Below are 211,823 nucleotides of genomic sequence, written 5' to 3'. Positions count from 1 at the left end.
CCCTTGCGGATGCCGGGCAGCTCGTCCTCCGAAGGAATGCGGACCTTGAGCACCAGGTCGGCGCCCAGGGCGCCTGCCGCATCGACGATCTCGGCGCCCGCTGCCTCGTACAAGGCATCGGGCACGCTGGCCGCCACTCCCGCCCCCGCCTGCACGCGCAGCACATGGCCTTGCGCACGCAGCTTCTTGACGGTCTCGGGGGTCGCAGCCACCCGGGTTTCTCCTGCCATGGTCTCGGCAGGCACGCCAATCAACATACCGGTTCTCCCTCGCGTGATGCCGGTACCCGCCCTGCATTGCGCAGGTGGCGGCCCGGCCCATCCTCGAAAAAATCCTTGCGTGCCTGCATCGGGGGCAGGCTGGCTTGGCGGCACGGCTAGCTTGTAACACGGCGGCGTTGCCGCAGCCACGGGGTCTGCCCGCGAGGCTGTCTCCTGTCCGTCACAGGACCCTGCATTGCCAGGAGATGACAGCCACATTAAATGATCGCCATCCACGGCTCGGCGCACCGCTGCCGTGTCCCAATGCACCTTTGGATGACTGCAGCGGCGCAGCCGCGCAGTGCGAAGGAACGCACCATGGGACTCTTGCAAAGACTGTTCGGAAATCATTCGCGCGGCGGCCACCACGGCGGCGGCGCATACCGTGCCGCAGCCGTGGCGGCGGTCTGCCCCGGCTGCCGTGCATCCATTGCCGCCAGCTCGCGCTTTTGCCCGCAGTGCGGGGGCGCAGTGCTGCCGCAGGCCTGCAGGCGCTGCAACGCCAGCCATCCGGCCGGCGCGCGGTTCTGCGGTCAATGCGGCCAGCCGACCACCTGAGGGCGCAAGCGGTGCGGCCCTGCGCAGCCGGCAGCGCAAGGACCGGGAATAATGGGCGCTTTCGCCAGAAGAACCCCACGCCGCCCATGCTCCAGTACCACACCATTCCCGTCACCGCCTTCCAGCAGAACTGCTCGCTGGTCTGGTGCGACCAGACCATGGAAGCCGCCGTCATCGACCCGGGCGGCGACCTGGAGCAGATCGGCTGGGAGATCGAGCGCCTGGGCCTGGCGCTCAAGGCCATCTGGCTCACGCATGCCCACATAGACCACGCGGGCGGCACGCGCGAGCTGGCCGATGCACAGCAGTTGCCCATCATCGGCCCCCATCCCGGCGACCAGTTCTGGATCGATGCGCTGCCCCAGCAGGGCGCCATGTTCGGCTTCCCGCATTCGGACCCCTTCACGCCCACGCGCTGGCTGCACGATGGCGACACGGTGAGCATCGGCAAGGAAACGCTGCAGGTGCGCCACTGCCCCGGCCATACGCCCGGCCACGTGGTGTTCCATGCGCCGCAGATCGACCGCGCCTTCGTGGGCGACGTGCTGTTCGCGGGCAGCATAGGCCGCACCGACTTTCCCCAGGGCAACCACCAGCAGCTGATCGACAGCATCGTCCAGCGCCTGTGGCCCATGGGCGACCAGACCGTGTTCATCCCGGGCCACGGCCCCGAAAGCAGCTTCGGCCGCGAGCGCAAGAGCAACCCCTACGTGGGCGGGACCTGAGCCTGCAGCTGTCTCAGCCCAGCACCTCGATCCACCGATAGCCCAGACGCACGCTGCCGCCCGCCTGCAGCTTGCGCAGCTCCTCGTTCACGCGCTGGCGCGAGGCGCCCACCACATGCGACAGATCGCCCTGCGATATGCGCAGCAGGGTGCGGCCGCCGGGCAGGGGCTGGCCGTTCTCTGCCGCCAGAACCTGCAAGGTGGCCCGGACCCGGGCATGCAGCGTGTCCTCCGAACTGATGAAGATGGTGTCCAGCAGCCCGTTCACGCGCAGGCTCAGCAGGCGCGCCACAGCCAGGCATGCGGGCGCATCGCGCTCCAGGAAGTCCAGCAGCGGCTGGCGCGGCAGCACCAGCACCTCGACATCGCCATCGGCCACCAGGTCCACGGGCACGGGCGCATTGCCCAGCACCGAGCTGATGCCGGTGATCTCCCCGGCCTCCAGCCAGCGCGTCATGCGCTCGGTGCCGCCCACGGTGAAGGCCACGACACGAAAGCGCCCTGACAGCAGCACCAGCGCATGGTCGGCCGCATCGCCGCGCTTTTGCACGAACTGTCCATCGCGGTAGCGGCGCCTGGAGCCTATGGCCCGCAGCCCGCGTGCCGATGCGGCCGGCAATTCGGCCAGCAGGTCCACGCGATAGCGCTCGCTGCGCGCCTGCGCCAAAGAGGTGTTGGGGGAACCGAGCTTGGTGTTCACCCGCCCATTGTCCCTTTCGCGGCAATTGGCGCATAGCACCATCCTTGTAATCGGCCCCATACCCACACGTATGGAGCCCGCCCCATGATCCGCACCACGCTCGCCCTGGTATCCGCCTTCGTGTTCGCCCTGCTCTCGACCCAGGCAGCCCTGGCACAGACGCCCACGCTGCGTATCCAGGACTACCCCGGCATCGGCAATTTCCTGGTGCGCGTGGCCAACGCGCGGGGACTGTGCGAGAAGCACGGCATACGCTGCGAACTGCGCCCCATCCCGCAGGCGCCGCTGGCGCTGCAGACCTTGCTGGCCGGTGACCTCGAAGTGGCGTTTACGCCCCCCGAGGTGCTGCTTCAGGCTGTCAACAAGGGCGCCGACCTCAAGGTGATCGGCAGCGGCGCCAGCGCGCCGACGTTCTTCCTCATGGCCTCGGCGGCCCTGCCCACGCCGCATGCCGGCCAGGGCTATCCCGCCGTGATGCAGGACTTCAAGGGCCGACGCATCGGCGTGACGGCGCGCGGCAGCGCAGCCGAATTCCAGCTCGTGAGTCTGCTCCAGGGTGCAGGCATGAAGGCGGACGACGTCACCATCGTCGCCGTGGGCTCGCCCAACACGGCCTTTCCGGCGATTGCGCAAAAGCAGGTCGATGGCCTGATGCTGTTCTCGCCCATGGACGGCTTTTGCGAGGTCAGCCAGGCCTGCCGCATCGTCATCGATCCGCGCAGGGGCCAGGGTCCCGCCGATGTGGTGGACACCAACGGCGCCGGCGTGCTGCAGGTGGTGCGCGCAGACTTCCTGCGCAAGAACGCCCAGGCCGTGGAAGGCCTGCGGCGCGCCCTGAACGAGGCGGCCGACTATGCCCGCGAACCGGCCCATTTCGATGCCTTGCTCAAGGTCGCGCAGGACAGCTTCAGGATCAACACGCCCGGCGGCGACCGGATCCTGGAGGTGGCGCTGCGCAATGCCATTCCTTCCATGCAGTTCGCAGTGGACCCCAAGGCCCTGCAGCATGCCGCACGCTACCTGCAGCGCACGGGGCAGATCGGCCGGCTGATCGACACCGCGCCCCTGCTGGCGCAGTGAAGGGGGAGTGCACCATGACTCCCAATGGATCGCAGCTGCCGCCGCCGCAGGCCATTGCCGCCGACGGCCTGCACCTGAGCTTCGACGGCCGCACGCAGGTGCTGGACAACATTGCGCTGCAGGTGGCCGAGGGCGAATTCGTCTCGCTGGTCGGGCCCAGCGGCTGCGGCAAGACCAGCCTGCTCAACCTCTGCGCAGGCCTGGTGGCCCACACGGGCGCCGGCACGCTGCGCGTGCTGGGCGAGGCACCGCGCCTGGGCAGTTCCCGCGTGGGCTACATGCTGGCGCGCGACAGCCTGCTGCCCTGGTGCACGGCGCTGGAGAACGCCGCCTTCGGCGCGCGCGTGCGCGGCGTCGGCACGGCCGACAGCACGGAGCGCGCACTGCGCATGCTGCAGGAGGTGGGCCTGGCCGACCATGCGCAGGCCCTGCCCAAGGCCTTGTCCCACGGCATGCGCCAGCGCACGGCGCTTGCGCGCACCTTTGCGCTGGACGCGCAGCTGCTGCTGATGGACGAGCCCTTCGGCGCCCTGGACGCGCAGACCAAGCTGCAGCTGCAGGACCTGCTGCTGCGCCTGTGCCAGCAGCACCGCCACAGCGTGCTGTTCGTGACCCACGACCTGGCCGAGGCCGTGGCCGTCTCCGACCGCGTGGTGGTGATGTCCTCGCGCCCGGGCCGCATCATCGCCGACCTGCCCATAGACCTGCCGCGCCCGCGCTCCATCCGCGACCTGCAGAAGTCGCCGCGTTTCCATGAACTCTATGCGGCCCTGTGGTCGCAGCTCGAATCGGGATGGGTGCACCATGAAGGCTGACCGTCTGCAATGGCTGGCGCTGCATGCGCTGTTCATCTGTCTCGTGCTGGGACTGGCCGAATGGGCCGCCGCGCGCCGCTGGCTGGACCCCACCTTCTTCGGCCAGCCCAGCGGCGTGGCCGCCTATCTCTGGAACCATGCGGGCACGGCCCGGTTCTGGTCCGACCTGGGCTGGACGCTGGCGGCCGTGGCCTGCTCCTTCGTGCTGGGCAGCGTGGCCGCCTTCGCCACGGGGCTGGCCTTCGTGCGCTGGCCGGCCATCGAACGCTTTGCAGAGCCCTACTTCAACGCGCTGAACGTGATGCCGCGCATCGCGCTGGCGCCGCTGTTCATCCTGTGGTTCGGGCTGGGGCTGGGCAGCAAGATCGCCGTGGGCTGCTCGCTGACCTTCTTCATCGTGCTGTCGGCCACGGTGGCAGGCATGCGGGGCGTCAGCCAGGACCATGTGACGCTGTGCCGCACCCTGGGCGCCAGCGCCGCCACCACCTTCTTCGAGGTCACGCTGCCCGGCGCCGTCCCGGTGATCTTCTCGGGCCTGCGCCTGGGATTGATCTATGCCCTGCTGGGCGTGGTGGGCACCGAGATCATCGCCAGCGAAAAGGGCCTGGGCCAGACCCTGGCCTACCTGGGCTCCACCTTCGACATCAATGGCGTCATGGCGCTGCTGCTGGTGCTGGCCCTGCTGGGCGTGGGCATGGTGCGCTTCATGTCCTGGGCCGAGAGGCGGCTGCTGCACTGGCAGTGAGACAGCCAGCCCTCTCTCCCCCCTTCCTCTCCTCCCATCCCCTTCCGTCCGTCCCTTCAAGGAGTACCCCATGGCCAATGCCGCCCCCATGCAGCTGATCGACATCGGCGCCCGCTACCGCCACATCCGCCCCGTGCCGCGCATGCCCAACTTCGCGGCCTGGATCGAGGGCGTGGACCTGACCCGGCCCCTGTCCCCCGAGGTGCAGGCAGAACTGCGGCAGGCCCTGTACGACTTCGAGGTCATCTTCTTCCGGCCCCAGGCCATCACGGCCGAGCAGCATGTGGCGCTGGCGCAGGTGTTCGGCCCGCTGTCCAAGGGCTCGTACTTCGAGCGCAAGAGCGGCATGCCCGACGTGGAGATGATCATCTCCGACAAGGACCGCCCGCCCGCCATAGACAACTGGCACACCGACATCAGCTGGAAGCAGCAGCCGCCGCTGGGCACCGTGATCCAGATCGTGACCACGCCGCCGGCCGGCGGCAACACCTGCTGGACCAGCACCAGCAAGGCCTATGACTGGCTCTCGCCCGGCATGCAGCAGTACCTGGAAGGCCTGCAGGCGGTCCATACCTGGGAGGAATCGGGCTTCCGGGAGTACCTGGGCCGCAAGGGCGAGGAGGCGCTGTTCGAGGCGCTGCGCCAGTTCAAGCCGGTGACCCATCCCGTGGTGCGCACCAACCCCGATTCAGGCCGCAAATGCATCTTCGTCAATGCCGATTTCACGCGCCACATCACGGGCGTGGACCGGCACGAGGCGCGCGGCGTGCTCGCCTTCCTGCTGGACTGGCTGAAGAAGCCGGAGTTCATGGTGCATCATCAATGGGACGCGGGCGGCATCGCCATCTGGGACAACCGCAGCACGCAGCACTATGCTGTGGCCGACTACTGGCCCCACTACCGCGTGAACCAGCGCGTCACCTTCGACACCCCTTCCACCCAATGACAACGAGACACGGAGACAGCTTCATGAGCACGCAAGAGCACCTGCAGTTCTATATCGACGGCCAATGGGTTCCCCCGGCCGTGCCGCGCACGCTGGATGTGATCAATCCGTCCACCGAGGAGGTGGCGGCCCGCATCAGCATGGGCTCGGCCGCCGATGTCGATGCAGCCGTGGCCGCCGCACGCCGCGCGTTCGACGGCTTCTCGCAGACCACGCGCGACGAGCGGCTGGCCCTGCTGGACAAGGTGCTGGCGGTCTACATGCGCCGCATCGACGAGGTGGCGCAGACCATCTCGCTGGAGATGGGCGCGCCGCTGTGGCTGTCGCGCGCGGCCCAGGCCACGGTGGGCGCAGGGCACCTGAAGCAGACCCTGCAGGTGCTCAGGGAATTCGAGTTCGAGAGCGTGCGCGGCACCACCGGCATCGTGCATGAGCCCGTGGGCGTGGTGGGCATGATCACGCCCTGGAACTGGCCCATCAACCAGATCATGTGCAAGGTGGCACCGGCCCTGGCGGCGGGCTGCACCATGGTGCTCAAGCCCTCGGAGATCGCGCCGCTCAACGCCATCCTGGTGGCCGAGATCCTGCACGAAGCGGGCGTGCCGGCCGGCGTGTTCAACCTGGTCAACGGCGACGGCCCCTCGGTGGGCGAGGCCATGTCCGTGCACCCCGGCATCGACATGATGACCTTCACGGGCTCCACGCGCGCGGGCATCGCCGTGGCCAAGGCCTCGGCCGATACCGTCAAGCGCGTGACGCAGGAGCTGGGCGGCAAGTCGGCCAACATCGTGCTGGACGATGCCGACATCGAAAAGGCCGTGGCCCAGGGCGTGAACGCCTGCTTCACCAACTCCGGCCAGAGCTGCAACGCACCCACGCGCATGTTCGTGCCGCGCGCCCTGCATGCGCGCGCCGTGGCCGCCGCCAAGGCCGCTGCCGAGGGCATGAAGGTGGGCGATGCATTGGCCGACACGGGCGCCATGCACATGGGCCCCGTGGTCAGCGAGGCGCAGTTCCGCAAGATCCAGGGCCTGATCGAGGCCGGCATCGCCGAAGGCGCCACCCTGGTGGCCGGCGGCACGGGCCGCCCCGAGGGCCTTGCGCGCGGCTACTTCGTGCGGCCCACGGTGTTCGCCGACGTGCGCAACGACATGACCATTGCGCGCGAGGAGATCTTCGGCCCCGTGCTGGTCATCCTTCCCTACGACACGGAGGAGGAGGCCATCGCCCAGGCCAACGACACGCCCTACGGCCTGTCGGGCTATGTGCAGTCAGGCAGCCTGGAGCGCGCACGCCGCGTGGCCTCGCGCCTGCGCACCGGCATGGTCCACCTCAACGGCGCGGGGCCGGACTTCGGCGCGCCGTTCGGTGGCTACAAGCAGTCAGGCACGGGCCGGGAATGGGGCGAGCACGGCTTCAAGGAGTACCTTGAAGTCAAGGCCGTCATGGGCTACCAACCCAAGCAAAAAATCACCACCCCCTGAGTCGCTACGCGCCTTCCCCCCGTGGCACGTCGCCTCTCTACTCGCTACGCGAGGGAGGGGGACGACACCCTCGGTGCGGGGCGGCGCGGCCGGCTTAGGCCCTTCCTCGGTGTCCCTGATCTTTGGCCGCGCCAGTTTCAAACACTGCACCCAAAAAGCTGCCCGGGTCGTAGCTTGCTGGCACGCCTACCCGCGCCGTGCGGCCTCGTAGAGGCCTTCCACGCGCGGGATGTTGCGCTCCAGTTCGCGGATGCGCTCGGGCCCTGCGGGGTGGGTGGACAGGAATTCCAGGCCACCACGGTCGCCCGTGGCCTGGCCCATCTTGCGCCACAGCGAGACCGAGGCCTGGGGGTTGTAGCCGGCGCGCGCGGCCAGTTCCAGGCCCACCAGATCGGCCTCGCTTTCGTCGCCCCGGCTGAATTTCAGCGACAGCAACTGGCCACCCAGGCGGGCCGCCGCATTGCCCAGGTCGCCCAGGCCCAGCAATTGGGCGCCCAGCGAGATGCCGATGCTGGTGGCCTGGTTCTTGGCCAGCTGTTCACGCGAGTGCTCGCGCAGCGCATGGGCCATTTCGTGGCCCATGATCATGGCGATCTCGTCGTCGGTGAGCTGCAGCTGGTCGATGATGCCGGTGTAGAAGGCGATCTTGCCGCCCGGCATGCAAAAGGCATTGATCTCCTTGCTGCCGATCAGGTTGACCTCCCAGCGCCAGGAATTGGCGCGGGGATTCCATTGCGCGGTGTACGGGATCAGCCTCCTGGCGATGGAGCGCAACCGCTGCAGTTGCGGGTTGCTGTCGCCAGCCAGCGCGCCCTGGGCGCGGGCCTTGGCCAGCAGCTGCTGGTACTGGTCGGTGGCGGCACCTTCCAGCGTCTCGGCCGGCACCAGCTTGCGCAGGCCCGAGGCACCGCCCACCTGCACCTGTGCCGCCACCGGTGCCGTGGCCAGGCCCATGGCCGCCGCACTGCCGGCCAGCAGAAAACCGCGACGCGCGCGCCAGGGCGCGCAGGCACAGCCCCAGGCGGATGGGGCACAGGATTCGGAGGAGAGATGGGATGGCTGCTGCATGCCGCCAAGTCTAGCGGCCATGCATGCCCGAAACATGCGGAGAACAGCGCATCGTGAAGAGCGGCGCCGGCCTACAAAGAGTCACGCCATCTGCGCGGCCAGCACGGCCCGCTGCGCCCGCATCTCGGCGCCGATCACCAGCATCAGCCCGGCCAGCACGGCCAGCAGCCCCAGCCACGATTGCAGCGGCTGCCGCTCGCCCACGACCCACACCGCCAGCACGAAGGCCGCCACGGGCTCGATCAGGCTCAGCGTCACGCCCGTGGGGCCGGAGATGCTGCGCAGGCCGATGGAAAACAGCATGTGCGCCAGGCCCGACACCACCACGCCCAGGTAGACCACCACCAGCACGGCCGCCAGGCTCCACTGTGGCAGGCCGCTTTGCACCAGCGCAATCGGCACCGCCATGCAGGCCGCCCCGGTGAAGACATAGAAATTCACCACGCGCGGCGACATGTGAGTGACCAGGCGCTTGTTGATCAGCGCATAGCCCGCGTACGACAGCCCCGCCAGCAGGCACAGGGCCAGGCCGCTCCAGGACAGCGTGGCGCCGCCCCGTGCCATCACCATGGCCGCACCTCCCGCCACGCTCACCAGCGTGCCGGCCCACCACAGGGCAGACAGGGGCGCACGCAGCACCAGCGCCTGCATCAGCCCGGCCCAGATGGGGCCGCTGCCAATGGCCACGGCCGTGCCCACGGCCACGCCCGTGAGCGTCACGCCCTCGTAGAAAAAGATGCTGTAGCCCCCGATTCCCATGGAAGCCAGCAGGAACCAGGCCGGGCGCAGTCCCAGGTGCACGGGGTTGGGCAGCAGCGGCTGCTCGGGCGCCCCGCCCTGCCCGGCCCGCCCGCGCAGCCTCCAATGGGAGACCGCCAGCAGCGCCCCCAGGAACAGGCTGGAAACCGCCAGTTGCGCGGCGCCCACCCAGAACGGCGACAGCCCGCCTGCGCCCAGGCTTTGCGCCGTGCCCGTCGTGCCCCAGAGCACGGCGGCCACCGAAACGAAGGCGATGCCGACGGCGGAGGAAGAAGCGGAAGAATTGCGAACCATGGCGCCATGTTGCGCCTGGCGCGGCCGGGCATTTGTCGAGAAACGCTCGTAGTCCGGAGGACTGTGAACGGGCTAGCCGCGCAGTTGCCGCGCCGTCACGCCCCGATCGCGCCGCAGCGCATAGGCCAGGGCGCTGGCCGAGGCATAGCCGCAGCGCAGCGCCGTGGCCTCCAGGGGCAGGCCCCGTGCCAGCCCGCGCTCGGCCGCATCCAGGCGCAGGCCGCGCAGCCAGGCCTGGGGCGGCTGGCCCGCCAGTTCCACGAAGCGCGCGTGAAAGCGCTGGGCGCTCATATGGCACAGGGCGGCCAGCCGGGCCGTGGGCCAGTCCTCGTGCAATGCGGCCTGTACGCTCGTGGTCAGTTGCTGCAGGTCCAGCCCCCGGCGTGCCAGCAGGCCGGGCGCCTGCAGCACCTGGGCCAGTTGCTCTGTGGCCGGGCCTTCCGACTCCCGGCCGCGCAGGGCGGGCGGCACGGAAAAGCGCCGCATCCGGTCCAGCCCCGGGCCGCTGGGCGCATCGATGACGAACACGCGCGAGCGCGGCGCCGCCAGGTAGCCGTGGCCCACGCCGGCGGGGATGAGCATGCCGCTGACGGCGTCCACAAAGGCGCTGCGCCCGCCCACCTCCAGCTCCATGCGGCCCTGCAGCGCATAGAGGATCTGCGCATGGCCGTGGGCATGGGCCTGGTGCTCGCCGCTGTAGCTGCGCACCGAGCTGTGCGGCGCGAAGGCGGTATCGGTGGCATCGGCCGCGCCGTCTTGCGCGGCGGCATCGCTGTGGAGGGAAGAGAGGGTGTAGGCCATGGCGGCATCCTGTGCCCGCGATGGTAGCGCGCGCCAGTCCGCGCCACCATGGGCCCGATAATGGCCGCAGCCTGCCGCAGCCCAACATGACCGAGCCGTCCACCACCACCTCCTCCGCCCCCTCCACCGCCACCGAAGCGCCCCGCCGCAGCTGGGCCCAGACCCTGCGCGTCTATGCCGAGCCGGCCAGCCTGCGCATGCTGGCCCTGGGTTTTTCGGCAGGCCTGCCGCTGCTGCTGGTGCTGGGCACGCTGTCGTTCTGGCTGCGCGAGGCCGGCGTGGACCGCACCACCATCGGCTACCTGAGCTGGGTGGGCCTGGCCTATGCCTTCAAGTGGGTCTGGTCGCCGCTGGTGGACCGCATGCCGCTGCCGCTGCTCACGCGCTGGCTGGGGCGGCGGCGCGGCTGGCTGCTGTTCGCGCAGATGCTCATCGTCGCCGGGCTGTGCGGCATGGCGTTCAACGATCCGCGTGTCTCGCTCACGCCGCTGGTGTGGTGCGCGCTGGCCGTGGCCTTCGGCTCGGCCACGCAGGACATTGCGCTGGATGCCTACCGCATCGAATCGGCCGACACCGAGCGCCAGGCCGCGCTGGCCGCCACCTACCAGACGGGCTACCGGCTGGCCATGATCTGGGCCGGCGCCGGCGTGCTGTGGCTGGCCGCCCGCGCCGAAGTCGCTGGCACGGCGGGCTACCAGAGCGGCGCCTGGCAGGTGGCCTACCTGGCCATGGCCGCCTCCATGGCCGTGGGCATGCTGACCGTGCTGCTCTCGCCGGAACCGGTGCCGCGCCCGCTGGCGCCTGCCCGCAACGCGGCAGAGTGGCTGCACAGCGCGCTGGTCGAGCCCTTTGCCGACTTCCTGGGCCGCTACCGCTGGCAGGCCCTGCTGGTGCTGGGCCTGATCGCCATCTACCGCATCAGCGACGTGGTCATGGGCATCATGGCCAACCCCTTCTATGTGGACATGGGCTTCACCAAGGACGAGGTGGCCGCCGTGACCAAGGTCTACGGCGTGATCATGACGCTGGCGGGCGCCTTCCTGGGCGGGGCGCTGGCCATGCGCTGGGGCGTGATGCGCGTGCTGATGCTGGGCGCCGCGCTGTCGGCCGCCACCAACTTGCTGTTCGCCTGGCTGGCCACGCGCGGCCATGACGTGAATGCGCTGGTCTGGGTGGTGAGCGCGGACAACCTGGCCGGCGGCATCGCCTCGGCGGCCTTCATCGCCTACCTGTCGGGGCTGACCAATGTGCAGTACTCGGCCACGCAGTACGCGCTGTTCAGCTCCATGATGCTGCTGGCGCCCAAATGGCTGGCCGGCTTCTCGGGCGCCTTTGTCGATGCGCATGGCTACGTGAGCTTCTTCCAGGCCACGGCCCTGCTGGGCCTGCCCGTGCTGGTGCTGATCGCGCTGGCCTCGCGCGTGCATGCGGTACAGCCCGCGCAACGCGGCAGTTGAGTGGCGGGCCGCAGGCTGCGCTGTTTTACCGAACTTTACGCAAGCGACAAGCACGGCTGACGGGGCGCTGCGAGCATCGTCGCAATACGACGCCAGGCCCCAGCATGAATACACTGCCCTCCATGAGTACGCACCATCTTCTGATGATCGAAGACGACACCCGCCTCGCGCAGATGGTGGGTGACTACCTGGGCAACAACGGCCTGCAGGTCACGCACATGGGCGACGCCCGCAGCGGCCTGGAGCAGCTGCAGCCCGCCGACGGCGTGGCCGGCGCCGACCTGCCCGACCTCGTCATCCTCGACCTCATGCTGCCCGACATGGACGGCCTGGAGGTCTGCCGGCGCATCCGCGCCCTGCCCGGCCCGGCAGCCCAGGTGCCGGTGCTGATGCTCACGGCCAAGGGCGACCCCATGGACCGCATCATCGGCCTGGAGATCGGCGCCGACGACTACCTGCCCAAGCCCTTCGAGCCGCGCGAGCTGCTGGCGCGCATCCGCGCCATCCTGCGCCGGCGCGGCGGCGGCGAGGGCACGGCCGCCGGCCAGCCGGCCACGGCGCTGCGCTTCGGCAGCCTGGAGATCGACCGCGACGCGCGCAGCGTCACCGTGGCGGGCCAGCCCTGCGAGCTGACCTCCTACCAGTTCGACCTGCTGGTCACGCTGGCCGAGCGCGCAGGCCGCGTGCTCACGCGCGACCAGATCATGGAGGCCGTGCGCGGCCGCGAGCTGGAGGCCTTCGACCGCTCCATCGACGTGCACATGGGCCGCATCCGCGCCGCCATCGAGGCCGACCCCAAGGCGCCAAAGCGCATCCTCACCGTCCGCGGCGTAGGCTACGTGTTCGCAAAACAGCAAGACTGACCGCTGCATGAAGCTGCTGTCCCTCTTCTCCCAGCGCCTGTACCTGCGCATCTGGCTGGCCGTGGTCGGCGGCGTGGCCGTGCTCACGCTGACGGTGGCCTGGGCCTGGCAGATCGCGGCCGAGCAGAACGCGCAGAGCGTGCAAAGCGCCAGCTCGCCACCCTCGCGCGACGTGGCCATGCGCGATGCGGACGGCAAGGTCATCGCCCAGGGCCGCGCCCGGCGCCTGCCCGGCCCGCCCGAGGAGGGGCTGCGCTTCGAGATCGAAGGCACGGATGGCCAGACCTACATGCTGCACATGGCGCCGCGCCCGCCACGCGGCGACCGTCCCCCGCACGACGGCGCCGCCGCCTTCTGGCTGCGCCCACCCTTCGGCTTTCTGTGGCTGCTGGGCCTGGTGGGCGTGGCCGTGGCCGTGGGCGTGTTCCCCATCATCCGCCGCCTGCTCAAGCGGCTGGAGAACCTGCAGCGCGGCGTCAAGCGCTTTGGCGAGGGCGACCTGTCGGTGCGCGTGCCCGAGCACGGCAGCGACGAGGTGGCCGACCTGGCCCACCAGTTCAACGCCGCCGCCGCGCGCATCGAGACCCTGGTGACCTCGCACAAATCGCTGCTGGCCAATGCCTCGCACGAGCTGCGCTCGCCGCTGACGCGCATCCGCATGGGCCTGGAATTCATGGGCGACGACCCGGCCAGCGCCCGCGCGCGCGCCGAGATCCAGCGCAACATCAGCGAGCTGGACCAGCTGGTGGACGAGATCCTGCTGGCCAGCCGGCTGGAGACCTATGAAGGCGACGTGGGCACGGTCGAGCCCGTGGACCTGATCGGCCTGGCCGCCGAGGAATGCGCACGCGTGGATGCCGACCTGGACCTGCGGTCCACCGACGCACTGGAAGTGCCCGGCATCTCCAAGCTGCTGCGCCGCGCCGTGCGCAACCTGCTGGAGAACGCGCGTCGCTACAGCCAGGGCGCCATCACGCTGGAGCTTTCGCGCCAGGACGCCATGGCCGAGATCCGCGTCTGCGACCACGGCCCCGGCGTGGCGCCGGCCCACCGCGAGCGCATCTTCGAGAAGTTCTTTCGCCTGCCCGGCGCCAGCGAGCGCTCGGGCGGCGTGGGCCTGGGCCTGGCCCTGGTGCGCTCCATCGCCCAGCGCCACGGCGGCAGCGTGCACTGCGAGGGCCGCGCCGACGGCCAGCCGGGCGCCTGCTTCGTGCTGCGGCTGCCGCTGGCCTGAACTGCCGCCTGCGGCTCAGCCCCGCAGGTAGCGGTCGGCGATGCTGCCGGGCACGTAGAGGCCGCGCTCCAGGTAGAAGTCCAGCTTCTTGCGGTCGGGGGCGCGCAGCTTGATCAGCGGCACGGGCGCCTGTTCGGCGCGCGAGAACATCAGGCGGACCTTGAGCGGGGTGCGGCCCCAGCGGCCAAGTACGTGCAGGAAGAAGGGGCCGTCCTCGGCCTTGGCCAGCCGCAGCCGGTAGCTGCCACCGGCGCGCAGCACGCGCTGCATGGCCAGGTGCATGCTCAGGTAGGCGGGCATGTCTATGCCCTGGCGCAGCTGCTCGTACTCGCCGGCCTGCTGGAGCTGGGCGATGTAGGCCTCGCCCGTCTGCGGCAGGACCTGCTCCACATATTCCTTGTGCAGGGCCGCGATGAAGGCGCTGCCCGGGGGCGCGGCCATGAGCCAGTTCTCGACCACGGGCACCTGCGGGTCGCGGGTGTAGCGCTCCAGGTAGTAGGCGACCAGGTCGGCGCCGCTGCGCTGCTGCTGCTCCAGCAGCCAGTCCAGCGGCTCGGTGAGGATGGTGCTGGCGTCCAGCCAGATGCCGCCATGGCGGTGCAGCAGTTCCAGGCGCAGCCAGTCCGAACGCTTGGCCACGGGCAGCTGCTGCAGGTTGCCGGGCAGTTGCGGCACGTATTGCGGCAGCTGCGCGTCGTTGAGGATGCGCAGGCTGTAGCCGGGGTTCAGGCGGGCCCAGTTGTCGAAGCAGCGCTGTATGAGCAGCGGCACCGAGTCGCCATTCCAGTAGGCCCAGATGATGCGGGGAATGGGCGTGGAGACCGGCACGGGCGCTGCAGGCCCGATGTCATGGCTGCGGAAGTCGGGCGCGGGGCCCTGCTCCAGGCGGCGTGCGAAGGTGGCGTAGAAGCGGCGCATGCCGGCCGCCAGCCACAGCTCGCCACGGGTCTTCAGTTTCAGGCCGCTCATGCGTGGGCTCCCGGTGTTCCCAGCTGCTGCGCACGGCGCTCCCAGCTGCGCAGCTTCCATGCGCGCAGCCACCAGCCACGCCGCAGATAGGCCTGGCGCAGGGCCGGCAGGGACAGCGGGGAGATGCGGCCGAAGTCCGCCAGGAACTGCTGCGCCAGCGCCTGCCGCTGCGCTGGCGGCATGCCCTGCTGCCTGTCCAGAAAGCGCAGGGCGCCGATGAGGTTGCGCGCGGCCTGGTGCGCGAAGGCGAAGTGCAGGCGCCCGTCGTTGCGCAGCGCGTCGTCCTGCAGGCCTTGCACGGCCTGCGCCAGGGGCCACAGGGCCGCCGACTGGTCCGCCGCCTTGGCCGGCGTCATGGACGAGAGGATGGAGTCGGCACGCTGCCGGTAGGCCACCCAGGGCTGGGGGCAGTAATAGAAGCTGGCGCAGCGCAGCGCCATCTGCGGCATCGTCATCATGTCTTCGAAGTAGCGGCCTGCGGGAAAGCGCAGGCCAGCATCCCACAGGCTGCGCCGCGAGATCTTGGACCAGGCATGCAGCTGGCCCGTGCGCAGCAGGCCCGCCAGCAGGGCGCCCCGGTCCTGCGAGCGCTGCAGCGTGGGGCCCTGGAAGCTGTGCCGGTGCGCCTCGCCACGCAGGCGGTGCTTGAGGCGCGGGGCCTCGCGCCAGACGGAGAAGTCGCAGAGCACGGTATCGGGCGCATGTTGTTTCACGATGGCCGACAGCCCGGCAATGGCGCCGGGCAGCAGCTTGTCGTCAGAGTCCAGAAACCACAGGTAGTCGCCCGTGGCCGCATCGATCATGGTGTTGCGCGCCGCGCTCAGGCCGGCGTTGCGCTCATGCTGCATGAGCTGCAGGCGGCCGGGCCAGCGCTGGTCCAGCTGCTGCATCAGGGCCCAGGAGCCATCGGTGGAGCAGTCGTCCAGCACCAGCACCTGCACGCCGGCATCGGCCTGGTCCATGACGGACTGCAGGCATTCCTCCAGGTAGGGCAGCACGTTGTAGACGGGCACCAGGATGCTGAGCCAGGTCACGGACGCTCCCCCTGCAGCAGGCGGGCGAACAGGTCTTCGTACTGGCCGGTCATGCGCTGCAGGCTGTAGTGCGACAGGGCTTCCTGCCGCGCGGTGGCGGCCATGCGCACGGCGGCCTCGTCATCCTGCAGCGCCTGCTGCAGGGCGTCGGCCAGCGATTCAGGGTCGGCGTGCGCGGCCAGCAGGCCGTTGTCGCCGGGCCGCACCACTTCCTGCACGCCCACGACGCGGCTGCCCACCACCACGCAGCCCGCCGCCATGCCTTCCAGCAGGGACAGGGGCATGCCCTCGTAGTGGGTGGACAGCACGCAGACGCGGTGCGCGCGCAGCAGGCCGGGCACGTCGTTGCACATGCCGATGAATTGCACCTGGTCCTGCAGGCCCAGTTCGGCGCTGAGGCGCTGCGCCGCCTGCTGGGCGCGCGCCTTGCCGCTGCCGGCCAGGGTCAGCGTGGGCTTGAGGCCGCGCTGTCGCAGCACGGCCAGCGCGCGCAGCAAGGTGGCATGGTCCTTTTGCCGCGCAAAGCGCGCGGCCATGACGATGTCCGGCCGGCGCTGCAGCAAGGGGGGTGGCTCCTGCAGATAGGGCTCGGGCCGGATGCCGTTGCTGATGGCCATGAGCTTGGCCGCAGGAAAGCCGCGGTTCTGCAGGCTCTGGCGCACGCCTTCGGAGCAGCCGACGATGGCGGCCGTGCGCTCGGTCAGCCACAGGGCCTGCGCCAGCCGCCAGCGCGTGTAGCGCTCGCGCGAGTTGTGTTCCACATGCACCAGGCAGGGCACGCCGGCCCACAGCGCGGCAAAGCGGCCCCAGAGGTGGTCGCTGAAACCATGGGCGACGACGATGTCCGGCCGGAAGTCCAGGCAGATGCGGCGCAGCTGCCAGACCGTGGCGGCATGGGACCAGCCGGCCACCACATCGACATCGATGCCGCCGTCGCGCAGTTTTTGCACGCGTTCATCGGAGGTATTGCGCTTGCGCCGCAGCACCAGCCGGGCGTCGAAGCGACCCGACGTGCGGTGCGCGGACACCAGGTCCACCGCCACCTGGGTGGCACCCGAGAAGCCGCCCGTCACGAAGTGCAGCACCCGGGGCCGGGCCGTGGTGGCGCGCTCCGTCACCGCACGGCTCCGCTGGCCCTCTCCAGGCCGTGCAGCGATGACCACAGGGCCACCACGAGGAAGACGAAGAAGACGATGCCGCTGTTGTGCACGAAAAACTGCTGTGACATGCCGAACGCCAGGTACATGGCTGGCATCAGGCTGCCCAGGATACGCAGCAGCAGGGCCTCGCGCCAGGGGGTGCTGTCCGCAGGCCACAGCGCCATGCGCCGCCGCGAGGGCCAGAACAGCCACAGCAGCGAGATGAACAGCGCCGCCTGCAGCAGCACGCCCGGCACGCCGAGCTTGACCCAGATGTCCAGGAAGTCGTTGTGGATGAAGTTGTATTCGCGGATGGACTGTCCATAGTCACCGGCGTCCACGCGCCGGTGCATCTCGTTCACATAGCCCTGCATGCCCCAGCCCAGCAGGGGCTTTTCGCCGATCATCTGCACGGCCAGCCGGTACTGCTCCAGCCGGGTGCCCAGCGAGGTGTTGGAGTTGCCGGACTGGAAGTAGGTGCTCACGTCCAGATAAACCTCATCCACGCGCTCGCTGACGCGCGGGATGAAGGCCATCACGGTAGCCAGCGCAACCAGCAATGCGGCGCAGCCCAGCAACAGCCGCCCGAAGTACTGCGGACGGTACATGCGCACCAGCACCATCAGCATGAAGAACATCGGCAACAGCGCCAGCCACCCGCCGCGCGAGCCCGACAACAGCGAAGCCAGCGCCCCCAGCGCGGCGGCCGCCAGCACCAGCAAACGCCAGAACACGGATCGCTGGTGCCAGAAGGACATGGCATAGATGCAGGAGAAGCAGCCCAGCAGCAAGGCCATGTTGCCCCACTGGATGGCATTGGTGTAGCCTGTGGCCCGCTCCATGCCCAGCACGCAGACCTGCCACAGGGCCATGAAGCCCGCCCCCGCGCTGCCCAGCGGGATACCCCACAGGAAGATCCGCGCCGTGGGCGGATAGCACATGGCGAACAGCAGGCTGACCGCGCCCAGGATGAATTTCACGGGCCGGTCGAACTGCCCGGTGCCCCCGTCCAGCACGGACAGGAAGTACCACATCACCGCCATGCCCAGGAACAGCGCGACCAGCAGCCAGGTGCCGGCGGACTGCCGGTACCTGACCCAGCGGGGCAGAAAACACAGGGCGCCCAGGACCATGAGGCCGGCGCCATAGGAATAGCCCGAGCGCAGCCACAAGGCCAGCCCGGGCACCAAAATGGCAGCCAGGGTCGTGAGGAGCCCTGGCAGCTTCGACTTGTCAAATCTCATCAAGACCGCAACTTTCTGCCCCAAAATGCGGGCATTCCGCTTTCCATCCGCTCATGAAAAAAATTCCTGCGGTCTTATTCAGGCTGCTCCATCGCTGGGCGGCGCCTTCCAAAATCGGCGCAGATTACACCATGCCTGCGCCCTTGCAACTGCCGCCATCGCCCCCGGCAGCCGATGGTCTTGCAGCGGAAATCCCGAAGACGATCTGGACGTACTGGAATCACCCGGAGCCCGATGCCTTCGTGCTGTCCTGCATCCAGAGCTGGCGTGTGAACTGCCCCGGATATGCAGTCCATCTGGTACATCCGGGGAACCGGGGTCAGCACGTTCCAGAAGAGGCGCTGCCCGAAAATTTCGCGCGATTATCCCCCACCAAGCAAGCTGACTGGATCCGCTTGTATCTGGTTGCACGCCATGGAGGCTTCTGGCTGGACGCCAGCATTTTGCTGACCCGCTCGCTGGACTGGATGCTGCCTGCCCGAGGCCCGGCCGAGTTCGTTGGCTTTTATCTGGAAGGCTTCACCCAGGACCCTGAATACCCAGTGATTGAAAACTGGCTGTTTGGCGCGCCAGCAGGTTCGTCCTTCGTGACAGCCTGGCAGCAGGAGTTCCACCAAGCGCTGGTCATTGAGGGCACGCAGAAGTACCTGGAACGTGCCCAGGCAGACCCGAGTTGGGAAGCCACTCGACAGGGGATCCCCGACCCAGACTACTTGCTGTGCCATATCGCGGCCCAGCAGGTGCTGCGCCGTCAGACCCATGGCCAACTGGTGCTGTACAAGGCCGAAGACACGGCCTTCATCTACCACCGAGCCCTCCGCTGGAAATGGTATTTGCTCTACCCGCAACTGTGCCTGGTGCCAACGGCTGCCAGCGTCGCCCCTCTGGTCAAGCTGCGTGGAGGCGAACGCCGCCACTTTGCCGAGATGCAGGCACTGCACGGCGGTGCCGTTCCGGGCAGTCTTTGGGACCAGGCTTTGCAATTGCGGCCGGCAGCATCCTGAAACAAAAAAGGCGGGCCGAGGCCCGCTTTGTTCAATGCCCGCCTGCGAAGACTTCGCCGGCTTTCAGGCGGTACAGCGTGCCGCAGTAGGGGCACTTGGCTTCGCCGGTGTGGGCCACGTCCAGGTAGACCTTGGGATGGCTGTTCCACAGCTTCATGTCGGCCTTGGGGCTGGGGCAGAACACGCCGCCCTGGGCGTTGAGGTCCTTGGCCGCCAGTTCGACGGTGGCATTCGTTGTCATGCTTGCTTATCTCTTTCGTGGGTCTCTAGGGATGTTCAGACCCGAGTCAGCCAATGGGCGTACTTGGGGTTGCGGCCGTTGACGATGTCAAAGAAGGCCTGCTGGATCTTCTCGGTGAGGGGGCCGCGGCTGCCCGCGCCGATCTCGATGCGGTCCACCTCGCGGATGGGCGTGACTTCGGCGGCCGTGCCGGTGAAGAAGACTTCATCGGCGATGTACAGCTCGTCGCGCGTGATGCGCTTTTGCACCACTTCCAGGCCCAGGTCCTTGCAGATGTGCATCACGGTGTTGCGCGTGATGCCGTTGAGCGCGCCGGCCGACAGGTCGGGCGTGTAGACCACGCCGTCCTTGATGACGAAGATGTTCTCGCCCGAGCCTTCGGAGACGAAGCCCGAGGCGTCCAGCAGGATGGCCTCGTCGTAGCCGTCGTCCAGCGCCTCGGTGTTGGCCAGGATGGAGTTGGTGTAGTTGCTCACCGCCTTGGCCTGGCTCATGGTGATGTTCACATGGTGGCGCGTGAAGCTGGAGATCTTCACGCGGATGCCGCGCTGCATGCCTTCCTCGCCCAGGTAGGCGCCCCAGGCCCAGGCCGCCACCATCAGGTGGATGGTGTTGCCCTTGGGGGAGACGCCCAGCTTGCGGTCGCCGATCCAGGTCAGCGGGCGCAGGTAGCAGGACTCCAGCTGGTTGGCGCGCACGACCTCGACCTGGGCCTGGTTCACCGCTTCCTGGGTGAACGGGATCTGCATGCGCAGGATCTTGGCGCTGTTGAACAGGCGCTTGGTGTGGTCTTCCAGGCGGAAGATGGCCGTGCCCTGTTCGGACTTGTAGGCCCGGACGCCCTCGAATGCGCCACAGCCGTAGTGCAGCGTGTGGGTCAGCACATGGATCTTGGCATCGCGCCAGTCCACCAGCTGGCCATCCATCCAGATCTTGCCGTCACGGTCGGCCATCGAGGGAACAACGGGGCTCATAGGAACATCCTTGGGGTATTGAACAGAACACCAACCCGGCATTTTAGGGCGCAGGCGCTGCCTCGGGGGCCGCAGGTGCCGGCTCGGGCTCGGGCGTGGGGCGCACCAGGCTCCACTTCACGAGCCGGCCATGCATGAACTCGCAGGTCACGTGGGATTGCGTGCCGTCGGTCCAGCGGTAGATCTCGGGGTGCTGGCCTTCTTCGGACAGGCGCTCGCCCAGGGAGCGCGTCATGGCCACCACGTGCATCAGCGAGACCTTGGGCTTGAGCTTGACGTTGAGCATGACGGCGCTGCCCACATAGCCCATGGGCCGGCTGGAGGCCTTTTTCATGATGGACATCAGCCGCGTGAAATGCAGCAGCAGCCACATCATGATGCCGCCGCCCACGGCGACCACACCCATCCAGCCATAGGATTGGTGCGCAGCCACCAGCAGTACGAGCAGGCCCAGGGGAATCAGGATATTGCGCAAATTCATGGCGCCGATTGTCTTATGGAGGCGCCGCAGGGCCGCTGCGGACAGTGCGTATGCCCCCGCAATGCGCTCGGCAAGCCATCGATGAGGGATGCCGAAGGCTGGGGCGCCTGCACCAGCGCGCGGCCGTACGCCAGGAACGCCACGCAAGGGCTGCCCCTCAGCGAGTAGACAGGGGGAAGCGCCAAAGCCGCTCAGGAGGGTCAGCCTATTTCTCGAACGATGTTCATGGCCTCGTCCACGCGTTCGACGGCATGGACCGTCAGACCGGCAATCGCCTTCTTGGGCGCATTGGCCTTGGGCACCACGGCCATGGTGAAGCCCAGCTTGGCGGCTTCCTTCAGGCGCTCCTGGCCGCGCGGCGCGGGGCGCACTTCGCCGGCCAGGCCCACTTCGCCAAAGGCGAGGAATCCCTTGGGCAGGGCGCGGCCACGCAGGCTGGAGGTGATGGACAGCATGACGGCCAGGTCGGCCGCAGGCTCGCTGATGCGCACACCGCCCACGGCGTTGACGAACACATCCTGGTCCGCGCAGGCCACACCCGCGTGGCGGCTGAGCACGGCCAGCAGCATGGCCAGCCGGTCGCGGTCCAGGCCCACGGACAGGCGACGCGGCGCGGGGCCGCCCTGGTCGACCAGGGCCTGTATCTCCACCAGCATGGGGCGCGTGCCCTCCAGCGTGACCAGCACGCAGGAGCCGGGCACGGGCTCGCTGTGCTGGGACAGGAAGATGGCGCTGGGGTTGGTCACGCCCTTGAGGCCCTTCTCCGTCATGGCGAAGACGCCGATCTCGTTGACGGCGCCAAAGCGGTTCTTGATGGCGCGCACCAGGCGGAAGTTGCTGTGCGTGTCGCCCTCGAAGTAGAGCACCGTGTCCACCATGTGCTCGAGCACGCGCGGGCCGGCCAGTGCACCCTCCTTGGTCACGTGGCCGACCAGGATCACGGTGATGCCCGTGGTCTTGGCCGCGCGCGTGAGGTGGGCCGCGCATTCGCGCACCTGGGCCACCGAGCCCGGCGCCGAGGACAGCTGGTCCGAGTACACGGTCTGTATGGAGTCGATGACGACCACGGCCGGCTGGGTGGCCTCCATGGTGGCGAGGATCTTCTCCAGCTGGATCTCGGCCAGCACGTTGACCTGGCTGGCCTCCAGCCCCAGGCGGCGCGAGCGCAGCGCGACCTGGGCGCCGCTTTCCTCGCCCGTGACATACAGCGTGGGCAGGCCGACGCGGTGCAGCGCGTCCATGGCCTGCAGCAGCAGGGTGGACTTGCCGATGCCGGGATCGCCACCAATCAGCACCACGCCGCCTTCGACAATGCCGCCGCCCAGCACGCGGTCCAGCTCCTCGATGCCGCTGGGCGTGCGCGCCACGTCCTGGGCCTCGATGGCCGACAGCGGCATCACGGCCTGGACATTGGCCAGGCCCGCATAGCCCTGGGGCTGGCTGAGCCGGTTCTTGCCCGCGCTCGCAGGCTCGGCAACGGCCTCGATCAGCGAGTTCCAGGCCCCGCAGGCCGGGCATTTGCCCAGCCAGCGCGGGCTGGTGCCTCCGCAGGCATTGCAGATGAACGTGGTTTTGTCTTTGGCCATGGGGTGAGCACTATACCGAGCGGTGGCTGCCGCCCTGGCACGCATGTTTCGCGCCTATCGCAGTTGCGTGACGGAAAGATATCGGTTATAGTTCACTTCTTCGCTGCAGAAAATGCAGTGAAAACGAAATTACTGCGGATTACCGCGCGATGGAGCAGTCTGGTAGCTCGTTGGGCTCATAACCCAAAGGTCGGAGGTTCAAATCCTTCTCGCGCAACCACCACGAAAAAAAGCCCACTTCGGTGGGCTTTTTTTCGTCTGTGCTTCCGTTCTTTTCTCCAGGCAGGTCAGCTGGGATCGTTCAGGTCTTCATGGTGGTCGGCCGTGCCCTGCTTCCAGTAGGAAGCCACGCGCATGCGCTTGGGCGATGCGCCCTTGGCCAGCAGCAGGCGACGCAGCTCGGCCATGGCGCTGTGCTCGCCCGCCGCCCAGATATAGCCGTCGTCCTGGGGCAGCTCCAGCGCCTGCACGGCATCGGCCAGCGATTCGACCCAGTCGCAGTCCAGCCGGGCCGTGCTGCTCCACTGGCGGCGGTCGGCCGGGTTGCGCAGCTGCACGCGCACCACGGCGCGGCTGCCGGCGGGCAGCTCGGCCAGGCGCCGCTCGATGGCGGGCATGGCGGTCTCGTCGCCGAACAGCCAATGCCATGGCAGGTTGGCCGAGATCACCAGGCTGCCGCGCGGCCCGGCCAGGCCCACCCACTGGCCCAGCGGGGCGGTCAGCGCCCATTCGGTGGCGGGGCCGGCATCGTGCAGCGCGAAATCCATGATGAGGTTCTGGCGCGCGGCGTCGTAGCGCAGCGGCGTGTAGTCGCGCAAGGTGGGGCGCTCGTCCTCCACGAAGGTCGGGCGGCCATCGAGCAGCACGGGAAGCGCGGGCAGTTCGCGCCCGGCCTGCGGCAGGATGAGCTTGACATGGTCATCGAAGCCGGCGCTCACGAAGTCCTCCAGATCGGGGCCGCCCAGGGTCAGGCGGACAAAGCCGGGGCTGGGCTGCTCGCGCGAGAGCAATTGCACATGGCGGGCGCGGAAGGGATGGCGGACACGCTGGACGACAGGGGCCGGTGTCACGGCAGAGGTGGCTGGATTGGGCAAGTTCATTGGCGAAATGGCCTGTGACGGCCTAGAATGTTGATTTAGTCCACCAATTCTCTGCAATCCGTTGACTTTGTCAACGTATTTCCACACGACCCCTGCCATGAATGCCTCCCTGCCCGCCGATATCTTCGAGGCCATGCACGAGCTGCTGCACCTGTTCCGCTCGCGCATGCGCGAGGACATGGAGTCCATGGAGCCCGGGCTGACGCCCAACGAGGTGCGCGTGCTGATGTACGTGGGCCGGCACCCGGGCCGCACGCAAAGGGATCTGGTCGACCACAGCCACATGGACAAGGCCCAGCTCGCGCGCATGCTGGCGCAGCTGCAGGAGCAGGGATGGCTGGACCGCGAACCGGACGCCCGCGACCGCCGCGTGCGCTGCCTGAGCCTCAGCCCCCAGGGGCAGGCCCTGTTCGACCGGCTGCGCCAATCGCGCCAGGCGCTGGCGGCGCGGCTGCTCAAGGATTGGGAGCCCGCCGCGCAACGGCAGTTGATGGCGCTGCTGGAGCGGGCCAGGGACAGCGTGGAAGCCGCGCCCTGATCAATCGACGGTCTTGTTCACGCGCGGCGCGACGGCGCACATGAGTTCATAGCCCAGCGTGCCTGCGGCCTCGGCCACCTCGTCGATGGGCAGCACGGCGCCGTTGCCGGCGCGGCCCCACAGCGTGACCTCGCTGCCCATGCCGGCATCGGGCACGGGTGTCAGGTCCACGGCCAGCATGTCCATGCTCACGCGGCCCAGGGTGCGGGTGCGCACGCCGTTCACCAGCACGGGCGTGCCCGTGCCGCAGTGGCGTGGATAGCCGTCGGCATAGCCGCAGGCCACGGTGCCCAGGCGCAGGGGGCCGTCGGCCGTGAAGCGCGATCCATAGCCCACGCTCTGCCCCTCGGCCAGCTGCTGCACGCCGATGATGCGCGAGCTCAGCGTCTGCGTGGGCTGCAGGCCCCAGTGGGCCGCCGTGTGCTGCGGATAGTCGGGCGAGCTGCCGTACAGCACGATGCCGGGCCGCACCCAGTCGCAGCGCACCTGGGCATCGACGCCCTGGCGCAGCGTGGCGGCACTGTTGCCCACGCTGCGTTCGCCGGGCAGGTCGCGCGTGGCGTCGTGAAACCGCTGCAGTTGCGCGGAGATTCCCGTCTGACCAGCGCCTGCGTCGGCATCGCTGAAATGGGTCATGAACGAGATTTCCTCCACCTGGGGCAAGGCGTTCAGCCGGGCCCAGGCCGCGCGAAAACGCTCGGGCGTGAAGCCCAGGCGGTTCATGCCGGAGTTCATCTTGAGGAAGACGCGGTGGCCGTTCTGCGTCTTGTGCGCGGCCAGCCAGTCGATCTGGGCGTCGCAATGCACGGCGTGCCAGATGGACAGGCGCGAGCACAGCTCCAGGTCGCGCGGCTCGAACACGCCCTCCAGCAGCAGGATGGGGCCGCGCCAGCCCAGCTGGCGCACGCGCTCGGCCTCGGCCAGGTCCAGCATGGCGAAGCCGTCGGCGCCGCGCAGGGCCTCGAACACGTTTTCGATACCGTGGCCATAGGCGTTGGCTTTGACCACGGCCCACAATTTGGCATCGGGGACCGCCTGCCGCACCCGCTCCAGGTTGTGGCGAAGCGCGGCGGAATGGATGGTGGCAAGAATGGGACGCGGCATGGTTTTCACTCAGTCAGAAGCTTGGGATTCTGGCACTGCCGGCCGAAGGCCGCGTGATATAACCGCCAGTCACTTGCCACGGGGTCCTTATTTAACCGGTCAGCAGCCCTGCAGCTGGCCCCATCTGCCTATCCATGAAGCGCGGTTTCTACACCATCATGTCAGCGCAGTTCTTCAGCTCGCTGGCAGACAACGCCCTGTTCGTGACCGCCGTGGAACTGCTGCGCACCAATGGCGCCCCCGAGTGGCAGCGCGCCGCCCTGGTGCCCATGTTTGCGCTGTTCTACGTGATCCTGGCCCCCTTCGTCGGCGCCTTTGCCGACGCCCTGCCCAAGGGGCGGGTGATGTTCATCAGCAATGCGATCAAGATCGTGGGCTGCCTGATGATGCTGTTCGGCAACCACCCGCTGCTGGCCTACGCCGTGGTGGGCCTGGGCGCTGCCGCGTACTCGCCGGCCAAGTACGGCATCCTCACCGAGTTGCTGCCCGCCTCCCAGCTGGTCAAGGCCAATGGCTGGATCGAGGGGCTGACCATCACCTCCATCATCCTGGGCGTGCTCGTGGGCGGGCAGTTGCTGAGCCCGGGCATCTCGGCCCATCTGCTGGACTTTGACCTGCCCCTGCTGGACACGGGCGTGGACACGGCCGCCGAAGCGGCGATCGCCGTGCTGGTCGGCGTCTATGCACTGGCCGCCTGGTTCAACCTGCGCATTCCGCTGACCGACACCGTCCTGCGCCCGCTGCGCCAGGACCCCAGCAAGAGCCTGCTGGCCAATACCCTGGCCCTGCTGCCCGACTTCTGGACCTGCAGCCAGCGGCTGTGGGGGGACAAGCTGGGCCAGATCTCGCTGTCCACGACCACGCTGTTCTGGGGCGTATCGGGCAACCTGCGCTACATCGTGCTGGCCTGGGGCGCAGCGGCCCTGGGCTACGGCACCTCCCAGGCATCGGCCCTGGTGGGCGTGGTGGCCATCGGCACGGCGGCGGGGGCCATCCTCGCGTCCATGCGCATGCGGCTGGACAACGCCACGCGCGTGATTCCGCTGGGCATCACCATGGGCCTGCTGGTGATCGCCATGATCTTCATCAAGAGCGTGTGGGTGGCCATTCCCTTCCTGATCCTGCTGGGCGGACTGGGCGGCTTCCTGGTCGTGCCCATGAATGCGCTGCTGCAGCACCGCGGCCACAACCTCATGGGCGCGGGCCGCTCGATTGCCGTGCAGAACTTCAACGAGCAGGCCTGTATCCTGGCGCTGGGCGCCTTCTATGCGCTGTCCACCAAGTTCGGGCTGTCGGCTTTCGGCGCCATCACGGTGTTCGGTCTGGTGGTGGCCGGCATCATGTGGCTGATCGGCCGCTGGCACGTCAGCAATGTGCGCAACCATCCCGAGGAAGTCGAGCGCCTGCTGGCGATTGCTCGCAAGGATTGTCATTGAGACTGCCCCCTGAGGCGTTTCGCGCCTTCCCCCAGGGGGGGCGACACCCTCGCGGCGGGGCGGCGCGGCCGGCTCGGGCCCTGGCTCGGTGTCTCTCGCTTTGGGCCGTGCCAGTTTCATAGGGCGCTATCGATTGATAGGCCTGGTCCAAATGGTCTTCTCGTATTGTGTTCGGTGCGGGCTTTGCCTGGCCGGGCGCTTTTTCGTGGTTTTATGCATAGCCCCCTGCCCGTTCTCGCCCTGCTGTTCAACACCCTGGTCTGGGGCCTGGCCTGGTGGCCGTTCCGCGCCATGCACGATGCCGGCCTGCATCCGCTGTGGGCCACGGCGCTGATGTATGCCCTGGTGCTGGCAGGGCTGGTGGCGCTGCGCCCGGCCAGCCTGCGCCAGGCGCTGCAGTACCCGGCGCTGATCCTGCTGGGCGCCTGCGCGGGCAGCAACAACATCGCCTTCAACTGGGCCGTGACCATCGGCGATGTAGTGCGCGTGGTGCTGCTGTTCTATCTGATGCCGGCGTGGTCCGTGCTGCTGGCCTGGAAGATCCTGGGCGAGCGGCCCACGCCGGCCGCGCTGACGCGGCTGCTGCTGGCCTTTGGCGGGGTGGCGCTGGTGCTGGTGCCCGAGGGCACATTCAGCGGCGGCTCGCCCGGGCTGCTGCGCGGTCTGTCGCTGGCCGATGGCCTGGCACTGTTTGGCGGCTTCACCTTTGCACTGACCAATGTGCTGCTGCGCCGCCTGCAGGCCGTGCCGGCGCAGGCGCGCATGCTGGCCATGTTCAGCGGCTGCATGGCCATGGGGCTGGCCAGCGCCTTCGCGGGCAGCAGCGTGGGGCTGGTGCCACCCATGCCTGCGCCGCAGGCCGGCTGGATGCTGATTGCCGTCGGACTGGCCGTGCTGCTGATGCTGGGCAACTGGGCGCTGCAGTTCGGCGCCGCGCGCCTGCCCGCCGGCGTGACCGCCGTGGTCATGCTGGCCGAGGTGGTGTTCGCCAGCGCCTCCTCGGTGTTGATTGCAGGCGAGGTGCTGACGCCGCGCACGCTGCTGGGCGGCGCCTGCATCATCGCGGCCGCGCTGCTGTCTGCACTGGCGCATGCACGGCGGCGTGGGGCTTGACGCCCTTCCCGTACTCACGCTGCGCAATCAGCCCGTGAGCTGCCCCGCCAGCAGCAGATAGCCCGGCAGCCAGCCCGTGAGCACGCCCTGCGCAATGCACAGCGCGCCCGTCACGCGGCCGATGTTGCGGCCCAGGGCCAGCAGCACGAAGAACATGGCCCACAGCACGGCCCAGGCCGCCCAGTTGGCCGCCATCCACCAGTCGATGGCGGTGCGCGCGCCCAGCAGGGTGTCGATGGCCACGGGCACGGCCGTGATGGCCACGAACAGGCTGAACCAGCCCAGACCCCGGCCATCGGCGCCCGTGAAGCGGTTGATGGCCACCCACAGGTAGGTGAAGGCGAACAGCAGGGTCAGCGCGCCGGTCTTGACCGAAGCCGCATCGGGCTCGGGCCCGAAGGCGGAGGCCAGGCCGATGATCAGCGAGACCAGGCCCGCGAACACGTTGATGACCCAGATCTCCCGGTCGGCAATGCGCCCCAGCATCCACAGGCCGTTCAGGCACAGCACGGCGCCCACGTAGAACAACGACAAACCCAGCCACATCGCAAGTCTCCTTTTGCTTTTTGCTTTGAAGTGCCTTGCGCGCCGTGTTCATTTCCCGGAACGAGCGCGCACGGCAAGGCGCCGCCGCCCCGTGGCCGGGTGCGGCGGCGTCCGTGAAACAGTTCATCCCCGGGCCCGCCCCTGGTGGGCATCTGCGTGCTGGCGGAAGGGTCCGCTGCAGAGATGCCGCCTGTGATCCAGGGCAGGTGCACCGGCGCGGCCCTTGCCGGGCACGCGGCGGTGGAGTGTGCCGGTAGGCGGTGCTGCCGGTCTTTGGTGCCTCAGGCCGCCTGCGTCTGCAGGCGGCGGCGGGCGCGTTCCAGCTGCTGCGCCACCTGGCGCGGGTTCATGCCGTACATGTCGGCAAAGCCGGCTTCGGTGGTCTGGCCGCTGGCCTCGAAGGCGCGCAGCAGCGCCTCGTCGCGTGCGGTGCGCGCATCGGCCTCGGCCAGTGCCTCGGCCACCAGGGTGTTGGTGGCCTCGTCACGGCCTTGCACGCGCGCCGCGTAGTCGTCGCGCGACAGGCCCGATGCCTCGTAGGCCGCGATGATGCGGTTGCGCAGCTTGGGCGCCAGGTCCTCGGGCGAGCGGTGCTGGCGGCGACGGAAGACTTCGATCAGCGCATGGTGCACATGCTCGGGCGCCATGGCCTCGACCGACTGGCCCTGCAGGTCATGCCGGGCCTGGCCGCTGGCCACCACGGTGAGGTAGCGGCTCGAGCGCGTGTGCTGGGACAGGGCCAGCTTGAGCTGGTCGCGGTCAATGGCTTCAGGATGGGCGGCCAGAAGGTCTTCGAAGATGCCGCGCTTGAGCGGCAGCGGCTGCTCGCCGAACAGGTTCGGATGCCATTCGGCCAGTTGCGCCAGCAGCGGGTGCTGGGTGCGCACGGGCCTGGAAGCGTTTGCCTCTGCGCTGGCGGCCGTGCCGGATGCGGCGTCGGCGGCAGGCCCGGTGGCCTTGCCCTTGTTGCGGCCACGTCCGCCACGGCGCGAGCGCTTGCGGCCCTGGCCATCGGCGCTGGCTGCAGCCTGCGGCTCGGTGCCGGCAGCGGCGTCCGCCGGCAGCGCGGCGCTCTGTTCTTGCGGTTCAGACACGGATTCAGTCATGGCGGAGCACGTGGGCTTGGAGAAAACGAAACCCCGCATCATGCCAGCATTGCAAAGGCTTGCGCGGGCATAGGCCCCACGGCGTCGCGCTGGAGGCACAGATGCGCAGTTGGCATGCGGGCGGACTCAGGCCAGCAGGGCCTCGTCCAGCACCTCGATCCAGTGGCGCACGGGCAGGTCCGTGCCGTTTTGCAGGTGGACGATGCAGCCCATGTTGGCCGAGAGGATGGCGGCGGGCCGCCGGGCATCGAAGCCTTCGGTCAGCGCACCGATCTTGCGGTCGCGCAACTGGTGCGAGAGTTCGGGTTGCAGCACCGAGTAGGTTCCCGCCGAGCCGCAGCACAGGTGCGACTCGGTGCGCGCCACGCGCAGCTCGAAGCCCAGCCTGGCCAGATGGGTTTCCACGCCGCCGCGCAGCTTTTGCCCGTGCTGCAGCGTGCAGGGCGGGTGGTAGGCCATGGGTGCGGCCGGCGCGCGCACCCTGCCCTGCAGGCGCTCGGCCAGCTCGGGCAGAAGCTCAGGCAGCAGCTCGCTCAGGTCGCGCGTGAGGGCGCTGATGCGGGCTGCCTTGTCCGCGTACTGCGTATCGTCCTTGAGCAGATGGCCGTATTCCTTGACGGTGACGCCGCAGCCCGAGGCATTCATGACAATGGCCTCCACCGTGCCGCTGTCCACCTGCGGCCACCAGGCGTCGATATTGGCGCGCATCTGCGCCTTGCCGCCTTCCTGGTCGTTGAGGTGGAATTTCACGGCGCCACAGCAACCGGCCTTGGGCGCGACCACGGTCTGTATGCCGGCCGCATCCAGCACGCGCGCGGTGGCGAAGTTGATGCGCGGCATCATGGCCGGCTGCACGCAACCGGCCAGCAGCAGCACCTTGCGCGCATGCTCGCGCACGGGCCAGGCGCCCGCATCCTGGGGCTGGGGCACTTTCTCGGCCAGGACTTCGGGCAGCAGGCCGCGCACGGCCTGGCCCAGCTTCAGGGCCGGGGCGAACAGCGGCGAGTCCAGCCCCTCCTTGAGCGCCCAGCGCTTGGCGCGCTCGCCGAAGGGGCGCGGCACCTGTTCCTCGACGATCTTGCGGCCTATGTCCACCAGGTGGCCGTACTGCACGCCGCTGGGGCAGGTGCTTTCGCAGTTGCGGCAGGTCAGGCAGCGGTCCAGGTGCTGCTGGGTGGCGCGCGTGGGCGTCTCGCCCTCCAGCACCTGCTTGATCAGGTAGATGCGGCCACGCGGCCCGTCCAGTTCATCGCCCAGCAATTGGTAGGTCGGGCAGGTGGCCGTGCAAAAGCCGCAGTGCACGCACTTGCGCAGAATGGCTTCGGCCTCCTGGCCCTCGGGCGTGGCGCGGTACTGGGGTGCGAGTTGGGTCTGCATGGTGGGGCTCTTGTTGTATGGGTATCGAGAAACGGTCAGGCACGGCAGCCGGACACGGCGGTCATGCGCGAGGCGCGGCTCGCCGGCCCAGCAGCAGCGGCAGCCGCGCACGGTCGGCCCACAGCGGCGGCAGGGACAGCAGGCACAGCACCACGGCCAGCGGCACGACGAACACAAAGCCCAGGTGCCGGAAACCCAGCGCACCCGCAATGCCGCCCAGCAGGAACATGGACAGCAGCCCTGCGAACAACCGCAGCCGCACATGGTTGGCGTGGACGCGATGCTCGGGCGGGCTGCCATGGCGGTTCCAGTAGAGGGCTCGCCCCAGCTCCATGCCCAGGTCGGTGATCACGCCCGTCATGTGCGTGGTGCGGATCTGCGAGGACGACATCTTGGTCACCGTGGCGTTCTGCAATCCCATGATGAAGGACAGCAGCAGCACGGCCAGCGGCACGGCAAACGGCGTGGGCCAGGCCAGCATGGCCGCGCCCAGCAGGCCGAAGAGCAGCATCAGCGCGGCTTCCAGCAGCAGCGGCAGCGCATAGCTGCTGCGCAGCCGGTGGTGGCGCGCCCAGTTGACCAGCAGCGATGTCGCGGCCGCGCCGCACAGAAAGGCCAGCAGCGCGCCGCAGGCACTGAGCACCAGCGCCGTATTGCCCAGCACGAGGTTGTCGGCCAGCAGCGAGACAAATCCCGTCATGTGCGAGGTATAGGAGTGCACCAGCAAAAAGCCGCCCGCATTCACCGCCCCCGCGTTAAAGGCCAGCAGCAGGCCCAGTGTGCGGTTGCTGGCCACCGTGCGGTGCCGGTCCGTGAGCAGGTGCAGGTGGTGGCGCATGCGCATGGGCGGAGCCAGGCGTTGGCCCGGCCTACCAGGCGGCGGCCAGCCGGCCGCGGTTGAAGATGCCCGCAGGATCGAAGGCCCGCTTGAGCCGCGCATGCAGCGCGGCCGTGGCATCGGCCGCCTGGGCCTCGAAATCGGGCTCGGCGCCGGGCTGGCCTGCGGCCTCGGAGCGGAACACGGTGGCCGATCCGCCCGCTGCTTTTGCCAGCGCGCGCAGCACATTGCCCAGCGCACGCGGCGCCTGTACCCAGCGCAGTGCGCCGTGCCATTCGATCAGCGGCCCCGTGCAGCCGTCTGGCAGCGCCAGGGCCGGAGCCGTCTGCGGCACGGACAGGCGCCAAAGCGCATGGCCCGGTGCGCGTGCAGAGAACCAGGGCAGCTGCTGCTCGCGGCAGGCCTGCCAGTCGGCAGCGGCATGCACATGGTCCATGCGCTGCACACGCTCGCCACCCAGGCGCTCGCAGGCCGCCTGCACGGCGGCACGCGCGCCGCGCAGGCGCAGGTACAGCACGCCCTGGGCTGCGCCCTCTTCCTGCAGCCAGCAACTGGCATTGAGCGGCAGCGGCTGCCCGCCCCAGGCATTGAGCCAGTCCAGCGCCTTCTGCTGGCTGCACGCGAAGCGCAGCGTGGCCTCGGCTGGCGCCACGGGCAGCACCTTGAGGCTGATTTCGGTGATCAGGCCCAGCGTGCCCCAGGAGCCCGCCATCAGCCGCGAGACGTCGTAACCCGCCACGTTCTTCATGACCTGCCCGCCGTAGCGCAGCAGCTCGCCCTGGCCGTTGATCATCTCCAGCCCCAGCACGAAGTCGCGCACGGCCCCCACGCTGGCGCGCGCCGGCCCGGACAGGCCGCAGGCCACCATGCCGCCCACGGTGGCATTGCGGCTGTCTCCATCGAAATGCGGAGGCTCGAAGGCCAGGCACTGGCCCTGTGCTGCGAGCAGGGCCTCGACCTCGGCCAGCGGCGTGCCGGCACGCACGGTCACGACCAGCTCGCTGGGCTCATAGCTGACCACGCCGGCCAGCGCCCGCGTGTCCAGCAGTTCGCCCTGCAGGGCCAGGCCGTGAAAATCCTTGGTGCCGCCGCCGCGTATGCGCAGCGGCGTGGCGTCGGCCGCCGCGGTGCGCACGCGCTCGGCGATCTGGATGAGTTGGCTTTGGGCTGAATCCATGGCCTGCATGGTAGCGGCTGGACCCTTTTTCGCCTCGGTGCACACCCGTGAATTTTTTGAACGCTGCGCTTGAAGTTCTGCGGGCGGTGCAAAACAGCAGGGACGAAAAGGCAAAGGCGCCATCTCTGCAGCGGCTCCAAAGCAAAAAAGGCCCCGGTGCAAGCACCGAGGCCAATCCGCAATGGAAATCCCTGGAAACCGGTCAGCGGTAGTACGCCACCTCGCCGTGCGTGGTGATGTCCAGGCCCTGGCGTTCGGACTCTTCGCTGACGCGCAGGCCGACGACCAGGTCGCAGATCTTGTAGGAGATGCCAGCCACCACGCCGGACCAGACGATGGTCAGCAGCACGCTCTTGACCTGGACCCACACTTGATGGCCCATGTTGAAGTCTGCGGGCTCGATGCCGCCCAGGCTGGAGGCGCAGAACACGCCGGTCAGGATGGCACCCAGGATGCCGCCTACGCCGTGCACGCCGAACACGTCGCAGACGTCATCGACCTTGAGCAGCTTCTTGAGGCCGGACACACCCCACAGGCAGACGGGACCGGCGATCAGGCCCATGACGATGGCACCCATGGGGCCGACGAAGCCGGCCGCCGGGGTGATGACCACCAGGCCGCCCACGGCGCCCGAGGCGGCACCCAGCATGGAGGCCTTGCCCTTGTGCAGGGCTTCGGCGGCCAGCCAGGAGATGGTGGCGGCGCCCGTGGCGACGATGGTGTTGATGAAGGCCAGGCCGGCAATGCCGTTGGCGGCACCTGCCGAGCCGGCATTGAAGCCGAACCAGCCCACCCACAGCAGCGAGGCACCGACCATGGTCAGCGTCAGGCTGTGCGGGGGCAGTGCTTCGCGGCCGAAGCCGATGCGCTTGCCCAGCATGTAGGAGCCCACCAGGCCGGCGATACCGGCGTTGATGTGCACCACGGTGCCGCCGGCGAAGTCCAGCGCGCCGTCCTTGCCCAGCAGGCCACCACCCCAGACCATGTGGGCCATGGGGATGTAGCTGAAGGTGAACCACAGCACCGAGAACAGGATCACGGCCGAGAACTTGATGCGCTCGGCGAAGGCGCCGACGATCAGGGCCACGGTGATGGCGGCGAACGTGGACTGGAAGGCCACGAACACGTACTCGGGAATGGTCGGCAGCGCGCCGGCCAGCGTGTCGGGCGCGATGCCCTTGAGGAAGATCTTGCCGAAGCCGCCGAAGAAGTTGCCTTCGCCCGCAAAGGTCAGCGAGTAGCCGTACACGGCCCACAGCAGCGTGATCAGCGAGAAGATCACGAACACTTGGCAGAGCACGGACAGCATGTTCTTCGTGCGCACCAGGCCGCCGTAGAACAGTGCCAGGCCCGGGATCACCATCAGGATCACCAGCATGGTCGAGGTCAGCATCCAGGCCGTGTCACCGGCGCTGAGTGCGGAGGCCGGTGCCTCGGCTGCGGCCGCGGCGGCGGGAGCTGCTGCAGCGGCCGCATCGGCAACGGCTGCAGCGGCGGCGGGCTCCTGTGCCAGGGCAGCGGCGCCTGCGGCCAGCAGGCCCAGCCCCAGGCCCATGGAAAGAAGTCGTTTGGTCATGGCAGTCTTTCGGGAAACGAGGGGTTGAAACTCACAGTGCGCTGTCGCCGGTCTCGCCGGTACGGATGCGGACGGCCTGCTCGATGGGCAGCACGAAGATCTTGCCGTCACCGATCTTGCCGGTGCGCGCAGCGGCCTCGATGGCATCGATCACCTGGTCCACCAGTGCATCGGGCACGGCGGCCTCCAGGCGCAGCTTGGGCAGGAAATCGACCACGTATTCCGCGCCGCGATACAGCTCGGTATGGCCCTTTTGTCGGCCGAAGCCCTTGACTTCGGTCACGGTGATGCCCTGCACGCCGATGTCGGAGAGCGCCTCGCGCACCTCGTCCAGCTTGAAGGGCTTGATGATGGCGGTCACCAGTTTCATGATGCTTTGCTCCTCAGGTCCGGTTACAGGGTCTTGGTCAGCGTCACGATCAGGCGCGCCTTGTTGACGTCGCCAAAGTACGACTTCTTGTTCGCACCCGTCACGGCCGCGCCCAGCGACACGCCGTCGCCGAAATCGTAGGCACCGCCCACGCTGTAGTCCATGTAGTTGGGCACGCCCAAGCCCTTGATGTCGCTGGCAAAGCGGGTGAAGCCCAGCGATGCCTTGACCGTCACCTTGGGCATCACTTCCTGGGTGAAGCCCAGCCACAGGTAGCCGGTGTTGCGACCCGACAGTCCCGAGCCGGCCTTCTCGCCGGCCCAGCCGAAGTAGTCCTTGGACACGGTGTGCGAGTACTTGGCCGTGAACGGTCCATAGGTGGCCGCGCCATACAGCTCGGTGGTGTTGCCACTGGAATTGCCCGAGTACAGGTACTGCAGCGCGCCGAAGTCCAGGTCCACCTCGCCGGCCTTGAACTTGTAGCCGCCGTAGAAATCGGTTTCCAGCGAATTGCGGGGGAGCCAGTCCACGCTGGAGTTCCAGTTGCCGATGTACCAGCCGCTGTCACCGAAGGTGTAGTCGAAACCGCCCTGCAGGGCCGGCTTGACGGCCTTGTTGCGTCCCGAATCCTGGTCCTGGCCACGGAACTTGTAGTTCGTGGTCAGCGACACATTGGCCGTGAGCTGGGCATGGGCCCAGAGCGGAGCGATGGCGACACAGGCGATGGCGAGCGACTTGAGGCTGGCACGGGACATGGGATCCTCCGGTTTGAAAAATTTCGTGACAACCGGGTTAAGCACGGACCGTGCCAGTCCCTTGATGTCGGGGCGTGCGCCTTTTCGGCTCCCAATGCGGCACTGCAACACACAACGATGCACCGGCTTTGTGCAAAAAATGTGCACCGATGCAGCGATAGCGGGCACTCACATGGCGCATCACTGAAAATGCACCAAAACAGTGCAAATGCATGCGAACCAAGTCCTGCTATCGCGGGTAGGCCAGCCTCGGCTCATGATCAGATGGATCCGGATTGCCAGCTTTTGGAGCAAGCTCTATTGAATAGCTTTCCATTCAAATACAGGCCTGTATCCAAGATAGGCAATTGCTTACATTTACAGGATGCATCTGGCCCTGCATTTGATTGCCCTATGGCCATCGGCTTGTCCATGATCCCCGCTCACCAAGAGCAGGGAGGCCGCCCCCAGGGCTGCGCGCACTATGACACGCCGAGTCACCATACACACGCCATTGGGCGAGCAGCTGCATTTCCGTGAATTGCGCGGCCAGGAAAACATCAGCCAGCTCTTCAGCCTCGATGTGGAAATGCTCAGCGAAAGCGAAAGCATCGATCCCAAGGCCCTATTGGGCAAAAACGCCACCATAGAAATAGAAACCCAGGGCGGCGGCAGGCGCTTCATCGACGGCATCGTCACCCGCTTTGGCATGCAGGGCCAGGACCACCGCCACTACGCCTACAAGGCGCGCCTGAGCCCCTGGCTGTGGCTGGCCACGCGCAAGAGCGACTTTCGCATCTTCCAGAACCAGACCGTGCCCGACATCATCGAGCAGGTATTGGGCGTCTATGGCCATCCCCTGCAAAAGAAACTCACGCGTGCGTATCGCAGCTGGGATTACTGCGTTCAATACAACGAAAGCGATTGCGACTTTGTCTCGCGATTGATGGAGCACGAAGGCATTTACTACTTCTTCGAGCATGCCTCGGGCCAGCACACCCTGGTGCTGTGCGACGACATCATTGCTTCGCACAGCGTATTGCCCGGGGGCGCCTCCATTCCCTTTTATCCCCCGGAAAAAGCCGCCGCAGGCGATCAGGAAAACATCCACGCCTGGCAGCTGGAGCAGGAAATCAAACCGGGCCGCCATTACAGCGACGACTACGACTTCAAGAAACCCCGGGCCGACCTCACCCACCTGCGGCGCGACCCACCGGGCCACGCCCATGACGGCCACGAAATCTACGAATGGCCGGGCGGCTACACCCAGCTGAGCGACGGCGAGGACTACATCCGCGTGCGCCTGAAGGAAAGCCTCACGGGCCAAAGCCGGGTGCGGGGCCATTCCTGCCACCGGGCGCTGGCCACGGGCTACACATTCAGCCTCTACAACTACCCGCGCGGGCGACGTGCTGCTGCACAAGATCGCCACCGACTTCCTGATCAGCGGAGCGGCACGGCCCGTATCAGCTGGGGCCAGTAGCTGGGCAGCAGAAGTCACCATCAAGAGCCATAGCGCAACCCGCAAGCAAACCATGTTTCTGCATGGCGAGCGGCATTGGCAGTGGAGCATGCTCAAAGGCTGGCACCTGAGTGCACGGCCAAAGCGGCCCCGCGCAAATAAAAGGGCATCCATGGCTGACAAACACATAGCCAATCGCGAGTCCCAATGGGTTGCCATCAACAGCGAGCCCGACTGGTGCGAAGTGGGAGACGACGTCATCCCCTTCGACATCAGCCGTACGCTCGACCACGAACTGGCTCTCTACGCCAAGACAGTCTTTGCCAGGGGGGAGCCGATACTGATGCTGGACAGCATCGTTCAAGGCGTGGAGGGCGATGCTGGCAGCGGCGTGAGCTCCAGTGTTTCCGAAGGCGCGGGACATGTCTGGGTGAAGGAAGGCAGCCCCACGGTGTTTGCGGAAGGGCGTCCCGTCTCGCGGCATCTGGACCGGGTGTTCATGAACTGCAAGCGGTGAGGGGCGGACATGGACAAAGAAAAGCCCTCCGAACAGGTTTTGGCATCACCAACCCTGAATCCCAACTCAGGCAAGCCCACAGCCAGCCCGCACGAGACAACCGCAGTGAGCCTGACCCCGAATGTGACCAACGCGCGGGTCTATACGCGGTACGTGCCTGGCACCTCGGCAAGGATCAGGGTTGCTGGAGATGAAGTTGCCGCGCTGCTTCAAAAGCCCAAAGGGCATGTGAGTAAAGAAGAAATCACGGGACAGTTGGAAAAGCTGTCGCGCATGGATGCAGGAGGCGAGCCCCTACAAGGAGCGGAGTTCCTGAACAGGCAGAGTCTGTTCATGGCGGTTTTGACTCGGGGCGTGTCCGAAGGGTTGCTCACGCCGCAGGAAGTGACTTCGTATCGCGTGTTCAATCAGGCGGCCGTTGGGGCTATGGCGATGAGTGGAGGTGGGGCGCGAACTGGCGCAGTCGGCCTTGGCAAGGCGCAACAATTGCCAGCCACAACATCTCGTCATATCCCTCGCTCAGGGATTGTAGTGATGCGTCGCTCCAAGTGGAGTGTTCCAGAAAATGTAAGAGATAGAATCCCAAAATCATGGGGCGATAGCAAGCCTAACAAGAAAGGTGTTGGGGAGCGTTGGCAGGATCCAAATGATAAAGGCAATGGGGTGAAAGTGGATCAAGGAAATCCAATGAACTCGCAACCGGTGCAGCAAGTAGATCATGTGCTAGTCAGGAGCGGGGGAAAGGTTATAGGTCGGGATGGGAATCCGATAGCTGGATCAATCGAAAGTAATTTTGAAAAAGCGCATATACCATTGACTGACTATGTAAAGTAGAAAAAATGGAACCCTCCTAATTGAAATATCCAAACATGAGAGATGATTTATTGAATTATCTGTGCTCTCTTTCGGATAGAGAATATCAAATTAATTCCTGGGTCAATAAGATCCATCCGTCAGGAATTGAGTATGACTGCCTTAATTCTTCAATTCATTTCATATTCAATGACACCGATTTGGCGACGCGCCAGAAAACTCAATAGGAGATATTATTTTAAATAAAGAAGAGGCTGATTCCATTGCCAAATTGGTTGCTTCAATAAATTATGTTTTTGAAAAATATGGAACCAATATGACGGATGATTTCTACATCGGAACACCAGAATGGGATGATGTCTTATCTTCTGCCAGCACTGCCTACAAATTGATAAATATTAACAACGGGATATACTAACCGATGCAATGAAGCAGCAGGGATTTGTTGCGGCCGATTTCAGGGGATTAAAAACATAGACACCAAGAGATGCATATACTGGATATCAACTGCAGTGGTGAATTGGTGATTAATTATATTGGTGCTGGTTGCCAGCGGTTGAATTAGGCGGCGGCTTCTTGAACATTGGAATGTCATCGACCGTCCCCGGTGGAAATAAGACCCATTGTGAAACTGGGTTAATCAAGTTACGGAGAATTCAGCTAAAAAACACGTGATCATCTATACTCTCCCGCGAATGCGCATAATAGTATCCAGCCAAACATTTATTGAGCCTGAATACTTCATCCATGGATAGAGTTTAGGCCTCTACAGTGTGTTTTTGCATGCAATGAAGGTCTTGTTGATTTCTGAATTGTTTTGCCAATGGATAAATTCATTGTTATGGATCGGGTAATGATTGAGTGCAATATTATCTACCTCTGGGATGCATTGCATTGATGATGCATAAATAAATAGCGAATTCATGAATAGCCGAATCCTTGACTTACCAATATCTCTCACCGAGCAGCTTGGCACCCAGAGTCGCCTGGAATGGCTGCTCCTCTTGCCTGAGCTGGAAAATGCTTCTTCAGACGCTATTTTCAAGCGAATGAACGAAGGAATTTATCATTTCAGTTCTGCAGCAAATGGATTGACACTTGCGCTGCAATGTCTGAATCCATCAGCTGCTGAAGATGATTTGAAATGGGGGGGGTGCAGAGTTTTACTTTGGATGCATATTCCTGGCAAGGCCCTTGGTTTCAAAACACCACGCCTAGAGACATTGAACCAGAGAGCTTGATGCAGTTGTTGAGTCCTTCTTCCGACGAAGTGATGCATATGCACCCCATGCTGTGTTTCCCCGTCGAAGGAAAGGGAGGGCAGACATGGGGCGTCGTGGCCACCTTCGATCAACAAAACAGACTGAGTACATTCAGCCTGGTGCATTCTGGAGACTGGCGCGAAGCGGCGCCGATTCCACAACCTGAGCAAGCCAGTGCAGTACCCGTTGAAACACCTGCGCGCAGATCATTGACTTGCCGTTCTGGAGCAAGAACACCCGAATCAGGTATCTGGGAAGGGCGGCTACCGGCTGGCCATCCCCAGGCTCAAATGCTGGCAGCGGCACCGCACAGGTTCATATTTAAACGTGCTGGTGATGAAATGGGTATCTTGGGTCTTGCCCCGTTTGATGAGGCAACTGTGGTTTGGACTTGGCTGAGAGACTAGTAACACTGATAACAGCGCAGTCAGGACCCGCTGCACAGCCGTTGCCACCTCAATCCCCTGCGGCACCGGCATGTCTTCAAAGCTAGACCCCTGGGGCAGGGTGCTGCAGGAGTACTACCCGCAAGGCATTCACCGGGCGATCCGGCTGCCGGGGCAGTACCATGACAGGGAAACGGGGCTGTATTACAACCTGCATCGGTATTACGATCCGGTGGATTGCTAGGCGAAGACAGTAACGAAGTAATGCTTTTTGATGAAGGCAACAACGACTTTCACAGTTACAACACGAGGAATTCTTGTAAAAAGAGTACAAGTGGCCGCACTCTTAAAAACGTACCCGAAGGACTAATGCGTTATCCAGCTCCAGGTGCAAAAGGGGAGCCCATACAAAACGGCCGGCGCAGTTTCGCAATTCCTGTTGGCTCAATGAGCAATGTAGTTAATTCAGGTCGTACAATGGTCGTTAACGTTACGGAAAATTCGCACCTACCCTACCCAGGAATAGTACGCCGTTGGGTCTCGGAAAGTGCAGCTGAGGTGACAGTGCATACGTTCGGGGAAGGTGTTGGCCCTATGGATGGGATAAACAGTGCACTTGCAGACACACTTTGGGGCCAAGTTGATAAAAATTTCTTCGAATATGCGAAAAGCTGCAAATGATTAAGTTAATACAGCCAAGCATCGTTTCATCTGTAGTCATTGGATTTCTCTTTACGAAATTAATGACGGATAAAGACTATGAATCGATTTATGTTTATTTCTTCTTATTCGTCTTTTTAACTTCATTGCCTATTAATATTTTGTTTCAATTATTTCTTGTGCATTTAAAAAACAAATACGGTATATTTTTCTACTTCTGTATCTCCGCAACTATTGGGGCACTTGCAGCCATCACAATTAAGAAATTATTTTTCAATTTATCTCTAGAAATTGATCTTCTTGATTTTTATTATCTTATATTTGGTTTTTTCGCCGGCATCATTTCGTCCATGATTTTTGTCATATTTGAAATAAGAAATAAACCAATTTGATGTGCCAGATGGAGCGATCCTATGCTCAGCGCCATCCACCACTACCACTGCGACCACCTGGCACGTCCCTGGTGCTAGCAACAGTCAATGTCGCCGGCAACCCACCAACATTGAAAGAAGCGCGATGTCTCTATAGATTGTTCTGCCATTGCACATGACCAGCCCGTTTTGCTGCCGCCTCGTGCCAGGATTTTGATAGATGTGTAATGCAGTGATAAACTTTAATTATAGAAAAATAAAAACCACATTTCATTTTGGATATGTGGTTTTGTTGACGGTATTTTTTATTTTTGGATGTACTGAATCAGCTGAAGGTGATTTGAAGATCAGTCATATTCATGAACACTCCATTGTTGATATCAATGACGGAAAAGTCTATATCCCAGATTTTTGTAAGCTGAGTTACTTGAACTACGACGATGATTTGGGCTTTGCAACGGTTATTTGTACCCGGGAATCAGCAGATCACCCAAGCGATTTAACTCTTCTTGATTTGAGAAGAAATAAAGAGAAAGAATCGATTGTCAAGCAGACCATGGGGCAGAGAAAAATGATAGACGCCCATGAATGTGGATATATTCTTTATCCAAATATGTCCTGCTATTTTAATGAGATGGGAATCTTGGCAAGTTCAGATGATATTGTTGTTTTGGAGCACTTTGTTAAATACCAAGCGGTAGCTGAAAGATTGAGGCGAGAAGCCAAAAAGTAGAATGATCGAATAAACAACGGAGCTTACGAAAATGATTGGCGCATTAATAGAAGGGTCCTCGATGAATCTTTTGAGAAATTGAGATCCGCTTGGGTAAAGACAGAGTAGAACAAGTGCTGGTTTCACCCAATTCAGAAATGTTGCTCTGGATTTTTTTAAGGCACATGGAAAAAAACGCCAAGTGCCACTCTTGAGGTTGTCGTCATCTGGGGAAATAAGCTTGTATGAAGAAATATGCATATGCACTTGTGACGGTGTTTTTGTCAATCTATGCAGGTTATTGGCTTGGCATCTATAAAAACAATCAGTACACCATGGAGTATATGAACTCTTTGAATAATCAATATATTGCCATCAGGGCGGCCAATGGAATTCATGGGATCTCAAATATGAAAAAACACATGACAGATGAAAGTCTGTTAATTTGCGACATGAAGAACGAGGTTTTGCGACTTTCGGAAGATTGGACGAACTGTAAATCTGATAAGGCTTGCTCAATTGAGGTGGATGGTGGGTTCTTTTTAAAGATTGACGGAATCATATCTGATTTTAAAAATGAGACATGTGAGGCAGTGCAATCTGAAGTTCTCAATTAATCATTAGATGTTTTTGCGTTCCTGATAATTGACTGGTTATGGGGAACATTTTTTGCAATACAGGATGAAATACATATTCTGTGTATTTTCCATATTGATGGGCCTTTCTGCTTCGCATGCCAAAGAGGGCTCAGCCGAAAAGCCAGAGTGTCTGGCTGGTGTAGACTCGGGGAAATTCTTCTAAAAGGCAGCGGAACTATTTATATCAACGCCAAAGACAAGTTGGTTAGAAGAGAAATTTCCGAGAATTTGGAAAATATCCAGATTCATCTGCTGCTGACTCAAAAAGAAATAGTCCTCTACTCCAGAAGCTTGCAGGGGAAAGATGTTCTTTTTGCGAACCAACCCACGCATGCCAGGATGACCATGCGCACTCCGTATGAATCGCAGTCGTACAGTTGCCTTGCGGAAATTTATTATCAGCAACATGTTCAATGAATTTCTGAATAGCCGGCCCTGCGAAATTCCATCTGCCGCGCTGGTGATCCCGGCGGCGCGCATCTGGGGACGCGCAGCTGCCGATTCGAGGGCCATCGCAAGCACTGCCAGGAGCCCGATCAGGCGCAAGTAAAGCCTTTGAGGCCCATGCGCGCCATGGCACGCAGCAGGCACCGGAAGTTGAAGCGCGCTGCGCACAGCACCGCTTGCAGCGCATCGCCCGTCTGCCCCTTGGGCCAGCACCGGACCTTCCCGATGGCAGGCTCGGCTTGCCTGCGCTTGAGCCAGCGTCGCTGCTGATCGGTCAGGCTCTTGAACCTGCCCCGATCGATCATCTGGATGCCCGGATTGGCCGCACCCCAGCTCCACCACCGCCTGCTTCGGGCTGCCCCCGGTGTCCTCGGTCGCCTCGATCTGTGTCCAGGGCAGCCGGCTGGCCAGCACCGCCAGCGGATGGCGCAGATCGATCATCTCGGCCAGGCGTGGGCGAAAGAAATCGACAGTGTCGGCAGGCTCGGGCATCAACAGAACTCCCGGAAATCAGCGTCTGATACAACGATTCTCGGGGGATCGCCAGCCTATGCGAACCAGCGAAAAACCAGTGTTCATGCGGGTTGCCGGGGATTTGCAGGGCCGACTTATTGCAACCGGTATCGGCATTACGATCCGATGGGGGGAGTTATGTGAATCAGGATACTATTGGTATCAGAGGGGGTGGCAATTGGTATGTTTATCCAGAGCCCAATGATTGGAACTGATCCGCTCGGGTTGGAGTATGTGGATGGCCCCTTGGGGATGGCAGATAGAGTCGCCGGTATCCCTTCTGGGGGATTATCAAGCACTGCCAATATGGCAGTCGGTGCGGGTGGAGGCTTTCAGGCACCTTTCGGATTTGGCATGGGTGCCGATTCCAGTATAGTGGTCGATTTCAGGTTAAATTCATGCTGGCATTCCAATATCTGCCATGCCCGTGGATTCGGATTATCCGGGCCAATCACGCACATTCTCAACTATATGCGCAAGGAATTAATTGTGAGAAAAATATACAACAATGAATACGGAATTTTATTCATGATGATAGGACTTTTAATGGCAATCGTCGGTGGGGTTTTGGCTTTTTTATGGTTGCCGCGTGGTGGTGCATTTATGGTAATAATTGGGTGGATCATAGGGGCAGCCGGATTGGTTGTTCATTTCGCGACTAATGCAAATGATATATTTGGTGGAAAATAGGCAAAGCGTGCAATCAATGGATCTCTAGAAATCCGTGACCTTCCAATCTTTGCATCTTAATTTATTGATTTATATGAATCCAATATTTCAAAGCAACAATTTTTGACGATGCCTTGAAGTTTGGCCTACCAAGAGCAATGGGGCATGTGGTTTGCAGCGATGATAATCATCGCCCGACCCACCCGACCTCAACGATAAAAACAGGGCTTTCTTCGCTCTACCTGATCTGATTAATCAGCACCAGCCACAGCGTGAACGTCATACTCTGAATGAGTGTCAACCGCTTCCGCTACCCCTACCCGCAGAAAGCCTCTATCACCTGCGACAGCTCCATCCGTATCGAAGACACGCCCACTGGCGCCACACCGACGTCAACCTCATTGGGGTATGGATGTGGACCCATCAAGGAAACAGCTGTCAGAAGTTTGTTCACTCCCCGGCAGAACACTGCTCTGGATGTATTGCAAGGAACGACTGCTGCGCAAAGTATGATGAACTCCGGGGCGTCCATTTGCAAAAGATAGAAATCCATGAAAATAGATCATAAATCATCTTTAGTGCATTTTGAAAAAAATTCAGATATATACGCCGGACTTGCATCTATCCTGATGAATTTAATGCTGGTTATTAATTTATTCGAGAATGGCGTAAGTTTGTTATTTGGTTTCCTGTTTTATATTTTCTGTGGGCTATATATATTTGGCGCGGGCTCAAAGGAACTAAGAAAGAAGAATAATAGAGGTTATTTTATTTTCTTTTCATCCTATCTTATTCCATATATCTCCTCTGGTGTCTTTTTCTTATATTTTGCATTATTTAACAATACTTAAAACCCGCGAAGAATTCAAAATATAAATAAGCACGCAATGATAATTCTATTCAAGTAGTAGCAAAATATGCCTGCACCGCACGCTGGACGGTAGCTGCCGACACCTTGGCCCTGCTGTGGCTAGCAGCCCCAATGCGCCACGCATATGCATGCAATATATGCAGGTGCAGCTGCAGAGGAAAGGAAAATAACAGCAATAGCGCATCGCCATCCACCACTGCGGACACCTTGGCACGCCAATGCCCTGCCGAACCAGACCGGTCAGGTGGCCTGGGCCGCAAAGCTGGATCCCTGGCGCAATATGCTGCAGGAGTACAACCCGCAGGGCATCCACCAGGGGATCCGGCTGCCGGGGCAGCACCATGACAGGGAAATGGGGCTGTACCACAACCGGCATCGGCATTACGATCCGGTGGTGGGGACATGTCTTCAAAAGACTTGAATCTGCTTTCCGAAATTCTCCAAGGATCGCAAACACTTCAATACGGTTCAGAGGCCGAAAAATGAGAATGATTGCAATTATATTTTACATGGCTTTATCAATGTTTGTTGCTTACAATTTATGCAGCCAGAAATACAAGATCATTGGCAATATATTTCAAATTGCAATGGTCCTGTCATTTACTTATGAGCATGGGTACAAGATATTCTTCAAGAACAACGAGAAAATGATATTTTATACGGCATATCTACTCCCATTGATAACAATTATTCTCCTGCAAATACATACCGCATTTGATTTGAAAAATATTCTCAATTAATCATAAATTACTTCAATACTCAATTTAAATGAGAATTACATCGAACCATTAGATTTCGAAGAGAGACATGATCACCCAAGCCTTGACGGGCATCCTGCCCGCCACCCTGTCTCTCTCCGCAGCCACTGCCACCTGCGCCGCACAGTGCCCGCTGATTCCCGATGGCAATGCCACTCTGGAAGAGTCCGAGAGGGTCGCACTGCTCAGCGAGTTCAAGTTCGAGGCCCTGGACAAGGAACTGGCCCGGAGGCACAAGAAGAATCTTTCCTCCGCAGGCGGGGACCAGTTGACCATGCGGGATCTGCTGGGACGGCAGCAACTGAGCCTGCAGGAGGAGAATGTGATGCATCAGAAAACAAGGCAGGCCCCAAGGCCTGCCTTGTTTTCTCGCCCGCAAACGGCGGGCACACAAAACCTCAAAACGTCGCCGAAGGCAGATCCTGCCGGCTGAACACCAGCGACACCTTGGCTTCTTCCGGGATGGGAGGCAATGACGCATCCCATTGCTGCCAGGCCGCGCGCAGTTCAGCCAGGCGCTGAGGCTCGCGGTCACGCAGGTTGGCGCGTTCGCGCGGGTCCTGGGCCACGTTGAAAAGGTATTCCACGCCTTCGATCTGCAGGTATTTCCAGTCGCCGCGCACCAGGGCGCGCTGGGCGCGGTGCTTCATGCGCCAGCACAGGTCGCGCTCGGGGTTCCAGGCGCCATCGTCCATGAGGGGCAGCAGGCTGATGCCGTCCAGCGGGTAGTCGGCGTGGCCGTCCACGCCGGCGGCGGCCAGGAAGGTGGCCGACCAGTCCATGGTGAGGTTGGGCGTGTCGCTGACGGCGCCTGCCGGCATGCGTCCAGGCCAGCGCGCCACCAGGGGCACGCGGATGCCGCCTTCGAGCAGGTCCATCTTCTGACCGATGAAGGGCCAGTTGTTGGAGAAGCGTTCGCCGCCGTTGTCGCTGGTGAAGACGATGAGCGTGTTCTCGGCCATGCCCTTTTTCTCGAGCGCGTCCAGCACCCAGCCGATGCCTTCGTCCATGTGGTGGATCATGCGCTGGTAGGTCTCGATGGTGCCGCCGTCGGTGTGCTTGCCGAAGCCGCCGATGCGCCGCGACTCCTCCAGGTCGTCGCGCGTGAGCCAGGGCCAGTGGGGGGCGCTGTAGTGCAGGGACAGGTAGAAGGGTTTGTCGGCGCTCTGGCGCTCGACAAAGTCCACGGCGCGGCGGCTCAGCAGGTCGGTGAGGTAGCCCTCTTCCTCGTGCGGCTCCTCGTTGATCCAGAAATCGGGGCGGCCGCGCGGGTCGCAGTGGGCAAAGTAGTCGGCACCGCCTGCATGGAAGCCGTAGAACTCCTCGTAGCCCGACATGCGCGGGCCGAAATGCGGCGGGTAGCCCAGGTGCCATTTGCCGACCAGGGCGGTGGCGTAGCCGGCATCGCGCAGCAGCGAGGCCACGGTGGGATGGTCGGGCGGCAGGCCCAGCACCTTGTCGCCGTGGACGCTGGCGATCGGCTCCTCGGCCGCGCCGCGCAGGCGGTACTGCCAGCGGCCCGTGGCCAGGGCAAAGCGCGTGGGCGAGCACACGGCCGAGTTGGAATAGCCGCGCGTGAAGCGCATGCCCTGCGCGGCCATGGCGTCCAGGCGGGGCGAGACGTCGGTGGCGCGGCTGTGCGCGTCGCGCGCACCCGTGCAGCCGAGGTCGGCATAGCCGAGGTCATCGGCCAGGATGAAGATCAGATTGGGGCGCTGGGTTGCCATGGGAGCCAGGAGACAGTGGATGCGTTGGACAGGGAGTATCGCCAAAACGGCGATGCCTTCGGGGCTGATTCAGTCATTGGTCAGGTGGATGCGCTTGACCAGGGCGGCCCACTGCGCGGACTGTCCCTTGGCGCGCGCCTGGGCCTCAGCCACGGTGGAGCCGACCATCTCGATGTCCAGGGCCTTGGCGCGTTCCTTTTGCTCGGGCGCGCGGATGGCCTCGTTCATGGCATCCACAAAGCGCTTTTGCACCGCCGGCGGCACGCCCTTGGGTGCGGCCAGCAGGATCCAGAAGGTGCCGTCGAACTCGGGGAAGCCCGACTCGGCAATGGTGGGCAGCTCGGGCGCCAGCGCCGAGCGCGTCTTGCCCGAGGTGGCCAGGGCGACCAGCTTGCCGCTCTGGACCTGGGGGAAGACCGTGGGGCCGGCCAGAAAGCCGCAGTCCACCTGGCCGCCCAGCAGGTCCTGCATGGCCGGCGCCGGTCCCTTGTAGGGCACATGGACCATCTTGGCGCCCGAGGTGGCCAGCAGCGATTCCATGACCAGGTGGCCCGGCGAGCCCGCGCCGCCCGAGGCATAGGTCAGCTCGCGCGTCTTGCTGGCGGCCACCATGTCCTTGACGGACTTGAATCCCGTACCCGGCCCGCAGACCAAGGTCTGCGAGAAGCGCGCGGCCACGACCAGGGTTTCCAGCGCATCGGCCTTGTAGCCCATGTTCTTGTAGACATGGGGGTTGACGGTGAGCACGGGGTCCATGGCCCACAGCCAGGTGTAGCCATCGGCGGCGGAGCGTGCGACCTCGGCCGCGCCGATGTTGCCGTTGGCGCCGGGCTTGTTGTCCACGACCACGGCCTGGCCCAGCGCGGCCTGCATGGCGGCGGCCACTGGGCGCAGAGAGATGTCGGAGGGGCCGGCCGGCGGATTGGGCACGACGATGCGCAGGGGCCTGGCCTTGGGCCATTCCTGGGCCAGGGCGGGCGCCGCGCACAGGCCGGCGGCGACCAAACTCAGGGCGGCACGTGCCAGGGCTGCGAGGGGGCTGGGCATACTTGTCTCCTTGTCGTTGTCTTGCGGCCAATGTACGCAGGCCGCAGACAATGCATCTAATCCATCATCCCTAGCGTAAACCCGAAACCGGCCCGCGAGTCCATGACCGACCTCCACCGCTGGCGCCACCCCGCCGTGCTCGACGACATGTTCCTCTACCACCTGGCGCGGCTGCAGGCGGCGGCCGGCAGCCGCGTGGTACGCCTGTGCGAGGGCGGCTACGGCATCACGCGGCGCGAGTGGCGCATGGTCTGCCTGCTGGCCGAGGCCGGGCAGCTGCAGCCCTCGCAGCTGGCCGAGCAGGCGCAGCTGGACCGCACGCGCACCTCGCGCGCGGTCACGGCTCTGCTGGCCAAGGGGCTGTTGTGGAAAGAAAGCCAGGTGGGCGATGCGCGCCGCGCGCTGCTGCGCCTGAGCGACACGGGCCGCGCCCTGCATGCCGAGCTGTTCCCGCAGGTGCAGGCCATCAACCGCGAGCTCATGGACGCCGTGCCCGAGCCCGAGCTGCAGGCCATGGCCAGCGCCTTTGCCCGCATCCGCACCCGGGCGCGGGAGCTGGAGGCCAGCAGCCCGCCGCCCAAGGCGCCGCGCAACCGCAGGAAACCGGCAGCGCCCTGACGCCAAGGTCCAGAAGGTCAATCACCCCTGCAGGTACACCACATGCGTGTGCGTGTACTCGTACAGGCCGTGCTTGCCATCAGCCCCGCCCACGCCGGACTTGCGCACGCCTGCATGGAAGCCCTGCATGGCCTCGAAGTTCTCGCGGTTGATGTAGGTCTCGCCGAAGTCGATCTCGCGCATGGCCTGCATGGCCTTGGACAGGTCGCGCGTGTACAGCGACGAGGTCAGGCCGTATTCGCAGTCGTTGGCCAGGGCGATGGCCTCGTCCAGGTCCTCCACCACCTGGATGGGCAGCACGGGGCCGAAGATTTCCTTGCGCATGATCTCCATGCCGGCATGGCAGCCGGCCAGCACCGTGGGCTGGAAGTGAAAGCCCGCGCCCAGGTCTGCGGCCTGCCCGCCCGTGACCAGTTGCGCGCCGTCGGCGATGGCCTGGCGCACCTTGGCCTGCACGCTGTCCAGGCCCTTTTGGTTGATCAGCGGGCCCATTTCCACGTCGGGCCGCGCAATCGGGTCGCCGTAGCGCGTGGCGGCCATGGCCTGGGCGATGCGGGCTGTGAACTCGTCGGCCACCTGGCGCTGCACGTAGACGCGTTCGGCGCAGTTGCAGACCTGGCCGGTGTTGATGATGCGCGAGTCGCGGATGGCGCGCACGGCCAGGTCCAGGTCGGCATCGGCCAGCACGATGGCCGGGGCCTTGCCGCCCAGCTCCAGATTGAGCTTGGTGATGTGGGGCGCGGCGGCAGCGGCGATGCGCTCGCCCGTGGCCACGCTGCCCGTGAAGCTGACCATGTCCACGCCCGCATGGCCGGCCAGCGCAGCGCCCGTGCCGCCCTGGCCATAGACCACGTTGAACACGCCGGCCGGCAGCTCGCACTGGGCCAGCAGCTCGGTGAAGGCATGGCAGTTGATGGGCGTTTCCTCGCTGGGCTTGATGACGATGGTGTTGCCCGTGAGCAGGGCCGGCGCCATCTTGCGGGCGATCAGGAAGAAGGGAAAGTTCCAGGGCAGGATGCCCGCGACCACGCCCAGCGGCTTGCGCAGCAAAAAGATCTGCTCGTTGGTCCGGTCGCTGGTGATGACCTCGCCCTCGATGCGGCGCGCCCATTCGGCCATGTAGTCCAGATAGTCGGCGGTGAAGTTCACCTCGACCTCGGCCAGGCCCAGGACCTTGCCCTGCTCCTCGGTGATGGTGCGCGCAATGCGCGCGGCGTTGTCGCGGATGCGGACCGCCACGCGGCGCAGGTACTGCGCGCGCTCCACGGCAGGGCGGCGCGCCCAGGCCTTGTGGGCGCCGCGCGCAGCGGCGATGGCGCGGTCCACATCGGCCTGGCTGGACAGGGGCGAGCGCGCCAGCACCGCGCCCGTGGCGGGGTTGGTCACCTCATGCAGTTCGGCGCTGTCGGTGAAGCTGCCGGCGATGAAATTGCGCAGCACGGTAGGGGATGCCATGGAGTTCTCCTTGGGTTCAGTAGGTGCGGGATGCAGGGGCCGCCTGGTCCGTGGCTTGCGTGGCTCGATAGCGACCCAGGTTGGCCAGCGCGGCCTGGCGCAGCAGGCTGATGTCGATGCCCACGGCGATGAAGCGGCAGCCCCAGTCCGCATAGCGGCGCGCATCTTCCTCGCGCGGCGCGAGGATGCCGCAGGCCTTGCCGGCAGCCAGCGTGGCCTCGACGGTGCGGCGTATGGCCTCCTGCACCTCGCCCTGGCTGGCGTCGCCCGCATGGCCCATGCCCGTGGACAGGTCGGCCGGGCCGATGAAGACGGCGTCCACACCCTCGACGGCCGCAATCTCGGCCGCATGGGCCACGCCCCGGGGCGACTCGATCTGCACGATCAGGCACAGCTGTTCATGCGCCGTGCGGATGTAGTCGGGCACGGCATCCCAGCGCGTGGCCCGCGTCAGGCCGCCGCCCACGCCGCGCACGCCGTGGGGCGGGTAGCGCATGGCACGCACCAGTTCGCGCGCCTGTTCGGCCGTCTCCACCATGGGCACCATCAGCGTCTGCACGCCCACGTCCAGCAGCTGCTTGATGAGCACGGTGTCGCCCTGCACGGCGCGCACCACCGGGTGCGTGGCGTAGGGCGCCACGGCCTGCAGCTGGGCCAGCAGCGTGGGCACGGTGTTGGGGGCATGCTCGCCGTCGATCAGCATCCAGTCGTAGCCCGTGGTGGCGATGATCTCGGCCGCATAGGGCGTGGCAAAGCCGGCCCAGATGCCGTACAGCGGCTCGGCGCGCCGCAGCGCGGCCTTGAAGGGGTTGGCAGGCAGTTGCATGGCGGGCTCCTTCAGTGCGTGTACGGGCGGTGCAGGGCGCACTCGGGATTGAGCTCCACGCCGAAGCCAGGCCTGTCCAGCGCCGACAGGCGCATGCGGCCGTTGACGGGCACGGGCTCCCCCAGCAGTTGCGGATGGAACATGGGCACGACCTCGTCGGCCTTGGGGGCCATCATCAGGAACTCGGCAAACGGGCTGTTGTGGCGCGTGGCCACGAAGTGATAGCTGTAGACGCTGGAGCCATGCGGAATGACCAGGGCCTGGTGGGCATCGGCCAGGGCCGAGATCTTGAGCAGCTCGGTGATGCCGCCGCACCAGCCCACGTCAGGCTGGATGATGTCGCAGCAGCCCATCTCCAGCAGCTGGCGAAAGCCCCAGCGCGTGGCCTCGTGCTCGCCCGTGGTCACCAGCATGCCGGTGGGCACGTTCTTGCGCAGGGCCGCGTAGCCCCAGTAGTCGTCGGGCGGCAGGGCCTCCTCGATCCACTTGAGGCCATGGGCCTGCGCACCCTGGGCCAGGCGCGTGGCGTAGTTCACATCCAGGCTCATCCAGCAGTCCAGCATGAGCCAGAAGTCCGGGCCCACGCGCTCGCGCATGGTGGCCAGCTCCTGCAGGTTGCGGCGCAGCCCTTCCTCGCCCTCGGCCGGGCCGTGGTGCAGCGGCATCTTGCCGCCGATGAAGCCCATCTTCTGCGCCAGGTCGGGCCGCGCGCCCGTGGCGTAGAACTGCAGCTCGTCGCGCACGGCGCCGCCCAGCAGCTGGTGCACGGGCTCGCCGCGCACCTTGCCCAGCAGGTCCCACAGCGCCAGGTCCACGCCGGAGATGGTGTTGATGACGATGCCCTTGCGGCCGTAGTACAGCGTGGACAGATACATCTGGTCCCAGATGCGCTCGATGTCGGTCACCCGGGCGCCTTCGAGGAAACGCGCCAGGTGCTTTTCGACGATGTAGGCCGCAGGCTCGCCGCCCGTGGTCACGGCAAAGCCCACGCGTCCGGCGCTGTCCTCGATCTCCACCACCAGCGTGCCCAGCACGTTGATGCCGAAGCTGCGGCGGCTTTGCCGGTACTCGGGGTACTTGGCCATGGGCGTGGCGATGTGGTCGTCGATCCAGTGGCCGTCGGACTGGTCGTGGTAGTCGGCGCCGCCGCCCTTGAGCGTGAAGGCGCGCACCTGCTTGATGGTGGGGATCTGTGTCATGGGATGGTTCTGCTCCGTGTGCAAGGGGTTCAGGCGGCGGACGGTGCGGCCAAGGCCGGCGCCAGGCGTGCGCGCACGCCCAGCACCAGGGCCGCAGCCAGCAGCGTGGTGCCGGCCAGCAGGTACAGGCCGGCCGCCGGGGAGTGGAAAAAGCCCTCGGCCCAGTTCTTGACGATGGGGGCGATGAAGCCGCCCACGGCGCCGAGGGAGTTGATGAAGGCGATGCCGCCAGCGGCCGCAGCGCCGGCCAGCGTGTTGGCAGGAAAGGTCCAGAACACGGGCTGCACGGCGATGAAGCCGGCCGCCGCCAGGCACAGCGCGGCCACACCCAGCAGGGGGCTGGAGAAACTCACCGATGCAGCCATGCCCACGGCAGCCATCACCAGCGTCAGGCTGGCGATGCCGCGCGGCTGGCCTGTTCGCTCGGCATGGCCCGGAATCCACCAGGCGGCCAGCAGCGCGCACAGCCAGGGAATGGCCGAGACCACGCCCACCAGCAGGCCCACCTTGGTGCCCAGCAGGCCCGCCACCTGGCTGGGCAGGTAGAACACCACGCCATAGACGCTGGCCTGGATCAGCAGGTAGATCAGCGCCAGGTAGAGCACGCGCGGCTGGCACAGCGCGGCCAGCAGGCTGTGGCCGTGGCTGCCCTTGGCGCGCTCTTCGCTGTCGAGAATGTCCTGCAGCAGCGCCTTGTCCTCGCGGCTGAGCCAGGTGGCGTCGGCGGGGCGGTTGTCCAGGTGGAAATACGCCCAGATGCCCACGGCCACCGCCATCAGCCCCTCCACCGCGAACAGCCACTGCCAGCCGTGCCAGCCACCCATGCCGTCCAGCTCCAGCAGCAGGCCCGACAGCGGGCTGCCGAAGATGAAGGCCAGCGGCGCGCCGAAGTAGAAAAAGCCCATGGCCTGCGCGCGGTGCGCAGCCGGGAACCAGTAGGTCAGGTACAGGATGACGCCGGGGAAGAACCCCGCCTCAGCCACGCCCAGCAAAAAGCGCAGCACGTAGAACGTGGTCTGGTCGTGGGCGAACATCATGGCTGCCGACACCAGGCCCCAGGTGACCATGATCCGGCACATCCACATGCGTGCGCCCACGCGGTGCATGATCAGGTTGCTGGGCACTTCCAGCAGCGCATAGCCTGCGAAGAACACGCCCGCGCCAAAGGCGAAGGCCGCATCGCTGATGCCGGTATCGGCCTGGAAGGCCACCTTGGCAAAGCCCACGTTGGCCCGGTCCAGGAAGGCCATGATGTACATGAGCAGCAAAAAGGGCAGCAGGCGCCAGGAGATCCTGGCGAGCAGGGGAGCGGGGAGTTTTTTCATGACTTTCCTTGCAGGCAATGAGAGGCCATCACGCCCGGTCGTCCGGAGCGCTGAAGGCGTGCTTTGTGAAGGTGCGAGCGCGGCCGCGGCGTTGGTGCCGGCCGCGTCAGCGCGTCATGAAACGGGCGATGGGCTGTGCATGTCTTGTCTCCTGGATTGGGTCTGTTTTTTCTTGTCGCAGGGCCAATGTACGGCGCATGATCGATGCTCAACAAATCGAATTTCGGTCACATCCGATACCTTGCGCTTATGCCTGCGAACACGCCCGAATCCGCCCCGCCCGTGCTGCACCGCAGCCTGCTCAACCGCCTGCGCTACAAGCACCTGCACATGCTGGTGGCGCTGGGATCGAGCCTGAACCTGCACCGCGCATCGCTGAGCCTGGCCATGTCCCAGCCTGCGGCCACGCGCATGCTGCGCGAGATCGAGGACATGTTCGGCTGCCAGCTCTTCGAGCGCCTGCCGCGCGGCATGCGGCCCACGGCGCTGGGCGCGCAGCTGGTGCGCTTTGCCGAGGCCTCGCTCAACAGCCTGGACCGCTGCGCCGAGGACCTGGCCGCGCGCCGCCAGGGCGGCTACGGCTACCTGTCCATCGGCACCATCATGGGCGCCGCACCCGACCTGGTGATGACGGCCGTGGCGCGCATGAAGGCGCAAAGCCCGCAGCTGCGGTTGCGCATCATGGGCGACACCAGCGACCAGATCCTGCGCCTGCTGGACCAGCGGCGCATCGACATGGCCATTGCGCGGCGCAGCCCTGCGGCCCACAGCAGCAGCTACAGCTTCGAGGAACTGGGCAACGAGCGGCTGCTGGTCGTCGTGCGCAGCGGCCATCCGCTGACACGCCGGCGCAAGCTGGGCTGGCAAGAGCTTGTCGGAGACTGGCCCTGGATACTGCAGCCGGCCACCAGCCCCGCGCGCATCGCGCTCGACCAGCTGCTGCAGCGCCTGGAACTGCCCGCGCCCGCCGACATCATCGAATGCAGCTCGGTGTACTCCATGCAGCAGCTGGTGCAGCTGACCGACGCCGTGATGCTGCTGTCCGAATCCGCGCTCAAGGACTATCTGCGCATGGGCCTGGTCAGGGCGCTGCCGGTCTGCATCGACGTGCCCATGGCGCCCTTCGGCATCCTCACCCGCACCGACGACGCGCCCACGCAGGAGCAGCAGCGCTTCATCGCGCTGCTGCGCGCGCAGGCCCGGGGGCTGGTTCAGGCGGGTTGAGCCAGCACCTGCCCCATCGCGGCCTGGAACCTCGGATCGAGCATGGCGCTGACGTTGCAGCGCGACCAGCGCGAGACGGCCGAGGGATCGACATGGAAGACACGGCCCGGCGCCATGCTGAGCTTGCGCGGCACCAGTTGCTCGGCCAGGCGCAGCGAGTCCTGCACACCTGGGAAAGCCACCCACAGGTACAGGCTTTGCGGGCTGCGCGCAAAGACCTCGCAGCCGTGGGCATCGAGCCAGCCCAGCGCCTGGGCCGTGGCCTGGCCCAGCTTGTGGCGCAGGCGCACCAGGTGGCGCTCGTAGTGGCCCTCGCGCAGCATCACGTCCACCATGCGCTCGCAGTACTCGGAGCCGCTGACGTGGATCAGCGCCTTGAGGTCGGCCAGGTCGCTGGCCAGCGCGTCGTTGCAGGCGATGAAGCCCACGCGCAGCGCAGCCGAGAAGGACTTGGAGAAGCTGCCGATGTAGATGGTGCGCTCCAGCTGGTCCAGCGTGGACAGGCGCACGGCCGAGGTGGGCTTGAAGTCGGCCAGCGGATCGTCTTCGACGATGAGCAGGTTGTGGCGCTCGGCCAGCTGCAGCACCTTGTAGGCGTTGGCGGCCGAGATGTCCGAGCCCGTGGGATTGTGGGCCAGCGACTGCGTGAAGAACAGGCGCGGCCGGTGCTGGGCCAGCAGTGATTCGAGCGCGGCCACGTCGGGCCCGTCGGCCAGACGCGGCACGCCGACCACATGGGCGCCGGCCAGCCTGAGCTTGCCGAACAGCGGGTAGTAGCCGGGCTCGTCCACGAGCACGGTGGCCCCCGGCGGCACGAAGTAGCGGATGACCAGGTCCATGGCCTCGTTGGCGCCATGGGTCAGCACCAGTTGGCCCGGCGTGGCCTGCAGGCCGAAGTCACCCAGCTTGCGCACCAGGCTGTCGCGCAGCGGCGCATAGCCGTAGCGGCTGCCGTAGCGGAACAGCGACCCCAGCCCCGTGCGCACCACCTTCTGGTGGTAGCGGTCCAGCCGCATGTCGGCCAGCCATTCCACGGGCGGAAAGCCGTCGCCCACGCCCACGCAGTCGGGCTGGGTCTTGAGCTGCTCGCGCATCAGCCAGACGATGTCCATGGCCCGACCCAGCTGGCCCGCGTCCTCATCGGTGCGCTGGGCACCGCGCCCCGAGCCCAGCACGTAAAAGCCCGAGCCCCGGCGCGGCTCCACGATGCCGCGCGAGACCAGCAGGTCGAAGGCCGAGACCACAGTGTTCTTGGCATAGCGGTGCAGCTGCGCCAGCTCGCGCAGCGAGGGCAGCTTGTCGCCAGGGCGGTACACGCCGTCGGCGATCTGCTGGCCGATCAGGTCGGCCAGCTTCTCGGCAATGGGGGCCGAGCGCCCTCTGGTGTCTGCCATGCGCCCTCCGTTCATGTTGCAGTGCGATGGTACTGTTCCCCGAAACTGTACCTTTTGAAAGCGGTACAGTTTTCCTACAGTCCGGCGACCAGAGTTTTGATCCGAGGAGATGTCTTCCATGGTTGCCGATTCGCGCCTGCCCAATTTCCGTGCCCTCACACCGGCCCAGCGCCGGGATTTCCTGGCCGATGCCTGCGGCCTGTCCGATGCCGAGCGCGCCCTGCTCGCTGCCCCCGGTGCCCTGCCCCTGGCGCTGGCCGACGGCATGATCGAGAACGTGTTCGGCAGCTTCGAGCTGCCGCTGGGCGTGGCCGGCAACTTCCGCGTCAACGGCCGCGACGTGCTGGTGCCCATGGCGGTGGAGGAGCCCTCGGTGGTGGCCGCCGCCTCGTACATGGCCAAGCTGGCGCGCGAGGACGGGGGCTTTCAGACCTCCAGCACGCTGCCGCTGATGCGCGCCCAGGTCCAGGTGCTGGGCGTGACCGATCCGCATGGCGCGCGCCTGGCCGTGCTGCAGGCGCGTGCGCAGATCATCGAGCGCGCCAACAGCCGCGACAAGGTGCTGATCGGCCTGGGCGGCGGCTGCAAGGACATCGAGGTCCACGTCTTCCCCGACACGCCGCGCGGCCCCATGCTGGTGGTCCACCTGATCGTGGACGTGCGCGACGCCATGGGCGCCAACACTGTCAACACCATGGCCGAATCGGTGGCGCCCCTGGTCGAGAAGATCACGGGCGGCAGCGTGCGGCTGCGCATCCTGTCCAACCTGGCCGACCTGCGGCTGGCCCGCGCCCGCGTGCGGCTCACGCCGCAGACCCTGGCCACGCAGGAGCGCAGCGGCGAGGAGATCATCGAAGGCGTGCTGGACGCCTATACCTTCGCGGCCATCGACCCCTACCGCGCGGCCACGCACAACAAGGGAATCATGAACGGCATCGACCCCGTCATCGTCGCCACGGGCAACGACTGGCGCGCGGTCGAGGCCGGCGCCCATGCCTATGCCAGCCGCAGCGGCAGCTACACCTCGCTCACGCGCTGGGAAAAGGATGCCGGCGGCGCACTGGTCGGCAGCATCGAGCTGCCCATGCCGGTCGGCCTGGTCGGCGGCGCCACCAAGACCCATCCGCTGGCACGCCTGGCGCTGAAGATCATGGACCTGCAGTCCGCCCAGCAGCTGGGCGAGATCGCCGCCGCCGTGGGCCTGGCGCAGAACCTGGGCGCCCTGCGCGCCCTGGCCACCGAAGGCATTCAGCGCGGCCACATGGCCCTGCACGCCCGCAACATCGCCCTGGTGGCCGGCGCCACGGGCGACGAGGTCGATGCCGTGGCGCGCCAGCTGGCCGCCGAGCACGACGTGCGCACCGACCGCGCACTGGAAGTGCTGGCCGCGCTGCGCGCCAGGGCCTGACCAGCGCGCGGCCACACAAACAAAAACCCAAGGAGACACACATGACAAGCAAGGATCCCGCCGACTGGCGGCTGGCCGAGGTCTGGGGCGACACCGTGGACCTGCGCCACCTGGCCTGGGCGATTGCCATCGGCACCGGCATCAGCGTGCTGGGCTTCTACCTGGCCAGCCGCTGGCTGGCCACGGTGGTCGAGTCGCGCCAGCTGGCCCACGCCTACGCCATGCTCGCGGGCCTGGCCGGCTGCGTGATCGCCGGCGTGATCTGCGCACGCGCCTTTGCGCCCAAGCGGGAAGTGACCGAGCTGGACACCTCGAACGACCCCGAATGGCGCCGCGAAGTGCTGGAGGAACTGGCGCGCCAGCCCGGAGGCCTGGGCACGGTGCAGGACCTGCCGCCCGCCGTGGTGCAGGAACTCAAGGAGCTCAAGCTCTACGAGCTGTTCGCCGACAAGGCCGGGAGGGCATGAGATGGAAGCCCTGCTGACCAATGACATCGCCGTCGCGGCCGCGATGGGACTGATAGGCGCCGTGGTGTTCGCCGCCATCGGCCTGGTCTCCGGAACGGACGAGACCACCACGCTGGCCCCGCTCACCCTGCTGGTGGTGCTGCTGGGCGTGCCGCCTGCGGGCGTATTCACCTTCTTCCTGGCCGGCGCCGTGGCCAAGCACATGACGCATGCCGTGCCCACGGCGCTGCTGGGCATTCCCGGCGACACGCTGGCCACGCCGCTGCTGCAGGACGCCAACATGCTGCGCAAGCTGGGCGTGCCCCATATCGCGCTGCGCAAGATGGTCTCGGGCGGCATCGTCGCGGCCTTTGTCGCCGTGCCGCTGGCCGTGCTGTTCGCGGTGATGCTGGCGCCTTTCGGCAGCATGATCACCAAGACGGCGCCCTGGATCTTCCTGGCCGCCGCCCTCCTCATCGCCTACTTCTCGGCGGGGCGCTGGGCCTCGGTCATGCTGCTGATTCCGTTCGTGGTGGTCATCATTGCGCTGCAAAGCCTCACCGCCAAATACGAGGTCAAGCTCAGCATCAGCTACTTCCTGGGCATTGCCATCGGGCCGCTGATCGCCGACCTGTTCACCGTGATCTCGCCAGCCGGCCGCCAGCGCATGCTGCGCGACAAGGTGCGCCAGTTCAACCTGGCGCCCGACGTGAAAGGCTGGTCAGGCTACTTCCCCAACCCGCTCAAGGTGCTGGACCGCGTGCAGACGCGCTGGACCCTGGCCACGGCCACCATCTCCAGCGCCACCTTCGTCTTCAGCCCCGTGGCCATGACCGTGGTGCTGGGCGAGCTGGTGGGCTCGCGCATCAAGCATGCCTACCACCGCCTGACCACGGTGCTGAGCGCGCGCAACGGCGTGACCGAGGCCACCTACATCGCCGAGGCGCTGATCCCTCTGATCGCCTTCGGCCTGCCGCTGAGCCCGGTGGCCGCCGGCCCCGCCGCGCCGCTGTTCAACGCGCCGCCGCGCTTCACCGTCGATGCCGCCACGGGCCAGGTGAACAACCTGCACAACCTGCTCAGCCACTGGGAGTTCCTGGGCTACGGCATGCTGGCCGTGCTGCTGGCGGCCCTCGTGTCCTACCCCTTCGCCATGAACTTCGCGCGCAGCGCGGCGCTGTTCGTCTCGCGCCGGGTCAGCCACGAAGCCATCATCGCCACCTTCGTGGGCCTGATCATCGTCATCAGCGTCTGGGAAGGCCAGTTGCTGGGCCTGCTCGTGATCCTGACCATGGGCCTGCTCGGCGGCCTGCTGTCACGCGGCTTCGGCTTCAACACCGGCGTGCAGTTCATGGGCTACTACACGGCCGTGCTGAGCGTTCCGGCGCTGGTGAAGCTGTTCTGATTTTTGCGCCGCAAGGGTCAGAACATTCTGAGATTTGGGGGCAGCGCCGCACCCGCCGCCCACAAGGTCCAAGGCCGTTGCCATACTGGGTCACCGAGGCCGCCGCACCGCTGGCGGCCTCTTCCTTTGTGTCTGGCTTTGTGTCTGTCGTTTCTGCGAGGTGCCCATGGGTCTGGCCCTGGTTCAAAGTCGTGCGCTGCTGGGGCTGGCCGCCCCGCGTGTCACCGTGGAAGTGCATCTGGCCAACGGCCTGCCGTCGTTCACGCTGGTGGGTCTGGCCGATGTCGAGGTCAAGGAAGCGCGTGAACGCGTGCGCTCGGCACTGCTGAACTCCGGGCTGGAGTTCCCGAGCAACAAACGCATCATCGTCAACTTGGCGCCCGCCGACCTGCCCAAGGATTCGGGGCGCTTCGACCTGCCCATTGCGCTGGGCATTCTCGCGGCCAGCGGCCAGATCAATGGCGATGCGCTGGCCGAGTATGAATTCGCGGGCGAGCTGTCGCTGTCGGGCGCCCTGCGGCCCGTGCGCGGCGCGCTGGCCACGGCCCTGGCCTTGCACCGCCAGCAGGACGGCGCCCGCCTGGTCCTGCCGCCGGGCAGCGCGCAGGAGGCGGCCTTCGTGCCATCGGCCCAGGTGTTCTGCGCGCACCACCTGCTGGACGTGGTGCGCCGCTTCATCACACGCTCGGCCAATGCCCTGGTGCAGACGGAGCAGGACACGGACGGTGCCGACGCCACTGACAACGGCGAGGATGCCGATGGCGCCCATGACATCGACAGCACCGACAGCACCGACAGCACCGACGATCTGCCGGCAGCCAGCGATGCCCGGCCCTGCCCCGGCCCGGGCTGGCATGCGGTGCAGCCGCAGCCCGCCGCCCCAGTGCGCAGCAGCCTGTGCCTGGCCGAGGTGCGCGGCCAGGCCCAGGCGCGGCGCGCGCTGGAAATCGCTGCGGCCGGAGGCCACGGCCTGCTGCTGGTGGGGCCGCCGGGCTCGGGCAAGTCCATGCTGGCCCAGCGCTTTGCCGACCTGCTGCCGCCCATGAGCGACGACGAGGCACTGGAGGCCGCCGCCATCGCCAGCCTGGCCGGCCGCTTCACGCCCGAGCGCTGGCGCCAGCGCCCCACGGCCAGCCCGCATCACACGGCCAGTGCCGTGGCCCTGGTCGGAGGAGGTTCGCCGCCGCGTCCTGGCGAGATTTCGCAGTCCCACCACGGCGTGCTCTTCCTCGATGAATTTCCCGAGTTCGCGCGCAGTGCGCTGGAGGCGCTGCGCGAGCCGCTGGAGACCGGCCAGATCACCATCGCCAGAGCCGCCCAGCGCTGCGAATTCCCCGCGCGCTTTCAGCTCGTCGCGGCCATGAATCCCTGCCCCTGCGGCCATTGGGGATCGACGGTGCAGCGCTGCCGCTGCACGCCCGACAAGGTGGCGCGCTACCAGGCGCGCATCAGCGGCCCGCTGCTGGATCGCATCGACCTGCATGTGGAAGTCGGCGCCCTGCCCCCGCAGGAGCTGCTGGCCGCGCGCTCGGGCGAAACCAGCGAGGCCGTGCGCGAGCGCGTGGTCCAGGCCCGCGCGCTGGCCGTGCAGCGCCAGGGCAGTGCCAACCACCAGCTCCAGGGCCAGGCCCTGGACGATCACCTGGGCCTGTCGCCCGAGGCCCTGGCCTTCGCCCACAAGGCCGCCGCACGCCTGGGCTGGTCGGCCCGCAGCACCCACCGCGCGCTCAAGGTGGCGCGCACCATTGCCGACTTGGCCGGCAGCGCGGCAGTGGAGACCGGGCATGTGGCGGAGGCCATGCAGTATCGGAGGGTGTTGCGGTTGCCGTCATGAGCCGGCAGGCACCAGGCCTTGCGCATCGACAGCCGCAACCTCCTGGTCGATCCCCAGCACCTCCACGCACGCACGCAGCGCAGGCGACCAGCCCTGGCGCGCGGGCACGACGAACCAGGTTTCCACGCGGGCGACTTCCTGGGCGAGTGCGCCGGGCAGGGCCGTGATGTGCACGCCGAAGCGGTGCTGCTGGGCCTGGACCACGCTGCGCGGCAGCAGGCCGTAGCCCATGCCGGCGGCCACGCAGCCGAGGATGGCGTCCAGCGATCCCATTTCCATGATGCGTGCGGCCACGCCGCGCGCGGCCAGCAGCAGCTCGATGCGCTGGCGGTAGCTGCAGCCCTGGCGGAAGGCCAGGAAGGGCACGGCGCTGAGCTGGGCGGCATCGGGAAAGCGCGGCAGCGCGAAGGCGGTGACCAGGACCAGTTCCTCCTCGAAGACGCGCCAGCCCTGCAGGCGGGACTGGGGCGGCATGCCCGAGACGAAGGCGCAGTCCAGCCGCCCGGCAAGCAGGTCGGCCAGCAGCTCGGCCGTGGTGGCCGTGCGCAGCTCCAGGTCCAGGCCGGGCTGGGCCTGGTGCAGGCGCGCCAGCAGCGGCGGCAGGCGCAGCGCGGCCGTGGTTTCCATGGAGCCTATGCGCAGCGCGCCTGCGGCCCGGGCGCTGCCCTGCAGCAGGGCCAGCGCCTCGTCATGGTCGGCCAGCATGCGCCGCGCGTATTGCTCCAGCAGGCGGCCGGCAGGCGTGGCGTGCACGGGCGCGCTGCGCTCCAGCAGTTGCACGCCGGCCTCGTCCTCGAGCTTTTTCACATGGGCCGTCACGTTGGACTGCACGGTGTGCAGTTGCTGCGCGGCGGCGCCGAAGCTGCCGCTGTCGCAGACGGCCAGGAACATGCGCAGGGACTTCAGTTGCATCGCGGCTCCAGTGACATCCATCTTCAATCGAGATCGACGCCATCATTTTGAATCATTGGACATGATGGGCGGCAGCGCCTAATGTATGCCCATCCTCCCCGCATGGCGCCCACTCCCGTGATCCAACGCAACGAAACTTCCCTGCTGCTGACCGGCTTCATGGCCACGCTCAGCGGCGTCGGCCTGGCGCGCTTTGCCTACACGGCGCTGATGCCGCAGATGGTGCATGCCGGCTGGTTCAGCGGCGAGCAGGTGGCCTACCTGGGCGCGGCCAACCTGCTCGGCTATCTGATCGGGGCGCTGGCCGCCGCGCCGCTGGCCGAACGCCTGGGCGCGCTGCGCGTGCTGCTGTGGTGCTGGGTGGCCCTGGCGCTGAGCTTTGCGGCCTGCGCCTGGCCGCTGCCCATGCCCTGGTTTTTTGCCTGGCGCTGCATCTCGGGCATTGGCGGCGCCATCCTGATGGTGCTGGGCCCCTCGGTGGCCCTGGCGGCCACGCCCGTGCAGCGGCGCGCGGCGCTGGGGCCGCTGATGTTCTGCGGCATAGGTGCCGGCGCCCTGCTGTCGGCCACGCTGATACCGCTGCTGGCGCGCCAGAGCCTGGGCGCCGTCTGGTGGGCGCTGGCGGCGGTCTGCGCCTGGGCCGGCTGGCTGGGCTGGCGCCATGTGCGGCGGCTGCCGGTGCCTGCGCCCATCGCCATCACGCCCCATGCCCCACCTGCCCGTGCCGCCCCCCTGTGGACGCTGCCCGTGGTGCTGGTGATGCTGGCCTATATGACGGACGCCTTCGGCTTTGTGCCGCACACGGTGTTCTGGGTGGACTACCTGGCGCGCGAGCTGCAGTTGGGCGATGCCTACGCCTCCACGCAGTGGGCCGTGTTCGGCCTGGGCGCCATTGCCGGGCCGCTGGTGGCCTCGCTGTGCGCCACGCGCTTTGGCTGGTGGGGCACGACCACGGGCGCCTATGCGGTCAAGACCCTGGCCATTGCCATGCCGCTGTTCTGGGTGGGATTTGCGGGTCATGCGACCTCGTCCTTTCTGGTGGGCGCGCTGTCGCCGGGCATGGCGGCCATTACCTCGGGCTACCTGATGCAGCTGATCGGCCCCGTGCAGCACAAGCGCATGTGGGGCTATGCCACGGCGGCCTTTGCGCTGATGCAGGCCGTGTCGGGATATTTCATGGCCTGGAGCTATGCGGGCCTGGGCTCGTACCAGCGCCTGTTCGTCATCGGCAGCGTGTCGCTGCTGCTGGGCACGCTCATGATCGCCGCCAGCCGCGCCAGCGCGCGCCGGCAGGCCGCCGCATGAGTGCGTGGATTCGAGACAGGAAACAAGGAGTCGTATGAGCACCGCAAAGACCGCGTGGATGGCCCGACTGGGCATGCGCCATCCCATCATCCAGGCCCCCATGGCCGGCACATCCACGCCCGCGCTGGCGGCTGCCGTCACCGATGCGGGCGGCCTGGGCTCGCTGGGCATTGGCGCCAGCGGCACGGAGCAGGCGCGCCAGCAGATCGTGCAGACGCGCGCGCTGACCTCGGGCGCCTTCAACGTGAACCTGTTCTGCCACCGGCCGGCCCGGGCCGATGCGCAGCGCGAGGCCGCCTGGCTGACCCATCTGGCGCCCGAGTTCGCGCGCTTCGGCGCCAAGCCGCCCGCCACGCTCAACGAGATCTACGCCACCGCCGTCGGCAACGCGGCGCTGCAGGCCATGCTGCTGCAGGAGCGGCCTGCCGTGGTGAGCTTTCATTTCGGGCTGCCTGAGCAGGGCTTCATCGACGCGCTGCGCGCGGCCGGCATCGTGACCCTGGCCAGCGCCACGTCGCTGGACGAGGCGCGCCAGGTGGAGCAGGCCGGCGTCGATGCCATCGTGGCCCAGGGCGTGGAGGCCGGGGGGCACCGCGGCACGTTCGATCCCGCGCAGGACCGCATGATGGGCACCTTCGCCCTGGTGCGCGTGCTGGCGCGCAACACGACCCTGCCGGTGATCGCGGCCGGCGGCATCATGGACGGCGAAGGCATTGCGGCCGCGCTGGGCCTGGGCGCCTGTGCGGCGCAGCTGGGCACGGCCTTCATCCTCTGCCCTGAATCGTCCGCCAGCCCGGCCTACCGTGCCGAGCTGCGCAGCGAACGCGCCCACCACACAGGCATCACCGCCGCCATCTCGGGCCGGCCGGCGCGCGGCATGGTCAACCGGCTGCATGCGCTGGGCGCCAGCCATGGCCAGTCCCTGCCCGACTACCCGCGCGTCTACGACGCGGGCAAGGCGCTGCACCAGGCGGCGTCCGCCCAAGGCAGCTCCGACTACGCAGCCCACTGGGCCGGCCAGGGTGCGCCGCTGGCGCGCGAGATGCCGGCCGCCGCGCTGGTGCAGACGCTGGCCGGCGAACTGGCGCGCGCTCAGAGGGCCTGATCGCTCAGGCAGGCATGTCCAGCGCCGCCAGCCCCTGCTCCAGGTCGGCAATGAGGTCGCGCGGCGACTCCAGGCCGATGTGCAGGCGCACCACGGGCCCGCGCGCACTCCAGTCGGTGACGCTGCGCGCCTGCGCCATGTGCGCGGCCGTCGCCAGGCTCTCGTAGCCGCCCCAGGAGGCGCCGATGCCGAAGAGGCGCAGGCCGTCGATGAAGCGGTCCACGGCGGCCTCGGCGGTGCCGGGCTGCAGCTCCAGCGACACCAGGCCGTTGGTGCCCTGGCAGTCGCGCAGCCACAGCGCATGGCCGGGATGCGTGGGCAGCGCGGGGCAGAACACGGTGGCCACGGCCGGGTGCTGCTGCAGCCAGTGCGCCACCTCCAGCGCATGCGCCTCGTGCATCTGCAGCCGCGCGGCCAGCGAGCGCATGCCGCGCAGCACCAGCCAGGCATCGTCGGGGCTGACCGCCATGCCGAAGGCGTCGCAGCGCGCGGCCAGCGGCTCCCAGGCGGCCTCGGTGGTGGCCACGGTGCCCATCATCACGTCGGAGTGGCCCGACAGGTACTTGGTGGCCGCCATCACCGAGACATCGGCCCCCAGCGCCAGCGGCCGGTACTGGCAGCCCGACCCCCAGGTGTTGTCGGCCACGACCAGGGCGCCGCGCGCATGGGCCATGGCCGCCAGCGCGGGCAGGTCGCACATCTCGTAGACCAGGGAGCCCGGGCATTCGGCATAGACCATGCGGGTGTTGGGGCGCATGCGCGCCTGGGCGTCGCTGCCATCGGCCGCGAAGAAGTCGTACTCGATGCCGTAGGGCCGCAGCCATTGCACGGCCAGGTGGCACACGGGCTGGTAGGCGCTGTCGGTCAGCAGCACATGGTCGCCGGGGCGCAGGTAGCTGAGCAGGGCCATGCCGATGGCCGCCAGGCCCGTGGGCAGCAGCCGCGTGCGGTGGGCGCCTTCCAGCTCGCTGACGGCGTCTTCCAGCGCAAAGCCGGTGGGCGTGCCGCGCGCGCCGTAGCTGAAGATGCGCTCGCCTGCGCGGCGCTCGCGCATCTCGCGCTGCTGTGCCGTGCTCTCGAACAGCACGGTGCTGGCGCGCACCAGGGGCGGGTTGACGGCCGTGCCGCCCGCATAGGCCGGGCGCTTGCCCGCATGCAGCAGCCGGGTCTGCAGGTCCAGCGCGGGGGCGCCAGAGGCCGATGATCCAGGCACGGGGGCGTGTTCGGCAGCCATCAGTCGATCTTCGCGCCCGAGAGCTTGACCACGCGCGACCAGCGCTCCATGTCCTGGCGCAGCTGGGCGGCAAAGGCCTCGGGCGTATTGGCCACGACTTCGCTGCCGCCATCGACGACGAGTTTGGTCACTTCCGGCAGTTGCAGGGTGCGCACGATGGCGTCGTGCAGATAGGCCACGCGCTCGGGCGGCGTGCCGGCGGGGGCGAAGAAGCCGTACCAGTCCTCGAAGCGCGCATTGCGCAGGCCCAGTTCCTCCAGCGTGGGCACCTTGCCGAACACGCCGATGCGGCGCGGGCTGGTGACGGCCAGCGCGCGCACCTGGCCCGCCTGGATCATGCCGGCCACGGACGAGGTGGAGGTGATCAGCACATCGACCTGCTGGCCCAGCAGATCGTTGATGGCCGGCCCCGCGCCCTTGTAGGGCACATGGGTCATGGGCACGCCGTTTTCCTTGGACAGCACCACGCCCACCAGGTGCGACAGCGTGCCGTTGCCGGGCGTGGCATAGGTGACGCGGCCCGGCTCGCCCTTGCTGCGCGCCACCAGGTCGGCAAAGCTCTTGAGGGGCGAGGCCGAGGCCACCACGATGGCCAGCGGCGCCGCGTTGATCTGCGTGATGGGCACGAAGTTCTTGAGCGGATCGAAGCCCGGCGCGCTGTAGAGCGCGGGGTTCACCGCCATCAGCGAGACCTGGCCCGTGAGCACGGTGTAGCCATCGGGCTTGGCCTCGGCCACGGCCTTGGCGCCGATGTTGCCGCCTGCACCACCCCGGTTTTCCACCACGGAGGGCTGGCCCGTGGCCTCGGTCAGCCGCGTGGTGACCCAGCGTGTGCTGGCGTCGTTGCCGCCGCCCGGCGGGAAGGGCGAGATGAAGCGGATCGGCTGGGCCGGATAGCCGTTGCGCGCAGCCAGCGGCTCGGCCGTGGCCTGCGAGAGCATGGCCAGGGCCGCGAGGCCGGCGGCCAGCATCCTGGCCAGGTTGAGAGTTGCGAACATGTCTTGTCTCCTGTCGTTATGTGGTGTTGGGCTGTTCGGATGCTCTTTGCGTGGATCAGGACATTGCCGGCTCCGGCAGGCGGAAGGCGGCCAGTTCCTGCGCGTCCAGTTGGGGCACCAGGCCCGTCTCCCAGGCCAGGTAGCGGCGTGCCGCTTCCTTGTTGCCGTCGTGGCGGTCGTGCACGAAGAACAGGTAGTCGATGCACTCGGCGTCGGTGGGGCTGTCGGGCGTGGCCTCGACCGGCAGGCCGGCCTGCTGCCATGCGGCCAGGCCGCCTTCCAGCAGCAGCGGCGCGGCGCCTTGCAGCTCCAGTGCGGCCCATTGCGCCATGCCGGGCTCGTCGGCCACCAGCACGATCTGGCGCGTCTCGCCGGCAAGGTCTCTGGCAAGGCACGGGCGGATGGACCAGCGGGCCCCGGCGATGTGGCCTGCGCGGTACTTCATGCCCGCGCGCAGATCGACCACGGCCACCTCGCCCTGGCGCATGCGCTCGTGCAGGGCCTGCGCCGTGATGCCTGCCAGTTCGGGGACCTGGGGCGGCTGGGCCGGCGACAGGTCCAGGCCGCTTTGCAGGCCGCCCCGCAGCACGCAGGCGTCATGGCCGAGCTGGCGCAGCCAGCTGGCCACCACGGGGGCGCGCACGCCATCGCTGTCGAACAGCACCAGGCGCGCACCGCGCACGCCCACGTACTGGTCGCCGGCCTGCATGAGCTGGCCGCCGGGCGTGTGCTGGGCGCCGGGCAGCGAGCCGGCCTTGAATTCCTCGGGCGTGCGCACATCGCACAGGAACAGCGTGCGCTCCGCGTCACGGCTCCAGGCGCGCACGGTGTCGGCATCGACCTCGGGCACATCGAAGCGTTCGGCCAGGGCGCGGGCCTGGGCTTGCAGCGCGCTGCTGGCCGAGTCGTCGCCATAGCGCTGCGTGCCGCCGTGCTCCAGCGGCAGGTCGGCCAGGTACCAGCCCTGGGTGCCGTTCTCCAGCGCGTAGACGGGGTTGGGAATACCCAGGTTGATCAGCGTCTGCGCGCCGATGATGGAGCGCGTGCGGCCCGCGCAATTGACCACGATGGGCGTGGCCGCATCGGGCACCAGGCGGCTCACGCGCAGCGCCAGCTCGCCATTGGGGCAGCAGATGGCGCCGGGGATGTTCATCTTGTGGAACTCGGAGACGGGCCGGCCGTCCAGCACCACCAGGGGCAGGCCCGCCGCCTGGCGCGCCGCCAGCTGCTGTGCCGTGATGCGCGGCGTGCCATAGGCGTGTTCGGCCAGTTCGCCAAAGGTCTTGGAGGGCAGGTTCACGCCGGCGAACAGCGTGTAGCCCGCAGCGCTCCAGGCCTTGGCACCGCCTTCGAGCACGGCGACCTGGGTATAGCCCAGGGCTTGGAGGCGGCGCGCGGCACGCTCGGCCATGCCCGCGCTGGCATCGCCCTCGCCACCGTCGTAGGTGACGACGCGCACCTGCCTGCGCGGCACCAGGCGGGGCACATCCAGCTCCAACCGGCTGTAGGGCAGGGGCGTGGCGTAGAACAGGTGCGACTCGCCGTACTGGCCGTGCTCGCGCACGTCGAGCAGCGCGATCTCCTGGCCGTCGTGCAGCCAGGATTTGAGGGTGTGGGCGTCAATGGATGCGGTCATTGCATGCGGTCCGGGAAAAAGATCGGCAAGGAATTTCGGGCAAAGCCCTGCCACGCGCGCCCCGTGGGGCGCGCTGCGGCATGGACAGTGAAAAGGCAGGAAGCGGGAGGTAGCGGCCGGAAGGCCGGGGCTCAGCGGCGCGTCTGCACGCCGATGGCCATGGTCTGGCAGGTACCGGTGGCCAGGTCGTAGCTGGTGCGCTCGTTGAGCGTCTCCAGCGCGCGGCCGTACATGTGCAGGTGGCGGATGACCTGCTCGCCCTGGATCTCCACGGAGTGGATGTCCTCGGGCATGAGGGCGATGCCCTGGCCTGGTGCGACCACCACGAGTTCCGTCTCGCGCAGCGTGCCCTTGCCGGGGACGGAGCCGTCGTCGGTGCGCTCGTAGACGCGGTTGTGCTCCGTGCCTTCCACGGCGGCAATGCAGGCCCAGGTCGTGTGGTTGTGCGGCACGATGCGCTTGCCCGGGCGCATGACGTTGAGGTACAGCGCATAGCTCTGGTCGGCGTCCTCGGCGATCAGGTAGCGCGCCTGGTGCTCGCCCTCTTCGGGCGCGGCGTAGTCGGCCTGCTGCCAGAAGTCTCGGCGCGCGGCCAGGCCCAGCAGTTGCTGGAGCACGGCGTCCAGGCTGGCGCGCGTGGCCGCGTCCTCGCCAATGGCCTGCTTCATGTGGTCGATGGCTGCTGTCACGGCGGCGCTGCGCTGTTCGGTGATGGTGTTGGTGATGGTGTTCAAAGGGGGCTCCTTGTCGTCGTCGAAGTCCACTGTAGTGAGGCGCCAGGCCCGCAACAATCCACGCATGCCCAATAAATACTTCAATAAAATTGAAGTATGGAGACGCTTGACCTGGACCTGCTGCGCACCCTGGCCGCCATTGCCAGCCACGACAGCTTTGCCGCCGCCGCCGTGCAGATGGGGCGCACGCAATCGGCCATCACCCAGCAGATGCAGCGGCTGGAGGAGAAGATCGGCCACGCGCTGTTCGAGAAGCAGGGCCGGCAAAAACGCCTCACCGATCATGGCCAGCGCCTGCTGGGCTATGCGCGCCACATGCTGGCCATCCACGACGAGGCCCTGCGCAACCTGCAGCACCGCCAGGTGCAGGGCCTGGTGCGCATCGGCGCACCCCACGACGCGGCCGACAACATGCTGCCGCCCGTGCTGCAGGAGATCGCGCTGAACTTTCCCGGCATGCAGATCGACATCCATGTGGGGCGCAGCCCGTTCCTGATGGAGTCGCTCAGGCAGGGCGAGCTGGATCTGGCCATCTCCAACCGGGAGGATGAGGGCTTCGAGGGCTTTGCGCTGCGCTCCACGCCCACGGTGTGGCTGTGTGGCGCGGGCTACGCCCATGACCCGGGCAAGCCCGTGCCCCTGGTCATGGCCGACGGGCCCAGCATCTTCCGCCGCCTGGGCTGCGACGCGCTGGATGCGGCCGGCATCGCCTGGACACCGCGCCACACCTGCACCAGCCTGGTGGGCATACGCGCGGCGCTGCGCGCCGGCCTGGGCGTGACGGCGCGCGGCGTGGAGCAGCTCGACCCGGGCCTGCGCGTGCTGGGCGCGGGCGACGGCATGCCGCCATTGCCGGACCTGGTCTATCGCCTGTACATCCGCAGCCACGTGATCAGCCCCGTCACGCGCCAGATCTTCGAGAACCTGCAGGCACGCATGCGGCTGCCGGCCGGCTGAGGGACGGCTGGGGACGGCAGGCGTGCGGCTTGCCAGCGCTGCTTGTAATGGGACTTATTCTCAAATAACATCCGCGCCACCGCCGCCCCCTCTGTCGGCGTTTTTCGAGCCTTTCCAGGCCCCGTGCCATGCCATCTCCCACTCTTGCCCGCACCCATGACTGGTTCCGTGACTGGTTCCGTGACTACTGGCCGCTGATCTCCCGCATCCTCGCCGCGCTGTTTGGCGGCTACGCCGTGGCGGCGCTGGCCAGCGTGGCCGTGCTGGCCCTGCCCGCAGACCGCACGCAGGCGGCGATCTCGGGCACCTTGCTGAGCTTTGCCGTCTATGCGGGCGCGGTGATCTGGGTGTTTGCCGTGCGCAGCGCCTGGCGCGCCTGGGCCGGCCTGCTGGTCGCCGCCCTGGTGCTGGCGCCCGTCGCATGGTGGACCTGGGGCAAGGGGCTGGGCGCATGAACACGAACACCACGGACACCACGAACACGGCCGGCAAGCCCGCCAAGGCCGCGAAAGCCGCCAAGGCGCCCGGCATACGCCAGACCATGTCCGACCTGCACACCTGGGTCGGCCTGCTGCTGGGCTGGTTCCTCTACGCCATGTTCCTCACGGGCACGGTGAGCTATTTCAGGAACGAGATCACGCAGTGGATGCAGCCCGAGCAGCCGCACCAGAGCCAGGCGAGCGAGCCCGCGCTCGTGGCCCAGCGGATCGGCGACGCCATGGCGCATGTGGCGCCGCAAAGCCCGCAATGGCTGATCAACCTGCCCGATGCGCGCAGCACGGTGGCCACGGTGTTCTGGAGCCCGCCGCAGACCGAAAAGGGCGCCAGGCGCCGCTTCGAGAACGGCCGCTTCGACCCGGCCACCGGCACGCGCCTCGAAGGCCCGGTGCGCGAGACGCGCGGCGGCGAGTTCTTCTACCGCTTCCACTTCCAGTTCCACTACATGCCCGTGCTCTGGGGCCGCTATCTGGCGGGGCTGTGCGCCATGTTCATGCTGGTGGCCATCGTCAGCGGGGTGATCACGCACAAGAAGATCTTTGCCGACTTCTTCACCTTCCGCTGGGGCAAGGGCCAGCGCTCCTGGCTGGACGCGCACAACGCGCTGTCGGTGCTGGGCCTGCCCTTTCACCTGATGATCACGTACACCGGGCTGGTGACGCTGGCCTTGATGTACATGCCCTGGGCCAGCCTGGCTACCACCATGACGCCGGAGCAGCGCGTGGTGGCCGGCCAGCAGCTCAGTGCCTTTGTTCCCGCAGGCAAGCCCTCGGGCCAGGCCGCGCCCCTGGCACCGCTGGCCGACATGGTTCGCCAGGCCGAGCAGCGCTGGGGCGCGGGCCAGGTGGAACGCCTGAACGTCAACCTGCCCGGCGATGCCAATGCGCGCGTGACCGCCATCCGCGGCGAGAACGGCCGCGTCTCCATCAGCCCGCAGTTCATGATGTTCGACGGCGTCAGCGGCCAGCTGCTGCAGGCACAGGACAGCGTGGGCGCCGCCGCCGAGACGCGCGGCGTGCTCTATGCGCTGCACATGGGCCGCTTCGGCGACCTGCCCACGCGCTGGCTGTACTTCATCGTCAGCCTTGCGGGCACGGCCATGGTGGGAACGGGGCTGGTGCTGTGGAACGTGAAGCGGCGCAGCAAGCTGCCCGATCCGGAAAGGCCGCATTTCGGCTTCCGGCTCGTGGAACGGCTGAACATCGCCACCATCGCCGGCCTGTCCATCGGCATGGCCGGCATGCTCTGGGCCAACCGCCTGCTGCCGGTGGAGATGGCCCAGCGCGCCGAGTGGGAGGTGCACACCATGTTCATCGCCTGGGGCGCCACCCTGTTCTGGGCGCTGGGCCGGCCCGCCAAGCGGGCCTGGATCGAGTTGCTGTGGGCCGGCGCCGCCGCCCTGGCCCTGCTGCCCGTGCTCAACGCGCTGACCACGGATCGCGGCCTCTTGGCCAGCCTGCGCGCGGGCGACTGGGTGTTCGCCGGCATGGACCTCATGCTGCTGGCCCTGGCCGCACTGCATGCCCATCTGGCCCTGCGCACCCAGCGCCACCAGCCCAAGGCCAAACCGGTGCGCGCCGCCCGGCCCGCGCCCAAGGCAGCCGCCACGGCAGCGGCCGCCGCAGCGGAGACCAGCGCATGAGCATGGCCCACCTGTTCTGTCAGCTGCTGGCCCTGGGCGCCTTCGCCTGCCTGGCCCTGGCCATGGACCGCCACCAGAGCGACCTGTTCGGCAAGGAACTGCCACCCGCCCGCACCCGGCGCCTGCGCGCGGCCGGCTGGGTGCTGCTGGCGCTGTCGCTGTGGGCGGCGCTGCAGGTGGAGCCCTGGTCGCTGGGGCTGGTGTCCTGGTTCGGCCACATCGCCGCCGCAGCGGCCATCGTGCTGCTGTCCATGGTGGCGCGCGAGCGCCTGCGCTGACGGCCCTCCCGGCGCCTTCAGAGGAACATGCCGCCCGAGGCCTCGATGCGCTGGCCCTGCACCCAGCCCATGCCGGGCTGCAGCAGGGCGGCCATCACGGGGCCGATGTCGTCGGGCTGGCCCACGCGGCCCAGTGCCGTCTGGCTGGCCAGGGCGGCGCCGACCTGTGCATCGTCGCGCACGCGGCCGCCGCCGAAGTCCGTGGCGATCGCGCCCGGCGCCACCGTGTTGACGCGGATGCCGCGCGCCCCCAGCTCGCGCGCCAGGTAGCGCGTCAGCACCTCCACCCCGCCCTTCATGGATGCATAGGCCGCATAGCCGGGCTGGGTGAAGCGCGTGAGGCCGCTGGACAGGTGGATGATGCTGCCGCCGTCGCGCAGCAGGGGCAGCAGGTGCTGGCTCAGGAAGAAAGGCGCCTTCAGGTGGATGGCGACCAGCTCGTCGAACTGCGCCTCGGTGGTGGTGGCGAATGGCGCGTTGATGCCGATGCCGGCGTTGTGCACCAGCGCATCGAGGCGGTCGGCCTGCCAGGTATCGGCCAGCGCCTGGCGCACGCGGGCCGCAAAGTCCGCAAAGCCCGCGCTGCGCGCCACGTCCAGCTGCAGCGCGGCGGCACGGCCGCCCAGCGCCTCGATGGCGGCCACGGCGGCCTGGGCCTCGTCGGCACGCTCGCGGTAGGTCAGCACCACGTCCAAGCCCTGGCGCGCCAGGTGCTCGGCCGTATTGCGGCCCAGGCCGCGGCTGCCGCCCGTGACGAGGACGATGCGGCGGGCGGCAGGGGAAGAAGCGGTCGAAGGAGAAGCTGTCATGGCGGACCTCGTTAGGTGGTTTGCAATGACAGCGACTGTATTGAAGGTGGATTTTTGGATAAATTGTCTGTTTCTGATTTATTTGTTCGCCCCATGCAAACAATCAAGCTTCTGGAGCAGATGCAGATCTTCAGCCGCGTGGCCGAGATGGCCAGCTTCACGCGCGCGGCCGACAGCATGGGCCTGCCCAAGGCCAGCGTCTCCCAGGCCGTGCAGCAGCTGGAGGCGCGGCTGGGCACGCGGCTGCTGCACCGGACCACGCGGCGCGTGCAGCTCACCCAGGACGGCCAGGCCTGCTACGAACGCTGCCAGGACCTGCTGGCCGACGTGGACGAGTTCCAGGGCCAGTTCCAGCAGGCCGGCGATGCGCCGCTGCAGGGCAAGGTCCGGCTGGACATGACCACGGGCCTGGCGCGCCATGTGGTCATGCCGCTGCTGCCCCGATTGCTGCAAAGTCATCCCGCACTGCAGCTGGAACTGAGCTGCACCGAGCGCCGCGTGGACCTGGTGCGCGAAGGCTTCGACTGCGTGCTGCGCCTGGGCCCCGTGGACGAGCCCGGCCTGGTGGCACGCCCGCTGGGCCTGCTGGCGCTGGCCACCTGCGCCAGCCCCGGCTATGTGCAGGCCCACGGGCTGCCCGCCACGCTGCAGGATCTGGGCGGTCACCGGCTGGTGCACTACCAGCGCACGCTGGGCACGCGGCCGCTGGGCTTCGAATACGAGGAGGATGGCCAGCCCCGGTACCTGCCGATGACGGGCGCGCTCACCGTGAACAATGCCGAGGCCTATCTCGCGGCCTGCCAGGCCGGCCTGGGGCTGATCCAGGTTCCGCGCCTGGCCGTGCAGCCGCTGCTGGAGACGGGTGCGCTGATCGAGGTGCTGCCCCGCCACCCGCCGCCGCCCATGCCGCTGTACCTGATCTACGCCCAGCGCCGCCAATTGCCGCGCCGCGTGCGCGTGCTCATGGATTGGCTGGCCGAAGCGGTCCTGCCCTGGACGCTTGGCGCTGGCCCGGCCGCAAAGCCCTAGCGAGAGCTGCAGGGATTCAGCCAGCTTCATTTTGCTTATCACTAATCCGTATCAAGACAAAGGTTCGTGCCTGCCCCTTTTGACGCCATTTACCGGACAATAGCGAGCTTGCCCCGGTCACCGGCCGCCACGAAGCAGCGGCAACGCGCCCAGCGCGTCTGCCCCCTGTGCTTCCCGCCACCGCGTGCCTGCATGGCACTGACCTCTCATTGCAACGTCCCGGCGGGCACTGCCTGCCCCGAATTCACCGTATTGCCAACATGAGTGCTTTTCTTGAAGAACGCGTGCTGTCCGTCCACCACTGGACCGACCGCCTTTTCTCCTTCACCACCACCCGTGATACCGCGCTGCGCTTTTCCAACGGCCATTTCACGATGATCGGGCTGAAGGTCGATGGCAAGAACCTGCTGCGTGCCTACTCCATCGCCAGCCCCAACTACGAGGAGCACCTCGAGTTCCTGTCGATCAAGGTGCCCGACGGTCCGCTGACCTCGCGCCTGCAGAACATCCAGGTCGGCGACACCATCCTCGTCGGCAAGAAGCCCACGGGCACGCTGCTGATCGACTACCTGCTGCCCGGCAAGAACCTGTACCTGATCGGCACCGGCACGGGCCTGGCCCCCTGGCTGGCCGTGGCCCGCGATCCCGAGACCTACGAGCGCTACGAGAAGGTCGTCGTCGTGCATGGCGTGCGCCATGCCAGCGAGCTGGCCTACCAGGAGCTGTTCGAGAAGGAACTGCCCGAGCATGAATTCCTCGGCGAGATCGTCAAGGACAAGCTGGTCTACTACCCCACCGTGACGCGCGAGCCCTTCCGCAACCAGGGCCGCATCTCCAACCAGATCACGGACGGCACCTTCCCGCAGAACATCGGCCTGCCCGAGCTCAATCCCGAGACCGATCGCGTCATGCTGTGCGGCAGCCCCGCCATGCTGAACGAACTCAAGGAGCTGCTGGAGCACCGAGGCTTCAAGGAAGGCAACACCACCACGCCCGGCGACTTCGTGGTCGAGCGCGCCTTCGTCGAGAAGTAAAGCCCACGACACCCCGTGGCGGGGCGGCTGCCGATAATCGGCGCATGCCGCCCTCCCGCACCCCGCCGCCCCAGCCCGGCGACGATGACCGCAACTTCATCGTCGCCCTGGCGCGCGGCCTTGATGTCCTGTCCTGCTTTCGCTCCGGCGAAAAGCTGCTGGGCAACCAGGACATCGCCAGGCGCTGCGCACTGCCCAGGTCCACGGTCTCGCGCCTCACGCACACGCTGACCACGCTGGGCTACCTCATCCATGTGCCCGAAGAGGGCAAATACCGCCTGGGCACAGCCACGCTGGCCCTGGGCAGCGCCATGCTCTCGCGCCTGGACGTGCGCCAGATCGCACGCCCGCTGATGCAAAAGCTGGCCGCCACCACCGATGCCGAGGTGGCCCTGGCTGCACGCGACCGGCACAACATGGTCTATATCGAGCACTGCCCCAGCGCGCTCTTCATGCACCGCGACCTGGACATGGGCTCGCGCATCCCCCTGGCAACCACGGCCGTGGGCCGTGCCTGGCTGGCCGCCAGTCCCGCATCCGAGCGTCAGCGCGCGCTGGACTACCTGCAATCGCACGCCCCGGAGCAATGGGCCGCCGCCCAGGCCCAGCTGCCGCTGTGGCCGGAGGCAGGCAGCCAGCCCCAGCCCTGGCTGTCGTGCTCGTTCGGCGACTGGCAGCCCGAGGTCAACGCCATTGCGCTGGCCTTCTCGCCGGGGCGCGGCCTGCCGCTGATGGCCGTCAGCCTGGGCGGACCCTCGCGCTTCGTCACGGCCGATGCGCTGCGCCAGGACGGTGTGCCCGCGCTGCAGCGCATGGTGCGGCGGCTGCAGCAGGACATAGACAGGGCCTGAACGCCTGTCCCGCAGGTGCCCGCGCGGTACCGCGCAGTAGCCAAGACGACAGCGTGCACGGTGCAGGCGCCCTAGCATGCAGGTGTTGCTCAACCACCAAAGACCCAAGCCAGGAGACACACAGCATGAGCGTGAAAGCATTGTTCGACCTCACGGGCAAGACCGCCCTGATCACCGGAGGCTCGCGCGGCCTGGGCCTGCAGATGGCCGAGGCGCTGGGCGAGATGGGCGCCCGCCTCGCCATCACGGCGCGCAAGTCCGACGAGCTTGCCGAGGCCAAGGCCCACCTGCAGGGCCTGGGCTACCAGGTCGAGACCTTCGCCAACGACCTGCAGAAGTTCGACACCATCCCCGCCCTGGTCGATGACGTGCTGGCGCGCTGCGGCGACATCGACATCCTCGTCAACAACGCCGGCGCCACCTGGGGCGCCAAGGCCGAGGAATACCCGGACGAGGCCTGGAACAAGGTCATGAACCTCAACGTCTCCGCACCCTTCTTCCTCACCCGCGAAGTGGCCAGGCGCGTGATGATCCCCAAGGGCCGGGGCAACGTGATCATCACCGCCTCGGTCGCGGCCTTCAAGGGCACGCCGCCCGGCATGAACACCGTGGCCTACAACACCTCCAAGGCGGCCGCCGTGCACCTGGCGCGCACCCTGGCCTCGGAATGGGGCCACTACGGCATCCGCGTCAACTCCATCTGCCCGGGCTTTTTCCCCAGCAAGCTGGCCAACGGCCTCATCGACAAGCTCGGCGACCAGCTCATCGCCCGCGCCCCGCTGCGCCGCATCGGCGGCGAGGAGGACCTCAAGGGCGCCGTGGTCTACCTGGCGTCCGATGCGTCTCGGCACATGACGGGGCAGGCGTTGGTGCTGGATGGTGGAGCGAGCTTGTTGTAAACAACGCAGCCCTGCAATGAGAAAGGCCCCTGTACCGCGGTGCAGGGGCCTTTCTTACTTGAGCCGCTGCGCAGCGACTCAGCATGTCTTCTTCAAGCCTGCAGGGCAAAGGGCTCGATGGACTCCAGGTCGTCGCCTATGGCCTCGCGCGCGATATCGGCGTCGTACTGGCTTTGCAGATTCATCCAGAACTCCACGGACGTGCCAAAGAAGCGCGCCAGGCGCAGCGCCGTATCCGCGGTGATGGAGCGGCCGTTCTTGACGATGGCCGCGATGCGTGTCTGCGGGACATGGATGGCCTGGGCCAGGCGGTATTGCGTCAAGCCCATGGGCTCCAGGAATTCAGTGGCCAGGATTTCGCCTGGCGTGGGGAGGTTCAAAGGTTTGTTCATGGTCAGCACTCCTGCGCCAGATCCAGGATCAACGCTTTCGCTTCAGTGGTAATCGACGATCTCCAGCTCACTCGGGCCTTCATGGGTCCACACAAAGCACACGCGCCACTGATCATTGATGCGGATGCTGTGCTGCCCCTTGCGATCTCCGTGCAGCGCCTCCAGCCGGTTTCCGGGCGGGACCCTCAAGTCCTGAAGCACATGAGCGGCATGCAGCATCCGAAGCTTGCGCAGCGCGACCACTTCAATGCTGCTCCACCGACGCACCCGCCTCTGCTGGAACAGTTGCTCGGTGTCGGGGCACTTGAATGACTGGATCGTCATGGAAGCAAATAATAACGCGTCGCGTCAGTAACGTCAAGCGTGAGTACCAGGCAACTGAGTCCACAAGAAAGCGCCTGGGCCAGATCAAGCTGGCACCAGGCGCTTTCGGTCGAAAAACTGAGCGGCGCTCTACTTGTTCGCCACCGTCATCACCGCCTCAATCTTGCCGTCGCGCACAGCGGCGCCTCGTTCCGTGGTCAACGTGCCGCCGCGCTCATCCACCCCCTTGACGCCGCCGGGGTTCACGTCGGGGCGCAGGGATTTGTAGGCTTCGTCCAGCTTGGCGTGGATGGCCTTGGTGTCCGAGGCCGAGCCGGCCAGCTGCATGGCCTTGACGGTGGCGTGCACGGCCGTGTAGTTCCACTGCGCCTCCGAGCCCGGGATGCGGCCCGGGTAGACCTTGCCGAAGCGTTCGACGAAGGCCTTGTTCTCGGGCTTGGTGTCCTCGGAGACGGGCATGACGCCGATGGCGCCTTCCAGCGGCGCATAGCCGCCGACCACGCGCGCCATTTCGTCGAGCTTGGCCTGGTCCATGACCACGAAGCCGCCCTTGAAGCCCAGCTCGCGCGCCTGCTTGACGACCAGTGCCGTGGGCTCGGAGGCTCCGCCCACGAAGAGCACGTCGGGCTTCTCGGCCAGGGCCTTGCTCACGCCGCTGTAGAAATCGGTGGCGCGGTTGTAGCTCATGGCGTTCTCGGCCACAACGGTGCCGCCCAGCTTTTCCCAGCCGGGCTTGAAGGCGGCGACCCAGGCCTTGGCGTAGTCGTGGTCGGCGCCCACCAGGGCCACCTTCTTGCCGAAGCGGCCCATCACGTACTTGGAGAACGGGTCGATGTACGAGGTGAACTCGGGCGGGATGCGCAGGGTCAGCTTGTTGCCCCGGTTGGTGATCTGCGGCACCGAGCTGTAGGCCAGCACGATGAAGTTGCTGCGCTCGTTGGTGGTCTGCAGCGCGAAGATGCCGCCCGAATGCGGCACCAGGATGGCCGCCGTCTTGTGCTGCTGCACCAGGCGCTGGGCATTGATCGCGGTCTCGGACGGGTTGTACTTGTCGTCCAGCGGAACGATCTCGATCCTGACCTTCTTGCCGCCGATCTCGGGCGCTGCGGCATTGATCTCGGAAACGGCCATCTGCATGCCGTCGAGCACGTTCTTGCCGTACTGGGCAGCGCCGCCCGACAGCGGGCCCGAGTAGCCGATCTTGACCACCTCCTGCGCCAGCGCGGGGCCGGCAGCGGCCACGGCGGCGCAGGCCAGGGCCAGCGTGCCCACCCTGCGGCGGGTCAATGGTGCGAATGCTGTCATGTCTGTCTCCTTGGATAGTGAAGAACGAATCGCTGCTGACGCAACGCATAAATCCGGCGCAGCCCAGACCAGGGACGCCGAGCAAGGGCCGCCCCGCAGCGAGGGCGTCGTCCCCCTCCCTCGCGAAGCGAGAGAGAGGGGGAAGCCGCGCAGCGGCTCAGGGGGTGCAGTGTCATGTCATGCACCGATGTAGGCTTTTCGGATGGAGTCGTCAGCCAGCAGCTCGGCCGGCCTGCCCTCGCGCACGATGCGGCCGCTTTCCATCACATAGGCGCGGTGCGCGATCTTCAGCGCCGCATAGGCGTTCTGCTCGGCCAGCAGCACGGTGGTGCCGGCGGCGTTGATGCGCTGTATGGCCTCGAACATCTGCTTGATGACCAGGGGCGCCAGGCCCAGCGAGGGCTCGTCCAGCAGCAGGGCCTGGGGCCGGCCCATCATGGCGCGGCCGATGGCCACCATCTGCTGCTGGCCGCCCGACAGCGAGCCGGCCGGGTCGTGCTGCTTCTCGCGCAGGATGGGAAACAGCTCCATCACCTCCTGCAGCGTCTTCTGGCTGGGGCCGGGGTCGCGGCGGTGCACGTAGGCGCCCAGCTGCAGGTTGCGCAGCACCGACATCTGGGGGAACAGCTTGCGCCCTTCGGGGCACTGCACCACGCCGGACTGCACGATGGCCGAGGGCTTGCTGCCGGCCAGCTCCCTGCCATTCCAGACGATGGAGCCGCCAGCGGCCTTGTGGATGCCGCTGGCCGTGAGGAACAGCGAACTCTTGCCCGCGCCGTTGGCGCCCAGCAGCACCACCAGCTCGCCGCGGTCGGCATGCAGGCTGACCCCGTCCAGCGCCAGGAAGCTGCCGTAGCGCAGCGACACGTTCTCAAACTTCAGCATGCTCGCTCCCCAGGTAGGCATCGATGACGGCGGGGTTGCGGCGTATTTCCTCGGGCGTGCCCTCGGCGATCTTCTCGCCGTAGCTGAGCACCAGGATCTTGTCGGCCAGGCTCATGATCATGCCCATCTTGTGCTCGATCAGCGCCACCGTGATGCCGTGGCGCACCAGCTTGCGGATCAGCTCGGCCAGGCCCTCGGTCTCCTCGGGGTTGACGCCGCCGGCAGGCTCGTCGAGCAGCATGAGCTTCGGGTCGGTGGCCAGGGCCAGCGCGAAGGCCACGCGCTTGCGCTCCTCCTGCGTGATGTCGCCAGCAATGCGGCCGGCCACATGCGACAGGCCCACGAAGTCCAGCGCATCACGCGCCTTTTCGCGGCACACGCGCTCTTCCTCGCGCAGCCGGCTGGAGCCGCGCAGCACGTCCCATAGCCCTGAGCGCGTGCGCAGCCGGTGGCCCACGATGAGGTTGTCCAGCACCGTGGCGCGGTCGAACAGCGCCGTGGTCTGGAAGGTGCGCGCCACGCCCAGCTTCGCCACCTGGTCGGTGCGCAGCGAGGTCACGTCCTGGCCGTTGAAGGTGATGGTGCCCGAGGTGGGCTTGTGCACGCAGCTGATCAGGTTGAAGAACGTGGTCTTGCCCGCGCCGTTGGGACCGATGATGGCGTTGATGCGGCCTTCCTCGATCACGGTGCTGACATCGTTGACGGCGGCCAGCCCGCCGAACGTCTTGGTCAGGTGGTCAATCTTGAGCATGCGGCTTGCCCTCCTTGGCATTGCGGCGCGCGCGCCATGCAGTGAAGCTGCCCACCACGCCGTAGGGCATGAAGATCACCAGCATCACGAGAATCGGGCCGAAGACGATGAAGCGGTACTCCTGCAGGAACTGCAGGTACTGCGTGATCCAGGGCATGCCGATGGCGCCCAGCAGCGGGCCCAGCACGGTGCCCATGCCGCCGACCATGGCGAAGATCATCATGTCGAAGGTGTGGTGCACGCCGGCCATGTCGGGACCGATGAAGCGCACGAAGCCCGCATACAGGCCGCCCGCCACGCCCGCGTAGACCACGCTCAGCATGAAGGCCAGCACCTTGTTGCGCATGAGGTTGATGCCCAGGGCCTCGGCCAGCTCGTCGCTGTTGCGGATGGCCATGAAGGTGCGGCCCAGCAGCGACCGGACGATGCGCCGCATCACCCAGGCCGAGGCCACGAGGAAGGCCAGCACCAGGTAGTACAGCGCCAGCGGCGACTCGAAGCTCAGCGCGCCCAGGGCCTCGGGCGCGGGGATGCCCATGATGCCCACCGTGCCGTGGGTCAGGCCCTCCCACTTCTCGATCACGAGGAACATGATGTAGCCCACGCACAGCGTGAAGATCGAGAAGTAGTGCCCCTTAAGGCGCAGCGAGACGATGCCGATCAGGTAGCCCAGCACCGCGCACACCACGCCCGACATCACCAGCCCGCCCCAGAACGGCCAGCCATGGTCCACCGTGAGGATGCCCACGGTATAGGCGCCCGCGGCCATGAAGCCCGCGTGCGCGAGGTTGAGCTGGCCCGTGTAGCCCGTGATCAGGTTCAGGCCCAGCGTGGCGATGGCGAAGATGTAGGCCGTGCTCATCACCGTGAGGTGGTAGTCGTTGCCCGCCAGCCAGGGGAAGGCGATGCCGGCGGCCAGCAGCAGGCCCCAGGCAACGCGGGAGTCGATGAATCCGTTCATTCAATGACTCCTCTTGGCGAACAGGCCCTGCGGGCGCAGCGACAGGATCACCACCAGCAGCACGAAGGCGATGATGTCCTTGTAGTCGGTGGAGATGTAGTAGGCGCCGAAGCTCTCGGCAAAGCCGATGATCAGCCCGCCCAGCACGGCGCCCGGGATGCTGCCCATGCCGCCCAGGATGATGATCACGAAGGCCTTGGTGATGACCAGGTGGCCCATGGCCGGATAGACCAGGTTGATGGGCGCATACAGCGTGGCCGCCACGGCCGCGAGCACGCCCGAGATGGCAAAGGTCAGCATGGATACGCGGTTGGCGTCGATGCCCACCATCGATGCGCCTTCGCGGTTCTGCGCCATGGCGATGATGGTCGCGCCCGTGATGGTGCGCGTCAGGAACAGGTGCAGGGCCACCATCAGCGCAAAGGCCGCGACTATGATCAGCAGGCGCTGCGCGGGCGCCGTGATGCCGCCCATCTCCACGATGGAGGTGTAGGGCGTGGGCATGCGCTGGAAGTCCGCGCCCCACAGCGCCTGGGCGCCCGCTTCCAGGAACAGCAGCAGCCCGATGGAGGCGATCTTGGGATGCAGGGGCGAGGCCTTGCGCAGCGGATGGAAGATCAGCCGCTCGCTGACGATGCCCAGCACCGCCACCGCGATGGCTGCGGTCAGCATGGCCGCCCAGTAGCCCCAGCTCCAGGCCACCATGGCCTGGAAGGCCACGAAGGCGCCGATCATGTAGAAGCCGCCGTGCGCGAAATTGGGCACGTGCAGGATGCCGTAGACCAGGGTCAGGCCCAGGGCCACCAGGCCGTAGATGCCGCCCAGGGTCAGGCCGTTGAGCACTTGCTGCAGAAAAACGTCCATTCAACGCCTCCTGCGGAAAGGCGCGGCTCGGCGCCCGGCCAGGGTCTGTGCTTGCATTGTCTTGTCTCCTTTGCATGGCCGGCCGGCGCGGCGCGACAACGCATGCGGCAGACAGGCAAGGCCAGCTTAGGAGGGGGGCGGCGCCACGATCAACCCGAAGATTCCGCACAGCGGAATTCACCTGGGAAACCCCGAGACCCTCAGGGCCCCGCCAGTAACCTAGATGACAGCCGCGCTCAGATGGACAGGGCCGGCAAGTTGGCGGGCAGGCCCTGCATGGAGCGCTGCGTGTGCTCGGCCACGAAGTCCAGGAAGCTGCGCACGCGCGCCGGCATGAACTTGCGCGTGGGCAAGGTGGCGTAGAGCGTGAAATGGCCCGTGGTCCATTCGGGCAGCACATGGCGCAGCCGGCCCGAACGCAGGTGGCGCGCGATCAGGTCCAGCGGCTGGGTGCTGATGCCCGCGCCGTCCAGCGTGGCACGCAGCAGCGTGCCGGTGTGGTTGGCCACCAGCACGGGCTGCACGGACACCTCGGCCTCGCCCGCGTTGCCATCGAGCCGGCGCAGGCGCAGCACGTCGGAGCGGCCCTGGGCGCGGCGGCGCAGCAGGCACTGGTGGCTCGCCAGATCCCCGGGCACGGCGGGCACGCCATGGGCGTCCAGGTACTCGGGCGAGGCGCAGGCCAGGCCGCAGGTGGTGACGATGGGGCGGGCCACCACGTTGCCGTCATAGCCCTCCTCGGCGTTGAGGAAGGTGATGTCGTACTCGCCCACGGCGGCCTCGCTGGCCGACTCCACGAAAACCTCGATGCAGATGCGCGGATGCAGGCGGTGGAAGTCCGCCACCAGCGGCGCCAGCACATGCTCGGCAAACACGGGCGGCGTGAGCACGCGCACGGCGCCCGACAGCTCCAGCGTGTGCGCCTGCGCCAGGCTGAAGGCATCCTCCACATCGGCCAGGATGCCGCGCACGCGCTCCAGATAGGCCTCGCCGGCCTCGGTCAGCGACACGCTGCGCGTGGTGCGCTGCAGCAGCCGCGTGCCCAGGTGCTGCTCCAGGTCGGCCACCAGGCGCGTGACCGTGGGCACGGACATGTCCAGGCGACGCGCCGCCGCCGAAAACCCGGCCTCGTCGGCCACGGTCTGAAACACCCGCATGGTCTGCAATCGGTCCATGTTGTCCTTGGCCCCGGGCCTCGGTGCCCGGGGACTTTCGCTGCATTGTTCCACTCCCAAACGCCCTGCGCCGCGGCTTTGCGGGCCGCGGCGCAGGCGTTCATCTTCGTCGAAATGCAGCCGCTCAGCCCTTGCCGTCCGAAGTGTCCCTGGCCTGCGCTGGACCGGCGGGCGGCGCCCAGCGGATGGGGTGGGTGAAGCGCACCTCGGCGTCGCTGAAAGCCTTGGCCGTGGCGGCCGACAGCAGCAGGATGGCCGACGAGAAATAGATCCACATCAACAGCACCACCAGCGAACCCGCCGCGCCATAGGCCGAGACCACGGCCGCCGTGGACAGGTACCAGGCCAGGGCCTGCTTGCCCAGCGTGAACAGCAGGGCACCGACGATGGCGCCGAAGATGAGATAGCGCAGCCGGGGCTTGGGGCCGCTGCCGATGCGCATCAGCCCCACGAAGAGCAGCACGGCAATGCCGAAGGACACGCATTCGTTGATCAGGCTGATCAGCGGCCCCAGCGGCTGAATCTGCAGCTTGGTGCCGGCCCAGTTGGTGATCAGCTGGATGGCCGTGGACAGGGCCATGGACACCAGCAGCAAGAAGCCCAGCGCCAGCACATAGGTCAGGCCGCGCAGCCGCAGCGCGGCCATGCGCCACCACACGGCCTTGGGCGGCGGTGGCTCGCCGTTCGAGGTCCAGAGCTTTTCCAGCGCGGACTGCAGCTCCACGAAGACACCCGTGGCGCCCGACATCAGCAGGATGAAGCCGAACAGCGAGGCCAGCCGCCCCTCGTCGGGCCGCTGGGCGCTTTCCAGCGCGCCGCGCACCACCTGGGCACCGCGCTCGCCGATCACGTCCTGCACCTGGTCGATCAACTGGTGTTCCACATAGCTGCGGTCCACCCACCAGCCCAGCAGGCCGACCAGCAGCAGCAGCAGCGGCGCCAGGCTCAGGATGCCGTAGAAGGACATGGCGGCGCTCATGCGCAGGCCATCGGCGTCCAGCCACAGCTGCACGGCATTCCACATGGCGCGCAGCGGGTTCAGTTCCATCAGGCGCTGCAGGCGTGCGGACCAGGACGAGGCGGGGGGAGTTTCCGGGGTATCTGAGGGCATGGCCCCCATTGTGCGCAGCGGCGCACCAGCGCCCTGTCAGCCTGTGCCGACAGGGGCCTGTGCGCGTGGCTCAGGTCACGGGCGCCGGATTGAACAGCACCAGGGCGTTGTGCAGCTTCCACTGCTCGGCCCAGGTCTTCCTGCGGCCGCTGGCCACGTCCAGCATCAGGCGGAACATCTCCCAGCCCACGTCCTCGATGCTGGCCTGGCCTTCGGCGATGCGGCCCGCGTTCACGTCCATCAGGTCATGCCAGCGCCGCGCCAGGTCGCTGCGCGTGGCCACCTTGATCACGGGCACCTGGGCGAGGCCGTAGGGCGTGCCCCGGCCCGTGGTGAACACATGCAGGTTCATGCCGGCGGCCAGCTGCAGCGTGCCGCAGATGAAGTCGCTGGCCGGCGTGGCCGCATAGACCAGGCCGCTTTGGATGCCCCGGTCGGCCAGCCGCTGGCCCGGCGACAGCACGCCGGTGATGGGCGCCGTGCCGCTCTTGATGATGGAGCCCATGGCCTTCTCGACGATGTTGGACAGGCCGCCCTTCTTGTTGCCCGGCGTGGTGTTGGCGCTGCGGTCCACGCGGCCCTTGTCCAGATAGGCGTCGTACCAGGCCATCTCCTCGATCATGGCCTGGGCCACCTCGGGGCTGGAGGCGCGCGAGGTGAGCTGGTCGATGCCGTCGCGCACCTCGGTCACCTCGCTGAACATTACGGTGGCGCCTGCGCGCACCAGCAAATCGGTGCAAAAGCCGACGGCCGGATTGGCCGTGACGCCGCTGAACGCATCGCTGCCGCCGCACTGCACGCCCACCACCAGGGCGCTGGCCGGCACGGTCTCGCGCCGGCGCGCGTTCAGGCGCTCCAGATGCACCGTGGCACTGCCCATGATGGAGTCCACCATGGACATGAAGCCCACATGCGCCTCGTCCTGCAGGCAAACCACGTCCAGCGCGGGTTCTCGCTCATCGACGATGGGAAACGACCCCGGCGGCAGCAGCCGCTCGGGCTGCAGCTTCTCGCAGCCCAGGCTCACCACCATCACCTCGCCGCCAAAATTCGGGTTGCGGCTGATGTTGCGCAGCGTGCGCTGCGGAATCTCGGCGCCCACGGCATCGATGGCCACGCCGCAGCCATAGCTGTGCTCCAGGCCCACCACATCGTCCACATTCGGATAGCGCGGCAGCAGCTCGGCCTTGATGCGGCCCACCGCGAAATCCAGCACCCCGGCCACGCACTGCACCGTCGTGGTGATGGCCAGGATATTGCGCGTGCCCACCGTGCCATCGGCATTGCGGTAGCCCTCGAAGGTGTAGCCCGTCAGCGGCGGCAGCTCGGGCGGCTGCACCGTGGCGATCGGCAACCCCTCAAGAGACAGCGCCCCCGGCATGCGCAGCAGCCGCTCATGCACCCAGCTGCCCGCGGCAATGGCCTGCAGCGCATAGCCGATCACCACGTTGTAGCGGCGCACCTCTCCGCCCTCGGCAATGTCCACCAGCGCCACCTTGTGCGCCTGCGGCACCTTGTCGACCAGCACCAGCCCCCCGGGCATCACCGTGCCCGCAGGCAACCCCCCGTCATTGGCCACGATGGCCACGTTGTCGGCCGGATGCATGCGGATGGAAAGAGGAAGTGGGGTACTCATGGCAATGTCTCAATTTTCTAAAGGGCTGGCACTACAGCAGTAAAGCAGCTGGCACAGCCTGCGCAACTGGCGCGGCCCAAGGCGAGGGACACCGAGCAAGGGCCGCCCCGCAGCGAGGGTGTCGTCCCCCTCCGCGAAGCGAGAAGGGGGAAGGCGCGAAGCGCCTCAGGGGGTCACTCTGCCTTTATTCCAGCAGCCTTGATCACCTTGCCCCACTTGACCACCTCGGCCTTCTGGTACTCGCCCAGCTCGGCCGGCGTCATCTGCGAGGGCAGCATGCCGAAGTTCTTCAGGCGCGCCTGCACCTCGGGCGTGGCGACGATCTTCATGATCTCCGCATGCAGCCGGTCCACGATGGGCCCCGGCGTGCCCGCGGGCGCGAACACGGCCTGCCAGGATCCCATGTCGAAGCCCTTCTCGCCGGCCTCGGCGATGGTGGGCACATCGGGCAGCGATTCAAGGCGCCGCGAGCTGGTCACGGCGATGGGACGCAGCTTGCCGGCCTGCACATGGGGGCCGACGACCAGGGCGGTGTCGAACATCATGTCCACCTGGCCGCCGATCACGTCCTGCACGGCCGGGCCGCTGCCCTTGTAGGGCACGTGGGTGAACTTCACGCCCGTCTGGTAGCCCAGCAGCTCCAGCGCCATGTGGTTGGAGGTGCCGCTGCCCGGCGAGGCCGAGGTCAGTCCGCCCGCCGCTGCCTTGGCCTTGCTGGCGGCCAGCACGTCGGCCAGCGTCTTGTAGGGGCTGGAGGCCGGCACCACCAGCACCAGCGGGCCCGAGCCCAGCATGGCCACCGGCGTGAAGGACTTGACCGGGTCGTAGTCCAGCTTGGCGTACAGGCTCACATTGATGGCGTGCGAGCTGATGGTGCCGCCCAGGATGGTGTAGCCATCGGCCGGTGCGCGCGCCGCAATGGCCGAGCCCACGCTGCCGCCCGCGCCGCCCTTGTTCTCGATCACCACGGGCGTGCCCAGGGCCTTGCTCAGCGGCTGGGCGATCACGCGCGCCAGCGTATCGGTATTGCCGCCAGGCGGGAACGGCACCAGGTAGGTGATGGGCTTGCCGGTGGGCCAGTTGCCCTGCGCGGCGGCGGGCATGGCGGCCAGGGCCGTGCCCAGCAGCAGGGCGCTGGCGAGGGAATGTTGGATGAGTGTGCGACGTTGCATGGTGCTTGTCTCCGGGAAGGGCTTGTCGTTGGAATGGTGTGAAAGCAGGTTCAGAAGCGCGGCTGGTGGCCGGTGAACGCGGGGTCGTACTTGCGCATCTGCCCCAGGTCGTCGCGGTTGCGGATGCCGCAGCGCAGGTAGTTGTCGTGCAGGCGGGCCAGGGCCTCGCGGTCCAGCCGCACACCCAGGCCGGGCGCCGTGGGCACGCGCAGGCTGCCCTGCTCGAACTGCAGCCGGCCGCCCTCGACGACTTCCTCGTCCTGCCAGGGGTAATGCGTGTCGCAGGCATAGGTCAGCAGGGGCACGCTGGCGCACAGGTGCGTCATGGCCACCAGGCTGATGCCCAGGTGCGAGTTGCTGTGCATGGACAGGCCCAGGTCGAAGGTGCGGCACAGCGTGGACAGGCGCTGCGTGGCGCGCAGCCCGCCCCAGTAGTGGTGGTCGCTGAGCACGATCTTCACGGGGCAGCCCATCTCGGCATTGCGGCGGAACTCGGCAAAGTCCGTGACCACCATGTTGGTGGCCAGCGGCACATCGCCCTCGCGTGCCATTTCTCGCGCCACGGCCGCCATGCCGTCCAGGCCGGGCGCCGGGTCCTCGCAATACTCGAGCACGCCCTGCAGCTGCTGCACGATCTTCAGGCTGGTCTCCACCGTCCAGTTGCCATTGGGATCGATGCGCAGCGGCATGCCCGGAAAGGCATCGGCCAGCGCCAGGATGCCGGCCGCCTCCTGCTCGGGCGGCAGCGCGCCGGCCTTGAGCTTGATGCTCTGGAAGCCGTACTGCGCAATCATGCGCCGCGCCTGCTCCACCAGCTGCTGCGGCGCCAGGGCCTCGCCCCAGGCGTCGGGCGAAGAATCTGGTCCATAGGGCCCGTCGATGTGCTCGGCGTACTTGTAGAACAGGTAGGCAGAGAACGGCACGCTGTCGCGCGCGGCGCCGCCCAGCAGGTCCACGATGGGGGCGCCCGCCATCTGGCCCTGCAGGTCCAGCATGGCGACCTCGAAGGCGCTGACCACCTTGGCCACCGTCTTGGACACATGCGTGCCCGGCGCCAGCGACACCTGCTGGCCCAGGAACTCCGACGCCGTCAGCGCAGGCGGCGCCACCAGGGCCGCGACGCGGACCTCCATCTCGTTGAGCGCCCAGGGCGACAGCCCCACCAGCGCGGGCGCGGCCTTGGCCAGCGCATCGAGCATGGGCTGGTCGCCATAGCTTTCGTTGATGCCGACCAGGCCCGAGGCCGTCTCGATCTCGATGATGGAACGCAGCGCCCAGGGTTCGTGGATGCCGGCCGCATTGAGCAGCGGCGGATCGCGGAAGGCAATGGGCGTGATGCGTATGTGGCGGATCGCGTGGATCGCGTGGGTGGTGCTCATCTGGAATGCGGGTTCAGGAGGATCAAAAAAACTCGATGGCGCGGACGTCTTGTGATACGTTGTCGTACAACTTGAAGCGATTATGATCAGCACCATGGAAAGTTCGGCAAAGGGATTTCCCGCATCACCCCCAACGATCGAGCTTCCCCTGCGAGGAAAGTCCGGTCGCAGCGGCCGCAATCTGGCCGCCCTGCTGTTCGACGAGTTCGCGAGCAAGATCCGCAACGGCCTGCTGGCCGAAGGCGAGAAGCTGCCCACGGAGTCGTCGCTGGTGCAGACCTACGAAGTCAGCCGCACCGTGGTGCGCGAGGCGCTGTCGCGCCTGCAGGCCTCGGGCCTGGTGGAGACGCGCCACGGCATAGGCACCTTCGTGCGCGCCGCCCAGCCCGCATCCACGCTGATGCTCAATGCCGACGAGCTGACGGCCGCCGTGGACGTGATGGCCGTGCTGGAGCTGCGCATCAGCCTGGAGACCGAAAGCGCCGGCCTGGCCGCGCTGCGCCGCAGCCCCGAGCAACTGCAGGGCATACGCATGGCGCTGCAGGCCTTCGAGATCGCCTTTGCGCGCGGCGAGGACACGGTGGCCCATGACCTGGCCTTCCACACCCAGATCGCCGAGGCCACGGGCAACCGCTACTTCGGCGACATCCTGCGCCACTTCGGCGCCCAGCTGATTCCGCGTACGCGCATCGCCTCCATCCACCAGCCCCAGCGCGACCCCGACTACCTGCGCCGCGTCAACCGCGAGCATGAGGAAATCCTCGCCGCCATCGAGCGCCAGGATGCCGACTCGGCCCGCGCGGCCATGCGCATCCACCTGACCAACAGCCGCGAGCGCCTGCGCCTGGCGCAAAAGACCAGCGCCTCCTGAATACTCCCATGGGCCTTTCGGGGCCAATGGCCTTGCCACGGGAATTCAGACAACCAAGGGAAAACCCTTTATCACTGCTTGCAGATCTCGGTTGAAAATCGGCTTCAGTTGTACGACAACTGACAACATAAAACCCGGAGACAAGAGCATGACCCTGAGCCGAAAGCAGTTCCTGCGCGCCGCTGGCGCCACCGCCCTCGTGGCCACCGGCGCCGGTGCGCTGGCCCAGAACAACTGGCCCACGCGCCCGCTGCGCCTGGTGGTGCCCTACCCGCCGGGTGGCAGCTCGGACATCATTGCGCGCGCCATCGGCCCGCTGCTGTCGGCAGAACTCAAGCAGCCCGTGGTCATCGAGAACAAGCCCGGCGCCAACGGCAACCTGGGCGCCGACATGGTGGCCAAGGCCCAGCCCGACGGCCACACGCTGATGCTGTGCGACCTGGGTGCGCTGGCCATCTCGCCCTCGCTCTACACCAAGCTGTCCTTCGACCTGTCCCGGGACCTGCGCGGCACGGCCATGCTGGCCTACTCGCCCCACCTGCTGGTGGTCCATCCCTCGGTGCCGGCCAACAACCTGCAGGAGCTGGTGGCCCTGTCCAAGAAGGAAGACCTGAGCTTTGCCGTCACCGCCACGGGCAGCGCCCCGCACCTGGCCGGCGTGGAACTGGCGCGCGCCACGGGCGCCCGCTGGGAATACGTGCCCTACAAGGGCGGCGTGCAGTCCATCCAGGACACGGTGGCAGGCCAGACCCAGGTGCTGATGAACGGCATGCTGGCCACCTACCCCCATGTGCAAAGCGGCAAGCTCAAGCTGCTGGGCCTGTCCAAGGGCACGCGCATGCCGCTGGCCGCCAACGTGCCCACCATCGCCGAGCAGGGCGTGCCCGGCTTCGAGACCGGCACCTGGCAAGGCGTGGTCGTTCCGGCCAAGACGCCCGAGGCCGTGGTCCAGCGCCTGCATGAGGCCCTGATCACCGCCATCCGCTCGCCCGAGGTGCGCGCCCGCCTCACGGGCCAGGGCGCCGAGGTCGTGACCATGAACCCCGCCGAGACCGCGCGCTTCCTGACCACCGAGCGCCAGCGCTGGCAAAAAGTGGTTCAAACAGCCGGTTTGAAGCTCGACTGATTCCACCCTTTTTTCTTTCTTCCCCACCCTTGTTCCCGAGAGCACCATGACCCCCCAAGACCTCAAAGACGTGATGAGTTCCGGCCTGCTGTCCTTCCCCGTGACGGACTTCGACAGCAACGGCAACTTCAATGCCAAGGGCTATGCGGCCCGCCTCGAATGGCTGGCCCCCTACGGCGCCAGCGCGCTGTTCGCGGCAGGCGGCACGGGCGAGTACTTCTCGCTGTACGGCGAGGAATACGGCCAGATCATCAAGACCGCCGTGGACACCTGCCGCGGCAAGGTGCCCATCATCGCGGGCGCCGGCGGTCCCACGCGCACGGCCATTGCCCATGCCCAGGAGGCGGAGCGCCTGGGTGCCCACGGCGTCCTGCTGCTGCCCCACTACCTGACCGAAGCCGGCCAGGAAGGCCTGATCGCCCATGTGGAGCAGGTCTGCAAGAGCGTGAAGTTCGGCGTCATCGTCTACAACCGCGACCGCACCCGCTTCACGCCCGAATCGCTGGCCATCCTGGCCGAGCGCTGCCCCAACCTGGTGGGCTTCAAGGACGGCATGGGCAACATCGAGACCATGTCCGCCATCTTCATGAAGATGGGCGACCGCTTCGCCTACCTGGGCGGCCTGCCCACGGCCGAGGTCTATGCGGCCGCCTACAAGGCCCTGGGCACGCCGGTGTACTCCTCGGCCGTCTTCAACTTCATCCCCAGGACGGCGATGGCGTTCTACGAAGCCGTGCGCACCGACGACATGGCCACGCAGCACAAGCTGCTCAAGGAATTCTTCATGCCCTACCTGAAGATCCGCAACCGCGTCGAAGGCTACGGCGTGAGCATCATCAAGGCCGGCGCCAAGCTGGTCGGCCACGACGCAGGCCCCGTGCGCGCCCCGCTGACGGACCTCAAGCCCTCCGAGCTGGAAGAGCTCAAGGCCCTGATCGACAAGCTCGGCCCGCAATAAGCCACAAGACCGGACGCAGGGGCCAGTCCGGCCCTTGCGCCCCCCAGGAGACAAGAACATGAAGAAGATTCTGATCACGCTGGGTGCCGCACTGGCCCTCACGGCGCAGGCGGCCGGCAGCTTTCCGGACAAGGCCGTCAACATCATCGTGCCCTTCCCGGCCGGAGGCTCCACCGACACCGTGGCGCGCGCCATGGCCCTGAGCATGGGCGAGCAGCTGGGCAAGCCCTTCGTGGTGGAAAACCGCCCGGGCGCCACGGGCACCATCGGCGCAGGCGCCGTCAAGCGCGCACCGGCCGATGGCTACACGCTGCTGGTGGCCTCGCTGGGCCCTTTCGTGGTCACGCCGCACCTGGTCAAGAACGTGCCCTATGACGCAGGCAAGGACTTCGACTACATCACCATCCCCGTGCAGGCGCCCAACGTGCTTGTGGCCAGCCCCGCGCAGAAGGCCCGCACCGTGGCCGAGGTCATCGCCGCGCTCAAGGCCAACCCCGGCAAGATCAGTTTCGCGAGTTCGGGCAACGGCTCCTCGGACCATCTGTCGGCCGAGCTGTTCTGGCAGCAAAGCGGCACCGAAGGCATGCACGTTCCCTACAAGGGCGGCGCCCCGGCCATCACCGACCTGATCGGCGGCCAGGTGGACTTCTCGTTCCAGAACGTCAACGCCGTGCTGCCCCATCTGCGCAGCGGCAAGCTGCATGCGATCGCCGTGACCGGCAGCCAGCGCTCGCCCGTGCTGCCCGATGTGCCCACGCTGGCCGAGGCCGGTGTCAAGGGCGCCGAGGTGTACTCCTGGCAAGGCCTGGCCGCGCCCAAGGGCCTGCCCGCCGATGTGAAGGCCAAGCTGGCCAAGGCCGCCATCGCCTCCGTGCAGCAGCCCGACATCCGCAAGCGCTTCGTGGAGCAGGGCCTGGAGATCGTGGGCAACACGCCCGAGGAATTCACGCGCTACCAGGCCCAGGAGTCGGAGCGCTGGAAGCAGCTGATCCAGACCCGAAAAATCACCGCTGATTGAAATGAGGCACCCCCTGAGTCGCTTCGCGCCTTCCCCCGTGGCACGGCGCCTCTCTACTTGCTTCGCAAGGGAGGGGGACGACGCCCTCGGCTGGGCGCCCCCGCCGCGAGGCGGCTCTTGCTCGGCGTCCCTGATGTTGGAGTGCGCCAGTTTTGAACAGATTTTTCTACATTGAGCACAGGGAATAGCTGAGATAAATCCGGGTTGGCCTCTGGTCATCTCCGCAGGCCTGCCACCACGCAGGCCCTTTTCACCGGGGCTTCCAGCCCCTGCAAGTTCCAAGGATTCCAAGGCATGGCGACCTCCCGTCCACGCGTTCTCCAGTTCGGCAAGATGCCACTTCCCCAGCTCGATGCCGAGCTGGCTCAGGCCTATGAGGTAACGCTGCTGTCCGAGCAGCCTAATCGCGAGCGCTTTCTCGCCGAGCACGGCGCGCAGTTCGAATACCTGGTCACCTCGGCAGCCATGGGCGTGCCCGCGAGCGTGGTGCAGGCCCTGCCCAGGCTGCGCTTCGTGAGCAGCTTCGGCGTGGGCTTCGACGCGCTGGACCGCGAGTCCCTGCTGCGCCAGGGCGCCCGCGTGGGCTACACGCCCGGCGTGCTGGACGACTGCGTGGCCGACATGGCCTTCGCCCTGCTGCTGGATGCGGCGCGTGGCCTGAGCGAGTCCGACCGCTTCGTGCGCCGGGGCGACTGGAGCCAAGGCCGCTTCGGCATCCGCACGCGCGCCAGCGGCAAGCGCCTGGGCATCTTCGGCATGGGCCGCATCGGCTCCACCGTGGCGCGCCGCGCGGCCGGCTTCGACATGGAGGTGGCCTATCACAACCGCCGCCCGGTCGAGGGATCGCCCCACCTCTACCAGCCCTCGCTGCTCGAACTCGCACGCTGGAGCGACTTCCTCGTCATCACCGCCGCAGGCGGCGACGGCACGCAACACCTGGTCAACGCCGAGGTGCTGGACGCGCTGGGCCCGCAGGGCTTTCTGATCAACGTGGCACGCGGCAGCGTGGTCGACGAGGCCGCCCTGGTCCAGGCCCTGCAGCAGGGCCGCATCGCGGGCGCGGGCCTGGATGTGTTCGAGGACGAGCCACGCCCCCATGCCGAGCTGCTGTCGCAGGACAACGTGGTGCTTGCGCCCCACATCGCCAGCGGCACGCATGAAACCCGCCGCGCCATGGCCGACCTCGTGCTGCGCAACCTGGCGCAGTTCATCGCCACGGGCCGGCCCGAGGCCGAGGTGCCGTGGTCCGCCGCGCAGCAGGCGGCCACCGCCGCCGCATAGCCGTTTTTTCCCAGAGACCGATCCAAACGATCCAAGAGCACGCCATGTCCTCCACCCCGACCATCACCGAGATCGAAGTCATTCCCGTCGCCGGCCGCGACGGCATGCTCATGAACCTCAGCGGCGCGCATGCGCCCTACTTCACGCGCAACATCGTGCTCGTGCACGACAGCGCGGGCCACACCGGTGTGGGCGAGGTGCCTGGCGGCGAAGGCATACGCCAGGCGCTGGAGGACAGCAAGGCGCTGCTCATCGGCCAGTCCGTGGGCAACCACCTGAAGCTGCTGCAGAACCTGCAGCAGGCCCTGGCCGGGCGCGACACGGGCGGGCGCGGCCTGCAGACCTTCGATCTGCGCATCGCCGTGCATGCCGTCACCGCCGTGGAATCGGCCCTGCTGGACCTGCTGGGCCAGCACCTGGGCGTGCCCGTGGCTGCCCTGCTGGGCGAAGGCCAGCAGCGCGACCGCGTGGAGATGCTGGGCTACCTGTTCTTCACCGGCCCCACCGACAAGACCGACCTGCCCTACGTCCAGCCCGGCGAAGACCAAAGCGGCAGCGACGACTGGACGCAGGTGCGCCACATGACCGCCATGGACCCGGCCGCCATCGTGCGCCAGGCCGAGGCGGCGCATGCGCGCTACGGCTTCAACGACTTCAAGCTCAAGGGCGGCGTGCTGGCCGGCGAGCAGGAGGTGGAGGCCGTCACCGCGCTGGCCAGGCGCTTTCCGCAGGCGCGCGTCACGCTGGACCCCAACGGCGGCTGGCTGCTCAAGGACGCCATCCGCCTCATGCGCGACATGCACGGCGTGCTCGCCTATGCCGAAGACCCCTGCGGCGCCGAGAACGGCTTCTCGGGCCGCGAAGTCATGGCCGAATTCCGCCGCGCCACGGGCCTGCCCACGGCCACCAACATGATCGCCACCGACTGGCGCCAGATGGTGCACGCGCTGTCGCTGCAGTCCGTGGACATCCCGCTGGCCGACCCGCATTTCTGGACCATGGCCGGCTCCGTGCGCGTGGGCCAGACCTGCCGCGACTGGGGCCTGACCTGGGGATCGCACTCCAACAACCACTTCGACATCTCGCTGGCCATGTTCACCCACGTGGCCGCCGCCGTGCCCGGCAAGGTCACGGCCATCGACACGCACTGGATCTGGCAGGACGGCCAGTACCTCACCCAGAACCCGCTGCAGATCAAGGGCGGCTTCGTCGAGGTGCCCAAGACCCCGGGCCTGGGCGTCACCGTGGACCGCGCCGCGCTGCAGCGCGCCAACGCCCTGTACCTGGAGCACGGCCTGGGAGCGCGCAATGACGCCATGGCCATGCAATACCTGATCCCGGGCTGGACCTTCGACAACAAGCGCCCCTGCATGGTCCGCTGACCCCTTCCTTCCGTTACCCCTTTCCCGGAGCACCTCATGTCCCGCTACGACAACCTCATCAACGGCCAATGGAAGGCCGCCGACAGCTACAGCGCCAACACCAACCCCAGCGACCTGTCCGATGTGATCGGCGAGTACGCCCAGGGCAATGCCGCCGATGTGGAAGCCGCCATCGCCGCGGCGGCCGCGGCCTTTCCCGCCTGGAGCACCTCGGGCATCCAGGCCCGCCACGACGCCCTGGACAGGATCGGCAACGAAATCCTGGCCCGCAAGGAAGAGCTGGGCGACCTGCTGGCGCGCGAGGAAGGCAAGACCCGCCCCGAAGCCATTGGCGAAGTCGGCCGCGCAGGCCAGATCTTCAAGTTCTTCGCGGGTGAATGCCTGCGCCTGGCCGGCGAGACCCTGCCCTCCGTGCGCCCCGGCATCGGCGTGGAAATCACGCGCGAGCCCGTCGGCGTGGTGGGCCTGATCACGCCGTGGAACTTCCCCATCGCCATTCCCGCCTGGAAGATCGCCCCGGCCCTGGCCTTCGGCAACTGCGTGGTCCTGAAGCCCGCCGACCTCGTGCCCGGCAGTGCCTGGGCGCTGGCCGACATCATTCACCGCTCGGGCATTCCGGCTGGTGTCTTCAACCTCGTCATGGGCCCGGGCCGCGTCATCGGTGATGCCCTGGTGCGCCACAGCGACGTGGCCGCCATCAGCTTCACCGGCTCCGTCGGCGTGGGCCGCGGCATTGCCCGCGCCTGCGTGGAAAGCGGCAAGAAAGTGCAGCTGGAGATGGGCGGCAAGAACCCGCAGATCGTGCTGGACGACGCCGACCTCACCCAGGCCGTGGAGCTGTCCGCGCAAAGCGGTTTCTACTCCACCGGCCAGCGCTGCACGGCATCGAGCCGCCTCATCGTCACCGACAGGATCTACCCCGCCTTCATCGAGGCCCTGCAGGCCCGCATGGCCAGGATCAAGGTGGGCGACGCCCGCGCCGCAGGCACCGACATGGGCCCCGTGGTCAGCCAGGCCCAGCTGGAGCAGGACCTGAGCTACGTGGAAATCGCCAAGGCCGAAGGCGCCGTGCTGGCTGCGGGCGGCGCAGCCGCCGCCTGCCACACCGGCAGCGGCAACAAGGGCTACTACATGGCGCCCACCCTGTTCGTGGACACCCAGGCCGCCATGCGCATCAACCGCGAGGAAGTCTTCGGCCCCGTGGCCAGCGTCATCCGCGTCAAGGACTACGAAGAAGCCCTGGCCGTGGCCAACGACACGCCCTTCGGCCTGGCCGCAGGCATTGCCACCACCAGCCTCAAGCACGCCACCCACTTCAAGCGCCACAGCCAGGCCGGCATGGTCATGGTCAACCTGCCCACGGCCGGCGTGGACTACCACGTGCCGTTTGGCGGCCGCAAGGGCAGCAGCTACGGCCCGCGCGAGCAGGGCCGCTATGCGCAGGAGTTCTATACGACGGTGAAGACGGCGTATACGCTGGCCTGAAAAAGAGAGCAGGCCGAACCAAGCGAAGGCCCGCGACAATTGCCCGGATGAACGCACCCGCCGCGAAGCGGAGGGACTCGGGCATTCGGGCCGCCTTCTTCCGGACTCGAAAAACAGGCACCCGGCAGGATCAAAAACAAACCATCAAAAAAACAGCAGCTTCACCCAAGGCGCCAGCAAGACATTCAGAGCCCCCGCGATCATCATCACCAACGAGGCAACAACCGTCTGCACCTGCCCGAACTGCCGCGCCTTCGCCACGCCGCTTCCATGCGCCGCACCGCCCAGGATGGCCCCTGCGGCCAGCTTGCTGCGCACGCGCGGCAGCAGCCGCAGGATGGTCTCGCCCATGAGCATGCCGCTGACCCCGGTCAGCAGGACGAACAGGGCCGCCAGGTCGGTGGGGCCGCCCAGCACGCGTTCGGCCTCGATGGCGAAAGGCGTGGTCACCGAGCGCACGGCCAGGCCCTTTTGCAGGTCCACGGGCAATCCGAAGGCCTGTGCGAACCAGATGGTGGTGGCAATGGACACGCCACTGGCCACGAGCACGCCGGTGGCGATCGACATCCAGTGCTTGCGCAGCAAGTGGCGGTTTTCGTGCAGGGGCAGCGCAAAGGCCACCGTGGTGGGGCCCAGCAGCCAGACCAGCCAGTGCGTCTGGGCGATGTACTGCGGGTAGCGCACATGGGTCAGCAGCGCCAGCGCGATCAGCACCATGGGCGTGGCGACGATGGGCATGAGCAGCGGATGGGGATGGCGGCGGTACACGCGCTTGTTGGCCGCATAGCAGGCCAGCGTGGCCAGCAGCGACAGCAGGCCTACGGCTTGGTCGGACATGGCGTTCACTCCTGCTCCCTGCGCAGCCCGGCGCGCGTGGAGCGGCGCCGGGCCAGCCACAGCTCCAGCCGGTAGACGCGGTCCACGGCCAGCGCCGTGGCGGCCATCACGCAGGCCGTGCTGGCCACGATGACGCCCAGGATGCGCAGGCCCTGGTGCTGGATCAGGTCGGTGTATTCGGTGACCACCAGCATGGCGGGCACGAAGAACAGCAGCATCTCGGCCAGCAGCCAGTGGGTGCCGCCCTGCAGCCAGCGCGCCTTGACCAGCCCGCTGAACAGGCCCGTGGCCAGCAGCGCGAAGCCGATCAGCCCGGCCGGCATGCCCCAGCCGAAATGCGCGCGAACGGCCTCCATGGACACCCAGATGGCGCTGAGCAGGCCCACCTGCAGCACGCCGCGCAGCAGCGGCCAGCCGCGTTGCAGCAGCGCCTGCGGACGCAGGGCGGGCAGGACGGAAATCTTTGACATGGCGCAATCCTAGGGTTTGCACCAAGATTCGTAAAATGAATAATCTTCATTTTTCCCATGCACAAAAGGAATTCTCATGGACCTGCGCGCACTGCGGTACTTCGTCGAGGTCGTGCGCTGCAATGGCTTCACGCGCGCGGCCGAGGCCTTGCACGTGACCCAGCCCACCATCAGCAAGATGGTGCGGGCGCTGGAGGATGAACTGGGCGGCCCGCTGCTGCTGCGCGAGGGGCGCGGCGTGCAACTGACCGACGCGGGCCAGGTGGTCTATGCGCGCGGCCAGCAGGTGCTGGAGCAGTCGCGCCAGCTGCTGCAGGAGGTGGCCGAGGTCGATGGCATCGCGCGCGGCAGCCTCAGCGTGGGCATCATGCCCACGGCCGGGCACTACATGGCGCCCGTGATCGCGCGGTTCCAGCAACGGCACCCGGGCGTCCATCTGCATGTGCAGGAGCAGGGCGCGCGTGCCCAGCGCCAGCTGCTGCTGGACGGCCGGCTGGACATGGCGCTGGGCCTGCACGGCACGGGGCAGGAGGGCGGCGACCCCTCGGGCGATCCGGCCAGCGAAGGGCTGGAGTACTGCACCATCGCCCACCAGCGCACGCGCGTGGCCTTTGCCGCGCACGAGGTGACCGACCCCGAGGCCCCGGTGCGCTGGAGCGAACTGGCGCAGCGGCCCTTCGTCTTCTACACCTCGGACTTCGCGCTGCACCAGGCCGTGCTGCAGCGCTGCGCGGCAGCCGGCTTCAGCCCCCAGGTGCGGTTGGAGACGCGCTACTGGGACTTCATCGGCGACCTGGTGGCCGAAGGCGTGGGCGTGGCCGTGATGTTCGAGCATGTGATCGCGCGCTTCGACCCGCAGCGCGTGTCCAGCCGCCCGCTGATGGGGCCTGAACTGCGCTGGGACGTGGTGCAGCTGTGGCGCAGCGGCTACCTGTCGCGTGCGGCGCGGGCCTGGCTGGAGTGCGTGCGGGCAGTCTATCCCCAGCCTCCGGCCTGAAGGCCCGACAATCCCCTGGTCCATGCAACCCAGAAAACGCCCCCCCTTGCGCGCGGCTGCCGGCCCTGCCCTGCGCCCCCGCCCGGCCTTCGCCGACAGGCCCGACACCGGCCCCTCGCGCCTGCTGTGCTTCAACAAGCCTTACGGCGTGCTGAGCCAGTTCACGCCCGAGGGGCGCTGGCGCGGGCTCAAGGAGTTCATCGACGTCCCCGGCGTGCATGCGGCAGGCCGTCTCGACGCCGACAGCGAAGGACTGCTGCTGCTGACCAATGACGGGCCGCTGCAGGCGCGCATCGCCGATCCGCGCTTCAAGATGGAAAAGACCTACTGGGTACAGGTCGAGGGACTGCCCGACGAGGCCGCGCTGCAGGCGCTGCGCCAGGGCGTGCAGCTCAATGACGGAATGACGCTGCCCGCGCAGGCGCGCCGGCTGGAGCCACCACCCGTGCTGTGGCAGCGCGACCCGCCCATCCGCGTGCGCCAGAACATTCCCGACTGCTGGATCGAGCTGGTCATCCGCGAAGGCCGCAACCGCCAGGTGCGCCGCATGACGGCGGCCATTGGCCACCCCACGCTGCGGCTGGTGCGCGCAGCCATCGGGCCCTACACGCTGGACGGCCTGGAGCCCGGCCAGTGGAAGGATGTGGTGCCCGCCTAATCTTACTGTGTCAAAAGAATATCGACATCCGGCCGCAGCACGTGCATGGGCCCAATCGAAGGTTTAACAACGCTCGGCGGAATGAGGAGTCCACGCCATATCCGGCATCGGCCAGAACGCGGTGCTTCGGGGTCCCCTGCGCAAGCAAGTGCCGCAGCTGCTGCAGCGCGATCTCTGTCTTGGTTGCGAAACGCATGGCCTCAGGAACGCCTGCCTTGCGCCGGCGTTCATCGTCGTCAATCCACTCCTTGGGCAAATAGAGCTGCCACGCCACCGGCATGGCTGCCCTGACTGCACGACAGCGAGACGCTGACCGCCACTTGGCAGTTGTCTTGCTTGCCCAGGACCCCGCAATATTGACGGGCAACGCCTACCGAATGCGAATGGCGCCCCTTCTTCGGAAATCCGGTGTCGTCGATGATCCACCAGCCGCCTTCGCTGAAGTCCATCCTGGGCACGACCCACTGGCAGACGCGACGAAGCAGTTGCTCGTCGGACCACTCAGCCTTCGCCACGAAGTGATGTAGCGACTGATGTCGCGCACTGGCGTGAACCGGGTCCACACGCGCCGCCATGGGCTCAACGCTCTTGCGAGCCCGCGGCAACATCAGTCCCGTGCAATAGCCACGAAGCCCCTCGTGGCGGTCTGCGTTTCCCCAGCCCCGAAGCCAAATGCTCCAGGTACTCCTCAAAGCGGTTTGCGACCCTCATCGAGCCTCAACCAAAGAATCAAAAAGTCCGCATAATGCCTTGATTTTATTGACACAGTAAGATTAGGTATCTCAGCAAAATCATCAACGTTTGGAGGACAGGCTAACCTGCAATGGGTTTGCTTTCCCGATCGCGCGGTACACGCTTGCCCGCCCTATGCCGAGGCGACGAGCGATTTCAGCTGGACCAATGCCGTCGGCTTTGAGCTTGTGGATCTCCACCACGTCGATTGTCCGCCGACGGCCCACTGGCTGGAAGCTACTCCGTCGGCGTCGGCATCGGCGCAGACGTGTCTTTCTTCTCGAAAGCGGCCGCTGTCTCAGAAGCATCGGCGGGAAGCGTCTGCGCCAGAGCCAGACCGGCGAGGCGCGCGCTGGCTAGGAGTTGGCCAAGACCGTGCCCGCTGCGGGCCTTGGCGGAGAGTCCAGCCATTGTGGTGCCGACAAAGTCCATCACGCGACCGGCGTCTTTCGGGTGACGGGCGGCGACGTAGCAGCGAATCATTTCTTCCGCGGCAGCGTGAAAGACTCGGGCGGCCTCGCGCGCCTCCCGATCATTGCAGCGGGTTCCTTCCAGTACGAGACAGCCGTTGCTGTCGGGATCGGCAGCGTATTGGCGAGCGGCCTCCTCGAGCAACAATGCAAGAGAGTCGGCTACCGGGCGATCAGGATCCAGAAGGTCTGCAAGACGGATCGCGCCGGTGCTGGCGTACCGGTCGAGAACGCGTGCGTAGAGGCCCGCCTTGCTACCGAAGGCGGCGTAGAAACTGGGCGGGTTGATGCCGAGAGCATCGGTCAGGTCCGCGACGCTGACGGCGTCGTAGCCGTGGATGTGGAACAAGCGCTGGGCGATAGCAACCGCTTGGTCGAGATCGAAACGACGGGGGCGGCCGCGTGGACGCGAGTTATTTGTAGCGATAACTAAATAATACCTTGACGTGGGTTCGGAACTTTATGTAGTCTACCATACATATTATTTCAAGGAGAGTCTCATGGCCACATTTCAAGGAAAGTCCGTTCTGGTGCTCGGCGGCAGTCGGGGAATAGGGGCGGCGATCGTGCGGCGCTTCGTGGCCGACGGCGCAACCGTCACCTTCACCTATGCCGCATCTCGTGAGGCTGCGGAGCAGTTGGCTAGCGAAACGGGCAGCACGGCGATCATGACCGACAGCGCCGACCGGAACGCGGTCATCGCGCTGGTGCGCGAGAGCGGGCCGTTGGATGTTCTCGTGGTGAATGCCGGCATCGGTGTTTTCGGCGACCCGTTGGAACAGGACCCGGACGCGATCGACCGGCTGTTCCAGATCAATATCCACGCGCCCTATCATGCCTCAGTCGAGGCGGCGCGGCGGATGCCAAAGGGCGGGCGGATCATCGTGATCGGTTCTGTGAACGGTGAGCGCATTCCCATGGCTGGTCTGGCCTCATACGCGTTGAGCAAGTCCGCCATGCAGGGCCTGGCGCGAGGGCTGGCGCGCGATTTCGGGCCACGCGGGATCACGGTGAATGTCGTTCAACCAGGGCCAATCGATACCGACGCAACACCGGCGGACGGACCGATGCAGGAGTTGTTGTACGGCTTCATGGCCATCAAGCGGTACGGGCGGCCTGAAGAAGTGGCGGGAATGGTCGCCTGGCTGGCGGGACCGGAAGCGGACTTCGTGACAGGGGCGATGCACACGATCGACGGCGCTTTCAGCGCCTGAACCGACGCGACGCCTGCTAGTCATCTGGAACTGAAGTTAGTTACATAATAAACAAACGCTCTGAGCTATGGAAGGTCTGCAAAACCCCATTCAACAGGCCCGCCTGACGCCACAGCCGGTGTAACTTGCCCAACGACTCTGCAAGCCAGCCTTTTCGGACCCGTCAGCAACGTTAGAAGACCTTTTCAGGCCTCACGGCGCCACTTCGGCACCATTCAGACGCACCTATATCCCTGCGCACTCATGATGCGCTTGCGTGCCATCCACAGATTGCTCAGTGCAAACAGCATCGTCAGTCGCGATGTGTTCTTGTGCACGGCGCTTGCCCGGACGCATCGCCACATGCCATTGCGTCTTGCTGCCTTGCGATTCTTCGCGCTTGTCCACTCCCTGGTAACCGGCATCACCCCAGGCATGCTGCTCCTGTCCATGCAGCAAGCTTGCAGCCTGTGTCACGTCGCTGACGTTGGCGGCGGTGCCGATGACCGTATGCACCAAACCCGATTCGGCATCCACACCGATATGCGCCTTCATTCCAAAATGCCATTCGTTGCCCTTCTTGGTCTGATGCATCTCGGGATCACGTTCACCCTCCTTGTTCTTGGTCGAACTGGGCGCCGCAATGATGGTGGCATCCACGATGGTTCCGGTCTTGAGCATCAGGCCTTGCTGGGCCAGCGTGGCGTTGATGGTGGACAGCACCTGGGGCGCCAGTTGGTGCTTGTCCAGCAGATGGCGAAAGCGCAGGATGGTGGTCTCGTCGGGCATGCGCGCAGAGCCGTCCAGACCTGCAAAGCGGCGGTACAAGGGCCGTTCATGCAGTTCGTCTTCCATGGCCGGATCGCTGAGGTTCCACCACAGCTGCAGGCAGTGGATACGAAGCATGGTTTCGATGGGAAATGGTGGGCGCCCGCCCAAAGCCTGGTGCGCGCCACGAGCAAAAGGAGCAATGAGTGCCACCAGTGCAGACCAGGGTACGACCTAGTTCATCTCATCAAGCAAGACTTCCTTGCGGGTCTTCTTGGGCAGCGGGTCCAAGCCTAGGGTGAATTGGTCCATGGCGTCATTGTCCTGGATGGTCGGGCTTGGGGGCTGAGGTTTTGCAGACCTTCCCTAGCTCTTATAAGCTCTCGAGGCATACATATTTACCGTTCCAGCCTACGAGTCGCAATGCCATATGAGTCATTTCCTGGCACAACTCGTCGATCGATAGCTTGCCATTTGGCTGGTACCAGCGGTGCGTCCATTGGATCATGCCGCTAATGGCAAATGCTGTGATTTTTGCGTTGTCGGTATGAAAAACTCCAGCACTAATGCCATTGCAGATGAGCCGGGTCACTAGGGCGTCAAACTCGTGGTATTTATTGCGTATATCTGCAATTTTTTCTGGACTCAGATTCTTCTCCTCCTCGAGAAGAATGGCGGAAAAGGTGCTTAGCTCAATTTTATCGCGAGTGTATGCCCGGATGAAATATTCAAAGCGTCTAACAGGATCTTGATCCTCCAATTGTTCGCATTGGCTGACGGTTGCATACAGATCTGAAAACACCTTGTCGAACAGGCGCTCAAGCAGATCATGTTTGGACTTGAAGCGCTTGTAAATAAAGGGCTTGGTCACGCCCAGCGAAGCCGCAATGTCGTCCAGCGTCGCGCTTTTGAAGCCACGCTTGTAGAACAACTCCGCCGCAGCGTTGAGGATCAAATTGTCTTTGTATTCCAGGAGTTGGTGTTTTGCGTCGCTGACGCCGGGTTCGGTCCGCTGAGACTGCACTGCTGATTTCTCCTTGAGGGCTCCATCCTGCTGCCATGGCGCCTCCACCCAAAGCGGAGGCGACTGCAGGATTTTGCATGACAGGAAGTATCCGTGATTTCCCTGATGGTATCAATTGATACTGATTGGTATCTTTCGGTTCTAGACGGTCTTGAAGCAATGCACGCAGTTTGGCGATGCAGTGACTTAGCCGTACATACCGCAGGAGAAAAGATGCTGGACTCAACACAAAGCAAGGACCATGACGACGAGCAACTGAGCTACCAGGTGGTGGACTTTGGCAAACCGTTGCAACTGGCGCGCCGCGCCATCGCGCCGCCGCAGGGCAGTGAAGTACTGGTGCGCATCAGTGCCTGTGGCGTATGCCATAGCGATCTGCACATGGCCGAGGGGTTCTTCGATTTGGGTGAGGGCCGGCGCTTTGGCTTGGAGAAAGTCCTCAAGCCGCCTCGCACACTGGGCCACGAGATGGTCGGCACCGTGGCTGCCAAGGGGTCGGAGGCAGATTGCGCACTGGGGAGCTCCGTGATTGTCTTTCCCTGGATCGGCTGTGGCCAGTGCGCGTTGTGTGCTCGGGGTGATGAGCATCTGTGTGCCCGTCCCGAAAGCCTGGGGACCACTCGAGACGGCGGCTTCAGCACCCATGTGCGCGTACCCCACCCCAAGTATCTGCTTGACCATAGCGGCATTGGTGCGCAATTTGCTGCCACGCTGGCGTGCTCAGGCTTGACCGCATATTCAGCCCTGAAGAAAGTGCCCAATGCAACTGAAAAAGCACCGCTGGTGATCATCGGTGCGGGTGGCGTGGGGCTCGCGGCTGTAGCGCTGGCAAAAGCGTTGCATGGTCTGGGGCCGATTGTGGTGGACATCGACCCGGCCAAGCGGCAGGCAGCGCTGGACGCCGGTGCCAGCCAAGTGGTCGATCCGACGCAGACAGATGCTGCCAAAACCTTGGCGCGCTCCACCCCCGAGGGTATTGCTGCGGTGATCGACTTTGTCGGTGCCACATCCACCTTCGAATTTGCCAATGCCGTGGTGGGCAAGGGGGGCACGATCGTGATCGTGGGCCTGTTTGGCGGCAGTGCCAGCTTGCAACTGCCCTGTCTGCCGATGCGCTCCATCTCCATCGGCGGTTCCTATGTTGGCTCCCTGGGAGAGATGCGGGAGCTGGTGGAACTGGCCAAGAAAGGCGTACTTCCCCCTTTGCCGCTCAGTAGCCACCAACTGAGCGATGTCCAGTCCGTGCTCGACGCTCTGCGCTCCGGCAAGGTAACGGGCCGTGCGATTTTGCAGTATTGATTGCCTCAAGGAGCTTGATATGAATTATCAAATCCAATTGCTCATTGACGGGCAATGGCGTGATGCCGGTGATGCCCAATGGCTGGACATCGTCAATCCTGCTGATGAAGGCGTGATTGGCAAGGTGGCCAAAGCCAGCATGGCAGATCTGGATGATGCACTGGCTTCTTCGCGAAGCGGTTTTACCGCCTGGCGTAAAAGTTCGGCCATGGAGCGGTCTGCCTTCTTGCGCAAAGCAGCTGCGCTGGTCCGCAAACATGCCGAAGAGATGGCCGTAATGCTGGTGCACGAGCAGGGGAAGCGCCTGGTTGAGGCCAGGGTTGAGGTGTCTGGCGCCAGTGAGGTGCTGGAATGGTTTGCAGAAGAAGCTCGGCGTGTCTATGGCAGCGTGATCGCCCCGCGTTCGCCCGAACTGCGCCAGTATGTATTGCACGAGCCGGTCGGTCCGGTGGCGGCTTTCACGCCCTGGAACTTTCCGATCAACCAGGCGGTGCGCAAGATAGCGGCGGCCTTGGCGGCTGGTTGCTCCATCATTGTCAAGGGCTCCGAAGAGACGCCGGTGGCGCTGGCCCGCTTCGTGGCGCTGCTGACCGAAGCCGGGCTGCCGGCGGGAGTGATCAACTTGGTCTTTGGGGTGCCAGCTGAGATATCGCAGCACTTGATTGCTTCACCGGTGATCCGCAAGATTTCTTTCACCGGCTCCACGGCGGTGGGCAAGCTGCTCAGCGCCCAGGCCGGTGCAGAAATGAAGCGCGTATCGATGGAGCTGGGAGGCCATGCGCCAGCCATCATCTGCGATGACGCAGATCTGCCGCGCGCCGTCAAGTTGCTGGCGGTACAGAAATTCTGGAACGCAGGTCAGGCCTGCATTTCGCCCTCGCGTTTTCTGGTCCAGTCGGCGATCTATGACGAATCTGTGGCCGCTTTCCAGCGTCTGGCAGAGAGCTATGCCACTGGCAATGGACTGGAGAAATCCACCCGCATGGGGCCACTGGCCAACCCGCGTCGCGTGGCGGCGATGCAGGCGCTGGTCGATGATGCGCTGGCCAAGGGCGCGCGCTTGGTGACCGGTGGCGTTACGCCCCATGGTAAGGGCTATTTCTATCCGGCGACCGTATTGGCTGATGTGCCCCGGGATGCCCGCGTCTTCAACGAAGAGCCCTTTGGGCCTATTGCGGCCTTTGCACGCTTTGATACCGACGAGCAGGTGCTGGAGGAGGCCAATCGCCTGCCTTGGGGCTTGGCGGCCTATGTGTTCACCAGCTCGGCGCTGCGCGCAGAAACCTTCAAGAGCCAGGTCGAGAGTGGTCTGGTGGGCATCAACTCGATTGCGATGGGCTTTCCGGAGCAGCCCTTTGGTGGCGTCAAGGACTCGGGCTATGCCAGCGAGGGCGGGGCGGACGCGCTCGAGTTCTATTTGAGCACCAAGTTCGTCAGTCAGGCTTGCTGAGCGGGCTTGCCACAACCGGATCATGAAAGCCCCCGGGCTTTCGGCTATCTACACAAGTGAAGGATGAAGCATGCACAAGGTATTGATTGCCAACCGAGGCGAAATCGCGGTGCGCATCGCACGCACGGCGGCCGATCTGGGCATCAAGACCGTGGCAGTCTATTCCAGCGACGATGCGGCATCGATGCACCGGCAGGCGTCTGACAGCGCACGCGCGCTGGGTGTGGAAGGTGCCAAGGTCTATCTGGACATAGAGCATCTGCTGGAGATTGCGCGCCAGGAGGATTGTGATGCCATCCATCCCGGCTACGGCTTTTTAAGCGAGAACGCCACATTCGCCACAGCTTGCCACGAGGCGGGTATCTGTTTTATCGGCCCCTCCGTCCAGGCGCTGGAGACCTTTGGCGACAAGAGCCGGGCCAGGGCCTTGGCATTGCGTGAGCAAGTGCCGGTGGCCCAGGGTACGCAAGGCGCCACAACGCTCGAGCAGGCAACCGAATTCATGCAGCAGTTGGGCGGCCCCATCATGCTCAAGGCCGTGGCCGGCGGTGGTGGGCGTGGCATGCGTGCGGTGATGCGGCCAGATGAGCTGGCCAGCGCCTACCGGCGCTGCAGCTCTGAAGCCCTGACGGCCTTTGGCAAAGGCGACGTCTATGTGGAGCAGTTGATTACCGGCGCTCGCCATATCGAGGTGCAAATCGTTGGCGATGGCAGCGGCGCGGTACAGCACCTTTTCGAGCGCGACTGCACGCTGCAGCGCAGGCACCAGAAGTTGCTGGAAATAGCGCCCAGCCCCTTCATCGGCGCCGAACTGCGCGAGCGCCTGACCTCTGATGCCTGCCGCCTGGCGGCCTCGCTGAACTACCGCGGGCTCGGAACGGTGGAGTTCCTTGTGGATGGAGACAGTGGTCGCTACATCTTCATCGAATGCAATCCCAGGCTGCAGGTCGAGCATACGGTCACCGAGGCCATCACCGGCCTTGATCTGGTGGCCTTGCAATTTGCCCTAGCCCAGGGGGTGAGCCTGGGTGAACTCGGGCTGACACAGGCGCCGCGCCTGCCGCAGATGTTCGCCATACAGGCTCGCGTCAACATGGAATCCATGCAGGCGGATGCACAGGCATTTCCTACCGGCGGCACCTTGTCGGCCTTCGAGCCGCCATCGGGGCCCGGCGTGCGGGTAGACACTTTTGGCTATACCGGCTACGAGACCACCGGTAATTTCGATTCGCTACTGGCCAAGGTGATCGTGAGCGGGCCGACACGGCTGGAAGTGCTTTGTGCGAAGGCTGACCGCGCGCTGACCGAGTTTCGCATCGCGGGGGTGGAGACGAATATGGATTACCTTCGCGCGCTGTTGCAGGACCCGCAACTGTTGCGCGGGCAGGTCGATACCACCTATGTGGAGCGCTGTTCGGCCCAATTGCACGCTGCCGCCGCCAAGCTGGCTGATGAGCGCAGCCGACGCCTTGGCAGTCCGGCTGTTGCCACGGCGCAGGCTATCAGCAGTGAGCCGGAGGTGCCTGCCGGCGCATATGCCGTGCGGGCGCCGATGCGCGGCAAACTGATCTTTGTCGAGACCGATGCAGACCGGCTGCAAGCCTGCGGAGCATCCGTTGCCGTGCTGGAGGCGATGAAGCTGGAGCACAGCGTTGGCACTGCGCAAGGCGGTCGTTTTGTCGCAAGGGCCGGGCTGCTGGGCGAGGTGGTGGCCGCGGGCGCACTGCTGGGGTGGGTCCTGCCCGATGCCGCCGCCGATGCGTTGACGCAGGCTCTGGAGCAGAGCGATCCTGACCACATCCGAGCCGACCTGGCCCAGGTGCAGCACCGCAAGCAGGGTTTGCTGGATGCGGCGCGTCCCGAAGCGGTGGCCAAGCGCCGACGCCATGGCAAGAACACGGCGCGCGAGAATCTGGAGCACTTGCTCGATGCCGGCAGCTTTGTCGAATATGGCGGCTTGACGCTGGCCATGCAGCGCAGCCGGCGCAGCGAAGAAGAATTGCTTCGCCTGAGTCCGGCCGATGGCACGTTGACCGGCCTGGGCACGGTCAACGGCCAGTGGTTCGGCGCCGACCGTGCACGTTGCGCGGTCATGGCCTATGACTACACGGTATTTGCCGGAACCCAGGGTTTTATGGCGCACCGCAAAATGGATCGCATCGTCCATACCTGCGAGCGGTTGGGCGTGCCCTTCATCCTGTTTGCAGAAGGTGGTGGAGGCCGGCCGGGGGATACAGACTATGTGGGCGTCTCGGGTCTGGAGTTCACCACCTTTGCCCACATGGCTCGGCTGTCGGGGAAGGTGCCTACCATAGGCATGGTCTCGGGCCGCTGCTTCGCAGGCAATGCGGCCTTGCTCGGCTGCTGTGATGTCATCATCGCCACGCAAGACGCCAGCATTGGCATGGCGGGGCCGGCGATGATCGACGGCGGCGGCCTGGGCCAGGTCCATGCCGATGAAGTGGGGCCGGTCGAGGTGCAGACCAAGAACGGCGTCATTGATCTGGTGGCCAGGGATGAGACCGCGGCCATTGAACTGGCCAAAACCTACCTGGGCTTCGTGCAGGGTAGGGTGGAGCCGGGCCTGGCGGCGGATCAGCGCAGGCTGCGTGCCATGGTGCCGGAGAACCGCGTCAAAGGCTATGACGTGCGGCAGGTGGTTCACACGTTATTTGACGAAGCCAGTTTTCTGGAGTTGCGCGAGCATTTTGGCCGCAGCGTGGTGACCGGTTTTGCGCGTTTGCAGGGCCAGGCCGTGGGCGTGATCGCCAATGATGGCAGCCATCTTGGCGGTGCCCTTGACTCGAACAGTGCGGACAAGATCTCCCGCTTTCTGGAACTGTGCGACAGCTATGGCCTGCCGGTGGTGTCGCTATGCGATACGCCGGGCTTCATGGTAGGCCCGGAGAGCGAGAAGACGGCTGCAGTCCGCCATTTGGCGCGCATCTTTGTCACTGCCAGCCATATCAAGGTGCCGGTGCTGGCCATCATCCTGCGCAAAGCCTATGGCCTGGGGGCACAGGCCATGCTGGGAGGCAACTCGCTCGCCCCCGTGGCCACGGTGGCATGGCCCACTGGAGAGTTGGGCCCCATGGGCATAGATGGCGCGGTGCGCCTGGCCTATCGCAGGGAGTTGGAAGCGCTGGAGGATCCCGCCGAAAAAGATGCTTTCTTCAAAGCCAGAACCGATGAAATCTATGCGCAGGGCCAAGCATTGAATGTGGCCAGCTACAACGAGATTGACGATGTGATCGATCCGGCACAGACCCGCGAATGGTTGCTCGCCATGCTGGCGAGGCTGCCCCCGGCCCAGCCAGGGCGTGCTGCCTCTGGGGTGTCGCCGTGGTGAAGAACCAGTGCGCCTTTATACATCGCCCGTGATCGGTGAATTGAAAAAGCAAGTACCGGAGACAGCATGACCAGCATTGCATATCGTCAGCAAGAAAAGCCACTGCATGAGTATCTGCGCCAACATGCACGGCAGCAACCGGAAAAAGCGGCCTTCGTCTGGTATGGCACCGCCATCAGCTATGGCCAGCTCGATGCGATGAGCGACACCTTCGCCGCCCAGTTGCACAAACTGGGCGTGGTCAAAGGCGATAGGGTGGCATTGTTCATGCAGAACTGCCCGCAGTATGTGATCGCGCACATGGGCATACAGAAGCTGGGTGCGGTGGTCGGCCCTTGCAGCCCGCTGTTCAAGGGCCATGAGCTGGAATATCAACTGTCCGACTTGGGTGCCAAGGTCATTGTGGCGGCCGATGTGCTGTATGACACCGTGCAGGCCGCGCGTCCCAAGAGCGCCATCGAACACGTATTCCTGACGCACTATGCTGACCTGCTGCCGCAGCAGCCCACCATCAACGTGCCCGACGAAATACGCACGCCCAAGCGGAGGATCGCTGGCACCACCGATTTCCTGGATAGCCTGGCCGAGCCACTGCCTGCACCTGATACAGGGGCATTGGACATGGACGACGTGGTGCTGATGACCTATACGTCCGGCACGACCGGCCTGCCCAAGGGCGCGATGCTGACCTACCGCAACGCACTGTTCAAGACGCATGCTGCCGCGGACAACAACCCGGTGCGCAATGACGACACCATGCTGGCTGTAGCGCCGCTCAACCACATTGCCGGCATGTTGATTGGAATGAACGTGACGATCTACACCGGCATCAGTTGCGTGCTGCTGTATCGCTTCGATCCGGTGCAGGTGCTGCAGGCGCTGGAGGGCTACCGTGTGACCTGGTGGTACAGCGTGGCCAGCATGAACGCTGCGGTTCTGCAGGTGGACCATGCCGCTGACTACGACCTGTCCGCACTGCGCATCAATCCCTGCACCAGTTTCGGCGTCACCATCAATGAGGCTCTGGCACAGCAGTGGCGCGGTTTGGCTCCTCACTGTCAGCTTTTCGAAGTGACCTATGGTATGTCCGAAACCCATACATGGGATACCTCGATGCCGGTCGATGCCATCAAGTGGGGCGCGCACGGTATACCGGTGGCCGGGGTGGAGTGCCGGGTAATCGATGCCAGCACGGGTGACGACATGCCCACGGGCGAGGTCGGCGAAGTGATCGTGCGCAGCCAGGGAAACTTCAAGGGGTATTGGAACAAGCCGGAAGCCACGGCCAGCACGCTCAGGAACGGCTGGGTACACACCGGAGACATGGGCAAGCTGGACGTCGACGGCTACCTCACCTTCACCGGGCGCTTCAAGGAGATGATCAAGGTATCCGGCTACAGCGTTTTCCCTGAAGAGGTCGAATCGATCGTCGTCAAACACCCTGCCGTTGCACAGGTCGCGGTCATTGGCATCGACGACCCACTCAAAGGCCAAGTTGTCAAGGCCGTGGTCGTCCTGCGCAAGGGCGGCACGGCAGTCGGCGCGCAGCAGTTGATCGACTGGTGCCGTGAGCAGATGTCGGCCTATAAGGTCCCCAGGGAGATCGAGTTTCGGGAGGCGTTGCCGACCACCGGCACTGGCAAGGTGCTACGCCGGTTGCTGAAAGACACTCCCAAGGTGGTGGCGCCATGACCCAGTACAGCAACGCTTCACGGGCGGATGCCTGGGATGATCAGACCCTGCTCCATGCACTTCAGCAGGACGGTGAACTGGTGACCGAGCGGCTGGCGCATTGGGCTCGATCCAAGGGCGAGCAGCAGTTTTACTTTTATGGCGAAGACGATATTCGGCTGAGCTATGCAGAGTTTGACCGCATCACCGATGCCATCGCAGGCAATCTGGCTGCTGCAGGGGTGCGCAAGGGTATGCCAGTGTCGGTGTTCATGCGCAACCAGTTGGTGAGCGCGCTGGCGATGTTCGGGATATGGAAGGCCGGAGCCGTGTTTGCCCCCATCAACTTCGGTTTGGCGGGACGTTTACTGGCCTACCAGATTGGCGACACCCGGCCGGTGATGCTGATCGCGGAGCGGGCACTGGTGCCGGCGCTCAATTCCATTGCCGACCAGACCTCCGGCCTGGAGCACCTGGTGGTGTATGACCCGCCCGAAGGCAGCCACGACCAGGTGGAAGCCGCCGTCGCCTTTGCAGGCGCGCTGGCGGAGACCGCGTGGACCGAGCTTACCCAGCCTGCGAGCCGGCCCGAGGTGGCGTTGGCCTATGACGATGTCTGCAACATCATCTACACCTCGGGCACCACTGGCCCGTCCAAGGGCGTGGTGCAAAGCCACCGCTGGATGAACCAGTACACCTTCTTGTTCCGACAGCTGATCGATGGCGGCGACGTGGTCTACAACGACTTGCCCATGTATCACGTTGGCGGTGCAGTGTTCAACGTCGCGCGCGCCGTCTGGGCAGGCAGTGGCCTTGCTTGCTGGGATCGGTTCAGTCCGAGTGATTTTTGGCGCCGTATCACGCTCAGCAACGCCACCAGTGCGGTGCTGGTGGACACCATGATTTCCTGGCTGGCCAAGGCGGAACCCTCGGACGCCGACCGGCACAACAGCCTCAGCAAAGTCCATATGCAGCCGCTGCCCGAGCGTCACGCCGAAATTTCGCGTCGTTTTGGCTTTGATTTTGTCTCTGCTGGATTTGGTCAGACTGAATCAGGCATGTCGTGCTTCACCGTGATCGAGGAAACCGATGACGGCACCCGCTCGCCAGTACCCTATCAAAGAGGACAGTCTGCCAAGACAACTCGTGAGCGCGTCTCGGCTTACGGCGTTCATGTGATTGGCTGCGATCAAGCCGAATCCGTTGGCAAGGGATATATGGGGTGGCCCTCGAGTTTTGTCGAAGCGGCCATCCTTGACGAGCGCGACTGCGCGTGCGCGCCGGGCGAGGTGGGCCAGTTGGCTTTTCGCTCCAAGCTGCCACATTACCTGATGGTCGAGTATTTGGGCAAACCGGAAGCTACGGCCAAGGCCTTTCGCAATCTCTGGTTCCATACCGGCGATTCGGCACGTCGCAACCCCGATGGAAGCTTTTTATTCGTCGACCGCATGGGCGATCGCATACGTGTGCGTGGGGAAAATATCTCGTCTTTTCACATCGAGGACATGGTCAATCAGTGCCCGGCGGTAGAGATGAGCGCGGCATTTGCGATACCCGCTGGCGAAGGTGACGAGGATGATGTCGTGGTCTATGCAGTGGCCCGCGCCCAGCAGTCGCTGGATTCGCAGACGCTGCATGCCTGGTGCAAAGAGCACATGCCCAAATTCATGCGGCCGCGCCATATTCGGGTGGTTGCGGAGTTGCCACGCACACTGACGCAAAAGATAGAGAAGTTCAATCTGCGCGCCATGTTCCTGGCCGAACTGCAGGGGCCAGTCGACCCTGAAACAGCGGAGGCGCTATCGCCAGAGGGGGCTACATGAGCTGAATGCCGCCATCACTAGCCGGCGCGCTGCGCCATATCCATGTACAGGAAAAGAGACGAGTTCCCGACGGGAGCATCCCATGTTGACGTGCTGCGGGACATCACCAGGAGACCATTCCCATGAAATTCACTGCCAACCACTGTCTGAGTGCCATTCTTGCAAGCCTGGGATTGGCATCTACCGCCCATGCTCAAGGTGTGTCCGACAATGTCGTCAAGATCGGAGTCATTAGCGATACCTCCAGTGCTTATGCGGACATTGGCGGCAAGGGGTCGGTGGCGGCGGCCGCAATGGCGATCAAGGATTTTGGCGGCAAAGTGCTGGGCAAGCCGATAGAAATGCTCTCGGTGGATCACCAAAACAAGGCCGACATTGGCGCTACCCGCGCGCGAGAGTGGTTTGACCGCGAAAGCGTGGACATGGTAGTGGGCCTGGGCAACACGGCGGTTCACAACGCTGTAGCCACCGTCGCCAAGGAAAAAAACAAAGTGATTCTCAACACCGAAGCTGGCTCCAGCACCATCACGGGCGAGAACTGTGCGGCGAATGTGGTGCACTACACTTATGACACCTATGCCACAGCCAACAGCACGGTCAAGGCCGTAACTGAGGGCGGCGGCAAGACTTGGTACATCGTGGCGGTTGACTACGCATTCGGCCAGTCCCTATCGAACGATATCTCGGCAGCGCTCGACAAAAATGGTGGAAAGATCGTCGGTACGGTGAAACACCCGCTCAATGCATCGGATCTCTCGTCATTCCTGCTCACGGCGCAGGCGTCGAAGGCCCAGGTCATCGCATTGGCAAACGGGGTCAACGACACCATCAACTCGATCAAGAGTGCGCGCCAGTTTGGCATCACGAGCACGCAAAAAGTGGCGGCCATGATGCTATTCATTTCGGACGTGCATGCGCTGGGCCTGAACACTGCTCAAGGTATGTATGCCACCACCGCCTTTTACTGGGATCGAACACCCGAGAGCCGTGAATGGTCGCAAAAGTACTTCAAGGCTATGAACAAGATGCCAACCATGGCCCAGGCCGGCACGTATTCGGCCGTGATGCACTACCTTAAGGCGGTCGAGGCTGCAGGCACGGATGACACGGCAGCTGTCATGGCGATGATGAAGAAGATGCCAATCAATGACTTCTTTGCTAAGGATGGCAAGATCCGCGAGGATGGGCGCATGGTGCACGACATGTATTTGGTGCAAGTCAAGAAGCCCAGTGAGTCCAAGGCGCCGTGGGACTACTACAAAGTTATCGCGACCATTCCTGGCGATCAGGCATTCCGCCCTTTGCCCGAGGGTAAATGCCCACTGGTCAAATACTGAATTACAAGTTTCAGCACTGTGATTTCTGTGGGCGTAAGTGGTCCATGGCATTGGAAATCAGCGCTGTCGTTGCGAGTATGACTGCATTGTGCGTCTGGTCAAACTCGGCCGTCCGCTGCGCCCCTCTGCCGCTTGATTCATAGAGCATCCATAGAGAAATCGCAAGCGTATTGCATCGCCTATGGGGCAGTGGAGGCCATCCTAGGCCACCAAAAATGAGGCACACCAATAAATGGATGTGCTGTTTGTCGCGATCATGAAGCACCTCTGCATGAGCAATTTCATCTTGCAAACAGAAGACCTGACCAAGGAGTTCCGGGGTTTCACGGCGGTGAGCAACGTCAACCTTTCGGTGGCGCGCGGCTCCATCCATGCGCTTATCGGCCCCAATGGCGCCGGCAAGACCACCTGCTTCAACCTGCTGACCAAGTTCCTGACGCCGACCAAGGGCGTCATCCGCTTCAACGGCATCGACATCACCAAGGAGCAGCCGGCGCAGATCGCGCGGCGCGGGGTGATCCGCTCGTTCCAGATCTCGGCCGTTTTCCCGCACCTCACGCTGCTGGAGAACGTGCGCGTGGGCCTGCAGCGCGGCCTGGGCACGGCCTTCCATTTCTGGCGCAGCGAACAGTCGCTCAACCAGTTGGACGAGCGCGCCCGGGCGCTGCTCGAAGAGGTGGGCCTCGCACACATGGCCGACGAAGTTACCGTCAACCTGCCCTATGGCCAGAAGCGTGCGCTCGAGATCGCCACCACGCTGGGCATGGAGCCCGAGCTGATGCTGCTCGACGAGCCCACGCAGGGCATGGGCCACGAGGATGTGGACCGCGTCACCCAGCTCATCAAGAAGGTGTCGGCGGGCCGCACCATCCTGATGGTGGAGCACAACATGAAGGTGATCTCCACCATTGCCGACCGCATCACGGTGCTGCAGCGCGGCGCCATCCTGGCGGAAGGCGACTACCGGACGGTATCGCAGAACCCGCAGGTGATGGAAGCCTACATGGGCACGACCGACGGCCAATTGCAAGGGGCCCACTGAGCATGAACAACGCAACGACTCCCGCGCTCGAGATCAACGACCTGCAGGCCTGGTATGGCGAATCGCACGTGCTGCACGGCGTGCAGATGTGCGTGATGCCCGGCGAGGTGGTGACCCTGCTGGGCCGCAACGGCGCAGGGCGCACCTCGACCATGCGCGCCGTGATGGGGCTGATCGGTGCGCGCAAGGGCTCGATCAAGATCAACGGCGTGGAAACCATCCAGATGCCCACGCACCGCATCGCCCACCTGGGCGTGGGCTACTGCCCCGAAGAGCGCGGCATCTTCGCCAGCCTCTCGTGCGAGGAGAACCTGATGCTGCCGCCGGCGCTCAAGACCGGCACCGACGGCATGTCGGTTCATGAAATCTACGCCATGTTCCCCAACCTCGCCGAGCGCCGCCAGAGCCAGGGCACGCGCCTGTCGGGCGGCGAGCAGCAGATGCTGGCGGTGGCGCGCATTTTGCGCACTGGCGCCAAGCTGCTCTTGCTCGACGAGATCTCGGAAGGCCTGGCGCCGGTGATCGTGCAGGCGCTGGCGCGCATGATCGTGAGCCTGCGACAGAAGGGCTACACCATCGTGATGGTGGAGCAGAACTTCCGTTTTGCGGCGCCGTTGGCCGACCGCCTGTATGTGATGGAGCACGGCCAGATCGTGGAGCAGTTCGGCGCGTCCGAGCTGGAGGCGAAGATGCCTTTGCTCAGTACCTTGCTCGGCGTCTGAGCGGGACGATTACTCAAGAGAGAAGCCCATGGACATATTCGGAGTCTCCATACCCGCGATGCTGAGCCAGCTGCTGCTGGGCCTGGTCAACGGCTCGTTCTATGCCATCCTCAGTCTGGGGCTGGCGGTCATCTTCGGCCTGCTCAATGTGATCAACTTTGCGCACGGCGCGCTGTTCATGCTGGGGGCCATGGCGACGTGGATGGCCATGACCTACTTCCAGGTCGGCTACTGGTGGATGCTGCTGCTGTCGCCGCTGATCGTGGGCTCCATCGGCGCCCTGATCGAGCGCTTCCTGCTGCGCTGGATCTACAAGCTCGACCATCTCTATGGCCTGCTGCTCACGCTGGGGCTGGCGCTGATGATCGAGGGCGTGTTCCGCTCCATCTACGGCGTCTCGGGTCTGGGCTACGACACGCCCGAGCTGCTCGAAGGTGCCACCAACGTCGGCGTGATGCTGCTGCCCAACTACCGCATGTGGGTGGTCGTGGCATCGCTCGTGGTGTGCATCGCCACCTGGTTCGTGATCGAGAAGACCCGTCTGGGCGCCTACCTGCGCGCCGGCACCGAGAACCCGCGCCTGGTGGAGGCCTTCGGCGTCAACGTGCCGCTGATGATCACGCTCACCTACGCCTTCGGCGTGGGGCTGGCCGCCTTTGCCGGCGTGCTGGCGGCGCCGGTCTACCAGGTCACGCCGCTGATGGGGCAGAACCTCATCATCATCGTGTTCGCGGTGGTGGTGATCGGCGGCATGGGCTCGATCATGGGGGCCATCGTCACCGGCCTGGGGCTGGGCGTGATCGAGGGGCTGACCAAGGTGTTCTACCCTGAGGCATCGGCCACCGTGGTGTTCGTCATCATGGTGCTCGTGCTGCTGGTGCGGCCCGCCGGCCTGTTCGGCAAAGCGAAGTGAGGGCGAGGGGATGAATTCCAAGAAGTTTGCCAAATGGGGCTACGGCCTGCTGCTGCTGGGCCTGCTGCTGGCGCCATGGATGGGCGCCTACCCGGTGTTCGTGATGAAGCTCATGTGCTTCGCGTTGTTCGCCTGCGCCTTCAACCTGCTGCTGGGCTACACGGGCATGCTGTCGTTCGGCCATGCGGCCTTCTTCGGCGGCGCGGCCTACATCACCGGCCACACCATCAAGGTCTGGGGCCTCACACCCGAGCTGGGCATCCTCGCCGGCGTCGCCTTCGGCGCGGTGCTGGGCCTGGTATTCGGCTGGCTCGCCATCCGCCGCCAGGGCATCTATTTCTCGATGATCACGCTGGCGCTGGCGCAGATGCTGTTCTTCGCCTGCCTGCAACTGCCGTTCACCGGCGGCGAGGACGGGCTGCAGGCCGTGCCGCGCGGCAAGCTGTTCGGCGTGCTGAGCCTGGAGAGCGACCTGTCCATGTACTACGCGACGCTGGTGGTGGTGGCGCTGGCCTTCCTGCTGATCGTGCGCACCGTGCACTCGCCGTTCGGGCAGGTGCTCAAGGCCATCAAGGAGAACGAGCCGCGCGCGATCTCGCTGGGCTATGACGTGGACCGCTTCAAGCTGCTGGCCTTCGTGATCTCGGCCGCGCTGGCCGGCCTGGCGGGTTCGCTCAAGACCGTGGTGCTGGGCTTTGCCACGCTGACCGACGTGCACTGGACGGCCTCGGGCCAGGTGATCCTGATGACGCTGGTGGGCGGGCTGGGCACGCTGTCGGGCCCCATCGTGGGCTCGGCGGTGATCGTGGGGCTGGAGAACAAGATCGGCGACATCGGCACGGCGCTGGCGCGCGTCACCGGCGTGCAGTGGTTCAGCACGCTGGGCGAGTCGGTGACCATCGTCACCGGCCTGATCTTCGTGGTCTGCGTGCTGGCCTTCCGCCGCGGCGCCATGGGCGAGGTGATCGCTGCCATACAGCATCACGGACGTGCGCGCAGCAATGGAGGTGGACAGCGATGACAGGAGAGCACATGGCGCATCCTCGTGTGGTGGCTGATGCTGGCAGCCGCCACATGATGCGCAACCGATTGCCACTAAGGCTTTTACCCTGCCTAGATTTCACGTTGTATCTTGGTGCCGTGGTGACTCGCTATCGTCACACGAGGCGGGGTCAGCACAGATTTCACGTAAGGCACCGAGCCTGGGACGTAGATGTGGCGCCCCGCCTTACCTTTGCACCATTCACAGATCGGACGGTAGCAAAGGCCCCGCCTACGGCGGTGAGCCTGCATTGACAAGGTAGATCGGCCCAGAGGGCATGGCGCGACAACCAGGAGGTTTTCCATGCTCAATTTCGGCATCGATGTGTCCCGCGACAAACTGGACTGCGCTGTTCTTAGTAGCAATCGTCAGCGCGTCAAGCGCTCGCGTACCTTTGCCAACGACTATCAAGACGTTGTATTGACCCAGTGAATTGCTGCTCAGGTGCTATCGTGACAGGAAACACAGATGAGCACCCTGATGGAAGACGACATCAAGCGTTGGACTGCCAAGATGATGCTCGTAGCGACGTGCGCTGGCACGTGGCAATGCGTCCGGGCAAACGCAGGGCACTAGACAAGTCGCAGCTCAAAGAGCGTCTTGTCGATGAGATGCAGACGACCAACGCGCGAATCCGCGCCAAGGTCGAGCACCCGTTCCGGATCATCAAGCAGCAGTTTGGATTTGCCAAGGTGCGCTACAAGGGGTTGGCCAAGAACACGGGGCAGATCGTCACGTTGTTTGCACTGGCCAACTTGTGGATGGCTCGTAAGAAGCTGGTGGCATTGCAGGCATAAGTGCGTCCGCATGTGGCCCCAGCCCCCCGAAAGGGACGGGGCAAACGACTCTCGAGACCAACTGCGCCTCAAATTGCCACCCGCTTTTCTTCCATCCAGCGGGCTCACTGCACAGAGATTCGAAAAACGAGTTTTTCAGACTTTCCCTAAGGCTCCGGATTTTCGGAAGGTGCCACAGCCTTCCAGCCCTGCAGGCCGAGCCACGGATGAAAGCGCCGCGCCTCGCCCACCTCCACGCGCTCGACGCTGCCGGCCAGCAGCGGCCACAGGCGCTGCAATTGCGCCGAGCGCTGCTGCGTGCAGCGCCGCGCGCGGGCCAGCAGCTCGCTGCCCTGGCCCAGCAGGCGCGACAGTTCGCGCAGGCGTGGCGGCGGCAGGCATTGGGCGCTGGCCAGCATCAGCCAGGACGGTGCCTGGCCCGCCTGGGCGGGGCCGCTGGCGGCGAACTGCTCCAGCAAAGCGACATGGGCACTGAGCAGGGGCGCGGGCGGTTTCTCGGCCAGCATGATCTCCAGCAGCCTGCCATCGAAGCGCCAGCGGGCGGGCACCACGGCGTGCTCTACCGAGTTGCCGAAGCGCGTGGACTGGCGATGGCGGACGGCACGGCTGCCCTGCTCCAGCAAGGGCTGCAGCAGTTCGGCCAGGGCCTGCTCGCGCTGCGCCGTGGGCGCTTCGGCCAGCACGATGCGCAGCGGCACGGCCTCGTAGCCGCGCAGCTGGTCGCGCCAGGCCATCCAGCCCGCCGTGTCGGGGCCGCCCAGCAGCAGGGCGAGGAAGGCGCCCAGGCCGGCCAGGGCCGATCCGGTCCACCATGACACCGGCACAGGCTGCCGCCCGGCGATCAGCCAGCCCGTCAGCCAGACCAGCGCCCCCGCGCAGGTGGCCGCCAGCAGGCCCATGCCGAAGGCGAGGAAGGGCGCGCCATCGAGCCGGTCGGGCAGCAGCACCAGCATGGCCACGCAGGCCGCGCCGGCGCACAGCGCAACGGCCCACCAGCCCGCCACGGGCAGGGCGCGCGCGGTGCGGCCCGTGAGACCCGTACGGCCGGCCAGTGTCAGCAGCATGAGGGCCACCACCGCGCCCGCGGCCAGCGCAATGAACAGGGGCGCAAACACCCACAGCGCCAGCAGTCCGAGGACCGCCGATACCGCAAGCGACAGCGCCAGCATGCTCAGGCCTTCTTGAGGAACTCCGACTTGAGCAGCATGGAGCCCAGTTCGGTCTTGCAGTCCACGTTGTGGCCGTCGGCACCATCGACCAGGCGGATGCCCTTGATCTTGCTGCCCTTCTTGAGCACGGTGGACGAGCCCTTGACCTTGAGGTCCTTGACCAGGATCACCGCATCGCCATCGGCCAGCGCATTGCCGTTGGCGTCGCGCACGATGCCGTCGCCCGCGGCGGCTTCGCCGGCCTCTTCATCGGCCTGCATGGGCCATTCGAAGGCGCAGTCGGGGCAGATGTAGCTGGCGGCGTCGGGATAGGTGTTTTCAAGGCCGCACTGGGGGCAGGCGGGAGTGGTCTGGGGCATGGGATTGAACAGATTCGGTGAAGACAAAGGGGCGCGGCGGGCGCGCCGTACCTGGCGATTGTCGCCCCTGCCCCCGCAGGCATGCCCCGGCAAACCCGAGCGGCCTGCTACGCTGCGCGCTACTCTTTGCTTTTTCCCATGGATACGCTGACCCCCTTGCGCGCCTTCCGGCGCATCGTAGAACTGGGCTCCATCGCCAAGGCGGCCGACGCGCTGGACCTGTCCTCGGCCGCGCTGAGCAAGCAGCTGCGCGCGCTCGAAGCCCATCTGGGCGCCGTGCTGCTGCAGCGCACCACGCGCCGCATGAGCCTGACCGACACGGGCCAGGCCTACTACGCAGAGTGCTGCAGGCTGCTCGATGAATTCGATGCGCTGGAGCAGTCGGTGCGCGCGCAGTCGCAGCAGGTGGCCGGTCGGCTGCGCGTGAATGCGCCGCTGTCGTTTGCGCTGAGCACGCTGTCGCCGCTGCTGGCGCGCTTCATGCAGCGCCATCCGCAGCTGCAGATCGACCTGTCCATGGAAGACCGGCTGGTGGATGCCGTGGGCCAGGGCTTCGATGTGTCCATCCGCCTGAGCGCGGAGCTGGCGGACTCCTCGCTGATCGCGCGGCGCCTGGCCTCGCTGTCACAGATGCTGTGCGCGGCCCCGTCCTATCTGCAGGCGCATGGCCGCCCGGCCAGTGCCGCCGGGCTGCGCGGCCATGCGCTGCTGAACTACAGCCTGGCGCATGCGCCCCGCGAAGCGGGCGAGAGCCCCCAGGCGCCGTCCGAGGCGCGCGCCAACGTCAACAACAGCCTGATGCTGCGCGACCTGCTGGTGGCGGGCCTGGGCATTGGCGCCCTGCCCTCGTTCCTGGCGCGGCCGGCGATTGCGGCAGGCCAGCTGGTCGCACTGGACCTTGCGGACCAGGCCGCGCAGGCCCGCCATGTCTACGCGGTCTATCCCACGCAGCGCCACCTGCTGCCCAAGGTGCGCGCCTTCGTGGACTTCCTGGCCGAGGAGCTGCCTGCCGCCATGGGCGAGGATTGTTGACGCCGCGTTAAGAGTTCCTCAAGCGCGCGCCCCTTACTGGCGCGAGGCCTGCGGCCTACGCTTGCCGTCCATCACAGCCATGAAGGACACAAGCATGACGCAATGCAATGATTTTTCCTGCGCCCTGCCCGCGCAGGATGCGGCGGCCCCCTCGCCGCAGCAGGCCCTGCAGGCGGCGCCTGCTGCGGCGCCCGCCGTCGCCCCCGCCATCGACTTCTTCCATGACGTGGTCTGCGGCTGGTGCTACGTGATGTCGCCACGCCTGCGCCAGGTGGCGCGCGAGCTGGGCCTGCGCGTGCGCCACCGCAGCTTCGTGCTGCAGGCCTCGCGCGCCGAGATGGTGGCGGCCTTCGGCTCCATGGAGCGCGCCAAGCAGGTCATCCTGGAGCACTGGCAGGCCTGCGCGGAGCATGACGACGAGGACCGCATCGACATCGAGGGCATGCGCCGCGAGGCCTTCGAGTACCCCAGCGGCATGGCCGGCGCACTGGCCTGCCAGGCGGCCCAGATCCTGGGCGGCGATGACGCGCACTGGGATCTGTTCGACGCCATCCAGCACGCCCACATGAGCGAGCACCGCAACATCGGCGACGCCGAAGTGCTGCTGGACATCGCCACGCGCACGGGCTTCGAGCGCAATGCCTTCGCGGGCTGCATGGAAGGCGCCCAGGCGCTGGAGCAGGTGCGCCAGGACCGCGCGCTGGCGCAGCGCATGGGCCTGCGCTCCATTCCCACGCTGATCGCGCCGGGCCTGCCGCCGCTGCAGACCCAGTCGCTGGCTGCGCTGCGCGAACGGCTGCACTTCCTGGCGGCCTGAGCGCCCCCGTCTTTGCTTTTTTCATCGGCGTTTTTCCGCCTTCCCTCGCGCGCGGCATGCGCGCCCTTTTTCAGCAGACCAAGGACTCTTGCATGACTCTCCAACGCTTCGCTCGCCGCATGGCGCTGCACTCTCTCGTGATCGCCCTGGCCGCCGCCTTCGCGGGCACCGCCGCCCAGGCCCATGGCGGCCACGAGCCGCCGGCAGGCGCACGCCAGGACGTGGGCACCAGCGCCTGGGGGCCGGCCGACGAGATCGGCCGCCTGAACCTGATCACGCCGGCCTCGCGCGCGGCCATCCTGCAGCGCATCACAGGCGGGCAGGTCTATGACCTGGCCACCGAGTACTACGTGGGCATGCCCAGCTGGCAGGACGCGGGCGATCCGCACTACCAGTTCTGGATGACGCACACGCCGCGCGGCACCGTGGTGGACGACCCGATGAACGTGGGCAAGGACATGAACGCCACGCGCAGCTACACGGGCACGGCGTTTTCCATGTACAGCCATACGGGCACGCACATCGATGCGCTCAACCACTTCGGCATCCGCGGCAGGATCTGGAACGGCTTCAGCGCCGACCAGCATCTGGGCGACCGGGGCTGGCAGCGCACGGGCATAGAGAAATTCCCGCCGCTGGTGGCGCGCGGCGTGCTGATCGACGTGGCGGCCGCCAAGGGCCTGGAGATGCTGCCCGACCAGTACCGCATCACGCGCCAGGACCTCAAGGATGCGCTGGCACGCCAGAAGGTGACGCTGCAGGAGGGCGACATCGTGCTGGTGCGCACGGGCCGCATGAAGCTCTACGGCCAGCCCCAGGCCTACATGGCCAAGCCGCCGGGCCTGGGCCTGGATGCCGCGCGCTTCCTGGTGGAGGAAGGCGGCGCCATGATCGTGGGCGCCGACAACCTGAGCCTGGAGACGTTCCCGTCCGAGGTGGACGACGACTACGTACCGCTGCACAGCTACCTGCTGGCGCAAAAGGGAGTGCCCATCATGGAGCTGGTGGCGCTGGACGATTTGTCGCGCGACAAGGTCTACGAGTTCGCCTTCATCGGCGGCCCGCTCAAGATCCGCGGCGGCGACGCCGCGCCGCTGCGGCCCATCGCCATCCCGGTGCGCTGAGCGGGGCAAGACGAGATTTCTTGAGCTTGACCTCGAAACTCCCGCGCCCCCAAGGCGAGGGACACCGAGCAAGGGCCTACGCCGGCCGCGCCGCCCCGCAGCAAGGGTGTCGCCGGCTGCCCGTACGCCCCCCTCCGAAGAGAGGGGGAAGGCGCGAAGCGACTCAGGGGGTGATCACAGACTCGTGCCCATTTTGCTGAGGAAGCGCTCGCAGGCGTCGAGCTGGGCCAGCTCGACGAACTCGTCGGGCTTGTGCGCCTGCTCGATGGAGCCGGGGCCGCAGACCACGGTGGGAATGCCGGCGTTGTGGAACAGGCCGGCCTCGGTGCCGTAGGCCACCTTGCGCTTTTCCTGGTCGGCGGTCAGCGCGCGCACCAGCTGGGTGATGGCGGCTTCCTCCGAGGCTTCCAGCGCGGGGGCGCTGGCGCCGGTCTCGATCTCGATGCGCGCGTCGGCGAATTCGGCGCGCATGCGCGGCAGCAGTTCGTCGCGCACATAGGACTCGACCTGGGCCTGGATGCCATCCACCGACATGCCGGGCAGGTTGCGGAATTCATAGGCGAATTCGCACAGCTCGGGGATGGTGTTGACCGCGATGCCGCCCTGGATCTGGTTGGTGGTCATGGTGGTGAAGGGCACGTCGAAGAATTCGTCGTAGGGGCCGTGCGCCTTGAAGTGGTCGGCGATGTCCCGGATGCGACAGATCAGCCGCGCTGCGTATTCGATGGCATTGCTGCCGCGCGGCGTGAGCGACGAGTGCGCGGCCTTGCCGTGCACGCGGCAGCGGTAGAGGTTGATGCCCTTGTGCGCCACCACGACCTGCATGCTGGTGGGTTCGCCGACCACGCAGCCGTCGAAGCGCGCGCCCCCGGCCTTGAGCTGGTTGATCATCACGGGCGCGCCCGCGCAGCCGATTTCCTCGTCGTACGAGAAGGCCAGGTGCACGGGCCTGGCGCGCTGCGTGGCCAGGAACTCGGGCACCAGCGCCAGCGAGGCGGCGATGAAGCCCTTCATGTCGCAGCTGCCGCGCCCATAGAGGCGCCCGCCCTTTTCGGTGAGCGCAAAGGGGTTGGTGCTCCACTGCTGGCCATCGACCGGGACCACGTCGGTATGGCCGGACAGCACGATGCCGCCCTGCGTTTCGCCATTGCTGGCCGGCAAAGTGGCGAAGAGATTGGCCTTGGCGCCGTCCGGAGAGTGGAACAATCGGGCACTCACGCCCAGCGTGGCCAACTCATCGCGTACACACTCGATCAGCGCCAGGTTGGAGTTGCGGCTGGTGGTGTCGAATGCGACCAGTGTTTCCAGCCAGTCGCGGGTGTTTTTCCAGGTAGTCATGTGGTTCCATCTGCGCCATGGCCTGCGCCGCCCCTTCGCGGACGACGCAGGCCATGGCATAGGCATTGCATATGGCGAAGCAGTGTACGCCCGGGTTGTGGCCCGGGCAGGCACGCCGCCCCATGCCCCGGGCGTGACTGCCGTCTTTTCAATCCCTTTTCGGAAATGGACCCTGCTTTGACCAAGCAAACCGTCTCGACCCGCAACATCGTGGCCGCCGTCATCGGCAACGCGCTGGAGTGGTATGACTTCCTGGTGTTCGCCTTCATGACACCCATCGTCGCCAAGCTGTTCTTTCCCAGCAATCCCGACAATCCGGACGACAACATCAACCGCATCCTGATGACCACGGCCGTGTTCGGCGTGGGCTTCTTCATGCGGCCCGTGGGCGGCATCCTGCTGGGCCTGTACGGGGACCGCAAGGGCCGCAAGGCGGCCATGGTGATGGTGACCGGCCTGATGGCGGTGGCGATCGCGCTGATCACGCTGGCGCCCACCTATGCGGCCGTGGGCATCCTGGCGCCGCTGTTCATCGTGCTGGCGCGGCTGCTGCAGGGCTTTGCGGCCGGCGGCGAGTTCGGCACGTCCACGGCACTGCTGATCGAGCTGGCACCGCCCGGCAAGCGCGGCTTCTATGGCTCCTGGCAGATGGCCGGCCAGATGCTGGCCCTGCTGATCGGCGCGGCCACGGGCACGCTGATCACCGAGATCTTCACCGAGGAGGAGCTGATGGCCTGGGCCTGGCGCGTGCCCTTCGCCGTGGGCCTGCTGATCGTTCCCGTGGCGCTGTACATCCGCCGCCATGTGGAGGAGCCCGAGGTCTTCAAGGAAATGCAGGCCGCTCAGGCCAGCGGCAAGGCACGCCAGATCGGCATCATGGAGATGCTGCGCACGCATGCGCGCGAGACGCTGGTGGGCATGGGCCTGGTGGTCACGGCCACGGTGTCCATCTACATCACCTTCACCTACCTGGTGACCTATGCCACGGTGACGCTGAAGCTGCCCATGCGCGATGCCTTCATGGTGCAGATGGCCGGCGCCGCGCTGATGGTGGTGATCATGCCGTTCTTCGGCGCCCTGTCGGACCGCGTGGGCCGCCGCATGCTGACCATCGGCTCGCTGATCGGCTACCTGGTGGTGCTCTACCCGCTGTATGCCTGGCTGACCGACGGCCCCACGGTGCAGAAGCTGCTGATCACCCAGCTGGTGGTCTGCGTGTTCGTGGCCGTGTTCTTCGGCGTGTTCAGCACGGTGATGGCCGAGCTGTTCCCGCCCCAGGTGCGTTCGGCCGGCATGTCCATGGCCTACAACGTGGCGGTGATGATCTTCGGCGGCTTCGCGCAGTTCATCGTGACCTGGCTGATCCGCTCCACGGGCTCGCCCATGGCGCCGGCCTTCTATGTGATGTTCGGCGTGACGCTGGGCCTGTTCGCGGCCTTCTTCATCAAGGACCGCGCGCTGGAGCGCAACCTGCGCTGATCCCGGTGCGGTGCGCAAGGCACCGCGCCCGCGCATGCCCCGCATGCCCCGCCACGGGGCCTGCGCCCCGCCCGCGCACCCGCCTGCGCACCATGCGCGGGCATGCCGGCCACCCGCCCTGCACCACGGCGGGGAGGCCCGCCCGCATCGGCGGATTTCATGCAGAAAAAGTCAGGGCTGATGCTCTCTGGAGTGCCGCAAATCTGCAGGGAATACCCTCTGCTGGCACGCGTTTCGCTTGTCTACATTCTTGCATGCAAGTTGTAAATCCACTTGCATACAAGATTCCACAACTTGCGAAAGACGACTATGCGCCGCTTTGCCAGATCACTGTTCGGACAGGTGGTGATCGCACTCATCCTGGGTGTGCTCGCCGGAATATTGGCCCCTGAATGGGCCGTGAAGCTCAAGCCCCTGGGCGATGGCTTCATCAAGCTCATCAAGATGATCATTCCCGTGCTGGTGTTCTGCGTGGTGGTGCACGGCATCGCGGGCGCGGGCGACCTCAAGCGCGTGGGCCGGGTCGGCGTCAAGTCGCTGATCTACTTCGAGGTGCTGACCACCATCGCCCTGGTGCTGGGCCTGGTGCTGGCCTTCGTGTTCCAGCCCGGCGCGGGCATGAACGTGGACCCGAGCAAGCTCGACGCCTCGGCCATGAGCGCCTATGCCAGCAACGCCGACAAGCTGACCAGCGGCGGCACGGTGGACTTCCTGATGAAGCTCATCCCCACCACCGTGGTGCAGGCCTTTGCCACGGGCGACGTGCTGCAGGTGCTGCTGTTCGCCGTGCTGTTCGGCTGCGCGCTGACCATGCTGGGCGAGCGCGGCGCGCCCGTGCATGCGCTGATCGACACGCTGTCGAACGTGCTGTTCAAGATCATGGGCATCCTCATCAAGCTGGCCCCGCTGGGCGTGCTGGGTGCCATCGCCTTCACCGTGGGCCAGTACGGCATAGGCTCGCTCAAGCAGCTGGGCATGCTGGTGCTGCTGTTCTACGTGGCAGTGATCTTCTTCGTCTTCGTGGTGCTGGGGCTGGTGATGCGCTTTTCGGGCTTCAGCCTGATCAAGCTGCTGCGCTACCTGCGCGAGGAGTTGATGGTGGTCTTCGCCACTACCTCCTCGGACAGCGTGCTGCCCCAGATCATGGCCAAGCTGCGCAACATGGGCGTGCGCGACTCCACCGTGGGCCTGGTGATTCCCACGGGCTACTCGTTCAACCTGGACGCCTTCTCCATCTACATCACGCTGGCCGCCGTGTTCATCGCCCAGGCCACGAACACGCCCATCGGCATGGCCGACCTGCTGACCATCCTGGCGATTGCGCTGGTGACCTCCAAGGGCGCCCACGGCGTGCCGGGCTCGGCCATCGTGGTGCTGGCGGCCACGCTGCATGCGATTCCGGCCATCCCCGCCATCGGACTGGTGCTGGTGCTGTCGGTGGACTGGTTCATGGGCATTGCCCGCGCGCTGGGCAACCTGATCGGCAACTGCGTGGCCACCGTGGCCATCGCGGCCTGGGAAGGTGATATCGACCGCGAGCGCGCCCATGCCGTGCTCGACGGCCTGGCCGACAATCAGGGGCCCGACGCCGATCCCTCCGGCGCCGCCGCCGTCCCCGCAACCGTGACTCCTGCCCACCCTGCAACGCAATGACACCTGTAAGCCCCCAGCACATCGCCGAACGCGTGGTCGAAGCCATCCTGGCCCAGAAACTGGCGCCCGGCGAGCGGCTGGGGGAGCAGGAGCTGGCCGACAACTTCGCGGTCAGCCGCACCATGGTGCGCGAGGCGCTGATGCAACTGCAGGCGCGCGGCTTCGTGCAGGTGCAGCCCCGGCGCGGCTGGTACGTGGTCCAGCCCTCGGCCGAGGAGGCGCAGGACGCCTTCGCGGCGCGCCGCATCATCGAGACCGGCATCCTGGGCGAAGCCGGCCGCCCGATGCAAAGCGTGATCGGCCAGCTGCGCCGCCACATCGCCCAGGAGCAGGACGCCATTGCCGGCGCCGACGCGGCCACGCGCGCCTTCCTGCTGGCCGACTTCCACGTCTGCCTGGCCGAGCAGATGGGCCACCGCCTGCTGGCGCTCACGCTGCGCGACCTCACGGCGCGCACCACGCTGGCGGCCACATTGTTCCAGTCCACGCACAGCGCCAGCCAGTCCTGCGCCGAGCACGAACGCATCGTCGAGGCGCTGGAGCGCGGCGACACCGAGGGCGCCAAGGCCCTGCTGCTGGAGCATATCGGCACGGTGGAACGCTCGCTGGAGATCCGCCCGCCCGAGGCGCAGGGCGCCAGCGACCGCCTGCGCGCCACGCTGGCGCCCCTGTTTGGGGGATAACCCTGTGTCGGAGGGTCGGCAAAATTCCACCGACCGTCGCTAAAACGCCAATCTGGGCCATGCGGGGCGCACTGTCATGGTGCCGACATGGCGGACTGAATACCCTGCTGGACTGGCGCATTGCGCGCCGTTCATCAACCCACCACTGCTTCGGATATGACCCAACGTCCTATGTCCTTTTCCCGCACTCCCCTGCTCGCGTCCCTTTGCGCGGCTGCAGTCCTCACGGCCTGCGGCGGTGACGGCGGCTCGTTCTACCTCACGCTCGACGGAAAGCAGCCCCAGGTGATCGCCCACCGCGGCTTCTCGGGCAAGTTCCCGGAGCAGACGCGCATGGCCTACGAGGCCGCCGCCGATGCAGGCGCGGACATGCTCGAACTCGACATGCACATGACGAAGGACTGCCAGCTGGTCGCCCGCCACAACGCCTGGCTCAGCGACAGCACCAACGTGGCCGACGTGGCCAAGACCAATGCCGAAGTGGCGCGCCGCCAGCGCACTGCGGCCGGCGTGCTGGTCAACGTGAAGTACCCCGCCGTGCCTGCCAACGGCCCCTCGCAATACCTGAGCGACCAGCTGGACGCCAACGATCCCAAGTCCGTGCTCAAGGCCCTGGTGGTCGATGGCGAGGACCACCGCAACGACTGGTCCATCAGCGACTTCACGCTGCAGGAGCTGCGCAGCTGGCTGGGCGGCACCATCCTGGACAACCGCAGCGAGCGCCCCACCGAGTGGAACGGCAAGCTGCCCCTGATCAGCGCCCAGGACGTGCTGGACATCGCCGCCGCCAAGGGCAAGGCCCTGGGCCGCACCATCCCCGTCTACGCCGAGACCAAGAACCCGTACTGGAACAACCAGCAGGCGATCGCCAACGGCTGCGGCGCGCCCGGCTCGCGTCCCTTCGAGGACGCCGTGATCAAGCTGCTGGACCAGAACAAGCTCAATGCCAAGGACTCGGCCATCTACATCCAGAGCTTCGACCCGGCCAGCCTCAAGTACCTGCGCCAGGCCGGCATGAAGGCCAAGGGCGTGCAGCTGATCGACGGCAACGACTTCAGCCTGCGCGACGGCTCCATGGTCTACATCACCAACGATGAGTGGACCTTCATCAGCGGCCGCCCCTACAGCTGGACCCTGGCCGGCGATGCGCGCACCTTCGCCGCCATGCTCACGCCCGCGGGCCTTGCCGATATCAAGACCTATGCCGACGGCATCGGCCCCTGGAAGCCCCAGGTCCTGGCCCACTCCGTCGTGCCCTACAAGGACGGCGCCGGCCTCAAGGACGTGAACACCGTCAAGGACACGGGCCTGATCCGCGACGCCCACAAGGCCGGCCTGATCGTGCACAGCTTCACCTTCCGCAACGAGCCGGGCCGCCTGGCCGGCCTGTACAAGGGCGACCCGGTGCAGGAATACCTGGCCTACTACCGCCTGGGCATCGACGGCGTGTTCACCGACTTCACGGACACGGCCGTGACGGCGCGCAAGGCATACAACAAGGAAGTCGGGCTCTGAGGACCCATCCCGCCGACCCATGACAAGGCGCCTCGTGCGCCTTGTTTTTTGGGCACGGCATCGGGCATCCAACCGAACGGAGGCACACTTGTACGGCATGAACAGATACGCAATATCGGCCGCTCTCTTGGCTGGGTCCGCCTTTGCCGCCCATGCCGACCAGATAACGTTTCAGAACGATCTTTCAGCCTGCGTGTCGATCACGGCGACGAAGACTTCCACAGAGTCCAACGTGGTGTGGGCGAACACCCGTGTTCAACTGCGCAAATCGATTGGCGAGTGCGGATGCCTTTCGGCTCTGGCGACCTACACGAGCAGCGTGAACCGAGGGGGCGTCCGGCAGGAACTGCAGGAAGGCCTGATCGACCTGGGCAGCGGAGGGGAGAGAAAACTCGTCCTTGCGACCGACCCGGCCCTGGTCGCCAACAAGGAGGTGCGGGTTCGGCTGGCGTGCACCGGGCCCTTGTAGGGCGCCATTGCGCCACACAGTGGCATACCGCTAGCGCAGCAGATAGCGTTCCGCATAGATCTGCCGGGCGCGCCCCATATGGCGCAGGGCCAGGTCGCACAGCAAATTCCTGTCGCCAGCCTCCAGCGCCTCGACCATCAACGCATGCTCCTGCCGCGCCACGACCAGCGCCTCCTGGTCGGCAATCGCATAGGCGCGTGCGGGAAAGCTCAGCCAGTCGTGCAGGCGTATCGACTCTTCCAGATAAGGGTTGTCGCACAGGCCGTAGAACAATCGGTGGAAGGCCATGTTGGTGCGGTGGATGGCGATCAGGTCGCCGGACTCCACGGCCAGCGCATGTTCGTGCGCGGCATGGGCCACTGGCTCCAGGCGTTCTGGCGGCACCGGCAGTTGCATGGCCTGCACGGCCGCCGCGTGCAGCACGCTGCGCAGGTGGTAGAGGTCTTGCAGGCTTTGCGCATCGAAGCGCCGTATGCGGGCTCCCAAATGGGGCGGCTTGACCACGACGCCCAGGCGCTGCAGCTCGGTCAGCGCGGCACGCACCACGTGGCGCTTGGCCTCGTAGTCTTCCATCAGGTGGTCTTCGATCAGCCGCGTGCGGGGCAGGATGCGGCCCCGGATGATGTCCGTCTCTATGGCGGCTATCACGGCCGCCACCTGCGCCGGCAGCGCCGCATGGGGAAAGGCGGCCTCTTTTTCCCGGCCTGATCGCTGTTGCTTGCTCATGTCTCTTGGTTCTTTCAGTCGGGGTGGCAAGTGCATGCAAGCCATGCTCCAGGCCTCGCCCGCCCTGCATCTTATTGATAGTTTCATCGCCTTTTTTGGCGACAACGTGCCCGTTGAGTTTCGCGCCGCGCACTCCTAGACTGCGCCCGAAAGTCAACCCAGGAACCCTCTCATGGCCTCCACGCACGCCGCCGAAATCATCAGCACCAATCCCGCCAACGGGCAGGAGATCGCCCGCATCGCCACCACCACGCCCGAGCAACTGGACGCTGCCGTCACGCGGGCCTGGCATGCCTTCCACCATTCTGGCTGGAAGTCGCTGCTGCCCCACAAGCGCGCCCTGGTGCTGCAGGCCATCGCCGACGGCCTGGCCGCCGAGAAGGAGTCTCTGGCACGGCTGCAGATGCAGGACAACGGCAAGCCGCTGGGCGAATGCCGGGGCATGGTGGAGTCGGCCATAGGCACCTTCCGCTACTACGCAGGCGTCTGCGAGACGCTGGAGACCGATGTGACGCCGGCTCGCGGCGACTATGTGTCCTTCACCGTGCTGGAGCCCTTTGGCGTGGTGGCAGCCATCACGCCGTGGAACTCGCCCATCATGAACGACGCCACCAAGGTCGCGCCCGCGCTGGCGGCCGGCAATGCGGTGATCCTCAAGCCCTCGGAAGATTCTCCGCTGCTGGCGCCCGAGCTGGCGCGCATCGCGCTGGCGGCCGGCCTGCCGCAGGACATGCTGCAGGTGGTGCAGGGCCGCGGGGCCGATGTGGGCGCCGCCCTGGTCGCGCATCCGGGCATCCGCATGATCTCGTTCACGGGCGGGACGACCTCAGGCAGGGCCATTGCCCGCGTGGCCGGCGACCGCCTGGTGCCCGCCGCGCTGGAGTTGGGCGGCAAGTCGCCGCACGTGGTGTTTGCCGACGCCAACCGCACGCATGCCGTGGCCGCCGTGGTGGCGGGCATCTTCGGCTCGGCAGGCCAGTCCTGCGTGGCGGGCTCGCGCCTGTTCATCGAGCAGGGCATCTATGACGAGGTGCTGGAGCAGGTGGTGGCGCGCGCCAAAGGCCTGCGCCTGGCACAGCCCGACGCCGAGGGCGTGGAGATGGGCCCGCTGGCCTCGTTCCACCACCGCGAGCGCGTGGCGGCCTTCGTGGAGCGTGCGCGCGCCGAGGGTGGCCGCGTGCTGTGCGGCGGCGCGGCGCCCACGGGCACGGACTTCGACGGCGGGGCCTTCTACCTGCCCACGGTGATCGACGGCCTGCCGGCCAGCGCCGCATCCTGCCAGGAAGAAGCCTTCGGCCCCGTGCTCGTGGCCCTGCCCTTCAAGGACGAGGCGGACCTCGTCGCCCAGGCCAACGGCACGGCCTTCGGTCTGGCCTGCGGCATCTGGACCGAGAACTTCCAGCGCGCCTGGCGCATGGGTCGTGCGCTGGAGGCCGGCTCGGTCTGGATCAACACCTACAAGCAGTCGGTGACCAGCACGCCCTTCGGCGGCTTCAAGAACAGCGGCATAGGCCGCGAAAAGGGCATAGACGGGCTGCGCCTGTACGCCCAGGTCAAGAGCATGTACTTCGGCCTGCACGCCCAGCCGTTGTCCGTGGCCAAGTGAAGCCCTTTCCCAACACAGCAGAGACAAGCACCATGAACCAGAACACTCGCGTCGCCATCTACGGCCTCGGCAATATGGGCTACCCGCTGGCCGAACGCATAGGCCGCCATTTCGCCACCCAGGTCTTCGACCTCGACGCCGCGCAACGTCAGCGCGCGCAGGACAGCTTCGGCGCCGCCGCCATCACCGGGCCCGAGGATGTATCCGCCACGCAGACCGTGGTGCTGTGCCTGCCCTCGCCCGCCATCTCGCTGTCCGTGCTCGCGCAGATCGCGCCCCGGCTGCCGCGCGGCGCCGTGGTGGTGGAGACCAGCACGGTCAATCCCGAGCACATCCATGCGCAGCACAAGCTGCTGGCGCCTTATGGAGTGGACCTGATCGACGCCTCCATCATGGCTGGCGTGGGCCAGATGGTGGCCGGCACGGCCTCGCTGGCGCTGGGCGGATCGCCCGAGGCGATTGCGCGCGTGCAGCCGGTGCTGGATGCCATTGCCAGCCGCCAGACCTGGTTCGGCGCGCTGGGCGCGGGCGCGGCGGCCAAGGTGATCAACAACGCCGTCGCCCATGCGGTGATGGTGGTCGTGGCCGAGGCCGGCGCCATGGCCACGGCCGCCGGCGTGCAGTGCGACAAGCTCATCGCCCTGCTGTCCGATGCGCAGATGGGCCTGCACCGGCCGCTGACCTACCGCTATGCCGAGCGCATCGTCCAGGGCGACTACGCGGGCGGCATGCCGCTGGATGCGGCGCGCAAGGATTCGGTGCTGGCCCTGCAATTGGCCCAGACGCTGGGCGTGCCGCTGTTCGCCATACAAGGCTCGCACAGCGTCTACGACATGGCCGCCGCCGCCGGCTACGGCCGCGAAGACTATGCCGCCGTGGCCAAGCTCTGGGCCGACTGGGGCTGCCCGGCCGTGCCATCCGACGCCGCCTGAAAGCCCTGCCAAGACCGCACCCGACACCCATTCCAACAAGGAGACATATGACCATCCGCAACCACCCCAACCGTCGCCACGCGCTGGGTCTGTGCCTCGCCACGCTGGCCCTGGCGGCCGCCCCTGCCCTGGCCGCCTGGCCCGAAAAACCCATCGAACTCGTCGTGGGCTTTGCAGCCGGCGGCGGCACGGACATCACGGCACGCACGCTGGCCGTGCACCTGGGCAAGCAGTTGGGCACCCAGGTCGTGGTGTCCAACAAGCTGGGCGCCTCGGGCGAGCTGGGCCTGGCCTATGTGGCCAAGGCCGCGCCCGACGGCCATGTGATCGGTATGACCAACATGCCGGGCCTCGTGACCCTGCCCATTGAGCGGCGCACGCAGTTCAGGCCGACGGACTTCACCTATATCGCCAACCTGGTGCGCGACCCCAGCGCCTTCAGCGTGCTGGCGGACAGCAAGTACAAAAACCTGGCCGACCTGATCGCGGACGCCAAGGCCCGGCCCGGCGAGATCAGCTACGGATCGACGGGCGTGGGCACCGACGACCACCTGGCCATGGTGCTGTTCGAGCGCCTGACGGGCACCCGGCTGAACCACGTGCCCTACAACGGCGCGGGCCCGCTGCGCACGGCCGTGCTGGGCGGCCATGTGACCATTGGCGGCATGAACCTGGGCGAGGTCATGCCCTTCGAGAGCAAGGTACGCATCCTGGCCCAGGCCAGCCCCGCGCGCTCCAGCCTGGCACCCAACGTGCCCAGCTTCAACGAGCAGAACGTGAAGCTGGTGTTCAATTCGGAGCGCGGCATCGTGGCACCGGCCGGCCTTCCCGCTGCCGTGCAGCAGCGACTGACCGAGGCCCTGCGCGCCATCGCGGCCGACCCCGAGTTCCACAAGCAGATGCGCCAGCAGTTCACCGAAATGGACTATGTGGAGGGCGCGGCCTGGAAGACCCGCCTGGACAAGGCCACGGCAGACTTCACCGCGCTGTGGAAGTCCGCGCCCTGGACTGACAAGTAGGCGTTCTTGCCGCTAACCGGCGGAAGCCCGGAACTCCGCATGGGCCGAAAAGGCGGATTCCGACAGCTGGATATCGGCACTGGTGATGCCGATCCTGCGCGCAGCTGCCTGCCATCCATCGACCACCGCCGCGACCTCGCCCAGTATCTGCCGGGCCTGGTTGCGGTCAAGTCCGTAGAACGACGCCGTGCCGAGAACCGTCTCCAGGCTGGGCCGGTTGTCGATGTCGTCGATGTTCAAGACATGCTCGGCCTTGTCGATGTTCGGATTGACATCGAACGCCGGGGCGAGGCACCACCCTGTCCTGCCCAGAACGAAGCCGTGATTGCGCAGGTGATCGTCGCGATTGCCAACGGCGACGTTGAACGCCACGCGCCGGAACAGCTGCGCCAGGTCGGAATCCGCATGCCCGGCATCGCCCTGGGACCGGATGAACTGGGCCAGTTCCAGATAGCTCGTACCTTCGCTGTGCGCCTTGCGCAGCAGCGTCATCGCCGAGGCATAGAACCGCCGCGCACCATGCGCACGGTCAAACCTTTGCACACAGAAGGTGTGCAAGCCATTGTTGAACTGGATCAGCTTCGCGGGCGGCACATCCACGCCGGCCTTTCGGGCCAGTTGGTGAACGACATACTCCCAGGCCCCGATGTCGCGGTCATCGTCGCGGGCGGGAAATTTGGCAATCCACAGCGAGCCATCGGCCTGCGTGAAGTTGGCCTTCGGCCTCGCCCCACCCAGAGAGGCGCCTGGCGCGACGAGCACGGCAAGCCACTTGCGCAGCGCGTCAAGGTCGTCAATACGCCGGCTGCTGAGCTGGTAGGCCACCGCCTCCAACTCGCGCAGGGTCGTCACCGGCGGCGCCGCCATCTTCTCGTCGCCAAGAAAGGTCTCCGTGCCCGGCCGACGAAAGCGCAGTGCGCCCTGACGCGTCTGGTCCTGTACGCCAATGAGGAAGTCCCAGGCATAGAGGGTGCGGGCAGGCCGCTGTTCGTCCTTGGCCTGCAGCGCCTCACGGCGCTTCATGAGCGTCTGGCCCCAGCGGTCGGGAGACGAGTCCAGGAAGATGCCGAAGTTGCCCAACTCGGGCTTTGGGAAAAAGGGATGCTCGTCCAGGGAAAGGTCCGGATCCAGAGCGAAGACACGAGGGTCCTTGAGCCAGTCGCGGTCGTAGTGAAAGCGGATCTGCCCACGGTCATGGGCCAGGGTGCCGACCTGGCAGGCAGGGCCGAGATCGTCGTCCAGCCAGACTTCCAGGGCGTTGTCCTGCTTGCTCATGCCGAATCTTCAGGCGTTGCGACCGATGCCGCTTTGGCCTTGCGGCGCTTTGCCACCGGCACGGGTTCCAGCGCCAGATCCTGCAGCTTGCGCCCCACCCGGTCGTCCGCCGCAAGCTGGCCGAGATCGCCTTCAAGTCCGAGCACAGCCAGTACCCGGACGTAGGACCCCAGCGTGGCACCGGGATCGCCGGACTCGACCTTGTACACCGTGGTCCTCGAAAGCCCCGCGCGCTGCGCCACCACCTCGTTGCTCAGCTTGCGCCTCTTGCGTGCAAGGCGCAGTCGCTCCCCGAGTTCGGAAAGCAGGCGCTGCTCCTGCGGAAAGACGACGGGCGGTTTGCGCGGCATTTCGCTATTAAAGCCGAAGACAAACGATTTTGTCCAAAATAGCGAAATATTAAACAACTGGTTGATGTCACCAGCCAGCGATCACCCCAGATTCGGCGCCAGCAGCCTGCGCAGCTCCTCGATGTCCACGCCCCGGCGCGCGGCCATGTCGGCGAGCTGGTCCTCGCCGATCTCGCCGACGTTGAAGTAGACGGAGTCGGGGTGGCCGATGTAGAAGCCGCTGACGCTGGAGGCCGGGTTCATGGCCAGGCTCTCTGTCAGCGTCATGCCGATCTCGTCGGCCTTGAGCACGGCGAACAGGTCGGTCTTGGCGCTGTGGTCGGGGCAGGCCGGGTAGCCGGGCGCGGGGCGCACGCCCTTGTACTGTTCCTTGATCAGCGCTTCGTTGCTGAGGTCCTCGTCGGGCGCATAGCCCCACAGGTCCTTGCGCACGCGCTGGTGCAGGCATTCGGCGAAGGCCTCGGCCAGGCGATCGGCCAGGGCCTTGAACATGATGCCGGAGTAGTCGTCCAGCGCGTCCTGGAACTCCTTGTCCTTCTTCTCGGCGCCGATGCCGGCCGTGACGGCGAACAGGCCAGCGTAGTCCTGGATGCCCGATTCCTTGGTGGCCACGAAGTCGGACAGGCAGCGGCTGGGGCGCATCACGGGCCGGCCATCCGGGCCTTCCACCATCTGCTTTTCGGTCTGCTGGCGCATGCCGTACCAGGTCATCAGCACCTGGCTGCGGGACTCGTCGGCATAGAACTCGATGTCGTCGCCCACGCGGTTGGCAGGGAACAGGCCGATGGCGCCGTTGGCCTGCAGCCAGCGGCCTTTGATGATCTTCCTGAGCATGGCCTGGCCGTCGGCCAGCACCTTGCGCGCCTCGACGCCGACGATCTCGTCGTCGAGGATGGCCGGATAGGGGCCGGCCAGGTCCCAGGTCTGGAAGAACGGGCCCCAGTCGATGTACTCGGCGATCTCGGCCAGGTCGAAGTTGCGGAACACGCGCCGGCCCAGGGCGCGCGGCGCCACGGGGGCCTGGGCGAAGTCCACGGGCGTGGCGTTGGCGCGGGCCTTTGCCAGCGGCCAAAGCGGTGTCTTCTTCTTGTTGGCGTGCTGGGTGCGGACCTTGTCGTAGTCGGCCTGGATCTCGGCCAGGTAGTTGCCCTTGTTCTCGCCCAGCAGGCTCTGGGCCACGCTGACGCTGCGCGAGGCATCGGGCACGTAGACCACGGGGCCTTCGTACTTGGGCGCGATCTTGACGGCGGTGTGCACGCGCGAGCAGGTGGCGCCGCCGATCAGCAGCGGAATCTTCTTGATGCGGAAGTAGTCGTCCTTGTGCATCTCGCCGGCGACGTACTGCATCTCTTCGAGGCTGGGCGTGATCAGGCCCGACAGGCCGATGATGTCCGCGCCCTCGGCCTTGGCCCGGGCCAGGATCTCATGGCAGGGCACCATCACGCCCATGTTGATGACCTCGAAGTTGTTGCACTGCAGGACCACGGTGACGATGTTCTTGCCGATGTCGTGCACGTCGCCCTTGACGGTGGCGATGACGATCTTGCCCTTGCTGGACACATCGAGGCCCGCCGCCTCCTGCTGACGCTTTTCCTCTTCGATATAGGGCACGAGGTGGGCCACGGCCTGCTTCATCACGCGCGCCGACTTGACCACCTGGGGCAGGAACATCTTGCCGGCGCCGAACAGGTCGCCCACGATGTTCATGCCGTCCATCAGCGGGCCTTCGATCACGTGCAGCGGGCGGCCGCCGCCCTGCACCACGATCTGCTGGTAGGCCTCTTCGGTGTCGGCGACGATGAAGTCGGTGATGCCGTGCACCAGGGCGTGCGACAGGCGCTCGCCCACGGTCTTCGGGTTCTCGGGCGTGCCGCGCCATTCGAGCTTCTTGCTGTCGTCCTTGGCGGCGCCCTTGGCGGCGTCGGCAATCTCCAGCAGGCGTTCGGCGGCGTCAGGGCGGCGGTTGAGCACCACGTCTTCCACGCGCTCGCGCAGCTGGGGCTCCAGGTCGTCATAGACGCCGACCATGCCGGCGTTGACGATGCCCATGTCCATGCCTGCCGAGATGGCGTGGTACAGGAACACGGTGTGGATGGCCTCGCGCACGGGGTCGTTGCCGCGGAAGCTGAAGCTCACGTTGGAGACGCCGCCCGAGACCTTGGCGCCGGGCAGGTTGCGCTTGATCCAGCGCACGGCCTCGATGAAGTCCACGGCGTAGTTGTCGTGTTCCTCGATGCCGGTGGCCACGGCGAAGATGTTGGGGTCGAAGACGATGTCCTCGGGCGGGAAGCCCACCTCGTCCACCAGGATGCGGTAGGCGCGCTCGCAGATCTCGATCTTGCGCTGGTAGGTGTCGGCCTGGCCCTTCTCGTCGAAGGCCATGACCACGGCGGCCGCGCCGTAGCGCCTGATCAGCCGGGCCTGGCGCTTGAATTCATCCAGGCCTTCCTTCATGGAGATGGAGTTGACGATGCCCTTGCCCTGCAGGCAGCGCAGGCCGGCCTCGATGACTTCCCACTTGGAGCTGTCCACCATGACCGGCACCTTGGCGATGTCGGGCTCGGAGGCGATCAGGTTCAGGAAGCGCACCATGGCGGCCTTGCTGTCCAGCATGGCCTCGTCCATGTTCACGTCGATCACCTGGGCGCCGTTTTCCACCTGCTGGCGTGCCACGGACAGCGCTTCCTCGTACTGCTCGTTGAGGATCATGCGTGCAAAGGCCTTGGAGCCCGTGACGTTGGTGCGCTCGCCCACGTTGACGAACAGCGTGCCCTCGCCGATGGAGACAGGCTCCAGGCCCGACAGACGCATGGGAGGGGGAGTGAAAGAGGACGACATCAAGCTCACCTGCAAAAACGGCATGGCAACAGGTGAGCGTCGTTGGCACCGTGGGCGCGGTCCGGCCGGGAACCTGCACCTGGCCCAAGCCTGACGCGGCACGCGATCCGGTGTACGGATGGGCGGGTGCCGCGCTGCAACGCTCCTCGGGCCAAAGCCCGGGATTCTACGGCGGCTGGCGGCGGCCTGCAGTGCGGGTTTTACGCCCGCATTCGGGGCAGGCCTGCACAAAGCCATGCGGCACTGCACCAAAGCGCGGCAGCGCGGGCCGCCGGCGCCGCCTTCGAGGCGGATGGTCGATACCCCATCGCCCCGGATTCTTTGCAGCGCCTGAGGACAACGCTCCTTTTTTTGCATCTGGCACGCAATTCGCTATCTGCTGGTTACGTGGTCTGACCAGTCAGGCCAAAACCCTCCACCCGCGCCAGCCCATGCAAAGCATTCCGATCTCGATGGCCCAGACGCTGCAGCAGCACATCCTGAGCGGCCACTACCCCGGCGGCAGCCAGCTGCCGCCGCAGCGCGAGCTGGCCCGGCAGCTGGGCATCAGCCGCGCTTCGCTGCGCGAGGCGCTGTCCATGCTGGAGGCCCTGGGCCTGGTCGAGATCCAGCCGGGCAAGGGCGTGCGCATCAACGGCCCGCACAGCGGCCGTGCACGCATGCACCGCGCCTATGCCACCCCGGCGCTGGGCACGCTGTCGCCGCGCCAGCTGATCGAGCTGCGCCTGGTGCTGGAGCCCGGCTGGGCCGCGCTGGCCGCCACCCGCGCCGACGACAGTGGCCTGCGCCAGCTGCAATGGACCCAGTCCCAGCTGGCCCACGCACTGGACCGCAGCGACCTGCTGGCCGCCGCCGACGCCGATCTGCAGTTCCACCTGCTGCTGGCCCAGCTGTCGGGCAATCCGGGCCTGGTGGCCATGGCGCGCCAGCTGGAGCTGGCCATCAGCCACAGCCTGCGCCTGCCCTTTGCCTGGAGCGGCGCCGACGACCAGCCCGTGCGCGAGCACGACGCCATCGTGCAGGCCGTCTGCGCGGGCGATGCGCCGGGTGCCGCGGGCGCCATGCGCGCCCACCTGCTGTCGGCCGCAAGGCGCAGCGGCATCGATCTCGACGCACCGGACGACGCGACGGCGCCCGACGCAACGGCGCCCGACGCAACGGCGCCCGACGCAACGGCGCCCGATACATCTGCGCCCGACCCTGACCCGCTTTCCTTTCGCCTCATCCCCCCTCCCGAAGGAGCTTTCGCATGACTTCCCCCCTGACACCCCGCCGCGCATTCATCCGCACCGCCCTGGCGGCCGCCACCCTGGCCGCAGCCGGCCTGGGCGGCGCAGCCCATGCCGACATGCTGGCCAACATCCAGAAGGCCGGCGTGCTGCGCGTGGCGATTCCGCAGGACTTCCCGCCCTTCGGCTCGCTGGGCACCGACCTGAAGCTGCAGGGCTATGACATCGACATGGCGGCCCTGGTGGCCCAGGAGCTGGGCGTGAAGGTGGAGCTGGTGCCCGTGACCAGCACCAACCGCATTCCCTTCCTGACCACGGGCAAGGCCGACATCGTCATCTCCAGCCTGGGCAAGAACGCCGAGCGCGCCAAGGTGATCGACTTCACCCAGGCCTATGCGCCCTTCCCCAAGAGCGTCTACGGCCCCAAGGACGTGAGCATCAAGGCCCCCGCCGACCTGGCCGGCAAGACCGTGGGCGTGACGCGCGGCTCCACCGAGGACCTGGCCCTCACGCAGGTGGCGCCGGCCTCGGCCACCATCAAGCGCTACGAGGACAACAACGCCACCGCGCAAAGCTATCTGACGGGCCAGGTGCAGCTGGTGACGCTGGGCAACATCGTGGCCAACGCCGTCAACGAGCGCACCAGGCTGCGCCAGCTGGACGTGAAGTTCGCGGTCGAGGACACGCCCTGCTACATCGGCGTGGCCAAGGGCGAGCCGGCGCTGCTGCAGAAGGTGGACGCCATCATCACCAAGCTCAAGGCCGACGGCCGCCTGACCAGCCTGTCCCAGCGCTGGATGAAGATGCCGCTGCCCGCCACCCTGTAACCGCTGCGCCCCTGCTCCCGGAAATCCTTCCATGGCCTATCAATTCGACTTCGGCGCCGTGTTCGACTACAGCGGCCTGCTGGCACAGGGCGCAGGCTTCACGCTGGCGCTGACGGCAGCGGGCGCCGTGCTGGGCGGCGCCATCGGCGTGGCCGGCGGCGTCAGCCGCGCCTGGCGCATTGCGCCGCTGCACTGGCTGTTCAAGGTGTACGTGGAGGGCATACGCAACACGCCCTTCCTGGTGCAGCTGATGTTCGTGTTCTTCGGCCTGCCTTCGCTGGGCGTGCAGATCAACGAATGGCAGGCCTGCCTGCTGACCACGGTGATCAACCTGGGCGCCTACATCACCGAGATCGTGCGCGCCGGCATCCAGGAGACGCCGCGCGGCCAGCTGGAAGCCGCTGGCGCGCTGGGCATGGGCCGCTGGGCGGTCTTCCGCCATGTGGTGCTGCGCCCTGCGCTGCAGCGGGTCTGGCCCTCGCTGAGCAGCCAGATCGTGATCGTGATGCTGGGCACCTCGGTGGTCTCGCAGATCGCCGCCCAGGACCTGACGTTTGCGGCCAACTTCATCCAGTCGCGCAACTTCCGCGCGTTCGAGACCTACCTGGTGGTGACGGCCGCGTACTTCTTGCTGGCCCTGGCACTGCGCCAGCTGCTGGCCTGGATAGGCCAGCGCTTCGTGGTGGGCCGCCGCACGCCGCGTGCAGCCCGGCCCGCTGTACCTGCTGCACCCGCTGCACCTGCAACCACTGCCGGAGACGCCGCATGATTGCCGACATTCCCCTGCTGCCCATCCTGGCCAAGCTGGCCGAGGGCCTGCTGGCCACGCTGGCGCTGTCGCTGCTGGCCTTCGTGCTGGGCGGCGCCACCGGATTGCTGGTGCTGTTCGCCCGCGTGGGCCGCAGCCTGAACCTGCGCCGCCTGGCCAAGGCCTATATCCAGGCCTTCCAGAACACGCCGCTGCTGATGCAGATGTTCATCGTGTTCTTCGGCTCGTCCATGGCCGGCCTGGACCTCTCGCCCTGGACGGCGGCCGCCATCGGCCTGACGCTGTACACCAGCGCCTACCTGGCCGAGGTCTGGCGCGGCTGCGTGGAGTCCATCCCCAGCGGCCAGTGGGAAGCCTCGTCCAGCCTGGCCATGGGCTACCTGCAGCAGATGCGCCATGTGGTGCTGCCGCAGGCGCTGCGCCTGTCGATAGCGCCCACGGTCGGCTTCTCGGTGCAGATCATCAAGGGCACGGCGGTGGCCTCGATCATCGGTTTCAGCGAGCTGACCAAGCTCGGCTCCATGCTGGCCAACGCCACCTTCCAGCCCTTCCTCATCTACGGCCTGGTCGCCGCAGGCTACTTCCTGCTGTGCTGGCCCCTGTCCCTCTACGCATCCCATCTGGAGAAGAAACTCTATGCCGCTCGTTGATGTGCGCGCCGTTCACAAGCATTACGGCAACAACCATGTGCTCAAGGGCGTGGACCTGAGCGTGGACAGCGGCCAGGTGGTCGCCATCATCGGCCGCAGCGGCTCGGGCAAGAGCACGCTGCTGCGCTCCATCAACGGGCTGGAGGCCATCCAGTCCGGCCAGATCGTGGTGGACGACGCCGTGCTCAAGGGCTCGGAGGGCAGCGCACCCTCGCCCGCCCAGCTGCGCGCGCTGCGCCTGAACGTGGGCATGGTGTTCCAGCAGTTCAACCTGTTCCCGCACCTGACGGCGGGCGAGAACGTGGCCCTGTCGCCCACCGTGGTCAAGGGCGTGAAAAAGCCCGAGGCGGCGGCACTGGCGCGCCAGATGCTGGCCAAGGTCGGCCTGGGCGACAAGTACGACAGCTACCCCGACCAGCTCAGCGGCGGCCAGCAGCAGCGCGTGGCCATTGCGCGCGCGCTGGCCATGCAGCCCAAGGTGCTGCTGTGCGACGAGATCACCTCGGCCCTGGACCCGGAGCTGGTCAACGAGGTGCTGGCCGTGGTCAAGCAGCTCGCCGCCGAGGGCATGACGCTGATCATGGTCACGCACGAGATGCGCTTTGCCCGCGACGTGGGCGACCAGCTGGTGTTCATGCACCAGGGCCTGATCCACGAAAGCGGCCCGGCCAAGCAGCTGTTCGCCAGCCCGCAGACGCCGGAGCTGGCAGGCTTCATCGGCGCCGTGCACTGAGCGGTACGCCCAGGCAGGAAAAAGGCCCGCGTCGCGGGCCTTTTTGCATCGGTGCGGCGCAGGGGCCGCTGTCAGTGGCTGATCATCCAGGGCCGCTTGGTCGGGAAGGTCTTGGCGCCGTTGGGCGCCGTGACCGTGGAGCCGCGCTTGCTGGCGCCGCTGCAGCAGCCGCAGCCCGAAGGGTGGCGCATGCGCGCGTAGCTGCCCTCGGCCACATCGCGTGAGCGTCTGGGCTCGTGCCGGGCACGCTCGTTGGTGTCGTGGGCGCGGCGCTGCTCGGGGCTGGTGCAGGCCAGGCGCGGCGCGCTGACGAAGACGCGTGGCGATGCCGCCTCGCAGCTGGGGCAGGGCGCGGGCTCGTTGCGCTGCGAGAGGCTGCGCAGCGCGTCGAAGCCGCCGCATGCGGTGCAGTGGTAGTCATAGGTGGGCATGGGCGGCCTCTGGCGGATGGTGGATAGCGGGTGTCGTATGTCGGGCTTACTTGTCCTGGGCGATGGGCAGGTCCACCCCGCCCGTGATGATCTTCTGTGGACCCTCGGCCGTGGGATTGATGTCGAAGTCGAAGATCTCCGTGGGCAGCCACAGCGTGGCGCAGGCATTGGGCACGTCCACCACGCCGCTGATGTGGCCCTGCACGGGCGCCGTGCCCAGCAGCGAGTAGGCCTGGGCGCCGCTGTAGCCGAATTTCTTCAGGTACTCGATGGCGTTCAGGCAGGCCTGGCGGTAGGCCACGGTCACGTCCAGGTAGTGCTGCTTGCCCTTTTCGTCCACCGAGATGCCTTCGAAGATCAGGTAGTCCTTGTAGTTGGGCGTCATGGGGCTGGGCTTGAAGATGGGGTTCTTGATGCCGTACTTGGCCATGCCGCCCTTGATCAGCGAGACCTTCATGTGCACCCAGCCGGCCATCTCGATGGCGCCGCAGAAGGTGATCTCGCCATCGCCCTGGCTGAAGTGCAGGTCGCCCACGCTCAGGCCCGCGCCGTCCACGTAGACGGGGAAGAACACGCGCGAGCCGCGCGAGAGGTCCTTGATGTCGCAGTTGCCGCCGTGCTCGCGCGGCGGCACGGTGCGTGCGCCTTCGGCGGCGGCCTTGTCGCGCGCCTCGCCCTGCATCTGGCCCATGTGGGCGGTGCTGGCGTTGGGCGGGTTGGCCAGGCCGGGAATGCGGTCGGGGTCGGTGGCGATGAGGCCGGTCTCGCGCTCATTCCAGCTGGCCAGCATCTTGGGGTCGGGCAGGCAGCCGATCAGTCCCGGGTGGATGAGGCCCGCGAAGTTGACGCCGGGGATGTGGCGGCTCTTGGTGAACATGCCGTGGAAGTCCCAGATGGACTTCTGGGCCAGCGGGAAATGCTCGTCCAGGAAGCCGCCGCCATTCTGCTTGGAGAAAAAGCCGTTGAAGCCCCAGAGGCTGTCGTCGCGCGCGCCGATGTCCAGCAGGTCCACCACCAGCAGGTCGCCGGGCTGCGCGCCCTTGACGCCCACGGGGCCGGACAGGAAGTGGACGGTGGACAGGTCCACGTCGCGCACGTCTTCGGCGCTGTCGTCGTTCTTGATGGCGCCGCCGGTCCAGTCATAGGTCTCCAGCTTGAACTCCGCGCCCGGCTCCACCCAGACCGCCATGGGGATGTCGGGATGCCAGCGGTTGTGCACCTGCGGGTTGTCGTAGGGGGACTGGTTGAGATCGACCTTGATCAGGGTTTCGGCCATGGTGTGCTCCTTGCGATGGCAGTGGAAAAAGAGAGGAACTCGGCGCCTGCATCGACCGCGGTGAATGAAACCGGCACGGCACAACCCAGGGACACCAAGGAAGGGCCGCCCCGCACCGAGGGTGTCGTCCCCCTCCCGCGTGCGAGAGAGGGGGAAGCGGCGCAGCCGCTCAGGGGGTGCTTCATACAGAGAGGTAGGACTTGATGCGCTGCTCGTCGGTATCTGCTCTGGCCGTCTCATGGACCAGGCGCCCGCCCTCGATGACGAACAGCCGGTCGGCCACATCCATGGCGAAGGAAAGCACCTGCTCGCTGACCACGATGGTGATGCGGCGCAGCTTGCGGATCTCGTTGAGCGCCTTGGCGATGTCCTTGATGATGGAAGGCTGTATGCCCTCGGTGGGCTCGTCCAGCAGCAGCACCTTGGGGTCGGTGACCAGGGCGCGCGCAATGGCCAGCTGCTGCTGCTGCCCGCCCGAGAGGTTGCCGCCCTTGCGCCGGCGCATGTCCCAGAGCACGGGGAACAGGGCGTAGATGTCGTCGGGCACCTGGCGCGTCTTCGCGTTCTCCAGGCCCGTCTGTATGTTCTCCTCCACGGTCAGCGTGGGGAAGATCATGCGGCCCTGGGGCACGTAGGCAATGCCCTTGGCCACGCGCCGGAAGCTCTCGTCCTTCGTGACGTCCTGGCCGGCCACGGTGATCTGGCCGCTCTTGGCGGGCATGACGCCCATCAGGCTTTTGAACAGCGTGGTCTTGCCCATGCCGTTGCGGCCCATGATGGCCACGGTTTCGTTCTCGCGGCCCTCGAAGCTGATGCCGTGCAGCGCCTCGCTCTGGCCATAGGCCACGTACAGATCCTTGACTTGCAGCATGTGAATTCCTTGTGCGTGCCTCAGTGGCCGAGGTAGACGTCGATGACCTTGGGGTCGGCCTGCACCTTGTCCATGGGACCCTCGGCGAGGATCTTTCCCTGGTGCATGACGGTGACCTTGTGCGCGATGCGCGCCACGAACTCCATGTCGTGCTCGATGACGATGACGGAGCGGTTCTTGCAGATGCGCTGCAGCAGCTCGGCCGTCAGTTCGCGCTCGCGGGCGCTCATGCCGGCGATGGGCTCGTCCAGCATCAGCAGCTCGGGCTCCTGCATGAGCAGCATGCCGATCTCCAGCCACTGCTTCTGGCCATGGCTGAGCAGGCCGGCCTCGGTGTCCAGGCGCTCGTCCAGGCCGATGTCGGCGGCCACGGCCTGCACGCGATCGCGCACCGCCTCCGTGCACTTGAAGGCCAGCGCGCCGAAGACCGAGCGGCCTTGCGGGTAGGAGACCTCCAGGTTCTGGAAGACCGACAGGTTCTCGTAGATGGACGGCGTCTGGAACTTGCGCCCGATCCCCAGGCGCACGCGCTTGTGCTCGGCCATGCGGGTGAGTTCCTCGTTCTTGAACTTGATGCTGCCGGCCGTGGCGCGGGTCTTGCCGCAGATCAGGTCCAGCAGCGTGGTCTTGCCCGCGCCGTTGGGGCCGATGATGACGCGCAGCTCGTTCCTGTCGATGTACAGGTTCAGCGCGTCGATGGCCTTGAAGCCGTCGAAGGAGACCGTCAGGTCTTCCACGGCCAGCGTGAAGTCGGTATTGCTCATGGTGTGCTCCCGCTGTGGTTCAGGCGCCCTGGCGGCCCATGCCTTCGGACAGGGCGGACGTGGGCTTGGTGGCGGCCGGGGCCGGGGCAGGTGCTGCCTGGGCCACCTGCGCTGCGGCAGGCGCTGCGCCAGGTGCCGTGCCCTTGCGGCGGCTGTTCCACCACGGAACGATGCGGCTTTCCCACAGGCCGGCCAGCCCCATCGGGAAGGCCATGGTCACGCCGATGAACAGGCCTGCCATGAGGAACAGCCACAGGTCCGGGAAGCTCTCCGAGAAATAGGTCTTGCCCGCGTTGACCAGCAGCGTGCCGTACACGGCGCCCACCAGGCTCATGCGCCCGCCCACGGCGGCGTAGATGACCATCTCGATGGAGGGCACGATGCCCACGAAGCTGGGCGACATGAAGCCCACCTGCAGCGTGAACATGGCGCCGCCTATGCCCGACAGCGCAGCGGCCAGGCAGAACACGAAGACCTTGAAGTTGGCCACGTCGTAGCCGGAAAAGCGCACGCGGTCTTCCTTGTCGCGCATGGCCAGCAGCAGGGTGCCCACCTTGCCAGTCTGTATCCAGCGGCACAGCACGATGGCGCCGATCAGCAGGGCCACGCAGACGTAGTAGAGGATGTACTTGGCGCTGTCCGTGCGCGTGTCCCAGCCCCACAGCGTCTTGAGGTCGGTCATGCCGTTGACGCCGCCCGTGTAGCCCTGCTGGCCGATGATGAGCACGGTGACGATCAGCGCCACGGCCTGCGTGATGATGGCGAAGTACACCCCGCCCACGCGGCGCTTGAACATGGCGAAGCTGATGAGCCAGGCCAGCAGCGTGGGCACGGCGATGACGGCGGCCAGCGAGAACGGCAGGCTCTTGAAGGGCAGCCAGAACGAGGGCAGCTCGGTCAGCTGGTTCCAGTCCATGAAGTCGGGGATGCCGGGCGTGGACTGGATCTTGGTGCTGATGGGGTCGGACGCCTCCAGCTTCAGGAACATGGCCATGGCGTAGCCGCCCAGGCCGAAGAACACGCCCTGGCCCAGGCTGAGCACGCCGCCATAGCCCCAGACCATGACCAGGCCGATGGCGACGAAGGCATAGGTCAGGTACTTGCCGACCAGGTTGAGGCGGAAGATGTCCAGCGCCAGGGGCAGCACCACCGCCAGCAGGACGGTGAGCAGCACCAGGCTGGCGAGCTGGTAGCGCTGTATCCAGGCTTTGAGGGCTTGCATGGAATGACTCCGGTGAACTCAGGGGAAATCGGGGGAACGCGGGGAATTCGTGGACAGGGCCGGCACCGGGATCAGCGCCGCACCTTGGACGCGAACAGGCCCTGGGGACGCAGCATCAGGATGAAGACGATCAGCGACAGCGTGATCACCTTGGCCATGGAGCCCGCGAGGAAGAACTCGGTGATGGACTGCGTCTGCGCAATGCCGAAGGCCGAGACCACGGTGCCCAGCAGGCTGGCCGCGCCGCCGAAGGTGACCACCAGGAAGGCGTCCACGATGTACAGCGAGCCCGAGGTGGGGCCGGTGGAGCCGATGGTGGTGAAGGCCGCGCCCGCCACGCCTGCGATGCCGCAGCCGATGGCAAAGGTCAGGCGGTCGGTCTTCTTGGTGTCGATGCCGATGGCGTTGGCCATCACGCGGTTGCTGACCGTGGCACGCACGCGCAGGCCCCAGCGGCTCTTGTGCAGCGCGATCAGCACGCCGGCCGTGACCACCGCGGTCAGCGCCAGCACGAACAGGCCGTTGATGGGAATGTCCAGCCCCTCGGCCGGCGCCCACGAGCCCATCAGCCAGTCAGGCAGGGTGGGGCTGACTTCCTTGGGTCCGATGAAGGTGCGAAAGCACTGCTGCAGCGCCAGGCTCACGCCCCAGGTGGCCAGCAGCGTGTCCAGCGGGCGCTTGTAGAGGTGGCGGATCAGCCCCCACTCCACCAGCCAGCCGGCCGCGAAGGCGAACAGGAAGGCGGCCACGATGGCCAGCGGGAAGTAGTAGGGCATGAACTCGGGCGCGTGCTGCGCCGTGAGCGTGGAGCCCAGGTAGATGGTGTAGGCGCCAATGGTCATGAACTCGCCATGCGCCATGTTGATCACGCCCATCTGGCCAAAGATGATGGCCAGGCCCAGGCCCATCAGCAGCAGCACGGCGAACAGGCTCAGCCCCGCGAAGCCCTGCATCAGGCCGATGTTCATCATGTCGGAAAAACTCATGGTGCTGCTCCTGCGCGCAAGCCAATCGGGAAACGCAATCAATGCGACGAGCCGCCCCTGCCTGAAACTGGCAGAGCCCGACGCGGGAGACACCGAGGAAGGGCCGTCCCGCACCGAGGGTGTCGTCCCCCTCCCGCGTAGCGAGAGAGGGGGAAGCCGCGCAGCGGCTCAGGGGGTGCTTATTGATATCCCTTGGGGAAGGGATCGGGTTTGATGAGTTCAGGCGACTCCGAGACCACCTTGAACGTGCCGTCCGGCTGCCCCACGGCAATGCGCGACTTGCTCCACAGGTGGTGGTTGGCGTCCACCTTCACGTAGCCTTCGGGCGCGGTCTTGAGTTCCAGCCCCGGCGATGCGGCCACCACCTTGTCCACGTCGAAGCTCTTGGCCTTTTCCACGGCGGCCTTCCACAGCCAGGGGCCCAGGTAGCCGGCCTGGGTGACGTCGCCGATGACGGCATTGGGGCCGTACTTGGCCTTGAAGGCGGCCACGAACTTCTTGTTGTTCTCGTTGTCCAGCGTCTGGAAGTACTTCATCGAGGAGTAGAAGCCCGTGAAGTTCTCGCCGCCCACGCCGGTCATCTCGTCCTCGGTCACCGACAGCGTGACCAGCAATTGCTTGTCACCCGTGATGCCTGCGGCCTTGAGCGCCTTGTAGAAGGCCACGTTGGAGCCGCCCACCACGGCCACGAAGATGCAGTCCGGCTTTTGCAGCTTGATCTTGTTGACCAGCGAGCCGAAGTTGGTGCTGCCCAGCGGGTAGTACTCCTCGCCGACGACCTTGCCCTTCTGGAAGTTCTCGATGTGCTTGCGCGCGATCTTCATCGAGGTGCGCGGCCAGATGTAGTCCGAGCCGATGAGGAAGAAGGTCTTGGCCTTTTTCTCGGCCTTGGCCCAGTCCAGGCTGTACAGGATCTGCTGCGTGGCTTCCTGGCCCGTGTAGATCACGTTCTTGGACTGCTCCAGGCCTTCGTAGAAGGTGGGGTAGTACAGCAGGCCGTTTTCCTTCTCGAACACGGGCAGCACGGCCTTGCGCGAGGCGCTGGTCCAGCAGCCGAAGACGGCGGCGCAGCGGTCGTTGATGAGCAGTTTCTTGGACTTCTCGGCGAAGGTGGGCCAGTCGGAGGCGCCGTCTTCCTTGATCACGCGGATCTTGCGGCCCAGGATGCCGCCCATGGCGTTGATCTGGTCGATGGCCAGTTGCTCGGCCTGGATGGAGCCGGTCTCGGAGATCGCCATGGTGCCCGTGGCCGAGTGCAGCTGGCCCACGACGACTTCGGTATCGGTCACGGCCAGCTTGGTGGTGTTGACCTGGGCCGTGGGCTGGGCGAAGGACCAGGCCGGCAGCCCGGCCACCGAGGCGGCGCCAAGCGCCTGCAGGACGCGGCGGCGGCCCATTTCCGTGCCGGGGGAACCAGGTGTGCGGGGGTCGGAGGGGTGGCTCATGGTGACTCTCCTGTAAGGATCGGTTGGGTGATCTGCAAGTGGCTGAAAACTGGCGTTGCGGTTACGGCTTGTTTCCGCGCTGGGTCCAAGATTAGGAAGAACCCTTGAAGCCGCCCATACGTCAATTGACGTAGCCATCTGCGTACGCACCCCACGCACCCCTCTTGAAAGCCGCGCCAGCATTGGCCCCGCACGTTTCTTGCTAGACCTGGGAATGCACTCCGCACCCCCGCCCGACAGCCCCGCCAGCACCTCGCCCGCGCCGCAGACCATCTTCCGGTTCCGGCGCGAATACAACGCCTGGGTGGCCGACGAGACCATGGAGGACTACGCGCTGCGCTACACGCCGCGCAGCTTCCGGCGCTGGAGCGAGTTCCGCGTGGCCAACACGGCCTTCGGCTCGCTGTCCTTCCTGGCGCTGGAGGCCATCGGCGGCGCCATTGCGCTGAACTACGGCTTCGCCAACGCCATGTGGGCCATCGTCACCGTGGGGCTGGTGATCTTCCTGACGGGGCTGCCCATCGCCGTCTGCGCCGCGCGCTACGGGCTGGACATGGACCTGCTGACGCGGGGCGCGGGCTTCGGCTACCTGGGCTCGACCATCACCTCGCTGATCTACGCCGTCTTCACCTTCATCTTCTTCGCGCTGGAGGCGGCCATCATGGCGCTGGCCCTGCAGCTGGTGGTGGACTGGCCGCTGCAGTGGTGCTATGCGCTGTCGGCCCTGGTGGTGCTGCCGCTGGCCATGCGCGGCATCACGCTGATCTCGCGCCTGCAGGCCTGGACGCAGCCGCTGTGGCTGTTCCTGCTGGTGCTGCCCTTCGTGTGGATGGCGCTGTCCCAGCCCCGGCTGTACCGCGACTTCGCCAGCCTCACCGGCCTGCGCTCGGGCAGCAGCCAGTTCGATCCGCTGATGTTCGGCGCGGCGGCGGCCGTGATCTTCGCGCTGGTGGTGCAGATCGGCGAGCAGGTGGACTTCCTGCGCTTTCTGCCGCCGCGCACCCGGGCCAACCGCCTGCGCTGGTGGGGCGCGGTGCTGGTGGCCGGTCCGGGCTGGGCCGTGATGGGCATGCTCAAGATGGCGGGCGGCGCGTTTCTCGCCTTCGCGGCCATGCAGCTGGAAGGGGTGGACGCCTCGCGCGCGGCCGAGCCCACGCAGATGTTCCTGGTGGGCTTCCAGCAGGTGCTGCAGGCCCTGGGCCTGCCGGGGCTGGCCGTGGCGGTGACCGTGGTCTTCGTGGTCATCTCGCAGGTCAAGATCAACGTGACCAATGCCTACGCGGGATCGCTTGCCTGGTCCAACTTCTTCGCGCGCATCACGCGCAGCCATCCGGGGCGCGTGGTCTGGATGGTGTTCAACGTGGTCATCGCCACCTTGCTGATGACGCTGGGCGTGTTCGGCGCGCTGGAGAAGGTGCTGACCATCTACAGCAACGTGGCCATCGCCTGGGTGGGCGCGCTGGTGGCCGACCTGGTCATCAACAAGCCGCTGGGACTGAGCCCGCCGGGCATCGAGTTCCGCCGCGCCCATCTGTACGACTTCAATCCCGTGGGCCCGGGCGCCATGCTGCTGGCCGCCGCCGTGGCCTGCTGCGCCTATGCGGGCCTGCTGGGCGAGACGGCGGCCGCGTTCTCGCCCTTCATCGCGCTGGCGCTGTCCATGCTGCTGTCGCCGCTGCTGGCCTGGCTGACGGGCGGGCGCTACTACCTGGCGCGGCCCGCAGGCAACCTGTGGAAGCCCGGCGAGACCGTGCGCTGCGCCGTCTGCCAGAAGCATTTCGAGTCCGAGGACATGGCGCACTGCCCCGCCTACGGCGCGCCCATCTGCTCGCTGTGCTGCTCGCTGGAGTCGCGCTGCCATGACCGCTGCAAGACCGGCTCGCGCGCGGGCGAGCAGTTGCATGCGCTGGCCTCGGCCCTGCTGCCGCCGCGCTGGGCGACCAAGGTGAACTTCCGCGCGGGCCAGTACCTGGTGGTGATGCTGTCGCTGTGCGCGGTGACGGCCTTCATGGTGGGCGTGGTCTACATGCAGGAAAGCCTGCAGGCAGGCAGCGTCGATGGCGGCGCGCTGCGCATCCCCTTCCTCAAGGTCTTCGCGCTGCTGGCCCTGCTGTGCGCCGTGGCCGCCTGGTGGGTGGTGCTGAGCACGGACAGCCGGCGCATGGCGCAGGACGAGTCCGAGCGCCAGAACCAGCTGCTGCTGCAGGAGATCGCCGCCCACAAGCGCACCGATGCCGAGCTGCAGGCCGCCAAGGACCATGCCGAGCAGGCCAGCCAGGCCAAGACCCGCTACGTGGCCGGCATGACGCACGAGCTGCGCTCGCCGCTCAACAGCCTGCTGGGCTATACGCAGATCCTGCTCAAGAGCCCGCAGGTCGATGGCTGGGTGCGCGAGACCCTGTCCACCATGCAGCACAGCGGCCAGCACCTGCGCGCGCTGATCGACGAATCGCTGGAGCTGGCCAGCATCGAGGCCGGCCGCCTGCGCCTGGACCTCGCCCCCCTGCCCCTGCCCGCGCTGATCGACGGCATCGAGGCCATGATGCGGCCCCAGGCCCAGGCCAGGGGGCTGCAGTTCTCGGTCGAGACGCTGGGCACCATGCCGCGCTGGGTGCGGGCCGATGCCAAGCGGCTGCGCCAGATCCTGATCAACCTGCTGTCCAACGCCGTGCGCTTCACCCAGCGCGGCGAGGTGCGGCTGCGCATGGATTTCCGGCCCCATGTCTCGCGCATCGAGGTCATCGATACCGGCATCGGGATCGAGCCGCAGGACATGGAGCGCATCTTCGTGCCCTTCGAGCGCGGCAGCGCGGGGCGGCGCGTCAGCGAGGCGGGCACGGGCCTGGGGCTGACCATCACCCACTTGCTGACCGAGCTGATGGGCGGGCAGCTCACCTTGAGCAGCACGCCCGGCGAGGGCAGCTGCTTCACCGTGCGCCTGTACCTGCCCGAGATGGCGCCCGACGCGTCCTGGGTCCCTCCGGGCGCCGCCGCGACGCTGCACACCGTCATCGGCTATCTGCCGCCCCGGCGCACCCTGCTGGTGGTGGACGACCAGCCGCTGCAGCGCCAGCTGCTGGCCGGCCTGCTGCTGCCGCTGGGCTTCGAGATCCGCGAGGCCGCCAGCGGCCGCGAGTGCCTGGAGATCGTGGAGCAAAGCCCGCCCGACCTGGTGCTGCTGGACATCAGCATGGACGACCTGGACGGCTGGCAGACCGCCGCCCTGCTGCGCGCGCGCCGGGATGCGCAGCAGCTGCCCGTGGTCTTCGTCTCGGCCAACCTGTTCGACAACGACCCGCCGCGCCTGGCCGATGCGCGCTGCCAGGGCTTTGTCGCCAAGCCCGTGACCGAGTCCGAGCTGCTGCAGGTGCTCGAGCGCGTGCTGCGGCTGGAATGGGTGCATGACAACCGCCCGCTGCTGCTGCCGGCGCCGTGTGCAGAGCAGGCAGAGGCCAAGGCAGAGGAGGCGCCGGCAGCCGCCCCCTTCCCGCCCGATCTGCGTGAAGACCTGGCCCGGCTGGCGCGCTCGGGCCAGGCCACGGCCCTGCGCGAGCGCCTGCGCCAGGCTCGCCAGCAGGCGCCCGCGCATGCCGCGCTGCTCGATGCGCTGCAGGCCTGCGCGAACCGCTTCGACTTCGATGCGCTGGCGCGCATGCTGCCGCGGCCCGAGCCAGAGGATGAAGAAGACGAAGAAAGAGAGGAGACCGATGAATGAGAACCCGCAAAGGCCACAGATGACGACCGCCAACAGCAGCAGCCACCCCAGCCACCCCCCTCACAACGCCCACGTCATCCTTGTGGTGGACGACGCGCTGGACAGCCTGCGCATGCTGTGCGACGCGCTGGCCGCCGAAGGCTACGTGGTGCTCGCCGCCCGCGACGCCGACGAGGCGCTGCAGCGCTTCGCCCTCACCGTGCCCGACGGCGTGCTGCTGGACGCCGTCATGCCCGGCATGGACGGCTTCACGCTGTGCCGCACGCTCAAGGCCACGCCGGCCTGGGCCCATGTGCCCGTGGTGTTCATGACCGGCCTGTCGGACACGGACCAGATCATCCGCGGCTTTGCCAGCGGTGGCGTGGACTACGTGGTCAAGCCGCTGCGCATCCCCGAGGTGCTGGTGCGCCTGGCCACCCATGTGCGCAATGCCCGCGCCACGCGCCAGGCGCAGGAGGCCGTGGACGTGGCGGGGCTGGGCGTGGTGGTGCTCGACGGCCAGGGCCGCGTGGCCTGGCGCTCGCCCCAGGCATCGCGCTGGCTGGAGGAGGCCTTTGCGGACCAGCCCTTCCCGCTGGAGGCGGCCGGGGACTGGCTGGCCGGCGCCCGCCAGCCGGATCCGTCCGGCCAGGCGGATCAGGAGGGCCGGTCCGCTCCCCAGGATCTGGCGCTGGCCCTGGCCGATGGCCGCCAGCTGCTGGCGCGCCACATGGGCGCCAGCGGCCTGGGGGAGTCGATGGTGCTGCTCAGCCACGAGGCGCCGCAGACGCCGGCCGCGCGCCGGCTGCAGCAGGTGGCGCTCACCCCGCGCGAGACCGAGGTGCTGTCATGGCTGAGCAAGGGCAAGACCAACCGCGACATCGCCGACATCCTGGGCATGAGCCCGCGCACGGTGAACAAGCACCTGGAGCACATCTTCGAGAAACTCGGCGTGGAGACCCGCACGGCCGCCGCCGCCGTGGCCGGTCAGTTGCTGCAGGCCGGCTCGCCCTGAGCACGCGGTGCCACCGCAGCGGGCGCCGAGGCCGAGGCGGGCAGGCCGAACACATGGTCGAAGCACCAGTTGAAGACATAGGTGTAGACCAGGAAGAAGACCAGCAGGCCGGCCTCCATCACCGTGGCCTCCCACAGCGTGACGCCGAACCACCAGGCCATCAGCGGGATCAGCACCATGGCCAGACCGCCCTCGAAGCCCAGGGCGTGCACCACGCGGCGCATCACCGAGCGGCCCTTGACGCTCTGGCGCGCCTCCCACTGCTCGAACAGGTGGTTGAAGGTCAGGTTCCAGACGATGGCCAGCGTGGAGGCGGCAATCGCCATGCCGCCCGAATGCCCGGCGCTCTGGCCGATGGCCATGAACAGCAGGCTGGAGGCCGCGATGGCGATCAGTTCATACAGGGTCACGAAGACCACTTTGCGCTTGGGCCCCTGGAGGCCCTTTTGGTGTGTCTGCAAGGTCATAGGGGGCGCAGTTTATTTGTCCGCAATTGAACGTTAAAGTCAGATTCTTTCAATAAAACTGACAGATTCCCACCATGTCCTTCCCCGCCGACCAGGTGCCGCTGTTCCTTGCCGTGCTGGACCACGGCTCGTTTTCTGCCGCCGCACGCCGGCTGGGGCGCGTGCCCTCGGCCGTGAGCATGGCCATCGCCCAGCTGGAGGCCGAGCTGGACCTGCAGCTGTTCGACCGCAGCGGCCGCGAGCCCCGGCCCACGGCGGCGGCGCGCGCCCTCGAGCCCCAGGCCCGGCTGCTGGCCGCCCAGCTGCAGCAGCTCAACCACCAGGCGCTGGCCCTGCACCAGGGGCTGGAGGAGCGGCTGACCCTGGTGATCGCGCCCGAGCTGCTGTCCACGGCCTGGGCCGCGCCGCTGCAGCCGCTGGTCGAGGAATTCCCGGGGCTGGAGGTGGAAGTGCTGGTGGCCGCCCAGGTCGATGCGCTCAAGGAACTGCACTCGGGCCGCGCACATCTGGCCCTGGTCTTCGAGCGCCCGGCCATCGACGGACGCGAGGATTTCCAGGAGATGGGCCAGGAAACCATGGTCGCCGTGATGGCGGCCAGGCACCCGCTGGCCCGGCAACTGGGCGTGGACGGGCAGCAGCGCCTGGATGTGGGCCAGCTGGCCGGCGCGCGCCAGATCCTGCTGGCCAGCCGCGACCTGGCCCATACCGATCCGCGCTTCGTGTTCTCGCACCAGCTGTGGCGCACCGACAGCCATCTGGCGGCCCTGTCGCTGATCTCGGCAGGCCTGGGCTGGGGGTGGCTGCCCTTCAGCGTCGCCGAGCCGCTGCTGCAAACGGGCGCGCTGCTGCGCATTCCGCTGTGCAACATCAGCAACGGCACCCAGCTGTTCGTCGACTGGGTGTGGTCCAAGGAGCGTCCGCTGGGGCTGGCGGCGCGACGGTTCGTGGAGCAGCTGCAGATGCCGGTGCATCCGCTGCCAGACAGCGCCGCGGATCGCATCGGGTAGCATCTCACGCCATATCGGATCAAGAATCCACATCTCCAGCATCAGGTACACAAGAGGAAGGGAAAACATGTTCTTTGATCATCAGTACAGCAAGACCGCCATCGCACTGGCTCTGGGCGCCGTTCTGGCCGGTTGCGGCGGAGGAGGAGGCGGCGGCCCGTCCGGCCCGTCTACCCAGTTGACGGCCGCCTGCTCGGGCTCGGCCTGCGGCGCCGCCGATGCCACCACCTACTCGGGCCAGGGCGTGGGGGTCTGGAGCTACACCAACACCACGCAGGCCGAGCAGCAGATCCCCGTGGGCCTGACCAATCTGGGGAGCAAGCAGGTCACGCTGATCTACACCAACAACGGCGACGCCAGCGTGCCCATGCCCGCACTGACGCTGACACCGCCCGCGGCGACCACCGCCACGGCACAGAAAAGCCTCAGCGCCGCATCCGCAACGGGCAACCAGATTCCCGAGCGCATCCGCAACTTCAAGCCCCGCCTGACGGCAGCGGACACGCAGGCGCGGCCATCCATCAAGCAGCAGGCAGCGGCCATCCTGCCCGTGGGCAGCCAGCGCAGCTGGTTCGTGGAAACCGGCAGCTCGAAAATCGAAACCCGCCAGGCCACGCTCAGGCGCCAGGCCAGCGTGCCCACGCCCACCGGCACCCGCACCATCAACGTCTGGCTGGAAAACAGCGAGTACGACGCGGCCAAGGTCAGCGATGCCATGCTCGACACGCTGGTCCAGCGATTCACCAGCGGCTCCGACGCGGTCTATCCCCTGATCACGGGGCTGTCTGGCGAGCCCTGGGGAACGCACTCCTACAGCGACCTCATCGACCCCGACCAGCCCCTGGACATCGTGTTCGTGAATTTCGTGCCGGACCGCACCCCGTACGGGCTGCTGGGCTATTTCTGGTCGCTGAACAACTTCAAGGCAGACCCTGCAGATCCCGATGTCAAGTACAGCAACCAATCGCTGTCCTTCTACATGGACACGGAGACGCTGTACCTGGACCCTGCCGCCGGCATGACCAACCAGATCAGCACGCTGTCCCATGAGTTCGTCCACATGACGAACTTCTACCGCCGCAGCGTCCAGCTGCCCAAGCCGGGAACCGACTACGCGTTCGACACCTTCCTGGAGGAAATGAGCGCCATGATGGGCGAAGACATCGTGGCCCAGCGCGTCACACCGGGCTTCAACTCCATCGCCAGCGGACGCGTCCCCTCCTGGCTGTCCCGCTCGGGTTTCAACTGCGATCCCGCCGCCTGGAGCGCCGACACCGTCGCGCCCTGCTTCGGCTACGACGTCAACGGCAGCCTGGGCGCCTACCTGGTGCGCCAGTACGGCGTGGGCTTCTACAAGCAGCTGCTGAGCAACACCACGTCCACCGACTCGCTGCAGGTGCTGGGCAATGCCATACAGCAAGCCGGCGGTCCCACGCTGCCGGTCGCCATCCAGCGCTGGGGCGCCAACATCGCACTGCTGCCCGGCGATGTGCCCAGCGGCTATGGCTGGCCCGCGCGCACGGAGCAGGGCTTCACCCTGGCGGCGATCAACGGCAGCAGCCTGGCGTCTTCCCGGGTCCTGCCCACCACGGTGCCGGTGAACCTCAATGCGCGCGGCCATTTCCCCTTCCTGCGTCAGCCTGATGCGCAAGGCACCTACCAGGAACAGCTGCGTGTTCCGGCAGGCAGCACGCTGACAGCCGTCGTACGCTGAACGCCATGAACCACGCACACCCGACTGCCTCCGCCCGCGGCCTGCGCCGCAGTCTGCCGCTGCTGCTGGCCAGCGGCCTGGCCCTGCTGAGCGCCTGCTCGGCGCCGGCTTCGCCCGCCGCCAGCGCGGCTGCGCCAGCCTCGGGCGCGGCGTCCGAACCGGGCCAGCCCCTGACCCTGCAAGGCCGCCTGGTGCTGCGTGGCAATGCGCCCCATGAGCAGCCCGTGCTGCAGACCGCCTCCGGCGAGACCTGGCAGCTCAAGGGCCTGAGCGCCGAGCAGGTTGCGCAGTGGCAGCGGCAGAACGTGGAGGTCCGGGGCCAGCCCGGCCCCAGGCCCGCCGCTGGCGCCGCGCCTTCGATGGCGCCGCCGCAACTGCAGGTGCAATCCATTCGCGCCCAGCCCTGACCTTCCCCGCTCACCCACCGCTCAAGCCATGGACGCCTTCAACCCTTTCTCCAGCCGCGATGCGGCCGTGCAAAAGCTCTGGGAGCAATGGCAGCCGCGCTCGGCCAGGTCCGACAAGGACAAGGACAGGCCCATTGCCCTGGCCGACTTCGACCCTGGCGCCAAGCCCTTTTCCAATGGCAACGGCAAGGCCGAGGACAAGGTCGCCGTCGAGGCCCTGGCCGAGGAACTGGATGCGCTGCAGAACCTGCTGTACGCCGACCGCCGCTACAAGCTGCTCGTCGTGCTGCAGGGCACGGACACGGCGGGCAAGGACGGCACCATCCGTGGCGTCTTCGGCCGCATGAGTGCGCTGGGCGTGCACGCCGTGGGCTGGAAGGCCCCCACCGAGGCCGAGCGTGCCCATGACTATCTGTGGCGCATCCACCAGCAGGTGCCTGCCGCTGGCGAAATCACGGTCTTCAACCGCAGCCACTACGAGGACGTGCTGGTGCCCGTGGTCAACGGCTGGATCACGCCCGAGCAGCAGCGCCAGCGCTTTGCCCACATCAACGACTTCGAGCGCATGCTCAGCGAGACGGGCACCGTGGTCGTCAAGTTCCTGCTGCACATCGGCGCCGACGAGCAGCGCGCGCGCCTGCAGGAGCGCCTGGACGACCCGGCCAAGCACTGGAAGTTCGACGAGAACGACATGAAGGTGCGCACGCAGTGGAAGGACTACCAGCAGGCCTACGGCCAGCTGCTGGGCGCCACGCACACGCCCTGGGCGCCCTGGACCATCGTGCCCGCCGACTCCAAGACGCACCGCAACCTCATGATCGCCACCTTGCTGCGCGAGGTGATGCGCAACCTGGACCTGCGCTTTCCCGAGGGCGATCCGGCCCTCAAGGACTACAAGATCACCTGATCACTCGATGGCCTGCCTGAAGCCTCACAGCTGCAGGCGGGCCTCGGCGAGGCCGTCCAGCTCGGCCACCACCAGGTCACCGGCCTGGGCAAACGCCAGGCCATTCCACGTGCCCGTGGTCACCACCGTGCCTGCGGGCACGCTGCCATAGCGGCGCACCAGTTCCTGCAGCCAGCCGGCCAGCAGCCACAGCGGATCGCCCAGCGGATGCGTGCCGGTGAACGCCTGCAGCGGCGCCGCGCCCACGCGCAGCCGGCAGACCTGGGCAGACCAGTCCCGCGGCGACTCGCGTGGCAGCAGCCGCGAAGCGTCCTGCCACGGCCCCAGCACCAGGGCGCCATGGCACAGGCCGTCGGCGGCCAGCAGCAGCGGCGGCGCCTTCAGGTGCTGGCGCCAGCGCGTATCCACCACCTCGATGGCGGCCGTGATGCCGTCGATCAACTCCAGCCCCTCGCCGGGCTGCAGCGCGGCAGCCATCTCGGCCGTCACCTCGCGGCCCAGGCGCAGGGCGATCTCGGCCTCGATGCCGCGCAGGTGCAGCGGCGCGCCGCCAGCGACCGAGGGGCTGGCCCAGACGCCTTCTTCGGGCAGCGGCGCATGGGTCAGCGGGGCATCGCGGCGCGGCGCGCCAGACTTCCAATAGCCCGGAACGCGGCCCGGTCCCTGCTGGCTGCCGGCCACGCGCCAGCCCAGGGCGGGCGCCATGGCGGCCTGCACGGCCTGTGCATCTGCGGGCGTGCGCACCACATCGGCCCAATCGTCGGCGTCCAGCAATTCGCCGTTGTGGCGGGCCTGGAGCAGCGCATGGGCCAAGGCTGTGGGAGTGCGGGGCGTGTTCGTCATGGAGCGGCTTTCCTGGAGTGCATCGGTGGGTCTCAAGCGGCCTCGATTGTCCGCCGGACAAGGCGCTCCCAGGGTTATGCATTAAATGCATAAGGCTCTCGCTCATAAGGCGTTGGACAGCGCATAGCCCCGGGAATAAGCTCAAAACCCTCAGACAACTCTTGTGTGGAACCACCATGCAGCAACCCGCTTCGGCCGGCGTTACCAACCACGCCATCCCTTCCTACCTGCAGGCCGACCACCTCGGCCCCTGGGGCAACTACCTGCAGCAGGTCGATCGCGTCACGCCTTACCTGGGCCACCTCGCCCGCTGGGTCGAAACCCTCAAGCGCCCCAAGCGCATCCTGATCGTCGATGTGCCGATCGAGCTGGACAACGGCACCATCGCCCACTACGAAGGCTACCGCGTTCAGCACAACCTGAGCCGCGGTCCCGGCAAGGGCGGCGTGCGCTTCCACCAGGATGTGACCCTGTCCGAAGTCATGGCCCTGTCGGCCTGGATGTCGGTCAAGAACGCGGCCGTCAACGTGCCCTACGGCGGCGCCAAGGGCGGCATCCGTGTCGATCCCAAGACGCTGTCGCGCGGTGAGCTGGAGCGCCTGACGCGCCGCTACACCAGCGAGATCGGCCTGCTGATCGGCCCCTCCAAGGACATCCCCGCGCCCGACGTCAACACCAATGGCCAGATCATGGCCTGGATGATGGACACGTACTCCATGAACACCGGCGCCACCGCCACCGGCGTGGTCACGGGCAAGCCCGTGGACCTGGGCGGCTCGCTGGGCCGCGTCGAGGCCACCGGCCGCGGCGTGTTCACCGTGGGCGTGGAAGCGGCCAAGCTGACCGGCCTGTCGGTCCAGGGCGCGCGCATCGCCGTGCAGGGCTTCGGCAACGTGGGCGGCACGGCAGGCAAGCTGTTCGCCGACGTGGGCGCCAAGGTCGTGGCCGTGCAGGACCACACCGGCACCATCCACAACGCCAATGGCCTGGATGTACCGGCCCTGCTGGCCCACGTGGCCGCCAAGGGCGGCGTGGGCGGCTTTGCCGGCGCCGAGGCCATGGACGCTGCCGACTTCTGGAGCGTGGACTGCGACATCCTGATCCCCGCCGCACTGGAAGGCCAGATCACCAAGGACAACGCCGGCAAGATCAAGGCCAAGATGGTGATCGAGGGCGCCAACGGCCCCACCACCACCGAGGCCGACGACATCCTGACCGAAAAGGGCGTGCTGGTGCTGCCCGACGTGCTGGCCAATGCCGGCGGCGTGACGGTGAGCTACTTCGAATGGGTGCAGGACTTCTCCAGCTTCTTCTGGAGCGAGGACGAGATCAACGCCCGCCTGGTGCGCATCATGCAGGACGCCTTCGCGGCCATCTGGCAGGTGGCCCAGCAGCACGGCGTGACGCTGCGCACCGCCACCTTCATCGTGGCCTGCCAGCGCATCCTGCATGCGCGCGAGATGCGGGGACTGTATCCTTGATCACCCCCTGAGGCGCTGACGCGCCTTCCCCCTCTCTGCTTGCTTCGCAAGGGAGGGGGACGATGCCCTCGCCGCGAGGCGGCTCTTGCTCGGCATCTCCCGCTTGGGGCCGCGCCAGTTTTTGGCGCTGTGCACCACACGGTCAATGAAAGGCGCTTCGGCGCCTTTTTTCTTGTGGCCGCCTTTTCGGCAAGGGGTTAGCACGCGTTCCAGTGGGCCTAAGCGCGGGTTTCCGAATGGCGAAGCGGATCTCCAGTCAAACCCTGGTGCCCTGGGGCCCAGGGTTTTCTATCGTTGCGGGCAGTGAACTGGAGACTGCCCATGACCGTCCGCCGCAGCCTGCTGGCCTTGCTGGCCGCTTTGCCTTTTTTCTCCCTGGCTCCTGCCGCCGCGCTGGCGGCGGCCTGGCCTGAACGCCCCATCACCATCGTGGTGCCGGCCGCCGCTGGCGGCACCACGGACATTGCCGCGCGCGTGCTGGCCGAGAAGATGGGCAAGGACCTGGGCACCTCGGTGGTGGTGGAGAACAAGGGCGGGGGCGGCGGCAGCATCGGCACGGCCCAGGTGGCGCGCGCCAGGCCCGATGGCTACACGCTGCTCATGGGCAACATCGGCCCGGTGGCCATCAATTTCAGCCTGTACAAGCAGCTCAGCTACAAGGAAAGCGATCTGCGCGGCATCACCAATGTGATCTCGGTGCCCAACATCCTCGTGGTCCATGCGGATTCGCCCGTGCGCAGCGTGCGCGAGCTGGTGGAGCTGGCCAGGACCCGGCGCCTGAACGTGTCCACCTCGGGCGTGGGCCAGTCGCCGCACATGTCCTCGGAGATGTTCCGCCAGAAGGCCGGCATCGAGGTCACGCTCGTGCCCTTTCCCGGCGCCGCGCCTGCGGTCACGGCGCTGCTGGGCCAGCAGGTGGACTACATGATCGACAACCTGCCCAGCTCCATGCCGCACATCAGGAGCGGCAAGTTCCGCGCGCTGGCCATCACCAGCGCCACGCGCTCGGCCCAGTTGCCCGAGGTGCCCACCATGACCGAGGCCGGCGTGCCCATGCAGGTCACGGCCTGGTTCGGGCTGCTGGCACCGGCCGGCACGCCCGATGCCGTGGTCGGCCGCATCCAGGAATCTGCCCGGCGTGCCATGCAGACGGCCGAGGTGCGCCAGCGCTTTGCCGACCTGGGCGGCGTGCCCGGTGGCGAGACACCGGCGGAGTACGACGCCTTCATCGCCCAGGAACGCAAGAGCTGGGCCCAGATCGTCAAGGCCGCAGGCCTGTCGCTGGAATAGTTCTCCCCACTCGCCCCTCCCATGCAAGAAGACATCGCCTCCCTGCTGCGCCAGCCCTTTGGCTCGCTGCCCGAACTCGTCGCGCTGCAGGCCAGCCAGCGCCCCCGCCACACCGCCCTTGCCATGGATGGCCGCAGCCTCGACTACGCCGCGCTGCGCCTGGGCATGGACCGCGTGGCCCTGCGCCTGCAACGCCAGGGCCTGGGCCCCGGCGACGTGCTGGCCATCTGCGCGGGCAGCTCGCCCGAGTACGTGCTGGCCTTCCTGGGTGCGTTGCGCGCGGGCGTGGCCGTGGCGCCGCTGGCCCCATCGGCCACGGCCGGCCACCTGAGCGCCATGCTGGACAACTGCGGCGCCCGGCTGGTGCTGCGCGACGCGGACACCGCAGCGCAATGGCCGCTGCAGGCCGGACAGGATCTGCAATGCGTGGCCCTGGACGGCGCTGTCGAAGCCGGCATGCCGTGGTCGCAATGGCTGGCTGCGGACGAAGCGGACCATGGCACGGCACCCACGCCCATCCATCCCCAGCCCGACTGGCCCTTCAACGTCATCTACTCCTCGGGCACCACGGGCGTGCCCAAGGGCATCGTCCAGTCCTGGGCCATGCGCTGGGCCCACGTGCAGCGCGCCATCCACAACGGCTACGGGCCCGATGCCGTCTCGCTGTGCGCCACGCCGCTGTACTCCAACACCACCCTGGTCGCGGCCCTGCCCACGCTGGGCCTGGGCGGCACCCTGGTGCTGATGCGCAAGTTCGACGCGGCGCATTACGTGGAACTGGCCGGGCGCCACCGCGCCACCCACACCATGCTCGTGCCCGTGCAGTACCAGCGGCTGATGCAGTGCCCGGGGTTCGACGGTGCCGACCTGAGCCGCCTGCAGCACAAGTTCTGCACCAGCGCACCGTTCCATCCCGCGCTCAAGGCCGAGGTGCTGCGCCGCTGGCCCGGCGCGCTGATCGAGTACTACGGCATGACCGAAGGCGGCGTGCGCTGCGAGCTGCACTGCCATGACTTCCCCGACAAGCTGCACACCGTGGGGAGGCCGGGACCGGGCGCCGACATCCGCTTCATCGATGAGCAGGGCCGCGAACTGCCGCCCGGCGAGCAGGGCGAGATCGTGGGCCGCTCGGCCGGGATGATGAGCGGCTACCACCGCCTGCCCGACAAGACGCAGGAGGCCGAATGGTTCGATGCCCAGGGCCTGCGCTTCATCCGTAGCGGCGACGTGGGCCGCCTGGACGAGGACGGCTTCATCGTGCTGGGCGACCGCAAGAAGGACATGATCATCACGGGCGGCTTCAACGTCTACCCGAGCGACATCGAGTCCGTGCTGCTGCAGCACCCGCAGGTGGCCGAATGCGCAGTGATCGGCGTGCCCTCCGATGCATGGGGCGAGACCCCCGTGGCCTACGCCGTGGCGCGCCCGGATGCCACGCCCTCGGCCGCCGAGCTGCGCGAATGGCTCAACGCCCGCGTGGGCAAGACCCAGCGCGTGGCCGAGCTGCGGCTGGCCGCCAGCCTGCCGCGCAGCGAGATCGGCAAGGTGCTCAAGCGCGCGCTGCGCGAGCAGTACCAGGCCGGCGCCCTGTCCACTTCATGAAACGGAGTCCCCCCATGCCCATGTCCATGCCCATGCACCCACTCCCGCGCCGCCGCCTGCTGTCCTGCCTGGCCCTGGCGGCCTGCGCCCTGCTGGCCCCGGCCGCCCATGCTGCCGAGGCCTGGCCTGCCAAGCCCATCCAGCTGGTCATTCCCTATCCACCCGGCGGCAGTGCCGACCTCCTGGGCCGCCCGCTGGCCGTGCAACTGCAGCAGCAGCTGGGCCAGCCCGTGGTGCTGGAGTACAAGCCCGGCGCGGGCGGCACGCTGGCCTCGCAATACGTGGCGCGCGCCAGGCCCGATGGCTACACCGTGCTCATGGTGCTGGCCGCCCATGCCATCAACGACAGCCTCTATCCCAAGCTGCCCTACGACACCCGCCGCGACTTCGCGCCCGTGTCCCTGGTGGCCAACCTGCCCATGGTGGTCGCGGCCAGCAGCAAGCTGCCGGCAAAGAACATCCAGGATCTCATCCAGGCCGCCAAGGCCAACCCCGGCAAGCTCACCTTCGGCTCGGCGGGCAACGGCAACACGGGGCATCTTGCGGCCGAGTACTTCGGCTCCATGGCAGGCGTGCGCATGACCCATGTGCCCTACAAGGGCAGCGCGGGCGTGGTCAACGCCATGCTGGCCGGCGACATCGACCTGACCTTCGACAGCATCTCCACCTCCATGCCCCACATCCGCAGCGGGCGCATGCACGCGCTGGCCGTCACCAGCCCGCAGCGCTCGGCGCTGGCGCCCGAGGTGGCCACCATCCAGGAGCAGGGTATCGCAGGCTTCGACGTGACCGGCTGGTACGCCGTCATCGCGCCGGCCGGCACGCCCGCCGAAGCCACCCAGCGCCTGAGCCGCGAGATCGCCTCCGCCCTGCGCCAGCCCGCGCTGCAGGCCCAGCTGGCCGCCGGCGGCTACGAGCCCGTGGGCTCCACGCCCGAGGCGCTGCAGGCGCATATCGACAAGGAAATCACGCGCTGGGCCACTGTCGTCAAATCGACAGGTGCACGTGTGGATTGAAAGTCACCCCCTGAGCGGCTGCGCCGCTTCCCCCGTGTGCACGGCGCCCTCTCTCGCTTCGCGGGAGGGGGACGGCACCCTCGGTGCGGGACGGCCCTTCCTCGGTGCCCCGGAGTCGGTACACGCCAGTCTCGAGCGCCGCGCCCAATGCGATGATCATGTCCATGAATACACCCATCAAAGACCACCCGGCCAACCCCTTCGAAGGCGAGGCGCCCGGCATCCTCTTCGGCCTGCCCATGCCCATGGCCCGCGCCATGAAGCTCAGCGGCGAGCGCATCGGCGAGGACCGCGCCCAGGTCCGCATGGGCTTTCAACCGGACCAGGCCAACAGCCGCGGCGACGTGCACGGCGGCGCCATCGCCTCGCTGCTGGACTGCGCACTGGCCTCGGCCTGCCGCTCGCACGACCCCACGGCCTTCGGCGTGGCCACCATCGATCTCACGCTGCACTATGTCTCGGCCGGCAGCGGCGACCTCATCGCCACCGCCCACTGCGAGCGGCACGGCCGCTCCATCAGCTTCGCGCGCGGCGAAGTGCGCTCCGAGGACGGCACCCTGGTGGCCCTGGCCACAGGCACCTTCAAGCTGATGGCGCGTGGCGGGGCTCAGGCCTGAGTGATCACCTCTTTCGCTGGCGCACGGCACGCCCCCAGGAAATACCGCCTCATTTGAAGCGGTATTTTTTTGAAGACACTTATTGTTACCTCCCTGACAAGTACGAGAAAGATTCCACTATTCCCCCAAGAGCAATCTTGCCGTATGACTGCATTCCGGCAGGCTCGTACATACCCAAATGACTGGCAATTCACTCCAACAGGAATGATGGCTATTTCCCAGACATGCCTGGCCAGTCAATAATTGCCCTTCGACCCGGGGCTTACAGCCAGAATTCAACTGCCAGTGCATGTTGATTGAGCCAAGAACTCTCGCACTCAAGTCATCGCTTCATCATGAAAGGCAGAGATGGCAATGTACGGATTCTTGAGGGTTCACACAGACAGCAGAAAATCACCAGCCTTTGGCAATCCGGTGCCGTTCTGTTTTTGGAAATATCTTTCCAGCCCTATTTTCATTGTTTTTACTTTGATACTGGGCGTCTTTCCCCATGCCAACGCTGATACCCGGCTTGCCCGACCAGTTCCAGAATCCCAGCGGCTGATCATCGAGAACGATAATTTATCGGCGGACACGTTTTCATCCGCATGCCGGGGCGTGCCACCAGCGTTGATGCGCACCAGCAGGCGCGCCACCACATCGGTGGATCGGTGGGGTCGTCCTGCAGGGCACCTCCATAGGCGATCAGGCGCAACGTCCTGGCCGTGATCTCCTCGCGCGACAGCGGACAGCGTATTGCCCGGATCGCCCTTGGGCTCTTCCACGCGGCCGTGCAGCGTGGGGCCATCGGTGGTGAGCCCGGTGACCTTGCCGATCCAGCGCTGCGGGTAGGCGGCGTCGACCTCAGGTCAATCACACCATCATTCACAAGCATTGTTTCTATATGAAATATATGAAACAAATTATTCAATTCATGCGCTACATTCCGGGCGCCTTGCTTAGGAAGATAGGCCAAAGTCAGCGATGAATTGATTGCAATGCTAATCAAATAACCAGCGACAACCATTGCACGAATGCATTCAGCAGAGTCATAATCTTCATCCATCCAAAATAATCGCACCTCAAAAGAATCGATCAATGGAATCTTCTGGAGGTCGACACTATCGCGCTCCGCTCAAACTCGTATCATGAAAGATAGAAGATGGCAATAGATATGTTCTTGAAGGTATCTGGGGCTACAGGCGAATCACAGGACGCCCAGCACAAGGGATGGACGCATGCCACCTCATTCACCTGGGGTGCAGCCCAATCAAACAAGATGGCCTCCGGCGGAGGAGCAGGCGCAGGAAAAGTCTCATTCCACGATCTCAATATCGTAGCCATGATTGACAAATGCTACCCTGCGGTCCTCAAGCACTGCTCGACCGGCAAGCACATTGACCAAGTTGAAATCGACATGTGCAAAGCGGGTGGAGATCAAATGATCTTCGGCAAAATCACGTTATCCGACGTATTAGTGACATCCGTTTATGTCGATGGTATTGGAGCCAATGACATGGCAACTGTTCACTACACATTTCAGGCCGCGAAAATTAAAAATCAGTATTGGGAACAAAATAGCCATGGCGGCAAAGGTTCGGAAAGCCAAATGAGCTTCAACATCAAGGAAAATCGAGAGATCTAATAAATAAAATAATCAACAGCATATGATATCAAGCTACATAGGTATATGAGCACCATTCTCGTTTCATAGTAAAAATCGTTATCAGACCTACTAGATAATGCGGAGTAACCAATGCCAGAATTAAGCGGACCTGCTTGGGTCGGTCGGTTTCCAACAAGCACAAGCACAAACGATCTTTCAGGAAATTTCAGAAATAACGTCGATCGCTTCATTTCTGCGCTTGAAGCCGGTGGTGCTCGCGTTAGCATATCCGCCACTTTACGCCCTCCGGAAAGAGCATATCTGATGCATTACTCTTGGCGAGTTGCTCGAGAGAATCTGGCCCCTGATTCAGTACCAGCCTTGGCAGGAGTTGATATAGATTGGGTGCATACAAATGGCGCAGGAGAAACCGACATAAGTGTTTCACGCGTTGCCGCTCGACAAATGGTGGCTGGCTACGAAATCGTCTACAAACCGGCTCTCTCCTCGAATCACACTCTTGGTAGAGCAATTGACATGACGATCACCAACTACGTCGGCAAAACATTCAACGATGCGTCCAACAGAGCTACCAAGGTGAATTCAGCAGTTGATCTTCATACATTGGGTGCAACTTTCGGCGTGAAGAAGCTAGCTTCCGATCCACCACACTGGTCCGACAATGGCCACTAATTCCAATGACCGCATCGCCTCTGTGCGAGTCCTCTCGTTCATCATCTATCTCACCTACACGGCCGCAGCACAAGCCAGTGCCTCCTTTCCCCCCATCAGCCTTCTCGACGCCCGCAAACCACAAGCCGCCATCGCAGTATCGGGCGGCTCCATAGCAGCCACGGGCCAGCAGCACTACTTTCGTCTGGCGCCTGAAACCAGCCAGACACCCGAATGCTGCGTCACCACAGGTCAACCGGCGGAAAGCAGCATCCTGCGCTACCAGGGCAAAACGGGCACGGAGGCTGTTGCAGCGGATGCACGTGCGGCGTTGTTCATGCCACCCGTCGCCGAGGGATTCATTGGCCTGCAACTGGCCGAGGGTGCGAGAGTCCGGGTGCTGGGTCCGCAGCGCCTGCTTGTCTGGTGGCCGGATCGGCCGGGGCTGACGCGGGTGGATCACTGCCTGTCCCGCGAAGGCCTGCATGTGCAGTGGCGTGAGCAGGTGGCAAGCGGAAGATGGGCAGGCGCGCAGCACTACTACCTGCCGCTGGGCATGGACGTGGAGCCCGACTGCGCCCCACCTGCCCGATAGCGCGCGCCGTGCCTTGCCCCCAGATCGCGGCGCGCACAAGGAAAGCGCATGCCGCGCTTTCCTTTTCACTCAAGCGGTCAGAGCCGCTTTTCCTTGGCCTCGATCAGCTTCTGCATCAGTTCGCAGACCTGCCTGGCCTGTTCCTGCGTGATGTCGATGTTCTCGATCACCGAGCGCTTGAACTGGATGCCGTTGACTGCGCCGCTGTTCTCGATGAAGCCCAGCGTCAGGGTGCGGTTCAGGAAGTAGATGACGGCGGCGATGCCCCAGCCGATCAGCATGACCACCAGGCCTGCAAAGAAGCTCTGGGCCATCATGGACCCGCCCATGAACAGCGACAGGGCACCGATGGCCAGCGCCGTCTTCCAGGGCTTGTGATAGCCGTAGTAGGTGGAGCAGATGCCCTGCAGGGGGATCAGGCGCGACTGGGTGCCCGACAGCGAGGCGCTGCTGAACTCCAGGCGCTCGCTGCCCACGCGGATGGTGGTGGTGGGATCGATGTTGACCTTGGACAGGATCCAGGCGACCAGACCGCCTTCGCGGCCTGTGATGGCAATGTGGTTGCCCTTGTCGTCCATGGGTTGCTCGCTGGCCTTCCAGGCCTTGATGACCAATGCACTCACGGTAATACCCCCTCTTGAATGTTTGAGAAACCACGGGCTGTCCCGTCATGGCATTGCACCACCGGGGCCGCCTGAGGAGGGGCGATTACAGCACAGGGCGTGGGTGCAGCCTCGGGCAGCCAGGGCCGCTGTGCGCCATCAACCGGGCTGCACCCCCGCCGCCTGCAGCAGCCGCCCCCAGACTGGCGCCTCCTGCGCCCAGGCCTTGCCGAAGCGCTGGGGCGTGTCGTCATCCACGGGCACGAAGCCGGCCGCGATGATGCGGGCCGTGCCTTCGCGGCTGGCCACGGCGCGGTTGGAGATCTCGCCCCATTGCCGCGTGAGGTCGGCCGGCAGGCCCCTGGGGCCGGCGATGGCCAGCCAGCCCGACAGTTCCATGGCCTCGTGGCGGTAGCCGGCCTCGGCAAAGGTGGGCACCTCGGGCAGCAGGGGCACGCGGCGCGTGCCGGTGACGGCCAGGGCGCGCAGCTTGCCTGCATCGATATGGGGCTTGAGCGTGAGCAGGCTGCCCATGCCGATGGGGATGCGTCCGCCCAGCATGTCCTGCACCATCAGCGCCTCGCCCCGGTAGGCCGCATGCGCCATGCCGGCACCGGCCATGTCGCTGAGCACGGCGCAGGCCAGGTGGCCGTGCGAGCCTATGCCGTAGGAGCCATACGAGAGCTTGCCCGCGTTGGCCTGGGCCCAGGCCATGAATTCGCGCAGGTGGGTGGCGGGCACGTCGGCCGTGACCACCAGGGCGATGGGCGCCATGCACACGCGCGACAGGGGCGTGAGGTCGGTCAGCGGGTCGTAGGCGGTCTTCTTGTAGAGGTATTTGTTGGTGAGCATGGTGGAGGTGGTGCCCAGCAGCAGGGTGAGCCCGTCGGGCGCGGAGCGGACCACCATCTCGCCGCCGATCAGTCCGGCCGCACCGGGCTTGTTGTCCACCACCACGGTCTGGCCCAGCTGCTGGGCCATGCGCTCGCCCAGGATGCGCGCAATCACGTCGGTGGCGCCGCCCGCCGCAAAGGGCACGACGATGCGCACGGGCCGCGTGGCAAAGCCGGCCTGCGCCAGCACGCTGGCGGGCCCTGCCGCCGCGGCGCCGGCCGCCAGGGCCAGCGCCTGGCGCCGATTCAATCGGTCATCCAGTCGGTCATCAAATCGGTCCTTCAATTGGCCGTTGAATCCGCTGTTCGATGCCGTCCCCGAGATCACTGCCATCACACGCTCCTTTGCCTGGGTGCCTCCATGGGCGGAGACACCGGATCAAGAAACCGCCGTCTCGAAATCAATCGAGTTGGCCAAGCGTATTCGAGGCAGATGGATTCACCATCAGGGAAATCATTGGACTGCTTGCACCAGAATCAGAAAACTCTTGATGAAAACCGGCCTTTCAGTCTCATTTTCATCAAGATCGTGCTGCAGGTCTCTGTTGCGCCCAGGCATGGCGCAGCAGCACCTGTTCGGCCTGCTTGAGCACGGGCGCATCGACCATGCGGCCGTCCAGCACGCAGACGCCGCCTCCGGCCTCGGCCAGGGCCTGGCGCAGGCGCTGCGCGTGGGCCACGGCCGCTGCATCGGGGTCGAAGACGGCGTGCAGGGGCTGGACCTGGGCCGGGTGGATGCACAGCTTGCCGCCAAAGCCCATGCGCCGCGCGCGTGCCGCGTCCTGGGCCAGCCGCTCGGGGTTGCGCGTGTCCACCGTCACGCCGTCCACGGCCGCGCCGATGCCGGCGCGGCGCGAGGCCAGGACCAGGGCCATGCGCATGGGCAGCAGTTCTTCCTCGCCCTGCTCGCAGGCCATGCCCGCATCGACCTGGAAGTCCAGGTGGCCGAAGGCCAGGCGAGCCACCTGGGGCGCGGCAGCCAGGGCGTCGGCCGCGTCCAGGCCGGCCACGCTTTCGATGAGGGGCAGCACGGCCGCCCGTGCACCCGCAGCCTGGGCCACCGCATGCAGGGTCCGGGCGCGCTCGGCCTTGGAGACCATGGCGCCGGCCACGCCCTGCTCCACCAGCTGCGCCAGCGCGCGCAGGTCATCCGCATGCCAGGGCGTACCCTCGGCGTTGATGCGCACCAGCAGGCGGGCACGGGCCGGGCCTTCGAGCGCACCCACGGTCTGGGCCAGCGCCTGGCGGGCGCCGTCCTTGTCGGCCGGGGCCACGGCGTCCTCCCAGTCGGCGATGACCATGTCGGCGCCGCTGTCCAGGGCCTTGCCCAGGCGCTCGGTCCGCGTGGCGGGGACGAAGAGAAAGGAAGTGGCCTGTCGCGCCAGATCGTGCATGCGGATGTCCTTGGGAGAGCGGTTTATTCGGCCGAGACGCCTGCGGCCTTGATGACCTTGTCCCAGCGCGCCACCTCGGCCTGCAGGTGGGTGCGCAGGCCTTCCGGCGTGGCCTTGTCGGGCGTGACCAGGTCGGAGCTGAGTTCGGCGATGCGTTTCTTGACGTTCTCGTCCTTGATGGCCACGTTCAGCGCCTTGTTGATGGCCATGACCACCTCCTTGGGCGTGCCCTTGGGCGCGTACATGCCGTGCCAGACCTTGACGTCGAAGCCCTTGAGGCCCTGCTCGTCCAGCGTGGGGATGTCGGGCAGCGAGGACAGGCGCTTGGGCGTGGTCACGCCGAAGACCTTGGCGCGCTGGCCGTCCTTGATCACGGGCACGGTCTGCGTGGTCTGGTCGCACAGCAGGTCCACCTGGCCGCCCATGAGGTCGTTCATGGCCGGGCCTGCGCCCTTGTAGGGCACGGTGGTGAGCTTGACGCCCGCCTGGTGCATGAACAGCATGCCGCACAGCTGGGAGACGGCGCCGATGCCGGCATTGGCCAGCGAGACCTTCTCCTGGTTCTTCTTCACGTAGTCCAGCAGCTCGGCAAAGTTGTTGGCCGGGAAGTCCTTGCGCGACAGCAGGGTCATGGGCACGTCCAGCACCTGGCCGATGTACTCGAAGTCCTTGAGCGGGTCATAGGGCAGCTTCTTGTACAGCGCAGGCGCCGTGGCCATGCCCATGTGGTGGATGAGGATGGTGTAGCCGTCGGCCTTGGCCTTGGCCACGCGGTTGGGCGCAATGGTGCCGCCCGCTCCCACGGTGTTCTCGACCAGCACGCTCTGGCCCAGCACCTGGCCCATGGGCACGGCCAGCAGGCGCGCCACCACATCGGTGGGGCCGCCAGCGCTGTAGGGCACGACGAGGACGACGGGCTTCTCGGGCCAGGCCGCGGCCAGGGCGCCGGTGGTCGCCCCGCCGGCGGCAAGGGCGCAGGCGGCGGCCGCTGCGTAAACGAGGCGGCGGCGGAAAGAAGTGGTGCGTTGCATGGTTTGTCTCCTGTGCACTTTGGTGGAAGCGGGAGGCGCTCTGTGGTGGCGCCTTTCCCATGGATTCGCCGGCCGGGGCCGGCGCGAAAACTCAGTCAAGAACTCAGTCAAGCAGGCGCTGCACGCGCGGCCAGTGCGCGATCTGCCACAGCCGCGCTACAGCGGCCTGTGCGGGGTCGTCCTGCAGGGCACCGCCATAGGCGATCAGGCGCAGCGCCTTGGCCGTGATCTCCTCGCGCGACAGCGTGTTGCCCGGATCGCCCTTGGGCTCTTCCACGCGGCCGTGCAGCGTGCGGCCATCGGTGGTGAGCACGGTGACCTTGCCGATCCAGCGCTGCGGGTAGGCAGCATCGACCTCGGGGTCCAGCACCATGCCCACCTTCTCGCGCAGGGCCACGGTGGTGGCGGCCAGGTATTCGTTGTCGAACTCGTCCAGGCCCGCATGGCCGTGGCGCGCGGCCAGCGCCAGCACCGTACCCATGGAGAACTTGCTCTGGTGCACCGTGCCGGGATCGACCACGGGGCCCAGCACGTCGATGGCGCCCTGGTGCACGTGGCAGGTGACCTGCGCCAGGTCGGCGGGGGCCAGGCCGTGGTCCTGCATGACCTGCAGCAGCGCGTCGGCGGCCGGGTGCGTGTGGCGGCAGGAGGCATGCCATTTGAACGAGGTCTCGGCCGTGGCCCAGCGCGTGCCGATGCCGTCCGTGAGGCGCGTGGGATCGGCGTCCGTGGACATGCCTGCCGCCAGGCCCTGCGGCCCGGTGAAGATGTCCTGCGCACCGGTGAATCCGTCCCGGGCCAGGTAGGCCGACATCAGGCCCGCAGCGGCCGCATGCGCCGTGTGCAGCTGCTTGCTGTCGGCGCCCGTGCGCAGGAACTCCCACAGCCCTGCCGACTGCGTGCCGGCCGAGCCGAAGGCATGCTGCATCTGCGCGGGCGTGAGGCCCAGCAGCCGGCCCACGGCGGCCGCGGCAGCCAGGGTGCCGGCCGTGGCCGTGGTGTGGAAGATGCGGTAGTGGCTGCGGCCCAGGAACTCGCCCACGCGGATGCCGACCTCGTAGCCGGCCACGCAGGCGGCCATGAGTTCGGCGCCGCTGGCGCCGATGCTCTGCGCCACGGCCAGCGCGGGCGGGAAGACCACGGCCGCGGGGTGGAAGACCGAGCCGTTGTGCACATCGTCCTGCTCGGCCACATGCGAGGCCGCGGCATTGGCCAGGGCCGCCATCATGGGCGAGGTGGTGTCGGCACTGCCCAGGATCTCGCTAGGCCCCTGCGCCGGCCCCTGGGACAGCGCAAAGCGCGTGATGCTCTGCACGGGACGCGCGCCCTGGCCTGCGAGCACGGAGCCGAACCAGTCCACCCAGAGGTCTTCGGCGCGCTGCTGCACGGCGGCGGGAACGTCGTCCCAGCGCAGCGAGGCAGCGAATTGGGCCAGCGGATGGATGCTCACTTGGGTGTCGTTTTTCATGGGTTGGGTCTCCGGCGCATTCTTGGGCATGCGCCCTGGTTTCAGGGGGCGGTTTTTCCCGGGGGCGGGCACAGGGCGGCGATGCGCTCGGCGCTCCAGCCCAGCTCGGCCAGGATGGCGGCGCTGTGCTCGCCCACGGCGGGCACGGCCTCCATGCGGTAGTCGAAGGCGCTGTTGGCGCCGGGCGGCAGCAGGGCCTGCACGGGCCCGGCCGGCGTGTCCACGCTGCGCCAGCGCTGGCGTGCGGCCAGCTGCGGGTGGCTCCAGAGTCCGGCCATGTCGTTGACGCGCGCATTGGCAATGCCGGCCGCATCCAGCCGCTGCACCACCTGGGCGGCATCCAGCGCGTTGAACACACCCAGGATCAGCGCGCGCAGCTCCTCGCGGTTGGCGTTGCGGCGCGCATTGCTGTCGAAGCGCGCATCCGCGGCCAGCGCGGGCTGCAGCAGCACCTGTTCGCAAAAGAGCTTCCACTCGCGTTCGTTTTGCAGACCCAGCATCACCGTGCCACCGTCACCCAGGTCCTTGCCGGCCTCGAACGGCCCATAGGGATAGATGCTGGCGTGCGAGGCGCCGGTGCGCGGCGGCGGCGGCGCGCCGTCGAAGGCGTAGTACATGGGGTAGCCCATCCACTCGCCCAGCGCCTCCAGCATGGACACGTCGATGTGGCTGCCCTCGCCCGTGCGCCCGCGCAGCAGCAGGGCCGACAGGATGTTGGTGTACGCATACATGCCGGCCGCGATGTCGGCCACCGAGATGCCGGCCTTGGACGGTACCTCGGGCGTGCCCGTGACCGAGAGAAAGCCCGCCTCGCTCTGGATCAGCAGGTCGTAGGCCTTCTTGTCGCGGTAGGGGCCGTCGGCGCCGTAGCCGCTGATGTCGCAGACGATGAGGCGCGGGAAGCGCTCGCGCAGAGCCGCATAGGACAGGCCCATGCGCGCGGCCGCGCCGGGCGCCAGGTTCTGCACCAGCACGTCTGCACCCTCCAGCAGCTGCAGCAGCGCCTGCATGGCCTCGTCCTGCTTGAGGTCCAGCGCCAGGCTCTGCTTGCTGCGGTTGATCCAGGTGAAGTGCGAGGACTGGCCCTGCACGCGCTGGTCATAGCCGCGCGCAAAGTCGCCGCTGCCGGGCCGCTCGACCTTGATCACGCGCGCGCCCAGGTCGGCCAGCTGGCGCGTGCAAAACGGTGCGGCCACCGCATGTTCCAGCGAGACGACGGTGGTGCCGTCAAGCGGCCGAAGACTTTGCTTTTTCATATTGAAAATCCATTGCACTTTGGCGCCGCCTGTGCAACTGGCACGGCCCAAGGCCAGGGACACCGAGGAAGGGCCGCCCCGCTCCGAGGGTGTCGTCCCCCTTTGGGGGAAGGCGCGTAGCGACTCAGGGGGTACTTCATTTCAGAACGAGCGGGGGAGACCGAGGATGTGCTCGGCCACGTAGGAATAGATCAGGTTCGTGGAGATCGGCGCCACCTGGTACAGGCGCGTCTCGCGGAACTTGCGCTCCACGTCGTATTCGCAGGCAAAGCCGAAGCCGCCGTGGAACTGGATGCAGGCATTGGCCGCCTCCCAGCTGGCCTTGGCCGCCAGGTACTTGGCCATGTTGGCCTGGGCGCCCATGGCCTGGTTGGCGTCGAACATCTCGCAGGCCTTCCAGCGCATGAGGTTGGCGGCCTCGACCTCGATGAAGGCATCGGCAATGGGGAACTGCACGCCCTGGTTCTGGCCGATGGGGCGGCCGAACACGTTGCGGTCGCGCACGTAGTTGGTCACGCGGTCCAGGAACCAGTAGCCGTCGCCAATGCATTCGGCCGCAATCAGCGTGCGCTCGGCGTTGAGGCCGTCCAGGATGTACTTGAAGCCCTTGCCTTCCTCGCCGATCAGGTTCTCCTCGGGGATTTCCAGGTTCTCGAAGAACAGCTCGTTGGTCTCGTGGTTGACCATGTTGGGGATGGGGCGCACGGTCAGGCCGCTCTTCTGGGCCTCGGCCAGGTCCACCATGAAGATGGACATGCCCTCGCTCTTTTTCTTCACCTCGGCCAGCGGCGTGGTGCGCGCCAGCAGGATCATCCAGTCGCTGTGCTGCACGCGGCTGATCCAGACCTTCTGGCCGTTGACCACGTAGCGGCCATCCTTCTTGACGGCGCTGGTCTTGATCTTGGTGGTGTCCGTGCCCGTGGTGGGCTCGGTCACGCCCATGGACTGCAGGCGCCATTCGCCCGAGGCGATGCGCGGCAGGTACTTCTCCTTTTGCGCCTGCGAGCCGTGGCGCAGCAGCGTGCCCATGTTGTACATCTGGCCATGGCAGGCGCCCGAGTTGCCGCCGCAGCGGTTGATCTCTTCCATGATCACGCTGGCCTCGGTCAGGCCCAGGCCCGAGCCGCCGTACTCCTGCGGGATCAGCGCGGCCAGCCAGCCGGCCTTGGTCAGCGCGTCCACGAAGGTCTCGGGATAGGCGCGCTGCTCGTCGATCTTGCGGAAATACTCGTCGGGGAACTCGGCGCACAGCGCACGGATGGCGTCGCGGATTTCGGGGAAATTGTTGGAAAGCGTGTGTTCGATCATGGTGGTCTCAAGGCTTTATGGTCAGCGCCTTCACAGCGCGGAATGTGTTGAATACCAATTCAGTTATCGCAGCGGGAGCCAAAGCCGGCGCCGCCCAAAGCAAGGGACACCGAGGAAGGGCCGCCCCGCACCGAGGGTGTCGTCCCCCTCCCCCGCGAAGCGGGTAGAGAGGGGGAAGGCGCGAAGCGACTCAGGGGGAGACACTTGCCGTGCCGGTCATGGTCAGCCAGCCCTCGTGGTCTTGCGCCCAGAGTTCGACGGTCTTGCCGTCCGCAGAAGGCTTGCCGTGCACGCTGAAGGCATGCAGGTCGAAGGTGGGGCGCACGGCCTTGAACTCGAAGGACAGCACCTGCGCCTGGGGCAGCTCGCGGCGCAGCAGGTCCAGCAGCAGCGTGGCGATCAGCGGGCCGTGCACGATCAGGCCCGGATAGCCCTCCACGCCCGTGACGTAGCGGCGGTCGTAGTGGATGCGGTGGCCGTTGAAGGTCAGGGCCGAGTAGCGGAACAGCAGCACGTCGTCGGGAACGATGGTGCGCGACCAGGTTTGCTGGCCGTCCAGCGGCGGCTTCTGGGGCGTGGGCGCGGGATCGCCGGGCTGGGCAGCGGCGCGGTAGACGATGTCGTGCTCCTCGGTCAGCGCCAGGCCCTGGTCGTTGCTGTAGGCATGCTCGACCAGCACGAACAGCAGCTCGCCGGAGCGGCCGCTCTTGTGGCTGACCGAGCCGATGGTGGAGCGGCGCTGCACCTTCTGGCCCACCTGCAGCGCGTTGCCTGCCTCCCAGCGCAGGCGCCCGCCGGCCCACATGCGGCGCGGCAGCGGCACGGGCGGCAGAAAGCCGCCACGGCGCGGATGGCCGTCGGGGCCGATCTCGCTTTGGCGTGCATGGGGCAGGAAGTACATCCAGTGCCACAGCGGCGGCAGCGCCGTGCCGTCGGCGGGCTCAGGGTCTTCCCTGTCCAGCGTGGCCGACAGCGCGGCCACGGGCGCGGCCGTGATGCTGTCTGCCAGGGTTTCGCTGCGGCCCTGCCAGGACTGAAGGTGCGCCAGCGCGGCGGCGTCGAGGGTGTCGGTAGCTTGCTTGTCTGTCATGGCCGCCATGGTCGGTGCAAGCGCGGCGGCCCGCAATCCGCGTTTTCTTAAGCAAGCCTTTGGCCGCGCCGAAGGCTGGGCCGGCGCAGGCTGGCCGCCGCTGCTTTCATTCCCGCGAAGTCCGCCCTTGCGATTGCCGAATGGCGCGGCCCGGCGTTTGCCGGCATGCTTGGTTCCGACTTCTTTCCAACGAACACTGAACGGGGACGACAGGCCATGGCGCAGAAAATGATGCAGGACAAGGTAGTGGTGGTGACGGGTGCCGGCGGCGGCATCGGGCGCGACATGGCGCTGGCCATGGCGGCCGAGGGCGCCAAGGTGGTGGTCAACGACATCGGCACCTCCACCACGGGCGAGGGCACGGACGCCGGCCCGGCCCAGAAGGTGGTCGATGAGATCAAGGCCGCAGGCGGCCAGGCCGTGGCCAACACCGACAGCGTGGCCGAGGCCGCCAGCGCGGGCCGCATCGTGCAGTGCGCCGTGGACAGCTTCGGCCGCATCGACGGCGTGGTCAACAACGCCGGCATCCTGCGCGACCGGTTCTTCCACAAGATGAGCCTGGACGAGTGGGACGCCGTCATCAAGGTCCACCTGTACGGCAGCTACTACATGAGCCGCGCGGCCGCCAACCATTTCAAGGAGCAGGAAAGCGGCGCCTTCGTGCACATGACCTCGACCTCGGGCCTGATCGGCAACCTGGGCCAGGCCAACTACAGCGCGGCCAAGCTGGGGCTGACGGCCCTGTCCAAGTCCATCGCGCTGGACATGCAGAAGTTCAACGTGCGCTCCAACTGCATCGCGCCGTTCGCCTGGAGCCGCATGATCGGCTCCATCCCCACCGACACGCCCGAGCAGCAGGCGCGCGTGGCCAAGATCCAGCAGATGACGCCCAACAAGATCGCCCCGCTGGCCGTCTACCTGCTGTCCGACGCGGCCCGCGACGTGAACGCCCAGGTCTTCGCCGTGCGCAACAACGAGATCTTCGTCATGAGCCAGCCGCGCCCGCTGCGCTCGGTGCACCGCAGCGAGGGCTGGTCGCCCCAGTTCATTGCCGAGCACGGCATGCCGGCGCTCAAGGCATCGTTCGTGCCGCTGGACCGATCCGCCGACGTTTTCAGCTGGGATCCTGTTTGAACGACACCCCCTGAGGCGCTACGCGCCTTCCCCCTCTCCTGCGGGAGGGGGACGACACCCTCGGTGCGGGGCGGCCCTTCCTCGGTGTCCTTGAGTCGGGCCGCGCCAGTTGCGAGGGTTGAAGCGCGCCAGCGCGATCAACCACTGAGAGGAACCGTGATGGCCATCAGCTATCAGCACCTGAAACAGCGCCCCTTCGAGCCCGTGCGCCAGCACTATGGCGAGCGCGACACCATGCTCTATGCATTGAGCCTGGGCCTGGGCAGCGACCCGCTGTGCCCCGACGCCCTGCCCTTTTTCTACGAAGGGGCGCCCGGCGGGCTGCGCGCCCTGCCTTCGCAGGCCGTGGTGCTGGGCTACCCGGGCTTCTGGGCGCGCGAGGCCGATACGGGCATCGACTGGGTGAAGCTGCTGCATGGCGAGCAGCGCATGCGGCTGCACCGCCCGCTGCCGGCCAGCGCCGACGTGGTGGGCCACAGCCGCATCACGCACCTGACGGACAAGGGCGAAGGCAAGGGCGCCATCATGGTCACCGAGCGGCGCCTGGAGACCGCCGGGGGCGAGCTGCTGGCCACCGTGCAGCAGGTCAGCTTTCTGCGCGGCGATGGCGGCTACAGCCTGCTGGACGGCGGCCAGCCCAGCGACGCGCCCCTGGCGCCGCTGCGCCCCACGCCGGAGGACCGCGCGCCCGACTTCACCGACGCCCAGGCCATACGCCCCGAGGCCGCGCTGCTGTACCGCCTGATGGGCGACTACAACCCGCTGCATGCCGACCCGGCCGTGGCGCGCAAGGCCGGCTTCGAGCGGCCCATCCTGCATGGCCTGGCCAGCTACGGCCTGGTGGCCCATGCCGTGCTGCGCCAATGCGGCGACCGCAATCCCGCGCGCCTGAAGGCGCTGGATGTGCGCTTCACCGCGCCCGTCTATCCCGGGGAGACCCTGGTCACCGAGATCTGGCGCACGCCCGATCAGCCCTGCCAGCTGCAGTTGCGCGCCCGCGTGCTGGAGCGCGACAAGATCGTCCTGAGCCACGGCTACGCCGAACTCGCTTGAATGGATCACCCCCTGAGTCGCTGTGCGCCTTCCCCCTCTCTCGCTTCGCGGGAGGGGGACGACACCCTCGCTGCGGGGCGGCCCTTGCTCGGTGTCCCTGGCTTGGGACATGCCGATTTGGACGCCTCGTCAAAGGTGCGCATAGGAGCAAGCAAGACATTCCAGCTTTTGATCTCAAAGAATCCAACCTCGGCACCATGACTACATCACCTGAAACCTCCCCCGTATTGACCTCCGTCCAGGACGGCATAGGCACGATCACGCTGAACCGGCCCGAGGCCCGCAACGCGCTCAACCAGGCCATGCGCCCGGCCCTGGCCGCCGCCGTGGCGCAGATGCGCGATGACGCGCAGGTCCACACCGTCATCCTCACGGGCGCGGGCGGCGCCTTCTGCTCGGGCGGCGACATCAGCCAGATGATGGATGCCAGCCAGGCCGGCCTGCCCTGGCGCCAGCGCATGCGCAGCCTGCACCAGTGGTTTCCCGAGCTGGTCAACCTCGAAAAGCCCGTGATCGCTGCCGTGGACGGCCCGGCCTTCGGCGCGGGCCTGAGCCTGGCGCTGGCCGCCGACTTCGTGCTGTGCACGCGGCGCGCGAAGTTCTGCGCCGTGTTCGGCCGCATCGGCCTGGTACCCGACCTGGGCGCCATGCACATGCTGCCGCGCATCGTGGGCCTGCAAAAGGCCAAGGAGCTGGTCTTCACCGCGCGCACCGTGCAGGCCGAGGAAGCCAGGTCGCTGGGCATGGTCTACGACATCGTGGAAGACGGCGAGGCCCTGCAGGCCGCCGCCGTGGCGCTGGCCCGGCGCTTCGGCGAGGCATCCACGGCCGCCATCGGCATGGCCAAGACGGCCATGAACCAGGCCTTCGAGCTGGACGCACGCGCCATGGCCGAGCTGGAAGCCTATGCCCAGACGATGTGCCGTGGCTCGGACTACCACCAGGAGGCGGTGCAGCGCTTCAAGGACAAGCAGCCCACGCGCTTCGACTGGGACCGCGCGCCATGAGCGTGCTGTGGCCGGACGCCCTGCAAGAAAGGCTGCAGGCCCTGATCCGCCCCGGCGACACGCTGTGGTGGGGCCAGGCCACGGCCGAGCCGCTGACGCTCACGCGCGCCGTGGTCGCGCACCGCCATGCACTGGCGCGGCACGGTGGCCAGGGCCAGGGCCGGCTGCGCGTCTTCGTGGGCATGGGCACATCGGACACGCTGCAACCGGCGCATGCCGACGCCATCGACTTCTTCGGCTACGCGGCCGGCGGCCCCCACCGCGCGCTGGCCCAGGCCGGCGTGCTGGACATCCTGCCCAGCCACTACTCCCACCTGCCCGGCCTGATCGACGAGGGCCTGCTGCCTGCCGACGTGGTGCTGCTCCAGGTCTCGCCACCCGATGCACAAGGCCGCTACAGCCTGGGCCTGGTCCATGAATACCTGCCGGCCGCCATACGCAAGGCACGCGTGCTGATCGGCGAAGTCAACCCCGCCATTCCGTGGACGCACGGCAGCCTGCACCTGCAGGCCGGCGACTTCGCCCTGCTGGTCGATGCCGAACACCCTCCGCTGGACCAGGCGCGCAGCGCGCCCGGCCCTGCCGAGCAGGCCATTGCCGGCCATGTGGCCGCCCTCATCGAAGACGGTGCCACGCTGCAGGTGGGCGTGGGCAACCTGCCCGAGGCCGTGCTCGCCGCCCTGCACGGCCACCGCGACCTGGGCCTGCACAGCGGCGCCGTGGGCGACGGCATTGCAGCCCTGGCCGAAGCCGGCGTGCTGACCCACGCGCGCAAGAGCCAGGACCGCGGCGTGGGCATCGGCGGCATCCTCATGGGGGGCGAATCGCTCAGGCGCTGGGCCCACCGCAACCCTGCCCTGCAACTGCGCGAGACGCGCTACACGCACGACCCCGAGGTGCTGGCCGCCAGCCACCGGCTGGCCGCCATCAATTCGGCAGTGGAGGTGGACCTCACGGGCCAGATCAATTCCGAGGTGGCGGGTGGCGTCTACGTGGGCGCCGTGGGGGGCGCCGTGGACTTCCTGCGCGGCGCCGCGCGCAGCCGCGGCGGCCTGCCCATCATCGCCCTGCCCGCCACGGCCAGGGGCGCCACGCGCATCGTCGCGCGGCTGTCCGGCCCCGTCAGCACGCCGCGCAGCGATGCCGGACTCATCGTCACCGAACACGGCGTGGCCGACCTGCGCGGCCAGACGCTGTCGCGCCGCGTGAAACGGCTGATCGACATCGCGGCACCGGAGCACCGCGCCGACCTGGAACAACAGGCACATACCCTGCTGCGCCAATGCGGCGCAGCCTTTTCCTGATCCACTGATCCACTGATTCCCAAGGAGACAACACCATGCGCAGAGCCGCCATCGTCACCCCCCTTCGCACGCCCGTGGGCACCTTCGGCGGCAGCCTGCGGCCGGTATCGGTCGAGGAACTGGCCGCCACCACGGTGCGCGCCGTGGTCGAGAAAAGCGGCATCGACCCTGCACGCATCGACGACGTGGTCTTCGCCCAGTCCTATGCCAGCAGCGAGACGCCTTGCGTGGGCCGCTGGGCCGCGCTGCAGGCCGGACTGCCGGTGACGGTGCCGGGCATGCAGCTGGACCGGCGCTGCGGCGGCGGCCTGCAGGCCGTGGCCACGGCGGCCATGATGGTGCAAAGCGGCGCCGCCGACGTGGTGATCGCGGGCGGCGTGGAGAGCATGAGCAACATCGAGTACTACAGCACCGACATGCGCTGGGGCGCGCGCTCGGGCAATGTGCGCTTCTACGACCGGCTGGACCGCGGCCGCGAGCGCTCCCAGCCCGTGGAACGCTTCGGCAAGATCTCGGGAATGATCGAGACCGCCGAGAACCTGGCGCGCGACTGGGGCATCAGCCGCGAGGCAGCCGACGCCTATGCCGTGCGCAGCCACCAGCGCGCCGCCGCCGCCTGGGAGGCGGGCCGCTTCGCCGATGAGATCGTCCCCGTCAAGGTGCCCCAGCGCAAGGGCGACCCCGTGCTGTTCACGCGCGACGAAGGCTTTCGCGCCGACGCCACCACCGACAGCATGGGCAAGCTGCGCGTGCTCATGCCCAATGGAACGGTCACGGCCGGCAACGCCAGCCAGCAGAACGACGCCAGCGCCGCATGCCTGATCGTGGCCGAGGACAGGCTGGCCGAACTGGGCCTCACCCCCATGGCCACCCTGGTGGGCTGGGCCGCCGCAGGCTGCGAGCCCTCGCACATGGGCATAGGCCCCGTGCCCGCCGTCAAGAAGCTGCTGGCGCGCCTGAACCTCACGCTGGACCAGATGGACCTGGTCGAACTCAACGAAGCCTTTGCCTGCCAGGTGCTGTCCGTGCTCAAGGGCTGGGAGTGGAACGACCAGGGCGCCATAGACCACAAACTCAACGTCAACGGCTCCGGCATCTCCCTGGGCCACCCCATAGGCGCCACCGGCGTGCGCATCCTGGCCACCCTGCTGCACGAGCTGGAGCGCCGCAAGGGCCGCTATGGGCTGGAGACCATGTGCATAGGCGGCGGCCAGGGGATTGCGGCGGTGTTCGAGCGGGTATGAGGAACCAGTCATGTCGACACGTCCAGTGAATCTGAGCCAGCAACAACATCGAATCGATGAAGCTCAGACCCAAGCGACCAAGCTGGAAGCGCTACGGCAAGCGGCTATGCGGGGTTGGGCAGATGTCGCCTCGGGTCACTACATTGATGTGCCGGATGAAGACTTTGACCTCTTTATCGCGGATCCGGGAAGGCAGGCAGCCAGCCGAATCAAGGCTGGTGCCTGACGGCAGCCTCCTCAATCCGCCCGCGCCCCCGAAGCCTTCACGATCTCTTCCCACTTGCGGGCCTCGGCCTGGATGTAGCGCGCGAACTCGGCGGGCGTGGAGCCCACGGGCTCGGCGCCCAGGCGGCGGTATTGCGCGGCGATCTGGGGTTCGGCAAGCACGCGGCGGGACTCGGTCCACAGTTTCTGCACCACGTCCTGGGGCGTGTTCTTCGGTGCCCACAGCCCGTACCAGGTGCTGGTGCGAAAGCCGGGCATGCCGGCCTCTTCCATGGTGGGCACATCGGGCAGGGAGGGCGAACGCCGCTCCGAGGTGACGGCCAGCGCACGCAGCCGGCCCGAGGCGATGAAGGGCATGGCCGAGGGCATGGAGTCGAACATGAGCTGGATCTGCCCGCCCATCAGGTCGGTCAGGGCCGGCGAGCTGCCCTTGTAGGGCACATGCTGCATCTGCGCGCCGGTCTTCAGGCGGAACAACTCGCCCGACAGGTGCTGGGACGACGCATTGCCGGCCGAGCCGAAGTTCACCTGCCCCGGATGGGCCTTGGCCCAGGCGGCCAGTTCCTGCACATTGCGCACCGGCAGGCTGCTGCCCACGACCAGCACCAGGGGCACATCGACCAGCTGCGTGACCGGCTCGAAATCGCGGAAGGCGTCATAGGGCGCGCTGGCATAGACGTAGGGATTGATGACGTGGATGGAGGCGTTGACCAGCAGCGTGTAGCCGTCGGCCGGCGCCTTGGCCACCAGGGCCGCGCCGACCATGCCGCTGGCGCCGGCCTTGTTGTCCACCACCAGCGGCTGGCCCAGCGCCTCGCCCAGCCGCGTGGTGACCACGCGCCCGACCACGTCGGTAGGCCCGCCCGGTGGATAGGGCACGACGACGCGGATGGGCGCCTTGGGATAGGCCTGGGCCCCGGCGGATGGCTGCGCGCCTGCCGTGCTCCATGCGGCCAGCGCCGCCGCGGCGCCCAGCAGGGTGCGGCGGGAAAGCGCGGGGCCTGTGTGTTGCGTTGTCATACCTTGTCTCCTTGAATGGCGAGTGCGAGCTTGCCGGTCACGTTGCGGCCGTGCAGCGCATCCAGCGCAGCCGGCAGTTCATGCATGGCGAAGACCTGGCTGACCTGGGGATGGATGCGCCCCCGGGCGGCCCAGTCGAGCAGCGTGGCAATGACGGGCTGCAGCTGCGCCATGAAGGCCTGGCGCTCATCGGCCGGCGTCCAGCCGATGTAGCGGCCGTAGAAGAAGCCGTGCAGCGTGAGGTTCTTGACCAGGGCCAGGTTCATGGGCACGGCGGGAATGGCGCCGCTGGCAAAGCCCACGCTCAGCAGCTGCGCGTTCTGCGCAGCCGCGCGCAGTGCCTGCAGCAAGAGATCGCCCCCCACGGGGTCGAAGACCAGGGAGGCGCCCCGGCCCTGCGTGGCCTGCTTGACCTGGGCGGCCAGGTCCTGCGGGGTGACTGCCTGGTGCGCGCCACGGCGCAGCGCATCGGCGCGCTTGGCCTCGGTGCTGGCGCAGGCGAGGACCTGCACGCCGGGCGTCTGCCGGGCCACCTCGACCGCCGCGGCGCCCACGCCCGAACCGGCGCCCAGCACCAGCACCACATCGCCTTCCTGCAGGCGCGCGCGCCAGTGCAGGGCCGTGTAGGCCGTGCCGTAGGACAGGGGAATGGGCAGGGCCTGCAGCCAGGGCATGCCCGCAGGCAGGCGGTAGACGGTGGACGCATGCACCACCGTTTCCTGCGCAAAGGCACCCCAGTCGGCAATGAAGGCCACGGCATCGCCGGGCTGCAGGTGCTGCACCGCGCTGCCGCATTCCAGCACGCGCCCCACGCCTTCGGTGCCGGGCACGAAGGGCAGCGGCGGGCGCCGCTGGTAGCGGCCCTCGATCAGCAGGCCCGTGGCGTGGCTGACGTTGGCGTAGGCCACGGCAATCCGCACCTGGTACGCGCCCAGGGGCTGGCCGGGCCGGTCCATGGTCTGCAGGCTGACCACCTCGTGCGGCGCGCCGAATTGATGGCAGACGAGGGCCTGCAGGGATGTGTCCGGGGAGGTGTCGAGGGTTGTGGGTGTGAACGTGGACGTGGAAGCGCTCATGCCATGACCTCCTGCGCGCACTGGTGCACCACGCCGCTGGCCATCCATTGCTCCATCTCCTGCGGCGTGCAGCCGGCCTCGGCCAGGATCTGGCGCGTGTGCTCGCCCGTGCGCGGCGCTGCGCCAAGGGATGCACCGGAGGCTGCTGCGTCTGCCGACCAGGGTGATGCCGCATACAGCAGCGGCCCGAACCCGGGCTGCGCCAGCGTGGCGAACGATGCGCGGTGCACGGCCTGGGGGTGTGCCACCACGTCGGCCAGCGTGCGCACGCCCGCATGCAGGGCGCCCTGCGCCGCCAGGCGCTGCTCCCAGTGGGCGCGCGGCTGCTGCGCCAGCAAGGCCTGCAGCCCGGCATGCAGGACATGGCGGTGGGCCATGCGGCCCGCATTGGAGGCAAAGCGCGCGTCCTGCAGCCAGTGCGGCAGGTCCAGCGCGCGGCACAGCCGCTCGAACTGGTCGTTGTTCAGGGCCAGCACGGTGATGAAGCCATCGGCCGTGGCGAACACGCCGTTGGGGGCGCTCACGCCTTCGGCGGGCTGGCCGCCGCGCAGCGTGTCTTCGGCCAGCACCGTGGATTGCAGGGCGCAGCAGACCTCGAACAGATTGAGCTCCACATGGCGCCCGCGCCCGCTGCGCGCCTTGCCCAGCAGGGCCGCCGTGCAGGCCTGTGCAGCGTAGACGCCGGCTGCGATGTCGGCCAGCAGCAGGCCCACGCGCCGGGGCTGGCCCTGCGCGTCGCGGTTGCTGGTCATCAGTCCCGTGTCCGCCTGCATGACGGAGTCGGTGGCGGGCCGGTCGGCATACGGCCCCGTGGGTCCGTAGCCGCTGATGGAGACGTACACCGGGTCCAGGCCGGCCGCGCGCAGGCTGTCGTAGTCCACGCCCATGCGCTGCACGACCTGGGGGCGGAAGTTCTGCACCACGATGTCGGCCTCGCGCGCCAGCCGCAGCAGCAGCGCGCGCCCCTGGGCCTGGCGCGCATCGACGGCAATGCTGCGCTTGCCCGCGTTGTAGGTGGCCGACAGGCTGCTGTGCCCATCGCGCGAGATGCCCACGTGGCGCGCCCAGTCGCCTTCGGGCGGATCGACCTTGATCACCTCGGCGCCCTGGCGTGACAGCAGGTGGGTGCAGTAGGGGCCGGCCACGCCCTGGCTCAGATCGAGCACACGGTAGTGCGCCAGGGGCGCCGGCGGCGCGGTTTGCAAAGCTTCTTGGTTCACGGTCTGCGGCCTTTCGCCATGGTTTCCTCCATGCTAGGGAGGCAGGGCAGGCGCCACAATCCTCGCCAGCAGGCCAGGCCTGGTGACTCCCGATCAACAATGGCCGGCCCCGGCCCTGCAAAGAATGCCGAGATGGACCTGAACCTGTGCCGCGTCTTCATCGACATCGCCGAGGCCAAGAGCCTCACGCGGGCGGCCGAGCGCGGCGGCATGACGCGCTCCAACGTCTCGCGCCGGCTGCGTGCGCTGGAGACCGAGATGGGCACGCAGCTGCTGCGCCGCACCACGCGCAACGTGGAACTGACCCAGGCCGGCCAGCTGCTGTACCGGCGCTGCCTGGCCATGATGGAGGAGCTGCAGCGCGCCCGCGATGCCATCCACCAGTTGCGCTCCACCGTGAGCGGCGAGGTGGGCGTGCGCGTGCCCACCGGCTTCGGGCATTTCTATCTCAAGCCGCTGATCCTGGGCTTTTGCCGCGAGCATCCCGACATCCGCCTGCGCCTGCTGATCAACGACCAGATGGCCGACCTCGTGGCCTCCAAGGTCGATCTGGCAGTGCAGATCACCTCCGCGCCGCTGGACGATCTGGTGGCCACGCGGCTGTGCGATGTGCGCTGGAACTTCGTGGCCACGCCCGCCTGCCTGCAGGCGCTGGAGCAGTCGCTGGGCCGGCCCCTGCGCGCGCCCGCCGACCTGCTGCAGGCCCGCCTCATCCTGCCGCTGGCCATGGGCGGCAGGCTGGCCTGGCTGGCCGGCAGCGGCGACGATGGCGTCGCCGCTGCCCTGGATGTGCTGCCCTCGCTGCAATCGGGCGACTACCGCCTGCTGTACGACGCCGTGCTGGACGGCCTGGGCCTGGCCCTGCTGCCCGACTATGTGACCTCGGCCGCGCTGGCCGGCGGCACCCTGGTGGCCGTGCTGGACCAGGTGGTGTTCTCCGGCCTGGGCAATGCCATGTACCTGGTGCGCATGCCCGACCGCCAGCCCACCATGGCGGCCCGCGCCTTCCAGCAGTTCCTGCGCGAGGCCATCGTCACCGCCGCACCCAGCTGGCAGGCGGGCGCCGAGGAGGCTGGCGCGGACCTGTCTTCCTAGGACGTCCTAACAGCCGGCAAACCCCGGCTTAGGCAAAAGCAGATTCCCAAGAAGCGCCGGCGTGCGCACCATTGCCTGCATGTCCGGCGCAGACCGGGCGCGCCGCCGTGCAGGCCATGGCAGCGCTTCATTCATCTTTTGCAGGAGACAGCACATGCCCGCCCAACACCGCCGCAAGGCCCTGGCCACCCTGGCCCATGCCCCGCTTCTGGCGTCCCTGGCGACCGCCCTAGCCACCCTGAGCACCCTGACCGCCCTCCCCGCCGCCGCGCAGGACGCGCAGCCCGTGCGCCTCATCGTGGGCTACTCGGCCGGTGGCCCCGTGGACCAGGGCGCCCGCCTGCTCAGCGTGGCGCTGACCAAGGAACTGGGCGCCTCGGTGGTGGTGGAGAACAAGCCCGGCGCCAATGCCACCATGGCCGGCAGCGAGGTCGTGCGCGCCAAGCCCGATGGGCTGACGCTGTGGTTCGCGGCCAGCCCCACCATCACCATCAGCCCCAACGTGATGAGCAAGATGTCCTTCGACCCGGCCCGTGACCTCACGCCCGTGGCGCCCGTGCTCAGCTACTACAACGTGCTGGTGGTCAACAACAACGAGCCCTACAGGACCACGGCCGAGCTCGTGGCCTATGCCAAGGCCCATCCGCAAAAGCTCAACTACGGCTCGGCCGGCGTGGGCGGCTCCAACCACCTGGGCGCGCTGCTGTTCGCGCGGCGCAGCGGCATCGAGATGAACCACATTCCCTACAAGGGCAACGCACCGGCCATGACCGACGTGATCGGCGGCCAGCTGAGCATGATGCTGGACATCATCAGCACCGCCAGCACCTACATCCAGAGCGGCAAGGTGCGCGCCGTGGCCGTGACCTCGCCGCAGCGCAATGCCTCGCTGCCCGACGTGCCCACCTTCGCGGAGTCCGGCATCGAAGGCCTCAAGGGCTTCGACGTGGGCGGCTGGTATGGCGTCTACGGGCCCAAGGGCATGTCGCCCGAACTCGTCGCCAGGCTCAACAAGTCCATCAACGCCGCCCTGGCACAGCCCGAGCTGCGCAAGCGCTTCAAGGAACTGGGCTACGAGGAGTGGACGGGATCGCCCCAGAAGCTGGCCGAGCGTGGCGGCAAGGAGCGTGCGATGTGGGCCACGGTGACGCAGGGGATCGTGGTGGACTAGCGGAAGCACCCCCTGAGGCGCTTCGCGCCTTTCCCCGCTCTTCGGAGGGGGACGACCCCCTCGCTGCGGCGGGCGGCGCGGCCGGCGCAGGCCCTTGCTCGGCGTCCCTCGCATTGGGCCACGCCGGTTTTTGAGGGCCTTTGGCGAAGCAGGCCCCCATGGATCATCGAAATGAATCAACGAATACACCATCTTCTGGACCGCTGGCTGGCCGAGGCGCCGCAGCGGCCTTTCATCCATCTGCCGGATGGCGGCAGCCTGAGCTTCGCCGACATCGGCGTGCTGACGGACACGGCCGAGGCCGAGTTGCGCGCGCTCGACGTACGGCCTGGCGACCGCGTGCTCGTCGTGGCCGAGAACTGCCCCGAGCATGCGGCACTGATCCTGGCCTGCAGCCGGGTCGGAGCCTGGTCCTGCGGCGTGAATGCGCGCATGGCGCCTGGCGAGATCGATGCGTTCGCGGACAAGGCCGATGCACGCATCGTCTACTTCACCGCGGCGGCCTCGGACAGCGCCGGTGCCCATGCGCGGCGTTTTGCCGCGCGCGACTCGGCCCTGGCCGGCATGCAGCACAGCCCCGTGCGCGCGCAGGCCGTGGCCGAGGCGGGTGTGCTGCAAGGCGAAGTGGCGGCGCTGATCTTCACCTCGGGCACCACGGGAACGCCCAAGGGGGTGATGGTGGGGCATGACGCGCTGGCGCATTTCGCGCGCGTCTCGGCCGCATCGCGCGCCCTGGGGCCCGGGGACCGCAGCTATGCCTTCGTGCCCATGACCCACATCTTCGGCCTGGGCACGGTGCTGCTGGCTTCGCTGCATGCAGGCGCGCAGATGGTGATGCGCCCGCAATTCGATCCTGCCGACCTGCTGGACGCGTTGGCGCGCCACGGCATCTCCCAGCTGCAGGGCCCGCCCGCTCTCTATGCACGGCTGCTGGCCTACCTGCAGGAACAGGGCATTTCCCGCCCCGAGGCGCCCGCGCTGCGCTATGTCTACACGGGTGCGGGCCCGCTGGACCTGACGCTCAAGAAGCGTGTGGAACAGGTGTTCGGCCAGGCCCTGCACCACGGCTACGGCCTGTCGGAGTACGCGGGTTCGGTACACCTGACGCGCATGGGCGAGCAGCGCCCCGATACCAGCGCCGGCTATGTCGTCGAAGGCGCCGAGGTTCAGGCCGTCGATGCGGCCACGGGCCAGCCCCTGCCCACCGGCCAGCGCGGGGAGCTGTGGATACGTGGACGCGGCCTGATGCAGGGCTACTTCCGCGACGCCGAGGCCACGGCGGCCGTGATGCGCGAAGGCGGCTGGTACGCCAGCGGCGACCTCGGCGAGTTCCAGGCCGATGGCGCGCTGTTCGTGGTCGGGCGGCTCAAGGAGATGATCATCCGATCGGGCTTCAACGTCTATCCGGCCGAGGTGGAGCGGGCCCTCAACGAGTTGCCCGGGATTCAGCGCAGTGCCGTGGTCGGCCGTGCCGAGCGCGACGGCAACGAGGAGGTCATCGCCTTCGTGGAGCTGAGCCCCGGCGCCGCGCTCGATGCCAAGGCAGCGCACGGCCACCTGCGCGAGCGGCTCGCACCCTACAAGCTGCCCGCCCACATCGTGGCCATGCCCGAGCTGCCCACCAGCCCCAACGGCAAGGTCCTCAAGCGCCTGCTGCAGGAACGGGCCCGGCATCTCTGATGCGCGCCCGCGGCCCTCGGGCGGCTCGCAGGCGGGCCGGCGGGATTGTCAATTTTTATACAAAACTATCGTATTGAAACAATCAATAGCTGAATAAAATTTCTGAATTGGACGCCCAAATCGCCGCTGGCTACAGTTCGATATCACTGTCTTGACAAGCATCAATTGCCGAAACGGCAAGACTTGCATGCCACGGACAGGCTTTCGTTCATAGCGACCAACCGTCCCTTTCACCCATGAAAAAACTGGTCCGGCTCCTCTGGAGCGGTGTGCTGCTCTGTGCGGCGGGCATCAGCCACGCTGCATGGCCCGACAAGCCGATCACCCTGGTCGTTCCCTTTCCTCCCGGCGGCGGCACGGACGTGGTGGGGCGCATCCTCGCCAAGGAACTGGGCAGCCGCCTGGGCGTGAGCGTTGTCGTGGAAAACCGGCCGGGTGCGGCCGGCAACATCGGCAGCAACCATGTCGCGAAATCCAGCCCCAATGGCTATACGCTGCTGATCGGCACCACGGCCCAGAGCATTTCCGCGGCGCTCTACCGGCGGTCAAGGTATGACTTCGTCAATGACCTGGAGGCCATCTCCACCATCAACGACGGCCCGCTGGTCCTGATCAGCCGGCCCGGCCTGAAGGTGTCGTCCGTCAAGGACCTGATCGACCTGGCGCGGAGCAGCCCAGGCAAGCTCTCCTATGCCACTCCGGGCTATGGCACCTCGGCCCACATGGCGGCCGAAGTCCTGAGCCTGGCCACCGGCATCAGGATGCTGCATGTCCCCTACCAGGGAGCTGCGCCGGTGCTCACCGACCTGATGGGAGGCCAGGTGGACATCACCTTCGACCTGCTGACCACCGCCAGGAGCTATGTGCAGGAAGGCAAGGTCAACCGCATCGGCGTGACCACGCGCGAGCGCTCGCCCCTGGTGCCCGACTGGCAGACCCTCAGCGAGCAAGGTCCCGAGAGCCTGCGCGACTTCAATGAAACCGCCTGGAACGTGCTCATGGCTCCCAAGGGCACGCCCACCGCCATCCTGCAAAAGCTCAATGCGCAGATGAAACAGATCCTGTCGGACGACAAGGTCCGGCAAAAATTCATGGACCTCGGCAGCCTTCCCCTCTGGAAGGACATGGCCGGCTCCAGGGCCTTCGTGATCGATGACGTCAACAAGTGGAGAAAAATCGTCCATGACGCAGGCATCGACAAGATCTGACATGCGTGCCGCCGCCAGGAAAGCTTCCTCCCCGGACCTGCTGCACCTGCAGGAGCTGCTGTCCGCATTCGGCCGGCATGGCCTGCATGTGCCCTTCGAGCGCCTGGAGCCGATCCTGCAGGAGTACCAATTGCTCAAGGAGCACCGCAGCCTCGTCAACGAGGTGGCCCACCAGCACGGGCCTTCGCACATCCAGACCATGATGGGCCGACCCACGCGACATGAACGCCAGTCCTGAACTCTCGATACGGCAGATGGCCGGCATGCTGCGGGCAGGAAAGGCCACATCGGAGACACTGACCCGTGCGGCCCTGGGACGCATCCGCGCCATGGACATAGACATCCATGCCTTCACCAACCTCGATGCCAGTGGCGCGATGGACTCGGCACGCGTCGCCGACGCGGCGCGCGCCGAGTGCGCCGACCTGCCGCTGCTGCATGGCATCCCGGTCGCCATCAAGGACGTCTACGATGTCGCGGGCCTGCCCACGACCTGCCACTCCTGGCTGAGCCTGGACTATGTGCCTGAGGAGGACGCCACCACCGTGCAGCGCCTGCGCCAGGCCGGCGCGGTCATCCTGGGCAAGCTGGCAACGCACGAGTTCGCCCTGGACGGCCCCGACTTCGACCTGCCCTTTCCCCCGGCCCGCAACCCCTGGAATCTGGCGCATATTCCCGGCGGCTCCTCGTCAGGGTCGGGTGCCGCGATCGCGGCCGGCTTCACGCGCCTGACGCTGGGCACCTGCACGGGAGGGTCCATCCGCATCCCGGCGGCCTGGTGCGGCGCCGTGGGGCTCAAGCCCACCTACGGCCGTGTGTCCAAGCACGGTGTGTTCCCGCTGGCCTGGACACTGGACCATTGCGGCCCGCTGACCCGCAGCGTGGAAGATGCGGCCATCGCGCTGCAGGTGCTGTCGGGATACGACCCTCTGGATCCCTCCAGCGCCGATGAACCTGTGGACGACTATGTCCGCGATCTGGACAAGGGCGTCTCGGGTCTGACCATCGGCATCCCCCAGGACTTCCTGCAGTCCTCGCCGCAGGCCTCGCCCGCCTTTCTTGCTGCCTTCGACCGCATCGCGGCGGTGCTGGCCGACGCAGGGGCAGGCATCGTCCATCCGGGCCTGCCCGGCAGCGAGGAGTTTCGGGCGACCGGGCACGTCATCCTCAGCGCCGAGAGCTTTGCCATCCACGCGCAAGACCTGCGCTCGCGCCCGCTGGACTTCAGCGCGCTGACGGCCGCCCGCCTGCTGCTGGGCGCCACGGTGACTTCGGAGGACTACCTGAACGCCCTGCGCGTGCGGCGCATGCTGGCGGCACGCGTCGATGCCGCGCTCTCGCGCTGCGATGTGCTGCTCACCCCCGTGACCCTGGACACGGCACCGCGTTTCGAATCGCCATCGCGCGTCCACTCCTTGCCGGTCCAGTCCTGTGCCTTCAACGTGACAGGCCATCCCGCGATCAGCGTGCCGGCAGGCCTTTCGCCCCAGGGCCTGCCCCTGGCCGTGCAGGTGGTGGGCCGCTACTTCGACGAGGCGCGCATCCTGCAGGTGGCTCGTGCCATCGAGCGGTTGAGCGGCTGGGAAAACCAGTTGCTGCCGGACTGATCGCCGCCATGCAATGCACCGGCGCCCCGCACCGCATGGGACAAGGTGCAGGGCCTAGATACCCAGGCCGATCTGGTCCGGCAGGTGCATGAGTCCTCCCTGCCTGAAGGCCATCACGGCCTCGCAGAAATGGATGCGCGCGGGCGTTCCGGGCTGTGCCAGATGGATGAGCCCCAGGCTGATGCGAGCCGACTTCCCACCGGCTATGGGGCGCAGCACCACGTGGGGCGACAGCCGCATGGAGATGGCCGACATGTTGGAAGGCACCATCGCCAGGCCTATGCCCTCCTCCACCAGCCCCAGCACCGTCTGCACCTGCGCGGCCCGGTGCGTGGTGTTGGGCGCCAGCCCCTCCTCCTGGAACAGGGCGTCGATGACGGGCGCCAGGGCGCCCTGGACCTCGCCCGTGTAGTGGATGAAGGGGTAGTAGGTCATCTCCACCAGGGGAATTTCGTCCAGTGCGGCCAGCACATGGTGGCGCGGCAGGGCGACCAGCAGATGGTCGTCCTGGATGTGGGAGACCACCAGGTCGGGATCGTTGTCTATGGGAAAGCGAACCAGGCCCACATCGACATCCCCGCGTCTGACGCGCTCGATCAGCAAGGAGGTGGTGGCCTCCTCCAGCTCCAGCCGGACCTGGGGATGCTGGGCGCAGAAGCCGGCCAGCAGCTTGGGCATCAAGGTGCTGACCACCGAGCCCACGAAGCCGATCTTCAGTGTTCCGCTCTTGCCCGCCGCGGCCAGCCTGGCGTTGTCCCGGGCCTGCTGGACATGGAGCAGGGCCTTGCGCAGGTCGGCCATTGCCGCCTGGCCGGCCATGGTCAGATCGACACCCCGGCTGGTGCGCAGGAACAGCTGGCAGCCGAACTCTTCCTCCAGCTTGCGGATGGACGTGGACAGCGCAGGCTGACCCAGGTGCAGCTTTTGCGCCGCCACGCTGAAGCTTCGGGTTTCGCTGAGAACGAGGAATTGCCGAAGTTGTCTGAAATCCATGAAGCATTATGGTGGAGCGCCGCATGGCATGGCCGCATGCCGGGCGCCTCCGGGCCGGTGCCGGCAGGGGCATGGCGCGGGCTCAGTCTTCGCTGATCAGCTTGACGTCGCAATAGGCCAGCAAGCCCTCGCTGCCGCACTCCGACCCCCAGCCGCTTTCCTTGACACCGCCGAAGGGCGCCTCGGCCATGGACACGGACAGGCTGTTGATGCCCAGCATGCCGGTCTGCAGTCCGCGCGCCAGCTGCGCACGCGTGGCGCTGTGCTGGGTGAAGGCATAGCTGGCCAGGCCATAGGGAAGACGGTTGGCACGGTCGATGGCCTCCTGCACGCTGTCCACCCGGTTGATCAGGGCCAGCGGGCCGAAGGGCTCCTCGTTCATGGCGCGCGCCGTCTCGGGCACGCCGGTCAGCACCGTGGGCTGCCAGAAGAAGCCCGGCCCATCCATGGGCCGGCCCCCGCATTCCAGGCGCGCGCCGCGCTGCACCGCGTCGGTGATCAGGCCGTGCATGGCCTGCTGGCGGCGCGGGTTGGCCAGCGGGCCCAGGTTGCTGGCCTCGTCCAGGCCGTTGCCGGGCACCAGGCGCCGGGTGCGCTCCACGAAGGCCTGGACAAAGGCCTCGTAGACATCGGTGTGCACGTAAAAGCGCGTGGGCGCAATGCACACCTGGCCCGCGTTGCGGAACTTGCCGGCCACCAGCATCTCGGCGGCCTGCTGCACATCGGCGTCTGCGCAGACGATGGCCGGCGCATGGCCGCCCAGCTCCATGGTGGCACGCTTGAGTCCCTTGGCCGCCTGCTGAGCCAGCAGCTTGCCCACGGCCGTGGAGCCCGTGAACGAGAACTTGGCCACCACGGGGCTGTCCAGCAGGTAGGAAGAGACTTCGCCGGGCACGCCGAACACGGCATTGAGCACGCCGGGCGGCAGGCCCGCATCATGCAGGGCACGCACCAGGGCCAGGCCCGTGGCCGGTGTCTCTTCGGCCAGCTTGAGGATCAGCGTGCAGCCCGCCGCCAGTGCCCCGGCGATCTTGCGCGCAGGCGTGATGGCCGGGAAGTTCCAGGGCGTGAAGGCCGCGCACACGCCCACGGGCTCATGCAGCACGGTGATGCGCTGGGTGAGCGTGCGCCCGGGCACCACGCGGCCATAGTTGCGCCGGCCCTCTTCCGCATACCAGTCGAAGGTGTCGGCGCTGGCCAGCACTTCCAGCCGCGCCTCGCGCAGCGGCTTGCCCTGCTCCAGCGTCATGGTGCGGGCTATTGGGTCGGCCCGTTCGCGCACCAGTGCGGCGGCTGCGCGCAGCAGGCGCGATCGCTCCAGCGGCGCCGTGGCACGCCAGCCCGCAAAGGCCTGCTGCGCAGCCGCCAGCGCGGCATCCAGGTCGGCGCGCGTGGCGTGGGGCAGGCGCGCCAGGGGCAGGCCGGTGGCGGGATTCAGAACCTCTTCGGTGTGGCGCTCGCCTGCCGCCAGCCATTCGCCGGCGATGTAGAGCTGGGGCCGGGCGTAGGCCGGCGCGTCGGTGGATTCGATGGATGAGTGCGGCATCAGGCCTCCATGCGGATGATCTGGCGTATGGCCTCGCCACGCGCCAGGCGGTCGAAGCCCTCATTGATCTGGTCCAGCGTCAGGTGGCCGGTCACCAGCCGGTCCACCGGCAACCTGCCGGCCGCATGCAGGGCCAGGTAGCGGTCGATGTCGCGGCGCGGAACGCAGCTGCCCATGTAGCAGCCCTTGAGCGTGCGCTCCTCTGCCACCAGGTGCCAGACCGGCAGGCTGATGGCCTGGGCGCTGGACGGCAGGCCCGCCGTCACGGTCTGGCCGCCGCGCCGCGTGATGCGGTAGGCCATCTCCAGTGCCTTGGCCGATCCCACCATCTCGAAGGCATGGTCCACGCCGCCGCCCGTCAGCTCGCGCACCTGCTTGACGGCATCCTCATCGCCGGCATTGACGGTGTCGGTGGCGCCGAAATCGCGCGCCATGGCCAGCTTGTCCGCATTGAGATCCACGGCCACCACGCGGGCCGCGCCCGCCGCCGCCGCGCCCATCACCGAGGACAGGCCCACGCCGCCCAGCCCCACCACGGCCACGCTCTGGCCGGGGCTCACCCTGGCGGTATTGGCCACGGCGCCCACGCCGGTCATCACGGCGCAGCCGAACAGCGCGGCCAGCTCCAGCGGCACCGACTTGTCGATGCGGTGCACGCCGCGGCGCGAGAGCACGGCATGCTCGGCAAAGGCCGAGACGCCGACGAAGTGCGAGATGGGCTGACCGTTGCGCGACAGGCGCCTGGCGCCCGACAGCAGGGTGCCCGCCACGCCGGCCTGGCCTGCGGGCTCGCACAGCACGGGCCGGCCCTCGGCGCAGGGCTGGCAGTTGCCGCAGCCGGGCACGAAGAGCATGACCACGTGGTCGCCCACCGCCAGGTCGGTCACGCCCTCGCCGAGGGCCTGGATCACGCCTGCGGCCTCATGGCCGAGCACGATGGGCGTGTCACGCGGACGGTCGCCGTTGATGATGGACAGGTCGGAGTGGCACACGCCTGCGGCGGCCACCTTGACCAGCACCTCGCCGGGGCCGGGCGGCGCCAGGTCCACCTCCCAGATCTCCAGCGGGCGGCTGTCGGCATAGGGCGCGGCTGCGCCCGTTCTCGTGAGTACGGCGGCGCGTGTCTTCATGATGTTCTCACCAGCTTGCAGCTGCTCTTGGACAGCGGGCGGAAGGCCTCGTCACCGGGGATGGCGGAGAGCACCTTGTAGTAGTCCCAGGGGTATCTGGATTCCTCGGGCTTCTTGATCTGCACCAGGTACATGTCGTGCACCATGCGGCCGTCCTCGCGCACCTTGCCGTTCTGGGCGAAGAAGTCCTCGATGGGCATCTGCTTGAGCTGGCGCGCCACCGCGTTGCCGTCGTCGCCCCTGGTGGCCTGCACGGCCTTGAGGTAGTGGGTGACGGCCGAGTAGGCGCCCGCATGGATCATCGAGGGCATCTTCTTCATCTTCTCGAAGAAGCGCCGCGACCAGGCGCGCGTGGCCTCGGTGCGGTCCCAGTAGAAGCCCGTGGTCAGCACCATGCCCTGGCCGTAGCGCAGGCCCAGCGCATGCACGTCGTTGATGAACAGCAGGTTGGGCACCAGGGTCTGCCTGGGCGCGATGCCGAACTCGTGCGCGGCCTTGATGGCGTTGACCGTGTCGCTGGTGGCATTGGCCAAGTTGATCACCGAGGCCTTGGAGGCCTGGGCCTGCAGCAGGAAGGACGAGAAATCGCTGGCATTGAGCGGATGGAAGGTGGTGCCCACCAGCTTGCCGCCGCCGTCCTTGAGAAAGTCGGTCACGTTGGCCGTCATGGCCTTGCCGAAGGCATAGTCCACGCCCAGGATGAACCAGTCCTTCTTGCCCTGGGCCAGGATGCCGCGCACGGCGCCATTGGCCAGCGCATAGCTGTCGTAGGTGTAGTGGATGGCCGTGGGCGCGCAGTGCTCGTTGGTGAGGATGTCCGAGGCGCCGCCGGTGTTGATCACCATCTTGCCGCGCTCGCGCGCCAGGTTGTTGACGGCGATGGCGACGGCCGTGTTGTTGATGTCCACGATCAGGTCCACGCCGTCGCGGTCGAACCAGGTGCGCGCATGGGTGGCGCCCACGTCGGCCTTGTTCTGGTGGTCGGCCCAGACCACCTCGATCTTCCTGCCCAGCACCTGGCCGCCGAAGTCGGCCACGGCCATCTTCGCGGCTTCGACGGAGCCGCGCCCCGCCGTGTCCGCATACAGGCCCGACATGTCGCTGAGCACGCCGATGCGCACTACATCGTCCGATATCTGCTGCGCCTGCGCCGCCGCCGTCCACAGCAGGCCGGCGCCCAGTGCGCAGCCGGCAGCGCGCGCCTTGTCCAAGCCGCCTCGCATCAAGCCTTTCCACATATCCGTCTCCTTGTCTCGGGGTTGTTTTTCTGGATACCGAAGGCAAGCCTAAGCAGGCCATAGCGGCCCGCCTATGCGCGATTGCGAAAGGCGGGGTTGCAGCGCTGCGAAGCCGGGTTTTTCCCGACTCCGGCCCGCCGCCGCGCTCAGTCCGCCTGGATGCCGGCCACCTTGACCACCTGGGCCCATTTGCGCAGCTCGCTGCCCAGGCGCTCGCGCATCTGCTGCTGGGTGCCGGGGTCGGCCTCGGCGCCCGCCGTCAGCAGGCGCTGGCGCACGGCGGCATCGCGCAGCGCGGTGTTGAAGTCGGCGTTGATGCGCGCCAGCACGGCGGGCGGCGTGCGGGCCGGCGCAAACAGCGCGGCCCAGGAATAGGCCTCGTACTCGGGCAGGCCCGACTCGGCAATGGTGGGCACCTCGGGCAGCATGGCCGAGCGCTGGCGGCTGGCCACGCCCAGCACCTTGATGCGGCCGGACTTGATGTGCTGCAGCGCGCTGGGCGCATCGGCAAACATCAGCTGCACCTGGCCGCCCAGCAGGTCGTTCATGGCCGGCGCGCTGCCCTTGTAGGGAATGTGCTGCAGCTTGATGCCCGCATGCATGTTGAACAGCTCGCCCGCCAGGTGCGTGCCGCCGCCATTGCCCGAGGAGCCGAAGCTCAGGCCGTTGCCGGACTTGGCCAGCGCGATCAGCTCGCGCACATTGCTGGCGGGCACCGAGGGATGGGCCACCAGGAAGACCGGGAACATGGCGGCAAAGCTCACGGGCGCGAAGTCGCGCTCTATGTCGTAGGTCATCTTCGGCTGCAGCGCCGGGTTCACCGCATGGTGGATGGAGCCCACGAACAGCGTGTAGCCGTCGGCCGGCTCCTTGGCCGCAAGGGCCGCACCCACCATGCCGCCGGCGCCCGCGCGGTTGTCCACCAGGTTGGGCTGCTGCCAGATCTCGCCCAGCTTCTGGGTGAAGGCGCGCGCCGTGGTGTCCACGGGGCCGCCGGGCGGGAAGGGCACGATGAAGCGCACGGGCCGCGTGGGCCAGGCATCGGCCGCAAACGCCGGCCGGAATGCGGGCAAGAGGCTGCCGGCAGCCAGCGCGCCACCGGCGGACAGCAGGCGGCGGCGCGACGAAAAGGAAGACGGGGAAGAGGATGGGAAGGAAGACGGGGGCATGGCGAAACTCCGGGCAACGGGCGGCGGCTTGCCGCGCGGCCCATTCTGGGCAAGCCGACCTGCGCCGTGTTTCGCCAATATGGAAGGCGCGCTTCCAGCGCTCCCAAGCGGGGAAAACCCTGGGAGCGCGCCAGGCCAGGCGCCCCACGCCCCACGCCTCTAGTGGCTGATCATCCAGGGCCGCCGCGAGGGCGCGGACTTTGCGCCGCTGGGTGCCGTCACCGTGGCGCTGCGCCGCCCCGACCCGCAGCAGCCGCAGCCTGCCGGGTGCTTGAAGCGCGCATAGTCGCGCGAGCTGGCGGGCTCGTGGCGCGCTCGCTCGTTGGTGTCCATGGCGCGGCGCGTGCCGTCGGCCATCAGCGCCAGCCGGGGCGCTGCGGCCAGCACGCGCGCGGACGCCGTGCCGCAGCCCGGGCAGGCCGCTGGCTCGTCGCGCAGGCGCAGCGGCCGCAGGGCCTCGAAGCCGCCGCATTGCACGCAGTCATAGTCGTAGGTGGGCATGGGCGGGCTCCTTGGCGTCAGCGCAGGTCGGGGGACAGGGGCATGTCCACGCTGCCGTCGAACTGGACGACCGGCCCCGCCGCGTTGGGGTTGATGTCGAAGTCGAAGATGCCCGTGGGCAGCCACAGCGTGGCGCAGGAGTTGGGCACGTCCACCACGCCGCTGATATGGCCCTGCACGGGCGCCGTGCCCAGGATGGAATACGCCTGGGCGCCGCTGTAGCCGAATTTCTTCAGGTACTCGATGGCGTTCAGGCAGGCCTGGCGGTAGGCCACGTTGACATCCAGGTAGTGCTGCCTGCCGCTCTCGTCCACCGAGATGCCCTCGAAGATCAGGTAGTCGTCATAGCGCGGCGTGATGGGGCTGGGCTTGAAGATGGGGTTCTTGATGCCGTACTTGGCCATGCCGCCCTTGATGAGGCTGACCTTCATGTGCACCCAGCCGGCCATCTCGATGGCGCCGCAGAAGGTGATCTCGCCATCGCCCTGGCTGAAGTGCAGGTCGCCCACGCTCAGGCCCGCGCCGTCCACATAGACGGGGAAGAACACCTTGGCGCCGCGCGACAGATCCTTGATGTCGCAGTTGCCGCCGTGCTCGCGCGGCGGCACGGTGCGCGCGCCTTCTGCAGCGGCCTTGTCGCGGGCCTCGCCGCGCATCTGGCCCATGTGGGCCGTGCCGGCCGAGGGCGGGTTGGCCAGGCCGGGGACGCGTTCGGGGTCGGTGGCGATCAGGGCGCGCTCGCGCTCGTTCCACATCTCCAGCATGGGCCGGTCGGGCAGGCAGCCGATGAGGCCGGGGTGGATGAGGCCGGGAAAGTTCACGCCTGGTATGTGGCGCGAGCTGGTGAACATGCCCTTGAAGTCCCAGATCGATTTCTGGGCCGAGGGGAAATGGTCGGTCAGGAAGCCGCCGCCATTGTTTTTGGAGAAAAAGCCGTTGAAGCCCCAGAGGCTGTCGGGCTTGGCGCCGATGTCCAGCAGGTCCACCACCAGCAGGTCGCCGGGCTGGGCGCCCTTCACGCCCACGGGGCCGGACAGGTAGTGCACCGTGGTCAGGTCGATGTCGCGCACGTCGTCGGCGCTGTCGTCGTTCTTGATGAAGCCGCCGGTCCAGTCGTAGGTCTCCAGGATGAAGTCGTCGCCGGGCTGGACCCAGCAGGCCATGGGAATGTCCGGGTGCCAGCGGTTGTGGACCTTTTCGTTGTCGGTGGGCGGGCGGTTCAGGTCCACCTTGATCAGCGTATCCGTCATGTGCAAAAACCTCCTGGGTGGGTGGGGATCGACAGCGGAGAACGGGCCGGGTTGCGGCACGCCATCGCCGGCCTTGCTGTGGCGCCGCGCCGTGCCAACGCAGCGGCGCGCCCTCGGTGCGCCGGCAGGCGGCGCAGGGCGGGTATGAAGAAAAGGCCGGGAATGCATAAACACCATAGCAGCCGCGCCCGCCGGCCCGCCTAGGCAGCAACCCTGGGTTGACAGCCGGACGCCGGCGCTGGTGAAGCCACCCTTCCAGATTGGCGAATTGAAGCGGCCCCGCGATGCGGGCATGCTGGCGGACAGCCGCTGCGCCGCATGCCGGGCGCAGCGCCAAGAACACCGAGAACGGAAACACCGCCCATGCACCTGAGCGCACAGACCCACTACCAGGCCGAACTCGATGCCGGCCGCTTCTGCCTGCAGCAGTGCCCGCAATGCACGCGCCATGTCTTCACCCCGCGCGAGCTGTGCCCGCACTGCGGCGCCAGCCCGCTGCGCTGGGTACGCGCCAGCGGCCAGGGCACGGTCTACTCCACCAGCACCGTCGCGCGCAAGAGCGATGCCGGTGGCGACTACAACGTGGCCCTGATCGACCTGGACGAAGGCGTGCGCATGATGGGCCGCGTCGAAGGCATTGCGCCGGCCGACGTGCGCATAGGCCAGCGCGTGAGCGCCCATGTGGCGAGCAAGGACGGACGCGGCCTGGTGCTGTTCCAGCCCGCGCTTGGACAGGCGGCACAGGGATCGCAGGGAGGTGCAGCATGAGTACCCGCATCCCCCAATCCACCCTGGACGCCGCCGCCGTGAACCGCCCGCTGCGCGGGCGCGTGGCCATTGCCGGCGCCGCCACCTATGGCTGCGGCGAGGCGCCCGGCATGGACGACATGACCCTGCTGGTGCGCGCCGCCCATGCGGCCGTGGCCGATGCGGGCCTGACCATGCAGGACATCGACGGCCTGGCCACCTGCAGCGTCAACGCCAGCATGTGGACCATGCCCGTGATCGAGCACCTGGGCATCAACCCCACCTATGTGGACGGCACGATGATCGGCGGCAGCAGCTTCATCGCCCACCTGCTGCCCGCCATCCGCGCGCTGGAGGCCGGCCAGTGCAAGGCCGTGCTGGTGTGCTACGGCAGCGCCCAGCGCTCGGCCACCTTCGGCCGCAAGGAAGGCCAGGCGGCGCGGCGATTCCTGGACCCGCAGCCCTACGAGTTCCCCTATGAGCCCGTGCTGCCCGTGACCGCCTATGCGCTGGCGGCCGCGCGCCACATGCACGAGTTCGGCACCACGCGCGAGCAACTGGCCGAGGTGGCCGTGGCCGCGCGTGCCTGGGCCCAGCTCAATCCCGAAGCCTTCATGCGCGACCCGCTGACCATCGAGGACGTGCTCTCGGCCCGCCCCATCGCCAGCCCCTTGAGCGTGCGCGACTGCTGTCTGGTCACCGATGGCGCGGGCGCCCTGGTGCTGGTGCGCGGCGAGCGCGCCCGCGACCTGCCGCGCCCCCCCGTCTACGTGCTGGGCAATGCCACGGCGATCTGGAACCGCCAGATCTCCTGCATGCCCGACCTCACCACCACGGCCGCCGCGCAGTCGGGCGCCCAGGCCTTTGCCATGGCGGGGCTCACCGCGGCCGACATGGACATGGCCCAGCTCTACGACGCCTTCACCATCAACACCCTGCTGTTCCTGGAGGACCTGGGCTTTTGCGCCAAGGGCGAGGGCGGCGCCTTCGTGTCCAAGGGCGGTATCGCGCCCGGCGGGCGGCTGGCCGTGAACACCAACGGCGGCGGCCTGTCCTGCGTGCACCCGGGCATGTACGGCATCTTTGCGCTGATCGAGGCCGTGCGCCAGCTGCGCGGCGAGGCCGGCCAGCGCCAGCTGGGCCGCCACCGCACGGCCGTGGTCCATGGCAATGGCGGCACCCTGTCCAGCCAGTCCACGGCTGTGCTGGGTACGGCCGAGGCGCTTTGATTCCGTAGAGAGAAGAAAGAACACCGCAATGATCCGCGACCAAGAAACCCTCGAAGCCCTGCTGGACAGCGTGCGCCGCTTTGTGCGCGAGCGCCTGGTGCCCGCCGAGAACGAAGTGGCCGAGACCGACGAGATTCCCGAGTCCATCGTGCAGGAGATGCGCGACCTGGGCCTGTTCGGCATGACCATCCCCGAGCAGTTCGGCGGGCTGGAACTGACCATGGAGGAAGAGGTGCGCGTGCTCTTCGAGCTGTGCCAGACCGCGCCGGCCTTCCGCTCGGTGATCGGCACGACCGTGGGCATAGGCTCGCAGGGCATCCTCATCGACGGCACGCCCGAACAGCAGGCCGCCTGGCTGCCCAAGCTGGCCACGGGCGAGATCATGGCCTCGTTCGCGCTGACCGAGCCCGAGGCGGGCTCGGACGCGGCCTCGCTGCGCACCACGGCCACGCGCCAGAGCGACGGGGACGGGGACCACTACGTGGTCAACGGCAACAAGCGCTTCATCACCAATGCGCCGCATGCGGGCATGTTCACGCTGATGGCGCGCACCGACCCGGCCAACAAGGGCGCGGGCGGCGTCTCGGCCTTCATCGTGGATGCGAAGTCGCCGGGCATCAGCTTCGGCAAGAACGACGTGAAGATGGGCCAAAAGGGCGCGCACACCTGCGACGTGTTCTTCGACAACGTGCGCGTGCCGGCGGCCAACCTGATCGGCCTGAAGGAAGGCCAGGGCTTCAAGACTGCCATGAAGGTGCTGGACAAGGGCCGCATCCACATCGCGGCCGTGAGCGTGGGCGTGGCGCAGCGCATCCTGCGCGACGCGCTGAACTATGCGCTGGAGCGCAAGCAGTTCGGCCAGCCCATCTGCGAGTTCCAGCTGGTGCAGGCCATGCTGGCCGACAGCCAGGCCGAGCTGTATGCGGCCGAGTGCATGGTGATCGACGCCGCGCGCCGCCGCGACGAAGGCCGCAACGTCTCCACCGAGGCCTCGTGCTGCAAGATGTTCGCCACCGAGATGGTGGGCCGTGTGGCCGACCGCGCCGTGCAGATCCTGGGCGGCTCGGGCTACCTGGCCGAGTTCGGCATCGAGCGCTTCTACCGCGACGTGCGGCTGTTTCGCCTGTACGAAGGCACGACCCAGATCCAGCAGGTCATCATCGCGCGCAACATGGTGCGCGAGGCGCGCGCCGCATGAGCCGCATGAGCGCACCGGCCCCCGACCGCAATGCCTTCATGCGGCTGATCGGCGCCTCGCAGGTGCCCGCGCCGCCCGGCAAGGTCCATGTGCGCCTGCCCCACATGCGCGAGGAACTGCTCAACCAGTTGCCGGCCGCGCACGGCGGCGTGCTCATGACGCTGCTGGACTCCGTGATGTCGCGCGCCGCCGGCGAGCTGCCCGGTGCGCCATCGCAGACCGCCGTGACGGTGGAGATGAGCAGCCGCTTCCACCGCCCGGGCAAGGGCGCGCTGCTGGCCGAAGGCTGGGTGGTGCACGCCAGCCGCAGCCTGTGCAGCTGCGCGGCGCAGTTGCTCGATGAAGACGGAAAGCTGGTGGCCACGGCCACCGGCACCTTCAAGTACTGGCTGGCACCGACGGTATGAACACCCCCTGGGCGGCTACGCCGCTTCCCCCCGTTGCACGGCGCCCTCTCTCGCTTCGCGGGAGGAGGACGACGCCCTCGCTGCGGGGCGGCGCGGCCGGCGTAGGCCCTTGCTCGGCGTCTCGCGCTTGGAACACGCCAGTTGCGTAGGCCGTGCGCAAGCACTGAATAGTTGAGTCCAAGCTACTCCAGCGTGAGCCGGCCCTGCGCGTCGGCCACCAGCAGCTCCACCAGCTCCTGGGCGAAGGACGGCAGGGCCTCCAGGCTGCGCACGCAGATCTGCATCTCGCGCACCGACCAGGCATCGGACAGCGGCACGATGGCGATGTCCATGGAATGCGCATGGCGGCTGGCGGCCGACTCGGGCAGCACGCCCACGCCCACGCCGGACTCGATCATGCGGCAGGCCGTCTCGAAGTTGCCCACCTGGATGCGCTGCTTGATGGGCCGGTGCAGCTGGTCGCTGGCCTGGCGCAGGAAGGCGTGGATGGCGCTGGATTCGTGCAGGCCCACATGGTCCAGGTCCAGCGTGTCGGCAAAGGCCATCTGCATCTCGCCATCGAGCGCATGGCCGCGCGGCACGACCAGCACCAGACGGTCCCGGCGGTAGGGCAGGGTCTCCAGGTTCTCGGTGCGCACCAGGCCGGCGACGATGCCGATGTCGGTCTGCCCCTCGGTCACGGCACGCACGATGTCGTGCGACAGGCGCTCGCGCAGGTCGATGTTCACGTCGGGATTGCGGCGCAGGTAGTGGCGCAGCACGGGCGGCAGGAACTCGCCCAGCGAGGTGGTATTGGCAAACACCCGCACATGGCCCTTGATGCCGCGCACGTACTCCTGCATGTCGCCGCGCAGGTGCTCGATCTGGCCCAGCACCATGCGCGCATGGGTGACGAAGGCCTGGCCCGGCGGCGTCAGCGTCACGCCCTGGCTGGTGCGGTACAGCAGCTTGGTACCGATGCTCTCCTCCAGGTTCTTGATGCGCGTGCTGGCCGCCGGCAGGGAGATGAAGGAAAGTTCCGCGCCACGCGTCATGCTGTTGGCGTCGGCGATGTGCACCATGAGGCGCAGATCCACAAGATCGAAATGCATGGCCATCCGGCATTGTAGAAAGCCGCAGGCCCCGGCACTGAGCCGCACGCGTCAGTACAAACCGCAGTGCCGGCCGGGCGCGAACGCGCGCTTTCACAAATGCGAAGCCGCAGCAGGCCCGCGCGCCGTAGCATGGGCCCATCTGCCCGGGATAGCCGCCTCAGCCCATGAACCACACCGAAACCCCCTCCCCCAGCCCCATCAACAACGCGGCCAACCAGACCGCAGGAGCGCTGGGCCATCTGCGCGTGCTCGACCTCTCGCGCGTGCTGGCCGGCCCCTGGTGCACCCAGAACCTGGCCGACATGGGGGCCGACGTGATCAAGATCGAAAAGCCCGGCGAGGGCGACGACACGCGCCACTGGGGCCCGCCCTTCTTCCCCGACGCGGCAGGCAACCCCTCGGACAACGCCGTGTACTTCGCGGCCTGCAACCGCAACAAGCGATCGGTCACCGTGGACATGGCCACGGCCGAGGGCCAGCAGCTGATCCGCGAGCTGGCCATGCAAAGCGATGTGGTGGTGGAGAACTTCAAGACCGGGGGCCTCAAGCGCTACGGCCTGGACTATGCCTCGCTGAGCGCCCTGAACCCGCGCCTGATCTACTGCTCGGTCACGGGCTTCGGCCAGACCGGGCCCTATGCGCCGCGCGCCGGCTACGACCTGCTGGTGCAGGCCATGAGCGGGCTCATGAGCATCACGGGCCGCGCCGACAGCGAGCCCGGCGGCGGCCCGCTGCGCGTGGGCGTGGCCGTGATCGACCTGTTCACCGGCATGTATGCGACCACGGCCATCCTGGGCGCCGTGGAGGCACGCCACCACACGGGGCGCGGCCAGCACATCGACATGGCCTTGCTGGACGTGGCCATGGCCGTGCTGGCCAACCAGGGCGCGGGCTTCCTGAACACCGGCCATGTGCCGGGCCGCCAGGGCAACACCCACCCCAGCGTCGTGCCCTACCAGGACTTCCCCACGGCCGACGGCCGCATGCTGCTGGCCATAGGCAACGACGGCCAGTTCGCGCGCTTTTGCGGGGCGGCCGGCGTGGACTGGGCGCGCGACGAGCGCTTTGCCACCAATTCCGCCCGCGTCATCCACCGCGACACGCTGATCCCGCTGATGGCCGATCTCACGCGCGGCCGGCCCACGGCCGAATGGATCTCGCTGCTGGAGGACAAGGCCGTGCCCTGCGGACCCATCAACCACATCGGCCAGGCATTCGACGATGCGCAGGTGCGCGCGCGCGGCCTGCGCGTGGAGCAGGAGCGCTACCCGGGTGCCATGCCGCCTGCCGGCGAGACCATCAACCGCGTGGTGACCACGGCCAGCCCGCTGCGCCTGTCGGACACGCCCACCACGCTGCGCCATGCGCCGCCCGCCCTGGGCCAGCACACGGACGAGGTGCTGCGCGAGCGCCTGGGCCTGGATGCGCAGCAGCTGCAGGCCCTGCGCGGCAAGGGCGTGGTCTGAGCGACTGGCGACTGGCGACTGGCGACTGGCGACTGGCGACTGGCGACAGACACCGGGCGCCTTGATGCGCCGAAGTTTCCGATGCCTTGAAACCGGCCACCCGCAGGCGCGGATGGCTTTGCCACAGGCGTGCAAACGGCTTTTAGGACACGTCCTATCGAAAATCAGATGGCAGGCATTCTCATCATCAGACGGTGCGGAAATAATTCCCACCACAGATGCAGATAGCCACTTTTTCCCTGTCCGAAGTCCCTAGGACAACTACCCGCAATGCCGGCCGGCAGCGCACGGCAGCCGCCGCCGAACGCCTGGCTGCAGCGGGTGTCCGCATGCCAGACGGTGCTGGCGGATTGTTCGGAATCGTCTGCATCTTCCCCGCTGCTGCGGCATGCCCGCGAAGCGCCCGCCGCAGCGCAGGCGCACGGACAGGGACTGCGCCATGAGGCCTCGCGTCAAGGGCCGCATCTGCCGGACCTCGGGCTGCTTTCCTCCCTGAACGGGCACTGCAGCCCTCGTTTTCTCTTTCGCTGATACCCGTTCCACCTTGCCCTGCACGGCAGGCAAGGTGCGCCCTGCTGCACGCCTTTTTTCCCCTTGCCGTTCAAGGGACATGCCTACAGGACTTCGCCATGCAAGCCTTTCGCAATCTCAAGATCTCCTCCAAGCTGCTGCTGGCCTTTGTGGCCGTCCTGGCATTGACCACCTTCGTGGGCCTTTATGCCGTGCTGCAGCTCAGCCGGATCAACCAGGCGTCCATCGACATCGCCACGCGCTGGATGCCTTCATCACGCATGTTGCTCGACATCCGCGCCACCACGGCCCGCTACCGCGTCAACGAGCTGCAGTACCTGATATCCACCAGCGACCAGGACATCGGTGCCTTCGACAGGATCATGGGCGAGCTGTGGAAGAAGACCCAGGCCCACTACGACAACTACGCCAGCTTTATCAGCACCGAGCAGGAAAAGGCCACCTACGACGAACTGGGCCGGCTGCGCACCGAGTATGCCAAGGAGCACGCCCTGGTCATGGCCCTGGCGCGCAACGGCCGCAAGGACGAAGCCCTCGTGCTGTCCCAGGGCGAATCGCTGGAACTGAGCCGACGCCTGTATGACCAGATCGACCGCATGGTGCAGATCGACCACGAAGGCGGGCAGCAGGCCAACGACCAAGCCAATGTCCTCTACCGCAGCGCGCGCGGCTGGGTGGTCGGCCTGCTGGGAGCCAGCATTTTGCTGGGGCTGGCGCTGGCGCTCACGCTGGCGCGCATCGTGGCGCGGCCATTGAACGAGGCCCTGGACGTGGCCCAGGCCGTGGCCGAAGGCGACCTGACGCACAGCATCCAGGCCACCACCACCGACGAAACAGGCCAGCTGCTGCACGCGCTGCACCGCATGGACCAGAGCCTCGTCCACATCGTCCGGCAGGTGCGCAACGGCACCGACTCGATCGCCACGGCCTCCAGCCAGATCGCCTCGGGCAACAATGATCTTTCGGCACGCACCGAGCGGCAGGCCAGCTCGCTGGAAGAAACCGCAGCCTCCATGGAGCAGCTCACCGTCACGGTGCGTCAGAACACCGACAACGCGCGCCAGGCCAACCAGCTGGCGGCCTCGGCCTCGGCCGTCGCCCGGCAGGGCGGCGAGGTGGTCTCCCAGGTGGTGGACACCATGGACGCCATCCATGCCTCCTCGCGCAAGATCGCCGACATCATCGGCGTGATCGACGCCATCGCCTTCCAGACCAACATCCTCGCACTCAACGCTGCCGTCGAGGCGGCACGCGCGGGCGAGCAGGGCCGGGGCTTTGCCGTGGTGGCGGCCGAGGTGCGCGCCCTGGCGCGGCGCTGCGCCGATGCAGCCAAGGAGATCAAGCTCCTGATCGAGGACTCCAACGGCAAGGTCAGCACCGGGTCGGCCCTGGTCGCGCAGGCCGGGCAGACCATGCAGAACATCGTCAGCAGCGTGCGCAACGTGACCGACATCATGGGAGAGATCACGGCCGCCAGCGTCGAGCAGACGACAGGCCTGGAGCAGATCAACCAGGCCATCTCCCAGATGGACCAGGTCACCCAGCAGAACGCCGCCCTGGTCGAGCAAGCCGCCGCCGCCGCACAGTCCCTGCAGGAGCAGGCCTATAGCCTGCAGCAGGCCGTGAGCGTCTTCAAGCTGGAGCGCGGCCTGGCACTCACCGCCCTGCCCGCCACCCCCCAGCCC

At 66.8% G+C, this 211,823-nt stretch carries 194 protein-coding genes, 1 tRNA gene, 10 pseudogenes and 1 riboswitch; of the genes and pseudogenes, 113 read left to right on the top strand and 92 right to left on the bottom strand.

Annotated elements, in window-relative coordinates; genetic code table 11:
• Positions 1-257: pseudogene (locus tag A9976_RS25520) on the bottom strand (NAD(P)(+) transhydrogenase (Re/Si-specific) subunit alpha); the annotation flags it as partial.
• Between the two features lie 225 nt (positions 258-482).
• Between A9976_RS25520 and A9976_RS25515 the strand changes: the two are divergent.
• Both A9976_RS25515 and A9976_RS25510 read left to right on the top strand, forming a co-directional pair.
• Positions 483-818 (top strand): zinc ribbon domain-containing protein, encoded by a 336-nt coding sequence (locus tag A9976_RS25515; RefSeq protein ID WP_310889412.1) that lies wholly within the window; start codon positions 483-485, stop codon positions 816-818.
• Positions 819-904: 86 nt separating this feature from the next.
• Positions 905-1,543, top strand: coding sequence for an MBL fold metallo-hydrolase (locus tag A9976_RS25510; RefSeq protein WP_183021302.1), 639 nt, complete (start codon positions 905-907; stop codon positions 1,541-1,543).
• A gap of 13 nt (positions 1,544-1,556) precedes the next feature.
• Here A9976_RS25510 and A9976_RS25505 read toward each other — a convergent pair whose 3' ends face one another.
• Entirely contained in the window at positions 1,557-2,243 is a 687-nt protein-coding gene (locus A9976_RS25505) for a Crp/Fnr family transcriptional regulator (RefSeq protein WP_183021301.1), read from the bottom strand.
• 84 nt (positions 2,244-2,327) lie between these two features.
• Between A9976_RS25505 and A9976_RS25500 the strand changes: the two genes are divergently transcribed.
• The 5 genes from A9976_RS25500 to A9976_RS25480 all read left to right on the top strand — a co-directional run bounded on the left by A9976_RS25500 (position 2,328) and on the right by A9976_RS25480 (position 7,313).
• Entirely contained in the window at positions 2,328-3,323 is a 996-nt protein-coding gene (locus tag A9976_RS25500; protein ID WP_183021300.1) for an ABC transporter substrate-binding protein, read from the top strand.
• Between the two features lie 14 nt (positions 3,324-3,337).
• Positions 3,338-4,138 carry an ABC transporter ATP-binding protein gene (locus A9976_RS25495; protein WP_183021299.1) on the top strand — a complete coding sequence of 267 codons (801 nt, stop codon included), beginning with the start codon at positions 3,338-3,340 and terminating at the stop codon, positions 4,136-4,138.
• On the top strand, positions 4,128-4,883 hold the full coding sequence (locus A9976_RS25490) for an ABC transporter permease (protein WP_013800204.1): 756 nt from the start codon (positions 4,128-4,130) through the stop codon (positions 4,881-4,883). The genes A9976_RS25495 and A9976_RS25490 overlap by 11 nt, the downstream gene beginning before the upstream one ends.
• A gap of 70 nt (positions 4,884-4,953) precedes the next feature.
• Positions 4,954-5,829: a TauD/TfdA family dioxygenase gene (locus A9976_RS25485; protein ID WP_183021298.1), complete on the top strand. Its 876-nt coding sequence runs from the start codon at positions 4,954-4,956 to the stop codon at positions 5,827-5,829.
• 23 nt (positions 5,830-5,852) lie between these two features.
• Complete coding sequence (locus A9976_RS25480) at positions 5,853-7,313, top strand: aldehyde dehydrogenase family protein (RefSeq protein ID WP_183021297.1); 1,461 nt, start codon at positions 5,853-5,855, stop codon at positions 7,311-7,313.
• Positions 7,314-7,499: 186 nt separating this feature from the next.
• On the opposite strand, the gene A9976_RS25475 is transcribed toward A9976_RS25480, so the two are convergent.
• The 3 genes from A9976_RS25475 to A9976_RS25465 form a co-directional block, all read right to left on the bottom strand.
• Positions 7,500-8,402, bottom strand: a complete 903-nt coding sequence (locus tag A9976_RS25475) for a M48 family metallopeptidase (protein WP_183021296.1) — start codon at positions 8,400-8,402, stop codon at positions 7,500-7,502.
• Positions 8,403-8,462: 60 nt separating this feature from the next.
• A complete protein-coding gene (locus tag A9976_RS25470) occupies positions 8,463-9,434 on the bottom strand; it encodes a DMT family transporter (RefSeq protein ID WP_183021295.1) in 972 nt (323 codons plus the stop codon).
• A gap of 72 nt (positions 9,435-9,506) precedes the next feature.
• On the bottom strand, positions 9,507-10,235 hold the full coding sequence (locus A9976_RS25465; protein WP_183021294.1) for a helix-turn-helix domain-containing protein: 729 nt from the start codon (positions 10,233-10,235) through the stop codon (positions 9,507-9,509).
• Positions 10,236-10,321: 86 nt separating this feature from the next.
• On the opposite strand from A9976_RS25465, the gene A9976_RS25460 reads away from it, so the two are divergent.
• The 3 genes from A9976_RS25460 to A9976_RS25450 all read left to right on the top strand — a co-directional run bounded on the left by A9976_RS25460 (position 10,322) and on the right by A9976_RS25450 (position 13,789).
• Positions 10,322-11,692: an AmpG family muropeptide MFS transporter gene (locus tag A9976_RS25460; RefSeq protein WP_409049556.1), complete on the top strand. Its 1,371-nt coding sequence runs from the start codon at positions 10,322-10,324 to the stop codon at positions 11,690-11,692.
• 104 nt (positions 11,693-11,796) lie between these two features.
• Entirely contained in the window at positions 11,797-12,555 is a 759-nt protein-coding gene (locus A9976_RS25455) for a response regulator transcription factor (RefSeq protein ID WP_141832770.1), read from the top strand.
• A 7-nt stretch (positions 12,556-12,562) separates the two neighbouring features.
• The gene (locus tag A9976_RS25450; RefSeq protein ID WP_183021293.1) at positions 12,563-13,789 is read left to right on the top strand and encodes an ATP-binding protein; all 1,227 of its coding nucleotides are present in this window, start codon (positions 12,563-12,565) and stop codon (positions 13,787-13,789) included.
• A 15-nt stretch (positions 13,790-13,804) separates the two neighbouring features.
• Here A9976_RS25450 and A9976_RS25445 read toward each other — a convergent pair whose 3' ends face one another.
• Genes A9976_RS25445 through A9976_RS25430 form a run of 4 tightly spaced genes read right to left on the bottom strand, consistent with a single transcriptional unit; the run spans position 13,805 to position 18,175 of the window.
• A complete protein-coding gene (locus tag A9976_RS25445) occupies positions 13,805-14,758 on the bottom strand; it encodes a glycosyltransferase family 32 protein (RefSeq protein WP_183021292.1) in 954 nt (317 codons plus the stop codon).
• Positions 14,755-15,792 (bottom strand): glycosyltransferase family 2 protein, encoded by a 1,038-nt coding sequence (locus tag A9976_RS25440; protein ID WP_183021291.1) that lies wholly within the window; start codon positions 15,790-15,792, stop codon positions 14,755-14,757. The genes A9976_RS25445 and A9976_RS25440 overlap by 4 nt, the downstream gene beginning before the upstream one ends.
• Entirely contained in the window at positions 15,789-16,910 is a 1,122-nt protein-coding gene (locus tag A9976_RS25435) for a glycosyltransferase (RefSeq protein WP_183021290.1), read from the bottom strand. The genes A9976_RS25440 and A9976_RS25435 overlap by 4 nt, the downstream gene beginning before the upstream one ends.
• Positions 16,907-18,175, bottom strand: coding sequence for an O-antigen ligase (locus A9976_RS25430; RefSeq protein WP_183021289.1), 1,269 nt, complete (start codon positions 18,173-18,175; stop codon positions 16,907-16,909). Before A9976_RS25430 ends, A9976_RS25435 begins: the two co-directional genes overlap by 4 nt.
• Positions 18,176-18,306: 131 nt before the next feature.
• Between A9976_RS25430 and A9976_RS25425 the strand changes: the two genes are divergently transcribed.
• Positions 18,307-19,179, top strand: a complete 873-nt coding sequence (locus A9976_RS25425) for a glycosyltransferase family 32 protein (RefSeq protein ID WP_183021313.1) — start codon at positions 18,307-18,309, stop codon at positions 19,177-19,179.
• A gap of 31 nt (positions 19,180-19,210) precedes the next feature.
• Here the strand turns inward: A9976_RS25425 and A9976_RS25420 are convergent, their stop codons facing one another.
• The 4 genes from A9976_RS25420 to radA all read right to left on the bottom strand — a co-directional run bounded on the left by A9976_RS25420 (position 19,211) and on the right by radA (position 22,461).
• The gene (locus A9976_RS25420; protein ID WP_012202256.1) at positions 19,211-19,420 is read right to left on the bottom strand and encodes a zinc-finger domain-containing protein; all 210 of its coding nucleotides are present in this window, start codon (positions 19,418-19,420) and stop codon (positions 19,211-19,213) included.
• 35 nt (positions 19,421-19,455) lie between these two features.
• A complete protein-coding gene (locus A9976_RS25415) occupies positions 19,456-20,394 on the bottom strand; it encodes a branched-chain amino acid transaminase (protein WP_034397818.1) in 939 nt (312 codons plus the stop codon).
• Between the two features lie 43 nt (positions 20,395-20,437).
• The gene (locus A9976_RS25410) at positions 20,438-20,875 is read right to left on the bottom strand and encodes a glycerate kinase (RefSeq protein ID WP_183021288.1); all 438 of its coding nucleotides are present in this window, start codon (positions 20,873-20,875) and stop codon (positions 20,438-20,440) included.
• A gap of 200 nt (positions 20,876-21,075) precedes the next feature.
• Positions 21,076-22,461, bottom strand: a complete 1,386-nt coding sequence (gene radA, locus A9976_RS25405) for a DNA repair protein RadA (RefSeq protein WP_183021287.1) — start codon at positions 22,459-22,461, stop codon at positions 21,076-21,078.
• A 143-nt stretch (positions 22,462-22,604) separates the two neighbouring features.
• Between radA and A9976_RS25400 the strand changes: the two genes are divergently transcribed.
• Positions 22,605-22,681: transfer RNA gene (locus tag A9976_RS25400), tRNA-Met, on the top strand.
• Positions 22,682-22,748: 67 nt separating this feature from the next.
• Here the strand turns inward: A9976_RS25400 and A9976_RS25395 are convergent.
• Positions 22,749-23,561, bottom strand: a complete 813-nt coding sequence (locus tag A9976_RS25395) for a siderophore-interacting protein (protein ID WP_183021286.1) — start codon at positions 23,559-23,561, stop codon at positions 22,749-22,751.
• Positions 23,562-23,658: 97 nt separating this feature from the next.
• On the opposite strand from A9976_RS25395, the gene A9976_RS25390 reads away from it, so the two are divergent.
• On the top strand, positions 23,659-24,099 hold the full coding sequence (locus tag A9976_RS25390) for a MarR family winged helix-turn-helix transcriptional regulator (RefSeq protein WP_183021285.1): 441 nt from the start codon (positions 23,659-23,661) through the stop codon (positions 24,097-24,099).
• Here A9976_RS25390 and alr read toward each other — a convergent pair whose 3' ends face one another.
• Positions 24,100-25,203 (bottom strand): alanine racemase, encoded by a 1,104-nt coding sequence (alr, locus tag A9976_RS25385; RefSeq protein WP_183021284.1) that lies wholly within the window; start codon positions 25,201-25,203, stop codon positions 24,100-24,102.
• 134 nt (positions 25,204-25,337) lie between these two features.
• Here alr and lplT point away from each other — a divergent pair, with 134 nt between their 5' ends.
• Together lplT and A9976_RS25375 are read left to right on the top strand one after the other, a co-directional pair.
• Positions 25,338-26,639, top strand: coding sequence for a lysophospholipid transporter LplT (lplT, locus tag A9976_RS25380; RefSeq protein ID WP_183021283.1), 1,302 nt, complete (start codon positions 25,338-25,340; stop codon positions 26,637-26,639).
• 213 nt (positions 26,640-26,852) lie between these two features.
• Positions 26,853-27,752, top strand: coding sequence for a DMT family transporter (locus tag A9976_RS25375; protein ID WP_183021282.1), 900 nt, complete (start codon positions 26,853-26,855; stop codon positions 27,750-27,752).
• A 27-nt stretch (positions 27,753-27,779) separates the two neighbouring features.
• Here A9976_RS25375 and A9976_RS25370 read toward each other — a convergent pair whose 3' ends face one another.
• The 8 genes from A9976_RS25370 to A9976_RS25335 form a co-directional block, all read right to left on the bottom strand.
• Positions 27,780-28,298, bottom strand: coding sequence for an AmiS/UreI family transporter (locus A9976_RS25370; protein WP_013800183.1), 519 nt, complete (start codon positions 28,296-28,298; stop codon positions 27,780-27,782).
• A 281-nt stretch (positions 28,299-28,579) separates the two neighbouring features.
• On the bottom strand, positions 28,580-29,446 hold the full coding sequence (locus A9976_RS25365; RefSeq protein ID WP_183021281.1) for a ProQ/FinO family protein: 867 nt from the start codon (positions 29,444-29,446) through the stop codon (positions 28,580-28,582).
• 84 nt (positions 29,447-29,530) lie between these two features.
• Positions 29,531-30,781 (bottom strand): glycolate oxidase subunit GlcF, encoded by a 1,251-nt coding sequence (gene glcF / locus A9976_RS25360; protein WP_183021280.1) that lies wholly within the window; start codon positions 30,779-30,781, stop codon positions 29,531-29,533.
• 61 nt (positions 30,782-30,842) lie between these two features.
• On the bottom strand, positions 30,843-31,625 hold the full coding sequence (locus tag A9976_RS25355) for a YoaK family protein (RefSeq protein ID WP_016448596.1): 783 nt from the start codon (positions 31,623-31,625) through the stop codon (positions 30,843-30,845).
• Between the two features lie 25 nt (positions 31,626-31,650).
• Positions 31,651-32,805 carry a glycolate oxidase subunit GlcE gene (gene glcE / locus A9976_RS25350; RefSeq protein ID WP_183021279.1) on the bottom strand — a complete coding sequence of 385 codons (1,155 nt, stop codon included), beginning with the start codon at positions 32,803-32,805 and terminating at the stop codon, positions 31,651-31,653.
• Between the two features lie 193 nt (positions 32,806-32,998).
• Positions 32,999-34,372, bottom strand: a complete 1,374-nt coding sequence (gene amt / locus A9976_RS25345; protein ID WP_183021278.1) for an ammonium transporter — start codon at positions 34,370-34,372, stop codon at positions 32,999-33,001.
• Positions 34,373-34,403: 31 nt separating this feature from the next.
• The gene (locus A9976_RS25340; RefSeq protein ID WP_012202241.1) at positions 34,404-34,742 is read right to left on the bottom strand and encodes a P-II family nitrogen regulator; all 339 of its coding nucleotides are present in this window, start codon (positions 34,740-34,742) and stop codon (positions 34,404-34,406) included.
• 23 nt (positions 34,743-34,765) lie between these two features.
• A complete protein-coding gene (locus A9976_RS25335) occupies positions 34,766-35,497 on the bottom strand; it encodes a TorF family putative porin (RefSeq protein ID WP_183021277.1) in 732 nt (243 codons plus the stop codon).
• Positions 35,498-35,960: 463 nt separating this feature from the next.
• Between A9976_RS25335 and A9976_RS25330 the strand changes: the two are divergent.
• From A9976_RS25330 to A9976_RS25300, 9 genes and pseudogenes are all read left to right on the top strand, one after another.
• Positions 35,961-36,881 (top strand): annotated as a pseudogene (locus A9976_RS25330) (type VI secretion system Vgr family protein); the annotation flags it as partial.
• A 4-nt stretch (positions 36,882-36,885) separates the two neighbouring features.
• Positions 36,886-37,455, top strand: a complete 570-nt coding sequence (locus tag A9976_RS31500) for a PAAR-like domain-containing protein (RefSeq protein WP_310889411.1) — start codon at positions 36,886-36,888, stop codon at positions 37,453-37,455.
• A 9-nt stretch (positions 37,456-37,464) separates the two neighbouring features.
• On the top strand, positions 37,465-38,289 hold the full coding sequence (locus A9976_RS31215; protein ID WP_220808853.1) for a hypothetical protein: 825 nt from the start codon (positions 37,465-37,467) through the stop codon (positions 38,287-38,289).
• 20 nt (positions 38,290-38,309) lie between these two features.
• Positions 38,310-38,686, top strand: a pseudogene (locus A9976_RS31930) (SCO4402 family protein).
• Between the two features lie 505 nt (positions 38,687-39,191).
• Positions 39,192-39,509 (top strand): hypothetical protein, encoded by a 318-nt coding sequence (locus tag A9976_RS31495; protein WP_259649306.1) that lies wholly within the window; start codon positions 39,192-39,194, stop codon positions 39,507-39,509.
• The gene (locus tag A9976_RS31490; protein WP_259649305.1) at positions 39,509-39,937 is read left to right on the top strand and encodes a hypothetical protein; all 429 of its coding nucleotides are present in this window, start codon (positions 39,509-39,511) and stop codon (positions 39,935-39,937) included. Before A9976_RS31495 ends, A9976_RS31490 begins: the two co-directional genes overlap by 1 nt.
• A 73-nt stretch (positions 39,938-40,010) precedes the next feature.
• Positions 40,011-40,151 (top strand): annotated as a pseudogene (locus tag A9976_RS25310) (RHS repeat-associated core domain-containing protein); the annotation flags it as partial.
• A 1,016-nt stretch (positions 40,152-41,167) separates the two neighbouring features.
• A complete protein-coding gene (locus tag A9976_RS25305) occupies positions 41,168-41,680 on the top strand; it encodes a hypothetical protein (protein WP_183021275.1) in 513 nt (170 codons plus the stop codon).
• 224 nt (positions 41,681-41,904) lie between these two features.
• Positions 41,905-42,276: a hypothetical protein gene (locus A9976_RS25300; RefSeq protein WP_183021274.1), complete on the top strand. Its 372-nt coding sequence runs from the start codon at positions 41,905-41,907 to the stop codon at positions 42,274-42,276.
• 537 nt (positions 42,277-42,813) lie between these two features.
• Here the strand turns inward: A9976_RS25300 and A9976_RS25295 are convergent.
• Positions 42,814-43,155: pseudogene (locus A9976_RS25295) on the bottom strand (IS5/IS1182 family transposase); the annotation flags it as partial.
• Between the two features lie 285 nt (positions 43,156-43,440).
• Between A9976_RS25295 and A9976_RS25290 the strand changes: the two are divergent.
• The 3 genes and pseudogenes from A9976_RS25290 (at position 43,441) to A9976_RS25285 (ending at position 45,988) form a co-directional block, all read left to right on the top strand.
• A complete protein-coding gene (locus A9976_RS25290; protein WP_183021273.1) occupies positions 43,441-43,947 on the top strand; it encodes a hypothetical protein in 507 nt (168 codons plus the stop codon).
• A 1,029-nt stretch (positions 43,948-44,976) separates the two neighbouring features.
• Positions 44,977-45,200 (top strand): annotated as a pseudogene (locus tag A9976_RS31485) (RHS domain-containing protein); the annotation flags it as partial.
• A 404-nt stretch (positions 45,201-45,604) separates the two neighbouring features.
• Positions 45,605-45,988, top strand: coding sequence for a hypothetical protein (locus tag A9976_RS25285; protein ID WP_232245694.1), 384 nt, complete (start codon positions 45,605-45,607; stop codon positions 45,986-45,988).
• Here the strand turns inward: A9976_RS25285 and A9976_RS25280 are convergent.
• Both A9976_RS25280 and A9976_RS25275 read right to left on the bottom strand, forming a co-directional pair.
• Positions 45,954-47,282, bottom strand: coding sequence for a sulfatase (locus A9976_RS25280; RefSeq protein WP_183021272.1), 1,329 nt, complete (start codon positions 47,280-47,282; stop codon positions 45,954-45,956). The genes A9976_RS25285 and A9976_RS25280 overlap by 35 nt on opposite strands.
• Before the next feature lie 69 nt (positions 47,283-47,351).
• Positions 47,352-48,329 (bottom strand): tripartite tricarboxylate transporter substrate binding protein, encoded by a 978-nt coding sequence (locus A9976_RS25275; RefSeq protein ID WP_183021271.1) that lies wholly within the window; start codon positions 48,327-48,329, stop codon positions 47,352-47,354.
• 102 nt (positions 48,330-48,431) lie between these two features.
• Here A9976_RS25275 and A9976_RS25270 point away from each other — a divergent pair, with 102 nt between their 5' ends.
• The gene (locus tag A9976_RS25270) at positions 48,432-48,947 is read left to right on the top strand and encodes a MarR family winged helix-turn-helix transcriptional regulator (protein ID WP_183021270.1); all 516 of its coding nucleotides are present in this window, start codon (positions 48,432-48,434) and stop codon (positions 48,945-48,947) included.
• 21 nt (positions 48,948-48,968) lie between these two features.
• Here the strand turns inward: A9976_RS25270 and aldA are convergent, their stop codons facing one another.
• The 4 genes from aldA to A9976_RS25250 are packed head-to-tail and all read right to left on the bottom strand — an operon-like array spanning position 48,969 to position 53,752.
• A complete protein-coding gene (gene aldA / locus A9976_RS25265) occupies positions 48,969-50,402 on the bottom strand; it encodes an aldehyde dehydrogenase (RefSeq protein ID WP_183021269.1) in 1,434 nt (477 codons plus the stop codon).
• A 16-nt stretch (positions 50,403-50,418) separates the two neighbouring features.
• The gene (locus A9976_RS25260; RefSeq protein ID WP_183021268.1) at positions 50,419-51,228 is read right to left on the bottom strand and encodes an HpcH/HpaI aldolase/citrate lyase family protein; all 810 of its coding nucleotides are present in this window, start codon (positions 51,226-51,228) and stop codon (positions 50,419-50,421) included.
• An 11-nt stretch (positions 51,229-51,239) separates the two neighbouring features.
• Entirely contained in the window at positions 51,240-52,427 is a 1,188-nt protein-coding gene (gene rhmD, locus A9976_RS25255) for an L-rhamnonate dehydratase (protein WP_016452099.1), read from the bottom strand.
• A 29-nt stretch (positions 52,428-52,456) separates the two neighbouring features.
• Entirely contained in the window at positions 52,457-53,752 is a 1,296-nt protein-coding gene (locus tag A9976_RS25250) for an MFS transporter (RefSeq protein ID WP_013800166.1), read from the bottom strand.
• Between the two features lie 204 nt (positions 53,753-53,956).
• On the opposite strand from A9976_RS25250, the gene A9976_RS25245 reads away from it, so the two are divergent.
• Positions 53,957-54,976 carry a LysR family transcriptional regulator gene (locus A9976_RS25245; RefSeq protein WP_220808851.1) on the top strand — a complete coding sequence of 340 codons (1,020 nt, stop codon included), beginning with the start codon at positions 53,957-53,959 and terminating at the stop codon, positions 54,974-54,976.
• On the opposite strand, the gene A9976_RS25240 is transcribed toward A9976_RS25245, so the two are convergent.
• On the bottom strand, positions 54,964-56,370 hold the full coding sequence (locus tag A9976_RS25240; protein WP_183021266.1) for a PLP-dependent aminotransferase family protein: 1,407 nt from the start codon (positions 56,368-56,370) through the stop codon (positions 54,964-54,966). The genes A9976_RS25245 and A9976_RS25240 overlap by 13 nt on opposite strands.
• Before the next feature lie 118 nt (positions 56,371-56,488).
• Here A9976_RS25240 and A9976_RS25235 point away from each other — a divergent pair, with 118 nt between their 5' ends.
• The 4 genes from A9976_RS25235 (at position 56,489) to A9976_RS25220 (ending at position 61,463) form a co-directional block, all read left to right on the top strand.
• Complete coding sequence (locus A9976_RS25235) at positions 56,489-57,778, top strand: hydroxymethylglutaryl-CoA reductase, degradative (protein WP_183021265.1); 1,290 nt, start codon at positions 56,489-56,491, stop codon at positions 57,776-57,778.
• 41 nt (positions 57,779-57,819) lie between these two features.
• Complete coding sequence (locus tag A9976_RS25230) at positions 57,820-58,245, top strand: hypothetical protein (protein ID WP_183021264.1); 426 nt, start codon at positions 57,820-57,822, stop codon at positions 58,243-58,245.
• A gap of 1 nt (position 58,246) precedes the next feature.
• A complete protein-coding gene (locus tag A9976_RS25225; RefSeq protein WP_012202224.1) occupies positions 58,247-59,629 on the top strand; it encodes a tripartite tricarboxylate transporter permease in 1,383 nt (460 codons plus the stop codon).
• Between the two features lie 166 nt (positions 59,630-59,795).
• The gene (locus A9976_RS25220; protein WP_183021263.1) at positions 59,796-61,463 is read left to right on the top strand and encodes a YifB family Mg chelatase-like AAA ATPase; all 1,668 of its coding nucleotides are present in this window, start codon (positions 59,796-59,798) and stop codon (positions 61,461-61,463) included.
• Here A9976_RS25220 and A9976_RS25215 read toward each other — a convergent pair.
• Positions 61,458-62,375 (bottom strand): LysR family transcriptional regulator, encoded by a 918-nt coding sequence (locus tag A9976_RS25215; RefSeq protein ID WP_183021262.1) that lies wholly within the window; start codon positions 62,373-62,375, stop codon positions 61,458-61,460. The two genes, A9976_RS25220 and A9976_RS25215, sit on opposite strands and share 6 nt — an antisense overlap.
• Before the next feature lie 102 nt (positions 62,376-62,477).
• On the opposite strand from A9976_RS25215, the gene A9976_RS25210 reads away from it, so the two are divergent.
• Complete coding sequence (locus tag A9976_RS25210; protein WP_183021261.1) at positions 62,478-63,680, top strand: YbfB/YjiJ family MFS transporter; 1,203 nt, start codon at positions 62,478-62,480, stop codon at positions 63,678-63,680.
• A 34-nt stretch (positions 63,681-63,714) separates the two neighbouring features.
• Complete coding sequence (locus A9976_RS25205) at positions 63,715-64,785, top strand: nitronate monooxygenase family protein (RefSeq protein ID WP_183021260.1); 1,071 nt, start codon at positions 63,715-63,717, stop codon at positions 64,783-64,785.
• Between the two features lie 4 nt (positions 64,786-64,789).
• On the opposite strand, the gene metC is transcribed toward A9976_RS25205, so the two are convergent.
• From metC to A9976_RS25185, 4 genes are all read right to left on the bottom strand, one after another.
• The gene (metC, locus tag A9976_RS25200; RefSeq protein WP_183021259.1) at positions 64,790-66,019 is read right to left on the bottom strand and encodes a cystathionine beta-lyase; all 1,230 of its coding nucleotides are present in this window, start codon (positions 66,017-66,019) and stop codon (positions 64,790-64,792) included.
• Positions 66,019-67,017: a tripartite tricarboxylate transporter substrate binding protein gene (locus A9976_RS25195; RefSeq protein ID WP_183021258.1), complete on the bottom strand. Its 999-nt coding sequence runs from the start codon at positions 67,015-67,017 to the stop codon at positions 66,019-66,021. Before A9976_RS25195 ends, metC begins: the two co-directional genes overlap by 1 nt.
• A 55-nt stretch (positions 67,018-67,072) precedes the next feature.
• Positions 67,073-68,653, bottom strand: a complete 1,581-nt coding sequence (locus tag A9976_RS25190; protein WP_183021257.1) for a rhodanese-like domain-containing protein — start codon at positions 68,651-68,653, stop codon at positions 67,073-67,075.
• Positions 68,654-68,784: 131 nt separating this feature from the next.
• Entirely contained in the window at positions 68,785-69,321 is a 537-nt protein-coding gene (locus A9976_RS25185; RefSeq protein ID WP_051941125.1) for a cysteine dioxygenase family protein, read from the bottom strand.
• Between the two features lie 162 nt (positions 69,322-69,483).
• Between A9976_RS25185 and A9976_RS25180 the strand changes: the two genes are divergently transcribed.
• The 4 genes from A9976_RS25180 (at position 69,484) to A9976_RS25165 (ending at position 72,762) form a co-directional block, all read left to right on the top strand.
• Positions 69,484-70,344 carry a LysR substrate-binding domain-containing protein gene (locus tag A9976_RS25180; RefSeq protein ID WP_183021256.1) on the top strand — a complete coding sequence of 287 codons (861 nt, stop codon included), beginning with the start codon at positions 69,484-69,486 and terminating at the stop codon, positions 70,342-70,344.
• Positions 70,345-70,472: 128 nt separating this feature from the next.
• Entirely contained in the window at positions 70,473-70,799 is a 327-nt protein-coding gene (locus A9976_RS25175; protein WP_183021255.1) for a DUF3649 domain-containing protein, read from the top strand.
• On the top strand, positions 70,796-72,484 hold the full coding sequence (locus tag A9976_RS25170) for a PepSY domain-containing protein (RefSeq protein WP_183021254.1): 1,689 nt from the start codon (positions 70,796-70,798) through the stop codon (positions 72,482-72,484). The genes A9976_RS25175 and A9976_RS25170 overlap by 4 nt, the downstream gene beginning before the upstream one ends.
• Positions 72,481-72,762 (top strand): DUF3325 domain-containing protein, encoded by a 282-nt coding sequence (locus A9976_RS25165; protein WP_183021253.1) that lies wholly within the window; start codon positions 72,481-72,483, stop codon positions 72,760-72,762. Before A9976_RS25170 ends, A9976_RS25165 begins: the two co-directional genes overlap by 4 nt.
• A gap of 17 nt (positions 72,763-72,779) precedes the next feature.
• On the opposite strand, the gene A9976_RS25160 is transcribed toward A9976_RS25165, so the two are convergent.
• Positions 72,780-73,571, bottom strand: coding sequence for an SDR family NAD(P)-dependent oxidoreductase (locus A9976_RS25160; RefSeq protein ID WP_034397753.1), 792 nt, complete (start codon positions 73,569-73,571; stop codon positions 72,780-72,782).
• 93 nt (positions 73,572-73,664) lie between these two features.
• Here A9976_RS25160 and A9976_RS25155 point away from each other — a divergent pair, with 93 nt between their 5' ends.
• The 4 genes from A9976_RS25155 (at position 73,665) to A9976_RS25140 (ending at position 77,384) form a co-directional block, all read left to right on the top strand.
• On the top strand, positions 73,665-74,600 hold the full coding sequence (locus A9976_RS25155; RefSeq protein WP_183021252.1) for a LysR family transcriptional regulator: 936 nt from the start codon (positions 73,665-73,667) through the stop codon (positions 74,598-74,600).
• A 260-nt stretch (positions 74,601-74,860) separates the two neighbouring features.
• Positions 74,861-75,634, top strand: a complete 774-nt coding sequence (locus tag A9976_RS25150) for a ferredoxin--NADP reductase (protein WP_183021251.1) — start codon at positions 74,861-74,863, stop codon at positions 75,632-75,634.
• A gap of 44 nt (positions 75,635-75,678) precedes the next feature.
• On the top strand, positions 75,679-76,485 hold the full coding sequence (locus A9976_RS25145) for an IclR family transcriptional regulator (RefSeq protein WP_183021250.1): 807 nt from the start codon (positions 75,679-75,681) through the stop codon (positions 76,483-76,485).
• Positions 76,486-76,610: 125 nt separating this feature from the next.
• Positions 76,611-77,384, top strand: a complete 774-nt coding sequence (locus A9976_RS25140; protein WP_183021249.1) for an SDR family oxidoreductase — start codon at positions 76,611-76,613, stop codon at positions 77,382-77,384.
• Positions 77,385-77,476: 92 nt separating this feature from the next.
• Here A9976_RS25140 and A9976_RS25135 read toward each other — a convergent pair whose 3' ends face one another.
• The 12 genes from A9976_RS25135 to A9976_RS25080 all read right to left on the bottom strand — a co-directional run bounded on the left by A9976_RS25135 (position 77,477) and on the right by A9976_RS25080 (position 89,339).
• Positions 77,477-77,776: a HigA family addiction module antitoxin gene (locus tag A9976_RS25135; protein ID WP_013800141.1), complete on the bottom strand. Its 300-nt coding sequence runs from the start codon at positions 77,774-77,776 to the stop codon at positions 77,477-77,479.
• 42 nt (positions 77,777-77,818) lie between these two features.
• The gene (locus tag A9976_RS25130) at positions 77,819-78,100 is read right to left on the bottom strand and encodes a type II toxin-antitoxin system RelE/ParE family toxin (RefSeq protein ID WP_013800140.1); all 282 of its coding nucleotides are present in this window, start codon (positions 78,098-78,100) and stop codon (positions 77,819-77,821) included.
• A gap of 129 nt (positions 78,101-78,229) precedes the next feature.
• A complete protein-coding gene (locus tag A9976_RS25125) occupies positions 78,230-79,405 on the bottom strand; it encodes an ABC transporter substrate-binding protein (protein WP_183021248.1) in 1,176 nt (391 codons plus the stop codon).
• Positions 79,406-79,582: 177 nt separating this feature from the next.
• Positions 79,583-80,290, bottom strand: coding sequence for an ABC transporter ATP-binding protein (locus tag A9976_RS25120; RefSeq protein ID WP_183021247.1), 708 nt, complete (start codon positions 80,288-80,290; stop codon positions 79,583-79,585).
• Complete coding sequence (locus tag A9976_RS25115; protein ID WP_013800137.1) at positions 80,277-81,041, bottom strand: ABC transporter ATP-binding protein; 765 nt, start codon at positions 81,039-81,041, stop codon at positions 80,277-80,279. The genes A9976_RS25120 and A9976_RS25115 overlap by 14 nt, the downstream gene beginning before the upstream one ends.
• Positions 81,028-82,002, bottom strand: coding sequence for a branched-chain amino acid ABC transporter permease (locus A9976_RS25110; protein ID WP_183021246.1), 975 nt, complete (start codon positions 82,000-82,002; stop codon positions 81,028-81,030). Before A9976_RS25110 ends, A9976_RS25115 begins: the two co-directional genes overlap by 14 nt.
• Complete coding sequence (locus tag A9976_RS25105; RefSeq protein ID WP_183021245.1) at positions 82,003-82,866, bottom strand: branched-chain amino acid ABC transporter permease; 864 nt, start codon at positions 82,864-82,866, stop codon at positions 82,003-82,005.
• A gap of 236 nt (positions 82,867-83,102) precedes the next feature.
• Complete coding sequence (locus A9976_RS25100; protein WP_183021244.1) at positions 83,103-84,041, bottom strand: LysR family transcriptional regulator; 939 nt, start codon at positions 84,039-84,041, stop codon at positions 83,103-83,105.
• Between the two features lie 124 nt (positions 84,042-84,165).
• Entirely contained in the window at positions 84,166-85,152 is a 987-nt protein-coding gene (locus A9976_RS25095; protein ID WP_013800134.1) for a YihY/virulence factor BrkB family protein, read from the bottom strand.
• 70 nt (positions 85,153-85,222) lie between these two features.
• Positions 85,223-86,788: a galactarate dehydratase gene (garD, locus tag A9976_RS25090; protein ID WP_183021243.1), complete on the bottom strand. Its 1,566-nt coding sequence runs from the start codon at positions 86,786-86,788 to the stop codon at positions 85,223-85,225.
• A 173-nt stretch (positions 86,789-86,961) separates the two neighbouring features.
• The gene (locus A9976_RS25085) at positions 86,962-87,960 is read right to left on the bottom strand and encodes a tripartite tricarboxylate transporter substrate binding protein (RefSeq protein WP_141832844.1); all 999 of its coding nucleotides are present in this window, start codon (positions 87,958-87,960) and stop codon (positions 86,962-86,964) included.
• A gap of 50 nt (positions 87,961-88,010) precedes the next feature.
• Positions 88,011-89,339, bottom strand: a complete 1,329-nt coding sequence (locus A9976_RS25080; RefSeq protein ID WP_183021242.1) for a glucarate dehydratase family protein — start codon at positions 89,337-89,339, stop codon at positions 88,011-88,013.
• A gap of 82 nt (positions 89,340-89,421) precedes the next feature.
• Here A9976_RS25080 and A9976_RS25075 point away from each other — a divergent pair, with 82 nt between their 5' ends.
• From A9976_RS25075 to A9976_RS25045, 7 genes are all read left to right on the top strand, one after another.
• Positions 89,422-90,210: a FadR/GntR family transcriptional regulator gene (locus A9976_RS25075; RefSeq protein ID WP_133073289.1), complete on the top strand. Its 789-nt coding sequence runs from the start codon at positions 89,422-89,424 to the stop codon at positions 90,208-90,210.
• Positions 90,211-90,358: 148 nt separating this feature from the next.
• Positions 90,359-91,336 carry a tripartite tricarboxylate transporter substrate binding protein gene (locus A9976_RS25070; RefSeq protein WP_183021241.1) on the top strand — a complete coding sequence of 326 codons (978 nt, stop codon included), beginning with the start codon at positions 90,359-90,361 and terminating at the stop codon, positions 91,334-91,336.
• Between the two features lie 46 nt (positions 91,337-91,382).
• Positions 91,383-92,294: a 5-dehydro-4-deoxyglucarate dehydratase gene (gene kdgD, locus A9976_RS25065; RefSeq protein WP_183021240.1), complete on the top strand. Its 912-nt coding sequence runs from the start codon at positions 91,383-91,385 to the stop codon at positions 92,292-92,294.
• A gap of 58 nt (positions 92,295-92,352) precedes the next feature.
• A complete protein-coding gene (locus A9976_RS25060; RefSeq protein ID WP_012202189.1) occupies positions 92,353-93,312 on the top strand; it encodes a tripartite tricarboxylate transporter substrate binding protein in 960 nt (319 codons plus the stop codon).
• Positions 93,313-93,606: 294 nt separating this feature from the next.
• Positions 93,607-94,593 carry a 2-hydroxyacid dehydrogenase gene (locus tag A9976_RS25055; protein WP_183021239.1) on the top strand — a complete coding sequence of 329 codons (987 nt, stop codon included), beginning with the start codon at positions 93,607-93,609 and terminating at the stop codon, positions 94,591-94,593.
• 44 nt (positions 94,594-94,637) lie between these two features.
• Positions 94,638-95,975, top strand: a complete 1,338-nt coding sequence (locus A9976_RS25050; protein WP_097204620.1) for an enolase C-terminal domain-like protein — start codon at positions 94,638-94,640, stop codon at positions 95,973-95,975.
• 36 nt (positions 95,976-96,011) lie between these two features.
• Positions 96,012-97,460, top strand: coding sequence for an aldehyde dehydrogenase family protein (locus A9976_RS25045; RefSeq protein WP_183021238.1), 1,449 nt, complete (start codon positions 96,012-96,014; stop codon positions 97,458-97,460).
• 144 nt (positions 97,461-97,604) lie between these two features.
• Here A9976_RS25045 and A9976_RS25040 read toward each other — a convergent pair whose 3' ends face one another.
• Both A9976_RS25040 and A9976_RS25035 read right to left on the bottom strand, forming a co-directional pair.
• Positions 97,605-98,297 carry an LrgB family protein gene (locus tag A9976_RS25040; RefSeq protein WP_183021237.1) on the bottom strand — a complete coding sequence of 231 codons (693 nt, stop codon included), beginning with the start codon at positions 98,295-98,297 and terminating at the stop codon, positions 97,605-97,607.
• A 5-nt stretch (positions 98,298-98,302) separates the two neighbouring features.
• Entirely contained in the window at positions 98,303-98,767 is a 465-nt protein-coding gene (locus A9976_RS25035) for a CidA/LrgA family protein (protein ID WP_183021236.1), read from the bottom strand.
• Between the two features lie 76 nt (positions 98,768-98,843).
• Between A9976_RS25035 and A9976_RS25030 the strand changes: the two genes are divergently transcribed.
• Together A9976_RS25030 and A9976_RS25025 are read left to right on the top strand one after the other, a co-directional pair.
• Positions 98,844-99,764, top strand: coding sequence for a LysR family transcriptional regulator (locus tag A9976_RS25030; RefSeq protein ID WP_183021235.1), 921 nt, complete (start codon positions 98,844-98,846; stop codon positions 99,762-99,764).
• A 22-nt stretch (positions 99,765-99,786) separates the two neighbouring features.
• Positions 99,787-100,422 (top strand): pseudouridine synthase, encoded by a 636-nt coding sequence (locus A9976_RS25025; RefSeq protein WP_183021234.1) that lies wholly within the window; start codon positions 99,787-99,789, stop codon positions 100,420-100,422.
• 52 nt (positions 100,423-100,474) lie between these two features.
• Here A9976_RS25025 and A9976_RS25020 read toward each other — a convergent pair.
• Positions 100,475-101,133 (bottom strand): annotated as a pseudogene (locus A9976_RS25020) (IS701 family transposase); the annotation flags it as partial.
• Positions 101,134-101,391: 258 nt separating this feature from the next.
• Positions 101,392-101,973, bottom strand: a complete 582-nt coding sequence (locus A9976_RS25015) for a TetR/AcrR family transcriptional regulator (protein ID WP_220808849.1) — start codon at positions 101,971-101,973, stop codon at positions 101,392-101,394.
• Positions 101,974-102,124: 151 nt separating this feature from the next.
• Here A9976_RS25015 and bdcA point away from each other — a divergent pair, with 151 nt between their 5' ends.
• Entirely contained in the window at positions 102,125-102,838 is a 714-nt protein-coding gene (gene bdcA / locus A9976_RS25010; RefSeq protein ID WP_183021233.1) for an SDR family oxidoreductase, read from the top strand.
• A 215-nt stretch (positions 102,839-103,053) separates the two neighbouring features.
• Here bdcA and A9976_RS25005 read toward each other — a convergent pair.
• A pseudogene (locus tag A9976_RS25005) lies at positions 103,054-103,897 on the bottom strand (IS5 family transposase).
• Between the two features lie 61 nt (positions 103,898-103,958).
• Complete coding sequence (locus A9976_RS25000; protein WP_183021232.1) at positions 103,959-104,609, bottom strand: TetR/AcrR family transcriptional regulator; 651 nt, start codon at positions 104,607-104,609, stop codon at positions 103,959-103,961.
• A gap of 93 nt (positions 104,610-104,702) precedes the next feature.
• Between A9976_RS25000 and A9976_RS24995 the strand changes: the two genes are divergently transcribed.
• The 12 genes and pseudogenes from A9976_RS24995 to A9976_RS31925 form a co-directional block, all read left to right on the top strand.
• Positions 104,703-105,908, top strand: coding sequence for an alcohol dehydrogenase (locus A9976_RS24995; RefSeq protein ID WP_183021231.1), 1,206 nt, complete (start codon positions 104,703-104,705; stop codon positions 105,906-105,908).
• A 19-nt stretch (positions 105,909-105,927) separates the two neighbouring features.
• Positions 105,928-107,358, top strand: coding sequence for an NAD-dependent succinate-semialdehyde dehydrogenase (locus tag A9976_RS24990; protein WP_183021230.1), 1,431 nt, complete (start codon positions 105,928-105,930; stop codon positions 107,356-107,358).
• Between the two features lie 70 nt (positions 107,359-107,428).
• Positions 107,429-110,707: a carboxyl transferase domain-containing protein gene (locus A9976_RS24985; protein ID WP_183021229.1), complete on the top strand. Its 3,279-nt coding sequence runs from the start codon at positions 107,429-107,431 to the stop codon at positions 110,705-110,707.
• 66 nt (positions 110,708-110,773) lie between these two features.
• Positions 110,774-112,399 carry an AMP-binding protein gene (locus A9976_RS24980; RefSeq protein WP_183021228.1) on the top strand — a complete coding sequence of 542 codons (1,626 nt, stop codon included), beginning with the start codon at positions 110,774-110,776 and terminating at the stop codon, positions 112,397-112,399.
• Positions 112,396-114,201 carry a class I adenylate-forming enzyme family protein gene (locus tag A9976_RS24975; protein ID WP_183021227.1) on the top strand — a complete coding sequence of 602 codons (1,806 nt, stop codon included), beginning with the start codon at positions 112,396-112,398 and terminating at the stop codon, positions 114,199-114,201. Before A9976_RS24980 ends, A9976_RS24975 begins: the two co-directional genes overlap by 4 nt.
• Positions 114,202-114,323: 122 nt before the next feature.
• A complete protein-coding gene (locus A9976_RS24970; RefSeq protein ID WP_183021226.1) occupies positions 114,324-115,538 on the top strand; it encodes an ABC transporter substrate-binding protein in 1,215 nt (404 codons plus the stop codon).
• Between the two features lie 271 nt (positions 115,539-115,809).
• Positions 115,810-116,580, top strand: coding sequence for an ABC transporter ATP-binding protein (locus A9976_RS24965; protein ID WP_183021225.1), 771 nt, complete (start codon positions 115,810-115,812; stop codon positions 116,578-116,580).
• Positions 116,581-116,582: 2 nt separating this feature from the next.
• Entirely contained in the window at positions 116,583-117,302 is a 720-nt protein-coding gene (locus tag A9976_RS24960; protein ID WP_183021224.1) for an ABC transporter ATP-binding protein, read from the top strand.
• A gap of 28 nt (positions 117,303-117,330) precedes the next feature.
• Positions 117,331-118,215: a branched-chain amino acid ABC transporter permease gene (locus A9976_RS24955; RefSeq protein ID WP_183021223.1), complete on the top strand. Its 885-nt coding sequence runs from the start codon at positions 117,331-117,333 to the stop codon at positions 118,213-118,215.
• 10 nt (positions 118,216-118,225) lie between these two features.
• Positions 118,226-119,236: a branched-chain amino acid ABC transporter permease gene (locus A9976_RS24950; RefSeq protein WP_183021222.1), complete on the top strand. Its 1,011-nt coding sequence runs from the start codon at positions 118,226-118,228 to the stop codon at positions 119,234-119,236.
• A gap of 324 nt (positions 119,237-119,560) precedes the next feature.
• The gene (locus A9976_RS31480) at positions 119,561-119,689 is read left to right on the top strand and encodes a hypothetical protein (protein WP_259649296.1); all 129 of its coding nucleotides are present in this window, start codon (positions 119,561-119,563) and stop codon (positions 119,687-119,689) included.
• A 95-nt stretch (positions 119,690-119,784) separates the two neighbouring features.
• Positions 119,785-120,054, top strand: a pseudogene (locus A9976_RS31925) (transposase); the annotation flags it as partial.
• A gap of 146 nt (positions 120,055-120,200) precedes the next feature.
• Here the strand turns inward: A9976_RS31925 and A9976_RS24940 are convergent.
• Together A9976_RS24940 and A9976_RS24935 are read right to left on the bottom strand one after the other, a co-directional pair.
• The gene (locus A9976_RS24940) at positions 120,201-121,223 is read right to left on the bottom strand and encodes a hypothetical protein (RefSeq protein WP_183021221.1); all 1,023 of its coding nucleotides are present in this window, start codon (positions 121,221-121,223) and stop codon (positions 120,201-120,203) included.
• A 2-nt stretch (positions 121,224-121,225) separates the two neighbouring features.
• Positions 121,226-121,582: a zinc ribbon domain-containing protein YjdM gene (locus A9976_RS24935; RefSeq protein ID WP_183021220.1), complete on the bottom strand. Its 357-nt coding sequence runs from the start codon at positions 121,580-121,582 to the stop codon at positions 121,226-121,228.
• Between the two features lie 138 nt (positions 121,583-121,720).
• On the opposite strand from A9976_RS24935, the gene A9976_RS24930 reads away from it, so the two are divergent.
• The 3 genes from A9976_RS24930 to A9976_RS24920 all read left to right on the top strand — a co-directional run bounded on the left by A9976_RS24930 (position 121,721) and on the right by A9976_RS24920 (position 124,555).
• Entirely contained in the window at positions 121,721-122,614 is an 894-nt protein-coding gene (locus A9976_RS24930; RefSeq protein ID WP_046984421.1) for a LysR family transcriptional regulator, read from the top strand.
• Positions 122,615-122,708: 94 nt separating this feature from the next.
• Positions 122,709-123,431, top strand: coding sequence for a DsbA family protein (locus A9976_RS24925; RefSeq protein ID WP_183021219.1), 723 nt, complete (start codon positions 122,709-122,711; stop codon positions 123,429-123,431).
• Between the two features lie 92 nt (positions 123,432-123,523).
• The gene (locus tag A9976_RS24920) at positions 123,524-124,555 is read left to right on the top strand and encodes a cyclase family protein (protein WP_220808847.1); all 1,032 of its coding nucleotides are present in this window, start codon (positions 123,524-123,526) and stop codon (positions 124,553-124,555) included.
• A 174-nt stretch (positions 124,556-124,729) separates the two neighbouring features.
• On the opposite strand, the gene argE is transcribed toward A9976_RS24920, so the two are convergent.
• On the bottom strand, positions 124,730-125,893 hold the full coding sequence (gene argE, locus A9976_RS24915) for an acetylornithine deacetylase (protein ID WP_183021218.1): 1,164 nt from the start codon (positions 125,891-125,893) through the stop codon (positions 124,730-124,732).
• Between the two features lie 165 nt (positions 125,894-126,058).
• On the opposite strand from argE, the gene A9976_RS24910 reads away from it, so the two are divergent.
• The 5 genes from A9976_RS24910 (at position 126,059) to A9976_RS24890 (ending at position 131,692) form a co-directional block, all read left to right on the top strand.
• Positions 126,059-127,372, top strand: coding sequence for an MFS transporter (locus A9976_RS24910; RefSeq protein ID WP_071953865.1), 1,314 nt, complete (start codon positions 126,059-126,061; stop codon positions 127,370-127,372).
• A 309-nt stretch (positions 127,373-127,681) separates the two neighbouring features.
• Entirely contained in the window at positions 127,682-129,025 is a 1,344-nt protein-coding gene (locus A9976_RS24905; RefSeq protein ID WP_183021309.1) for a C4-dicarboxylate transporter DctA, read from the top strand.
• Positions 129,022-129,708, top strand: a complete 687-nt coding sequence (locus A9976_RS24900) for a GntR family transcriptional regulator (protein ID WP_183021217.1) — start codon at positions 129,022-129,024, stop codon at positions 129,706-129,708. Before A9976_RS24905 ends, A9976_RS24900 begins: the two co-directional genes overlap by 4 nt.
• Positions 129,709-129,879: 171 nt before the next feature.
• Positions 129,880-131,223, top strand: a complete 1,344-nt coding sequence (locus tag A9976_RS24895) for a glycerophosphodiester phosphodiesterase family protein (protein ID WP_183021308.1) — start codon at positions 129,880-129,882, stop codon at positions 131,221-131,223.
• A gap of 97 nt (positions 131,224-131,320) precedes the next feature.
• Positions 131,321-131,692, top strand: a complete 372-nt coding sequence (locus A9976_RS24890) for a DUF2195 family protein (protein ID WP_183021307.1) — start codon at positions 131,321-131,323, stop codon at positions 131,690-131,692.
• Positions 131,693-131,722: 30 nt separating this feature from the next.
• On the opposite strand, the gene A9976_RS24885 is transcribed toward A9976_RS24890, so the two are convergent.
• A complete protein-coding gene (locus A9976_RS24885; protein ID WP_061287479.1) occupies positions 131,723-132,418 on the bottom strand; it encodes a GntR family transcriptional regulator in 696 nt (231 codons plus the stop codon).
• Between the two features lie 172 nt (positions 132,419-132,590).
• On the opposite strand from A9976_RS24885, the gene A9976_RS24880 reads away from it, so the two are divergent.
• From A9976_RS24880 to A9976_RS24870, 3 genes are read left to right on the top strand one after another with little or no spacing between them, the layout of a single operon-like run.
• The gene (locus A9976_RS24880) at positions 132,591-134,024 is read left to right on the top strand and encodes an aldehyde dehydrogenase (RefSeq protein WP_183021216.1); all 1,434 of its coding nucleotides are present in this window, start codon (positions 132,591-132,593) and stop codon (positions 134,022-134,024) included.
• Positions 134,025-134,056: 32 nt separating this feature from the next.
• Positions 134,057-134,956: an NAD(P)-dependent oxidoreductase gene (locus tag A9976_RS24875; RefSeq protein WP_183021215.1), complete on the top strand. Its 900-nt coding sequence runs from the start codon at positions 134,057-134,059 to the stop codon at positions 134,954-134,956.
• 47 nt (positions 134,957-135,003) lie between these two features.
• Positions 135,004-135,975 carry a tripartite tricarboxylate transporter substrate binding protein gene (locus tag A9976_RS24870; RefSeq protein WP_183021214.1) on the top strand — a complete coding sequence of 324 codons (972 nt, stop codon included), beginning with the start codon at positions 135,004-135,006 and terminating at the stop codon, positions 135,973-135,975.
• 12 nt (positions 135,976-135,987) lie between these two features.
• Here A9976_RS24870 and A9976_RS24865 read toward each other — a convergent pair whose 3' ends face one another.
• The 3 genes from A9976_RS24865 to metH are packed head-to-tail and all read right to left on the bottom strand — an operon-like array spanning position 135,988 to position 140,438.
• The gene (locus tag A9976_RS24865) at positions 135,988-137,250 is read right to left on the bottom strand and encodes a type II toxin-antitoxin system HipA family toxin (protein ID WP_183021213.1); all 1,263 of its coding nucleotides are present in this window, start codon (positions 137,248-137,250) and stop codon (positions 135,988-135,990) included.
• On the bottom strand, positions 137,247-137,657 hold the full coding sequence (locus A9976_RS24860) for a helix-turn-helix domain-containing protein (protein WP_259649295.1): 411 nt from the start codon (positions 137,655-137,657) through the stop codon (positions 137,247-137,249). The genes A9976_RS24865 and A9976_RS24860 overlap by 4 nt, the downstream gene beginning before the upstream one ends.
• 24 nt (positions 137,658-137,681) lie before the next feature.
• Positions 137,682-140,438: a methionine synthase gene (gene metH / locus A9976_RS24855; RefSeq protein ID WP_259649294.1), complete on the bottom strand. Its 2,757-nt coding sequence runs from the start codon at positions 140,436-140,438 to the stop codon at positions 137,682-137,684.
• A gap of 27 nt (positions 140,439-140,465) precedes the next feature.
• Positions 140,466-140,592: riboswitch (S-adenosyl-L-homocysteine riboswitch) on the bottom strand.
• 277 nt (positions 140,593-140,869) lie between these two features.
• Here metH and A9976_RS24850 point away from each other — a divergent pair.
• Genes A9976_RS24850 through A9976_RS24830 form a run of 5 tightly spaced genes read left to right on the top strand, consistent with a single transcriptional unit; the run spans position 140,870 to position 144,646 of the window.
• Positions 140,870-141,691: a FadR/GntR family transcriptional regulator gene (locus A9976_RS24850; protein ID WP_183021212.1), complete on the top strand. Its 822-nt coding sequence runs from the start codon at positions 140,870-140,872 to the stop codon at positions 141,689-141,691.
• Complete coding sequence (locus tag A9976_RS24845; RefSeq protein WP_063327764.1) at positions 141,688-142,494, top strand: transporter substrate-binding domain-containing protein; 807 nt, start codon at positions 141,688-141,690, stop codon at positions 142,492-142,494. The genes A9976_RS24850 and A9976_RS24845 overlap by 4 nt, the downstream gene beginning before the upstream one ends.
• A gap of 31 nt (positions 142,495-142,525) precedes the next feature.
• Positions 142,526-143,263, top strand: coding sequence for an amino acid ABC transporter permease (locus tag A9976_RS24840; protein ID WP_183021211.1), 738 nt, complete (start codon positions 142,526-142,528; stop codon positions 143,261-143,263).
• Positions 143,260-143,913 carry an amino acid ABC transporter permease gene (locus A9976_RS24835; protein ID WP_183021210.1) on the top strand — a complete coding sequence of 218 codons (654 nt, stop codon included), beginning with the start codon at positions 143,260-143,262 and terminating at the stop codon, positions 143,911-143,913. The genes A9976_RS24840 and A9976_RS24835 overlap by 4 nt, the downstream gene beginning before the upstream one ends.
• The gene (locus A9976_RS24830; RefSeq protein WP_016448706.1) at positions 143,900-144,646 is read left to right on the top strand and encodes an amino acid ABC transporter ATP-binding protein; all 747 of its coding nucleotides are present in this window, start codon (positions 143,900-143,902) and stop codon (positions 144,644-144,646) included. Before A9976_RS24835 ends, A9976_RS24830 begins: the two co-directional genes overlap by 14 nt.
• A 71-nt stretch (positions 144,647-144,717) precedes the next feature.
• Here A9976_RS24830 and A9976_RS24825 read toward each other — a convergent pair whose 3' ends face one another.
• The 7 genes from A9976_RS24825 to urtA form a co-directional block, all read right to left on the bottom strand.
• Positions 144,718-145,077: a zinc ribbon domain-containing protein gene (locus A9976_RS24825; RefSeq protein WP_012202165.1), complete on the bottom strand. Its 360-nt coding sequence runs from the start codon at positions 145,075-145,077 to the stop codon at positions 144,718-144,720.
• A gap of 46 nt (positions 145,078-145,123) precedes the next feature.
• Positions 145,124-146,353: a formamidase gene (gene fmdA, locus A9976_RS24820; protein ID WP_097204649.1), complete on the bottom strand. Its 1,230-nt coding sequence runs from the start codon at positions 146,351-146,353 to the stop codon at positions 145,124-145,126.
• Positions 146,354-146,534: 181 nt separating this feature from the next.
• Complete coding sequence (urtE, locus tag A9976_RS24815; protein ID WP_012202163.1) at positions 146,535-147,224, bottom strand: urea ABC transporter ATP-binding subunit UrtE; 690 nt, start codon at positions 147,222-147,224, stop codon at positions 146,535-146,537.
• A 20-nt stretch (positions 147,225-147,244) separates the two neighbouring features.
• Positions 147,245-147,988: an urea ABC transporter ATP-binding protein UrtD gene (urtD, locus tag A9976_RS24810; RefSeq protein WP_183021209.1), complete on the bottom strand. Its 744-nt coding sequence runs from the start codon at positions 147,986-147,988 to the stop codon at positions 147,245-147,247.
• A 19-nt stretch (positions 147,989-148,007) separates the two neighbouring features.
• Complete coding sequence (gene urtC, locus A9976_RS24805; RefSeq protein WP_183021208.1) at positions 148,008-149,210, bottom strand: urea ABC transporter permease subunit UrtC; 1,203 nt, start codon at positions 149,208-149,210, stop codon at positions 148,008-148,010.
• 71 nt (positions 149,211-149,281) lie between these two features.
• Positions 149,282-150,196 (bottom strand): urea ABC transporter permease subunit UrtB, encoded by a 915-nt coding sequence (gene urtB, locus A9976_RS24800; protein WP_013800106.1) that lies wholly within the window; start codon positions 150,194-150,196, stop codon positions 149,282-149,284.
• A gap of 179 nt (positions 150,197-150,375) precedes the next feature.
• Positions 150,376-151,641, bottom strand: a complete 1,266-nt coding sequence (gene urtA, locus A9976_RS24795) for an urea ABC transporter substrate-binding protein (protein WP_012202159.1) — start codon at positions 151,639-151,641, stop codon at positions 150,376-150,378.
• A gap of 214 nt (positions 151,642-151,855) precedes the next feature.
• Here urtA and A9976_RS24790 point away from each other — a divergent pair, with 214 nt between their 5' ends.
• Complete coding sequence (locus tag A9976_RS24790) at positions 151,856-155,356, top strand: ATP-binding protein (RefSeq protein ID WP_183021207.1); 3,501 nt, start codon at positions 151,856-151,858, stop codon at positions 155,354-155,356.
• Positions 155,357-155,375: 19 nt separating this feature from the next.
• Entirely contained in the window at positions 155,376-156,350 is a 975-nt protein-coding gene (locus A9976_RS24785) for a response regulator (RefSeq protein WP_183021206.1), read from the top strand.
• Here A9976_RS24785 and A9976_RS24780 read toward each other — a convergent pair.
• The gene (locus A9976_RS24780; RefSeq protein ID WP_183021205.1) at positions 156,323-156,817 is read right to left on the bottom strand and encodes a PACE efflux transporter; all 495 of its coding nucleotides are present in this window, start codon (positions 156,815-156,817) and stop codon (positions 156,323-156,325) included. The two genes, A9976_RS24785 and A9976_RS24780, sit on opposite strands and share 28 nt — an antisense overlap.
• Positions 156,818-156,891: 74 nt before the next feature.
• Between A9976_RS24780 and A9976_RS24775 the strand changes: the two genes are divergently transcribed.
• The 4 genes from A9976_RS24775 (at position 156,892) to A9976_RS24760 (ending at position 160,852) form a co-directional block, all read left to right on the top strand.
• The gene (locus A9976_RS24775) at positions 156,892-157,824 is read left to right on the top strand and encodes a LysR family transcriptional regulator (protein WP_183021204.1); all 933 of its coding nucleotides are present in this window, start codon (positions 156,892-156,894) and stop codon (positions 157,822-157,824) included.
• Between the two features lie 67 nt (positions 157,825-157,891).
• Positions 157,892-159,538: a M30 family zinc metallopeptidase gene (locus A9976_RS24770; RefSeq protein ID WP_183021203.1), complete on the top strand. Its 1,647-nt coding sequence runs from the start codon at positions 157,892-157,894 to the stop codon at positions 159,536-159,538.
• Positions 159,539-159,543: 5 nt separating this feature from the next.
• Positions 159,544-159,945: a hypothetical protein gene (locus tag A9976_RS24765; protein ID WP_183021202.1), complete on the top strand. Its 402-nt coding sequence runs from the start codon at positions 159,544-159,546 to the stop codon at positions 159,943-159,945.
• 28 nt (positions 159,946-159,973) lie between these two features.
• Positions 159,974-160,852: a PPK2 family polyphosphate kinase gene (locus A9976_RS24760; protein WP_183021201.1), complete on the top strand. Its 879-nt coding sequence runs from the start codon at positions 159,974-159,976 to the stop codon at positions 160,850-160,852.
• 24 nt (positions 160,853-160,876) lie between these two features.
• On the opposite strand, the gene A9976_RS24755 is transcribed toward A9976_RS24760, so the two are convergent.
• Positions 160,877-161,695 (bottom strand): fumarylacetoacetate hydrolase family protein, encoded by an 819-nt coding sequence (locus A9976_RS24755; protein WP_183021200.1) that lies wholly within the window; start codon positions 161,693-161,695, stop codon positions 160,877-160,879.
• 176 nt (positions 161,696-161,871) lie between these two features.
• Here A9976_RS24755 and A9976_RS24750 point away from each other — a divergent pair, with 176 nt between their 5' ends.
• The 5 genes from A9976_RS24750 (at position 161,872) to A9976_RS24730 (ending at position 167,701) form a co-directional block, all read left to right on the top strand.
• Positions 161,872-163,176, top strand: coding sequence for a Glu/Leu/Phe/Val dehydrogenase (locus tag A9976_RS24750; RefSeq protein WP_183021199.1), 1,305 nt, complete (start codon positions 161,872-161,874; stop codon positions 163,174-163,176).
• 321 nt (positions 163,177-163,497) lie between these two features.
• Complete coding sequence (locus A9976_RS24745) at positions 163,498-164,466, top strand: tripartite tricarboxylate transporter substrate binding protein (protein WP_141832882.1); 969 nt, start codon at positions 163,498-163,500, stop codon at positions 164,464-164,466.
• 21 nt (positions 164,467-164,487) lie between these two features.
• Complete coding sequence (locus A9976_RS24740) at positions 164,488-166,068, top strand: class I adenylate-forming enzyme family protein (RefSeq protein WP_183021198.1); 1,581 nt, start codon at positions 164,488-164,490, stop codon at positions 166,066-166,068.
• A 26-nt stretch (positions 166,069-166,094) separates the two neighbouring features.
• Positions 166,095-167,084, top strand: a complete 990-nt coding sequence (locus tag A9976_RS24735) for a tripartite tricarboxylate transporter substrate binding protein (protein ID WP_183021304.1) — start codon at positions 166,095-166,097, stop codon at positions 167,082-167,084.
• Positions 167,085-167,248: 164 nt separating this feature from the next.
• On the top strand, positions 167,249-167,701 hold the full coding sequence (locus tag A9976_RS24730) for a PaaI family thioesterase (protein ID WP_183021197.1): 453 nt from the start codon (positions 167,249-167,251) through the stop codon (positions 167,699-167,701).
• A gap of 374 nt (positions 167,702-168,075) precedes the next feature.
• On the opposite strand, the gene A9976_RS24725 is transcribed toward A9976_RS24730, so the two are convergent.
• Together A9976_RS24725 and A9976_RS31920 are read right to left on the bottom strand one after the other, a co-directional pair.
• The gene (locus A9976_RS24725) at positions 168,076-168,336 is read right to left on the bottom strand and encodes a hypothetical protein (RefSeq protein ID WP_183021196.1); all 261 of its coding nucleotides are present in this window, start codon (positions 168,334-168,336) and stop codon (positions 168,076-168,078) included.
• A pseudogene (locus A9976_RS31920) lies at positions 168,246-168,549 on the bottom strand (hypothetical protein); the annotation flags it as partial. The gene A9976_RS24725 and the pseudogene A9976_RS31920, both read right to left, overlap by 91 nt.
• A 293-nt stretch (positions 168,550-168,842) precedes the next feature.
• On the opposite strand from A9976_RS31920, the gene A9976_RS24720 reads away from it, so the two are divergent.
• The 3 genes from A9976_RS24720 to A9976_RS24710 all read left to right on the top strand — a co-directional run bounded on the left by A9976_RS24720 (position 168,843) and on the right by A9976_RS24710 (position 170,553).
• Positions 168,843-169,325, top strand: coding sequence for a type VI secretion system tube protein Hcp (locus tag A9976_RS24720; protein ID WP_183021195.1), 483 nt, complete (start codon positions 168,843-168,845; stop codon positions 169,323-169,325).
• A 111-nt stretch (positions 169,326-169,436) separates the two neighbouring features.
• Positions 169,437-169,979, top strand: a complete 543-nt coding sequence (locus A9976_RS24715; RefSeq protein ID WP_183021194.1) for a hypothetical protein — start codon at positions 169,437-169,439, stop codon at positions 169,977-169,979.
• Positions 169,969-170,553 carry a hypothetical protein gene (locus tag A9976_RS24710; RefSeq protein ID WP_183021193.1) on the top strand — a complete coding sequence of 195 codons (585 nt, stop codon included), beginning with the start codon at positions 169,969-169,971 and terminating at the stop codon, positions 170,551-170,553. The genes A9976_RS24715 and A9976_RS24710 overlap by 11 nt, the downstream gene beginning before the upstream one ends.
• A 77-nt stretch (positions 170,554-170,630) precedes the next feature.
• Here A9976_RS24710 and A9976_RS24705 read toward each other — a convergent pair whose 3' ends face one another.
• From A9976_RS24705 to A9976_RS24670, 8 genes are all read right to left on the bottom strand, one after another.
• On the bottom strand, positions 170,631-171,176 hold the full coding sequence (locus A9976_RS24705; protein ID WP_183021192.1) for a hypothetical protein: 546 nt from the start codon (positions 171,174-171,176) through the stop codon (positions 170,631-170,633).
• Positions 171,177-171,314: 138 nt separating this feature from the next.
• Entirely contained in the window at positions 171,315-172,382 is a 1,068-nt protein-coding gene (locus tag A9976_RS24700; protein WP_183021191.1) for a tripartite tricarboxylate transporter substrate binding protein, read from the bottom strand.
• A gap of 187 nt (positions 172,383-172,569) precedes the next feature.
• Positions 172,570-173,442: a CoA ester lyase gene (locus A9976_RS24695; protein ID WP_183021190.1), complete on the bottom strand. Its 873-nt coding sequence runs from the start codon at positions 173,440-173,442 to the stop codon at positions 172,570-172,572.
• A 23-nt stretch (positions 173,443-173,465) separates the two neighbouring features.
• Positions 173,466-174,473 (bottom strand): tripartite tricarboxylate transporter substrate binding protein BugD, encoded by a 1,008-nt coding sequence (locus A9976_RS24690; RefSeq protein ID WP_063327777.1) that lies wholly within the window; start codon positions 174,471-174,473, stop codon positions 173,466-173,468.
• 103 nt (positions 174,474-174,576) lie between these two features.
• Positions 174,577-175,941, bottom strand: a complete 1,365-nt coding sequence (locus A9976_RS24685; protein WP_012202139.1) for an MmgE/PrpD family protein — start codon at positions 175,939-175,941, stop codon at positions 174,577-174,579.
• 41 nt (positions 175,942-175,982) lie between these two features.
• On the bottom strand, positions 175,983-177,197 hold the full coding sequence (locus A9976_RS24680; protein WP_183021189.1) for a CaiB/BaiF CoA-transferase family protein: 1,215 nt from the start codon (positions 177,195-177,197) through the stop codon (positions 175,983-175,985).
• Between the two features lie 141 nt (positions 177,198-177,338).
• Entirely contained in the window at positions 177,339-178,505 is a 1,167-nt protein-coding gene (locus A9976_RS24675) for an acyl-CoA dehydrogenase family protein (RefSeq protein ID WP_012202137.1), read from the bottom strand.
• 190 nt (positions 178,506-178,695) lie between these two features.
• Positions 178,696-179,604, bottom strand: coding sequence for a MaoC family dehydratase N-terminal domain-containing protein (locus A9976_RS24670; protein WP_183021188.1), 909 nt, complete (start codon positions 179,602-179,604; stop codon positions 178,696-178,698).
• A gap of 207 nt (positions 179,605-179,811) precedes the next feature.
• Here A9976_RS24670 and A9976_RS24665 point away from each other — a divergent pair, with 207 nt between their 5' ends.
• The 6 genes from A9976_RS24665 to A9976_RS24640 all read left to right on the top strand — a co-directional run bounded on the left by A9976_RS24665 (position 179,812) and on the right by A9976_RS24640 (position 185,563).
• Positions 179,812-180,729, top strand: coding sequence for an SDR family NAD(P)-dependent oxidoreductase (locus A9976_RS24665; protein ID WP_016452187.1), 918 nt, complete (start codon positions 179,812-179,814; stop codon positions 180,727-180,729).
• Positions 180,730-180,888: 159 nt separating this feature from the next.
• Positions 180,889-181,782: a MaoC family dehydratase gene (locus A9976_RS24660; RefSeq protein WP_183021187.1), complete on the top strand. Its 894-nt coding sequence runs from the start codon at positions 180,889-180,891 to the stop codon at positions 181,780-181,782.
• Positions 181,783-181,979: 197 nt separating this feature from the next.
• Positions 181,980-182,789 carry an enoyl-CoA hydratase/isomerase family protein gene (locus tag A9976_RS24655; protein ID WP_183021186.1) on the top strand — a complete coding sequence of 270 codons (810 nt, stop codon included), beginning with the start codon at positions 181,980-181,982 and terminating at the stop codon, positions 182,787-182,789.
• Positions 182,786-184,093: an acetyl-CoA hydrolase/transferase family protein gene (locus A9976_RS24650; protein ID WP_183021185.1), complete on the top strand. Its 1,308-nt coding sequence runs from the start codon at positions 182,786-182,788 to the stop codon at positions 184,091-184,093. Before A9976_RS24655 ends, A9976_RS24650 begins: the two co-directional genes overlap by 4 nt.
• Before the next feature lie 35 nt (positions 184,094-184,128).
• Positions 184,129-185,337, top strand: a complete 1,209-nt coding sequence (locus A9976_RS24645; RefSeq protein WP_183021184.1) for an acetyl-CoA C-acetyltransferase — start codon at positions 184,129-184,131, stop codon at positions 185,335-185,337.
• Between the two features lie 10 nt (positions 185,338-185,347).
• Positions 185,348-185,563: a hypothetical protein gene (locus tag A9976_RS24640; protein ID WP_183021183.1), complete on the top strand. Its 216-nt coding sequence runs from the start codon at positions 185,348-185,350 to the stop codon at positions 185,561-185,563.
• Positions 185,564-185,574: 11 nt separating this feature from the next.
• Here the strand turns inward: A9976_RS24640 and A9976_RS24635 are convergent, their stop codons facing one another.
• Genes A9976_RS24635 through A9976_RS24625 form a run of 3 tightly spaced genes read right to left on the bottom strand, consistent with a single transcriptional unit; the run spans position 185,575 to position 188,878 of the window.
• Positions 185,575-186,582 (bottom strand): tripartite tricarboxylate transporter substrate binding protein, encoded by a 1,008-nt coding sequence (locus A9976_RS24635; protein WP_183021182.1) that lies wholly within the window; start codon positions 186,580-186,582, stop codon positions 185,575-185,577.
• A complete protein-coding gene (locus A9976_RS24630) occupies positions 186,579-187,658 on the bottom strand; it encodes an NADPH:quinone oxidoreductase family protein (protein ID WP_259649292.1) in 1,080 nt (359 codons plus the stop codon). Before A9976_RS24630 ends, A9976_RS24635 begins: the two co-directional genes overlap by 4 nt.
• On the bottom strand, positions 187,655-188,878 hold the full coding sequence (locus tag A9976_RS24625; RefSeq protein WP_183021181.1) for a CaiB/BaiF CoA-transferase family protein: 1,224 nt from the start codon (positions 188,876-188,878) through the stop codon (positions 187,655-187,657). Before A9976_RS24625 ends, A9976_RS24630 begins: the two co-directional genes overlap by 4 nt.
• 99 nt (positions 188,879-188,977) lie before the next feature.
• On the opposite strand from A9976_RS24625, the gene A9976_RS24620 reads away from it, so the two are divergent.
• The 6 genes from A9976_RS24620 (at position 188,978) to A9976_RS24595 (ending at position 195,639) form a co-directional block, all read left to right on the top strand.
• The gene (locus A9976_RS24620) at positions 188,978-189,973 is read left to right on the top strand and encodes a LysR family transcriptional regulator (protein WP_082848247.1); all 996 of its coding nucleotides are present in this window, start codon (positions 188,978-188,980) and stop codon (positions 189,971-189,973) included.
• Positions 189,974-190,127: 154 nt separating this feature from the next.
• Entirely contained in the window at positions 190,128-191,144 is a 1,017-nt protein-coding gene (locus A9976_RS24615) for a tripartite tricarboxylate transporter substrate binding protein (protein WP_183021180.1), read from the top strand.
• A 171-nt stretch (positions 191,145-191,315) separates the two neighbouring features.
• On the top strand, positions 191,316-192,824 hold the full coding sequence (locus A9976_RS24610) for a class I adenylate-forming enzyme family protein (protein ID WP_183021179.1): 1,509 nt from the start codon (positions 191,316-191,318) through the stop codon (positions 192,822-192,824).
• A gap of 236 nt (positions 192,825-193,060) precedes the next feature.
• Positions 193,061-194,032 carry a tripartite tricarboxylate transporter substrate binding protein gene (locus tag A9976_RS24605; protein WP_183021178.1) on the top strand — a complete coding sequence of 324 codons (972 nt, stop codon included), beginning with the start codon at positions 193,061-193,063 and terminating at the stop codon, positions 194,030-194,032.
• A gap of 1 nt (position 194,033) precedes the next feature.
• Positions 194,034-194,270 (top strand): hypothetical protein, encoded by a 237-nt coding sequence (locus tag A9976_RS24600; protein ID WP_232245689.1) that lies wholly within the window; start codon positions 194,034-194,036, stop codon positions 194,268-194,270.
• Positions 194,254-195,639, top strand: a complete 1,386-nt coding sequence (locus A9976_RS24595; protein ID WP_183021176.1) for an amidase — start codon at positions 194,254-194,256, stop codon at positions 195,637-195,639. The genes A9976_RS24600 and A9976_RS24595 overlap by 17 nt, the downstream gene beginning before the upstream one ends.
• A gap of 54 nt (positions 195,640-195,693) precedes the next feature.
• Here A9976_RS24595 and A9976_RS24590 read toward each other — a convergent pair whose 3' ends face one another.
• The 7 genes from A9976_RS24590 to fmdA (A9976_RS24560) form a co-directional block, all read right to left on the bottom strand.
• A complete protein-coding gene (locus A9976_RS24590; RefSeq protein WP_183021175.1) occupies positions 195,694-196,632 on the bottom strand; it encodes a LysR family transcriptional regulator in 939 nt (312 codons plus the stop codon).
• An 82-nt stretch (positions 196,633-196,714) separates the two neighbouring features.
• Entirely contained in the window at positions 196,715-198,178 is a 1,464-nt protein-coding gene (locus A9976_RS24585) for an NAD-dependent succinate-semialdehyde dehydrogenase (RefSeq protein ID WP_183021174.1), read from the bottom strand.
• Complete coding sequence (locus tag A9976_RS24580) at positions 198,178-199,308, bottom strand: zinc-dependent alcohol dehydrogenase family protein (RefSeq protein ID WP_183021173.1); 1,131 nt, start codon at positions 199,306-199,308, stop codon at positions 198,178-198,180. The genes A9976_RS24585 and A9976_RS24580 overlap by 1 nt, the downstream gene beginning before the upstream one ends.
• Positions 199,305-200,546, bottom strand: a complete 1,242-nt coding sequence (locus A9976_RS24575) for an ABC transporter substrate-binding protein (RefSeq protein ID WP_183021172.1) — start codon at positions 200,544-200,546, stop codon at positions 199,305-199,307. Before A9976_RS24575 ends, A9976_RS24580 begins: the two co-directional genes overlap by 4 nt.
• Before the next feature lie 146 nt (positions 200,547-200,692).
• Positions 200,693-201,715: a tripartite tricarboxylate transporter substrate binding protein gene (locus A9976_RS24570; protein WP_183021171.1), complete on the bottom strand. Its 1,023-nt coding sequence runs from the start codon at positions 201,713-201,715 to the stop codon at positions 200,693-200,695.
• Positions 201,716-201,874: 159 nt separating this feature from the next.
• Entirely contained in the window at positions 201,875-202,216 is a 342-nt protein-coding gene (locus A9976_RS24565; RefSeq protein ID WP_183021170.1) for a zinc ribbon domain-containing protein, read from the bottom strand.
• Between the two features lie 17 nt (positions 202,217-202,233).
• Entirely contained in the window at positions 202,234-203,466 is a 1,233-nt protein-coding gene (gene fmdA, locus A9976_RS24560) for a formamidase (RefSeq protein ID WP_183021169.1), read from the bottom strand.
• Positions 203,467-203,829: 363 nt separating this feature from the next.
• On the opposite strand from fmdA (A9976_RS24560), the gene A9976_RS24555 reads away from it, so the two are divergent.
• The 4 genes from A9976_RS24555 to A9976_RS24540 are packed head-to-tail and all read left to right on the top strand — an operon-like array spanning position 203,830 to position 207,047.
• A complete protein-coding gene (locus A9976_RS24555; RefSeq protein ID WP_183021168.1) occupies positions 203,830-204,234 on the top strand; it encodes a Zn-ribbon domain-containing OB-fold protein in 405 nt (134 codons plus the stop codon).
• On the top strand, positions 204,231-205,442 hold the full coding sequence (locus A9976_RS24550) for a thiolase (RefSeq protein WP_183021167.1): 1,212 nt from the start codon (positions 204,231-204,233) through the stop codon (positions 205,440-205,442). Before A9976_RS24555 ends, A9976_RS24550 begins: the two co-directional genes overlap by 4 nt.
• 28 nt (positions 205,443-205,470) lie before the next feature.
• Positions 205,471-206,640, top strand: coding sequence for an acyl-CoA dehydrogenase family protein (locus tag A9976_RS24545; protein ID WP_183021166.1), 1,170 nt, complete (start codon positions 205,471-205,473; stop codon positions 206,638-206,640).
• A gap of 5 nt (positions 206,641-206,645) precedes the next feature.
• Positions 206,646-207,047: a PaaI family thioesterase gene (locus A9976_RS24540; protein WP_043795651.1), complete on the top strand. Its 402-nt coding sequence runs from the start codon at positions 206,646-206,648 to the stop codon at positions 207,045-207,047.
• 182 nt (positions 207,048-207,229) lie between these two features.
• On the opposite strand, the gene A9976_RS24535 is transcribed toward A9976_RS24540, so the two are convergent.
• Complete coding sequence (locus A9976_RS24535; RefSeq protein ID WP_012202113.1) at positions 207,230-208,144, bottom strand: LysR family transcriptional regulator; 915 nt, start codon at positions 208,142-208,144, stop codon at positions 207,230-207,232.
• A gap of 161 nt (positions 208,145-208,305) precedes the next feature.
• Here A9976_RS24535 and A9976_RS24530 point away from each other — a divergent pair, with 161 nt between their 5' ends.
• Complete coding sequence (locus A9976_RS24530; RefSeq protein WP_183021165.1) at positions 208,306-209,607, top strand: CaiB/BaiF CoA-transferase family protein; 1,302 nt, start codon at positions 208,306-208,308, stop codon at positions 209,605-209,607.
• Between the two features lie 629 nt (positions 209,608-210,236).
• Positions 210,237-211,823: methyl-accepting chemotaxis protein (locus A9976_RS24525; protein ID WP_183021164.1), on the top strand; the 1,587-nt coding region annotated here is incomplete at its 3' end.

The organism is Delftia sp. UME58 (assembly GCF_014170385.1).
GTDB lineage: Bacteria > Pseudomonadota > Gammaproteobacteria > Burkholderiales > Burkholderiaceae_C > Comamonas > Comamonas acidovorans.
Note: the sequence above shows the minus strand (reverse complement) of the source record. Positions and strands in the feature narration are given on the sequence as shown.

Coding starts and splice junctions, on each gene's coding strand:
- A9976_RS24760 (WP_183021201.1), top strand. CDS start 159,974: ATGGACGCCTTCAACCCTTTCTCCAGCCGCGATGCGGCCGTGCAAAAG.
- A9976_RS24950 (WP_183021222.1), top strand. CDS start 118,226: ATGAATTCCAAGAAGTTTGCCAAATGGGGCTACGGCCTGCTGCTGCTG.
- rhmD (WP_016452099.1), bottom strand. CDS start 52,427: ATGACACAGATCCCCACCATCAAGCAGGTGCGCGCCTTCACGCTCAAG.
- A9976_RS25425 (WP_183021313.1), top strand. CDS start 18,307: ATGCCTGCGCCCTTGCAACTGCCGCCATCGCCCCCGGCAGCCGATGGT.
- A9976_RS25105 (WP_183021245.1), bottom strand. CDS start 82,866: ATGGACGTTTTTCTGCAGCAAGTGCTCAACGGCCTGACCCTGGGCGGC.
- A9976_RS25485 (WP_183021298.1), top strand. CDS start 4,954: ATGGCCAATGCCGCCCCCATGCAGCTGATCGACATCGGCGCCCGCTAC.
- A9976_RS25300 (WP_183021274.1), top strand. CDS start 41,905: ATGAAGAAATATGCATATGCACTTGTGACGGTGTTTTTGTCAATCTAT.
- fmdA (WP_097204649.1), bottom strand. CDS start 146,353: ATGGCCGAAACCCTGATCAAGGTCGATCTCAACCAGTCCCCCTACGAC.
- A9976_RS24875 (WP_183021215.1), top strand. CDS start 134,057: ATGAACCAGAACACTCGCGTCGCCATCTACGGCCTCGGCAATATGGGC.
- A9976_RS25160 (WP_034397753.1), bottom strand. CDS start 73,571: ATGACAGCTTCTCCTTCGACCGCTTCTTCCCCTGCCGCCCGCCGCATC.
- A9976_RS24825 (WP_012202165.1), bottom strand. CDS start 145,077: ATGCCCACCTATGACTACCACTGCACCGCATGCGGCGGCTTCGACGCG.
- A9976_RS24890 (WP_183021307.1), top strand. CDS start 131,321: ATGAACAGATACGCAATATCGGCCGCTCTCTTGGCTGGGTCCGCCTTT.
- A9976_RS25510 (WP_183021302.1), top strand. CDS start 905: ATGCTCCAGTACCACACCATTCCCGTCACCGCCTTCCAGCAGAACTGC.
- A9976_RS24835 (WP_183021210.1), top strand. CDS start 143,260: ATGATTGCCGACATTCCCCTGCTGCCCATCCTGGCCAAGCTGGCCGAG.
- A9976_RS25245 (WP_220808851.1), top strand. CDS start 53,957: ATGCTCAACAAATCGAATTTCGGTCACATCCGATACCTTGCGCTTATG.
- A9976_RS24970 (WP_183021226.1), top strand. CDS start 114,324: ATGAAATTCACTGCCAACCACTGTCTGAGTGCCATTCTTGCAAGCCTG.
- A9976_RS24545 (WP_183021166.1), top strand. CDS start 205,471: ATGATCCGCGACCAAGAAACCCTCGAAGCCCTGCTGGACAGCGTGCGC.
- A9976_RS24965 (WP_183021225.1), top strand. CDS start 115,810: ATGAGCAATTTCATCTTGCAAACAGAAGACCTGACCAAGGAGTTCCGG.
- A9976_RS25035 (WP_183021236.1), bottom strand. CDS start 98,767: ATGTCAAAGATTTCCGTCCTGCCCGCCCTGCGTCCGCAGGCGCTGCTG.
- A9976_RS25390 (WP_183021285.1), top strand. CDS start 23,659: ATGAATGCCTCCCTGCCCGCCGATATCTTCGAGGCCATGCACGAGCTG.
- A9976_RS24745 (WP_141832882.1), top strand. CDS start 163,498: ATGACCGTCCGCCGCAGCCTGCTGGCCTTGCTGGCCGCTTTGCCTTTT.
- A9976_RS24910 (WP_071953865.1), top strand. CDS start 126,059: ATGGACCCTGCTTTGACCAAGCAAACCGTCTCGACCCGCAACATCGTG.
- aldA (WP_183021269.1), bottom strand. CDS start 50,402: ATGGCATCCCCTACCGTGCTGCGCAATTTCATCGCCGGCAGCTTCACC.
- A9976_RS24980 (WP_183021228.1), top strand. CDS start 110,774: ATGACCAGCATTGCATATCGTCAGCAAGAAAAGCCACTGCATGAGTAT.
- A9976_RS25175 (WP_183021255.1), top strand. CDS start 70,473: ATGCCATCTCCCACTCTTGCCCGCACCCATGACTGGTTCCGTGACTGG.
- A9976_RS25420 (WP_012202256.1), bottom strand. CDS start 19,420: ATGACAACGAATGCCACCGTCGAACTGGCGGCCAAGGACCTCAACGCC.
- A9976_RS25190 (WP_183021257.1), bottom strand. CDS start 68,653: ATGACCGCATCCATTGACGCCCACACCCTCAAATCCTGGCTGCACGAC.
- A9976_RS24550 (WP_183021167.1), top strand. CDS start 204,231: ATGAGTACCCGCATCCCCCAATCCACCCTGGACGCCGCCGCCGTGAAC.
- A9976_RS24590 (WP_183021175.1), bottom strand. CDS start 196,632: ATGGATTTCAGACAACTTCGGCAATTCCTCGTTCTCAGCGAAACCCGA.
- A9976_RS24735 (WP_183021304.1), top strand. CDS start 166,095: ATGCCCATGCACCCACTCCCGCGCCGCCGCCTGCTGTCCTGCCTGGCC.
- A9976_RS24600 (WP_232245689.1), top strand. CDS start 194,034: ATGCGTGCCGCCGCCAGGAAAGCTTCCTCCCCGGACCTGCTGCACCTG.
- A9976_RS25185 (WP_051941125.1), bottom strand. CDS start 69,321: ATGAAGCAGGCCATTGGCGAGGACGCGGCCACGCGCGCCAGCCTGGAC.
- A9976_RS25030 (WP_183021235.1), top strand. CDS start 98,844: ATGGACCTGCGCGCACTGCGGTACTTCGTCGAGGTCGTGCGCTGCAAT.
- lplT (WP_183021283.1), top strand. CDS start 25,338: ATGAAGCGCGGTTTCTACACCATCATGTCAGCGCAGTTCTTCAGCTCG.
- urtC (WP_183021208.1), bottom strand. CDS start 149,210: ATGCAAGCCCTCAAAGCCTGGATACAGCGCTACCAGCTCGCCAGCCTG.
- A9976_RS24730 (WP_183021197.1), top strand. CDS start 167,249: ATGAATACACCCATCAAAGACCACCCGGCCAACCCCTTCGAAGGCGAG.
- A9976_RS24955 (WP_183021223.1), top strand. CDS start 117,331: ATGGACATATTCGGAGTCTCCATACCCGCGATGCTGAGCCAGCTGCTG.
- A9976_RS25395 (WP_183021286.1), bottom strand. CDS start 23,561: ATGAACTTGCCCAATCCAGCCACCTCTGCCGTGACACCGGCCCCTGTC.
- A9976_RS24780 (WP_183021205.1), bottom strand. CDS start 156,817: ATGACCTTGCAGACACACCAAAAGGGCCTCCAGGGGCCCAAGCGCAAA.
- A9976_RS25235 (WP_183021265.1), top strand. CDS start 56,489: ATGGTTGCCGATTCGCGCCTGCCCAATTTCCGTGCCCTCACACCGGCC.
- A9976_RS25490 (WP_013800204.1), top strand. CDS start 4,128: ATGAAGGCTGACCGTCTGCAATGGCTGGCGCTGCATGCGCTGTTCATC.
- A9976_RS24770 (WP_183021203.1), top strand. CDS start 157,892: ATGTTCTTTGATCATCAGTACAGCAAGACCGCCATCGCACTGGCTCTG.
- A9976_RS25040 (WP_183021237.1), bottom strand. CDS start 98,297: ATGTCCGACCAAGCCGTAGGCCTGCTGTCGCTGCTGGCCACGCTGGCC.
- argE (WP_183021218.1), bottom strand. CDS start 125,893: ATGACTACCTGGAAAAACACCCGCGACTGGCTGGAAACACTGGTCGCA.
- A9976_RS24640 (WP_183021183.1), top strand. CDS start 185,348: ATGTCGACACGTCCAGTGAATCTGAGCCAGCAACAACATCGAATCGAT.
- A9976_RS24880 (WP_183021216.1), top strand. CDS start 132,591: ATGGCCTCCACGCACGCCGCCGAAATCATCAGCACCAATCCCGCCAAC.
- A9976_RS24960 (WP_183021224.1), top strand. CDS start 116,583: ATGAACAACGCAACGACTCCCGCGCTCGAGATCAACGACCTGCAGGCC.
- A9976_RS25230 (WP_183021264.1), top strand. CDS start 57,820: ATGACAAGCAAGGATCCCGCCGACTGGCGGCTGGCCGAGGTCTGGGGC.
- A9976_RS25465 (WP_183021294.1), bottom strand. CDS start 10,235: ATGGCCTACACCCTCTCTTCCCTCCACAGCGATGCCGCCGCGCAAGAC.
- metC (WP_183021259.1), bottom strand. CDS start 66,019: ATGGCTGCCGAACACGCCCCCGTGCCTGGATCATCGGCCTCTGGCGCC.
- A9976_RS25355 (WP_016448596.1), bottom strand. CDS start 31,625: ATGCGCATGCGCCACCACCTGCACCTGCTCACGGACCGGCACCGCACG.
- A9976_RS24585 (WP_183021174.1), bottom strand. CDS start 198,178: ATGCCGCACTCATCCATCGAATCCACCGACGCGCCGGCCTACGCCCGG.
- A9976_RS25260 (WP_183021268.1), bottom strand. CDS start 51,228: ATGCAACTGCCTGCCAACCCCTTCAAGGCCGCGCTGCGGCGCGCCGAG.
- A9976_RS24645 (WP_183021184.1), top strand. CDS start 184,129: ATGCGCAGAGCCGCCATCGTCACCCCCCTTCGCACGCCCGTGGGCACC.
- A9976_RS24575 (WP_183021172.1), bottom strand. CDS start 200,546: ATGTGGAAAGGCTTGATGCGAGGCGGCTTGGACAAGGCGCGCGCTGCC.
- A9976_RS24785 (WP_183021206.1), top strand. CDS start 155,376: ATGACGACCGCCAACAGCAGCAGCCACCCCAGCCACCCCCCTCACAAC.
- A9976_RS31215 (WP_220808853.1), top strand. CDS start 37,465: ATGGACAAAGAAAAGCCCTCCGAACAGGTTTTGGCATCACCAACCCTG.
- A9976_RS24595 (WP_183021176.1), top strand. CDS start 194,254: ATGAACGCCAGTCCTGAACTCTCGATACGGCAGATGGCCGGCATGCTG.
- A9976_RS24565 (WP_183021170.1), bottom strand. CDS start 202,216: ATGCCCACCTACGACTATGACTGCGTGCAATGCGGCGGCTTCGAGGCC.
- A9976_RS25495 (WP_183021299.1), top strand. CDS start 3,338: ATGACTCCCAATGGATCGCAGCTGCCGCCGCCGCAGGCCATTGCCGCC.
- A9976_RS24690 (WP_063327777.1), bottom strand. CDS start 174,473: ATGCAACGCACCACTTCTTTCCGCCGCCGCCTCGTTTACGCAGCGGCC.
- A9976_RS24750 (WP_183021199.1), top strand. CDS start 161,872: ATGCAGCAACCCGCTTCGGCCGGCGTTACCAACCACGCCATCCCTTCC.
- A9976_RS25335 (WP_183021277.1), bottom strand. CDS start 35,497: ATGTCCCGTGCCAGCCTCAAGTCGCTCGCCATCGCCTGTGTCGCCATC.
- A9976_RS25270 (WP_183021270.1), top strand. CDS start 48,432: ATGACCGACCTCCACCGCTGGCGCCACCCCGCCGTGCTCGACGACATG.
- A9976_RS24615 (WP_183021180.1), top strand. CDS start 190,128: ATGCCCGCCCAACACCGCCGCAAGGCCCTGGCCACCCTGGCCCATGCC.
- A9976_RS25165 (WP_183021253.1), top strand. CDS start 72,481: ATGAGCATGGCCCACCTGTTCTGTCAGCTGCTGGCCCTGGGCGCCTTC.
- urtB (WP_013800106.1), bottom strand. CDS start 150,196: ATGAGTTTTTCCGACATGATGAACATCGGCCTGATGCAGGGCTTCGCG.
- A9976_RS24985 (WP_183021229.1), top strand. CDS start 107,429: ATGCACAAGGTATTGATTGCCAACCGAGGCGAAATCGCGGTGCGCATC.
- A9976_RS24885 (WP_061287479.1), bottom strand. CDS start 132,418: ATGAGCAAGCAACAGCGATCAGGCCGGGAAAAAGAGGCCGCCTTTCCC.
- A9976_RS24930 (WP_046984421.1), top strand. CDS start 121,721: ATGGATACGCTGACCCCCTTGCGCGCCTTCCGGCGCATCGTAGAACTG.
- A9976_RS24620 (WP_082848247.1), top strand. CDS start 188,978: ATGGCCGGCCCCGGCCCTGCAAAGAATGCCGAGATGGACCTGAACCTG.
- A9976_RS25110 (WP_183021246.1), bottom strand. CDS start 82,002: ATGAACGGATTCATCGACTCCCGCGTTGCCTGGGGCCTGCTGCTGGCC.
- A9976_RS24540 (WP_043795651.1), top strand. CDS start 206,646: ATGAGCGCACCGGCCCCCGACCGCAATGCCTTCATGCGGCTGATCGGC.
- A9976_RS25150 (WP_183021251.1), top strand. CDS start 74,861: ATGAGTGCTTTTCTTGAAGAACGCGTGCTGTCCGTCCACCACTGGACC.
- A9976_RS25515 (WP_310889412.1), top strand. CDS start 483: ATGATCGCCATCCACGGCTCGGCGCACCGCTGCCGTGTCCCAATGCAC.
- A9976_RS25025 (WP_183021234.1), top strand. CDS start 99,787: ATGCAACCCAGAAAACGCCCCCCCTTGCGCGCGGCTGCCGGCCCTGCC.
- A9976_RS25140 (WP_183021249.1), top strand. CDS start 76,611: ATGAGCGTGAAAGCATTGTTCGACCTCACGGGCAAGACCGCCCTGATC.
- radA (WP_183021287.1), bottom strand. CDS start 22,461: ATGGCCAAAGACAAAACCACGTTCATCTGCAATGCCTGCGGAGGCACC.
- A9976_RS25370 (WP_013800183.1), bottom strand. CDS start 28,298: ATGTGGCTGGGTTTGTCGTTGTTCTACGTGGGCGCCGTGCTGTGCCTG.
- A9976_RS25215 (WP_183021262.1), bottom strand. CDS start 62,375: ATGCAACTGAAGTCCCTGCGCATGTTCCTGGCCGTCTGCGACAGCGGC.
- A9976_RS25375 (WP_183021282.1), top strand. CDS start 26,853: ATGCATAGCCCCCTGCCCGTTCTCGCCCTGCTGTTCAACACCCTGGTC.
- A9976_RS24580 (WP_183021173.1), bottom strand. CDS start 199,308: ATGAAGACACGCGCCGCCGTACTCACGAGAACGGGCGCAGCCGCGCCC.
- A9976_RS25410 (WP_183021288.1), bottom strand. CDS start 20,875: ATGAATTTGCGCAATATCCTGATTCCCCTGGGCCTGCTCGTACTGCTG.
- A9976_RS24535 (WP_012202113.1), bottom strand. CDS start 208,144: ATGGCCATGCATTTCGATCTTGTGGATCTGCGCCTCATGGTGCACATC.
- A9976_RS25115 (WP_013800137.1), bottom strand. CDS start 81,041: ATGCTCAAGATTGACCACCTGACCAAGACGTTCGGCGGGCTGGCCGCC.
- A9976_RS25460 (WP_409049556.1), top strand. CDS start 10,322: ATGACCGAGCCGTCCACCACCACCTCCTCCGCCCCCTCCACCGCCACC.
- A9976_RS31490 (WP_259649305.1), top strand. CDS start 39,509: ATGCAGTTGTTGAGTCCTTCTTCCGACGAAGTGATGCATATGCACCCC.
- A9976_RS25210 (WP_183021261.1), top strand. CDS start 62,478: ATGGCGCCCACTCCCGTGATCCAACGCAACGAAACTTCCCTGCTGCTG.
- A9976_RS25205 (WP_183021260.1), top strand. CDS start 63,715: ATGAGCACCGCAAAGACCGCGTGGATGGCCCGACTGGGCATGCGCCAT.
- A9976_RS24920 (WP_220808847.1), top strand. CDS start 123,524: ATGACTCTCCAACGCTTCGCTCGCCGCATGGCGCTGCACTCTCTCGTG.
- A9976_RS24665 (WP_016452187.1), top strand. CDS start 179,812: ATGGCGCAGAAAATGATGCAGGACAAGGTAGTGGTGGTGACGGGTGCC.
- A9976_RS31480 (WP_259649296.1), top strand. CDS start 119,561: ATGCTCAATTTCGGCATCGATGTGTCCCGCGACAAACTGGACTGCGCT.
- A9976_RS24635 (WP_183021182.1), bottom strand. CDS start 186,582: ATGACAACGCAACACACAGGCCCCGCGCTTTCCCGCCGCACCCTGCTG.
- A9976_RS25430 (WP_183021289.1), bottom strand. CDS start 18,175: ATGAGATTTGACAAGTCGAAGCTGCCAGGGCTCCTCACGACCCTGGCT.
- A9976_RS24935 (WP_183021220.1), bottom strand. CDS start 121,582: ATGCCCCAGACCACTCCCGCCTGCCCCCAGTGCGGCCTTGAAAACACC.
- amt (WP_183021278.1), bottom strand. CDS start 34,372: ATGACCAAACGACTTCTTTCCATGGGCCTGGGGCTGGGCCTGCTGGCC.
- A9976_RS25365 (WP_183021281.1), bottom strand. CDS start 29,446: ATGATGCGGGGTTTCGTTTTCTCCAAGCCCACGTGCTCCGCCATGACT.
- A9976_RS24925 (WP_183021219.1), top strand. CDS start 122,709: ATGACGCAATGCAATGATTTTTCCTGCGCCCTGCCCGCGCAGGATGCG.
- A9976_RS24630 (WP_259649292.1), bottom strand. CDS start 187,658: ATGAGCGCTTCCACGTCCACGTTCACACCCACAACCCTCGACACCTCC.
- A9976_RS24650 (WP_183021185.1), top strand. CDS start 182,786: ATGAGCGTGCTGTGGCCGGACGCCCTGCAAGAAAGGCTGCAGGCCCTG.
- A9976_RS25470 (WP_183021295.1), bottom strand. CDS start 9,434: ATGGTTCGCAATTCTTCCGCTTCTTCCTCCGCCGTCGGCATCGCCTTC.
- A9976_RS25240 (WP_183021266.1), bottom strand. CDS start 56,370: ATGGCAGACACCAGAGGGCGCTCGGCCCCCATTGCCGAGAAGCTGGCC.
- A9976_RS24605 (WP_183021178.1), top strand. CDS start 193,061: ATGAAAAAACTGGTCCGGCTCCTCTGGAGCGGTGTGCTGCTCTGTGCG.
- A9976_RS25120 (WP_183021247.1), bottom strand. CDS start 80,290: ATGCTGAAGTTTGAGAACGTGTCGCTGCGCTACGGCAGCTTCCTGGCG.
- A9976_RS24850 (WP_183021212.1), top strand. CDS start 140,870: ATGCAAAGCATTCCGATCTCGATGGCCCAGACGCTGCAGCAGCACATC.
- urtA (WP_012202159.1), bottom strand. CDS start 151,641: ATGAGCCACCCCTCCGACCCCCGCACACCTGGTTCCCCCGGCACGGAA.
- A9976_RS25045 (WP_183021238.1), top strand. CDS start 96,012: ATGTCCCGCTACGACAACCTCATCAACGGCCAATGGAAGGCCGCCGAC.
- A9976_RS25050 (WP_097204620.1), top strand. CDS start 94,638: ATGTCCTCCACCCCGACCATCACCGAGATCGAAGTCATTCCCGTCGCC.
- A9976_RS24695 (WP_183021190.1), bottom strand. CDS start 173,442: ATGCACGATCTGGCGCGACAGGCCACTTCCTTTCTCTTCGTCCCCGCC.
- A9976_RS24555 (WP_183021168.1), top strand. CDS start 203,830: ATGCACCTGAGCGCACAGACCCACTACCAGGCCGAACTCGATGCCGGC.
- A9976_RS25085 (WP_141832844.1), bottom strand. CDS start 87,960: ATGCAACGTCGCACACTCATCCAACATTCCCTCGCCAGCGCCCTGCTG.
- A9976_RS24610 (WP_183021179.1), top strand. CDS start 191,316: ATGAATCAACGAATACACCATCTTCTGGACCGCTGGCTGGCCGAGGCG.
- A9976_RS24740 (WP_183021198.1), top strand. CDS start 164,488: ATGCAAGAAGACATCGCCTCCCTGCTGCGCCAGCCCTTTGGCTCGCTG.
- A9976_RS25250 (WP_013800166.1), bottom strand. CDS start 53,752: ATGAAAAAACTCCCCGCTCCCCTGCTCGCCAGGATCTCCTGGCGCCTG.
- A9976_RS25095 (WP_013800134.1), bottom strand. CDS start 85,152: ATGCCCTCAGATACCCCGGAAACTCCCCCCGCCTCGTCCTGGTCCGCA.
- A9976_RS25155 (WP_183021252.1), top strand. CDS start 73,665: ATGCAAACAATCAAGCTTCTGGAGCAGATGCAGATCTTCAGCCGCGTG.
- A9976_RS25070 (WP_183021241.1), top strand. CDS start 90,359: ATGACCCTGAGCCGAAAGCAGTTCCTGCGCGCCGCTGGCGCCACCGCC.
- A9976_RS24755 (WP_183021200.1), bottom strand. CDS start 161,695: ATGACGAACACGCCCCGCACTCCCACAGCCTTGGCCCATGCGCTGCTC.
- A9976_RS24900 (WP_183021217.1), top strand. CDS start 129,022: ATGACACCTGTAAGCCCCCAGCACATCGCCGAACGCGTGGTCGAAGCC.
- A9976_RS24685 (WP_012202139.1), bottom strand. CDS start 175,941: ATGAAAAACGACACCCAAGTGAGCATCCATCCGCTGGCCCAATTCGCT.
- A9976_RS24715 (WP_183021194.1), top strand. CDS start 169,437: ATGCCAGAATTAAGCGGACCTGCTTGGGTCGGTCGGTTTCCAACAAGC.
- A9976_RS24660 (WP_183021187.1), top strand. CDS start 180,889: ATGGCCATCAGCTATCAGCACCTGAAACAGCGCCCCTTCGAGCCCGTG.
- A9976_RS24570 (WP_183021171.1), bottom strand. CDS start 201,715: ATGCCCCCGTCTTCCTTCCCATCCTCTTCCCCGTCTTCCTTTTCGTCG.
- A9976_RS24675 (WP_012202137.1), bottom strand. CDS start 178,505: ATGATCGAACACACGCTTTCCAACAATTTCCCCGAAATCCGCGACGCC.
- A9976_RS24840 (WP_183021211.1), top strand. CDS start 142,526: ATGGCCTATCAATTCGACTTCGGCGCCGTGTTCGACTACAGCGGCCTG.
- kdgD (WP_183021240.1), top strand. CDS start 91,383: ATGACCCCCCAAGACCTCAAAGACGTGATGAGTTCCGGCCTGCTGTCC.
- A9976_RS24790 (WP_183021207.1), top strand. CDS start 151,856: ATGCACTCCGCACCCCCGCCCGACAGCCCCGCCAGCACCTCGCCCGCG.
- A9976_RS25455 (WP_141832770.1), top strand. CDS start 11,797: ATGAATACACTGCCCTCCATGAGTACGCACCATCTTCTGATGATCGAA.
- A9976_RS24975 (WP_183021227.1), top strand. CDS start 112,396: ATGACCCAGTACAGCAACGCTTCACGGGCGGATGCCTGGGATGATCAG.
- A9976_RS25415 (WP_034397818.1), bottom strand. CDS start 20,394: ATGAGCCCCGTTGTTCCCTCGATGGCCGACCGTGACGGCAAGATCTGG.
- A9976_RS25225 (WP_012202224.1), top strand. CDS start 58,247: ATGGAAGCCCTGCTGACCAATGACATCGCCGTCGCGGCCGCGATGGGA.
- A9976_RS24765 (WP_183021202.1), top strand. CDS start 159,544: ATGAACCACGCACACCCGACTGCCTCCGCCCGCGGCCTGCGCCGCAGT.
- A9976_RS25305 (WP_183021275.1), top strand. CDS start 41,168: ATGTGTAATGCAGTGATAAACTTTAATTATAGAAAAATAAAAACCACA.
- A9976_RS25080 (WP_183021242.1), bottom strand. CDS start 89,339: ATGAGCACCACCCACGCGATCCACGCGATCCGCCACATACGCATCACG.
- A9976_RS25135 (WP_013800141.1), bottom strand. CDS start 77,776: ATGAACAAACCTTTGAACCTCCCCACGCCAGGCGAAATCCTGGCCACT.
- A9976_RS25125 (WP_183021248.1), bottom strand. CDS start 79,405: ATGACAGCATTCGCACCATTGACCCGCCGCAGGGTGGGCACGCTGGCC.
- A9976_RS24720 (WP_183021195.1), top strand. CDS start 168,843: ATGGCAATAGATATGTTCTTGAAGGTATCTGGGGCTACAGGCGAATCA.
- A9976_RS24895 (WP_183021308.1), top strand. CDS start 129,880: ATGTCCTTTTCCCGCACTCCCCTGCTCGCGTCCCTTTGCGCGGCTGCA.
- A9976_RS25100 (WP_183021244.1), bottom strand. CDS start 84,041: ATGGACCGATTGCAGACCATGCGGGTGTTTCAGACCGTGGCCGACGAG.
- A9976_RS24940 (WP_183021221.1), bottom strand. CDS start 121,223: ATGCTGGCGCTGTCGCTTGCGGTATCGGCGGTCCTCGGACTGCTGGCG.
- A9976_RS24865 (WP_183021213.1), bottom strand. CDS start 137,250: ATGAGCAAGCAGGACAACGCCCTGGAAGTCTGGCTGGACGACGATCTC.
- metH (WP_259649294.1), bottom strand. CDS start 140,438: ATGTCGTCCTCTTTCACTCCCCCTCCCATGCGTCTGTCGGGCCTGGAG.
- A9976_RS24870 (WP_183021214.1), top strand. CDS start 135,004: ATGACCATCCGCAACCACCCCAACCGTCGCCACGCGCTGGGTCTGTGC.
- A9976_RS24775 (WP_183021204.1), top strand. CDS start 156,892: ATGTCCTTCCCCGCCGACCAGGTGCCGCTGTTCCTTGCCGTGCTGGAC.
- A9976_RS25195 (WP_183021258.1), bottom strand. CDS start 67,017: ATGTTCGCAACTCTCAACCTGGCCAGGATGCTGGCCGCCGGCCTCGCG.
- A9976_RS24655 (WP_183021186.1), top strand. CDS start 181,980: ATGACTACATCACCTGAAACCTCCCCCGTATTGACCTCCGTCCAGGAC.
- A9976_RS25145 (WP_183021250.1), top strand. CDS start 75,679: ATGCCGCCCTCCCGCACCCCGCCGCCCCAGCCCGGCGACGATGACCGC.
- A9976_RS24905 (WP_183021309.1), top strand. CDS start 127,682: ATGCGCCGCTTTGCCAGATCACTGTTCGGACAGGTGGTGATCGCACTC.
- A9976_RS25445 (WP_183021292.1), bottom strand. CDS start 14,758: ATGAGCGGCCTGAAACTGAAGACCCGTGGCGAGCTGTGGCTGGCGGCC.
- A9976_RS24990 (WP_183021230.1), top strand. CDS start 105,928: ATGAATTATCAAATCCAATTGCTCATTGACGGGCAATGGCGTGATGCC.
- A9976_RS24700 (WP_183021191.1), bottom strand. CDS start 172,382: ATGGCAGTGATCTCGGGGACGGCATCGAACAGCGGATTCAACGGCCAA.
- bdcA (WP_183021233.1), top strand. CDS start 102,125: ATGGCCACATTTCAAGGAAAGTCCGTTCTGGTGCTCGGCGGCAGTCGG.
- A9976_RS25180 (WP_183021256.1), top strand. CDS start 69,484: ATGGAGACGCTTGACCTGGACCTGCTGCGCACCCTGGCCGCCATTGCC.
- garD (WP_183021243.1), bottom strand. CDS start 86,788: ATGAGTACCCCACTTCCTCTTTCCATCCGCATGCATCCGGCCGACAAC.
- A9976_RS25075 (WP_133073289.1), top strand. CDS start 89,422: ATGATCAGCACCATGGAAAGTTCGGCAAAGGGATTTCCCGCATCACCC.
- A9976_RS25130 (WP_013800140.1), bottom strand. CDS start 78,100: ATGACGATCCAGTCATTCAAGTGCCCCGACACCGAGCAACTGTTCCAG.
- A9976_RS24530 (WP_183021165.1), top strand. CDS start 208,306: ATGAACCACACCGAAACCCCCTCCCCCAGCCCCATCAACAACGCGGCC.
- A9976_RS24680 (WP_183021189.1), bottom strand. CDS start 177,197: ATGAAAAAGCAAAGTCTTCGGCCGCTTGACGGCACCACCGTCGTCTCG.
- A9976_RS25275 (WP_183021271.1), bottom strand. CDS start 48,329: ATGCCCAGCCCCCTCGCAGCCCTGGCACGTGCCGCCCTGAGTTTGGTC.
- A9976_RS25500 (WP_183021300.1), top strand. CDS start 2,328: ATGATCCGCACCACGCTCGCCCTGGTATCCGCCTTCGTGTTCGCCCTG.
- A9976_RS24830 (WP_016448706.1), top strand. CDS start 143,900: ATGCCGCTCGTTGATGTGCGCGCCGTTCACAAGCATTACGGCAACAAC.
- A9976_RS24845 (WP_063327764.1), top strand. CDS start 141,688: ATGACTTCCCCCCTGACACCCCGCCGCGCATTCATCCGCACCGCCCTG.
- A9976_RS25280 (WP_183021272.1), bottom strand. CDS start 47,282: ATGGCAACCCAGCGCCCCAATCTGATCTTCATCCTGGCCGATGACCTC.
- A9976_RS25480 (WP_183021297.1), top strand. CDS start 5,853: ATGAGCACGCAAGAGCACCTGCAGTTCTATATCGACGGCCAATGGGTT.
- fmdA (WP_183021169.1), bottom strand. CDS start 203,466: ATGACGGATACGCTGATCAAGGTGGACCTGAACCGCCCGCCCACCGAC.
- glcE (WP_183021279.1), bottom strand. CDS start 32,805: ATGCAGGCCATGGATTCAGCCCAAAGCCAACTCATCCAGATCGCCGAG.
- A9976_RS25285 (WP_232245694.1), top strand. CDS start 45,605: ATGATCACCCAAGCCTTGACGGGCATCCTGCCCGCCACCCTGTCTCTC.
- urtE (WP_012202163.1), bottom strand. CDS start 147,224: ATGCTGCAAGTCAAGGATCTGTACGTGGCCTATGGCCAGAGCGAGGCG.
- A9976_RS25170 (WP_183021254.1), top strand. CDS start 70,796: ATGAACACGAACACCACGGACACCACGAACACGGCCGGCAAGCCCGCC.
- A9976_RS24670 (WP_183021188.1), bottom strand. CDS start 179,604: ATGGCGGCCATGACAGACAAGCAAGCTACCGACACCCTCGACGCCGCC.
- A9976_RS25450 (WP_183021293.1), top strand. CDS start 12,563: ATGAAGCTGCTGTCCCTCTTCTCCCAGCGCCTGTACCTGCGCATCTGG.
- A9976_RS25340 (WP_012202241.1), bottom strand. CDS start 34,742: ATGAAACTGGTGACCGCCATCATCAAGCCCTTCAAGCTGGACGAGGTG.
- A9976_RS31495 (WP_259649306.1), top strand. CDS start 39,192: ATGAATAGCCGAATCCTTGACTTACCAATATCTCTCACCGAGCAGCTT.
- A9976_RS25475 (WP_183021296.1), bottom strand. CDS start 8,402: ATGGCCGCTAGACTTGGCGGCATGCAGCAGCCATCCCATCTCTCCTCC.
- A9976_RS25060 (WP_012202189.1), top strand. CDS start 92,353: ATGAAGAAGATTCTGATCACGCTGGGTGCCGCACTGGCCCTCACGGCG.
- glcF (WP_183021280.1), bottom strand. CDS start 30,781: ATGCAGACCCAACTCGCACCCCAGTACCGCGCCACGCCCGAGGGCCAG.
- A9976_RS25220 (WP_183021263.1), top strand. CDS start 59,796: ATGGGTCTGGCCCTGGTTCAAAGTCGTGCGCTGCTGGGGCTGGCCGCC.
- urtD (WP_183021209.1), bottom strand. CDS start 147,988: ATGAGCAATACCGACTTCACGCTGGCCGTGGAAGACCTGACGGTCTCC.
- A9976_RS25290 (WP_183021273.1), top strand. CDS start 43,441: ATGTTTATCCAGAGCCCAATGATTGGAACTGATCCGCTCGGGTTGGAG.
- A9976_RS25055 (WP_183021239.1), top strand. CDS start 93,607: ATGGCGACCTCCCGTCCACGCGTTCTCCAGTTCGGCAAGATGCCACTT.
- alr (WP_183021284.1), bottom strand. CDS start 25,203: ATGCCGCGTCCCATTCTTGCCACCATCCATTCCGCCGCGCTTCGCCAC.
- A9976_RS24710 (WP_183021193.1), top strand. CDS start 169,969: ATGGCCACTAATTCCAATGACCGCATCGCCTCTGTGCGAGTCCTCTCG.